We start from the raw sequence: 230,686 nt of genomic DNA, 5'->3' as shown, positions 1-230,686 counted from the left end.
GCAGGTCAGGCCGGGGCGACAGTTGCATTCGGTCTGCGCGAGCGGGGTTTCGACGGCGAGATCGCGTTGATTGGAGAGGAGTCGCATCTTCCTTACGAACGGCCGCAACTGTCGAAGGAGATGCTGCAGCCGGCGTCGGCCGAACTTCGGTTGATCAAGGCGCATGCCGAATTTGAGCGGCATGGGATTCAGCTCAGCCTCGGCCGCAAGGTTGTCCGGACCGACGCGAGCCTGCGTCGGGTCTTGCTGGACGACGGGGGCGCGATCGCGTTCGACCGGTTGGTCATCGCGACGGGCGTGAATCCTCGGCAGTTGCCGGCGACGGTCGCCGACCCCGCCCGGGTGCGTTATCTGCGTACGGTCGAAGATGCCCGCAAGCTGCGGGTGGACCTGGAAGGCGGCGAGCCCATCGCGATCGTGGGCGGCGGCGTCATCGGGCTGGAAGTTGCCGCGGCGGCGCGCGCGCTGGGATGCCAGGTGACCGTGATAGAGAGTGCGGATCGACTGATGTCGAGAAGTGTGGACGAGCTGGTATCGCGTTACCTCGACAGGGTACATGCACGCGAAGGCGTGGATGTCCGCTATCGGGTACAGGTGACGGGGCCATTCGAGGACGGCCGTCTGACGTTGTCTGACGGCAGCTCGGTCGCCGCGCACACCCTGGTGGCCGGGATCGGCGTCACGCCGAACACTGGCGGTTTCGACGACCTTGGCATTACCGATGCCGCGGGCGTGCGGGTGGATGCATACGGTCAGACCGCCATCGACGGCATTTTCGCGGCGGGCGATATTGCTTCGCAGCCGGCAGGCAGCGCGTTTGGACGGATCGAGACGTGGGCCAACGCTCGGGATCATTCGCTGAACGTGGTCAGGAATCTGCTGGGCGAGTCCGTGCGTTACGAATCGCCGGTGTGGTTCTGGTCCGACCAGGGGCGGACGAATCTTCAGGTTGTCGGGAATGCGACATGCGGGACGCGCGTCATCCGGGGCGACGAAAACGGAGACGCCTTCAGTATTTTCTGGCTGGACGAAGGCGGTCACGTCACCGGCTGTTCGTCCGTCAATTCGCCCAAGGACATGGCGGTCGCTCGCCGCTGGGTGAAACAGGGAGATCGAGTGGACCCGCGGCACCTCGCCGATTCGGGCATCCCGTTACGTAATTGCGTGCTTTGAGCGCACGCGATCCAAATCGAGAGGATAAGAACATGACGAGTGAGACGAAGTGGATGGAGATCGACGAGACGAATCTCCAGTTCCGGGTGGCCCGGGAGACATTTGTCAGCGAGCAGATTCTGTTCGACGAATACGAGAAGATCTTCGACACGTGCTGGCTCTATGTCGGGCACGTATCGGAGTTCAAAAAGCCCGGCGACTTCGTCACCCGGACGATCGCGCGTCGCAATCTGCTGGTGACCATGGGTACGGACAACAGCATCAACGCGTTCTTCAACACGTGTCCGCACCGCGGTGCGACGGTCTGTCGAGATCGTTCCGGCAACTCGAAGAACTTCCAGTGCTTCTACCACGGCTGGGTGTTCGGTTGCGACGGCAACCTGAAGAGCCAGCCCGGCAAGGAGCGCTATTGCGCGGATTTCATCGCGAGTGGCGCAGGCAACCTCGTCCCCGTGCCGAAGTTCGATATCTACGCCGGCTTCTGTTTCGTCAGCTTCAATGCGGACGTGGAACCGCTGCCCGACTATCTGGCGGGTGCGAAGGAATACCTCGACCTGGTGTCGAAGTATTCGGAGAGCGGCATGGCGATTTCCAGCGGCACGCAGGAGTATGCGATTCGTGCGAACTGGAAGCTGCTGGTGGAAAACAGCGTGGACGGTTATCACGCGGTCAGTACGCACGCGACCTACCTCGATTATCTGAAGAACACCAACGGTAGCCTGTCGAGCACGAAGCTCGAAGGGACGAGCTACGACCTCGGCAACGGTCACGCGGTGCTCGAGTACACCGCGCCGTGGGGGCGCCCGATTGCATCCTGGGTACCGCTGTGGGGCGAGGATGGCAAGAAGGAGATCGACGGAATCTATGCGCGCCTCGTCGAACTGCACGGCGAGGAGATGGCCGATCGTATGGCGCACAAGAACCGCAACCTGCTGATCTTTCCGAATCTCGTCATCAACGACATCATGGCGATCACGGTGCGGACGTTCTATCCGCAGGCGCCGAACTACATGCTGGTCAACGGCTGGTCACTCGCGCCCAACGAAGAATCCGACTGGGCGAAGAAATTCCGGCTCAGCAACTTCCTCGAATTCCTCGGACCGGGCGGGTTTGCCACGCCGGACGACGTCGAAGCGCTGGAGTCGTGCCAGAACGGATTCAATAACTATCGCCTCGTGCCGTGGAGCGATATCTCGAAGGGAATGGGCAAGGCGTCGCCCAACTACGACGACGAGTTGCAGATGCGTGCGTTCTGGACGCGCTGGAACCAGTACATCAGCGCTTCGTCCCCGTCGAAGCCGAATGCCGATCAACGTTCGGCGGAAACCGCAGCCTGAGGACACGCACATGAACGCCATCACGATCGAAAAGGAACCGGTGCGTATCCCGTCGTCCCGCGACTTCGCGGAGTACGTGACGCGAGTCGAAGTCGAGGACCTGCTGTTTCACGAGGCAGAGCTGCTCGATACGTGGCAGCTCCACGACTGGTTGTCGCTGTTCACCGACGACGGCACCTACTATGTACCGTCGACCGATCTGCCGCGCACTGCAAGCGCGGACGACAGCCTGTTCTACATCGCCGACGATCCGGTGCGGCTGCGCGAGCGGGTGATTCGGCTGATGAAGAAAACCGCGCACTCCGAATATCCGCGCTCGCGCACCCGGCATCTGGTCGGCAACGTCCGCATCCTCGACGCCGGTCCGGACGAGATCAAGGTCGCGGCCGCTTTCGTGACCTACCGGATCAAGTTCGGCAGCAACGATGCGTATGTCGGGAGCACGCACTATCGCCTGCGACGTGTCGACGGACAGTTGCGGATCGTGGAAAAGCGCTGTTTCCTGGATCTCGAAGCGCTGCGCCCACACGGGCGGGTGAGCATCATTCTCTGAGCGAGGCCAATCATGGATATCACGCTTCCTTTCCGCTACAAGAAACTTGGCTACGCCGCGCTCAACGTCACCAACCTCGACCGCTCCATCGCGTTTTATACGGACATCGTCGGCCTCGAGCTGATGCAACGGAGCGCGGGTGTCGCGTATCTGCGCTGCGGCCGGGATCATCACAGCATGCTCCTGTGCGAATCGCCGGAACATGGGCTCAAGCGGGTGGGTTTCGAACTGGAGCAGGAAAGCGACGTCCGGGCAGCGTTCGACCATTTCGAGCGGCTCGACATGGCGCCGGCCTGGGTGCCGCAGGAGGAATCCAGGCAGATGAAGCAGGGCCCGGGATTCCGGGTGCGGGAACGCCATAGCGGATTGCTGTTCGAGCTGTTCGTCGGCAACACGCATATGGGCAAACCGTTCGTGCCGACGGTCGCGAAGATCGCCCGCATCGGCCACGTGGTAATCGGCTCCGAGAATTTCGCCGCGAGCCGGGATTCGCTCGTGAGCGATTTCGGATTCCGGGTTTCGGATCTGATCGAGGATCGCATCGCGTTCATGCGTTGTCATCCGAATCCGTTTCATCACACGTTCGCGGTCGGGCCGGCGAGCAGCAATCATTTCCATCACGTGAATTTCATGGTGACGGATATCGACGACATCGGCAAGGCGCTCTACCGGATCAAGAAGCACGACGTGAAGGTGGTGTTCGGCCCGGGCAGGCATCCGCCGTCCGACAGCATCTTCTTCTACTTCCTCGATCCGGACGGGATCACCGTGGAGTACAGCTTTGGCATGGAGGAATTCGCGGAACACGGCGCCCGGCCACCGCGCTACATGGAGCCCGTACCCGAGTCGTTCGACGTGTGGGGCGCGGTGCCGGACGGCCAGTTCGGCCGCAGCGGTCCGATCGAGTGCGCAGGAGAAGAGGCATCGGTGTCGACGATTCAGAAGGTGATCGGTTGAGCGCGATGAAAAACAAACAGAACAGTCTGGATGAATATGTCGCAGTGGTTACCGGCGGCGCTCACGGCATCGGGTTGGGCATTGCCGAGCGGTTGCTGCGACTGGGCGCGAAGGTCATGGTGTCGGATCTCGATCGCGAAGGGCTGGCAGCCAGTTGCGAACGCCTCGCGAAGTCATACGGCAACGCGATTGCCGCGCACGCGGCGGATCTGTCCAGGGAGCGCAGCGTGCAATCGTTGCATCGCGCCGTCACGAAGCGCTTCGGGCCCGCGCAGATCCTCGTCAATTGTGCCGGCGGCGGTGTCATCCGCCCGTTCCTCGAGCACACGCCCGAGACGCTGAAGGCAACCATCGACAGGAACCTGTGGACGGCCATCTGGTGTAGCCGCGTGTTTCTGCCGGACATGGTCGCCGCGGCGTACGGCCGGATCGTCAACATCGGTGCCGACTCGGTTCGCAACGGCCTGCCCGATCACGCGGGGTACAACGCGGCAAAGGGCGGCGTGCATGCATTGACGACGGGCCTGGCGCGCGAGTTCGCGTTGAACGGCATCACCGTGAACACGGTGGCGCCTTGCGCGGTGAATACGGACGCGTGGGTGAAAGTGAAGCAGTCGAATCCGGACCTCGCCCAACGGTTCGTGGACGTGATTCCGATCGGCCGGGTAGGGGAGGTCGACGAAGTGGCTTCGATGGTGGGTTATCTGGCGTTGCCGGAGGCGGCGTTCGTCACCGGTCAGGTAATCAGTGTCAACGGCGGCAGCGCAATGTTGTGAGGATCGGAATGAACACGACAACTGAAATGGTCGAACTCTGTGCGTCGGACGAAGTGGCCGACGGTGAAATCCGCCGCGGCACGCTGCCGTCCGGGCATGCCGTAGCGATCTATCACGTCAACGGAGCGTTCTACGTGACCGACGACATCTGCTCGCATGGGGAGGCATCGTTGTCCGAGGACGGGTCGCTCGACGGATATGAAGTCGAATGCAGCTGGCACTTCGGCCGGTTCGACGTTCGTAGCGGCGCGCCGTGCGCGATGCCGTGCGAGCACGCGATCCGTAGCTGGCCGGTGAAGATCGATGGCGGTCGGGTGTTCGTCGACGCCGGAGCACACGCGTTATGAGCGGCGTCGATCTCTCCGTCCTCCAGCGCCGGGTACGCGTGGCGGCACGCGCGCTCGCGCGCCACGGCCTCGTACAGGCGTGGGGGCACTGCAGCGCACGGATCGACGACACGTCGTTTCTCGTTTGCGCGTCGCGACCGATGGGATGCATCGGCCAGCATGAACCCGGCACGATCGTCCGGATCGATGCGCCGCTGCCGCCGGGCGTGCTCGGGGAAGTGCGTATCCATCAGCAGATCTACCGGATGCGTGAGGACGTCGGCGGCGTGTGTCGTGTGATGCCGCCCAATGTGGTCGCGCTGTCGACGCTGCGCATCGTGCCCAGCCCGCGGCACGGGGTTGGGGCGTTCAACGCGGCCTGCAGGTTCTGGGACGACCCTCGGCTGCTGCGTGACGATGCGCTTGCCGCGCAACTGGCAGCGCATCTGGGCGATGCCCCGTCTCTGGTCATGCGGGCGAACGGCGCCATCGCCGTCGGGCCGAACATCGAACTGGCCGCCGGCTTCGCGTGGTGCCTGGAGGAGGCGGCGCGCGTCGAGACGCTCGTGCGCGCCATGGCAGGCGCGCAAGACGCGGAGTCGGGATGCCTGACCCGCGATGAGGTGGCGGTGCGTCAGGTCAGCTCGGGCGCGGTGTTCGAGCGGTTGTGGGAATACCTGACGGCAGGGGATCCTGAGGCCATCGCGCCGGAAGCCGCGTTTCCGTCACCCGCGTGGGGGACCCTGTCATGAAGTCCGGATATGGCGGGTCGATGGCGCCGACGATGCGTCCGCTCGGTGTCGGCGCTTGCCGCGAGGTCGTCGTGTGGGGTAGTGTAATGCCGGTTTCAGCCGACTCAACACGTTACGATGACAAAGAAAGTGCCAGAACGACGTCGCAGCCAGGCAGAGCGACGCGAGGAGATGCGTGCGCGGATACTGGAGGCGGCGGTCAGCGAGCTGACGAGCAAAGGCTATGCGGGATTCCGGGTCGAACAGGTTGCCGCGACGGCCAACGTGTCGCGCGGGGCGCAGTCGCATCATTTCCCGACCAAGGAGGCGCTGGTTCTTGCTGCGCTGCAAAAGCTCTACGAGGCATCGACCGAGGCCAGCATGAAGCTGATCGACGGTCTGAAGCCGGAGGACGACCTCCTCGACGCGCTGATGCAGGATTCCGCCAAGTTTTATCTTGGGCCGAATTTCATCATCTCGATGTCGCTGCTGAATCTCGGCGATCACGAGCCGGAGTTGCGGCAAAAGGTCCGCACGATCTCGCGCAAGCACCGGCTGCCGATCGAGAAGGCGTGGCTGGACGCGTTGTTGCGTTCCGGGCTGGCGGAAGAGCCGGCGCGAACCGTCCTGAACATCACGCAGAGTATCTATCGCGGGATGGTCATGCGGCGCTTTCTGCGCAACGATCCGGAATACACGCGCTTCACGACCGAGCAGTGGTCGAAGATCGCGCGTGCCTACATGAGCGCGAGCCTGCCGCCGCAGTAACGCGCGCCGGCCGGCGCACGGCCGTTTCACACCTTCACTTCGTCTTCCAACGCCACCCCTGCGGGTTCCGCAGCGGTGGCGTTGTCGTTTCTGCTTCTTTTCGAGGAAAAACCCATGAGTCTCTGGCTTGACATGCTCGGCGCGGAAATCCGCTACGTCGACACCCAGCACTTCGGTACGATCCGTATCGCCGAGGCCGGGAAAGGCAATCCCGAAACGCTCATCCTGCAGCATGGCATCAACGGCCATCTGGAGGCCTATGCGAAGAATATCGTGCCGTTGTCGACGGACTTTCACGTCGTCGCGTTCGACTATGTGGGCCAGGGGCTGTCCAGCAAGCCGGTTCGCGAATACAACCCGGTCATGCTTGCGGAGCAGCTTGGCGAACTGATGGATGCGCTCGGCATCGAAAAGGCTCACCTCTCGGGTGAGTCGCTCGGGGGCTGGGTGTCCGGACACTTTGCCGCGGCGAACCCGCATCGCGTGCGACGCCTCATGCTGAACACGGCGGGCGGTATCCCGATCGTGACTCAGAAGGGCAAGCAGGACCTGGAGACCTTCATCGGGCTGAACAAGCGCAACATCGACAGCACGCCCACCTATGAATCGGTGCAGGCCCGCATGCACTGGCTGATGCATCCGGACAACCGTCACCTGGTGGACGACGAACTGGTCGATCTGCGCCTGCGTATCTACCTGCGCCCGGAAAGCCGCGCGGTGCTGCCGTTGCTGAACGACATTCTCGCGCACCATGACGACTATCTGATTCCGCTGGAGAAGCTGCCCGAGGGGACGCTGTTCCTGTGGACGCACGACAACCCCATCCACGATACCGAATCGGTGAAAGCCGCCCAGGCGCAGGTGCCGGGCAGCATCCTCTATTTCATGAAGGGGAATTCGGCCCACTGGCCCCAGTACGAAGCGATCGACGAGTTCAACGACGTCGCGGTGAAGTTTTTCAAGACCGGCGCGGTCGAGTGAGAGGCCCGACATGACTCCGGAAAACGATATTGCCGAGCTGTTGTGGGACGCGCAGCAACGCAACGCACCCTGTGCGCCGGTGCGGGACCGCTTCGAAGGGCGGGACGAAAACGCTCAGGCGGCACTGGCCTATGCGGTACAGCAGATCAACATCCAGCGCCAGGTGCGCAGCGGCAGGCGGATCGTCGGCAGGAAGATCGGCCTGACGTCGCCGGCCGTTCAGCAGCAGCTCGGCGTCGACCGGCCGGATTTCGGCACGTTGCTCGACGACATGGCCATCGTCGACGGCGAGCCGATCGACCCGAATCGCCTGTTGCAGCCGAAGGCCGAGGCCGAGATTGCGCTGGTGCTCGAGAAGGATCTCACCCATGAACGGCACACCGTGGCCGACCTGATCGGCGCAACAGCCTATGCGCTGGCCGCGATCGAAGTGGTGGCCAGCCGCATCGCGGGCTGGAATATCCGTTTCGTGGACACCGTCGCGGACAACGCGTCGTCCGGTCTGTTCGTGCTCGGCACGCAGCCGGTTCCGCTTGCGAGGCTCGACCTGGCCGGCGCGACGATGCGCATGACCGACGGCGAAGAAACGGTATCGCAAGGTGCGGGGGCCGCGTGCCTCGGCAATCCGCTGAATGCCGCCCGCTGGCTGGCGGACACGCTCGTCGAGGTCGGCACGCCGATGCGCGCCGGTGACGTGATTCTCACGGGTGCGCTCGGACCGATGGTGGCGGTGAAGGCCGGCCATACCTATACGGCGCACATCGACGGCTTTGCTCCGGTACGCGCGATTTTCTCCTGATGAGGTTCTTTCCATGAACTCGATTGACGAAAAACAGGCAGTCGCCATCATCGGATCCGGAAACATCGGCACCGACCTGATGGTCAAGATCCTCCGCTACGGAAAGCACCTGAAGATGGGGGCATTCGTCGGCATCGATCCCGAGTCGGATGGCCTGAAACGGGCCGAGCGTATGGGCGTGCCGATCGTGACGACGGGGATCGACGGGTTGCTCGCCCACCCCGATTTCGGATCCATGCGCTACGTATTCGACGCCACGAGCGCCGGTGCGCATGCGCTGCATGAACGGCTGCTGCGCCCGCACGGCGTGCGCGTGATCGACCTGACGCCGGCGGCGATCGGTCCGTTCGTGGTGCCGGCCGTGAACATCGACCAGCATCTGGATGCGCCGAACGTGAACATGGTGACCTGCGGCGGGCAAGCGACGATTCCGATGGTCGCAGCGGTTTCCCGCGTCGCGCCGGTCGAGTACGCCGAGATCGTCGCGTCGATTTCGAGTCGCTCTGCCGGCCCGGGTACGCGAGCCAATATCGACGAGTTCACCGAGACCACGTCGAGCGCGATCGTGCAAGTCGGTGGCGCGAAGGCCGGCAAGGCAATCATTGTCCTCAACCCGGCGGAGCCGCCGCTGATCATGCGCGACACGGTGTACTGCCTGGTTTCAGGCGATGCCGACCAGGCTGCGATCGTCGAATCGGTCGAGCAGATGGTGGCTGCGGTGCGTTCGTATGTCCCGGGGTATCGGCTCAAGCAGGTCGTGCAGTTCGACGCGTTCAACGGACGCATGCCGCAGGAACCGGCCGCCCGGCGGGCGCCGCGCATGAAGGTGTCGATTTTCCTCGAAGTCGAGGGTGCGGGGCACTATCTGCCGAGCTACGCCGGGAACCTGGACATCATGACCAGCGCGGCGCTTGCCACGGCGGAACGCATGGCGGCGCGTCAGTCGGTCGTGGCTTAAGGGGGCAATAGATCATGTACGACAAGAGCAAGAAGATCTACGTTTCGGATGTCACGCTGCGTGACGGGATGCATGCCATTCGTCACCAATACAGTGTCGCGGATGCTCAACGTATCGCCCGGGCGCTGGACAAGGCCGGCGTAGACAGCATCGAGGTGGCGCATGGCGATGGCCTGCGAGGATCCTCGTTCAACTACGGTTTCGGCGCGCATACGGATCTCGAATGGATCGCGGCGGTGGCTGAAGTGGTCGAGCAGGCGAAGATCGCCACGCTCCTCTTGCCGGGTATCGGCACGATTCATGACCTGAAGGCGGCCTACGACGCGGGTGCACGCGTCGTGCGCGTCGCGACGCACTGCACCGAGGCCGACATCTCGAAGCAGCATATCGACTATGCGCGCTCGCTGGGCATGGACACGGTCGGCTTCCTGATGATGAGCCACATGACGACGCCGGAGAACCTGGCTGTCGAGGCGAAGAAGATGGAAAGCTACGGTGCAACGTGCATCTACGTCGTCGATTCGGGCGGCGCGATGACGATGGGCGACATCCGTGATCGCTTCCACGCGTTGAAGGCGGTGCTCGATCCGGCGACGCAGACCGGTATCCACGCGCACCACAACTTGAGCCTCGGCGTGGCGAATTCGATTGCCGCTGTCGAGGAGGGGTGTGACCGGGTCGATGCAAGCCTGGCCGGCATGGGCGCGGGCGCGGGCAACGCGCCGCTCGAAGTGTTCATCGCGGCGGCGGAGCGGCTCGGCTGGAACCACGGGACGGACCTGTATGCGCTGATGGATGCGGCGGACGATATCGTGCGGCCGTTGCAGGACCGGCCGGTGCGAGTCGACCGCGAGACGCTCGCGCTTGGCTATGCGGGCGTCTATTCGAGCTTCCTGCGCCATTCGGAGGTCGCGGCCGGGAAGTATGGTCTGAAGACCGTCGATATCCTCGTTGAGTTGGGGCGCCGGAAGATGGTGGGCGGGCAAGAGGACATGATCGTGGATGTCGCTTTGGACCTCTTGCGCGATACGGCGTGATCGGGAGCGCGGCGTTGCTTCGCTCGCGTGGTACTGGGCCCGGTTGCTGACACGGCGATCGGTGGCCGGTGGTCGATGCAGAACGGCGTGGCACGCCGCCGCAACCCCGCGCTTCGTTGCATCAGATACGGGAAATTTGCCTGGCACAAGGAGGCCGATTCAGCTCGAACAATAAAAACAAGATAGTCTGTTTTTAATAATGACGGTGCGGAATGCCGATAGTCGTAGCGGCATGACCGCACTGCCCCCGGATGGAATCGCGCAGTAAAAAAACGAGCCATCACCATGGTCAAGGAGACAAATGAGACATCAACGAGCAGTGTTGCTTGCAGCATTGGCAAGCATCTGTGCGCCGGCATGCGCGCAATCGACAATCACGCTGTACGGCATCGTCGATACGGGCGTGGAGTTCTTTACGCACGCGTCGCCAACAGGCGGGGCGATGGTTCGACTCCCGACCATCAGCGGCGGCGATTTGCCGTCCCGCTGGGGGCTGCGAGGCGAGGAGGATCTGGGGGGAGGAATCAAGACGGTATTCACGCTCGAAAGCGGCTTTTCGCCCGCGTCCGGGACCTCGCTTCAGAATGGCCGCCTGTTTGGACGGCAGTCGTTCGTCGGACTGAAGGGCGCATGGGGGCAACTGACTGTCGGCCGGCAAATGAACATGACCATGTATGGCATGGCGGATGCGGATGTGATCGGCCCTGCCGCTTTCAGCATGGGCTCGTTCGACGGCTATCTGGCTGCCGCACGGGCGGACAACAGCGTCGAGTATCGCGGGAAATTTGCGGATCTGACGGTCGGGGTCAGTTATTCGTTCGGGCGCGACGGCTTGCCGGCAAGCAACTGCGGCGGGCAGCTTCCGGGCGACACGATGTCGTGCCGCGCGCTGACCACGATGCTGAAATATGACCGGCCGAACTGGGGCGCGGCACTCATCTATGACGAGCAGCGCGGTGGCGCCGGCGCCACGGCAATGACGGTCGTGCCGGGCTTGAGTGGTGTTGCCTTCGGGAACTCGGGCGATACCGATCGAAGATACCAGGCAAACGGCTATTTTCTCGTCGGGAAGGTCAAGGTCGGGGGCGGATGGCTGCATCGCGAGATCAAGGGAGACGTTCGGACGGTGCGAACCGATCTCAGCTATCTCGGCGTCTCGGTCCCGTACGTCGCATGGGTTTTCGACGCGCAAGTGCTTCACGTCAGGAACCGGTCATACGATGCGGACGGAACGATGGGGATTTTTCGTGCCAATTACAACCTCTCCAAGCGGACGGCGCTCTACGGGCTGCTGGCTTACATGAAGAACAGCGGACACGGTGCCGTGTATTCCGTGTCTTCGAGTAGCCTGGCTCCGGCCGTGCCGGCACCCGGAGTCGGACAGGCTGGAGCGATGGTGGGGATACGGCATCTCTTCTGACGGTCTGGTTTTTTGAAATTCAATTACTTCGATATCCATATTAGTAGAGTGAGTCGATCGATTTTGTATTGAAGATTTCCTACACACATGAGATTGACCCGGGCCGATTGAACGAGGCGAGAGCGTGTCGACGCTGAAATCTCAAGCATGACGTTGGGTCATTGGAGGAAGACATGAGCGACGAAGCGAAAGCGAGCGGACCCTGTTCGGGGCTCCTCGTGCTCGAGCTGGGTTCGATGGTATCGGCTCCGCTGGCAGGGCAGATTCTGGCGGACATGGGGGCGGAGGTGATCAAGATCGAACCGCCGGAAGGCGATCCGATGCGCAGGGTCGGGCCATTTCACAATGGCATGGGTGCGCTGTTCATGACGGTGAACCGCGGGAAGAAAAGCATCGTGCTGGATCTGAAGACGCCCGGCGATCTGGAAGTCGCTCGGGAGCTGGCGCTGTCGTCCGACGTGCTGCTTCACAACATGCGCCCTCGTGTGATGGAGCGACTTGGCCTGGGCTACGAGCTACTCCAGCATGCCAATCCGAAGTTGATCTACGCGTCGATATCCGGTTTTGGCGAGTCGGGGCCCTATGCGTCGAAGCCCGCATACGACCATGTCCTTCAGGGCATGACGGGCGTCATGTATCTCCAGGGGCGCGGCGACGCGCCCGAGCCGATCCGCAACCTGATGGTGGACAAGTCGACTGCGACGATCACGGCAAGCGCGATTCTCGCGGCACTGCTGCACCGCGAACGCAGCGGCGGGCAAGGGCAGCGCATCGATGCGTCGTTGTTGAACGCGTTCTCGTGGTTCGGGCTCACGGACAACATCGGGAACTATACGTTCCGCACGCCCGACGCACACCAGGCCCCGGCGCTCGACATTCACCATCCGCTGCGCACGCGCGATGGATGGGTCATCGGTCACATCCAGACCGACGACCAGTTCGCGGCCGCGTGTCGGCTCTTCGATCGGGAGGATTTGCTGGACGACGACACCTGGAAGTCGGCGGCGAAACGAATCGAACGAAACGGCGAGATGTGGCGAGCGCTCGGCGGCAAGGCAGCCACGATGACACGCGAGGAAGTGCTGGCGCGGGCTGAATCGGAGGGGGTGGCGATCGGTCCGATCTATACGCTGGACGAGTTCTTCGACGACCCGCAAGTCAGGAGCAGCGATGTCTATGTCGATCACGAGGATCCTGAATTCGGCGTGATCCGGCAAATGAATTTCCCGGTGCGTTTCAGTCGTTCAGTGGTGGACGTCGCGACGCGTGCACCGCTGCTCGGCGAACACACGGCGGAGATTCTGCGCGATACGAAATGCTGACCTGAGAAGTCTTGCCGGCGGAAGCGTCGCGCATTCCCCGCGGTCGACGCGGGCGAATGTCGCGATCGAAGCGGCGACACCTGGTGGAACGGATTTGAACTGCGATGTGCAGGAGAACAGGAGAGAGACTTGATTACATTCGATTTGAGCGAGGAGCAGGAACTGGCGCGCAACGCAACGCGAAGCTTCGCGCAAGGGGAGTTGCGGCCGATTGCACAGAAGCTCGACAGGGCTTCGGAGATTCCCGTCTCGACGCTGGATGCGCTGTGGTCGACCGGCCTCGTACAGATGCAAGGCGACGACGGTCAGGAGCGGTGTTCGATTCTCAACGCGATCGTGCTCGAGGAACTCGCCGCGGCCGACGCGACACTCGCGCTTGCCCTGGCGGCGCCGGTTGCGTTTACCCAGGCGATCCTGGATCAGGGATCGTCTCGGCAGAGGGAGACGCTGTTGCCGGTGTTTCAGGGGCATGCGTTTCATGCTGCGGCCATTGCGCTGATGGAGCCGCATTTCGGCTCGGACGTGTCGTCGCTGACGACCACGGCGGTGCGGGATGAAGACGGATGGCGGCTCAACGGACGCAAGACGTTGGTCCCGCTGGCTTCCGCCGCGAGCCATTTTCTCGTCGTCGCGCAAGCCGACGGCGAACGGGCTGCCTTCATCGTGGAACGCAACACGGCGGGGTGTCATGTCGAGGCGCCGGTGCCGACGGTCGGTCTCCGTGCGCTCGGATTGAGCGACGTCCGGCTCGACGGCGTACGTGTTCCGCATACGGCTCGCCTCGGCAACGGCGCGGGTTCGAACGTTCAGCGCCTCGTCGATTCGTCGCGCGCAGGGCTTGCCGCCGTGATGACGGGCTTGTCGCGCGGCGTCATGGAATACGTGATCCCGTATGCGAAGGATCGGGTGGTTCACGGTTCGGCGCTCGCGAGCAAACAGTCGATCGCCTTCCGTCTCGCGGATATGCACATCGACGTGGCGGCGATGCGTCTGATGGGGTGGCGGGCGGCGTCCGAGCTTGCGAACGGGAAGGACGCCGCACGTTCGGCGCAGCTCGCGTACACGTATGCCGCGCGCCAGTCGATGTCGATCGCGGACGAAGGGTTGCAGATCTTCGGCGGCCACGGTTTCGTACGCGAGCATCCGATTGAAATGTGGTATCGGAATGCGCGTGCGGTTTCGATGCTCGAAGGCGTGGCTGGCGTCTGACTTGTCAACAAGGAGATCAAACGTGGTTGACTTTACTCTCACCCCCCAAGACGAGTACCTGGTAAGCATTGCACGCGAAGACGCGGAAATCGTCCGCGGATACGCACGCTATTACGATCAGCATCACGAAGAGCTCGAGCCGGTGGAACTGCCCGAGGCTTCGGGGCGCCCGGATCCCTACGTGTTGCTCGCATCCGATCCGGCCAAAACGAGCGGGCCGATCGTGACGCAGGCGTTGCTGCAGCTGGAGTACCCCGATGTGCGGATGCGGCGCGACTCGAATCGATTCCTCGGGACGAAGATCATCCAGTATGCGGGTACGCCGGACCAGATCGAGCGCTTCGGCGACAAGTTGCTGTCGATTGCCATTTCGGAGCCGGGCGCGGGATCCGATCCGCGAGCGATGGTCGGGAACGCCCGATACGACGAGGCCGCCGATGAATGGGTGCTGAATGGCGAGAAGATCTATTGTTCGGGCTTCGGGGAAGCGGCGGGCGCAGTCGTCCTGCTGAAGGGGCCGCCAGACGAGCGTGGCATCCGTCCGTTCTGTGCATTCGTCGTCGAGAAGGGGATGGCGGGGCTGCAACCGCTGGGGCAAGTCGACAAGATGGGTATGCGCGCGTGGGACACGGCGGATTTCGTGCTGCAGGACTGTCGCGTGCCGTCAACGAACAAGCTGGACGCCGACTTCAAGCGCACGATGATGGTGTTCAACGGATCGCGCGCGATGGTGACCGCGTTCGGCCTCAAGACCGCGCGCAACATGCTGGATATGGTGAAGGAGAACCTTCGTCAAACGGACCAGGCACCCGACTATGCGCAAGGGCGCAATGCACGATCCGCGGTGCACGATCGCTTGATCGCGCTCGAAGCGCTGCATGACGCAACCGAGTTGTCGATCCTGCATGCCAAGTGGCGCGAGCAAGCGAGCGGTGTCACGGACGAGCGGACGATGATCGAGGCTTCCATGGTGAAAGCACTGGGTGGTTCGGCGACGCGCCGTATTACGCAGGAATGTATGGAGCTCCTTGGACCGCTCGCGCTGACGGAAGATCATCTGGCGGAGAAGTGGTTTCGGGACGCTCGAATCTTCGACATTTTCGAAGGAGCGGGTGAGATCAACCGTCTGATCGTCGCGAGGTGGTTGCTCGGTTACTCGAGCAAGGAACTGAATTGAGCGTCGCGCACACTACTGAACAGTCGGCTCGGCAAGCCATCAGGTACGCGGTATGCCGGGAAGATAAAGTGGCAACGAGTGGTGTGCGTTGCTCGGCCTTCTGATAGAGACGGCCGCGCAAATTCGGTCAAGCATGGTGCGCCCGGGTTCGCCGGAATCCGTCCACGCCCCGTCCGACAGTGGAGCGGTAAGCTGTCCTCGCTGTCGGACGAGCGCGGGGTCTTCCTGTGCGTTGATCACCGGGCCGATCGGTGCGGCCGCGTTCGGTCGCGACGGTCATCTGTCGGAACTGGGAAAGGGCTTGACCGTCGGGCGGAGCCGGCACCGCCGCCCTGTTCGCTGGCGCGGGCGGCCTCCACGGCCGCATATTTTTGAACGTTGTCCGAAGCAATCGTTTGCGTACGCTCTGCTGCGGAAAGAAAGCAGACCCGACCCATGGCCGGTCAAGCCAGGCGAGCGAGTGGCTCCGTTTCCGCGCAACACACGCGATTCCTGCCTTCGCGTTTGGCACGATAAAGCGCCATGTCCGCCTGATGCGACAGCGCGTGCACGGTCGGGGGGCGCGCGCGATGACCGGTCGCGCAGCCGATGCTGACGGTGAAGGCCGGAACGGTTTCCGCAAACCCGTCGAGCCGGTTGCGTTCGACTTCGCGTCGAATGGCCTCCGCGACCTGCGCGGCACCGCTTTCGTCCGTATCCGGCAGCACCGCGACGAACTCCTCGCCGCCGTAGCGCGCGGCGAGATCACCGCGCCGCCGCGTGTGCGTGCGGATGCATTCGGCGAGAAAGCGCAGCGCCGTGTCGCCCTCCGCATGGCCGTGCCGATCGTTGTACTGCTTGAAGTGGTCGGCATCGATGAACAGAATCGACAGGCTGCCGTTGCTGCCCCGCTGCAGCCGTTCCCATTCGTCGGCCAGCGCGATATCGAGCGCGCGGCGGTTGCACAGGCCCGTCAGCGGATCGGTCCGGGTGAGGTCCATGAGCAGCGTCTGCTTGCGCAGGTTGTCCCGGAGCGCAAACGCAAGCAGCCAGACCACCGCGCAGAACAGGGCGCTGATCACGGTTGCGGATATGCCGACCGTCCACGACAGGCGCGTAATGCCCGCCAGCACGTCGTGCTCGGCCGGCGCGACGACGGCGATCAGCGGCGTGCCCCGCACCCGCTGATACGTATACAGCCGCATGGTGCCGTCGATGCTCGACCGTGCGGGATAGAAGCCCGATTCACTGTTGACCATCCGGTTGAAGGCTTTCGAGTGACGCAGGTGGTTCATCTGGCTGTCGTTCAACGACGGATTTCTCGCGAGGATCGTGCCGTCCGCGCGCAGGATCGCGCTGACCCCGTTCGGCCCGACATCGAGGCCGGACAGGAGCTGCTCGAAATAGGCGAGGTCGATGGCGACCACCGCGATGCCGTTGAACGTATGATCCGGCCGGTCGATGCGCCGCGACAGCGCGATGGATTCCTTGCCGCTGCGCGAGCGCGCGCGATAGGCCTCGGACACGTAGAGGCCGACGTCGTCCGCGTCGCGATGCACCTTGAAGTAGTCGCGATCGCTGAAATCCCAATGGTGGGTCGCGCTGCAGCATCCGTCGATCAACTGGCCGGACTTGTCGGTCACGCCCATGCCGGTGACATATTGGGCTGCGGTGCGCTCGAACAGCAGGTCGTGCCGCAGCCCGGCATCCATACGCTGCACCGGGGGCTTGCCGAGATCGGACGCGAGTGCGACCAGTGCGCTGTTCGACGTTTCGACGGTGCGTGCGATCTGGCTCACCAGCACGGCTGCGACGTTGCGCGACGTCTCATGTGCGTGTTCGATCACTTCGCTCCGGCCGGCCCACAGTGTCGCGGCGCTGATTCCGAGCGCGGCAAGCGACATCAGCGTACCCAATGCCCCGACGACAAGATGGTTGCGTCCGGCCCAGTCGGCAATTTTCTCGATCGTGGTGGATGCGGGCATGTTCGTGCTCGTAGGGGAGGCCGGCGGGAATCGCTCCGGCGCGGTTCAAATCCGGGTTAACGGCACGGTTAACAGAAAATCGAGGCCGGCGTGGCCGCCAGCCGGCGCGTGCGATCGCGCAACGGGGCGCAAACGTGTGCGACCGGGCACGGGTGAGGGGGCAAGGCAGTCCGGGGCGGAACGATGTACGGCGCCGCGCGCCGGTGACGCGCCGATTGATAACCAATCAACATCAATCCTTCCAAAAATCGCACTTATCGTCGGCCCGGGATCGAGCGAACATGCCGGAAAACGACAATCGACCTGCCCCTTCCGCATATTTCAGGATTTTCAGGAGACACCCCGATGCACCCCTCGTCCAGCCTTCCGACCGAACGTTCGAAGGCCGCCGCGGTTTTCCGCGTCACAGCCGGGAATTTTCTCGAGCAGTTCGACTTTTTCCTGTTCGGCTTCTATGCCACGCAGATCGCCAACGTCTTCTTTCCCGCACAAAGCGAGTTCGCGTCGTTGATGATGACCTTCGCCGTGTTCGGCGCCGGCTTCCTGATGCGGCCGCTGGGCGCAATCGTGCTGGGTGCGTACATCGACGACGTGGGCCGCCGCAAGGGCCTGATCGTCACGCTGTCCATCATGGCGAGCGGCACCATCCTGATCGCGTTCGTGCCGGGCTACGCGACGATCGGCTTGCTCGCACCCGCGCTCGTGCTGCTCGGGCGGCTGCTGCAGGGCTTCTCCGCCGGGGCAGAACTGGGCGGCGTGTCGGTCTATCTCGCCGAGCTGGCCACGCCCGGCCGCAAGGGCTTCTTCACGAGCTGGCAGTCCGCCAGCCAGCAGGTCGCGATCGTCGTCGCGGCGGGCCTCGGCTTTGCGATCAATCATTGGCTGAGCGCATCGGCCATCGCCGCATGGGGATGGCGCGTGCCGTTCTTCGTCGGCTGCATGATCGTGCCGTTCATCTTCATGCTGCGCCGTAACCTGGAGGAAACCCAGGAGTTCAAGGCGCGCCAGCATCGTCCGGGCATGAAGGAAGTGTTCGGTACGCTGGTTCAGAACTGGGGCGTCGTGGTTGCCGGCATGATGCTGGTCGCGATGACCACCACGAGCTTCTATCTGATCACGGTCTACGCGCCGACCTTCGGCAAGACGGTGCTGCACCTGAGCACCGCCGACAGCCTGCTCGTGACGCTCTGCGTCGGTGTGTCGAACTTCGTGTGGCTGCCGATCGGCGGCGCGCTGTCCGACCGGATCGGCCGCCGGCCGCTGCTGGTCGGCATGACGTTGCTCACCGTCGTGACCGCCTACCCGGCGCTGTCGTTGCTTGCTCACGCGCCATCGTTCGTCAACATGCTGCTCGTCCTCCTGTGGCTCTCGTTCATGTACGGGATCTACAACGGTGCAATGATCGTCGCGCTCACGGAAGTGATGCCGGTGCAAGTGCGTGTCGCGGGCTTCTCGCTCGCCTACAGCCTCGCGACGGCCGTGTTCGGAGGCTTCACGCCGGCCATTTCGACCGCGCTGATTCACATGACGGGCGACAAGGCCGCACCGGGCTACTGGATGAGCTTCGCCGCGGTGTGCGCGCTGCTTGCGACGTTCGCGCTCTATCGTCGCCACACGGCGACGCTGACGCCGGCGCATTGATGCCCGATCCATCCGGAATGTTCACCCACACACGCGATTCCGCCCGACCACGATCATGAAAAATCTGCTCCCGAAATTTTGTGCGGCCGCGCTCGTCCTTGCCACGGCTGTAGCTGCCAACGTGCAGGCCGCCGAACTGCACGTGATGAGCTCGGGGGGCTTCACCGCCGCCTACAAGCTGCTCGGCCCCCGGTTTGCGTCCACGACGGGTAACACGCTCGATACCGCGCTCGGCCCGTCGATGGGCAAGTCGCCGGAAGCGATTCCTAACCGGCTCGCGCGCGGCGAGCCCGCCGACGCCGTCATCATGGTCGGCTATGCGTTGGACGACCTGATCAAGCAAGGCAAGGTGATCCCCGGATCGCGGGTCGAGCTGGCCGACTCGCGCATCGGCGTGGTCGTGCGCGACGGCTCGGCAAAGCCCGACGTGCGTTCCGCCGAAGGCCTCAAGCAGGCGCTGCTGCACGCGAAGTCGATCGCCTACTCGGACAGCGCGAGCGGCGTGTATATCGAACGCGAGCTGTTCAGGAAGCTCGGCATCGAGGAACAGGTGAAGTCGAAGGCGAAGATGATTCCGCGGATCCCGGTGGCATCGGTCGTCGCGAACGGCGACTACGAAATCGGCTTCCAGCAGGTGAGCGAGTTGCTGCCGGTCAAGGGGGCGACCTTCGTCGGCAAGATCCCCGAGTCGCTGCAGTCGGTCACGCGCTTCGCGGCCGGCATCCCCGTGGGGGCGCAGCATCCGAAGGAAGCGAAGGCGCTGCTCGACTATCTTGCGTCGCCTGATGTGCAGGCGGACGTGCAATCGACCGGACTGGATTCCGTCTCCGCTCATTGAGCCTGATCGACGGGAAGGTGTGCGTCAGACAGCCTTCCCGTCACCGTCGGCATCTGCCGCGGCACGATCCGCATCGGCCCCGTTCGAGGATACCGGCCCCACTGCGGCGAGCGTCTGCGCAAGACGCGTACGATCGCATGCACCTTCCCACATCGACACGAAGATCACCGCGCAGGCATTGCTGATCACGCTCGTCAGTGCGCGTGCCTCGGACATGAAGCGATCGATGCCGACCAGCAGCGCCACGCCGGCGACGGGCAGGTCGGGCATGACGACGAGCGTGGCGACCAGCGCCACCAGCCCGCTACCGGAAACACCGGCCGCACCCTTTGACGTGAGCAGCATGATGGCGAGCATCATCGCGATTTGCGACGCGGAAAGGGGCACGTCGCACGCCTGCGCGATGAACAACGCTGCGAGCGTCAGATAGATCGCGGTACCGTCCAGATTGAAGGAATAGCCCGCCGGCAGCACGAGCCCCACGACGCCTTTGTCGCAACCGAGCGACTCCAGCTTGACGATCAGACGTGGCAGAACGGGCTCCGAAGAGGACGTCGCAAGGACGATGAGCAACTCTTCGCGCAGGTAGCGCAAGAGCCGCCACAGCGTGAAGCCGTGCAGCCGCGCGAGCGGTGCGAGCACCAGCACGACGAACAGCGCGCAGGCCACATAGAAGGACAGCATCAGCTTCGCAAGCGAGCCGATCGAGCCGATCCCGAAGCGGCCCACCGTGAAGGCCATCGCGCCGAATGCGCCGATCGGCGCGAGCCGCATGATCATCGCGAGTACGCGAAAGACGACCTGGGCGACACCGTCGATCAGTGCAAGAACGGGCCGTCCGGCTCGCGGGTGTGCGTTCAGCGAGAAGCCGAACAGCAGCGACAGCAGCAGCACCGGCAACACCTCGCCTTGCTCGAACGCGCCGAGCATCGTATCGGGGATCACGCTCAGCCCGAACGCGACGAGCCCGCGTGGTTGCGCATCCTTCACGTACGGCGCGAGGATGCGCGAATCGAGATGGTGGACGTCGATGTGCATGCCGGCACCCGGTCGCAGCACGAACGCGGTAACGAGCCCGATGGCTAGCGCGATGGCGGTCAGCAGGTAGAAGAGCGCCAGGGCCCGAACGATCGTGCGACCGATTGCCTGCCCGTTCGCCAGTGACGTGATGCCCGAGACAATCGTGCAAAAGACGATCGGCGCGATGGTCATCCGGACGAGGCCGACGAACGCGTCGCTGAGGGGCTTGAGCATCGCGCCTGCTTCCGGCCAGACGTGACCGACGGTCACGCCGAGCATCATCGCGAGCAGGACCTGCACATAAAGCGATCCAAGCAGCCTGGGCAACCTCACTGTACGGTCTTCCTTCGTGTCTCTTGTGTCGTTGTCACACCGCTGCGCCGCTGCTCGAGATACCGGCGCGCTTCGCTTCGATGATCATCTGGTGAAACGCTTCGGCAGCCGGGGTGAGCGGCCGTCCACGTCGTTTCACGATGCCCACGCGTCGTTTGACGACCGGCTCGACGAGCGGCACGCTCGTGAGAATAGGGTGGTCGTGCCCGGGCATCGCCATCGAGGGCACCGCGGCGACGCCGAGCCCCGCTTCGATCAAGCCGAGCAGGGTTGTCACGTGGCGCGCTTCGCACACGCTCGGCCCACGCGGTGCCACGGCGGCAAGGGCCTGGTCGAGCAACAGACGGTTACCGGAAGTCTTGTCCACCGACACGTAATCGTGCTCGTAAAGTTCGTTCCAGGTCACGCGCTTCTTGCGCGCGAGCGGATGGTCGCGGCGGCAGGCAGCAACGAAGCGCTCCTGGAGCAGCACCTTGAACTCGATGTCGGCCTCCTGGCTGCCGATGAAGCTCACGCCGAAATCGGCCTCGCCGCTGATGACGGCGCCCAGCACCTCGTTTGCGCTCGCATCCAGCAGCTTGACCCTGATGCGTGGAAAGCGCTGATGATAGCGCGCGATGATGGCGGGCAGAAAGTAGTAAGCCACCGAGGGGACGCACGCAATGGTCACATGGCCCAGGCGGCTCGATGATACGTCGCGAATGCCGAGCAGGGCGACGTCGAGATCGTCGAGCAGTTGTTCGGCACTCTGGGCGAACACGCGACCGACGGTGGTGAGGGTGACGCTACGCGTCGTGCGCTCGAAGAGCCGCACGCCGAGCGCTTCCTCGAGCTTGTCGATTCGGCGACTCAAGGCAGGCTGGGACAGGCTGACCGTCTCTGCGCCCTTTCGGAAACTTCCCGTTTCCACGACCGCGCGAAATGCCTGCAAGTCGGTTAAATCGAAGTTGATTGCCACGCGTCGGTCTCCGCATCTCAGATGCGGAGCATTTTGCATGATTCTGCCGCGACTTTACCGTCGTGATGAAGCAAGACCGTGCAACGCAGGGTTCATGCGACGAACTGCGGAACGAAGCCGAAGGAGCGTGCAACCTCGGCGTGTTTGTGACCGATCTGCGCGACCGGTAACACGCTGGCATCGGTGCGGCATCTGGCCCAGGCAGCCGCTTGGGGACGATGGATGACGATGTGAACGGATCGGCCGCTTGTCTTCACCGATGGACCGACGCGCCGTGTCACGGGATGATATTCCGCAACAGGGCACTTCTTGCGTCGTGCCCATGCGATGGCGCATAGGTGCTTCCATCTATGGTCGTAAGTAGCCGAGCGAATTTACCGACCCTGTCCGGCCTCCTACGCTACGCATAACCCAAACCAACAGGAGGCATGCGACGTGAGAAAGATCGGAATCGTAGGAGGCGGGCAGGCCGGGTTTCATCTGGCATTCGGCTTGCTGGACCGGGGGCATGAGGTCACGGTGTATACGGACCGCACGCCGGATCAGCTACTGGCCGGCAGGATCCCGAGCACGGCGTTTCTGTTCAACGAAACGCTGGACTGGGAACGCCGGCTCGGCCTGAATTTCTGGGAAGACGTCGCACCGGCCGGCGAAGGGATGCTCGTCGATTTCCGTGAGCCGTCGGGCGCGAGCGTGATGACGGTCAAGGGGCGGCTGCACGACCGGTCGGGTCAGGCGATCGACCAGCGGACGAAGTTTGCGCGCTGGACTGAGGAATTCGAACGGCGCGGCGGCACGCTCGTGTTTCGCAGCGTCGACATCGACGAGCTGGACGAGATCGCCAGCGCCAATGATCTGACGTTCATCGCGTCCGGCAAGGGGGCGATCAATGCGCTGTTCGCGCGCGACGCCGCGCGAAGCGTGCATGACAAGCCGCCGCGCAATCTCGCGGCGATGCTGCTCAAGGGGCCGCAGATCGTCGGCGATCGTCCGTGGCCGAAAGCAGATTTCCGGCCGCTGCGGTTCAACTTCGTTTTCGGTGTCGGCGAGTTTTTTTCGCTGCCGTTCTACTCGCATGGCGTCGGCGAATGCCGGAGCTTCCTGTTCGAAGCGCGTCCGGGCGGTGACATGGATCGCTTCCAGGCCGCGACGGACGGCAATGAACTGCTCGAGATTGCGCGCGGCGTGATGCGCGACTTCGCGCCGGAAGAGGCGGGCCTGCTCGACGATGCGCAGTTGACCGATCCGAACGCGTGGCTCAAGGGCGCCTTCACGCCGACCGTGCGCCATCCGGTCGGCCGCCTCGCGTCCGGGCGCATCGTGATGGGCATCGGCGACACGGTTTGCCTGAACGATCCGATTGCCGGACAGGGCGCGAACAACGCGTCGCGCATGGTGGACCATCTGATGCGGGCGATCGACGTGCACGGTCGCGAGCCGTTCGACGCCGGGTGGATGCAGCAGACCTTCGACGCGTTCTGGGACACGTCGGCCAGCTATACGACGGCGTTCACGAACGCACTGCTCGAACCGCCAAGCGAAGCGATCATGCACGTGTTGCGCGCGGCATCGGCGCAGCGTGCGGTGGCGGACGACTTCGTGCGCTGCTTTCAGCGTCCGCGCGAATTCTGGCCGTGGATCGCCGATTTGTCGGAGGCACAGCGCTTCGTCGCGGAGCGGGTGGCGCGCGATGCGGCATGACCACGACATCGTCGCGCACGCGTGGCGTCATCATCACGAGATTCCGCAGGCACCGGGCGACTTCCGGCGCGCACTCGGCTGCTTCGCGACGGGCGTGACCGTCGTCACGACGGTCGACGACGACGGCCGCCGGATCGGCCTGACGGCGAATTCGTTTTCGTCGGTCTCGATCGATCCGCCGCTGATCCTGTGGAGCCTGGCGCGCCGCTCGCCGAACCTGCGCGCGTTCGAGCGTTGCCGCTTCTTTGCGATCAACGTTCTGGCCGGCTCGCAGCAGGATATCTGCACACGCTTTGCCAAGCCGATCGACGACCGGTTTTCCGGCGTCGACACCGTCGACGGGCAGGGCGGCGTGCCGCTGATCGCGGGCGCGGTCGCTCAATTCGAATGCGAGAACGAGATCGTGCACGCGGGTGGCGATCACGCGATCTTCGTCGGCCGGGTCAACCGTTTCCGCTGGCACGAGCAGGCGCCGCTGGTCTTCTGCATGGGCGCGTTGCGGGAGCTGGACACGAACCGACAGGAAAGCTGACATGAATCCATCGACATGCTGGGGCATCGAAGGCAAGACCGCGATCGTCACGGGCGGCGCGACGCTGATCGGCGCGGCGGTCGCACGCGCGCTGTGCGACGGCGGCGCGCAGGTCGCGGTGGCCGACATCGACGTTGCGCGCGGTCGCGCGCTGGCCGATTCGCTCGGCGCGCGCGCGATGTTCGTCGAGACCGACCTCGCCGACGATGCGGCGATTCGCGCTTGCGTGCAGGCGACGCATGCGCGATTCGGCCGCATCCACATGCTGGTCAACGTTGCGTGCGCATACGTCGACGACGCGCTGTCGTCGACACGCGCGCAATGGCATGCGGCGTTCGACGTCAACGTGATCGGCGCGTGCCTGTTGTTGCAGGCCGCCTATCCGTTCCTGTGCGAGGCCGGCGGCGGCGCGGTCGTGAATTTCGGCTCGACGAGCGCGTCCGCGGCGCAGGCGGGCCGCTGGCTGTATCCGGCCAGCAAGGCGGCGATCCTGCAACTGACGCGCAGCCAGGCGCTGGATCTGGCGCGCGACAATATCCGCGTCAATGCGGTGTCGCCGGGTTGGACGTGGTCCGGCGTGCTGGACGCGATATCGGGCGGCGACAAGCGCAGGACCAATGCCGTCGCGCAGAAATTCCACATGCTCGGCCGCATCGGCGAACCGGAGGAAGTCGCCAACGCGGTATTGTTTCTCGTCTCCGACAAGGCGTCGTTCATCACCGGCGCGAATCTGGCGGTGGACGGCGGCTATTCGGCGATGGGCCCCGAGCAGGGCCTGTCGCCGATCGGCGAACTGACGACACCGGCCGCCTGAACGGCACGGGCGTCGGCCGGCTTGCTGCCGACCGACGCCCTTTCTCATTCTCCCGACGTCAATTGCCCGATTTGCCGGCTGCGGCCCGTGCTTCGGCGCGATATTTCAGCACGATGATCGTGACGGCCAGCAGCAGCACGACCGCGTTGTTCAGCGCGACCGGCAACGCGCCGATCGCGATGCCGTAGTACAGCCACAGGCTCACGCCGGCGATGAAGCACGCGTACATCGTGTAGGAAATATCGCGTGCGGAGCCTGAGCGCCGGATCTTGACGACTTGAGGAACGAACGAAACGGTCGTCAGTATTCCGGCGACCAGGCCGACGGTATCGGTCATGTTCATGGTGCGTGACCTGTCACGTGAAATGGAGGGATCAGAAGAATCGGTCGAAGTGAACCTGCGACGCCGGCACGCCGTGACGCGCATGCAGCACGTCCAGCATCGCCTGGATCATCGGCGGCGGGCCGGCCATGTAGAACTCGTGGTCGGCCAGGTTCGCGCCGAGGACGTCCTCGACGTATTCGTGGACGAAGCCGGTACGGCCCGACCAGTCGCCGGCGCCGCCGGGCGACGATACCGCCGGGTAGAACACGAGCTGTTCGCCGTAATCGGGCAGCGTGCGCAGTTGCGCGTCGCCGCACACGTCGCGCGGCGTACGCGCGCCATAGAAGAAATGTAGCCGGCGTGTGCCCAGCAGGCCGGCTTGAGCCATGCCGCGTGCGATCGACAGCATCGGCGCGAGCCCCGACCCACCCGCGATGCAGACCACGTCGCGAGCCGGTTCCGGACGCAAGAACGCCATCCCGTACGGGCCGTCGAGCATCACGCGGTCACCCGGCTTCACGCGCTCGAACAGCGTCGTCGAACCGGCGCCGCGTTCGACGCGGCGCACCTGGAAATGCCAGTCACCGTCGTCGCTCGGCAGGTTCGCCATCGAATATGCACGTGTGCCGGCGATCCCGGGCAAGTGCAGCACTGCGAATTGTCCCGGACGAAAGACCGCGGGCGCATCGGTGCGGAAGCGGAATTCGCGGATGTCGTGCGTGACGTCGTCCGTCGCGATCAAGGTGGCGACCTGCTTGCGCGGCGGTTGCGCGGGGCGGCATGCATCGTCGAGCCGGATCTTGATGCGGCAGTCGCTCGTCGGGCGGCACTGGCAGGCGAGGTGTCGGCCCTTCGCGCGATCGCGCGCCGACAGCCCGGGCGCGTCGTCCCACAGCACGTCGATGCTGCCGTCGAGCAGTTCGAACTTGCAGCTGCCGCACGCGCCCGCGGTGCATTCGTACGGCATGCCCAGGCCGGCCCGCAAGCCGGCGCCGAGCAGGGTGTCGTCGCGATCGCACGCAAAGCGGTGCGCCGATCCGTCGAGAAGGATCTCGTGCATGTCGTCGTCCTCCGTCAATCGGCGAGGCGAATGCCGATCGCGTCGTCTTCGACGACGACCGCATACGTCTTCAGATCGACGATGCAGGGCGCACCGACGGCCTTGCCGGTGCGAATGTCGAAGGCACCCTGATGGAACGGACACTCGACGACGTCGCCATCGATTTCACCGTCGCACAGCGATGCTTCGCCGTGCGTGCAGGTGTCGTCGGTGACATGAAACCGGCCGTCGAGGTTGAAGACCGCGACCGGCGCGCGGCCGTCGAGTGCGACGCGCTTCGCGCATCCGCGCGGCACGTCCGACGTGCGGCAAAGAAAATGGATCGTATGTTCGGCTACCGTCATGATCGTGTTCCCTGGTTGTCGACGTCCATGAATCGGCGCGCGATATCGCGCCGGTTCCGCTGCCTGCGGGACGTCATGGCTTCAGGGTAGTGACGGCTGCCTGACGGGTAAATTGGATCGACTGCTTAGCGAATACAGGTTTTCGCTTATCGTCGCCGCGTTCAGGCCGCGCCGGCCGAGCGCGGCAGCATCACGTGGAAACGCGTGCCGGGCGCGGCTTCCGCGCTCGTGACCCACAGATGCCCGCCATGCGTATCGACGATCGAGTGGCACAGCGACAGTCCGAGCCCGAGGCCCGTGTGCTTGGTCGAGAAGAACGACGCGAAGATGCGGTCCGGACTCACGCGCGGCAGGCCGGGGCCGGTATCGGACACGGTGATCTGCACATTGCCGTTGGTGCGCTTGGCTACCGAGATGCGTAGTTCGCGGCGTTCTGGCGACGTGCCCGACATCGCCTCGATCCCGTTGACGGCCAGATTGATCACGACCTGCTGGATCAGCACGTCGTCGCATTCGATTTCGCACGGTGCGTCGTCGAGTTCGTACGTGACGGTGACGTCGCTTTGCCGCGCGCGCAGCGCGATCAGGTCGGCGATGTCCCGTACCAGGGTGCGCACGTCGATCAACTGGCGCTGATAGGTCCGGTTGCACGTGAATTCGCGCACCTTGTTGATGATGCGGCCGGCGCGCTCGGCTTCGTGCTGCGCCAGCTCCAGCGCGTGCAGCAGATCGTCGGCCGAAAAATTGCCGGACTGGATGCGCCGGCGGCACCCCGCAACGAAGTTGACGATCGCGAAGAACGGCTGGTTCAGCTCGTGCGCGAGCGCGGTGGCCATCTCGCCGGTCGTCGAGATGCGCGAGATCCGGCTGAGTTCGAGCGCGCGGGCGCGGGCGGTTTCCTCGGCCCTGACGCGTTCGGTGACGTCGCGGAAATTGACCAGGATCCCGTTGACGGCCGGATCGTCGAGCAGGTTCCGGCAGCGCGCCTCGTGGATGCGCCACGTGCCGTTGCGGTGCTGGATCCGGTAGCCGAGGTTGGCGCTCGCGTCCGGCGCCAGCGCGCGCAGCGTGTCGCGCACCGTTTCGACGTTTTCCGGTGCGATGAATGCATAGACGGACCGGCCGACCGGCATGCGCGCGGAAACCCCGAGCAGCGAATGGATCGATGGCCCGAGGAAGCGGACGATGCCGTTGGCGGAAAGGATCGCGATGCCGTCCGACGAGCGCTCGATCAGCTTGCGGTAGTACCGCTCGCGTTCCTTGAGCGCGGCGTGCGCTTCCTTGCGCTCGGTGATGTCGCGCGCCATCGCGATCACACGGTCGACCCCGTTCAGCGTGATGCGCTTCAGGCTCACTTCGACAGGCGTTTCGCGGCCCTGCGCGTTGCAGATCACCCATTCGAAGATCACGGTGTCGCCGGAATCGCGCGCCTCCCACACGCGCCTCAGGCCGCCTTCGGTGTCGTACGGAGAGTGGTTCCGGGTCAGCTCGCCGATCGACATTCCGCGCAATTCGTCGATCGTGTGCCCGTACATCTCGCATGCCTTGCGATTGGCGTCGAGGATTTCCCCGCTGTCCATGTCGTGGATCACCATGATGTCGTTCGCGTAGACGAAGACCTCCTGGTAGTTGGTCCGGCTCAATTGACTGACGGAATGCATGGCAGGGGCGCCCCGGGGTAATCCGGCTGTCAGCATAGCACCGCGAAAGCACGCGGCTCGCGGGCCGCGCGGTCGTTAAGTGTTATCACCTAATGCGCTAATTGACCGACCGGATAACGGCCGGCAGGCGATTTCCTTACGCTTGAGTGCACTGATCAACAAGAAGCGGAAGACGTGGCGCGAGGCCCCGTTCCGCATTCGAGCGAGGAGACATCCATGAGCCATCCACCGTCGGCAGCACCGCGGGACGTCGTCGAGGTCGGCGCGTATACCCGCGGCGTCATCGGGCCGCGCCTGACCATGCTCGGTCCGGTTCGGAACGGCGGGCGCATCGTGACGGGTACGCCGCCCGGTTGCTGGGGGCCGATGATTACGCCGATCTTCCAGGGCGGGCACGAGGTCACGCAGCCGGTCGCTGTCGACGGCGCCGAAATCGGCGATGCCGTGGCGCTGAAGATCCTGCGTTGCGACGTGACGTCGCTCGCCACGTCGTCGGGCGTGATGGAGTTCGTCGAGGGCCGCTATGTCGGCGACCCGTTCGTCGCGAAGCGATGCACGACCTGCGGCACCGAAAGCCCGCCGAGTCACGTCGAGGGTACCGGCGACGACGCGATCCATTGCAGCGTCTGCGGCGCGGAGGTCAATGCGTTCCGCTTCAGTCACGGCTACGTGATCGTGCTCGACCGAGAGCACCAGGTGTCGCTGACGGTCGACAAGGACGCCGCGCAGCGTATCGCCGGGATGCCGGGAAAGATGGCGCGCCTGCCGGCCTCGTCCGAACAGCATTCGATCCTTTCGCTTGCCCGCGCGGACATGAGCGGGCTGGCGGCGCACATGCAGCCGTTTCTCGGCAACATCGGCACGATCCCGTCGGTCGACATGCCGGACTCGCACAACGCGGGCGATTTCGGCGCGTTCCTGATCGATGCGCCGCACGCGTTCGGCATGTCGCGCGAAGCGCTCGAGGCGAACAAGACCGACGGCCACATGGACACCAACAGCGTGCGCGCGGGCGCGATCGTGATCTGCCCCATCAAGGTGCCGGGGGCCGGCGTATACATGGGCGACATGCATGCGCAGCAGGGCAATGGCGAGATCGCCGGCCACGCGACCGACGTCGCGGGCGAGGTCGAGCTGCAGGTCGAGGTGATCAAGGGCCTGACGCTGGACGGCCCGATCCTGCTGCAGCGACCGGACGATCTGCCGCCGATGGCGCGGCCGATGAACGCCGCGCAGCGCGAGCAGGTGGCGGCGCTCGCGGCGCGCTACGGGCAGCGCGAGATCGAGGAGAACGCGCCGATCACCTTCATCGGCTCGGGCGCCACGCTCAACGACGCGACGAAGAACGGTTTGCAGCGCGCGACGAACGTCACGGGGCTGGCGTACGACGAGATCCTCAACCGCGCGACGATCGCCGGCTCGATCGAGATCAGCCGCTTGCCGGGCGTCGTGCGGGTCACGTTCCTGTGCCCGATGCCGGTGCTCGAACGCCTCGGCATCGCGCACCTGGCGCGCGCGCAATACGGACTCGACGACGGCACGCACGACCGGACCTGAACCGCGTGACGATCGACACGATCGAGCAACGCGAATCAATTCATTGAGAGGAGCAGCGATGGACACCACCACCAATACCCTGAGATGGGCGGCCAAGTATCCGGAACTCGGCACGGAGCCGATTCCGGTCGAGCCCTGCATATCGCCGGAATTCTACGAACGCGAAAAGGCGCGCGTGTTTTCGAAGACCTGGTTGAAGGTCGGGCGCATCGAGGAAATTCCGAACGTCGGCGACTACAAGGTCAAGAAGATCCATTTCGCGAAGACGTCGGTGATCCTCATGCACGGCAAGGACGGCACGATCCGCGGCTTTCACAACACCTGCTCGCACCGCGGCAACAAGGTCGTCGTCGAGCATGGCGAGGAAACCTTCGGCCGCAACAAGGCGGCGGTCGTCACGTGCCGGTTCCACGGCTGGGTTTACGACGGCCAGGGCAAGCTCGTGCAGGTGCCGGAGGAAGAGCGCTTTCCGCCGTGCTTCGACAAGGCGTCGAGCGGGCTGACGCCGGTTCATACGGGGGTGTGGGAGGGCTTCATCTTCATCAACCTGGCCGCGGAGCCGGAGCGCTCGCTGCACGAGTATCTCGGCGGCCTCGGGCATCATCTCGCGGGCTTCCCGTTTCACGAGATGAGCCAGTGCTTCAGCTACAACACGGTGCTCGACTGCAACTGGAAGATCGCGCTCGACGCGTTCTCCGAGGCGTATCACGTGTCGACCATCCATGCCGGTTCGTTCCCGAACGTGTTTTCGAGCGGACTGACCGACGTTGCGCTGTTCGACGAGCATCGCACGACCGGCATTTGCCTGACGCTCAACGCCACGCCGACGCCGGTTGCCGGCATCGCAAACAACATCACGGGCGCGTCGCTGGTCGCGCAACGCGGCTCGTCGATGCTGCCGCCGGGCGTGAACCCCGACCGCCGGGGCGACTTCTCGTTCGAGCTGAGCGTCGTGTTCCCGAACATCCTGATCCACATCTCGGAGGGGATCTGGTTCACCCATCAGTTCTGGCCGCTGTCGCACGACAAGACGCTGTGGGAGGGCAAGTACTACGTGAAGCCGCCGAAGACCAACAGCGAACGCTGGGCCGTCGAATTCGCGCAGGTGCTGCAGCGCAACGCATGGCTCGAGGATACGGCGACGATGGAGGATACGCATGCCGCGCTTGCGTCCGGCGCAAAGCAGCACATGTTCCTTCAGGACGAGGAGATCCTGCTGCGACATGGGTACAAGGTCCTCGAACAATACATGGATCAATGACGGAGACGCACGCAATGGACAATCTGCTTCCGAAGGAATTCGACATGCTCGAGCCGCTCGTCGCGGCGTGGGCCCTTCCGACCCAGAACGAACGGCAGCAGCGCCGCATCGGCTCGTCGAGCGGCGAGCTGCGCTACTTCTACGACAACATGCTGCCGCGGCTGCCGTCGATCCTGACGTACCTCGACCGCTATCCGATCGGCGAATTGCCGGCGGACGCCGCACGGCTGCTGTCGCTCGCGCTGTCGCTCGCCGAGGTCGCACCGCACATCGAACTGTATCGCGGCGATCCGAAGGTGCCGTACAGCTTCGACGAAGCACGCTTCGTCGCCGAGCACGGCGACGCACGGCACTGAGCCGCCGACGCATCTCGGCGCATGCCCGAGGTCCGGCCGGACCTCGGGCGCATTCCCGCAAGGAGACCGGCCGATGGCCGCATCGACACTCGCCGGGCGCATTGCGCGCCTCGAGGCAATCGCCGACGTCGGCCAGCTGGTCGGCCGCTACGCCTATGGGGCCGATCGGCGCAACGATCCCGCGTTGATGGCGCCGCTCTTCAGTCGCGACGCGGTGTGGGAAGCCCGGGGTTTCGGGCGTCATGAAGGCCGCGACGTCATTGCGGAGCAACTCGCGAGGATCGGCAGCGAGCAGATCGTCTGGAGCCTGCACTACATGGCCGCGCCGGTGATCGAGATCGACGAGACGTTGCTGAGCGGGCGATGTCGATGGCATTTGTGGGAGCTGGCGCAGATCCGCCAGAGCCGCGACGATGCCGAGCCGCCGGCCGCCCACTGGATCGGCGGCGCGTATGACAGCCGCGTCACGATCGACGAAGGGCAGTGGCGTTTCCAGAGCGTGTTGCTCGATCTGCGGCTCATTCATCGACACGACGCGGCGTGGTTGCCTCGTCCGTCTTCCTGACCCGATCGGCGGATCCGCGAAGACAGGGTGCTTCATCCGGCCGCGTGCAAACGCGGCCTTTTTTTCGTGTGCCGCCGCGCCGCCCGGTTGCCGTATCGAATCAGAAGACAAATAAGTATTCCCATCTAGTTTCTTACGTGCGCGACCGAATGTCGGCAGCAATTTCGGCTTCTTAACTTGGAGTCGCTGCGAATTCGCAGGATTCGCGAGCGGAACGGCCGGTGCGTCGATGCATCGGGCAGGCCGTTTCCGGCAAGCGTCTGCAGGCATGAATCGAACGACCGAAACCACGGGAGACACACAGTGAAGAAAACCAGATGGATGGCGATAGCCGTCATGGGCGTGCCGCTGGCGGCCGCCGCGCAGAGCAGCGTTACGTTGTACGGCGTGCTGGATGCCGGCGTGACCTTCATCAGCAATCAGGGCGGGAACCGCAACACGGTGATGTCGACCGGGATGCAGGTGCCCAATCTGTTCGGCCTGCAAGGGAGCGAGGATCTGGGCGGCGGGCTCAAGGCGATCTTCAAGCTGGAAGGCCAGTTCGGCCTGGAGAACGGCCAGTCGATCGGCGGCGGCACGTTCGGCCGGCAGACGTATGTCGGACTGGCAAGCCCGTGGGGCACGCTGACGTTCGGCAACCAGTACGAGTTCATGTTCGAGTCGCTGTCCGCGCAGCGTCTCGGTCAGTCGCTCGGCTACGTCAGCCTGTACAACCTGCAGCAGGGACCGTTCCAGGGGCTCGGCACGCCGTATGGGGGCCTCGATTTCAACCGCGTCGCCGGTGCGTTCCGGGTCGCCAACTCGGTGAAGTATGTGACGCCGGACTATCGCGGGCTCAATGCCGGCGTGATGTACGGTTTCGGCGGCGTCGCGGGCTCGTTCGGGACCGACAGCACGATCAGCGCGGGCATCAACTATGCGAACGGGCCGCTCGGGCTGAACGCGGCCTACACCTATGCGAAGGATCCGTCGATCAACAACGGACGCGACGGCATCCGCAACTGGGGGCTCGGCGGCCGGTACACGATCGGCAAGCTGCAGCTCGACGCGATGTACACCAACACGCGCAACACGTTCAGCAACGCGCACGTCGACGTCTATCAGGCCGGCCTCGACTACATGTTTTCGCCGTTCACGATCGTGCATGGCGACTACCAGTACATGAAGGGCAATGCGCAGCTCGGCAACAACAAGGCGCATCAGTTCGGCGTGACGCTCGACTACTGGCTGTCGAAGCGTACGGATATCTACACGAATCTCGTGTACCAGCGCGCGAGCGGAAATGCCGACGCGAACGCATGGATCTCCGGGTTGTCGGCGCCTGCCGCCGGCGGCAACCAGACGGCCGTGCGCATCGGCATGCGCCACCTTTTCTGAGCCCGGAGGACGTCATCATGCATAGCGAATCCAATCTGACCTCGCGTACCGACGATCATGCGCTGGAGGCCGTGCCGGACAACGAGCGCCAGAACTGGCTGCAGTTGTCGTGGAGTACCGCGGGCATCGTCACGACGCTGATCCAGTTGTTCGTCGGCGCGCTCGTCACGTTCGTCGCGGGCATCCGGATCGGCCTGCTCGCCGGCCTGTTCGTCGCCGTCGCCGGTGCGCTGCTCGGCTGGGGCGCCGGCCATGTCGCGTACCGCACCGGGCTGTCGAGCACGGTGCTGTCGCGCCGGCACGGCCTCGGGCCGCGCGGCTCGGCGCTGCTCGCGCTCGTGTTCGGCTTCATGATTACCGGCTTCATCGCCCTCGAGAATGCGCTGCTCTACAAGGGTTTCCTGTTCTATCTCGACCGGCCCGATACGCTCGACATGCGCCTGCTCGTGTACGGCATCCTGTCGGTCGCGTGGATCCTGCTGACGGCCTTCGGCTTCAGGCTGGTCGCGCGCGTGTCGTCGCTGGCGCTGCTCGCGTTCCTCGCCGTGCTGGCCTACATGATGGTCGAAGTCATCGCCGCGTCCGGACAATCGTGGGCGTCGGTCACGCAGTTCGGCGCGCAGATGCCGGTCGCCGCGCTTCACGCGCTCGGTGCGGATACCGACATCGGCAAGTTCACTTTCTGCGTGAACGTGATGATCGGATCGGCCGGCGCGCTGGCGCTGATCGACGCCGATCTCGGGCGCTATGCGAAATCGTCGCGGGACATCGCGATTGCGGCGGTGATCGGCAACGTCTTCATGGATGTCGTGATGGTCGCCGTCGGCGGGATCGTGATGTATGCGGGCATGGACCAGATCGTCGCCCATCACATGAAGGCCGGCGGGATGACCGAGGCGGCCGCGCGGACGCTGGCGCTGCAAAGCCCGGACAGCGTCGCCGTCGCGTTCATCGTGTTCGGCGGCCTGTTCGGCACGTTGCTGATGGTGTTTGCGCAGTCGAAGGCACAGGTGCTCAATACGTACAGCGCGTCGCTCTCGCTGACCAATCTCGCGGACGCGTTGTTCGACTGGCGGCCCGGCCGCTTCACGTTCGTCGTGCTGGCCAACGTGCTGGCGTGCCTGATGCTGGTCGGCTCGATCCTCGCGTGGTTCAACTCGTTCATCACGGTGCTGGGCGTGCTGACCACCGGGTTCGCCGGGATCATCATCGCCGACTATCTGCTCGTCGGCCGCATGCCGGGCTGCGCCGCACCGGCGGACGAGGAGATCAACTGGGCCGGCGTCGTGACGGTGGCGGCGGGTTTCGTGCTGGCGCACTACGTGCTGGAACGCGTCGTGCCGATCGAGTTCTTTACGTCGCTGATCACGTCGTTCGTGCTGTATCCGGTGCTGCGCGTCGGCATGCTGAAGCGCACGAAACCGGCGCGCGGGCAGGTCGAGGGCTGACCTGCGCGAGATCCGGCCGGCCGGTCCCGCCACCCCGACGGTGGCCGGACCGGCCGCGGTTCATTCTTCGTGCTGCGGGGTGCCGCGCATCCCGAGCCGCACGAGCTCGGCGAGCGACGTTGCACCGAGCTTCTCGCGGATGTGCGCGCGATGCACTTCGACCGTTTTGTAGCTGATGTTCAGTTCGGCCGCGATCACCTTCGATGCCTTGCCCTCGATCAGCAGGTCGAACACTTCGCGTTCGCGTGCCGACAACTGCTTGAGCAGGTCTTGCGTCTGGCTGTCCGCCTGGGCCTGCCGGTACTCGCGCAGGCCGACCTTCAGCGCGTCGGCGACCTTGTCGATCAGATCCTGGTCGTTATAGGGTTTCTCGAGAAAGTCATAGGCGCCGCCCTTCATCGCACGAACGGTCATCGGAATGTCGCCGTGCGCGGTCAGGAAGATGATCGGAAGCCGGAATCCGGCGGCACGCATGCTTTCCTGCAATTCGAATCCACCCATGTACGGCATGCGAATGTCGAGCAGCAGGCAGCCGGGGATCTCCGGATCGGCGCCGGACAGAAATTCGCGCCCGTTCGAGAACACGTCCACCTGGTGTCCTACCGATTCGAGCAGCCAGCGCAGCGACACGCGTACCGCTTCGTCGTCGTCCACGACGTAGATCCTGGGCGCGCGGTCGTGTTGGGGGGGACTCGATCGACGGCTGTCCATGTGCGTTTCCTGTTTCGTTGCTGCTTTTCGGTGAGGTCGTTCGGGTCGTTCGAGATCCGGATTCAGGATTGAATCGCATTCGAACCTGTCGCAGTCTGCGGGGCGCAGCTGGATTCCGGTGCGGAAACCGTGGGAATTCTAGCGTTTCAATATTGGCCGGGACAGCCGGGAAAGTCCTCACCGGTAGTCGATCTCCACGCAGTGAGGCGTGCTTTCCGCGTCGGATGCGTGACGGTCCTACGTTGGGTGATCGGCCGTGAGTCAGGATGGCGCAATCACGTGCGTCGCGGCCGGTTCACGGTCAAGTCGATTTGTCGCTTCGAGAGACGCGGCCGAAATGACGAACCGCCCGGCCTGCATCGAACCGCCACGCGGCGTGCGACGACAGCGGCCAGCAGTGGCGCGGCAGCGAATGTGGCGAACAACCACACGGCCGCATGCTGCGCACCGGCGAGCCCGCCGAGCGTCGAGAAACCGGCGAGATTGGCGACGAGACTGCCGAGCGCGGCACCGATTTGCCACACCAACCGCTGCCTCGGCCGGGGGCTGCTGCGGCACGACGAACGCAAGTGCGGCGAGTGCCAACATCACGACCAGCGGCCCGCCGCGCACGAGTGCCTGCGCGGCGCGCGAGCCGCAGCTGCATGAGCTGATCGGCACATATCGGTGGCGCCCAGCACAATCCGACGGCGGCGACCCCGGATGCAGGCACGCACCCGGGGTCAAACAACATCGCGATCAGAACTTGTGACGCAGGCCCAGCGCGACGATTTCCTGCGACTTCGTGCCGGCGTAGCCGTACGAACCGATCGACGCCTGCGCATCCTGCGTGACCAGTTGTCCGCTCGCGTTCACGACCTGCTGCTGGCCGCTCGCGTGCTGGTACGCGCCGATCAGATAGAGGTCGGTGCGCTTCGACAGCGCGTAGTCGGCGCCCACCGACACCTGGTGATACTTCGCGTCGACGTTGCCGCTCGCCTTCGTGTACGCATAGCCGATACCGAGCAGCAACGGCGCCGATGCCTGATACGTGGCGAATGCGCGGCCGGTGTTGTACTTCTGCGTATTGGCGAAGCCGGCCAGCGAATCGCCGTCGCGGCGGTACTGTGCGTTGCTGTAGCCGAGGCCCAGCGTGACCGGGCCGATCGCGTACTGACCCGCGACCTGCGCGATGCCGATGCTCTTCGCGCTCAGGTAGCCGCTGTTGATCGGGCCGTCGAAGATCGCGTCGGACGAGCCGCTCCAGCCCGCGGCGCGTGCGGCGCCGCTGACGTTGTTGGTGTAGAAGTAGCCGCCGGCGATGCCCAGCGGGCCGTTGTTGTACGCGGCCGCGATCGCGTACGTGAGCCCCGAGCCCGTCGAGCCGGCGACGCCGCCGAAGCCGTACATCGCCTCGACCTGCAGGCCGGCCAGCACCGGCGACGTGTACTTGACCGTGTTGTTCACGCGCAGGCTGTTGTCGTTGTTGTCGACGTCGCCCGGCGTCGCGAAGATGCCGCCGAAATAGTTGTCGCCGGTGACGCCCTGAACCAGGTCGACGACCGGATCGTACTGGCGGCCCAGCGTGACGGTGCCGTACTGGCTGCTCTGCAGGCCGACGAACGCCTGACGGCCGAACATGCGGCCGCCCTGGCCGAGGCGGCCCGTGCCCGAATTGAAGCCGTTTTCGAGCTGGAACACGGTCTTCAGGCCGCCGCCCAGATCCTCGCTGCCCTTCATGCCCCAGCGGCTGCCCGACAGGTTGCCGCTGCCCATTTGCCACAGATTGTTACCCGTTCCGCTGTTGCCGTGAACGTACGTGATCGACGTGTCGATCACGCCGTACAGCGCGACGTTCGACTGTGCGTGCGCCACGCCGGCGACACCCAGCAGCGACAGCGAGAGGGCGGACAGTGCGAACTTCTTCATCGTTGAATTTCCCATGCGAGAGCGATGCTTGTTTAACTAAGGACTGTTAATAAATTGAAAGGTCGATCCGAGCGCTAGCATCGTGTGTGTCGACCCTTCGTTGTGTCCGTCAGCCGGAGTCACCCGGATTCCCGGCGACGCGTTTTCCGGAGACACGGCAGTGTTGCGGCCCTCGGTGACATGCACATGAAAAACCACAAAACAGCATGAATTTGCTGAAATTGCCACGAAGCATGGCGGGCGCGGGCGATCCGACGCGGACACGCGTCGAGGGCGGGCGCGTGTTGCGCGGCATGTTGTTCCTACGTGCTTGAAAATCGCATTCGCGCAATACGGTGTGATATTTCGGCATGTCATCCCTGCGCCGACAGCGGATTCGATCGACGCGAATGCGGTAGATGCGAATGCAGTGAGCCGACGGATCGGCACGGATTTCCGCCAAGTCATGTAGTGGCAAAATATGTCAATTCATGCGATTTTGCGGTTTTTCATTCGGATGTCATCTTGCGTCGCGATAGTGCGTGATCGGGCGACCGTCCCGTTCGCTCTGCTCCCGGGGCGCCGTCGATGGGGCGCGGCGAGCGGCAACCGATGCGCACGGCCCGACGGGCGGCGCGTGTCATCTCGACAAAAGGAACGTGCAATCGTGAACGCCATCGCAGCGGCAGATTCTTATGACGTGATCGTCGTCGGCGCCGGCATCGTCGGCCTCGCACATGCCTATACGGCGGCAAGCAAGGGGTTGCGCGTCTGCGTGATCGAGCGCGATGCCGCTTGCGTGGGTGCGTCGATCCGCAATTTCGGGTTCGTCACCGTCACGGGGCAGCACGCCGAACATAGCTGGCGGCGTGCGCGCGCGAGCCGCGAAGTCTGGGCAGACGTGGCGCCGCAAGCCGGCATCGACGTGCTTCACCAGGGCCTCCACCTGATTGCGCGTCGCTCCGAGGCGCTGCACCTGATCGACGCCTTCATGCAGACCGGCATGGCCGACGGCTGCCGGGTCATGACGCCCGGCGAAGCGGCGGCTGTCGCACCGGCGTTGCGGCTGGACGGCGCGCAAGGCGTGCTGCACAGCCCGCATGAACTGCGCATCGAGCCGCGTACCGCGATCGGGTTGCTGGCGGCGTGGCTGGCGGAACGCTTCGGCGTGCGGTTCCGCTACGGCGAGATGGTGCACGAGGTGCGCACGCCGTCCGTGCGTACGTCGCGCGGGGTGCTGCACGCGGAGCGCGTGATCGTCTGCGGCAATGCGGACAGCCGTCACCTGTACGGCGACTGGTTCGCGCGGCACGAGGTCCGGCTGTGCCAGTTGCAGATGCTGCGCGTGCGGCCGCGCCGCCCGGTGGCGCTGCGCGCCGCGGTGATGAGCGACCTGAGCCTGCTGCGTTACGCGGGTTTCGCGGCGCTGCCCGCGGCCGACGCGTTGCGTACGCGCCTGAAGGCGGAAGAGCCCGTGTGCCTCGGTTACGGCATCCACCTGATCGCGGTGCAGAGCGCCGACGGCAGTCTCGTCGTGGGCGACTCGCACGAATACGGCGCCGCGCCGCTGCCGTTCGCGACGCAGGAGATCGATGCGCAGATCCTGCGCCTGCTGCAAGAGACGCTCGATGTGCCGGAACTGGACGTCATCGAGCGCTGGACCGGCAGCTATCCGTCGGCCTCCGATGCCGATTGCGTGATCGAGACGCCGGACGACGGCACGCGCGTCGTCGTCGTGACGAGCGGCGCCGGGATGAGCACGGGCTTCGGGATCGCGCAGGACGTGTTTGCCGCGTGGTGACGGCGCGGGCATGCGGGTCGCGCATTCGACGGATTGGCGGGACACGCGGGATTCGCGCGGCCGATCATCGGCGGGGCCGCCCGCGGCGTGCTGGCCGAGCGTATCGATAACGCACGTCCCTGACATGCGGGTCGGCCAGCGTGCCGACTACCCGCGACACGGCATACAGCCGACTACGGCCGTCCGGCGCGGCGCCCCGATCCTGTCGCTCCGCCGAGCGCGGCCCGATTACTCCTTTACTTGACCACCACCTCCGGGCGCAGCAACAAGCCGCCGGTGAGCGTTGCAATACAGTGCTCCGCGATCTGCTCGGGCGTGTATTCGCCGCCGGGCTGGTACCAGCGCCCGATCCAGCTCAGTGCGCCGCCGATCACGAAGGCAGCCATCTTGGGATCGCATGGCGCCAGCGAACCTTCGTCGATCCCTTCCGCCACGAGCCGGCGGAACTGCTGGTCGATCGATGCCTTGAGTTGCCGCAACGCCGCGCGGCTGTCGGGCGGCAACTCGTCGTCGCCCACGCGGATCAGGCACATGCCGAAATCCATCGTGACGATCCGCGCATACACGTTCATCGACGCGACCAGCTGGTCGACCGCCTTGCCGCCGGCGCTGCGCGATTGCTCGATGCCCTCCAGCACCATCTCCAGGCCCTTGCGGACGCACTGCAACAGGATGTCGTCCTTGTTCTTGACGTAGTAGTAGAGCGTCGGCTTGCTGACGTGCAGCTCGGCTGCGATGTCGTCGAGCGAAGTGGCGTGAAACCCCCGCTCGTTGAAGAGCCGGGCGGCAGTCGACAGCACGGCGTTGCGTTTCGCTTCGCGCTGTTGTTCGCGCTCGGTGGCGGGCGCCCAGGGTGACGCGGGGTCGGCGGGGCGTCGGGACTTGGGCGCCGAAGGGGGATTGGACATGAGGCAAACGCGGGAAAGTACGGATGGTGAAGTATCGTTCAAAACCTAGAATCTACCGAATCGTAACTATGTTACTCTAAAGTAGGTTCATGGGAAAATCCGTGAAACACCCGTTGGTCGCGATGACCGGGACGTGTTCGGTTCGGGTTCCGGCGGCCGAAGGGCCATCGAGCGGCGGTGCGCGAGCCGGCATGTCGTCGAACGCCGGATGCGACAGCGCGCGGCAGGGGCGCTCGCGCAAACCGGCCGCCGCGATCGGGGCGCTCGCGGTGACCCATCGCCCGATCGACCAGGCATCCGGTGTGATCGACGGTCTGCCCATTACTTGCGTCTCTTCCTGACATGCCGATGAATACGACCGACTCACCTTCGCGGGACGTCCCGGGCGCCCCCGAACTGCAAGTGCAGCGCACCGCCTCAGTCGTCACGCTGACCTTCAACCGGCCGCACGCGCTCAACGCACTGGACGTACCGATGGCCCGCGCATTGCTCGCCGCCGCGAAGGATCTCGCGGCCGACCCTTCGGTGCGGGCCGTCGTGCTGCGCGGCGCAGGCAAGGGGTTCGTGGCGGGCGGCGATCTGGCGACGCTGCGCGCCGATCCCGTGCAAGGGGCCGCCGATCTGATTACGCCGATTCACGAGGCCGTGGCGATCCTGGCCGGGCTGAACGCGCCCGTGATCGCCCAGGTTCATGGCGTGGCCGCGGGCGCGGGCCTGAGCCTGATGCTGCAGGCCGACTTCGTGCTGGCGGCGGAGGGGACACGCTTCAACTCGGCCTTCATCAACCTGGGCGCGAGCTGCGATTCGGGCACCACGTGGGTGTTGCCGCGCCTGGTGGGGCTGCGCCGCTCACTCGAAATCGCGATGCTGGGCGAGACGTTCGGGGCTGCCGATGCCGAGCGGCTCGGGTTGATCAACCGGGTCGTGCCGGCGGAACGGCTTCAGGAGGAGGTCGATGCACTGGCACAGCGCCTCGCATCCGGCCCGACACTGGCCTATGGCGCGATCCGGCGCCTGATGCGCGAGTCGTTCGACCGTAGCCTGCCCGCGCAACTCGACGTCGAAGCCGAGGCGTTCCGCGCCTGCGCGGCGACGCAGGATTTCAGTGCCGGGCTGGACGCGTTCCATGCCAGGCAGGCTGCCCGGTTTGCGGGCTGCTGATCCCTTTCGTTCATCTTCCGGAGATCGATATGACCCAGCGTGACATCTATGTCGTCGGCACCGCGCGCACCGCGATCGGCACCTTTGGCGGCGCGCTCAAGGACGTGCCGAACACGCAGCTTGCAACCACGGTCGTGAAGGCGGCCATCGAACGCAGCGGCGTGGCGCCCGATGCGATCGGCCACGTGGTGATGGGCAACGTGATTCCGACCGAGCCGAACGACGCGTACCTGAGCCGCGTGGCCGCCCTCGATGCGGGCTGCCCGATCGAGACGCCGGCCTTCAACGTGAACCGCCTGTGCGGCTCGGGCCTGCAGGCCATCGTGTCGGCGGCGCAGGCCATCGGCCACGGCGATTGCGATATCGCGATCGGCGGCGGTTCCGAGTCGATGAGCCGCGGCCCGTACTTCGATACCGCGGCGCGCTACGGCGCGCGCATGGGCAACGCCGCGCTGATCGACTACATGGTCGGCATCCTGCACGACCCGTGGGAAAAGATGCACATGGGCATCACGGCGGAGAACGTCGCTGCGCGTTACGGCATTTCGCGCGACGCGCAGGATCGCCTTGCCGCGGAGAGCCAGCGGCGTGCCGCGTTGGCGATTGCGCAGGGGCGCTTCGACGAGCAGATCGTGCCGGTCGAGATCCGCACGCGCAAGGGTGTGGTCCGGTTCGATACCGACGAGCACGTGCGGGCCGATACCACGGTGGAGACGCTGGCAGGCATGAAGCCGGTCTTCAGGAAGGACGGCCTCGTGACCGCCGGCAATGCGTCGGGCATCAACGACGGTGCGGGTGCGGTCGTGCTGGCGACGGCGGAGCGCGTCAACGCGCTGGGCCTGCGGCCCCTCGCGCGTCTGGTCGGTTATGCGCACGCCGGCGTGGAGCCCGCGTACATGGGGATCGGGCCGGTTCCGGCCACGCGCAAGGTGCTCGAACGCACCGGGCTCAGGACGCAGGACCTGGACGTGATCGAAGCCAATGAAGCATTCGCCGCGCAGGCCTGTGCCGTCATTCAGGAACTGGGCCTGGATCCGGCCAGGGTCAATCCGAACGGATCGGGCATTTCGCTCGGCCACCCGGTGGGCGCCACGGGCGCGATCATCACCACGAAGGCGATCGCCGAGCTGCACCGGACGGGCGGCCGCTACGCGCTGGTGACGCTGTGCATCGGCGGCGGGCAGGGCATCGCGGCCATCTTCGAGCGGGCCTGAATCCGTTCGACGGCCGGTTCGAGATCGATCACCAGTCAGGAGACGTCATGCATTTGACCATTGGGCTGCATCGCGCGGTACAGCAGAAACCGAATGCCATCGCGAGCGTGTTCGGCGAACGGCGCCGGACCTTTGCGGAACTCGGCGAGCGTGTGTCGCGGCTGGCATCGGCGCTGCAGACGCTGGGCCTCGATACCGGCGGCCGCGTTGCCATGCTCGCGCTGAATTCCGACCGCTATCTGGAGTACTACCTGGCGGTCCTGTGGGCGGGTGGCGTCGTCAATCCGGTCAATATCCGCTGGAGCCCTGCTGAAATCGCGTATTCACTCGACGATTGCGATACCGCGATCCTGCTGGTGGACGACGCGTTCGCAGCGATGGTGCCGGAGTTGCGCAGCCGGTCGACGGCGCTGCGCGCGGTCGTTCATGCGGGCGAAGACGCAACGCCCGATGGCATGCTGTCCTACGAGGCGCTGCTGGCCGACGCGGCGCCGGTGCCCGACGCGATGCGCTCGGGCGAGGACCTGGCCGGCATTCTCTACACCGGGGGCACGACGGGCGTGCCGAAAGGCGTGATGCTGAGCCATCGCAACCTGTTCAGCAACGCGCTCGACATGCTTGCCGAAGGCGTGATCGCGGAGGACGGCGTCGGGCTCCACGCGGCGCCGATGTTCCATGTGGCCGACGTGACGCTCATGCTGGCGCTGCTGCTGCGGGGCGGGCGGCATGTGTTCCTCCCCGCGTTCGATCCGGCCGCGGCGCTGTCGGTCATCGAGAAGGAGCGGGTGACCGATACGCTGCTGGTGCCCACCATGATCCAGATGCTGGTCGATCATCCGGCGATGAAGACGCACGACGCCAGCAGCCTCCGACTGGTCCAGTACGGCGCGTCGCCGATCAGCGAGGCGGTGCTGAATCGCGCGTTTGACGCATTGCCCGGCGCGGCATTCATGCAGCTTTACGGCATGACCGAGATGTCCCCGGTGATCGCCGTGCTGCCGCCTGCGTGTCATACCCCGGAGGGCCGCCAGTCGGGCAAGTTGCGCGCGGCGGGACGCTCGACGTTCTTTGCCGAGATCCGTGTCGTCGATGCCGACGATGTCGAGGTGCCGCGTGGCACGCCCGGCGAAGTCGTCGCGCGCGGCGCGGGTGTCATGCAGGGGTACTGGAACAAGCCGGCGGAGACCGCGGCGGCGATTCGCGACGGATGGATGCACACGGGAGACGGGGGCTATCTCGACGAGGACGGGTTCCTGTTCATCGTGGATCGCCTGAAGGACATGATCGTGACCGGCGGCGAGAACGTTTATTCGGTCGAGGTGGAAAACGCGATCGCGAAGCATCCGGCGGTCGCGATGTGCGCCGTCATCGGGATTCCTGATGAAAAGTGGGGCGAGACGGTTCATGCGGCCGTCGTGCTGAAGCCGGGCGCAGACGTAACCGGAGACGACATCAAGTCGCATTGCAAGACGCTCATCGCGGGCTACAAATGCCCGCGCAGCATCGAATTCCGCGACGCTCTGCCGCTGTCCGGTGCGGGCAAGCTGCTGAAGTATGTATTGCGCGACGCGTACTGGAAAGGCGCCGGCCGGTCGGTGGGTTGACGCTGCGGGGTGCCTGCGGCGATTGCCCCGGCCGCTCAGACACGTTTGCCGGAATCCGTACAACGAGCGTGATGGCTACGCGGCAGGCGGACGTTACCTGTCGGACGGCGCGCCGGAACCATGCTGGTACCAGCCGCCGCCGCGCGGCGTCGAGGCCAGGATCGCGCTTTGCCGTCGACGGGAAACTGCCGCGCACGGTGCTGCTGATCCACATCGACGCCGCCTATTTCCATTGCTCGAAGGCCATCGTGCGTTCGCGTCTCTGGGATCGGGGTGCGCGGATCGAACGCGACCGGCTGCCGAGCGCGGGTGCGATGCATCGGCGACTGAGCGGCGGCACGTTCGACGGCGATTCGTACGATCGCGATCTCCCGGCCCGCACGGTCGCCGGGCTGTACTGAGCGCCGACGGGGGGATTCACGCGCGCATCGGTGCGGATCGCCCGCCCGGGTAGCACATAGCAACTGACGGTCGCTTCGCGCGACTGAACTCGTATGAGAACCGGCGGCAGAGGCCCGGAACGCTGGCTTCAATCGCTGGCGCGCCCGTTGTACGCCCACCGCCCGCGCTTTGACGCGCGAACAGGCAGCCGCCACGCGTGACGGGGCGCCCCGCATTCGCCGCAGAACAGGTTGTCGCCGGCCATCGATTTGTGCACGGTGTACACGCCGCGGCAGCGTTCGTGCAGGCGATGACGTATCCGACGCCGGCAGCATGCCGGTTCCGAAGAGGCGGTGGGCGGTGACGTCGCCTGCAGCAGCGCATCGACGAACCCTTCCGACCCACCCCAAGCGATCCACTCGTCTGACTCCCCAGCCTCGCGTGGCCCTCTCCCCAGGGGGAACCGGTAGCCCGTGCAACTACTGAGTTGCCGCAAAAAATGGTTTATGGTCAAATGACCATGTCATTTGACCTACATACCTGTTTCATCCCCAATTGGAAGTGGCCGCGATAGCGCGGACTTTCCTCAGCGTGGGCAATATTTTGCGAAAGCGTCCGGGTGGCGGGGAAACTGGCGCGCGCCGGCTCCCCGAAGTCAGACGGATTCGCGGGAGATGGAGCGGGCGTCCTTGTAGTCAAACCTGGGCGGTTTTCGCGGGTCGGCGCGAAAGCGCCTGGGTTGAGAAAAGAAATTTCTGGAGACAGTGCTCGTGGATGAAATGCACAGCAGGATGAACCAAGCGATCGACTCCTCGGCGCTACGCGCCCAACTGCGAGACGGATCCTTGCTGGAGACGCGTGCGTGGCTGGCGTCGGGATGGGTGGGGGGCACGGACTGGCGTTCGTTTCCCGTAGCGAATCCGGCCACGGGTGACATCCTGGCCCGCGTGGCCAGCCTCGGCGCCGCCGAGGTGGAGCAAGCCATTGCGGCGTCGGCGCTTGCACAGCAGGGCTGGCAGAAACGGACCAGCCACGAGCGCGCGAAGATCCTGCGCGCGTGGTACGACCTGATCGTTGCGAATGCCGACGATCTCGCCTTCATCATGACGTCCGAGCAGGGCAAGCCGCTGGCGGAGGCCCGTGGCGAAATCGTGTACGCAGCTTCTTTCGTGGAGTGGTTCGCCGAAGAGGCGAAGCGTATCTACGGCGACGTCATTCCTCACCCGCAAGGCGACAAGCGCATCCTCGTCATCCGTCAGCCGGTCGGCGTATGCGCTGCGATCACACCGTGGAATTTTCCTGCCGCGATGATCACGCGCAAGGTGGCGCCGGCACTGGCTGCGGGTTGTTCCATCATCGTGCGACCGGCGGACCTGACTCCGCTGACGGCACTTGCGCTTGCGGTCCTGGCCGAGCGAGCGGGAATACCGGCGGGCGTACTTCAAGTGGTGTGTGGCCCGTCGCGCGAGATTGGCGCGGTCCTCACGGCCAGCCCGATCGTGCGCAAGCTTTCGTTTACCGGTTCGACCGAAGTCGGCCGCGTACTCATGAGCCAATCGTCCGGGACGATCAAGCGGCTTTCTCTCGAACTCGGCGGCAACGCCCCCTTCATCGTGTTCGACGATGCGGATCTCGACGCAGCGGTTGAAGGTGCGATGGCGTCGAAGTACCGAAATAGCGGCCAGACCTGTGTGTGCGCCAATCGCTTTCTCGTCCAGGCAGGCATTCATGACCGTTTCGTCGAGGCGCTCACCCGGCGCGTTCAGGCGCTCAAGGTAGGGAACGGCATCGAACCGGGGGTACAGCAGGGGCCGCTGATCCAGAAGTCCGCCTGTGACCACCTGAATCAGCTGATCGACGATGCGGTCAGCAAGGGCGCACGAATCGTCACCGGCGGGAAAGGCCATCAGCTCGGGGGCACGTTTTTCGAGCCGACCGTTATTGCCGATGCGACGCCGGCCATGCGTCTCGCCCGCGAGGAGCTCTTCGGGCCCGTCGGTCCGGTGTTCCGGTTCGAGGACGAGGCAGAAGCGATCGCGATGGCCAACGACACCGAGTACGGGCTGGCCGCCTATCTCTATACACGCGACCACGGCCGGATCTGGCGTGTGGGTGAGGCACTCGAGTACGGCATGGTCGGCCTGAATACCGGCGTGATTTCCAACGAGGTCGCGCCGTTCGGCGGCGTCAAGCAATCGGGCCTTGGCCGTGAGGGTTCCCGTTATGGAATCGAGGAATACCTGGAAATCAAGTACATGTGCGCCCAGGTCTAACTGCCAAAGTCTGCATCAAGGAAACGTCAATGGAAATGTCCCCGCAATCGATGCTCTTCGAAACTGTTCCGTCCATTCTCCAGGAATGGGGTTGTGTGCGCCGCCTGGGTCAGGTGATGGCGGCGTGGACGGAGCACCGTCATGTCCTGATCGTTACCGACGCGGGACTGCACAACGCCGGTGTGCTGGAACCGGCGAAAGCATCGTTGGCGGCCGAGGGATTCCGTGTGGCGGTTTTCGACGAGGTCGTGGCCGACCCGCCGGAGATCGTGGTCTCGCGCTGCGTCGAGTTCGCGCGCAGTGCGGAGGCGGACATCGTCATTGGCCTGGGCGGCGGCTCGTCGATGGACATTGCAAAACTGGCCGCCGTGCTCACCGTCTCGCGGCAATCGCTCGCGGAAATGTACGGAATCGGCAACGTTCAGGGTGCGCGCTTGCCATTGGTGCAGATCCCTACAACGGCTGGAACCGGGTCGGAAGTCACCAATATTTCCATCGTTTCGGTTAACGAAACAACCAAGATGGGCATCGTCGCACGTCAGCTGTATGCCGACAAAGTGATCCTGGACGCTGAATTGACGGTCGGCCTGCCACGCAGCCATACCGCTGCGACGGGCATCGACGCGATGGTTCACGCCATCGAGGCCTATACCAGCAAGCACAAGAAGAATGCCATCTCCGACGCGCTCGCACGTGAGGCGCTGCGATTGCTGGTGAACAACCTGATTCCGGCTTGCGAAAACGGCGAAGACCGGCGCGCACGAGAGGCCATGCTGCTGGGCGCCACGCTGGCAGGACAAGCCTTCGCCAATGCCCCGGTGGCCGCCGTCCATGCGCTGGCGTATCCGCTGGGTGGGCATTTCCATATCCCGCATGGCTTGTCCAACGCATTGATGCTGGCCCCGGTGCTGCGTTTCAACGCCGACGCGGCCGCTTCGCAATATGCGGAACTGGCAGACGTCGTAGGCGCGGGTGGAAAAGGCGACGCCACGGAGCGCACGGCGGCATTCATCGCTTTCATGGAAGACCTGATGGACCGATCCGGCGCGCCGCGTCGTCTCCGTGACGTGGGTGTCACGCATTCGAGCCTGCCGACCCTGGCGGCAGATGCGATGAAGCAGCAGCGCCTGCTGTTGAACAATCCGGTCGTCGTCACGGAGCCGGACGCATTGCGCCTGTATGAACAGGCCTATTGAACCGACGCCGGAAAATCCGCAGTCGCCGTAACGTAAATAGAGAGAGTGCACCGTGAACAATGTAGAAAGGATTGAGCACCACGAGATCGTTATCCTGGGTGCAGGCTTCGGAGGCCTCGGCATGGCCGCTCGCATGAAAATCGCGGGCATCGACGACTTCGTCGTGCTGGAGAAGCGTCCCGATCTCGGTGGCGTCTGGCTGGACAATTCGTATCCCGGCGCAGCATGCGATACCGAATCGCACCTGTACTGCTACAGCTTCCATCCGCATTTGCGCGTGAGCGCCATGTATGCCGGCCGCAATGAGCTGCTGCACTATTTGAAATCACTTGCCACGCGGTTCGACCTGGCGGAACACCTGCGATTCAACAGCGAGATCCGCAGTGCGGAATGGGATGCAGAGGCAAGCCGCTGGCAGTTCGAGCTGAACGACGGTTCCCGGATGACCTCCCGGTTCTTTGTGCCGGCGTGGGGGCAACTGAACCGTCCGATGATTCCCGCGGTTCGCGGCCTGGCGGATTTCAACGGCGAGTATTTCCACTCCGCCGAGTGGCGGCACGACGTGGACTTGAGCGGCAAGCGTGTGGCAAGCATCGGAAATGCCGCCAGCGCCGTGCAGTATGTGCCGCTCATCGCGCCGAAGGTCGATCACCTGACGGTATTCCAGCGAAGCGCGAACTGGATCATGCCGCGCAACCAGATCGTCTTCTCGAAGGAGCAGCTCGATACCTACGAGCACGAGCCCCATCTTTTCGAAGAAAGCAGGAAATCGCTGCACGCTTTCCGCGAGTCCGGGTTCGAGCGTACCCGGATGGGTTCCAACGCCCAGATGGAAGGCAAGAGTCTCGCGTTGGCACACCTTCATCGCCAGGTGACCGACCCGGTACTGCGCGAGCAGCTGACGCCGGACTATGAATACGCGTGCAAACGGATTCTGCGATCGGACGACTACTATCCGGCGCTCATGCGCGACAACGTCGCGCTGGAGACGGCGGGGGTGGAATCGTTCGTCGACGAGGGCATCGTGACTCGCGACGGCCGTCTGCTCCCGTTCGACGTGGTCGTGTTCGGAACCGGATTCGAGAGTCAGGCATTCCAGGGCAGCCTGCAGGTTCGCGGGACGGACCGCACGTTGGCCCAGGCCTGGGAAGATGGCCCGGAAGCCTATCTGGGCATGACCGTGCCGGGCTTTCCGAACATGTTCATGTTGTACGGGCCGAACACGAACCTGAACCACAACTCCATCGTGTCGATGCTCGAGATCCAGCAGAACTACATCATCGACGCGATCGGCGGCATGGCGTCGGCCGGCGTGAAGGCAGTCAGCGTCGACCGGGCCGTGTTTGACGAATACAACGGCAAGCTGCAATCGGCGATGGCCGGCTCGGCGTTTTCGGCGGGCTGCTCGAGCTGGTACAAGAACGCGCAAGGGAAGGTGATCAACAACTGGCCGGGCACGGTGGACGAGTACCGCGCGGCGACGCAATGGGATCAAAGCGTGTTCGCTGCGATCTGAGCGGAGAGGCACATGACATCAGTGCACTGGTTGCCGCTGACGGAGGTGGCTGACGATGCCCGGGACGCCGTCCGGGCGTTCCGCGAACTGGGCGGACGACACTACGGCAGCTTTTCCGTCGACCAGTCGCGCGTGAACTTCGTGCGTGCCTGCGAATTGAACGGCCTCACGGGTGATGAGGCCGTTGTCCATGAAGACATCGATGTTCCCGTCGCGGACGGCAGCATTCGGGTCCGGCTCTATCGTCCGCCCGCCGGGGCGGGTGCCGACGGCAACCCGCTTGTCGTCTTCATTCACGGCGGCGGGTGGGTGATCGGCAGCGTGGACACGCATGACGGCATCTGCCGTCATCTCGCACGGCATGGCGGGTGTGCCGTCGCGTCGGTGGAGTATCGGCTAGCGCCGGACCACCGGTGGCCGGTCCCGCTCGAGGATTGCGAGCACGCATTGGAATATCTGATGGCCAACGCTTCTGCGCTCGCCATCGATGCGTCCCGGGTGGTCCTGGCGGGCGACAGCGCCGGCGGCAATATGGCGACCATCATCGCCAATGCGGCATCGGCAGTGGGGCCCGCGATCATCGGGCAGATCCTGTTTTATCCGGTGACGGACCTGACGGCATCGCTTCCGTCATACCAGCGCATTCAAGGCGGATTTCCGCTCGTCGCCGAGTCGATGCTCTGGTTCCGGGATCACTACGTGCCGGCCGGCACCCCGCTTGACCTTGCGCGCCTGTCTCCGCTGCTGCATGCGGAAGGGCGGCGGCAGCCACCGATGTTCATCGCAACGGTGGGGCTGGATCCGCTATGCGATGAAGGCATTGCCTACGCGTCGTGCGCGGCACGTGCGGGGAGCAAGGTCGAGCATCACCATCTGCCCGGACATCATCACGGCATCGTCACCGCTGCCGGCACTATCCCGGCAGCGCGATATCTGCTGGGGCGCGCGGCTTCCTTTGTTCGGCGGCTTGCCGGAAAAGACGGTTTCAATGATTGACACCTTGACCTTCGTGCAGACCGGCGCATCGCCGTGTGATGCGGTCGTGCCATCGACACGTTCGCCAGGGATGAATCTCGCGTAGTTCGACGCGCTCCGGTTCGTTGACGAGCCAGACGAGGGGCGTGGCGTCGCGCAATTATTCAAACGGGACAGAGGAGATTGCGTATGGAAAAGATCTGGCTTGATGCTTATCCACCGGAGGTTCCGGCAGAGATTGATTGCAATGCGTATCGATCCGTCAGTGCGTTGATTGAAGCAAGCTTCGGCAAGTTTCAGGAGAATCCTGCGTTTGCGTGCGGCGGAAAGCGGATCACGTATGGCGAACTCGACGCAATGTCGCGCTCACTGGCCGCGTGGTTGCAATCGCGGGGGCTCGAACGTGGTGCGCGTGTCGCCCTCATGATGCCGAATGTGCTGCCTTACCCGATCTCGATCTGCGCAGTCCTGCGCGCCGGCTACGTGGTCGTCAACGTCAATCCGCTTTATACGCCCCGCGAGCTGAAGCACCAGTTGAACGACAGCGGCGCGGAGGCGATCGTCCTTCTCGACGGTTGCGCTGCCACGTTTGACGGGATCAGGGCGGAAACGCAGGTGAAGCATGTTCTGGTTGCCACGCTGGACGGCGCTGCGCCAGCGGTGCGGATCCCGGGCGCGCATACGACATTTGACGACGCGATTGCAGAGGGACGTCGGGGCAAATTCGTGCCGGCCTCCCAGTCGCCGGATGATGTCGCTTTTCTCCAATATACGGGGGGGACAACCGGTGTGTCGAAAGGGGCGACACTATTGCATCGGAACATCGTCGCCAATATTCTGCAGACCGATGTTTGGCTCAGGCCTGCTCGTCTTTGGCGGCCTGACGTCGCGCAGTTCATCACGGTGGCGGCACTGCCGCTCTATCATATTTTTGCGCTCAACGTGTGCTGCCTGTTGACGATGCATACGGGCGGGCTCTGCGTACTGGTTCCGAATCCGCGCGACATCGGCGAGATGATCAAGTCGCTCGCCGGATACAAGGTCACGAGCTTTCCGGGCGTGAACACGCTCTATAACGCGATGCTTCATCATCCGGAATTTTCTCGCCTCGATTTCTCCAATCTGCTGCTGGCCAACGGCGGCGGGATGGCCACCCAAGAGGTCGTGGCAAAGCGCTGGAAGGCGATGACTGGCGCGCCGATCATCGAAGGATACGGGTTATCCGAGACATCGCCCTGCGTCACGATCAATCCCGTGGCCCGTGGCGAATTCAACGGCACGATTGGTCTGCCGCTGCCCTCTACCGAAGTGTCGATCCAGGACGACGACGGCAACGAATTGCCGCCCGGAGAAGCAGGGGAGTTGTGCATTCGTGGTCCGCAGGTGATGGCCGGTTACTGGCAGCGGCCCGACGAGACCGCGAAGGTGATGACCGCGGACGGCTTCTTCCGATCGGGCGACATCGCGTCGATCTCCGCGGATGGCTTCGTGCGCATCGTCGACCGCAAGAAGGACATGATCCTCGTGTCCGGCTTCAACGTCTACCCGAACGAGATCGAGGAGGTCGTTGCCAAGCATCCCGGCGTATACGAGGTCGCGGCTATCGGCGTACCCGACGAGCATTCCGGAGAGGCGGTCAAGCTGTTCGTGGTCAGGAAAGCGCCGGAACTGACGGAAGAAGACCTGATGGCGTTCTGTAAAGGCCAGCTGACCGGCTACAAGCGACCGAAAAGCATCGAGTTTCGCGACAGCCTGCCCAAGAGCAACGTCGGGAAGATTCTTCGACGCGAGTTGCGGGCGCCGAACGGTTGACGTCATGGTCAGGGCCGATGCCTGCGAGGTCGAGCCGCCCCACATTGCACACCCCCGAACCGGAACAGCAACGACGGCGGGAAACGTCCGTTGCGAGATCGGCTGGCCGCTTCGCGAGGCACCTTGACCCCACCTCATGAGCAGCGCGGGTCCGGCGGGCTACCCGTCAGCCCGGATCAGGGGCTGCCTGGAGGCGAGGGGCGCGACATCGCCTGGCGCGGCGATGCATTCGGCGCGTTACGCGACCGGTCCGGATCATCGCCACCTTCGCAACCGGTTGGGTAATGGAAACCCCTTATTCAAATTGTCTCTCGACTGCATAAGACTGGGAACCATGGAACTTGGTCAAATGATCATGTTCGAGGTAGCCGGTCAAACCCGGATGCGCACGCCAATGACCCGCGTGCCTGTCAGGTTGGGTACGGAGATGATCTTCCCTGGGTTGTCCCGGGCTGGTTTGAAGCGTTGTCGCTGACATACACGTGTGAGCGTCTTTTTGCTTCGTAGTCACATGACCAAGTCAAGTGATCTAGTCGTGCGGCGTTACGGATATTTTCAATAACTGGTCATCGGAGGGATCTCATGACTAAGAAACAAACAGATTCGTGTTCGCCTGAGCACGTAGATGTACTAATCATTGGGGCGGGGATCTCGGGGATCGATGCCGCTTGTCATCTCAGCATGAACTTGCCGGGCCGCTCGTTCGCGATCCTGGAAGCCATGGACGGATTCGGTGGCACGTGGTGGACCCATCGCTACCCCGGCGCGCGTTCCGACAGCGACCTGTACACGTATGCGTTCGGATTCCGCCCGTGGCAGGGTCGCTCGATCGCCACGGCGGAGGAGATCCACAGCTATCTGGGAGAGGTCATCAACGAATATGGCCTCGGTTCGAAGATCCGCTACGGGCATCGGGTTCAAACGGTGAACTGGTCGAGCGAACAGAAGCGCTGGACGGTCGAGGTATCGCGCAACGATACGGGCGAACGCTTTTCGATCACCACCGACTTCCTGTGGCTGGGGGCGGGGTACTACGACCATCGTCAGGGCTTTACGCCCAAATGGAACGGGTTCGATCGCTACAAGGGAACGGTCGTTCATCCGCAGCACTGGCCCGAAGATCTCGACTATGCCGGAAAGCGGGTGGTCGTGATCGGCTCGGGCGCTACCGCGGCGACGCTGATTCCTGCGATGGCCGGAACCGCGGCGCACGTGACGATGCTCCAACGGTCGCCGACGTTCTTCACGGCGGTGCCCTGGACGCATCAGCTGGACGCGACGCTTCGCGAACTGAGCCTTCCCGAGGAATGGCGGTCGGAGATTCTGCGGCGTGCGCACCTGAAGCAGACGTTCGACCTGATCAACCTGTCCTCAGCGAACCCGGACGCCGTTCGCGACTGGCTGATCAACGAGACCCGGCAACAGCTGCCGGAAGGGTTTGACGTCGACAAGCACTTCAATCCCAGCTATCGCCCGTGGCAGCAGCGCGTGGCTGCGGTGCCCGAGGGAGACCTCTTCACCGCCATCCGGGACGGGAAAGCATCCGTCGTGACGGACACCATCGAATCGTTCGACGAAAGCGGCATGACGTTGGCGTCGGGCGAGCACCTGCAGGCGGACATCGTCGTGACCGCGACCGGTTTCGACATGAGCGCGTTTGGCCAGATCGCCTTTCAGGTCGATGGCGATGCCGTCGACATGACCAAGCGGGTCTCGTATCGAGGAATGATGATCGAGGGCATCCCGAACATGGCGTTCATCTACGGCTACTACCGTTCGAGCTGGACGCTCCGCGCCGATCTCGTCTGCGAATTCACCTGCCGCGTCCTTGCGCACATGGACAAGGTGGGCGCGAAGACGGTGGAGCCGTGCCTGCGCGCCGAAGACGCCGACATGCAGCGGCTGCCCTGGACGGATCCGAACAACTTCAACGCCGGGTACGTGATGCGGTCGCAACACCAGATGCACTCGCGTGGCGATCGCATGCCGTGGCAGCACCACTTCGAGTACGAGGAGGAGCGCAAGACCATTCCGGAGTTGAGCCCGGATTCCGAAGTCCTCGTGTATCGCTGATCTCCGAGCAACGTTCGATTACAAGGTGATGTTATGGCACTCGATTTGCACCTCGCTGGTTTTCTCGAATCCTTTGCCGGGTCCGGCGCGAAACCGCTACCGCAGTCCACCCCGGAAGAAGGGCGCGTATTGATGCAGCATCTGGCACGCGCCGTTCGTGCACCGGAGGCCGTCGTCGACATTCACAGCGTGGAAGACCTGACCGTGCCGGGCGCGACTGGATCGCTGCGGGCACGGGTCTATCGCCCGACCCAGGAGCGTCATTTGCCGACGGTCGTCTATCTCCACGGCGGCGGGTTCGTCATTGGCGATCTGGATACCCACGACAATATTTGTCGAGAGCTGGCGCGCGGCGCGAATGCGGTCGTTGTCTCGGTGGATTACCGGCTGGCGCCCGAGCATCGGTATCCGGCCGCGGCCGACGACGCGATTGCCGCGACCAAATGGGCGATCGCAAACGCAGGCGAGTTGGGCGGAAACGACGTCGTGGCGGTTGCCGGAGATAGCGCCGGCGGCAATCTCGCGGCCGTCGCGGCTCAACAACTGCATGCCGAGGGCATTGCGCTTGCCGCCCAGTTCCTGATCTACCCCGCGGTAGCACAGGATCGCTCCGGCTTTCCTTCTTTCACGGAAAACGGCGAGGGCTATCTGCTCGACCTCGATACGATCGCCTGGTTTGACGGGCATTACGTCCTTGACGGTACCGACCGGGCGGATGCACGACTGGCGCCGATCCATGCGAAGGACTTTGCCGGGTTGCCTCCCGCGGTCATCGTGACTGCGGAATACGATCCGCTGCGCGACGAGGGTGAAGCGTACGGTCGCTTGCTCCACGCCAGCGGCGTCAAGGTAGAGACGATCAGGTGCGATGGCATGCTTCACGGATTCTTCGACATGGGGGCGATCTCTCCGGGCGCCCAGGCGTGGATCGAGAAGAGCATCGCGAGTTTTCGAAAGGTACTCGGCAGCGCGCAGCACCATTGATACGTTGGCGGTAGCGACCTGATTTCGCTTTTCGCCATTTCGTGGCCGCACGCGGTTCGATGGATGACCTCCAACGTTGCCGGTGCGGCCACGCAGTTCTGATGCATGACGGAATGAAGCCGATTGCGCAACGACTCGGTGAGGCCGCGACGTGAGTGGTGGCGTCAATGCATCAGGTAGTTGCTTGTGAAGCGTTCAAGCATCTATCCAGGACACAGACCCGTGAAGAACTCATTCGATTATCTTGTTGTAGGCGGCGGCTCGGCAGGCAGTGTGCTGGCTTCGCGTTTGACCGAAGACCCAGATGTGACGCTGTGCCTCTTCGAAGCCGGCGGCACCGGCGATGGATGGCCCATCAACGTCCCGGCCGCCTTGGTGCTGATGGTCCCGTCCCGGCTGAACAACTGGGCGTTCGAGACGGTGCCCCAAAAGGGGCTGCTGGGACGACGCGGCTACCAGCCGCGTGGCAAGGCGTTGGGCGGATCGTCGGCGATCAATGCGATGGTGTACACGCGTGGCCATCATGCCGACTACGACGATTGGGCCGCGCTTGGCAACGAAGGCTGGGCCTGGAACGACGTCTTCCCCTATTTCAAGCGAAGCGAGCATAACGAGCGCCTTGGCAATGAATGGCACGGGCGCGGCGGCCCGCTGTGGGTCAGCGATCTGCGGACCGGTAATCCCTTTCAGGGCCGTTGGCTGGAGGCCGCACGTCAGTGCGGCTTGCCCATCACGGACGATTTCAACGGTGCCGAGCAGGAAGGCGTCGGTATCTACCAGGTGACCCAGAAGAATGGCGAGCGCTGGAGTGCGGCACGTGCCTATCTCTTTCCGCATCTGAAGGTTCGCGACAATCTGACGGTGGAGACCGGTGCGCAGGTCAGACGCATCGTGTTCGACGGCAAAAGGGCCGTTGGCGTCGAGGTCACGCGCGGGGGGAATGTCGAGACGGTCTGGGCAAAGAAAGAGGTGATCCTTTCTGCAGGAGCGTTTCAATCGCCTCAGTTGCTGATGTTGTCCGGCGTCGGGCCGAAGGACGAACTCGAGCGTCACGGGATCAAGGTCGTCGCCGATCTCCCGGGCGTGGGGGAGAACCTGCAGGATCACCCGGACTTCGTGGTCAGCTACAAGACGAATAGCCTGGACGCGCTGGGGGTGTCGTTACGCGGCGGGATCAAGACGTTGCGCGACATCCGGCAATACCGGGCTTCGCGCGACGGCACGATGACCACCAACTTTGCCGAAGGTGGCGCCTTCCTGAAGACGCGTCCCCATCTGGAACGACCGGACGTTCAGATGCACTTCGTCGTGGGCCCCGTCAACGATCATGGCAGGAAGGTGCAGCTCGGACATGGCATTTCCTGTCACGTGTGCCTGTTGAGGCCGAAAAGCCGTGGATCGGTCAAGTTGCGAAGCGCGGATCCGCTGGATGCGCCGTTGATCGACCCGGCATTCCTCGAGCACGCGGATGATCTCGAGGTTCTGGTCGAAGGTTACAAGCTGACCCGGCGGTTGATGGCGGCGCCGGCGATGTCCGAGTTCGTGACGGAGGATCTGCTCGAATCCCGGTCGCGATCGGACGAAGACATCCGTGCGTTGCTGCGCGAGCGGACCGACACGGTGTACCACCCGGTAGGAACGTGTCGCATGGGGAACGACGCGCTCGCCGTCGTTGACGCTCAGTTGCGCGTGCGGGGAACGGAAGGCTTGCGTGTGGTCGATGCCTCCATCATGCCGACGCTGGTGGGTGCAAACACGAACGCGCCAACGATCATGATTGGTGAGAAAGCCTCTGACCTGATTCGGCGGATCTCGCGATTCCCGGCTGCGACGCCGGCGTGAAAGCCGGAATCGTGGTTTAGCGGGCCGCTTCACGTGCTGGTATTCGTCAGCGTAGGCGCCTCAACCGTACCGGGACGTTGCGAGCACGATATGCGCCGCGACGTCCGCTGCCGGAAGCCTGGGGCCAGCTGGCCGGTTGACGCATAACCGGATGCTCCCCGGGCATCGTGAGCTGTTTGGCGTCGGGCGCCCGTGCGGTGAGGTCGGGTGATGCGGCCAACCGCCGATCATGAGCGCACCTTTGCTCCTTGGCGGGCATGGCAAGCACGAGGCCAGCGATGTCGTCACCTGCGGCCGGACTGCCGGGTGGCGACCTGTATGCGCCAACCACCGGACGAAGACCGGTGCGTGCCTTGCTGAGATGAGCCGCAGCAACAAGCGAACCAATTGGCCGATCGATCCCGCTCGGCGTCCGGCCTTGTCCGGGTGCAGGAAATATTCTTCCCCAATCTCTATCCCGATGGCTTCGGCGTGCGTCATGCCGAACGCCGCTTTCAACTCGTCGAGTCGTGCCAGTGAACCTGGACCCCATCCGGCGTCGAACGCTGTCCGGAAGGTGTTCACACGCACACAAGGCGACGACTCGGAAATTCAATCATGCACTCGCTCATACTCATCGCGGACGACGGACCGGAAATGTCGTCAACGCTCGATACCTGCCTGACGCGCAACGGGTTTCGCACCTTTCAGACCAACACCTCCCAGACTGTGCTTGCCACGCAACTGAACCTGAAGCCTGATCTGGTCATTCTCGACGTCCGTGAACTGCGTGCGGATACCCTGGAAATGCTGGCCAGGCTTCGACGACAAAGCGATACCCCCATCGTTGTCGTTTCGGCGTGTGATCTGGACAGGGAGCGGTTGCGCGCACTGCACGCCGGCGCTGACGACTACATCGTCAGGCCGTTCAACCCGGATGTGGTCGTCGCGCGATTGCTCACGATGCTGCGCCGCTCCGGTGCGCTCGCGCCTGAACGTCGTCTCCGGGTGGGCGCGCTCGAAGTCGATACGGAAAGCTATAGGGTGTGCGTGCGGACGTGCTCCGGTGAAACGCCGGTATCCGTGACACTCGTCGAATTCCGCCTGCTGGCTCACATGGCCAGGCTGCCGAATCGTGCCTTTACGCGCATCGAATTGCTCAATGCGTGCATGTCAGACGTGAGTGCATCCCCACGCACCGTCGACAGCCACATGACCCGGCTACGGAGAAAGCTGGTGGCCGCAGGGGCGTCGGGCATCCTGGAAAGCGTGCACGGCGTCGGCTATCACCTGAGAAAACCCGGCTGACAGGAGGGTGCCGGTCGTTCTGTCGAGCCGTACAACCTCGAATCCGTCTCGGGTCTGGAAGGCTTCGAAGCAGCGAGCCGCGCGTCACGATCACGGCCCGCTGCGTCAGTCAAACATCGGACGCTTACTGTGCGACGACCCCGTCGCGAGAAAAAATCAGCCACTTGTCGTCAAGCGAGGGGAGGGCCGCGGTGTACGTCGTGCCGGTCTCGGTGTGCACGCGCTGGAACGTCTTTCCATCGTCGGTGCTCCGAGCCTGTAACCCGTCGACACCGACCGCCAATACCGTGGAGCCTCTCGACGCAAGCGAGGTGATCGAATTCTTGGTATCGAGCGTCGCGCGTGACCAGGTATGGCCGTTGTCGTCGCTTCGCATCAACGTGCCGCGCAGCCCGCCGACCAGCAGCACACCGTTGGGCAGTGCCACACCGCACCAGAACGACCCCTTGTAACCGGTGTCCACGCTCTCCCAGGTGTTGCCCTTGTCCTTGGAGATAAAGAGTTGCCCTTTCTCGGCCGTAGCAAAGATCTCGCCGTTGCTGTTCGAAAAAAGACCGAACAGATTCAGGTCCGACTTCTTGCCATTCGGAAGAACGGCTTCTCTTTTTGTCCAGGTCTTGCCGCCGTCATCAGTGACGAGGATGAGCGACCAGAGTCCGACGGCCACGCCGTGGTTGGCATCGATGAAGTGAACGCCGAACAGCGGGCGATCCTCGGTCGTCGCGAGTCGTTGAATCTCCCACGTCTCGCCGCCGTCGGTCGTCTTCAGGATCGCGCCCCAGTGGCCGACTGCCCACCCTGTCCTGGCGTCGATGAAACTGACGGACGTCAGCGTCGAGCTCACGGGCACGGCCTTGGCCTGACGGTACGTCGCACCGCGGTTATCGGACAGAAGAATGATGCCGTTCGCTCCGACGCTGACCACCCGCTGGCCGGCCCACGTGGCATCCAGCACGGGCGACTGGGTCGCAATGCTGGACTGGACGGCCGGAACGGGCCTGAGTTCCGGTGCGGCTACCGCGCTTTGCATGCCGCCCAGCAGCGCTCCAAGGACGACGGTACCCGCCGAAATTGAGCGAACCTTGTGATATAGGGTCATGGAATCCTCTTCTTCTTCAATGTGCGAGCAGGCCGGGTGCGCGCGCGGGCCGACGCCGCGGGAAGATGCGCTCGAGCCAGACGGCGAAGGCGGGCAGAACCGTCATGGCCATGACCATGTTGACGATGAACATGAATGCCAGGAGCTTGCCCATGTCCGCCTGGAACTTGAGCTCGGAGAATGACCAGGTGGCGACGCCGATCGCGAGCGTGATCGCCGTAAAGATGGTGGCCGTCCCGATCTCGAGGATCGATTGTTCGAGCGCCTTGACGATTCCCACGCCGTTGGCGAGATGCAGTTGCAGTCGGTTGTAGATGTAGAACGCATAGTCGACACCGATGCCCACTGCCAGCACCATCACGGGTAATGTGGCGACGGTCAGGCCGATCTGCAGCTCCTTCATGAACCAATACCCGATGAACGTGCCGATCGTCAGCGGCAGGCAGCATGCGAGGACGGCGCGCAGGTCGCGGTACGTGACGAGGACGAGCAACACGATCGTCGTATAGACGTAAAGCATCATCGGCAGCTCGCTGCGCTCGATTTCGTCGTTGACCGCGGCCAGCACGCCGGCGTTTCCGGACGCGAGCCGGATCTTCACGCCAGGCAGCTTGTTCGTATCGCGGAAGTGCTTCGCGGCGTTGATCACCTGGGTGATCGTGGTCGCCTTGTGGTCCGCCAGATAGATGTTCACCGCGGTCATGCTGCAGTCCTTGCGCATGACGCCGGGCGTGCGGGCCACCTCGCCGGCCAGCGACGAATAGTTGTCGGGATCGATGGGGATCGCCGACATCTTGGGATTCCCTTCGTTGTAGCCCTCGTTGTATTGCCGCAGCAACGACGAGAACGAAACGACCGACAATACGCCGGGAACGGCACGCATCGACCAGACGAAGCGATCCTGATAGGCGCCGACCTCCACGTTGTTGCAAGACTGGGGAGGCGCTTCGAAGACGATGGAAATCCAGTCCAGGCCGACGTCGTAGCTCGACGCAATGGACACCGAATCCTTGTTGAACCGGGCGTCGGCACGAAGCTCGGGGGCGCCGGCCTGCAGCGTGCCGACGACGCGATCCCGGCTTTCCCAGGCCGCCACGCAGAACACCACGACGGCCGCCAGCAGGATGATCGCGGCATTGCGCGGAATGGCGACTTTTGCGAGAACGCGGAGCACTCGGCCACGACGAGCGGCATGCAGTTCGGCATTCTTTGCATAATTGCCGTCGACCTTGAGCAAGGACGCCGCCAACGGAAGCATCACCAGATTCGTGACGATCTTGTATGCCACGCCGAGCGAAGCGGTGATCGCGAGCTCGCGGACCATCGGAATCGGAATCAGGATCAGCGTGACGAAGGAAACGAAAGCCGTCACCAGGGCAAGCGTCCCGGGAATCAGGAGCCCGCTGAAGCTGGATCGCGCGGCTTGCTCCACCGACTTCCCGTGAGAGATTTCACGCACGATGAAATTGATCTGCTGGACGCCGTGCGAAACGCCGATCGCGAACACCAGGAACGGAACCAGCACGCCCAACGGGTCGAGCCCGTAGCCGAGGAGGTGCAGCGTACCAAACTGCCAGACGAGCGAGAGCAGCGAACACGTCAGCGGCAGAATCGTCAGGCGGACGGAGCGGCAGTACCAGTAGACAGCCAACGCAGTCAGGAGCAGGGCGATCGCGCAGAACTTCAGGACGGATGACGCGCCGTTGGCGATATCGCCGATCTGTTTCGCGAAGCCGATGATCTGGATCTCATAGTTCGAATCCTCGAACTTGGATCGCAGTTGCGATTCGAGCGCCTGATCGAATGCCACATAGTCGACCCGTTCGCCTTTCGCATCCAGCTCGTTGAGGTCGGCGGTGACCATGGCACTGCTCTGGTCGCGAGACACGAGGCTGCCGACGAAACCACCCTGGGCGGTCGAGCGCGAAATGGCACCGACCGTGTTGCTGTCGAGCTGATCGGGCGTCACGGTGCCGGGAATGAGCGGGTCGGCCCGGAATCCGTCTTCGGTAATCTCGTTGACGAATGAATTCGGAGTCCAGAGCGATTGAACGCTGCTGCGAGACACATTCGGCAGAAACGTGACCGCCTGGGTGACGTCATACAGGCGCTTCAACGCGGCGGGCGTCCAGATGCTGCCCTTGCGGGCCTTGACGACGACGATCAAGCGATTGGCGCCGAGCAGATCGCCTCGGTACTCATTGAACGTCTGGGTATATTCGTGGCCAAGCGGAAGCTGCTTCTCAAACCCTGCATCCATGCGAAGCTTGACCGCGAAGCAGGCCATGACGACCGTGAAGATAACCAGAAGTCCCAGAACGAGACGCCTGTGACCGAACAGCGTATTTTCCAGCGAATGAAGAATTCTTAGCAGCTTGCTGGGTCGGGCTGCGTCGGAAACAGGCGTTTGATTCATATTGACCTCAGAAATTTCGAGATGCGACGATTGCCACGAAGTCCCTGTCACGTAGCGGGTTGGCCAGAGGGTTGGTCGGGCCCATGAAGCGGGTGTAGTTCAATGCGACCTGCCAGTTCGCCGGGTTCTGTATGAAATTCACATACAGGTTCATGGCCGTCACGCCGCGCATGAACTGGGCATTCACGTCCGGCGTATTGCCGAACAGGCCGTAGCGGATGTATATCCCCGGATTGACCTGCCACCCGGGAATGACGGTGCCGTCATAAACCCAGTTGAAATCGACGTCGATCCCGCCGGAGTATTTCGTCCCCTGTGCACTACCCGGCGAGTTGAGTGCGCCGGTCGCGAACAGATCATTGAACTCATTCCCCCACAGAAGCGCACCCGGAGAGATCGGCGACCCGCCATAGCTCTTGTGAAGCCCGGGATAACCGATGATCACCGTCTCGGTCGTCAGCGTGGCGGTCTGCGCGCCGAGCAGCTTGAGGAACGCGCCGGAATTGCCCGGCTGGAGCGAGTAGAGGGTAGTCAGGTGCCACTGGAATCGCTTCTCGTCGACCCAGCAGTTTCCGCCTTGCGCGACGCATCCGCTGGCCGGATTCAGCGGAACGGCATCGCGCGGGCGGTACGAGAGCTCGGTGCCGATTGCCCAGTCGCCAACGGGGAAGTTGGCGCTGACACCGATCATGTGACGGTCTTCCGGAAATCTGAAGACGGTCCCACCCGTTGAACTCAGCGAGACTTGCGGGAACTTGTCGTGGTACGCGATCGTGTAGAAACCGAGATTCAGGTCCGTGCCCGCCGGCTGGTAGCGAATGGAAAAACCATACTGCCCGCCGTTTTTCGGATGGATGGTCGCGACGCCATACGCGTTGTTGCCAGGACCTACGATCTGATTGGACCAATAGCTGCCAACCGGCGGAAGGTAATTCTGATTCCAGTTGCTTTGGATGTACCCTTCGACGTTCACGCCGTGACCCACGCCAGACGCGACACTCAGTATCGGTGCCGGCAGGATGAATTCCTTGACCTGCGCGCCAGGTTGCGAGGCGCGATTCACGTCGATCGCGTTCGTTGCATTGACCCCCCCGACTTCCCAGATACTTTCGCCCCAACTGACGACCTGATTACCCACACGGATGCGAGCAATCTGGTCGCCTACGTTGAACTGCTTGCTCACCCACAGATCCAGCAAGCGCGGCTTGAAGCGGATGTTTTTCTGGGCGTCGGACGTGAGCCCGCCGCTCAGGTTCGGCGAAGGGTTGTAGAAAAGGTCCTGTCCGCTGGATGCACCTGTCGTGTGGGTACCCGAGTAGTCGTATTGCCAGGTGCCACGTGCCATGAACGTCAGCCCCTGGGACGGCATCTTCAGGAGCAGCTCGTGGCTGCCCTTGAGATAGCTCGTGAATGGATCTCCCTTGCCGTAGTTGATGTCGCCCTGATCGGAGAGGCCACTCAATTGACCGAGTCGGCCGCCACCGGTCTGCGCACCGGTAGCCTGGTTGTAGGTCGGCGATACGAGGTTGCTGCTGGGCGAGGCGGTTCGAATCCCGACGCCCGCCGACACCGTCGAGTCGAAACTACCTTCGACATTCCCGATCGTGAAGGTGAAGGCGTGCGCGCTGCCGCACCCGAGGGCGACAAGCGCCGAGATCGCCGCGCGCACGAAAGCCACACTGGATCGGGGCTGAAATGAGGAGGTGGTAGCCATTTGGTTTCGGCACCTGTCAACGCTCGCTCAACGCACGGAGATTATCGGCGTTGTAGAAGCTCGGCTTGTAGTGTTGGTCCGCCGACGAGTCGACCGACCACTTCGCGTCCCGTCCGGCCGCGAGCATCGAACCGTCGACGAGGTACCGGCCATCGACGAGGTTGTATTGAGCGAATGCAAGCGTGTCGCAGCTGCCCGTCTCATACACCGGGATGATGTAACCCTCGCGGACCTTCGAGATGTTGCCCTGTGCGTCGTAGTCCACCGCGCCGAGGTAGCTCCAGCTGTCTTCATCGACGTAGAACAAGCGCTTGGGAGCCGTATGGCGCATCCCCTGCTTGACCGTGGCTTCCACGACCCACACGCGATGCAGTTCGTAGCGGCGCTTCGACGGATTCACGAAGTCGGGGCCATACGCACCTTCGAATTTGTCAGAGAAGTCGTACATGCCCAGGTCGTTATAGGTAACGATCATTTCCTTCTTGCCCAGCAACTTCCAGGAGAAGCGGTCCGTCTGTCCGGAGAAAACCAGCGCTTCATCCATGTTGTACTGGTTGTCGAATCCAATCTGGGGGGCATCGTAGGCGTACGACGGCATGCGGCGGGTGCGGCGCTGCCCCGGGAAGTAATAGAAGACTTCGGTCGGCTTGCCGGCGTAGGTCGTAAAGATCGCGGCCTGGCCGGCAATGGCCGCCGGGGACTTGTAGGCGTAATAGGCGTTGCCTTCGATCTGATTGACCTTCTCGAACGTCGTCCCGGCTTTGTCACCCCACGGCTGGTAGATCCACGCGTCGGAAACGTTCTTGATCCAGTCGGACGAGCCCTTCCGGGGCGAGACGACGGTGATGATGTCGCGCATCTCGACGCCGGCGCCGCGGTAGTGCAGCTTCGCATTCCACATCACCTCCGCGCCGGTCTTGGGTGCGGGGAAGGGGTAGCCCGGGAGATGGGCATCGGCGAGTTCCGATCCGTCCGCAGACATCTTGGCGAAACCCACGTTGTTCTTCGTATTCTCCGCGACGAAATCGGGGACGCCACACGTGCGCCGGGACGGATAGACCGGCATCGTGAAGCCCTTCAGGTTCTTCAGCAGCGCAATTTGACCCGGGTTGAGCTTGTCCGCGTATTTGTCGACATTGCTGGCGTCGATCGTGTACAAGGGCTTGTCGGCCTTGTATTTGAAGAAGTCCGCGCGGCGCTTGCCGTAAGTCCAGCCCGCCCCGACGTTACCGACGGGCGTCCATGCGGGAATCCCGCTCGCGGTGCCGGCGACTTCGGCGCCCGACGGCGTATGAGCCGAATCCGTACCTTCCGCCAGCGCACCGGTCAAAGTCATCGCGACCGCGGAAGCGATGACGGACAATTTCGCTGCCGATCGGATGAGCGAAGCAGATTTCTTGAAAGCATGAGTCTTGACCACGGCTATCTCCTTGACCTTGACCAGGTAACGTGCGCCCGCCAAAGGGTTGTGCATGAGCGAATGCGGATGAACGGTCTGAAAGTTCTGTCCGTTTGTTAGCTATGCGAAATGAATGAAGGTGCGTTATTGATGTTGTTTTCTTGAATCGACGAATGCCAGGTCATCGTCGTCACGCTGGCGTTCGTATTGCCCGGCACGCTGGTGGCGTGCCGGACGGTATTTCTAATACATGAAGCTATTGGGCACTCGACGAAGCCGGACCGACTCCATACGAGCGCCGCTCTTGAGTGAGGTCCGGCTTATGCGGGGACCGACGAGAAGTATTCAGCCGGCTGCGCGTGCCATCCTGCCCAGCGTTTCTCCCAATAGAGGTTGTGAATCTTCTCGGAGATCGGGCCGGGGCCGGGGCCGTTGCGGTTGCCGAGCGGCTGGTCGTCGACGGAGCTGATCGGCATGATCCCGCCTGCCGACGACGAGGTGAACGCTTCGTCAGCCTGGCGCAGCTGCGTCGCGGTGTACTTGCCGATATTCACCTTGATGCCGAGCTCGGTGGCGATATCGAAGACGCTCTGGCGCGTGATGCCCAGCAGGCAGCCTTCGGCGGGGGTATGGAGCTCTCCGTTCTTGATGAAAAACACGTTCGCACCGGCTGCTTCGGTGAGGTTGTCGTCTTCATCGACGAGAATCGCCCAGTCCTTTTCCTGCGTCATGGCTTCGAAGAGCGCGAGCTTCATGTCCATCCAGTGGAAGTTCTTGGCCGTGGGATCGACTGCCTTCGCGGAAATCCGGTTGTACCGCTTGCTGATCAGCAGGTTCGAGCCGCGCGTGCGGACCTCGTCGTCCGCCTGGAAGAAGAACGGCACGGCGAAGGCAAACATCGCGTTCTTCATTGCGCTGCGGTCGCGGCGATCGACGCTCAGCGGGCCGCGGGTGACGCACCACCATACGTACGCGTCCTTCAGGCCGGCGTTTCGCACGAGGTTGTGGAGAATCTCCTTGACCTGCTCGCGATTGAACGGATTCTCGAGGAAGAACTTGGCCGACGACTCTTCCATGCGGCTGAGGTGATCGTCGAGCCGGAAGAAGTTGCCTCGCGAGACGGTGACGACATCGTAGGCCGCGTCGGCGTGCAGGAATCCCGCGTCGACCAGCGGGACGGTCGCTTCGGTGATGGGTACATAGTTGCCGTCGCAGAAAGCACTGCCATCTTCGTAGCGGGGTTCATGCGGAGCGCGAGCATGCAGCGGGTTCTCATGCATGATCTGCTGGACTTGAATGATTGCCATGGTAATTACCTTTCGCTCCTGAAGGAGAGTTGTCGTTCGACGGTGACGTCAAAAAGCGTCCGGATCGCGGTGCGCTACTTTGCGGATTGCTTACTTCCTGGCTATCCGGCGTGAATTCTGTCACGTGACTGGATCAAATGACCGTGTAGTAGAAAAATATTGCTCGAAAAATTCCTTGTCGATGAAGGTTAACCCTCTGTGATGCCCGCTTGAGTACGCGAACGGCGAGCAGACCTGTCATCGCCGTCCACCGATTGCCGAACGTTCGCGCCACCAGATGCATCCGATCGGTCCGGGAAAAGTGGCTCGGCCCGTCGTGTCGCGAGCATCACGGGAAGTCGCGTTGTGGCCCGGTCTTCATTGCTGTTCGGTCGCACGCAGTGCAGACCTTTTCTGCAGCAGCATTGCGATTCGTTTCCTGGAGCGTCTTACTTTGAAGTGCCGGTGGCAATACTGATTATTACTGAGTCACGTGACTGGGCCAAATGATCAAAAAAGGCGATAGTATGGATCTTCCAGGGCGATTCCGTGGCTGAAGACTCGCCCTCGAGACCAACTGACATGGAGCGAGCTGATGCCGATTTTTGAAGCAGACCATCTCCGCCGCGCGTTCATCGGCGGGCGATGGGTGGAGCCGGCGAACGGTGGTGTTGAGCACGAGATCATCAATCCGGCGACTGGCGAAGTCTCCGGGGTGTTGCTGTTCTCTGACGAAGCGGATGTGAATCTGGCGGCGAAGGCGGCGAGCGAAGCCTTCGCCGCATTCTCGAATACGCCGCTGGTTGAGCGGCTCAAGATGCTCGAGAACGTGATTGGTGCATACACCGAGCGGTTGCAGGACATGGCGGACGCCATCACGCTCGAGATGGGCGCGCCGATGGATGCCATTTCCCGTCCGCTTCAGGCGGCGCTGGGGCTCTGGCACCTCCATACGACCCTGGAAGTTGCAAGGCAGTACCCGTTCGAGCGAACCCAGGGCACGTCGCGGATCGTGAAGGAGCCGGTTGGGGTGTGCGGGTTGATCACGCCCTGGAACTGGCCGATGAACCAGGTCATGTGCAAGGTTGCGCCGGCACTGGTGGCGGGTTGCACGATCGTGTTGAAGCCCAGTCAGAATGCGCCGTACTCGGCCATTGTTCTCGCCGAGATTCTTGAGAAGGCTGGCGTCCCTCCTGGTGTATTCAATCTCGTACAGGGCGCCGGGCAGCGCCTCGGAAGGGCGATTGCTGCCAGCCCGCTGATCGACATGGTATCGCTGACGGGTTCGACGAGCGCCGGCGTGGAGGTGGCTCAGGCGGCAGCGACGACGATCAAGCGGGTGACGCTGGAGCTGGGCGGAAAATCGGCGAACATCATTCTCGATAGCGAAAACTTTCAGCAAGGCGTCACGCATGGGGTGCTGCAGATGATGGCCAATTCCGGTCAGACATGCACCGCGCCATCGCGAATGCTGGTGCCGGCGCACCGGCTCGAGGAGGCGGAGCAGATTGCAGTCGCGGCGTGCGGGCAGGTCGTCGTCGGCGATCCGCGCGATCCCGGTACCACCATGGGGCCGATGGCGAACCAGCGCCAGCATCAAAAGGTGCAGGACATGATCCGGGTTGGCCTCGACGAGGGCGCAGTGCTCCTGTCGGGTGGGCTGGGCAATCCTCCCGGGCTTGAACGAGGCTACTACGTCAAGCCGACGGTCTTCAGCCGCGTGAACAATCGCATGAAGATCGCAACCGAGGAGATTTTCGGCCCCGTCCTGGTGATCATCCCGTATCAGGATGAGTCAGACGCCGTCGCCATCGCCAACGACTCGCCGTACGGCTTGTCCGGCTACGTCTATGGAGACTCGATCGAACAGGCGGAGCGTGTCGCAAGAAGATTGCGGACCGGGATGGTGCATTTGAACGGTGCGTCCGTCGATATCGCGGCACCGTTCGGTGGGTACAAGCAGTCTGGCAATGGCCGAGAGTGGGGCTACGCCGGTATCGAGGAGTTCCTGGAGACGAAATCCATGTTCGGTGCGGCGCCGGGTGCCGTCAGCTAGCTGGAAGCGACGCCGGGCGCCCTTCTCGGGTGGGTGCCCGGCAGTATGCGGTCGTTCATCTACGGAACGATGACAAGAGCGAAGCCTCGCATGGGGCGGGTTGCCGAGCGAGCATGCATCGCATGGGCTCGGGGAGGTTGCCGGCTTTTGGCGCAATGGCGCGCCGCATCGATTTTCAAATCGGTACCGTCGAGTTCGAGACGGAGGTGGCAAACGCTTCCAAAGCTGAACTTGCGTTATCCAGGTTCGCCCTGAGCTGGCGGATATTCGTGTCCGCGTGCCAGCTGTTCAGCAATCCGTCGATCAGGATGATGCTCATTCTGGCGACGGGTTCGATCATGTCATGGTTGACTTGTGGCGCGCACTTGTCGAAGTAAGCGATCGTACGCTCGATAGTCTGCGCATAGGTTTTCAACGCGAAATCGGGGCGATGACGCTCTGCCCACTGGATCAGTTCGGACTGTGCCCGAGCGTAAGAGGGATGCTGCACGAGCCATTCGACCATCTTGCGCAGCTGCCATCCGGCGAGTTCGCCGAAAGACTGGAATTCAGTATTGGCGGGGGCATTCGTCGCGAGCAGATCAAACAGGGATTCGTAAACCGCGTCGAACAGATCGTCCTTGGTATGGAATACATAGTGCAGCGATGCCAGAGGGCAGCCTGCGGCTTCGGCGATTCGCCGCGTGGTGGCTCCAGCGACGCCGTGCGCGGCGATCACCTCAACGGCGGCGTCAACAAAATCCTGTCGCCGCAACGCAGCGCGAACTCTTGTCATTGGTAAACTCCGGTACCCGAAAACCCTTTTTCTTCGTGATACATGGTCAAGTGACCATAACGCTCGTGAATTATGTCGGCTTCTTGAAAGTTTGTCCATGGACAGGCCGGGTCACGGGTGCCCCGACCATCCAGTTCACTTGATCGAGTCGATTCCGGGGAATATGATCGCGTGACTTGATCAAATGATCGGTCAACGTTAAGCAGACAGAGGTGTGCTGTCGATGGAGGTAAACCCGTGAGCGCTGCACCTTAAGACCGAGGGTTGCGTGCCGGAAGTGTCAGGTCTCCATGGGAATGGAAACGGGATGCCAGGTCGCAGCCTGTGTGGCGTTTCGGCGGTGCCCGTTACGTTGTGTCGCCCGAGTCGAGGTCTGGCGCGAACGACGGTTCCTGAAAGCACCTTTGAGCAGCGCTGGCGAGCAGGGCCGCGCATGGGACGAAGTTGGAGACGTCATGCGCCGCGAGCCGTGAGGTCCTCTTGAAGAGGCGCTGCGACGCTGCCGCTGCGAAGGCACCGGGGGAGCCGGTGCCTCGGGGCAGGTGGCGGCAACTTACTGCTTTCGTGCCGACTTGCGAGCGGTCTTGGCGGCAGGGCGAGCTTCCGAAAGCGTCGCCGCATAGGAGGCCAGCATCTTGCTGGCGTGGTCCACATCAGCCGCCAGACGTTTCGGGTCTTCCTGGGCAAACCACGAGAAAAGCAGCCCGTCGATCAGGATAATGGTCAGCCGTGCGATGGCATCCAGCGCCTTGGCGTCAGCACGAGGCTCGGCGGAGGACAGGTTGCCGCGGGCGCCTTCCAGGGAGATGCGAAAGGCGCCAATGGCCACGTCGGGCTGATGTCTGAGTGCCCAGGTAAACAATTCCGACTGGGTCTTCGCGTAGGTCGGGTTTGCTTCGAACCAGGCCATCACGGAGCGCAGGTTGAACTCCGCCAGATCCGACAGGGTGCCGTGCTCCGGCGCCTCCGGGCTATCCGAGCGGATCAAGTCGATCAAGGACTCGTAGACCGCGAATAACAGCTCGTCCTTTGAATGAAAGACGTAGTGCAGGGAGGCCAGTGGGCATCCTGCAGCCTCGGCGATGCGACGGGTCGTGGCACCCTTCACACCGTGCTCTGCAATCACCGCGACAGTCGCCGCTACGAGGTCCTGGCGGCGGACTTCAGCCCGTACTCTCTGCATAGGCCAGAGCTCCGTTTTATGTCTTCGTCCAAAGGTGCTACCCGTGCAGGGTAGTCGAATCCTCGGATATTAGCATGACGATGGACGGCATTTCGCCAGCAACGCAAGACATTGTCCTGCACGGATGTCGTGCCGCTATGGCGGCGCGGGAAATGCCGTTCGCAGGTATGTGCGAGGCGTGATCGCGGCGCCGGTGCGTCGCGGTGCCAGTCAAACTTCACGATGCCGATGCGATTCGGCAGCATGCTTCGGGAATCACGCGGTGCACTCATTCATCGCGCATCGGCCCGCCTCATCAAGCGGCGCTCCGTTTGTCGAGCGGTGCTTGCGTTCCTGCTTCGATGATGTGTTCCCGGAGAGGCGCAGGTACGGCGGCCGACGTGGGTGCACGAGAAAGCACTCATGCGTGTCGTGGACGGGCGCCACTGCGTTGGTTGGTACGGTGCTCTCATGAGGTGGCTAATGGAAACTCCGTATTCCAAATGTCCTGTCGAGGCATAAGATTCGTGCCTGTAGCTACATGGTCATTTGATCAAGTCAGCTTGTCTGCACCGCAAACGTGACTGTGAGCATCACTTGGTGCGGCTGATTCCCAGCCTCGGGGCATGGGTCTCGCCACCGGGCGTGTCAGCCGCAATGCAGGGGAGGCAAACGCCTGGATCCGGGTGGCATGTGCTTTGCTATGTAGTCATATGACCAAGTCTGGTGATCTGGTGTGTTGGCTTGAGCGATGGATATCTCTTGGTGGTGTGGTCAACGACAACGATAGGGAATGCGAATGAGCAAATTGATTGCTGTCTTGGGCCTGGGGGCGATGGGGTCTGCAATTGCCACCTCCCTGATTGAGGATGGCGAGCAGGTCGTCGTCTGGAACAGAAAAGCGGAGAAGGCGCGGCGCATCCGTGAGCTCGGCGCACACGTTGCCGATAGCGCCACGGCAGCTTGCGATCAGTCGGACGTCATCGTCGTCGTGACGGCAACACCGATTGACCTCGCGGCAGACTTCGAGGCGCTCGGCGAGCGCCTGAAAGGGAAAACGGTTGTCAATCTGGCCACGGGGCGCCCGTCCGAGGTCCAGAAGCTGGATCAGATCGTCAGCGGCGCCGGCGCAAAATTCATCAGCGGAACAATCCAGTGCTTCCCGCCCGATATCGGCCGCGAGAGCGCCGTCATCCTTTTGGGTGCCGACGAGAAGATCTGGAACGAAGTTGAGCCCCTGCTTCGAAAGATTGCGCCGCAATCCACCTACGTCAGTGCAAGACCTGACGTGCCGAACGTGCTCGATGCCGGCTTGACGGGCACCTTCGTGTTTGGTGCTGGTGCAGCCTTCCTGGAAGGTCTCAGGTTCGTCGTGAATTCGGGCATTTCGATCGACGAGATTCGCGACCTGATCCCAACCTACATCGCCGGTCAGACTCACTTCATCGAAGGCCTGTTCGAATCCGTGGCGGCGTCAGACTATCAACCAAGGGGCGCGGACCTGGACATCTACGCGCGAGCGACCGGGCTGTTCCAGCAGGCGCAGGAAGATATCGGTCAGCCGCCGCGAATTCTGAAGGCACTCCGCGAGCGGATCCTGTCATCCATTGCAGAAGGCAGTGGTGACCGAGGATACGCGGCACTTTTCAATCATTGACAACCTGTTGGAGGAATCACCATGTCATTGCAACGCCTTTCAAGTAATAGCACTCCTGAAGATCTTGCGAACGCGGTTCGGCAGGACGGTGGCGCGATCGTCAAGAACTTTCTCGGTTCCGACCTGCTCGCGCGGATCCAGCGTACGCTCTTCGACACGCTCGAGACCGCTCCGAATGGCGTAGACGACTACTTCGCCGGGACACAGACGCGTCGCGTCTCGCGCCTCTTCGCGCGTACCGACTGGATGGCCGAGGTTGCGTTGCATCCGCTCTACCTGGGCGCGGCGCGCAGCATTCTGCAGACGCCGATCAAGATCTGGAGCGGCGAAAACCAGATCGATATCGCTCCGGATATCCAGGTGGGGGTGACGCAAGCCATTCAGATTCGACCGGGCCAAGGCCAGCAGCCGTTGCATCGCGACGACTCCGTATGGCTCTGGCGGCACCCGAGCTATGGGCGTGAGGCCCGGTTCCAGGTCATGGTGGCCGTATCCGACTTCACGGAGGCAAACGGTGCCACGGTCGTCATTCCGGGGAGCCACAAGTGGGACGACGAGCGCATGCCCAAGCAGGAGGAAGCCATTCCCGCGGTCATGTCCGCCGGCGATGCGCTGTTCTTCATCGGCTCCACTTATCACGGCGGCGGGCAGAACACCAGCGACGCACCGAGAACCGGCCTGACGATGTCGTTTGACCTGGCCATTCTCCGGCAGGAAGAAAACCAGTACCTCACGTTGCCCATTGAACGCGTGAAGCGCTATCCGGAGGAACTGCAGCGCTTGCTCGGCTGGACGTACGGCACGACCTTTGCCGGCTTTGTCGAGCGTAACGGTCAAATGTCGGATCCGAACGACCTGCTGAAAATGAAGGACTTCCTCGAGGTCGGGCATTTCGATTAACGGACGGGATGTGTGATGGATCGCGGCCCGGTTTTCACATGGAAATCGGGCGATTCCATCACCTGACGGCATCGTAGTCGATCGACGGGATACGTCAGGTCGGTGACGACCGAGCCATTTTGAAATTGCGATTTTTCGGTTGGATGAAGCAGTCTTCGAAACAGTGCCAGTATGGATGCGAGCAAGAGGGCGATTCGATGCCTCGTCGCGATCTCGCATGCGTGCAAACGACAAGGAGTCGATCGTGAATTACGAAATCAAGGGAATCCGAAAAATCGCCCTGCTTTATACAGGGGCGGTGGTCTGGACTCCAACGTACCTGCTTCCATTCAACATCGAAGAATCGATGGCGCGGTTCGGGCTGTCCGAAAGCACCGCCGGATGGCTCGCATCCGCGGTACTTCTCTGTCTGTCGCTTTCCATCATCATTTTCGGTCGTCACATGGCGACGTTGAACAAGAGAACGGGCGCGCTTGGTGCAGCAGCGCTTGCCGTTCTGTCGACGTGCGCGATGTTTTCAAATAATTTTTATGTATTCGTCGCCGCGAAACTGGTTCTCGGCGTTGCCTTGGGCGTCAGCTGTGTTTGCGCGTACGGGGTGATTTCACACGTCAAGCACCCGGAGAAGGTCGCTGCTCAAGTCGCTGTGGCGATGGCCATCATATTTTCCTGTGCGATGTACGTCGTACCGATCGTGAATGTGAAGATGGGCAATATCGGTGTGGATGCCGTCCAGCTCGCCGTGGTCGTGGCGGCTCTGTTTTTCGGCGCATTCATGCATCCTGCCGTCAACGCAAGCGAGGAAGAAGTCGCGAAGGATGCCATCAAATCCAGTGGCGTCCGAGGGATTCTGGCCAGCGCATTTTTCATCTACGTTTCGCAAACGGCGCTCATGGGATTCGCCGCCGAGGTCGCTGCAACCCGGGGCGTCGAAGCAGAGCAACTCGGCATGCTGTTCATGGTCAATGCGGCCTTCCAGTTGCCGGTGGGGGTAGCGGTGACCTGGCTGGGTGATCGTTTTGGCTTGTTCAAGCCGATCGCCTTTGGGCTCGCGGTGTTGATCGCATGTAGCCTGGGCATGTATTGCGTGGGCGGCAGGTGGGCGTTTCTCGTGTCAACGGCCCTCGTCAGTGCCGGTGCGACGCTGGTTGCCCCTTATATGGTGGGGGCACTTTCACAGATGGATTCCAGCGGGAGAAGCACCGCGACCTGTGCGTCGGCAATCAATCTTGGCCTGGCAGTGGGCCCCGCGATTGCCGGCACGGTGTTCAGCGTGGCCGGTTTGCGCGCGGTCGGCTGGCTGTCCGTCGGGTTGCTGGTGGTGCCGATCTTTCTGACCAGCGTGGCGATCCGGCAGTTCAAGTCGCGACATTCCGAAGCAGCTATCGCGTGACGCGTGAGGCGAAGCGATCAGCTTGCTGTGCGAACGCGCCCCGGCCCTTGCGGGTGCCGGGGCGGTGCCGGCCGCCTGACATGCCAGCGCAAAACCAGCCTGTATCGGTAGCGCCATCTCAGGTCGAGAGGTGGCGCAAGGTTGGATATTGCGTGGGCAAGCGTGATGGCGACTCAAATTCTTGACGATCACTGGAATCTGTCATGGAACTCAAATTTTATCTTTATTGTCTTGCCGACCTCGCGTTGATCACGACTTCACTCGTCTATGGCGTGAAGCTTCTCAGGAAACGCAACGCCCTCCTCGGGTTCGAGTGGCTGGTTACGACGTTCTCGGCATCGAATCTGATGATCAATGCATTGACCGGCGAGCACGTCTTTCTCAGTGTTTCGCTGTTCTGCGATGCATTTTCCAGAGGCTTCGGCGTGCCGGTCATCACCATCGTCGGCATGATGGCTGTTACGCATCGATACAAGCCGTCGGTTGTCTCTGATGTCGCTTATGCGGTGGGCGCACTGGCGGCAACCGCTGTCGTGTGGACAGCGGATTTCATGATCGAACCCAAGCCCTATTTCTATCTGGTGATGTGGTCGTTGTTCTCGGTTTACCTTGCGTACGTGGTCAAGCGGTTGCTGAGCGCTGGAGAGAAGCGTAACGCCGTGAGCGTGATCCTGGCGCTGGTGTCCACGCAGATTATTGCGAGCACCTACGACTTCTACCCTATACCTGGCGACAGCGATCATATGATCTTTTACATCTTCGCTTTGCTGTCGTGGTCTTACATGTCCGTTTCGTTGTACTACGCCTATTGTGCGTTGGAGCGCGCGCAGGAAAAGGCAATGAATCGCAATCGAGGTTACGCCCTCGGCAGCCTGGAACGAAATCCGCAGTGATTGCCGCGCCCCCGCCGGAATGCCCCTGGATCTTCATGCAGGAGAGCGGATATGGCTACTTCGATCGTGAGCTATCCCGCTGTAGAGGGCGAGGCATTTGATCGCCAGGACTATCTCGCAACCCACGCCTCGCTTGTACGGGCGGCGTGGGGCGAGTTTGGCCTTCGCTCGGCCCCCGTTCTGCCTTCGGTCGTCCGATCGTCATGCTGACGTCTCCCGTTCCGTTGGCGTCAACCTGCTAAGTGAATAGAGGTCCGTTAATGGCGGAACGGGAGACGAGTCGGGTTGTATCTAACTCCGGTCCGCGAGCGGCTTCCTGAAACATTCAAACACGGCGGCCAGCTCGTGTTGACCGTGGCCCATGGCGACGGCCTGCTGGAGTCGCGCCAGTACTTCTTGCGGGTAGCGGCTGTCCGTGCCACTTTCCTGGCTGAACGCCACAAGCTGTCCGATACCCGCGGCCCAACTGTCCAGGGTGGCCTGCGACCCTGAGTAATTCCCTTTCTGGATCATCTGTACGCACGTCTGAAGCGTATCCTCAACGAAGGGACGACGTGCCAAGGCAAGCGACAAGTAGGTGTCGAGGGAGATGCCTTCGGCGTCGCACACGGCGGCGCCGTAGAGAAACCCGAGCGCGGCCCCCAGGGAGTACGAACCCACCACCGCGCCGTCGAGAATAGCGGCATTCGCGAATCCCTCTCCAACGAACAACGCATGTCCACTCAGGCTCGCCAAGGTAGGTCGCAGGGTTTCGAAGGTCGAGCGCGAGCCGGCATAGAGAATCGATCCATCCGGCGTGCCGATATCCTTGGGGTAGCAGCCGATGGTGCCGTCGAGGTAAGCCACGCCGTGTTCCGTGGCCCACTCCGAAGTATCTCGCGCGTCCTCCGGTGTGCCCGTCGTGAGCTGGATGATCGTTTTGCCTTTGAGACGGGCCGCGACGTCCGCAGAGCGCAGCAACGAGTCGGACGCGCCATAATCGAGCACGCAGACGACCACGACCTGGCTCGCATCGATCGCCTCCGCGACTGAGTGCGCGACCCGCGCGCCAACCTCGCCAAGCGCCACGGACTTGCTCGCCGTGCGGTTCCATACAGTGACGCGATGATTGGCGGCAAGCAAGGCCTTGGCCAGGGCCGCTCCCATTGCGCCGAGCCCAATGACGGATATTGCCTGCGCCGTTACGGTATCTGCCATCACAAACCTCCTTCGAATCTGGTATGCGAAACATCAGAAGAGGACTCGCTTTGCACAGCGAGGAATAGGGGGCCATCGATCGCACGCGGCTGGAACCTGTCGTTCCGCCCTTCCGGTTTGCCCGGCTGTCGCGTCGGGATGCGCGCGGTCAGCACCCTGCCATAGTCGGTCTCCGGCATCGCATCGGTCATCTAGGTGCCCATGAAGCCTGGTTCGATCGCGTTGGCGGATGCGGTAGATCCGGGATGTATTCACGAAAGAGGCGCCGGCCGTCGACGGCGGGCAACAATGGATCATTCCGCGACGAATGCTTTAACCGACATTGGTTCGAGACGCTGGATGGAGCCAAGACGATCGTCGAGGCGTGGCCCCTGAGTTAGATACAACGAGCGTTATCCCGGCTGTTCTCTCAAAGGGAGGCACCAGCCGAATTCGCTCGTCAGCTGGTGCGTTGGCCGGGGTCGGCCGGATCTGAAACGCTGTAAAACTCGCTCTGGATTGGCGTGGAAAACCCGCGCCGATCAAGAGCATCCGGTATCAACGCTGCACGGTGTCCAGAATATCCAGGCGGCTCACTGCAACCGCCTTCTGCTTGATCGCGCCAAACGCCGCCTCGGTCGCCTCGAGCGTACGCGCGATGTCTTCGTCCGTGTGGCTCGCCGTGAAGAACATGTTGTGCCACGGGTGGAGATAGGCGCCATTTTTAATGACTTCCGACGTCCACGCCCGGCCACGCGACACGAGCTCGTCGTCACCGGCGAAAAGCATCTGGGGCATGACGCTCGGCCCGGTCTGCTTGAGTTCGAAGCCATGCCGCTCGGCTTGCTCGGCGATGCCGGCACGCAGCTTGTCCGCCAACCGCTTGGTGTGTTCGAGGTAGTCCGTTTCTTTTACCAGGCGCAGCGTTTCGATGGCCGCGGCCATCGGCACAGCCGAGAGCCAGTAGGAGCCCGTGACGAAAATGTTCGTCGCCGCCTCTCGTGCCTTGTCCGAACCGAGCACGGCAGCGATCGCATAGCCGCCGCCGATGGCCTTGCCCCAGCAGCTGAGATCCGGGTGCACACCCCAGTCCGACCATGAGCAATCACGCGACAGGCGCAGCCCCGTGCGGACCTCATCGACGACCAGAAGCGCTTCCTGCTCATCCGCGAGGCGACGGCATTCCTTCGCGTACTCGATCGACGGGAAGAACTGATCGTAGAGTACTTCGTGCCGGAAGGGCGTTGCGTAGATGGCCGCTACGTCACCTTCGACGCTCTTGACGGCGGCATTGAGACTCTCGATGTCGTTGTACTCGAAGTAGACGACGTGAGCCCGGTCTTCCTTGGTAATCCCCGTCGTATAGGGCACGTTCCACGGAGACGCGCCATGGTACGTGCCTCGCGCAACAAGAATCTTGCGCTTCTCACGATAGGCGCGCGAGATCACCATGGCCATGGAGGTGGCGTCCGAGCCGTTCTTGCAGAACATCGCCCAGTCGGCGTGGCTGACCTGTTGAGTGAGCGCCTCGGCAAGCTGAACCATCACCTCGCTGGGGCCCGTGGCCGTGTCGATCTTCTGCAACTGGAGGGCTGCGGCTTGTTCGATCCGCTCGTTCCCGTAGCCGAACAGATTCGTGCCGTAACCACACACGTAGTCGATGTACTTGTTGCCGTCGACATCCCAGAGATGGGTACCTTTCGCTTTTGCAAAGTACAGCGGGAAGTCTTCCGTCAAATACTTGACGCTCTGGTGACCGTACATCCCGCCCGGGATGACCTTTTCGGCTCTTGCGAACCACTCGTTCTTCTTTGCCAGCCTGTCCATGCTCGACTCCTTGTGAAAAATTCGTTCTCGGAACGTCAGATCCGATATCAAGTCTTTGACTGAGTCATTTGACCAATTAATCGAACCCCAGCGTTTTTGGGGAATGCAGCTTCCGAAATCTCGCGTCTCGCCGTTGGATCGACGCGCGGTCTAGCCTCGCGTCGCGAATGCAGCCTCGCTGCGTCACGCGCTTGGGCGTCTGTCGTCGCTTCATGTGAATTGGTCAATTGACCAAGTCGAGTGTCTACAAATGTCGTCCAGACGGAAATTGGCGTTTTCCACTAGTCCCGCACAGCAATGAATCGACGTCACGCCTGGCATGCCACGGCGGTGGGGGAGGAGGCGAGTTGAGCAGCGGCGTTCGCCGGCGTGCGCAGTGTGGCGTCGACGGGTTGTGTACTCGGACTGCAGGAAGGCAAGGATCGTGGCAGCACGCGCGGTACCTGCTGGAGGGCGAGTCGATGGCGTATGTCGACCTCGCGGCGATCGACGCGGCCGCGCGTCAGACGCATGGTCATTGAAGGTCGCCGCACGGCCACAGCCGGGAGATCTCGCGTTGCCGTGGTGGGGGGGATCCACCCCGCGCACGGCGACTTCTCGTCAAACCTGGACGCGGTTCAAGATGACGAATACGTGCGCGAGCGGAACGCCGTTCGGGGCAAGGTCGCGGACAGCTGTCGCACCCATCCTCGCTGCTTCTTTCTGGCAAGCGTCTTCCACTGATCACCTGGAAGGCGCGGGCGGGATCATGATTTCAGCCATCACCCGCCGATGCCGCGCGAGTGAAACGCAGTCTTTGATGGGTGGCATTCACCCAGACTTGTCCCGCTCACGCGGGTCGCGTTTCGTCGACATCGGATCCGCATAATGGAAATCCCCGCTCATCCTTAGAGCAGGGATACAGGGGCGATCAAGGTGGGGAGGCGGACTGGGGTCTGGCGGTGCATTTCCGCCAGAAGGTTTCGCCACGGGAGATCGTGGTGCGTACGGGCGTGTTTAGACGCGAGGTACGTGCATGGCAGGGGCAGACTGATCGACGCAGGCAGCCGTAGCCGAAGCGCGCGGGCTCGCGCGTCATCGCCACATGAACCAACGGACTGTCGGGCCGGTTCAAGACCGAAACCCGCCGACCGAAGCGCGAGCAAGGCTACGCCGGCATGTTGGATCTTTCCGGGTGGAGTCTATTGGGACGAGTCGTAGTGCTCAATGTGGTACAGAACCATGAATCCCGGGCTCAATACAAGAAGGATTCCGGCAACGAGAGAGATTGCGACAAATAAACGCTTCACCATGATCACGCTCCTGAGTTGGATGAGGTGCAATAGAAAGTCGATTCTTGGGGGCCATCCGCGGAAAGGCGCGCGATCCCCGCGTTCGATTGGCGGTCAGCCGTGCGGCCTGCAAATGCGTTGATCGAAGGCCGGTCGATGGGGCGCCATTCGGACACGCGCAGCGCCTGGCCGACGAGAGCCGATTGCCGGGATTGCGCGAGCGGGGTACATGCATGGCGCTGCCCGTCGGCCGAGTAGCGGCTCGGATCGCGCTCGGGTTTGCGTGCCACCGCCCCGAATTCGTCACGCATCGGAATGCTCCTTCGCGTTCGCAGAGGCGATACGGGCCTTCTTGATCTCGAGATCGCCCTGGGCAAAGCGGGAAGCGGGACCGGTCTCGCCGCTGCGGTTTGCCGCCTCGCCGAGGCGTTGGGCGAGCTGGTGAGCGACCTGGTCGCCGGTCCCGAGATGGATGCGGGCAAGCAACAGCGCATGCTCGCGGCCGAGCCCGGCACCGGCGCCGGTCACGATCGCAACGCGATTCGTCAGGTCGATCTTCATGGGTTGTCTCGTTGCGGGTGTTGCTGTCGTGGCCTGCGAATGTGCATGGCGGAATCCGGGCGGGCATTGCTGCATCCCGGATCGCCGCAGGCTTCTGTTCCTGGCTTAAAGGCCGAGGTGCGTGGCGATATCGTCGTAGTCGACTTGCCACAGGCCCGGCGTGCCAGCGGGGTATTGCGAGCGGAAGCCGATGATTCGCTGAACGCGGTGCGACAGGCGTCGCACGGTGTCCATGTCGACGATGAAGGGATACGCTTCCTCCGGAGTCAGGTAGGACGGCTGCATCGGAATCGTGAGCCCGCGCCGGCGCTCGTTCTTCGTCACGTTCGCGCCGCCACCGTGGATCACTTTTCCGCTGAACAGCAACGCGTCGCCGGCATCCATCTCGGCGGCAATGGTCATCTCCGGCGTACCCTTGCTGTTGAAGTAGTCCTCATCCCAGTTCTGGCTACCCGGGATGATTCGGGTGGCACCGTTTTCCTCGGTGAAGCGCGTCAGGGCAATCATGAGGTTGGTGAACACCGTCGGCCCGTTGATCCCGAGCGCGCACAGGGGCGGAAAATTGCCGACGTCGCGATGCAGCATCTGTGCTGTGTTGCCCGGGCCGATGTCGATGACCTGCGCGGTCGACAGCCACCAGTCGCCGGACTCTTCCCGGTAGAGCACCTCGCCGAGTTCATGAAAGAGTTCGTCGTCCAGCACGTCCCCAAACGTCTTGCTGTGCGTGACCATGTTCGTCAGGCGCTTGGTATAGGTGCCGTGGAATTCCTTGATCAGTTCGTTTTCGTGCGACGACCCCTCGCGAAGCCGCTCGAGCGGAGCATCGACCTCGCGGTTGATGTTCGCGACTTGCTCCTGGGTCAGATAATTCTTGATCCGGACTCCACCGTATTGATTCATGAGCGACACGATCTCTTGTGCGCTGGTCTGCTTGGAGACGGTGGGGAGGGAGCCCTGAATGTTCTGAATGTTTGCGTTCATGTTTGCCTCGAAGTTGCGTGGACGGGTGAATCAGAAGCGGCGTCACGTTCTGATTCGGGGGATACAGATATCAAGTTGAATGTTTGACTGAGTCAAATGACCGCGTATGGTTTCGCTTTCTGTCATCCATTCCTTTCACCCAGTTGACGAAATGAGCACGTTCTTCCTGCCGTTGTTGCGGCCTCCGGCTGATCCAGTACCTGTTTCCAGAGGCGGAAGAGGCGGAGTCGCTCGCCGGGGTTTCCGGTGAGCTGACGTATTCGTTACGAATAAGGTCAAATGACCAAGTCGCATGATCGAGGAAGTTAACATGGCGTTTTTTGACGGTCGATCATGGTTAACCCGTTCGCTTTCCGAACGGTGTAGCGTCTTGAAAGACGCGTGGCCGTTCTGACGTGGATGAGGAAAATGTGGTCGCCCCGTGAGTTGAAAAGCGAGGCGTGGACCAGGGTCGACAGACGTATCGCGTGAAGCACGCAATTCGACCTGGACGGATGCGTGTGAGCGAAGCTTGGTGGACCAGGCGACGTCTGCGATTCCTGCAGGGGTGCTGAGTGGGTCGTTGTCGTCTCGTTTGCTCTCGAGACGACCAGACGCGACAACATCTCATCCAGGGCGGAACGCTGAATATCTGGATGCGGTGATGGAAACCGACGCGTTGCAGAGTGGGGCAGGGACGAGCGATGGAGCCGGATCAGCTCTTATGGAAATTCTGATCGCTTTATGAATCGGAACCTGATGTTTCGTGCGGCTTCATTGCCATGCTCACACGCCACCTTACCGTCAAGGCGCGCCCTTTCGAATCGAGCGGAAACAGCAATCCGGTTCCGGCCGGAACTCGGCAGGAACCGGATTGAAGGCAGCGAGGACACGAGGGCGCAGCACGGGATCGAAGAATCAGTCGAGCGTGTTCCAGAGCGCGGTGGCGGGGCAGGTCAAGACTTCTTTGGGTTCGCCGAAGCAACCAGGAGCGGCATGAATCTTGTCACCGTCATGCAAATACGTCGGCAACATATCTGCCATGCTCCCGCTCCATCGTGTCGATCCACGCGCTGGCGTTTTCATCGTTCTCGCCAGTTGCATCCTGATAAATACGGCCAAGCGTGGCACGTACGGCGGGCGCCATATTCTTTCCGTCCCCGCAGACAAAGACGGTGGCACCTTGCGCAAACAGCGCGGCGATTTTCTCGCGTTCCAGCCAGACTTTGTCTTGAACGAATCGAGCACCTTCCTCCGGGCGGTTTGAATAAGCCGGCAACACTTCGACCACACCGCAGCTTGCCCATTCGTCGAGTTCGTCGCGATAGAGAAAGTCAACGTCGGGGTCATCGATCCCGAAGAAGAGCAACGACGTGCCGACGTGCTCCCCCAGCTGTTTCTGTAATGCGCGCTCTTGCAGAAAGCCACGGAATGGGGCGATACCGGAACCGGCGCAGATGAGAATCATCGGAAGACCGGGTTCGGCTGGTGGCCGAAAGCGTGCATTCGATGGCCTGACTGCAACGGACAAGCTGTCACCCGTGTTGAGTCGTGCGAGATACGACGATGCCACGCCTTCATGACGACCATTGCCGGAGAGCGCGGGTGCGTCGACCACTGCTACCGTCAGCGTGACATGGTCTGCTTTCCAAAGCGGGGAAGACGAGATCGAATACTGGCGTGCTTTCAGCGCGGGCAGCATATCGAGGAACTTGTCGAGCGACAGATCGACGGACCCGAAGCGTTCGAGCAGATCCATGACGGTCGTCCGCTTTCCCAGAATCTCGCATTCGAAATCGTCGGCGCTCAGGCGCTCAAGCTCGATCTTCTCGGGTGGACAACGCGTGACAGCGGCCAGGCTGGATACTTGTGATCGAGTCGCGGGAACGGCGAGTTCAACATAGCTCGAAAACAGTTCACCACAACCCATTGCCTGGCCGAGCGGAAGGCGTGGATTGCTTGACGTTCCTTCAATCACGACCTGAGTGTCCCAGCTCACGCGAAACCGGCGCAAGACGCGATCGACGTTGTTTTTCGAGTTGCGGGGCAGAACGGCCAGGTAATCTCCCGATCGATAAGTCATCGCTTCCGGAAGTTTCAATTCAATATGCTTTTTCGAGCGGCTGCCAGCCACGCTAATGTCAACCAGCTCTCTATTGTCGACAATGGACGCGTGCGCCATGTCGCCGAAATTCAGCAATTTTTCACGGGTATTCTCGGCGAAACTGACTTTCAGTGCGGTATCGCCATGTGGCACAACCGAGATTTCCTTACCGGCACTAGTTGCAAAGCGATTCCACATTTCGGTGTACCAACGGTCAAATTCACCAAAAAAGTCGCCACCGGAATCAAGCTCGCCTCTGAAGTGCACTCGCGTAGCACCGGCCTTCTCGAGCGCTTCATCGACGCGCTTGGGAATCGCCTGGTATGTCCGTGCCCATTGTTTGTTGCCGCACCCAAGAACGGAAAAATGGACGCCGTCCAGCGCACCCACGTCCAGTTCCTCGACATACGGGACGAATGATTTTGCGTTGTCTGGCGGCTGTCCTTCGTAGGAAGCGGTGACGATCACGATTGCAGGATATCCGTCGAGTTTCCCTGCGAAGTCGTCGAGGGGCGCGCAGGTGGCGTGAAATCCGTGACGACTCGCGTCCCCTGCAATGCGTCTTGCAAAGGATTCGGCGGAGCCCGTATTGCCCCCGAAGAGGACGAGCATATCCGACGCATCTTCGCTGGTAGGGATCGACTGAACCGGAGCGACGCGGGGGCTTTGAGCGCTCGAGCGGGCGTGAGGGGCCGTATCGGGCACTTTAAGCGCACCTCGGGCCCGCGGTTTCACGTTCACCCGGAAACCGGTTGGCTTCAGCGTAAGCGTTTCGGCGACGTCCAGTTCGTAGTCGGGATCTGCGAAAGAGAAATCGAATCGCTGAAGCAGCATGATCAGAACGAGATGGGCTTCCTGCATGGCAAAAGGGCGGCCGATACAGGCACGTGCGCCATTGCCGAAGGGCTTCCATGAATTGGGAGGGAGTTGCTCCGCATTCTCCGGTGCAAATCGCTCCGGACGAAACGCCTCGACGTCCTCGCCCCAGACGCTCACATCCCGATGCAACATCGGAGTCAGGATCATGATGATGTCGTCGGGAGAAACGGCATATTTCCCGCCGAACGTGGTGTCAGCGAGCGGTGACACGGCGAATGCCGGCGCTGTCGGCCAGATTCGCAACGTCTCCATGAGGATTTGTTCGATGTAACGAAGTCGTGCGAGATGCTCGATCCGGGGTGTCTCGCTGCCAACGACCTCGTCGACCATGTCCCGTGCCTTTTGCAGAATGTCCGGGTTTTTGAGGAGGAAATAGGTGGCAAAGGACAGGAGCCCGCTTGTCGTTTCATGTCCGGCGATGAGAAATGTAATCATCTGAAAGACGATGTTCTCATCATCAAGTTTTTCTCCCGTCACCGGATCGATGCCGTTCAGCATTCGGTCCAACAGGTCCATCGACGCGTCGTCGTGCGGGTTCTTCCGCCGGTCCTCGATCATTTTCGTCGCGAGCGACCGCATGACTTCGATGTCCGCGTCGAACTTTCGACTGCGGTTGACCATCAACTTCGAAACAAGTTTTGGTCGCAGCTCGCGCTTTCCGGCCTCGCTGAGGGTGTTGACCATGGCATCGACAAACGGATGCTGATCTTCACGGTAGAAGCTGTTGAAACGACAATCAAACGCACAAAGGGCAATCGTGTCGAGCGTCAGTCGAGTCATGTGATCGGACACATCGACCGGCGTCTCCGGGCCGAACCGCTCCCAATGGAGAAACATCTGGTCGGCGATGTCGACCATTTTGTCGAACATCGACCAGATACTGAGCGGGCCGAACGCCTGCATCAGCACACGATGCGCTTTGGCCCAGTTCGGTTCGTCACCGAATGCCGTAAATAGCCCGTCGCCGATCGCGGGTCTAAGTTCGAGCAGCGATTGGTGGACACACTTCTGAAATCTGCTTTCATCACACACTTCATTCACCAGTGTTTGTCCGCTGACAACGTAGTAACCTTGCCCGAACACCTCGAACCAATAGACCGGCCCATAAGTGCGCGCGAGATCCATCATCTTTGCAAGTGGAGACGGCCCGAGGACCTCCATCAAGTGACCGATGACGGGTTTCAGGGGCGGCTGGGGGACGAGGGATGAGGATTTCATTTCAATAGCCTTTCAGAGGTATGTCGGCGCATCGCATCTCAATCTATTGAACGAATGTAAAATAGACAAAACCACGTGTCCAGAGCTTTTTATGCCCCCTGATGTAAGCCCTAATCCCGCCGATCCTCGCTTTCAACGGAGTTACGACGCTCTCGTTCGCGCGGTGACCGACCTGCTCGACGAGGCACCGCTGAACAAACTCAGCATTGCTCAACTGGTGCAGCGCGCGGGCGTCGCGCGTCCTACGTTCTATCAGCACTTTCCCGATCTTCAGGCCGCCGCTCAGCGGGCGGCGTTGGTCAGGCTCGACAACGCGTTCGCATTTGTCGAGGAGCAGGGCAAACTGCTGAACCCGCCGAGTGCCACTTTCGTCAGGTCAATGGAGGTGGAAACCGGGCTGATTCTCGAGCATCTGCGTGCGCATCAGTCTTTCTATCTGACCGTATTCAATGACGCGGCGACATCGGCGTTTTTCGATGAACTGGTTACGTTCGTCGCCGGCCGCATCCCCCCCCGCGGCAAAATAGTTGTCGCCCCGATAGAAACTTGAATCTTTCCTGAATTCAAGTTTCGTAGATGGTGGTGGGTTGCCGTCGCCGAAGGCGACGGCCCCCTTGCCACCGATTTCCGCAACAAGGGGGCGATGATGAGAGAACAAGTTGGCTCGATACGGACAAGGTTTTAAGGACAGAGCGGTGGCGCGGTTGCTGCCGCCGGAGAGCGCCCCGCTGGAGGTGGTGGCTCGGGAGATTGGGGTGAGCACAGATACGTTGGAACGCTGGCGCGGTGAGGAACTGGCCAAGCCGGCGCGAGAACGCAGCTGGACGGCAGCGGCTCGGCTGGAGGCAGTCATTACCACGGCAGCCATGGACGAGGCCACCCGCAGCGCCTGGTGCCGCGAACACGGCGTGTATCCACAGCAACTACAGCAATGGCGTGACAGCGCAACGCAAGCGCTTGCCGAACCCGCGGAGAAGCGCGCCAGCCCGCAGCAGACCAAGGAAGACCGTCGGCGCATCAAGGAACTCGAGCGCGAGCTGCGCCGCAAGGACAAAGCGCTGGCTGAGACGGCAGCGCTGCTGGTGCTGTCAAAAAAAGTCGAGGCGATCTTCAACAAGAACAGAAGCGAGGACGAATGATCGGGCTCGAAGATCGCCAGACCCTGGCCCAGGACATTGAAGCGGCTCAACAGGCCGGTGCGCGGCTGGCGCAGGCCTGTGAGGTCGCCGGCATCGACGAGCGCAGCCTGCAGCGCTGGAAGGCCAACCATGGGCTCGTATCGGGTGATGGCAGACCCGGCGCGGTGCGGCCGACACCGGCCCACGCGCTGACACCCACCGAGCGCGAGCAGATTCTGCAGGTGGCCAACGAGCCGCGCTTTGCCGACATGCCCCCGGCGCGCATCGTCCCGATGCTGGCCGACGAAGGCGTGTATCTGGCCAGCGAATCGAGCTTCCAGCGCGTACTGCGCGAGCATGGGCAGAACCAGCACCGGGGCCGCGCCAAGGCACCGCGCAAGAGCCGCCCGCCAACCACGCATATCGCCACTGCACCGCGCCAGCTGTGGTGTTGGGACATGACGTACTTGCCTGCCGAGATCGTGGGGCGCTGGTTTTATTTGTACCTGATTCTGGACGTGTACAGCCGGAAGATCGTGGGCTTCGAAGTGCACGACAGTGACGACGCCGACCATGCGGCGCATCTGGTCAAGCGTACGGCGCTGGCCGAAGGCATCCATGCCATGGCGACCAGGCCGGTGCTGCACGGCGACAATGGCTCGACCCTCAAAGCCACGACTGTCCTGGCGATGTTGAACTGGCTGGGTGTCAAGCCTTCGTACTCGCGCCCGCGCGTGAGCGATGACAACGCCTACGTCGAAAGCCTGTTCCGCACGGCGAAGTACCGCCCCGAGTTCCCCGACAAGGGCTTTGCCAACCTCGATGAGGCTCGCCGCTGGGCTTCGCACTTCGTGCATTGGTACAACCATGATCACCGGCACAGTGGCATCCGCTACGTCAGTCCCGCCCAGCGTCATGCGGGTGAAGATGCCGCGATCCTTGCCGCCCGTCACGAGGTATATCTCCAGGCGCGAGAACGAAATCCGCGGCGCTGGTCGGGCGCCACCCGGAACTGGACGCCTATCGGCGCGGTAACACTGAACCCCGAGCGCGACTGCATCGTCAAAACGTATACGCGCTCGACCGATATAGAGCCATTGGCAGCATGACCGAGACGACAACTAGCTTGACTCGCGCCGATCCTTCCACCCTATGAAGGCGTTCGCACGGAAGCAGAGCAGGATTGCCTGACGGTGCTGGGCGGCGGATTGGTGTGGACGGCGGTGCACTGGCTTCGCCAGGGCGCCACGCGCGAGACCCCGGAGGTCATGGCGAAGCGGATGGCCAAGACTGCGGCGACGATCCTCGACGCTTTCGGTCTTACGCTCGGGTTCGCGCAGGCGGGTTCGGCGTAGCGGGAGGGGAAGCTGGGGAACTAGCCAGCTTGCTCGTCGTGCTCCCTCATGTGCCGAATCGAACGCTCATCGTGGGTGACGCGTGCGAACTCGCTCCGCAGGAATGCTGGCGTAAGTCGCGTCGCCAGCCAATCGATATTGATCCATGCCAATGGTCGCGACGCTCAGTTGCGCGCGATCTTCACGTCGAAAAAGTAGTTTGGACTACTTGTGGTAACCGTGGTGGATGCGACAGGTCATCGAGCCGCTTCTATATTCTCTGCAAGGGATAGATGGCAGGGCATGTTTGCGCTGCATGCCTGGCATGCCGTGGCATCGCGCCCACTTCCGCCCGCGCTCACCGATTTCCGCTTCATCGCTTCCGCTTTTTGTGTCTATGCAGCGTTCGCACCGTCTGATACAAATCGCCATTCAAGGGCTGGATCGGAGAGCCAGGCCAGTATTGACTCCCGGCAGGCGCGTCAGCCAAAGTTAAATGAAATGTGATCACTCGCCGCCGCAAAATTTTGCACAATGGCGGCAGCGCGGCCCGTTGCCGCGATTCGCCCCCGGCACCCCGGCCAGCTGGACCGGGGCCGGCCCGAACCAATACCCGACCTCGGCACCGCCGTGCCGCCGCCCGCCATCATGGACCAACCGAAACGCATCCTGATCGTCGAAGACGATGCCGACATCGCCGACGTGCTGAGCCTGCACCTGCGCGACGAGCGCTACGAGGTCGTGCACAGCGCGGACGGTGCCGAGGGGTTGCGCCTGCTCGAACAGGGCGGCTGGGATGCGCTGATCCTCGACCTGATGCTGCCGGGCGTCGACGGCCTCGAAATCTGCCGGCGCGCGCGCGCGATGACGCGCTACACGCCGATCATCATCACGAGCGCGCGCTCGAGCGAGGTGCACCGGATCCTCGGCCTCGAACTCGGTGCCGACGACTATCTGGCCAAGCCGTTCTCGGTGCTGGAGCTCGTCGCACGCGTGAAGGCGCTGCTGCGGCGCGTCGATGCGCTCGCGCGCGATTCGCGGATCGACGCGGGCACGCTCGACGTCGCGGGTCTGGCGATCGACCCGATCGCGCGCGAGGCGAGCGTGGACGGTGCGCGCATCGACCTCACGCCACGCGAGTTCGACTTGCTGTACTTCTTCGCGCGGCACCCGGGCAAGGTGTTCTCGCGGATGGATCTGCTCAATGCCGTGTGGGGCTACCAGCACGAAGGCTACGAGCACACGGTCAACACCCATATCAACCGGCTGCGCGCGAAGATCGAGGCCGATCCGGCCGAGCCCGTGCGGATCCTCACCGTGTGGGGCCGCGGCTACAAGCTCGCCGCGCCGGGCCAGCGGGACGCATGATGAAGCTCACGCTCACCCAGCGGCTGTCGCTCGTGTTCTCGGTGCTGCTGCTCGCCTGCTCGGGCGCGTCCGCGTGGCTGCAGATCCGTGCGAACGACATGCGCGAGCAGGAAGTCGTGCAGGGGCTGTCGCGCGACCTGGCCGCCAATATCGTCGACAGCGTGACCCACAGCGCACCGCTGATGGACGCGAACGGGCTGCGCCCGGACGCCGTGCGCACGTTGTTCGGCCAGTTGATGGGTGTGAACCCGAGTGTCGAGGTCTATCTGCTCGACAACGCGGGCCGCATCAAGGGCGACGATGCACCGCCCGGCCACGTGAAGCGCGACCGCGTCGATCTCGCGCCCGTGCAGCGCTTCATCGCGGGCGAGCCGTTGCCGATCCTCGGTGACGACCCGCGCAGCCCCGATGCGCGCAAGGTGTTCAGCGCCGCGCCGCTGCAGCGCGCGGGGCAGCCACCGTCGGGCTACATCTACGTGGTGCTGCTCGGCGAGGCGCACGACCGGCTGGCCGCGCGCGTCGACGCCGGCAACGTGCTGCGTACGACGCTGTGGTCGATGGCGCTGGTCGCGCTGCTCGGCCTGCTCGCGGGCCTCACCGCGTTCAGCTTCATCACGCGCCCGCTGCGCCGGCTGACGGACGCGATGCGCCGCTTCGACGCGAATGGCACGCCCGACACGCAGCCGCCGGTGCCGCGTTCGCGGCCCGGCCGGCGCGGCGACGACATCGTCGTGCTCGAATCCGCGTTCGCGCAGATGGCCGACCGGATCGGCGACCAGTGGCGTGCGCTGACGCACCAGGACCAGCAGCGGCGCGAACTGATCACGAACATCTCGCACGATCTGCGCACGCCGCTGACGTCGCTGCACGGCTACCTGGAGACGCTGTCGCTGAAGGCCGACACGCTCGCCGAGACCGAACGGCGGCGTTACCTGTCGATCGCGCTCGCGCAGAGCGCGAAGGTCGGCCGGCTCGCGCAGGCGCTGTTCGAGCTCGCGCGGCTCGAATCGGGTGGCGTGCAGGCCGAACGCGAGCCGTTCTCGCTCGTCGATCTCGTGCAGGACGTGTTCCAGAAATTCGAGCTGACCGCGCAGGCGCGCGGCGTCGCGCTGCATGCGCGGATCCCGGCGCGGGTGCCGGTCGTGTCGGCCGATCTCGGGATGATCGAGCGCGTGCTGACCAACCTGCTCGACAACGCGTTGCGGCACACGCCTGCGCACGGCGAGGTCGAGGTCGCGCTGGAGCCGCGCGGCGACCGCGTGGTCGTGACCGTGGCCGATACCGGGGAAGGGATTCCGGCGGCGCGGCGCGAAGGGTTGTTCCAGCGGCCGCAGCGGCCGATGAGCGGCGGTGCGGTGACGAGCGGCGGGCTCGGGCTGCTGATCGTGCACCGGATGCTGGCGCTCAATGGCAGCAGCATCCGGCTGGTCGACCAGGCCGGGCGGGGTGCGGTGTTCGAGTTCGCGCTGGCGGTGGCCACGCCTGCGGCCGGCGACGGACGCTAACCGCCATCAACGCCGGCGCTCAACCGCCGCGCTTGCGCCGCACGTCGCTCGGCGTCATGCCGGTCCAGCGCTTGAACGCGTGGCGAAACCCTACGGCGTCGCTGAAGCCGAGCGTCAACGCGATGTCCTCGGTGCTGAGCGTGGTCGTGCTGAGGTAATCGATCGCGAGCGCCTTGCGCACGCTCGCCAGCAACTCGCTGTACGACGTGCCTTCGGCTTCGAGCTTGCGGCGCAGCGTGCGCGATGTGATGCACAGGATCGCCGCGATCGCGTCGATGTCCGGAAACTGCCCGGGCGTGCGCGTGAGTTCCTGGTACACGCGCCGCGTGACGCCGGCCTGGCTGCGCATTTCATCGAGCAGGCTCGCGCAATGCGACGACACCTGCGCGGCGGTAATCGGATTCGCGAGTTGCGGCGCGCGCGTGAGCCACGCGGCCGGGTAGCTGAGCACGTGATGCGGCTGGTCGAAGGCGATCGGGCATTCGAGCGCATCGGCCAGCAGTGCCGCGTGTGCCGGCTGCGGTTGCGCGAACTGCGCACGCGCCGGCACGCACCACGCACCCATCACGTCCTTGATGATCGTCACGTGCAACGCGAACTGCATGTCGATCAGGAAACGGTACAGCGGCTCGTCGAGATCGGGCAGCGCGACTTCGTGCCGGTCGGGAAACTGCCACGACGCGGTATCGCCCTGTTCGACCCAGCGGATCGCGAGCATGCCGTTCGCGAGCCGGTGATATTTGACGGCCGATTCGAACGCGTGCGCGAGCGATTCCGAACACAGCATCGCGTAGCCGTACATCCCGTAGCTCGATACGTGCAGCCGGTGGCCGACGCGCACGCCGAGATCGGTGCCGTCGTAGCGACCGATTGCATTGCGCGCGGCCGTGAGGAACTGCAGCGGCGACGTGAGCGTGAACGGGTCCGCGACGGCGGCCGGCGTGAGGCCGGTACCGTCGAGCACCGCGGCCGGGTCGATGCCGGCTTGCGCCGCCACGTCGAGCAGCACGGCCAGCTTGGCGGGCGTGAAGCGCTGCTCGCGCAACGCGTGGGTCGGCTCGACGTCCGGCAGGCGGGCTGCGCGGGCGGTCGTCGGGTTCAAGAGCGCACTGCGCGGCATGGGAGAGTCCTGCGTCCGAATCGATATCGTTTACGGCACGCAATTCTGCTCGGGATCGGTCCCATGCGCCACAGGGTTCACCCTGATATGCACGCCGGTGCCACCCGGCGCGACGCGCCGCAACCGCGGCGACCCGGCGTCAACCGGCCTGGAACACGCCGACCTGCCAGGCGAACGGCTTCGCGAGCCGGTTCCACGTGTTGATCTGCGCGACGATCAGCGTGAGCGTGGCCAGTTCGTCGCGATCGAAGTGCGCGCGCGTCGCGTCGACGAGTGCGTCGCCGATCGCGTGCTCGCTGATCAGCGTCAGCGCTTCCGCCCAGCGCAGCGCGGCCTGTTCCTTCGGGCTGTAGAGATCGGGCGTTTCGTGCCAGACGGGCAGCAGGTGGTAGCGCAGCGGATCTTCGCCCGCGTGGATGCCTTCCTTGATGTGGCGGTCGAGGCAGTAGGCGCAGCCATTGAGCTGCGACACGCGTGCGCGCACCAGTTCCACGAGCTTGAAATCGTGGCCGGTGTTGTTCGCATATTCCTCGACGTTGAGCACGACGTCGAGGAGCCGGGCGGGGAGTTGTCCAAACGGGATGCGTTCTGGCATGGCGACTGACCTTTGAAAGAGCGGGACTGGATCGTTGGGTGGACTGGCCGTGTTGCTTGATCAGGTGTTGCACGCTGCCGAGACCGGCGTAATGTGTGCAGTAATCCTGATTGTCCGGTGGCGGGATCGACCGACGAGACGGGGTGACGATGCGCGCATGACCCGTTGTGCGGATGGTGTGTATCGGCGGCATCGGCTGCGGCGCGCGGCACGTTCGGCCGTGGCGAACCGGAAGCGAAGCGATCGTATCAGGCGCGGCCGGCGACAGGAATCGCCCGATCCCGTATGGTGTTCATGCAAATGGACCGATAGTAGGGCCGGCTGACGCCGGCCGAAGTGACGGCATCGTGCGATGTTGTCTAGACAAGCGCAGACCCCGCGTGTCCGTTTCGATCATCTTTTCGGCCGCCCGGATCATTTTCAAAGCGCGCCGCGCGGGCGATAGTCGCCGGTCAGGCGATGGTCCGCGCTTTTCCGGCGTGCAGGCCGTCGTGCGAACGGCGCGGCCGGCGCGCCGTCCCCCGTGGAGTGAGACATGACGAAGAGACACTGGACCGGGTCGTATGGCTCGATCCCCGCCGAGATCGATCCCGATCGCTTTCCTTCCGTAAGCGCGCTGCTGGACAACGCGATGCGCCGTTTCGCCGATCGCCCGGCGTTCCATTCATATGGCCGCACGCTGACCTATGCCGACGTCGACCGCCTGTCGACCGCGCTGGCCGCTTATCTGCAGCAGATCGTGGGCGTGCGCAAGGGCGATCGCGTCGCCGTGATGCTGCCGAACGTGCTTGCGTTCCCGGTCGCGTTCGTCGCCATCGCGAAGATCGGTGCGATCCAGGTCAACGTGAACCCGCTCTACACGGCGCGCGAGCTCGAGCATCAGCTCAACGACGCGGGTGTCGAGGTCGCCGTGGTGTGCGGCGGGTCGATGGGCACGTTCGCCGAGGTGGTCGGCGGCACGCGCGTGCGCACCGTGCTGAGCGTCGGGCGCGGCGATCTCGGCGTCGTCGATGCGCCGGCCGGCGCATGCGACGCGCTGCCGCCCGGCTCGGTCCCGCTCGCGGACGCCATCGCCGCCGGGGAATCGCTCGCGTGCGAACCGGTTGCGCTGAGCGGCGCGGATCTGCTGCTGCTGCAGTACACGGGCGGCACGACCGGCCTGTCGAAGGGCGCCGCGCTGTCGCACCGCAACCTCGTCGCGAACATCGAGCAGTTCGGCGCGATCGTGCCGGCGGCGCGCGAGCCGGGCGAGGAGGTCGTCGTCACGGCGATCCCGCTGTATCACATCTTCGCGCTGACGGTGAACTTCCTGTCCTACTTCGCGATCGGCGCGCAGAACTGGCTGATCGCGAACCCGCGCGACATGGACGGCTTCATCGACGTGCTGAAGGTCGCGCGGCCGACGGTGTTCGTCGGCGTGAACACGCTGTACGCGGGCCTCGCGGGCCATCCGCGCCTGACGGAAGTCGACTGGTCGCGGCTGAAGCTGTCGGCCGGCGGCGGCGCGGCCGTGATCGACGTGATCTCGTCACGCTGGAAGGCGGTGACGGGCAATTTCATCCGCGAGGGCTACGGGCTGTCGGAAACGTCGCCGGTCGTGTCGTTCAACCCGCAGTCGATCGACTCGTTCACGGGCACCACGGGCCTGCCGCTGCCGTCGACCGACGTGAAGCTGCTCGACGACCAGGACAACGAGGTGGCGATCGGCGGCGCCGGCGAGATCTGCGTGAAGGGGCCGCAGGTGATGGGCGGCTACTGGCAGAAGCCGGACGCGAATGCGGCCGCGTTCACGGCCGACGGCTATTTCCGCACCGGCGACGTCGGCGTGTTCGACGAAGCCGGCTTCCTGCGGATCGTCGATCGCAAGAAGGACATGATCATCGTGTCGGGCTTCAACGTGTACCCGAACGAGGTAGAGGCCGTGGCGACCGGCGTGCCGGGCGTTGCCGAATGCGCGTGCATCGGCGTGCCGGACGCGCGCACGGGCGAGGCCGTCAAGCTGTTCGTGGTGCTGGCGCAGGATGCGTACGTGACGGAGGAACAACTCGTCGCGCATTGCCGCGCGAGCCTCGCGGCCTACAAGGTGCCGAAGCTCATTCGCTTCGTCGACCGGCTGCCGAAGTCGACCGTCGGCAAGATCCTGCGCCGGGAACTCAGCCGCACCGACTGATGGCGTCGGCGCGCCGCGCAGGGCCCGGCGCGCCGAGAGCCCGGAAGGCTCCGCACGGGCCGCTCAAGTACAATGCGAGCGGTTCGATCGACGGGGACGCGATGACTGGTTCAGATTCACTTTCCGCCCAGCCCGAGCCTGCGCCCGGGCGTGCACTGCCGTCGCCGAGCGCGACGGTGCCGATCTCGCTCGTCAACGGCTTCCTCGCAAGCGCGGGCGTGCAGCGCGACGTGGTCGAGCGCTACCTGCGCGGGGCCGGCATCCCGATCGAGCTGCTCGGCGAACCGCATGCGCGCGTGACGGAGGAGCAGTTCTCGACGCTGTACCGTACGCTCGCGATCGACCTCGACGACGAGATGCCCGGCATCTTCTCGCGCCCGCTGCGCGGCGGCACGCTGAAGTACCTGTGCCTGAGCCTGCTCGATGCGCGCAACCTCGAAACGGCGCTGCATCGTTTCGGGCAATTCTTCCATATCCTGCTCGACGATTTCTTCGTCGAATCGAAGCGCGACGGTCTCGTCGCGCAGGCGGTGCTGCGCCCGAACGACGCCATCGGCCCGATCGGCGCGCTCGGCCAGGAGCTGATGCTCAAGCTCGTGCACGGCGTGTGTTCCTGGCTGATCGGGCAGAAGATCCCGCTGCTGCAGATCGAGTTCGCGTGCCCGCGGCCGCGCCATGCGGTCGACCACCTGTACTTCTTCACCGGCGCCGTGCAGTTCGACTGCGAGCGCACGCTGATGCGCTTCAGCGCGGACTACCTCGACGCGCCGATCCGGCAGAGCAAGCGCAACCTGCGCAAATTCCTCGCGCGCGCACCGGGCGACTGGATCTTCGAATCGTTCAGCGAACAGCTCGTGTGCCATCGCGTGCGGCAGTACCTGTCGGAAGCGTTGCCCGACCTGCCGGTGATCGACCACGCGGCCGAGCACCTGCATTGCTCGGTGCGCACGTTGAGCCGCCACCTGGCCGCCGAAGGGACGACGTTCCAGGTGCTCAAGGACGAACTGCGGCGCGACATTGCGATCCAGCGGCTGACCGACACGCCCGACACGATCGCGGCGATCGGCGCCGACATCGGCTTCGACGATCCGAGCGCGTTCCACCGCGCGTTCCGGCACTGGACGGGGAGCACGCCGGGCACTTACCGGCGGCGCGCGTAACGGGTCGCGTCAAGCTTCAAGGTAGCCGGTTCCCATAACCGGATACCTTCGCTGGCTCCCATGGACGGCTCCCATCGGCCGGAGGGTTTACGAATCGGCAGGACAGGCTGGGCGCCCGCTGCCGAAGCTGCGCACCGTGCTCGCGATGCGGGCGGCGAACTGCTCGATCATCCGTTGCTGCACGCGCACCATGTCGTCATAGCCGCCGGGTGCGGCCTCGTTGAGCCGCGTGCTGCACGACATGCGCGTGCCCGGCGTGTCCTGCTGCACGCCGACGACCCAATCGGCTTCGAACTGCGCCATGCGGCCGGGCCATGCATCGAAGCGGCGCACCTGCGTGCGGATGCTCATGACGGTCTGGTTCGACGGACGCGGCAGGCCGGTGACGTTGCGCGCGCCCAGCTGCTCGACGAGTGCCGACGACAGCGCTGCGCGCAGCTCGTCGCCGAGCGGCGCGACCCAGCGTTCGTTGTCGAGTATCACCGCGGTGCCTGTGCCGCTGCGCACGACCATCTGCTGCTGGTCGAGCTGGGCGGGGATGCCGACCGGCAACACGTTGATCGCCAGCGGCGCGGCGGCGCGCGCGGTGGTCGACGTCGCGGATGTGGCCGTGGCCGTGGCCGGCGCGACGAGCGTGTAGTAATGCACCGGGTTCGACGCGCAGGCGGTCAGCGCGATGACGGCACCGGCGCCCAGGGCAATCGTCCTGGCGCGAATCGGGAAGCTCATGGTTGTCGTGGCTCCTGCTGGACAGGCGAGGTTGAAGGGGCGACAGGCGCGATCGGCGCATGATCGGCCCCGGTTCCGCGGAGCAGCGATTCGGGACGGCGGCCCAGCATGTCGGTGAGCGTGCGCAACGATCGCGCGGTACGCTGGACTTCGGTCAGCGTGTTCGCCAGGTTTTCCTGAAGCGGGCCGTCCTCGGCGATGCCCTGGCGCAACGCGCCGAACGTCTGGCTCGCCTGGTCGAGTGCGCGCGTCGTCGACGGCAGCAACTGGCCGTTGACCTGCCTGAGCGTCGCGTCCAGGTTCGTCAGGCTCGAGTCGACATGCTTGCCGATCGAATCCAGCGGCATCTTGTTGATCTTGTCGACGATGTCGGCGATCTGCTCCGGCAGCTTGTCGAACGTACTCGCCACGGTGGGCAAGGTCAGCGGCGTTGCATTCGCATCGAACGGCACCTTCGGCGCGTTTTTCACGAAATCGAACGAAATGTAGAGCTGCTCCGTCAGCAGGTTGCCGGTACGCGCCTGCGCACGGAGCCCATGCTCGACCAGGCCCGCGAGAAACTGGGCCGCGCGAGGATTGCCGTTGCCTTCGGTCTTCTGCAGTTTCTCGATGACGGGGCCGAGCCGATACGGATAGACCTTCACCATCACGATGGACTGGAAGCGCCGGGTCGCACGGTCGAAGTCGAGCTGGGTCGATACCACCTTGCCCATGTTGATGCCGGAGAATTCCACCGGCGCCCCGACTGCGAGCCCGCGCAACGGCTGCTCGAAGCGGAGTCGAATGAGTTGGGATGGTCCGTCCGGCGCAGCCATCGCGGACGCTTCGTTGTCGGCGAGCGTAAACAGGTTGCCGGCAGGGGCGGCGGTCGCGCTGCTGTCTTCCGGCGTCGCGAACGCGATGCCGCCACCCACGATCGTCGCGACCGACTGGGTCTTCAGCTTCAGGCCGTTCGCGTCGAGCGACAGATCCATGCCGCTCGCGTTCCAGAAGCGCGTGTCGGTCGTCACCAGGCGATCGTACGGTGCATCGATGAACACCTGCAGGTTCATGTCATGGCTCTGCATGTCGAGCTTGTACGACGCGACGTGGCCCACCATCAGATGGCGGTAGTAGACCGGCGAGCCGATATCGAGCGAGCCGAGATCGGTGGCGCGCAACGCGAAACTCGTCCCCGGCGTGCCGTTGACGACGGTCGGCGGCGTTTCGAGCCCGGCGTAGGCCTTCCGCGATTGGTCCGAGCGGCCGGTGTCCATGCCGATATACGCGCCGGAGAACAGCGTATCGATGCCCGATACGCCGCTCATGCCGACGCGGGGCCGCACGACCCAGAAGCGCGTGTCGTCGCGAATGAGGTTGCGCGCATTCTTCACGAACGATACCGTCGCGACCACGTGCGAACTGTCGTCGCTCAGCGAAATGGCGGTCACGGTGCCGATCACGACGTCCTTGTACTTGACGGGCGTCTTGCCGGCTTCGAGGCCTTGCGCGGTGTTGAACGTGATCGTGATTTCCGGTCCGACGGACAACCACGCGTGGATCACCATCGACAGGCCGATCAGTGCCGCGACGAGCGGCACGAGCCAGACGAGCGAAAGTCGCAGGCGGTTGCGGGTCACGGGCGGGTCGTGCGGTTCGAGGCCTTGCGGGCCGGATGCAGGATTCATGCTTCCTCGGCGTCCCAAATGAGGCGTGGGTCAAAACTCATCGCAGACAGCATCGTGAGAATGACGACCATGCCGAAAAACAAAATACCGGCGCGCGGCTCGATCTCGGACAGCGGACCGAACTTCACCAGCGCACAGATGATCGCGACGACCAGCACGTCCAGCATCGACCAGTAGCCGACCAACTCGACCGCGCGATACAGCACGGTCCGCTCGCGCATGGCCGACACGCTGCGCCGGCCCGTCGTGACGAGCAACATGCCAAGCGCGAGGAACTTCGTGCACGGCACGACGACGCTCGCGATGAAGATCACCGACGCAATGCCGTACGAGCCGGCGTTCCAGAACACCACGACGCCGCCGAGGATCGTCGATTCGCTGTGGCTGCCGAGCAGCGTGGTGCGCATCACCGGCAACAGGTTGGCCGGGAGGTAGAAGATCAGGCTGGCGATCAGGAACGCCCAGGCGCGTACGAGGCTGTTCGAACGACGCGCGTGCAGCGCAGAGCCGCACCGCGGGCAGCGTTGCGCTTCGGCGGCATGCGGGTGCGCATCGTGCGCGGCGGAGGCGTGCATGCGGCAGACGAGGCCGCAGGCATGGCACCCGACCATGCCCAGCTGACTGGCGCGCACGGGCAGGCTCACGGGCGGCCTTCGGCGGGGTGCACCGGCACGACCCAGTCCCATAGTTGACGCGCATCGTGGCCCGCGATCAGCGGGATCAGCACCATCAGCACGGCCGTGGCCCACAAGCCTGCGCCGGGAATGATCTGCATGATGCTGGACAGCTTGATGATGGCGATGAGGATGCCGAGCAGTCCAACCTCGATCATGCTCCAGGGACGCAAAGCGACGAGCAGGCGCATCAGCGGACCGAATGCGGGCGCGCGGTGCCCCGCACGGGCAAAGGCCAGCAACCAGATCAGCGTCGCGATCTGCAGGAACGGCACCACCACGATGGCCAGCGCCGTCGGAATCGCGATCGGCGCGGCGATGCCGTGGGCCAGCGCGAGCGCGGATTGCCACAGCGTGGCCTCGCTATGCAGCCCCTGCACGCTGATCCGCATGATCGGGCAGAGATTGGCGATGGCAAACACCACGCCTGCGGCAATCGCGAGCGCGAGCCACCGGTCGATATCGAGCCAGCTGGATCGATACAACACGGCGGCGCATCGTTCGCAACGCGCGACCTCGTGCGGCGCCAGCGCGCGGCGTCGGTAGACGCTGTCGCAATGCTCGCAAGTGATCAGGGTCGGAAACGTGTCCATGGATTCGTGTGGCTCGCGCATGCGTACTCGATGATTTGCTGCGCAGTGTGCTCGGCGTCGATGGACGCATTGGTGCGGTTTGATGGAGAAATGATGGAGCCGGGCTTGCAGACCGCGGACGTTCTTCGCCAGCATGCTGATAGCGACGCAGTGCTTGAATGCGTTGCGTCCCCATCGATGGCCATCCCGTCACGCGTTGGCGGAAATGACGCTGAGCTCCTCGAGATCGAGGTCGCGCGTCAGTTCGTGCAGCGTGTGCTCGTCGATGTCGCCGGCGCGGTAGAGGCGCATGAGTTCGGTCCGTCCGGCCGCGACCGATTTCAGCACGGCATCCGAGCGTGCATCGAGGTGGGGCTTGTATTCGTCGGCGTGCCGCGCGTAGCGGGCCATGTCCTCGGCCTTGTGCTTGTGAATGTCCAGGAGCATCGGGTGAACGAGTTCGCCTGCCTCGTTGTATGCCAGTTTTGCCATCAATTCATACCGCACCTTGGCAATCACGGCCTCCGCCTCGCTCATGCTCAGGCGAGGCTTGTCGCTTTCCGGCGCCACGAGCCCCGTCCAGCGGATCACGGCGCCGAGTGTCTGTCCCTGCACCAGCACGGTGGCGAGGATGACGGCAATGGCGGTGACAAGAATGAAATCGCGCCCCGGAAAACTGTCCGGCAGGCTGGCGGCGAGCGCCAGGGTGATCACCCCTCGCATGCCGGCCCAGCTCAATACCGTGGCATCGGCCAGCCCGAGCGGATGGAAGCGGGTCACGCGAAACTTCCGTAACAGGATGAGCACGCTGTCCGACACATACACCCACGCAAACCGCGCGAGGATGACGGAAAGCACGACGATCAGCACAGGTACGCCCATCTCCGCGAGCATCGTGTCGAGCCCGTCGCCGCGCTGGATCAACTCATGCAGCGAGGATCCGATGATCAGGAACACGAAGGCCTCGAGAATGAAGATCGTGACGGTCCAGAAGCCCGTGCCGTACAGGCGCGCCGACGCGCTGAGCACGCGATGCTGGAACCAGGCACAGATGAGGCCCGTCGTTACGGTGGCGATCACCCCCGAGACGTGGAAGCGTTCGGCCAGAAGATAGGAGCCCCACGCACATAGCGGGCCGGCGACGATGACCAGGCTATCTTCGTCGAAATGGCGTGCCAGGATCACCCAGGCGCCACCGATCACGGCGCCGATCAGCACGCCCCCCACTGCCAGCAGCGCGAAGCTGCCAAGGGCTTCGGCCGGACTGAACAGGCCCGTCACGCCCGCTGCCACCGCAAAGCGAAACAGCACGAGGCCCGTCGCATCGTTGAACAGGCTTTCCCCCTCCAGGAGGATCAGGAGGCGGCGCGGCAGCTTCACTTGCTGCAGCGCGGCGCGGGCCGACACCGCATCCGGCGGCGCGACCAGTGCGCCCAAGGCCGCGCACGCTGCCCAGGGCAAGGCGGGCACCAGCCAGTGGGTGACGAGCGCCACGACGACGGTGGTGAAGAGCACCGCACCAATCGCCAGCGCCCCGACGCCCAGCATGTGCCGGCGCAGATGGTCGAGTGAAATGCCAAGGGCGCTGTCCATCAGCAAAGGTGGCAGAAAAATCACCAGCACCAGTTCTGGATCGACATGCACCTCGGGCAGGCCGGGCAGAAAGGCGATCAGACCGCCACCGATGATCAGTGCGACGGCGGGGGGAAGCCCGAGCCTATGCCCGACATAGTGCAAGACAAGGATCGCCAGTAGCAGCGCGATCATCAATTCGAAAGTAGCCATGGTGATGGTTTCGTTGTCAGAGCTTCGAAGGTGAACTGCCCATGAACGCTTCAGCCGGACGGAAGGCGCAATGAGGGGCCTGGATTCCAGGAGCCAGGCCGCTTCAGCGTCCGGCCGGGCGTTTGAAGGGAGCCCCTTCTATTTCGTGATCTGAGAGAAATCAATGCAGGAGATGTGAATCGCGAGAATCATCGCGGACCAGTTCGTCGGTCGGCCGTTTCGCACACTCGGCCGAAAAATCTCGTCGCCCGGAATAATGGGCATTCCACTCATCGCGCATACCCCTGGCCGTCGGGCATATCCTTTATGCCAATTTTGATAGCCATAATGTCCGCCCGTTGAATCCCGCCACGAAAGCACTACCGTGCTGGACGTCGGTTGATCAAGAATATCGATCGTTGCGCTGTACCTCGATCGATCGGCCGAAGCCATTTTTCTGCGTGAATCGACCGCGTAATCGTTGCGCTGCCGGTGGATTCGCGCGCCGTCGCTGCATGCGTCGATGAGTGAATGCATCATGTGGCGCCAGCGTTTCTCCGGTTCGATTTCGTCGATCGAAATCAACTTTACGCAGCCAGTCGATGAATCATCGCTTCTTTCCAGTTCGCGAGAATCGCCATCGATTGACGACGAGACATTTTCCTGATTTCTCATTTCTCACCTCACTGCGCGCATGCAGTTGATCAGATCTCTGGAAAAGAAGTTTTTCCGATAATTGAATCGAAAATCCAGTTTTTATCTTGATTCAAGAAACAGCCCGATTCAGAAACAGATGAATCGAAGCGTGGCCGCAGGCGCGCAATGCGCGTCGGCCTGTTGCTACAAGCCCGTCCGGCGCGTCAGCCTGACGAGGTCGACGACCGTTGCGGCCAGCGCGGCCAGCAGTACGGCGGCGAGCATCAGATAGCTCGGCGTCTCGTGGATCACAGCCGCGATCGGGTTGCCGGTCGCAGGAGGTGAAACGGCCAGGATGAGGCCGTAGACGACGAACCATCCGGTCGCGATCGTCAGCACGACAGCGACCATGAGGAGTCCGACGATCCGCGCCACGTGCCGCCGTGATCCATGACGCGCATTCACTGGGTGCTGCGCAGCCGGTAGCCGACGCCGCGCATCACCTCCGGCATCCCGGACGCGCCGGCGCATTCGAGCTTCTTGCGCAGCCGGCTGATATGACTGTCGACGGTACGCTCCAGTGCATCGATGTCGGCGAGGCAGGCGTCGATCAGTTCGCTGCGCGTGAACACGCGGTTCGGCGAGCCGGCCAGGTGGGCGAGCAGCCGGAATTCGGTCAGCGTCAGCGCGACGCTGGTTTCCCCGGCGCCCGTTCGGACCGTGGTCAGATAGCTTTGCGTGTCGATTTCGAGGTTGCCGACCTTGATGAAACGTCCGGACGCGGCCGTTTCGACGCGACGCAGGATCGCCCGGATGCGCGCGACCACCTCGGCCGGATTGAACGGCTTCGTGATGTAGTCGTCCGCGCCGAAACGCAGCCCCTGCAGACGATCGATTTCGCGGTCGAGCGCCGTGATGATGACGATCGGCGTGTCGACCCGGCGACGCAGTTCGACCAGGACTTCCCAGCCGTCCTTCTGCGGCATCCTGACGTCGAGCAGGATCAGGTCGGGCTTCAGCACGGGCTGCACGTCGAGCACGGCCTGGCCGTGACCGACGCGGTAGGTGCGAAAGCCGTCGTGAGCGAGGTAGGCGTCGAGTATTTCGGCGATCTCCGGATCGTCTTCGGCAATGAGTATCAGAGGGTTCATCGGGTTCACTGGAAGTGAGCGTGACCGGTAGGCGGGCCGGCGGCGCGGCACGTGCGCCGCCGGACTTCACCGTGCTTTCAGTCGTCGCGAACGGATCGGCGACGGCCCATTGCTCAGTTGTTTGCCACGTTGTTGGCGGGGGGAACGTCGGTGTCGGTCAGGCCGCCACCGAGCGCCTTGTAGAGCGCGACCGCGTTGCCCAGTTCGGCGTTGCGCAGGTCCAGCAAGGCCTGGCGCGCGGCGTACAGCTGTCGCTGCGAGTCGAGCAGTTCCAGCCGATCCTCGATGCCGGCGCGATAGCGCAGGTTCACGAGATCGGTACGGCGCTCGGCGCTCTTGACGACCTTCGTCTGCGCGTCGATCTGGCGGCTGAAGGTCTCGCGCCCGGCGAGGCCGTCGGCCACTTCGCGGAACGCGGTCTGGATCGAGCGTTCATACTCGACGACCGCGCTGGACTTGCGCACTTCCGCGAGATTCAGCTCGGAACGCAGCCGGCCGCCCTGGAAGATCGGCAACGTGACCTGTGGCGCGAAGCTCCACACGCGCTGGCCACCGTCGAACAGGCTGCCCAGCCCCGGGCTGAGGAAGCCGATCGACGAGGTCAGCGACAGGCGCGGGAAGAACGCCGCGCGCGCCGCGCCGATATCGGCATTCGCGGCGACGAGATTCTGCTCGGCCTGCTGGATGTCCGGCCGGCGGTACAGCAATTCCGACGGCAGGCCGGCCGGCAGTTTCGTCATCACCGGCTGGCGTTCCAGCGACAGCGGGTCGGGCAGGTTCTTCGGCAGGTCGGTGCCGACCAGCAGCCGCAGCGCGTTGTTGGCCTGCTCGACGGCGCGCGAACGCGCTTCGAGATCGGCGCTGGCGCTCGCGACCTGGCCTTCGGCCTGTGCGATGTCCACGCCGCTGGCCTGATCCGCGAGCTTGAGCCGGCGCGCGAGATCGAGCGACTGGCGCCAGTCGTTCAGCGTGCGCTCGGACAGCGCGCGTTGTTCCTGCGCGAGGCGCTCGGCGAAATACGCGTTGGCCACGGAGCCGACGAGCGCGATCTGCACCGCGCGGCGACCGTGGTCGGTCGCGAGGTAGCGTGCGAACGCCGCATCGGACAGCGACTTCACGCGGCCGAACAGGTCGATCTCGAACGCGCTGAGGCCGACGTTCACGCCGTACTGGTTCTGCGTGTTTTCGAGCAGCGGCGGGTTCGATTGCGAGTCGGCGGCCGTGCGCTGGCGCGTGAAGCTTGCGCCGGCGCCGATCGACGGCAGGCGCGCGGAACGCTGGATGCCGTACTGCGCTTCGGCGGCCTGGACGTTCAGCGCGGCCAGGCGCAGGTCGCGGTTGTTCTCGAGCGCGAGCTCGATCAGGCGCTGCAGGCGACGGTCGCCGAACATCGTGCGCCAGCCGAGATCGGCCGCGTTCGCGTGCTGGTCGGCCGCGGCAGCGGTCGTATAGGCGGTCGGCACCGGCATCTCGGGCTTGACCAGCTTCGGCGCCATCGAGCACGCTGACAGCGCGAGCGCGGCGGAAACCGCAGCGGAAAGAATGAGTGATCGCATGGCATCAACCTTCATGTTCGTGGGTCACGGTGGCGGGCTTCTTGCCGGATGCGCGCCATGCCGAGATGCGTTCCTGGATGCTCATCACGAACACGTAGAAAACCGGAACGAAGAAAATGGCCAGCACGGTGGCGGTCACCATGCCGCCGAACACGCCGGTACCGATCGCGTGCTGCGTTTCGGCGCTCGCGCCGGTCGCGATCATCAGCGGCACCACGCCGAGGCCGAACGCGAGCGAGGTCATCAGGATCGGGCGCAGACGCAGCTTGGATGCCTGCACGGCCGACTCGATCAGCCCCATGCCTTCCTCGCGCAACTGCTTCGCGACCTCCACGATCAGGATCGCGTTCTTCGCCGACAGGCCGATCACGGTAATCATCCCGACCTTGAAGAACACGTCGTTCGGCATCCCGCGCAACATCACCGCGCCGAGTGCGCCGATCAGGCCGAGCGGCACCACCAGCATCACCGACAGCGGAATCGCCCAGCTCTCGTAGAGCGCCGCGAGCACCAGGAACACGACGACCATCGACAGCGCCATCAGCATCGGCGCCTGCGAAGCCGACTCACGCTCCTGCAGCGACTGGCCGGTCCACGCCACCGTAAAGCCCGGCGGCAACTGCGCAGCCAGACGCTCCATCTCGACCATTGCCGCGCCGCTGGAGTAGCCGGGGGCCGAGCCGCCGGAGATACGCGCGGACGGATAACCCTGGAAGCGCACCAGCTGGAGCGGGGTTTCCGACCAGACCGGACGCACCACTTCGGACAGCGGCACCATGCCGCCGGTCGCGTTGCGCACGTAGAGCTTCATCACGTTGTCGATCTGCATGCGTGCCGGCGCATCGGCCTGGATGATCACCTGCTGCATGCGGCCCGCGTTCGGGAAGTCGTTCACGTAGGTCGAACCCATCGCGGCCGACAGCGTGTCGCTGATGGTCGTGAACGACACGCCGAGCGCTTCGGCCTTCTCGCGGTCGATGTCCAGCTTCACGCTCGTGCCGGCCGGCAGGCTGTCCGGATAGACGCCGGTCACCACCTTGCTTTGCGCAGCCAGTTCGAGCAGCTTGGCTTCAGCCGCCTTGAGTGCTGCGTTGCCCTGGTTCGCGCGATCCTGCAGGCGCATCGTGAAGCCCGAGCTGGTACCCAGCCCGTCGATCGCCGGCGGCAACAGGCTCATGACCGTGCCTTCCGTCACGCCGCCCATCGCGGCTTGTGCGCGCATCGCTTCGTCCATCGCGGATGCCCCTTCGCGCTTGTCCCAGTCCTTGAGCACCGCGTAGTTCAGTGCGGCGTTGGAGCCGAGGCCGGAGAAGCCGTAGCCGATGATGGAGATGCTCGACTCGATGCCCGGACGCGATGCGAGATGCTTCTCGAGGGTCTTGACGACGTCGCCCGTGCGCTCGACGGTCGAATCCGACGGGAGCAGGAAGCCGGTCATGAAGTAGCCCTGGTCTTCCTCGGGCAGGAACGACGACGGCAGCATGCGGAAGCCGAACACCAGCGCGGTGGAAATCGCGACGAACAGCAGCATCACGCGGCCCGTGCGGCCGACCAGCTTGCCGACGCGCGTTTCATACCAGTTCGTCATGCGATCGAAGCGGCGGTTGAACCAGCCGAAGAAGCCGCGCTTCTCGTGGTGGCCATGCTCGACCGGCTTGAGCATCGTCGCGCACAGGGCCGGCGTCAGCGTCAGCGCGAGCAGGGCCGAGAACATGATCGACACGGCCATCGACATCGTGAACTGCTGATAGATCACGCCGACCGAACCGCTCGACATCGCCATCGGCAGGAACACGGCCGTCAGCACCAGCGTGATGCCGATGATTGCACCGGTGATTTCCTTCATGGCCTTGATCGTCGCGTCCTTCGGCGACAGGCCTTCTTCCACCATCAGGCGTTCGACGTTCTCCACGACGACGATCGCATCGTCGACGATGATGCCGATCGCGAGCACCATGCCGAACATCGTCAGCACGTTGATCGAGAAGCCTGTCATCAGCATGACCGTGAAGGTGCCGAGCATCGCCACCGGCGCGACGATCGCCGGGATCAGCGTGTAGCGCACGTTCTGCAGGAACAGGTACATCACCAGGAACACGAGCACCATCGCTTCGATCAGCGTGTGAATCACCTTCTCGATCGAGATCTTCACGAACGGCGCGGTATCGAACGGGATCGAGTAGCTCATGCCGGCCGGCATCGTCTTGGCGATCATGTCCATTTGCTCGCGCACGGCGTCGGCGGTCTTCACCGCATTGGCGCCCGGCGCCAGCTGCACGCCGGCGAAGGTGGCGGGTTTGCCGTTCTCGCTGTTGACGAAGGTGAACGACTGCGGGCCGAGTTCGACCCGTGCGACATCGCCGAGCACGACCTTCGAGCCGTTCGCGTTCGCGCGCAGCACGATCTTCGCGAACTGCTCGGGCGACGTGAGCTGGCCTTGCGCGGTGAGCGGCACGGTGACGCGCTGGCCCGGCAGGGCGGGCGCCGCACCGAGGCTGCCCGGGGCGATCTGTACGTTCTGCTGGCTGACGGCCGTCGTCAGGTCGTTCATCGACAGGCCGTAGGTGATCAGCTTCTGCGGATCGACCCAGATGCGCATCGCCTGTTCGGAACCGAACAGTTGTACCTTGCCGACGCCTTCGACACGTCGCAGGTCCTCGACGACGTTGCGCGCCATGTAGTCGGCCAGCGCGTTTTCGTCATAGCGGCCGCTGTCCGACTTGAGGCCGACGAACAACAGGAAGCCCGTGGCGGCAGACTCGACGATCACGCCGTTTTGACGCACGACGGGCGGCAGGCGCGGCTCGACCGACTTGAGCTTGTTCTGCACTTCGACCTGCGCCATCGCCGAATCGGTGCCGGGCTTGAAGGTCGCGGTGATCTTCGCCTGACCGGACGTATCCGACGCCGATTCGAAGTACAGCAGGTTCCGGACGCCGGACAGCTCGCGCTCGATGAGGCTCAGCACGCTGTCGGTCATCGTCTGCGGCGTGGCGCCCGGGTAGGTGGCGGTAATGGTGACGGTCGGCGGTGCGACCGACGGATAGCGCGCAACCGGCAGTTCGGGGATGGCGATCAGGCCCAGCAGAATGATGAAGAGGGCGATCACCCACGCGAAGACCGGGCGCCGGATGAAGAATTGGGACATGACTGAATGCTCCCCGTGACTCAGTGCGACGAAGCGGTCTTGACCGCTTCAGGCGCCTTCCATGCGGTCGCCGTCACGGTCGCGCCGTCGCTCAGGCGCTCCATGCCTTCGACGACGACCTTCTGGCCCGCCTGCAGACCCGACTTGATGCGATAGCTGCGGTTCGTCAGCTCGCCCACTTCGATGGCCTTCAGGTGCGCCTGGCTCTTCGCGTCGAGCACCCAGACCTGCGGCTTGCCGCCCGCGCGGACGATTGCCTGTTGCGGCACGGTCAGCGCGTTCTCGAAGTGCCCGCGCGGGATACGGGCGCGCACGTACATGCCCGGCAGCAGCTCGCGCTTCGGGTTGTCGACCAGCACGCGCAGCAGCACGTCGCCGGTGCCCGGATCGACGTTGACGCCCGAGAACAGCATGCGGCCCTTCACGTCGTAGCGCGAGTCGTCGTCGCGCAGCACGTCGACCGGCAGCCCGTTGCCCGCGGTGTCCGGCTGGGCAGCGAGTGCGCCGCGCAGCGATTCGAGCGACGCGGCCGGCTGGCGCACGTCCACGTAGACCTGGTCGATCTGCTGGATGCGTGCCATCGGCTGGCTGTCGCTGCTCGCGACCAGCGCGCCCTCGGTCACGAGGGCCTGGTCGATGCGGCCGGTGATCGGTGCCTCGACGGTCGCGAACTTCAGGTCGAGCTGGCGGCGTGCGAGCGTCGCGCGTGCCTGCGCGACGTCGGCGGCGGCCTGGTCGCGTTGCGACACCGAGTCGTCATAGACCTGACGGCTGATCGCGTCGGCCTCGACCAGCGGCTTGAGCCGGGTGGTCTGCACCTTGGCGCGTGCGAGTGCGGCTTCCGCGCGCTGCAGGGCCGCCGCGGCCGTGTCCATGTCGGCCTTGAACGGCGCCGGGTTGATCTGGAACAGCGGCTGGCCGGCACGTACTTCCGTGCCCTGCTCGAACAGCCGTCGCTGCACGATGCCGCTGACCTGCGGCCGGATCTCGGCGATCCGGACGGCCGCGACGCGGCCCGGCAGGTCTTCGGTCAGGTCGAGGGGCGCGCCGGCCAGCGTCATCGCGGCGACCGGGGTGGCCGGTGCGGCGGCCTGCTGTTCGGAGGGCCCGCAGCCCGCCAGCATCGCCGCCACCAGCGCGCACACGGCGCCGTAGCAGGCTCGTTTCTGATTTTTCATGTGGACTCCATGGGACGCAGGCACCCAGTGGCCCGCATTTTCGGATCGAAGTGTGCGTGCGCCCGATGGAGTTTTTTGTGCGGAAAGATGGAGGTTTGATGGAGGGGGCGAAAGAATCGCGGCAGGGCGATCCGGAGGCGGGCGGAGCCTGAAGATGGCGGGCTCCGGGGCGATGTGGCCGGTATCCGGACGCGGGATGCGCGGCGACGGAATGTCGGAACACCGCAATCATCTGATGAAATGGCGGTGGCCGTGCAAGCCATCCGCATCGCCGGCCTTGCATTCCGGGTGCCGTTATCGCAAGGATCGCTTCGGCGTAGACGGCGGGCGCGTCGATCGGGGCGCCCGCACTTCCCGTTCAGTGGTGGCGGGCGTGTGCGCGACGATGCGGGGCGGCTGGCCGGCGCACGGGGCGCGTCGGCCGCTTGCCGGGCGGTTCAGCGCGGATCGGTATCGACGGTGCGTGACGGGGCGGGCGTTATGTCCTTCCGGTTCGGTGTCGCGATGCGCGGCGAGGCGGGGCTGTCGGGCCAGCGCAACTGGAACACGGTACCACCGCCCGTTGTCGGGCGGCACGATGCCTCTCCGTCGTGAGCCTGCGCAATGGCCGCGACCACGGCCAGCCCCAGGCCGCTGCCGCCTTTCTGGTTGGAATGCGTATCGTCCACGCGCCGGAATGCATCGAAGATGCGGGCTGCGCAATCGGTGGGGATGCCCGGCCCCTCGTCTTCGACCTGCAAATGACACGCGCCGTTTTCGACGCGCGTGCGAATGCGTATCGCGCCGGGTACCGCATAGCGCCGCGCATTCTCCAGCAGCGCGAGCAGCGCCTGGCGCACACGGAACGGGTCGCAATGGACGGGGCGCGTATCGAGATCGAGCACCATGTGCTGACCGGCAGCGGCCAGCGAATCCTCGAACATCTCGACGACCGCCTTGACGTGCGCCGCCAGATCGGTCGCCTGGATGCTGACGCTCAGATGCCCGCTTTCCGCGAGGCTGATCACCCGGAGATCCTCGATCAGGCGTGTCAGCCCTTCCGCCTGGATCAACAGGCTTCGGAACAGCGCCTCGCCCGGCTGGAAGACGCCTTCCGCCAGCCCCTGCAACCGTCCGCGCAGGACCGTGACCGGCGTACGCAGCTCATGCGCGATCGCGGCATTCCAGAACGCCTGTTCGTCCGTCATGCGCTGCAGCTGGGCCGCGAGCGCATTGAAGTCGTCCGCGATCAGCGCGGCTTCGCGAATCGATCGATCGCCGGCGACGGCGCGCGCGGTCAGGTCGCCCTTGGCGACGCGGCGAATGCTGTCCGCGACGGAGTTGAGCGGCACCAGGATCCGATGTGCGAGCCGGGTCGACACGATAATCGCGATGATCAGGCCGATCAGGAGCGTGGCGCTCAGCCATACCCACTCGGTGTTCGACGGAAACCAGCTCGACTGGTAACACACCTCGCTCCAGTTCCGGAGCATCACGTAGTAGAACCCATAGACCATCAGCACGACGACCAGCATGATGCCGAGCGCCAGCTCCGCCATCGACACCGCAATCTTGCGGCCCAGCCCTCCGAGCTTCATTTCGTGCTCCCAAGCGTGGCGTTGCGTCGATTCGCGACGGGAATTCGGCCTGTCTTGATCGGCGTGGCCTTGAGCGCGACGTGTAGCCGGGGCCGGTAAGGGGTGTTCCGATCGGGGGCGGCCGGGAAGAGTGTGTCGAGCCGGACGATCCCCGCAGGGGCGCGTGGCTGGACGATTCTCGACGCCGCGGCTGCCGATGACGCGTGGCCGATAGGGGGACGCGCGGCGGGCCTCGGCGCATTGCGGTGCTCGATGGCAGCTGTGCCGGAGGCACCACGTCGTCGCTGGAGGTCCATAATGGCCGGGCTTGTATCAACCGGATCGCGCCCGACCGACAGAGACTGCGGCCGAACAGCTCGACTTGCACGGGGCGGTGTGGATTCTTGAGTCATGATGTCCGCTTTGGATCCTGCCAGTCACTCCATCGAGTCCCCATGGTATCGCACGAAATGCGCTGCCCGATGACACGATGGTTCGGTGTGCATCAGAAGGTGTGCGACAGTGGGGGCGTCGTGCGGGGCACGCGTCGAGAGAGGGGCGTATGCGGTGCCCGCCGTCGCGGTGCTTGGGGCGGCCGGGCGATTCCTGTCGTGGGCGAGGTGCTCCCGGCTCGCGACGCTTTCCTGGTCATGCGTAACACCGCGTCGACCTACAACCGAATTGGAATGCCCGAAGACCGGGTGCGCTGAACCATGAACGACGATATCTGGGAACGCCTGGAAGCCTTCACACGCGAGGAACTCGGTCGGCCGCTACTCGGTGGCAAACTGAACCTGCGGCCAGCGTCCCGGCTCGAGCAGGATCTTGGCGTCACGGGCCTCGACGCCGTGGCGTTCATCGACAAGTGGGCGGAGACATTCGGCGTCGAGGCCCAAGGGTTCCCGTACCGGCGCTATGTCGGCCCCGAAGGCCAGGAATTGGTGTCGTCGTTCGTCGGGCTGTTCGTGAAGCGCCTCCGTCGCCCGGAGCGGCGGCCGCTGACCCTGGGGATGCTGGCCGAGGCAACGCGACGCGGGAAGTGGGACACGGACGCGATCGAAACCGCTACGGGGCCGTGATCGCATTTGGCAGGGCCGGTCGATACATCGACGGGCCCTTTTCACTGGCGGACATATGACGACGCCATGCCGGTTTTTTCCTCCTTCCTGTTTGTCGCGCGTGGCTTCAGCCGCGCCGCCGCCTGGCGTTGAAACCTCCCGCTCCCATAACAGGCAACCTTCACGCGCTCCCATGAACGGCTCCCATCGGCGATGCCGACGGCGGTCATAGCGCAAGCACGCGATGCGAGGGGGGCGGCGTCGGCCTATCCGGCTTCGACGATGAGTGCCGCCCCGCGCACCTTCTCCGCCCGCAGTTGCCGATCGCGATCGGCCAGCCAGTCATTCCGCTCGCCGCGCCAGCCGACCGCGTGGATCCGGTCCATCTGGCGCGCGGCAACGGTTGCCGTGCAGGCCAGGCCGGAGAGCGGGAGATCGAGCAGGCGCCAGTTGCCCGCATGCGGCGTATCGACTTCGCGGAACGACCCCTCGAGCGGCGCCAACGATGCGAGCGTGGCGCCGTGTCCGCGCCCGCACGCATTCGAGAGGCTGTCCAGCCGAAGCTGGTCGCGCGATACCGGATCGGCGAGCGTGCTGGTCTGCGCGATGCCCAGTCCGATCGGGCCACGCGCGATCGCGATGACGATCCAGATCCCGGCATGGCCGACCACGACATCGAGCCCGTCCAGCCGGTCGCAGCCCGCGATCGCGATATGGTCGGCATCGCGGTCGATCAGCGTCAGTTCGTCGGCCGCGCGGCCGGCCAGCGTCCCCAGGATCGCGCGCAGCGCCGATCGGCCGATTGCAAAGCGGCGGGCATGCGCGCGATTGGGATGCGTCCTGACCCGCCGCAGTTCGGTCTTCGACAGGCTGAGATGCCCTTGCTCGCTGGTGACGAGCTGCCATTCGCCGCGCAGTCGCCACAACAGGACCTCGCCTGCATCGGGGGGCCGCGACGGACATGACGCAAGCGTGTGCGAGCCCGCGATCGTCAGGGCGGGATAGCGCATGCCGGCCCTCGTGCCGGTGGCGAATGCAGCGCGGCGTAGCGCAGGGGCCCCGTCATGCCTGTTGTCCGACCTGCCGTGCGTCGTTCCCCGAATGCTGCCGCGTGAGCCGAGCCGTGAGCGACAGGGCCTGTTCGAACGACGCCACCGCATGATGCGGAATCCCGAATGCCTTGACGGCGGTTTCGCCCTGCGCGGCCACTTCGGCGCGCCGGTCGGGATCGGGTTCGACGCTGACGAGCGCCTTGCAGACGGCGCCCAGCGCGTCCTTGTTCTGCTTGAGCCAGACCGCACGATGCTTGCGGTCGTCGTGGCTCTCGTCGGTATCGAGCTCGATGTAGACGATGACGAATGGCTCGCCGTGGCGCATCAGCGCGTCGATCTCGCGTTCCCAGTCGGGCGCGTAGCCCGGTGTCGCGTGTTCGGCGCAAAACACGCAGACCGGAAAGAGATGGATGTCGTGCAGCGTGAAATCATTCGGATCGAGAGCGGGCATCGAGGGTTCTCCGGAGGATGAGCGACGCCGAAGCGTCGGGGCGATCGTGCGGCGGTGTTCAGGGTGCGTTCGCTGGCGTTGCGCTGGCCTGCGCGACCGGCGGCGCGTCGCGCCAGCCGACGCCGAGCGACTTGTAGAGCGCGATCGCGCCTTGCACCTGCGCGAGCCGGCTGAGCGCGAGCGCATCGCGTGCGCGGTAGGTTGCGCGCTGCGCAGTGAGCACCGACAGGTATTCGCCGAGACCGTTGCGGTACAGCCGCGTCGCACGCGATTGCGCATCCTGGCTGCTGTCGACGGCTGCCGCGAGCATGGCCTGCCGGTCGCGTGCGGCGCCGATCGCCACCAGCGCGTCCTCGACATCGCGAAACGCGCTGCGGATGCGCTGCTCGTAGGCCAGCCGTGCAGCCTCGGCCGCCGCGCGCGCGGCGTCGACGCCGGCTTTCGCGCGGCCGCCGTCGTACAGCGTCTGCGTACCGTCGAGCGCGACCGACCAGGCGACGCTCGCACCCGTGAACAGGTCCTGCACGAGGCTCGCCGTCGTGCCGAGGCTCAGCGGAATCGCGAAATGCGGAAACTGCTCGGCGCGCGCGACGCCGATCTGCGCGGTCGCCGCGGCAAGCCGCCGTTCGGCGGCGCGAATGTCGGGGCGTTCGCGGATCACGTCCGACGGCAGCGTGACGGGCAGCGCGGGCGCGACCGGCAGCGTCGCGCCGGGCGCGCTCAGCGCGTCGCGCAGCGTTTCCGGAAAACCGCCGACGAGCACGCCGATCGCGTGTGCGAGCTGCGCGACGTCCCGTTGCAGCGGCGGCAGGGTCGCCTGTGCGAGCTGCAGCTCGGCACGCGCCTGTGCGACCGCGAACGACGTGCCGAGGCCGCGCCGGTTCGACTGCTCGGTCAGCCGCCGCGTGGCGTCAAGGCTCGCGACGTTGTCCGTCGCGATCCGCAGCCGCTCCTGGGTCGCGCGCAGCGCCGCGTAATCCGACGCGAGCTCGGCGAGCAGGCTCACGAGGATCGCGTGGCGATCGTCGTCGAGCGCGTCGATCTGCGCGTCGGCCGATTCGACCTCGCGTCGCGTGCCGCCGAACAGGTCGAGCTCCCATGACGCATCGAAACCGAGCCGGTAGGTGCGCGACTGGCCGATGCCGGGCGGCCAGTCGAGCGCCCGCGACGAGCGCAGCGCATCGGCGTTACCGCCCGCGGTGACGGTCGGGCCTAGGCGACTCGCGATCCGGTCGCGCTCGGCGCGCGCCTGCAGCAACCGCTGGCGCGCGATTGCGAGATCCTGGTTGTGCGCGATCGCCTGAACGACCAGCGCATCGAGCTGCGCATCGCCGAACGCGCGCCACCAGTCCTGCAACTGCGCGGGGTCGGCCGGCACCGTGTCGCGCGGCGCGATCCAGCCGGGCGGATGCGCGGGCTGCGGCGCCACGTAATCGGGGCCGACCGTCGTGCACGCGGCCAGCGCGCACGTGCAGGCGGTGGCGAAGGCGCGCACGTAGCGCGTCGCGCGCAAAGGCGGGAACGGGTATCGCATCGTCGCCTCCTTCACATCCATGCGTGCAGCCACGACGCGAGCCGGCCGCGCGGCGTGCGCTCGCGTCCGCGTTCGCCGACTTCGACGCTGCAGGTCATGCCTGCCGCCAGCAGGACGCCGGCCGGCACCCGGTCGATTTCGATGCGCACCGGAATGCGCTGCGCGAGCCGTACCCAGCTGAAGGTCGGGTTGACAGCCGGCAGGCCGAGCTCGTCGAGCGTGCCGTTCTCGTCCGCGATGCCGCGGCCGATGCTCGTCACGTGCCCGCTCAACAGCGGATCGAAGCCCATCAGCCGGATCGTCGCGGGTGCGTCCGTCGCGATGCGGCGCAGCTTGGTTTCCTCGAAATAGCCGGTGATCCAGAAGCTGTGCGCGTCGAGCACCGAGATGCCGGGCTTGCCCTCGACCGCGTAGTCGCCGTGACGCAGGCGCAACTGCGTCACGTAGCCGTCGACCGGCGAGCGCAGCGTCGTGCGTTCGAGGTCGAGCTTCGCGACGTCGAGCGCGGCCAGCGCCTTGCGGTGCTCGGCCTGCGCGATCGCCACCGCGCGGCCCGAGCGCTGGATGTCCTCGCGCGGCACGAGATCGTCGAGGCCGGTTCGCCGCTGCGCTTCGTCGCGCTTCTGGCGCATCGTCTCGGCGGTCGCGGCGACCTGCGCTTCCGCCTGCTCCACCGCCAGCGCGAAGCGCTGCGGATCGATCCGGTACAGCACGTCGCCTTTCGCGACGCGCTGGTTGTCGATCACCGCGACTTCGACGACGGTGCCCGACACTTCGGGCGCGATCCGCACGACGTGCGCGCTCACGCGCGCGTCGCGCGTCCACGGCGCGAGGACGTACGCATGCCAGAGTGCGGCGACCAGCATGATCGCGACGGCCACCGTGGCGAGTGTCAGCAGGGAGCGGGTGAGGGGTTTGAGCGACATGACGCGATACGTTCCGACGAAGGCTAGAAGGTGAGGATCAGCGTGGCGACCAGCACGAGCGAAATCGCGAACTCGAACAACGCCGGATGCCATACGCGGCGCAGCACGCCGAGCCGGGCGAGCAGCGCGCGCACGGCCATGTAGAGCGGCACGGTCGCGCACGCATAGACGAAGAACGGCGGCAGGTAGATGCCGGCCAGCGGGAATTCACTGAGCATCGCGGGCGCGCTCCGGAACGGTGGTGAAATAGGCGGCGTACGTGTGCAGCAGCACGTAGACGTCGGCGAACGCGGCCATCAGCCACTTCAGTTCGGTATTGCCCGGTTGCGACGCGGCGAGGCCGGCGAGGGCGTGCGCGGCGCGCCGGGCATGCCGGGCCGCGCGCGCGGGGGCGGCCGTGTGCCGCGCAAGGCCGGCAAGCCCGGCGCGCACGCACCGTTGCGCGGTATCGGGCAGGTCGTCGCGCGCGGCGCCGCGGCGGATCCGCAGTAGTTCCTTGCCGACGTGCAGCGCCGCAAGTGCCTCGATACTTGCCTGTGTCATCGCGGCCGGCTGGCCGGCGAGCAGCGCGCCGAGCTGCGCGATGCGGTGCTGCTGGCGCTGCTGCCAGTCCGCCGCCGTGACGCGCCTGCCGGCCACGAGCGCGAGCGTGTCGTCGCGGATCGTGCGGCGCAGCCGCGTGGCGTCGGTGGCCAGGTTGCGCGGCAGGATCAACTGGAACGTGAGCCGAGTGAGGACGGTGGCGAGTACCCACGCGACCGACTGGTTGAGGAACAGCGCGACGTCGGGGCGGAACGGATTGGTCGCGCCGGTCAGCGTGTTGAACGCGACGAGATAGGCAAGCCCGGCGAGCGCGGTCTTCGGCACGCTCGTCGCGTAGATGCCCGGCATCCAGAACAGCGCGAGCGCGACGACGAGCAAGGGAAAACCTTCGATGCGCGGCAGGATGCCGAACGCGCACACGAACGCCGCCGGTACGGCCACGACCGTGCCCTTGATGAGCGCCTGTGCGGCAGCGGCCGGGTTGCCGGCGGTCGCGAGCAGCGCGCAGTACGGTGCGACGACGAGCAGCATCATGTCGCCCTGGTTCCAGCCGGTCACGAGCCAGAATGCACCGGCGATCACGATCGCGCAGGCCGAGCGCACGCCGTTGCGCAGGGCCGCGCCCGTGTCGCGGTGAAAGTGCACCCGTGCGGGCCGATGGCCCGGCCGCGGGCGCTGCAGTTCGACGAGCCCGTTCAGCGCCGCACGGTAGTCGTCGATCTGTTCGATCAACCGCTCGCCGGCGATCAGCAACGCCGCCTCGACGCGCGGATTGCCGAGCGTGATGCCTTCGAGGGCGTCGCGCAGGCGTTCGCGCGCATCGGCCAGCAATGCAAGCGCGCGCGCCGCACCGCCGGGGCCGTCGCCCAAGGCGTCGGCGGCGGCCTGCCACGCAGCCGCGAGACGCGGCTGCAGCGCCGCGACCGCGCGCGCGCCGGGACTGTCGGGCGGCAGTGGCGGCATGCCGCCCGCGAGTGCGCCGAACAGCGACGCCATGCCGTGCCGCACGGCGGCCGCGCGTTGCGCGAGATCTTCCGATTCGGCCTTGCCGAGCGCGAGCAGATCGTCGATGCCGTAGATGCCGGCGAACAGCGCGTGCCGCTTGGCGTCGGCGGGCGCCGCCGCGAGGCCTTTGCGTTGCGCGGCGATGACTCGCGCTACGTCGGCCGTGACGCGCGTCACCAGCGCTTCCAGTTTCGCGCGCACGTCGCGCGTGCCGAGCAGCATCGACACGAGGCTCAGGCACAGCACGCCGATCACGACCGTCGAGCCGCGCCCGATCACGTGCTCGAAGGTCAGCTCGGGATGCTGCATCGCGCCGTAGGTCGCGAGGCCGATCGTGTAGCCGGCCACCACGGTGCCCGACGCGCGGAAGTGCCGCAGCAGCGTCATGCCCGCGACGCAGACGCCGAGCCAGAACGCGAAGCCGAGGATGAACAGCAGCGGCTGCTGCGCGAAGCAGCCCATCAGCACGAACGCGACGACCATCCCGGCGATCGTGCCGACCACGCGCCACACGCCCTTGCCGATCACGGCGCCCTGGACGGGGTTGATCACGAGCAGCACCGTCGACGCCGCCGAGTACGGTGTTTCCAGTGCGAGCAGGTACGCGACGCCGAGCGCGAGCGCGGCGGCGATGACCGAGCGCACGACATACGCGCCACGCGGCGTAAAAATGTCGATGCGCGCGATCAACGCCGCGGCCGCGCGGTTCAGGCGGCTGGGCGGCGCGACGGCGCGCGTCTGATCTGCTGCGTCATGCACTGCGCTCGCTCCGTGAGAAAGGACGAAGCCAGTCTACGGTCGAGCCATGGATGCGGAACAGTGACGTCTTTGCACTCGACGAGTGCGTGCGACGCATGCGTCATGCGTGCGCCGGATGCAGTGCTGGCTGGCCGGTGCACAGCCCGCGCACGACGCGCCGCAGCCACTGGTGCGCGGGGTCGCTCTGGAAGCGCGGATGCCACGCCTGCGTGATCAGCACGGTTTCGAGCGGCACCGGCAGTTCGAACGTGCGCACGCCGAGCCCGGCCTGCACCGCGCCGCGCGCGAGATGCTCGGGCAGCGGCAGGATCAGGTCCGACGCCTGCAGTGCGAAGATCGCCGCATACGGTGTCGGCACGACGAGCAGCACGTGCCGCGCGAGCCCGCGCGCGGCGAGCGCGTCGTCGATCGGCCCCGCCGACTTGCCGCGCCGCGATACGCCGATATGCGGCCAGCGCGCGAACTGCTCGGGCGTGATGTCGTCGTCGAAGATCGGGTGGTCGTGGCGCGCGAGTCCGACGAAGGTCGTCGTGAACAGCGGCTGCACGCGAATCTCCGGCCCGAGGCGGCGCGACGCGCTGATGAACAGGTCGATGCGGCCGCTGCGCAATGCGTCGTCGTCGATGTCGTCTTCCTCGGGCATGAGGCGCAGCATCGCGCGCGGCATCCGGCGCGCCATCTCGTCGAGCAGGCCGCTGCTGTGCAGGCCGACGAAGATGTCGTTCGCACGCACGTTGAACTGCTTGTCGAGCGTGCCGAGATCGGTTTCCGTGGACGGGGCGAGCAATTGCGACGCGCGCTCCACGGTGTCGCGGACAACACCGCGCAGTTCGAGCGCGCGCGGTGTCGGCACCATCTTGCGGCCGGCCTGCACGAAGATCGGGTCGCCGACCGTTTCGCGGATGCGCGCGAGCGTGCGGCTCATCGCGGGCGGGCTGAGGTTCATGCGGCGTGCGGCGCCGACGACGCTGCCTTCTTCGAGCAGTGCGTCGAGCGCAATCAGCAGGTTCAGGTCGGGTGCCATCGGCTTCTCCGTTTCATCGCGTGCACGCCGTGCAATGGTCGTGCGGGATGTGCGCGCGTAGCGTGACTGCAGCGTACGCAACGATTGCGCGTGGCATCACGCGTGACGCACGCATCGGTGGTGCCATTGCCCGGTGCCGGCATCGGATGGTGGCAAACACGCCGGGCTTCGGCGCCTGCCCGTGGTGGTCGACCGCCGGGCAGGCGAGGCATGCCGGACTTCATGGAAATCTCGTGCATCGATGTGCCGCCGTTGTCAGCAAAAGGGAAGCGGTGCCGCGTCGAATGCCTTCCCCCAGCGGGGAAACAGGGAAATTCGCAATGTGCCGGTGCGAATGATCCAATCATAGGATGATTGGATCATTCGAATCTTACATGATGCAAGGCCGGCCGCAAGTGTTGCCCGGTTGTCCGGGGGAGTTTCACCCGCAAGCGGGCGCGCCGGGATCGGTTCGCGCCGGACAGGCGGAGCGACGTGATCGCGGCCGTCGCCGCGTCGCGCGGGGCGGGCCCGTCAGTCGGCGGGCGTCTCGTGGGGCTCGTGCGTCTCGAGCCAGGTCATTTGCGGCTTGAGGATCGCAAGGGTTGCGCGAACCGCCTTGTTCTCGTCGCGCTGCTCGATCGCGTCGAGCAATGCCTGGTGTGCCCGCAGGTCCGGCTCGGGAATCGCGGCCTTGTCGAGTTCGACGAGGACGTCCTCGATATTCGCGAGGATCGAGCCCGAAAAGTAGCGATACAGCGCTTCGAGCGCGTGATTGTGCGATGCGGCGGCCACGGCGATGTGAAACGCGCGGTCGCGCTCGACGAACTTCTTCACGTCGCGCGACGCTTCGCGCTCGCCGCGCGCCTTCAGCAGCTTGTGCAGCGTCGCGAGATCCGCGTCGGTGCGCCGGCGTGCCGCGTAGCGCGCGCACTCCGTTTCGAGCATGCATTGCAGCTCGAGATGGTCGCCGCGCGCGGCGCGATCGACGTTGCGCATCGTGTCGGCGGGATCGACATTGCGCCGCACATAGGTGCCGTCGCCCTGGCGCACGTCGAGCACGCCGGAATACGCGAGCGTGCGAACGGCCTCGCGTACCGTGTTGCGTCCGACTTCGAGCTGTTTCGCGAGATCGAGCTCGGTCGGAATGCGCTGACCGACCTGCCAGATGCCGGAAGTGATATTGGATTTGAGGATTTCGATTGCCGATTCAACGAGCGAGTGTCGGGTGGCCGGGGGCAGGATGGACATGCGTGTTATGTGTCGCTTGGAATCGAAGAGTGCCGCCATCCTATCATCCGGTCATTCGTTCATTCCCGCGCGATCTCACGCCGTCTGAAACTCGTGCCGGTAGGCGAATAAACCCGGTAATCCCCCGGTCATGACGAAGAGAATGTTTTGGTCGGGTGCGTAACGACCTGATGTAACCCCTTCGATGAGCCCCGCAAACGCCTTTCCGCTATAGACAGGATCGAGCAAGAGTCCTTCTTTTGAGGCCAGCAGCCGGACAGCCTGGCGCATGGCGTCCGTGGGGATACCGTAGCCGGGGCCGAGTTGCGAGGCGTCGACGCGAACGGCCTCGGGCGAGATTTCCGTATCGCGATTGAGGATGCGGGCCGTCTGCTGCGCCTTGTCGAGCGTGGCGCGATGCGCTTCTGCGGCGGGGGCATAGACGGTGTAGCCGTCGACTTCGATCGTCCCGGCCCCGAGTGCTGCAAAGCCGGCAACCAGCCCGGCATGCGTGCCTCCACTTCCGTTGGGCACGATGATGCGATCGAAGTGGTTACCTTGCGCCCGGGACTGCTGGACGATTTCGGCTGCGCACGCAGCGTAGGCGAGGCAGCCAACCGGACTCGATCCACCGAACGGGCAGATATAGACACGCTGCCCTGACGCACGCAGTTCGTCTGCACGGGCGATGGCGTACGCCATCGCATCGGCCGAAGCAGGCAAATCGTGCACGCGTGCGTTGAACAGGCTGTCGAGCAGGATGTTGCCGCTTTCAACGTAATCGGCGTCGTCGCGCGGCACGGAGCGTGTGAGAACCACCTCGCATCGCATCCCCGCGCGGGCTGCCGCAGCCGCGGTCAGCCGTGCGTGATTCGATTGCCTGGCGCCAACCGTGATGACTGTTTCGGCGCCTGACTGCAATGCCTCTCCGATCAGAAGTTCCAGTTTCCGCAATTTGTTGCCGCCGCCGCCCACGCCGGCTATATCTTCCCGCTTCACATGAATGGTCGCACCGCCAAGATAGGCGCTCAGGCGCGGCAGGGGGTGAATCGGCGTTGCGCCGTCGAGCAGAGGGTAGCGCGGTACCCGGATCGAGTCGAAGCCGAACAATCCCTGGAGGGTCGCTCGCGCATGGCGAGCGAAAGAGGTTGGCGCGTTGAATGTCATGCGAGTGCCCGATCGCGATTGATGCCCGCGAGACAGATCTGCTCGCAGAGCTGCGAAAACGCAATACCGGATGCGGCCGCGGACTGCGGGAGCAGGCTCGTGGCGGTCATGCCCGGCAGCGTGTTCACTTCGAGACACCAGAGCATGCCCTGCGCATCCAGCATGAGGTCCGTGCGGCTGTAGCCGTCGAGTTCCAGTAGCGCGTGAGCGCGCAACGCGATCCGTTGCGCCGCTTCGAGCGTGGCCGCTGGCAAGGTGGCCGGAAATTGCTCATGCACATGTCCCGCCTGGTACTTCGACCGGTAATCGAAAATCGTCCCCGGCTCGATGACGATTTCACCCACGCTCAGTGCCTGCGCGCCCAGCACGCCGACAGTCAGCTCTCGGCCGGCGATGTACTGCTCCACCATCACCTGCGTGTCGAACTGCCGAGCGAGGCGCACGGCGTTTTCCAGTTCGTCGGGAGCGTGCACCAGCGACAGGCCCACAGTCGAACCCTGCCGATTCGGCTTGACGATGAGCGGAAAGCCGACGCGCCGGGGTATGTCATCGAAGTCGCACGGCAGCATCAACCAGCGCGGCGTGCGGATGCCGCCGGAGGAGAACAGCTGCTTTGTCATGTTCTTGTTCATGGCAATTGCACTACCCATGTGTCCGCTGCCCGTATAAGGCACGCCCGCCAGGTCGAGCATCGCCTGAATGGTGCCGTCCTCGCCGGCGCCGCCGTGCAGCGCGAGAAATGCGACATCGGCTTCGGTCAGCTCGCGATAGCGGAGCAGGTCGAAGACAGCTGAGGGCGATTGCGCAGGTGCGCCGGACGGCGGCGGTGCGTCCTTTATCTGCGAGGTCAAGAGAAGCGCATCTTCTTCTGGCGAGAGCGGGCCGCGAGCGGTGTCTATTGCCACCACGCTGTGACCGGCGCAACGCAGTGCCTTGATCACTTGAGTGGCGCTGGAAATGGAGACGTCGCGCTCTGCGCTGGCGCCGCCGAAAAGTACCGCGATCTTGAGTGTGGAATCACGCATCGTTTTCTTCACGCGATGGAAAATGGTGGGACGACAGCCAGAGCAGACAGGCCTGAGCGATCGAGGTCGACGGTTCTGCCAGTCGATGGGTTGCGGACACGAAGTGCAGCGACGGCATGCCCGCGTTCTCTGCTGTGGCTGGCTACTTTAGGGAGCAATTTCATCCACGTATACTTATCGTTTTTGTGGTTATGCATTAGCCATTTTTAACGATTCACATGGTGGAGGTACGCGTTGGAAGTCGGGCGACTGAAGGCACTTCTGGAGCTGGCAAGGTATGGCACGATGGCGGCCGCCGCTGAAGCGTTGCACCTGACGCCATCGGCTGTTTCACAGCAGATCTCGCAGCTGGAGGAGGAGGCGGGTGTCAAACTGACGGAGCGCGTCGGCCGTGGCGTCAGGCTCACGCCGGCGGGGCACGCATTGGCAGGTCACGCCGAACGGGTGATGGTCGTACTGGACGAGGCGCGCTCGGAATTGGCAGAGCTGCGGCGCGAGATGGTGGGGGAACTGCGCGTTGCCGCGTTTCCGTCGATTGCTTCGCTTGTCCTGCCTGACGTGCTCAAGAAGCTGCGGCCCGCGTATCCTCGCCTGGAAATCGGGCTTGAAGAGCTGGAACCGATTGACGCGGTCGCGGCACTCCGGGCGTGGCGAACGGACATCGCGCTGATTGACGATCTTTCGATCAAAGCGGGCAATGACCAGGAGAACATCGAGGTTGTGCCGCTGGCGGAGGACGTCCTTTACGTGGCGGTCGCGACCGATCATCCGTTGAGCAAGATGCCATCGCTGGGTGTTGCCGATCTTCGGCACGAAACCTGGGCGATGGAATCCACGTGGAGTACCTTCGGCGGTTTCGTCATCGACTTATGTCGCCGCGCCGGCTTCGAGCCTCGTATCAACGCGAAATGTCGCGGATCCGAAATGGTCGAAGCGATGGTGGCCTCGGGCTGCTCGGTGTCGGTTGCCCCCGGGCTCCGGGTACTGCGGGCACCGGCCGGCGTGGCGTGGGTCAAGTTGAAACCGGAGGTGCGGCGCAAGATTTATGTCGCCTATCGCCGCGGGGAGCGTAACCACCCGATGATCAAGGTATTTCTCAAGGAAGTGGTTGAAACCGTCTCGAGCGTTCTCGGCTAGCTGAATCGGCGGCGGGAACCCTTAAGCGCTCTTATGGGCAGCCACGGACCTTGGATGTCCTGCTTGCGTGGGCAGCATGGGCAGCACGCAGGCCGTATGTACGATCCATGTGCAGTGGTGTGCGCGGGGCCCATCTTGTTGCAATCCGGTGACCCGCGCAACGCGCATCCACGCATCCACGATGCGCATTGGCAGGCCGTTGAAATACCCCGGTCCGTCCTGCACGATGTCGGTTCCCGAGATCAAGGAAGAGCAGGCCGATGCGAGGCACGGACGGTTCCAACGAATCGTTGTTCCGCACGGTGAGGCTGGAAGAATGTGTTCCGCAGACGCATCCGCTGCGACAGGTCATGGTTCGTGGTCCAGAGAAAGTGGACCAACTGTTGACCCTGACGATGGCAGCCTGCAACCGACACGGTTGAGATCGCTGGCCGCGTTGCGCCCGCAGAGCGCCTGAGGTACCGGAGTGGGCGCCGGGAAGCCCGCGACGTCGATTCATTCGCATTGAAATCGGGCGAATGAGCCGAAATCGAACGCGTCGCGGTGGTTGTCGCGAACAGCGGATGGAAAAATACGGCAGGCCGGACAGTCATTCAACGACCTGCTAGAGAATCAACGAATGACTCATTGCGCGCAGGCAGGCCGTCAGCAATTGACTTGGGAAGATACCAAGCACGACGACGGCGACGCCGTTCAGCACGAGGATCACGCGCTTGCCGAAATCGCCCGAGATCGGCGTCGCATCCTGCGGTGCATCGAAGTACATCAGCTTCACGATGCGCAGGTAGTAGAACGCGCCGAACAGCGACGTGATCACGGCCAGCACGGCCAGCCACGTAAGGCCCGCGTTGACGGTCGCCTCGAGCACGGCGAGCTTCGCGTAGAAGCCGACGGTCGGCGGAATGCCTGCCAGCGAGAACATCATGACCATCATCACGAACGCGAACACCGGGCTGCGCTTGTTGAGGCCCTTGAAGTCGTCGATCGTTTCGGCTTCGAAATCGCGGCGCGCAAGCAGCATCACCACGCCGAACGAGCCGAGCGTCGTGATCAGGTAAACGATCGCGTAGAACATCGCCGAGCTGTATGCATTCGCCGGTGCCGCCGCGTCGCCCTTCACGATACCCGCGAGCAGGCCGAGCAGCACGAAGCCCATGTTCGAGATCGCCGAGTACGCGAGCATCCGCTTGATGTTGCGCTGGACGATGCCGGTGATGTTACCGACGATCAGCGACAGCGCAGCGAGGATCACGAGCGCGGTTTGCCAGTTCTGTGCGAGCGGCAGCAGGCCCATCACCAGGAAACGCAGACCCCACGCGAACGCAGCAACCTTCGGGCCGCCGCCGACGAACAGCGTTATCGCGGTCGGTGCGCCTTGATAGACGTCCGGCACCCACATGTGGAACGGCACGGCGCCGAGCTTGAACGCGATACCGGCGACGATGAAGACCACGCCGAACATCAGCACGGCTGCGTCGGTGTTGCCGCCGACCGCCTTGTACACCTCGCCCAGCTCGAGCGAGCCGGTCGCGCCGTAGAGCATCGAGATGCCGTACAGCACGAAGCCCGACGCGAGCGCGCCCAGCACGTAGTACTTCATCGCGGCTTCGCTCGACTGCGCGGCATCGCGGCGCAGCGCGACGATCGCGTACAGCGGCAGCGACATCAGTTCGAGACCGAGGTACAGCGTCAGGAAGTTGTTGCCCGAGATCATGATCAGTTGGCCGAGCAACGAGAACATGGCGAGCAAAATGGTGTGATCCCGGAACAAATTCCTGCTTTCCAGGTACCTTCGTGAGTAAACGAGTGTGACTGCGAAGCCCAGCGACACCACAGACTTCATCACGCTGGCAAATGAATCGACGACGATCATTTGCGAGAAATAGTAGTACCGGTGCGGCTCCGTCGAGGCATAGGCGAACCAGAATCCTGAAATCGTGGTTGCTACTACGGCGATCCAGTAGATCGCGCGCGTCGACTTTATTTCAGACGTGAAATCTCCTACCCGCGATGACAGGACGATTGCAATTACAAGCAGGAAATCTGGGAGCAAATGATGCAGGGGCGCGCTTGGCATGAGATGTGCCTCGGAATACGGAAATGCTGATTGGATGTTTCTGAATTAACTATTCAATACTGCTAATCGCGTGTGATGAATGCCATCACTCGCTTGGCGATTCCGTTGACGGGTGGCGCATTTCACATCGGCATTCGAGTGTCGAACGCGACGTGATGGTAGCGACGCTGCGTCGTAAAAAGCGCGGCGGCTGCTATCACACTGCCATGCGGAATACCCTCTGGATTCCGAGTCGAAATCGAGCGAGCAATCGCACGGACGATGCCTGCATTTTCTTGGGACATGCGGCCACCACAAACCGGGGCCAGGTTTCTGAACTATGGGGTCAGGTTGGTGTGGTGGAATCCATGACATCAAGGCTTGTCGGCCGACATCGATTCAATGGCTGCGACGAATCAGGAGGCGAGTTTCATGATGACCAGGCCGCTGACAATCAGGACTGCGGCCACGATCCGCATGAGGCTAGCCGCCTCGCCAAGCACGAAAAGACCGACAAGAAACGCTCCGATCGCGCCGATGCCAGTCCAGATCGTATAAGCCGTTCCCAAAGGAAGAACTCTCATGGACGCCGACAGCAGACCGAAGCTCGCAATCATGGTCGTGACCGTAATAATGGACGGCCACAATCTCGTAAATCCGAGGGATTGCTTCATGGAGAAGGCCCACACTATTTCCAATAGGCCGGCGAGAACGAGGAATATCCAAGCCATACGGCTCTCCTATAAAAGAGCCGGGCCGTCCCGGACATTTCCCCTGGTGGGCGAGGGCGTGGCCTCTTGTTTGAAGGCGAATTGTAATGTCACGCTTAAAAAATGGCAACTTCACGGCATCACGATCGGTCGATGCTGACGATCCGGCCGGCGGCGGGAATGCATCGCTCCGGCATGCAGCGCGGGTTGCGGCCGGCCGCGACGATGGGAGGGGCGGCAGCGTCGTGCTCGATGACTTGCGATGCAGAATTTTAGGGCTCTCCGACCCCGGTGTGACCGCTTTCGCCGTGGGCGCGTCCTCGCTTCCGGCCGGACTCGCCTGCCGGCACGCGGCACGTGCGGCGGAACAAGAGAAGCCGGCGGCCCGGAAGCGACCGCTCGCACCCGGCAACCCGGGCTCCGATCGCCCCGGCGTGGCACGCCGATTGCTCGCCACATTCCCGAAACCGCCAAAACCGACTCCGGCCAAACCCGCATCCAGCCGGCCGCTTCCGGCCTTGCCCCCTCATCCCGTGGCCGATTTTGTCACCAGGTGGGCCGGATATGACAATAAGAATCGACCGCCACGGCATTACGATGGCTCACGTCGTCGCCTGGGCCTGAGCCGGTTTCACCGCATCGCGCCCTGTAGCGCCCCTCATATACCGTCTGATTGGAACATCGACCATGAGCTATAACGCCCCCGTCAAGGACATGCTGTTCGTGCTGAAGGAACTGGCCGGCATCGACGCCGTTGCGCAGTTGCCGGGCTTCGAGGATGCCGGTTACGACACGGCGCAGGCCGTGCTCGACGAGTCCGCGAAGTTCTGCGGCGAGGTGCTGGCCCCGCTGAACGTCGAAGGCGACCGCAACCCGAGCAGCTGGAAGGACGGCGTCGTGACCGCGACGCCGGGCTTCGCGGAAGCATTCCGCCAGTTCGTCGAAGGCGGCTGGCAGGGGCTGCAGCATCCGTCCGAATACGACGGCCAGGGGCTGCCGAAGCTGATCGCGACGCCGTGCATCGAGATGCTGAACGCATCGAACCTGTCGTTCGCGCTGTGTCCGCTGTTGACCGACGGCGCGATCGAAGCGCTGCTGACGGCCGGTACCGACGAGCAGAAGCAGCGCTATGTGCCGAAGCTGATCTCGGGCGAATGGACCGGCACGATGAACCTGACCGAGCCGCAGGCGGGTTCGGATCTCGCGCTGGTGCGCTCGCGCGCCGAGCCGCAGGGCGACGGCACGTACAAGGTGTTCGGCACGAAAATCTTCATCACGTGGGGCGAGCACGACATGGCGGACAACATCGTCCACCTGGTGCTGGCCCGCACGCCGAACGCGCCGGAAGGCGTGAAGGGCATCTCGCTGTTCATCGTGCCGAAGTTCCTGGTCAACGAAGACGGCTCGCTGGGCGCGCGCAACGACGTGCACTGCGTGTCGATCGAGCACAAGCTCGGGATCAAGGCGAGCCCGACGGCCGTGCTGCAGTACGGTGATCACGGCGGCGCGATCGGCTACCTGATCGGCGAAGAAAACCGCGGCCTCGAATACATGTTCATCATGATGAACGCAGCGCGCTTCGGCGTCGGGATGCAGGGCATCGGCGTGGCCGACCGTGCGTACCAGAAGGCGGCGGAATTCGCGAAGGAACGCGTGCAGAGCCGCCCGGTGGACGGTTCGGCCAAGCAGTCGGTGACGATCATCCATCATCCGGACGTGCGCCGCATGCTCGGCACGATGCGTGCGCTGACCGAAGGCGCACGGGCGCTGGCCTACGTGGCCGCTGCGCACAGCGACATTGCCCACCGCCATTCGGACGAGGCGACGCGTGACCGTCATCAGGCAATCTACGAGTATCTGGTGCCGGTGGTGAAGGGCTGGAGCACGGAGATGGTGAACGACGTGGCGAGCCTGGGCGTGCAGGTGCACGGCGGGATGGGCTTCATCGAGGAGACGGGCGCGGCGCAGTACTACCGCGATGCGCGGATCCTGGCGATCTACGAAGGCACGACGGCGATCCAGGCGAACGATCTGGTCGGCCGCAAGACGATGCGCGACGGTGGCGCGGTGGCGAAGGCGCTGATCGCGGAGATCGGCGAGACGGTGGCGGCGCTGGGCAAGCTGGACGGCGCGGCGGCCGCATCGGTGAAGGCGCAGCTGGAGAAGGGCGCGAAGGCGCTGTCGTCGGTGGTCGATTACGTGGTGGCGAACGTGAAGCAGGACCCGAACGCGGTGTTCGCGGGCAGCGTGCCGTACCTGAAGCTGGCGGGCGTGGTGCTGTGCGGGTGGCAGATGGGCCGCGCGCTGGTGGCGGCGCAGGCGAACCGCGCAAGCGACCCGGCGTTCTTCGATGCGAAGATCGCGATCGCGCAATGCTATGCGGAGCACGTGCTGGTGCAGGCGGGCGCGCTTGAAGCGTCGATCGTCGGCACGAAGGGCAACGAGGGCGTGCTCGCGTTGACGGAAGACCAGTTCTGACCGGCTGACGGTCGGGACGCAGGAGGAGACAGGATTTTGACCACACAGGACTTGCTCGCGCAATACGGCCCGCGCGAATCGATGGAATACGACGTCGTGATCGTCGGCGGCGGCCCCGCCGGGCTGTCGGCAGCGATCCGGCTCAAGCAGCTGGCCGCCGAGAAAGGCACCGAGATCGGCGTGTGCGTGCTCGAGAAGGGTTCCGAGATCGGCGCGCACATCCTGTCGGGCGCGGTGATGGATCCGCGCGCGATCAACGAACTGTTCCCCGACTGGAAGGAACGCGGTGCACCGCTCGACGTCGAGGTGACGGAAGACCGCTTCCTGTTCCTGTCCGAGAAGAGCGCGGTGACCACGCCGAACTGGGCGCTGCCCGCCAACTTCCAGAACCACGGCAACTACGTGATTTCGCTGGGCAACGTCACGCGCTGGCTTGGGGCACAGGCCGAGGCCCTGGGCGTCGAGATCTTCCCCGGCTTCCCGGCCGCCGAAATCCTGTACAACGACGACGGCTCGGTGAAGGGCGTCGCGACCGGCAACATGGGCGTGGGCAAGGACGGCGAGCCGACCGAGAACTTCCAGCTCGGCATGGAGCTGCACGCGAAGTACACGCTGTTCGCCGAAGGCTGCCGCGGCCACCTCGGCCGCCAGCTGATCTCGAAGTTCAAGCTCGACGCGAACGCGGATCCGCAGGCCTACGGGATCGGCATCAAGGAGCTGTGGGAAATCGATCCGGCGAAGCACAAGCCGGGCCTCGTGATCCACACGGCCGGCTGGCCGCTGAAGTCCGATACGTACGGCGGCTCGTTCCTGTATCACATGGACAACAACCAGGTGGTGGTCGGCTTCGTGGTGGGCCTTGGTTACACGAACCCGTACCTGTCGCCGTTCGAGGAGTTCCAGCGCTACAAGACGCACCCGTCGATCCGCGCGTTCCTGGAAGGCGGCAAGCGCGTGTCGTACGGCGCGCGCGCGATCACCGCGGGCGGGCTGCTGTCGCTGCCGAAGACGGTGTTCCCGGGCGGCGCGCTGATCGGCGACGACGCAGGCTTCCTGAACGCATCGCGGATCAAGGGCAGCCACGCGGCGATCAAGACCGGCATGCTCGCGGCCGACGCCGCGTTCGACGCGGTGCAGGCCGGCCGCCAGAGCGACGAGCTCAACGCCTACCCGGACGCCTTCAAGCAGTCGTGGCTGTACACGGAGCTGCACCGTGCGCGCAACTTCAAGCAGTGGATGGCCAAGGGGCTGTACATCGGTACGCCGATGGTATTCATCGAGCAAAAGCTGATGGGCGGCAACGTGCCGTGGACGCTGCATCACAAGCATGCGGACCACGAGATGCTGAAGCCGGCGTCGCAATGCCAGCCGATCGAGTATCCGAAGCCGGACGGCAAGCTGACGTTCGACCGGCTGTCGTCGGTGTTCATCTCGAACACGAACCACGAGGAGAACCAGCCGGCGCACCTGACGCTGAAGGATGCGAGCGTGCCGGTGAACGTAAACCTGAGTACGTACGCGGGCCCGGAGGGGCGTTTCTGCCCGGCGGCCGTGTACGAATTCGTGAAGAACGACGACGGCAGCGATCGCCTGGTGATCAACGCGCAGAACTGCGTGCACTGCAAGACCTGCGACATCAAGGACCCGACGCAGAACATCGTGTGGGTCACGCCGGAAGGCAGTGGCGGGCCGAATTACCCGAACATGTAACGCAACGTATCCCCGCGCCTGCGGGCGCGAACGAACCGGAGTGAGACGATGAGCAATGCAGCGAAAGAAGTCGTGGTGGTGAGCGGTGTCCGTACCGCGATCGGTGATTTCGGTGGCAGCCTGAAGGATTTCTCGCCGACCGATCTCGGCGCGAAGGTCGTGCGCGAAGTGCTGTCGCGCGCGAACGTGCCGGGCGATGCGGTCGGGCATGTCGTGTTCGGCCACGTCGTGAACACCGAGCCGAAGGACATGTATATCGCGCGCGTCGCAGCGATCGACGGCGGCGTCGCGCAGCATACGCCCGCGCTGACCGTGAACCGCCTGTGCGGTTCGGGCCTGCAGGCGATCGTGTCGGCCGCGCAGACGATCATGCTCGGCGACGCCGACGTCGCGATCGGCGGCGGCTCGGAGAACATGAGCCGCGCACCGTACACCGTGCCGGCCGCGCGCTTCGGCCAGCGCATGGGCGACGGCAAGCTCGTCGACATGATGCTCGGCGCGCTGCATGACCCGTTCCAGACGATCCACATGGGTGTGACGGCCGAGAACGTCGCGGCGAAGTACGGCATCTCGCGCGACGCGCAGGATGCGCTGGCGCTCGAATCGCATCGTCGCGCGGCGCGCGCGATTGCGGAAGGGCGCTTCAAGGATCAGATCCTGCCGATCTCGATCCGCACGAAGAAGGGCGAGGTCGCGTTCGACACCGATGAGCACGTGCGTCACGACGCGAGCGAGGACGATTTCACGAAGCTGCGTCCGGTGTTCAAGAAGGAGAACGGCACCGTGACGGCCGGCAACGCATCGGGCATCAACGACGCGGCCGCAGCCGTGCTGATGATGAGCGCGGACGCCGCGCGCGCACAGGGCGTGAAGCCGCTCGCACGCCTCGTCGCATATGCGCACGCGGGTGTCGATCCGGCGTACATGGGCATCGGCCCCGTGCCGGCCACGCAGAAGGCGCTCGAACGCGCGGGCCTGAAGATCACCGATCTCGACGTGATCGAGGCGAACGAGGCGTTCGCTGCCCAGGCGTGCGCGGTCACGCAGGAGCTCGGTCTCGATCCCGCGAAGGTCAACCCGAACGGCTCGGGCATCTCGCTCGGTCACCCGATCGGCGCAACCGGTGCGCTGATCACGGTCAAGGCGCTGTACGAACTGAAGCGCATCGGCGGGCGTTACGCGCTCGTGACGATGTGTATCGGCGGCGGCCAGGGGATTGCGGCGATCTTCGAGAACATCTGATAATCGAACGCTCAGCACCCGAACACACAGGAAATTTCATGGCCATCGAAATTGTCGGCGTCGTGGGCGCCGGAACCATGGGTAACGGCATTGCGCAGACCGCCGCCGTTGCAGGACTCAATGTCGTGATGATCGACGTCAGCGACGCCGCGCTCGAGAAGGGCATCGCGACGCTGAAGGGCAGCCTCGAGCGGCTCGTGTCGAAGGACAAGCTCGACGCAGCCACGCGCGACGCGGCGCTGGCGCGTATCACGACGTCGACCGACTACGCGAAGCTCGCAGCGGCCGATATCGTGATCGAAGCCGCGACCGAGAACGTCGAGCTGAAGGGCCGCATCCTGAAGCAGATCGAGGCCGTTGCGCGGCCCGAAGCGATCATCGCGACCAACACGTCGTCGATCTCGATCACCGCGCTTGCGGCGCCGCTCGCCGATCCGGCGCGCTTCGTCGGCATGCACTTCTTCAACCCGGTGCCGCTGATGCCGCTCGTCGAGATCATCCGCGGGCTGCAGACGAGCGACGCGACCGCGTCGGCGGTGCGCGCGCTGACCGAGCGTTTCGACAAGTCGCCGATCGGCGTGCGCAATTCGCCGGGCTTCGTCGTGAACCGGATTCTCGTGCCGATGATCAACGAGGCGTTCTTCGTGCTGGCTGAAGGGATCGCGTCGGCGGAGGAGATCGATGCGGGGATGAAGCTGGGTGCGAACCATCCGATCGGGCCGCTCGCGCTGGCGGATCTCGTCGGTCTCGACGTGTGCCTCGCGGTGATGGACGTGTTCGTGAAGGACTTTGGGGATCCGAAGTATCGCGCGTGCCCGTTGCTTCGTGAGATGGTGACGGCGGGGCGCCTCGGGCGCAAGACGGGGCGTGGGGTGTACGACTACGCTTGATGGCTGCTGCAGATAGTCTGCGAACCCGCGAAACTACGCAAAAAGCCCTGAATGCCGTTTGGCCTTCGGGGCTTTTTTTCATCCTCGTGCGCTGTATCAATTTTTGCTCGTTCGGGCAGTCGGGCCATTTTTGACCCGGTCGAGCCAAAAATGGCCCGATAAATTCTCTTTCTTTTCAATGGGTTGATTTTGATCGGGCCAAAAATGGCCCGATTTCCCCTCAAAAAATGCGATTTCTTTTGAGATTCGCGTTGCCAGATATCTGGCGGATGTCCCTCAAATACCTCTAACGCATTGATCCTGAAGGAATAGCGCGACAACGCGTGTGGATTGGCACGGCTATTGCATAAAGAGCCCGTGCCATTCCGGCGCAAAGGCCCAACCGGCCTTTTCGACAATAACTTCAAGGAAGCAGCCAATGCCGACTCCCGCCTATATCAGCATCCAGGGCAAGACCCAGGGCAACATCACGCAGGGCGCCTTCACCGCCGACTCGGTGGGCAACGTGTACCAGGAAGGCCACGAAGACCAGATCCTGGTCCAGGAAATCGAACACCTGATCGCGACGCCGACCGACCCGCAGAGCGGTCAGCCGTCCGGCCAGCGCGTACACAAGCCGTTCACTTTCACCGCACCGCTGAACAAGGCCACGCCGCTGCTGTACCAGGCGCTGGCGGCGGGCGAGACGCTCCCGGAAGTGGAAGTGAAGTGGTATCGCACCTCTACTGAAGGCAAGCAGGAGCATTTCTTCACGACCAAGCTGGAAGACGCCACGATCGTCAATATCAACACCGCGCTGCCGCACGCGCAGGACCCCAGCAAGGCCGAGTACACCCAATTGGTGAAGGTCTCCATGGCGTACCGCAAGATCACCTGGACTCATGCGATCGCCGGTACCGAGGCTTCGGACGACTGGCGCAAGCCGCAGGAAGCCTAAGTTCGGACGATCCGAGCGACCGGTGCATACGCCGGTCGCTCGGCGCACGTGTAGATCGACGGCTCGATCATGGACCGGTAAGGAATGCTTATGGTGATGTCATCCGACCTGCGTTTTACCTTCACTGCTGGCGACGAATCATTCGAGGTCGTCGAGTTCACGCTGCATGAGGGGTTGTCCGAGACCTTTCGCTTCGTTGAGGAAAATTCACTTTTTGGCTCAGGTTGGTATAGAAACGGGCTGGTGGCAGTATCGTGAAGAGATCGGAAGTGATTGGTATTTTAGAACCATGTATGAAGTAATTACCCCGACGGAAGCTGGTGAGGACTACGATAGAGCAGTTTTGCTTGGCAGAAATCTTCCATCCGGACGTCGCCCAGTTGAACTTCCAAATCCCGGGCCGAAGCCGAAACCGACAATTAATAGGGAAGGGTACATGTCGACTCGGCCATCGCAAGTTTTGCAGAAAGCTTCGGGAATGGACAATGGGGTTGCAAATGTATCAAAAGGTGGCGCGGCTGGAGATGGTCCTAGATTCCGCGGTCGTGGATTTTTGCAAATTACCGGTCGGAGAAATTATGTAAGCTACGGGAAATATAGAGGGCGAAATTTTGTAACCGATCAAAATAGTAGTCTTCTAGCAAGTGATGAATATAATTCTTGTGATGCCTCTGGTTTTTGCTGGGCGAGGGAAAGAATTTCATCTTATTGTGATCGCGGCAGTGGTACGGAAGTCGTCACTCAGGTTGGTTCAATGATAAATCGAGGAACGCCCAATGGAATTCCGTTGGAGAAAGACCTTCGGCAATCATCTTTTCTTAAAATTTGGAAGGGGACGGGAGAGTAGTGTGATGTGCGGTATTTTTGTTCTAATGATGCTATTTTGTCGGGCGGAATATGCATTTGGGGCATGTTTGGAGGGTGTTGGGGTTGATGGCTATAAGTTGGTTGGCTGTAAGGTATATTCTGATTCTACGGTATCGATACTTGATGATTCGATTCAAGGTGGAAGGGGTGGTAATTTTGATTTTATGCCATTTTACGTGGTCTTTTTTAAGGAGGGTGTTGAGCCGCCGCGGTCACTTGCTGCGGATGGAAACTGGAATGAACTCGGAGATGTATCTCTGCCATATAAAAATCAGATCGATGAGCATGGCAATCTGAGCGATCAGGCGGCAAGAAGATTATCGCTGCCGGGGTGGAGTGTGGCTGGCGAGGTTTTTGTCTATCACGCGAGTGTTCCCCAAATTGGCATGATAGTGGTTTGTGCTAGAGCGTTAAGAAATTTATCGAAAATTCATATTGCTGTATATCACTGTAGTTCGTTTTATGAGGGTGATTTGGAGAATTTCAAGAAAGCTCTCCGCCATGTGGAGAGTTCGGTAGAACTCTATCATCAGTGATTTTTTGAACTAGCGCTGGATGGCTGGTGCCTTTGGTAAAATCGCTGGGAGCAAAGTCTATGAGGTGAGCAATGTGATGTGTCGCAATGACTTTTCGGGCGTTGGGCGAGCCGTCACTTGCTATGCGGCTGTATTGGTGCTACTTGCCGGAAAAGGCATGAAATTTTCTATTTGTGGTGATGGCATTATCGAGAATCCTGTTGATTAGAGGGCAAGCTGAGTGCTACGACGAAGTATCGCGATGTAGCCATTCGATCATTCGACCTGGACCTATGCGATCGCCGGTACCGAGGCTTTGGACGACTGGCGCAAGCCGCAGGAAGCCTGAGTTCGGGCGATCCGAGCACCGGTGCATGCGCCGGTCGCTCGGCGCACGTGTAGATCGACGGCCCGATCATGGGCCGGTAGTGACCCGCGGTACCTGAGTAGTTTCAAACGTTACCTGTCAGCGCGTGACTCCATCGCAGGCTTACCGGGTTATGAGCCGACCACCTATACGAACTCCGCCGCTGCTCGGCCCACACGGAACTGGTTGAAAATGGGCCGACCGTGGATTTCGGCTTTAGCGTCGATGGGACTGAGCAGCGCCGCGTCACCTTATTCTCGTTCTCGTGCGAGGACTGTCCACCGCCTGGACAGTGAGTGCACCGAATGCCTACGGCTGCTGGCGGCACTCTTGCTATTCAGTGGGTGCAGTTTCGCCTGGTTGGCGCGCTCGTTCCTAGCGTGCAGGGTACTGCGCAGTTGATATACCCACGCTCGACGATGCCTGCACGTTCTGTTATGTGGCGTCAGCCATGAATCGCATCGGCCATCGGAACGATGGCGGGCCTGCGTGGGTATATTCCACCGTCGCTCCGAACTGCCCGATAGCCATGTGAGGGTGGTTATCAGGCAGTGCAAGATAGCGATGAGCCCTGCTTGCCGCTCTACGAAGACGGCGCGCCGGGTGGCGCGCTGGCACGTGGATCGCTGGAGCGCCGCGGGACGCTCGCTTGTCGCATGCCGAGTTTGACTTCGGCTGTGGCTTGCCCGCCCGCCGGAGTCACCACTCGCCGCTCGTCCTGCAACAACATGCGCGGCAGCACGAAGCCCTTGAACAACGGCTGGGTGAACGGATTGTTCGCCTTTTCCGTACTGATGCGATAGCGCATGCCGCCATCGGGGGCAGCAAAGCTGAGGTCGACACTGGTACTGGTGGCCCCGTTTAGACGAGCCTGACTGAGCAGGCGATAGAGCGACCATGGGCCGCGATAGATCAGCCCGCTGCTGCTGCCGCTGGCGTTGACCAGGGTCATGCGGCTTTCGTTGCTGGGCGCGAGCGTGTTGGGCCAGATGAGGGCGGTGCTGGTGGTGGGGCCGTGGTTGTAGGTGATCAGTTGCCCCTCGACGCTGAGCGCGCTGCTGCGCTTATTGGCGGCCAAGCCCAGCGGCTCGATGTAGAACTGCACACCCAATTGCCCGCGGTTGTTGAAGAAAGCGTCGCTGATTTTGTCGGCGGCCTTCAATTGAGTGAGTACGTCGTCACGCACGAGATATCCACCGAGGTGTTCCGAGTACAGCGCTTCGAGGTTGTCCTGGATGAACAGGTTGAGGTACTTGTCACGGAACTGCTGCAACTTGCCCTGCGGTCCGAAGAAGGTAGCGAAGTCGTCCAGAGATACTTCTTCACGGCTGGCTGGATTGAACGGATAACGATTGGCCAGGTGCTCGCGGTAGAAGCGGTAAACATCGGTGTCCCAGCGCTTTTCGAGTTCGCGCAGGGCTTCCACCAGCAACACGCGCGACGATTCATTGGCCAGTTTGCCGACCTGGTGATTCAATGGTTCGGGTAGTCCGCTGGCGATTCGCTGGAGGTTGGCGATGGGGTCGGGGCCTTTGAGGGCGAACCGATCCAGCACGATGTCGAGCGCGGCCTTGCCGCGATCTGGACTGTCGTGAACGGTCCGCACGGTATCCTGCACGGCACCGATGCTCTGCATGGTTTCGTCCAGATAAGCGGCACGTCCGCTCTTTGCATCGAGCAACTGGCTCATGGGTGCGAAAGCGCGGGCAATGGTGATGACCGGCAGCGGCTCGTCCACGGTGCCGGCAGGCAGATCCATCTTGGCGGGCAGCGCAGCGGCCTTGACTTGGCTTCCTGACGCGTCTGTGCTGGCAACGTTGATGGGCTTGTTGCCAAGCTCGCTGTTGTCACGCACGGTTTCCACCAGGCGTCGTAATGGTGCTGCAGGGCTGGTCACGCTACCCAGGATGGTGACGGCCTGGCCGATGTCCTGGAAGTTGCGCACGGCGATGTGGTTGAGGTTGCGCTGCCAGGTGTCGATGTAGTCGCGGCTGTAGAGCGCGCGGATGCGGTCGGCCAGCGCACGTTTGTCGGCGTCGGAGTAGTCTATGTCGCGTCGTTCGCCGAGTGCCCACTGGTCGATCATGGCCAGCTCGGTGAGATCTTGGCTATGCGGGGCGAAGTAGGCGCGATAGCCCTTGGCGGTCAGCAGCGCGTCGATGCGACCGTTGGCGGGTGGGTTGGCACCCTGGGCAGACACGGTGCTTTCGGGTTCGTAGACGATGTCGTAGGCCGGGCCGATTTCATTGCGCAGATCCAGCGGGGCACGAAGCGAGGTACCGGCCTGGCGGCGCATGGTCATATATACGCGCTGCGGCAGCGGGATCGCGCGCAGTTCGCGCTGCACGGCCGACATGCGCTCCTGGTATTGCGGCAGACGGGCATCGGCGTACTTCATTGCGTAGTCGAGATGGCTCAGCAGCGCGCGCTGCACGCCGTTCTCGCCCGGGAAGGCGGCCTGCCACTGGGTCGTCATCCAGTTTTCCACGACCGGCGGCCGGCGATTGGCCCGATCCTCGATCATGCGGTAGACCCGCAGCGCGGCGAGTTGCGTATCACTGTCCGCACCGGGTGCATCGAGCTGCTGCATCACACCGCTTGCCAGCGCCGGCAGGAAGCGCTGCGATAGAAGGGCGAGATAGGCTTGGTCGACCTTCGGTCCGATCGTGCGTCCTTGGTACAGGCCCAGGTCGGCGACGATCGGCCACGCGTCGCGGTAGTCGCCATAGACGGCGACGGCACTGGCAATCTGGTTCAGCGGTTGCAACAGATTACGGCCAGTCGGATCGAGTGCGCCGTCGATGGCGTGGGCGCTGAAGGCACGGCTACGCTCCAGTACGGCGAGCGCCTTGTCGCGGTTCAATGCGTAGTAGTGGTACCACGCGCCGATCACCAGCACGCTGCCGAGAGAGGCTACGCCGAAGCGTAGCGCCAGCGCGTGCTTCTTGTCGGCGATGACCTTGGGGTTATCGCCCGCGAGACCGGACTCCGGATACACGATGCGCTGGAACAGGTGCTGTGTGAAGTAGACCAGCGCGCGTCCGCTAGGCTGCATTACGTTGACCGGCTTGCGCAGAGAATAGGTCTGTGACGCGGTGGCGATGAAGGCGTTGTTGAGCACACCTTGCTGGTAGACCGATGAGAAGAATACCCCGCGCGGCAGCGCCGGGGTGACGTAGCGGTCGCTACCGAGGACATCGGCAAGGAAATCCAGCAGTACGGAACGCAGGCCGCTGAGCTGTCGGGTGAGCGAATACAGTGCCTCGCGTTGCACCAGCTCGGACACGTCGGCCAGTGCATCGAATACCTGTTCGTTCAAGCGACGGAGGAACGTGTCGTAGTGCGTACCGAGTTCATCGAGCCAGGCGTCGTAGCGCTGGACTGAATCGAGGGTGAAGCTGAAACCAAAGATGTCCTCGCGAATCGAGCGGGGCAAGCGAGCGAACAGCGTTTCGAAACCTTCCAGCAGGTCGAACTTGCTGAGCACCACGTACAGCGGCGGCCGTGTGCCGAGCTGGCGGCTCAGTTCAGCCAGCCGTGCTCGCAGCAGTGCCGCAAGCGCCTTGCGGTCGCTCACGGTCTGGTGCGCAAGGGTTTCCAGGCTGACCATCAGCACGACACCGTTGAGCGGACGGCGGCTGCGGTTGCGGCCAAGCCAGCCGACGAAGCTGTCCCACAGCCGTGCGTGGAGATCTTCCGGGAGCGCGCGATGCCGCGCCAGCCTCGCAGGCAGGACGGACGGGCTTTCGCTTTCCGCTTGGTCTACGTCGGCGGCTTGTGCAATCCGTGGCTGGCTGATCAGCTCGCCGGGCGGATCGATCAGCACGGCCTGGTCACCCATCCACCAGTCGATGGCGTAGATCTTGTCAGGGTCCTCTTGCATGCGTCGACTGCCGGCCTTCATTTCGCCGGTGAGCGAGAAGGTCTGCCCGGATCGATTGACGAAGCTTGTCTTGCCTGAATTCTCTTGCCCCAGCACCAGGTACCACGGCAGCTGGTACAACGCCTGGCGGCTTTTGAGATTGGCTTGCAGCGTGGCGAGGCTGTGATCGAGGTCACGCTCCTGCGCCTGGACGTAACGCAGGCACGGATCAACCTTCCGGTCCTCTACCTGCTGTCGTTCGGCTTCCAGGCGTTGCGTGCGTTTGCGCAGGCGCAAGGCCCACATCAGCAGCGGCAGCACGAGCAGGACGACGGTTGCCAATGCTCGTGCGGTAAGGCTGCCCAGGGGCCGGTAGGCGCCCCAGATCCACTTGGGTCCGAGCCACCAGATGGCGGCGAGCGCGAGCGCCACGAGCAGCAGTTGCAGCAGAGGCGCACCTTGCCGCCCCCAGCGCAGCAAGCGCCACCCGTAACGTTGCAGATTCGACCAGATGTTCCCCATGAAGATGCTCCTGTTTTAATCCTTGTGTTCCGTGCTGCCCGCCTGTTGCCGTGCGAGGAGGCTGAAGAGTTCGGGTTCCCATTCGGGGGCCGATGCGTGTTGCATGGCCTGATACGCGCGGGCGCTCAGGCCATCTGCGAGCCAGGTGAGATGGCGGGACCGCAGCAGTTCGGCGGCAATGCTCATGACGTGACAGCGGTGCCGCAGGTCGGTCGCTTCCTGCTGGATCGCTTCCAGTCGGCGCAGCATGGGCTCGATGCCTTCGACGCCGAGCAAGCCGTGTAGCTCGTCACGCACGGCCGCGTAGTCGTGAGCGGCGCCGCTTGACGCGACACCTGCCGCAGCGCCGCTGATCCACGCTTGTGTCTCCCCGTCCACGAACGGACGCCCGTCGGCGAATTCCAGCTTGAGCAGGGCCGGTAGCCGGGTCACGAAGCGCTCGCTCGACTGGCGGATGGCCTCGGCCACCAGCGGCATCTCCAGCCGTCTGGCGATGCCGGCGGCGAGGTAGCTGCCGCGCAGCCAGTACGGAGACGACGTCACGCTGCGTTCGACACGCTGCAACAGGGTGGGGTCGACGCCTCGTGTATCGAGTGCCTTCCCGTAGCTGTCGGCGACATCCGCCGGCACTGCCATCAGCTCCGTCTGCCGGTGCCTGCGAGGTGGTGGTGTATTGGTGAGATGGGCCCACAACGCGAATCGCCGCAGCAGATAACCGGTCGGATCGTAGGCATCCTGCTGGTTGATGATCTCGGCGGCGGCCAACAGTGACTTGCGGCCTTCGCGTTCGTGGCCGGGCGTGGGCAAGACCGGGGTGAAAAATGCATCGGTCAGCACCTCGCCGGATGTCGGCGTAGCGAGCTTGGCGCCCGCCAGCTCCGGTGCGCGCAATGCCTCGGCCTTCTGGCGCAACAGTGCTTCCAGCCTGGTGAGTGTGGGTACGTCGAGCCGGGCGCTTTCGGCACAGCGTTGCAGGCTATCCAGTGCCGCTTGGCCGACCTTGTAGAACTCTTCGCCGTAGCCGGTGCTCTCCAACGTCGCAAGGCTATCGGACAGGCGCTCCAGAAGCTGGTCAACCAGCCGGCGCTTGGCTGGATAGCCGGTGGCGCCGGGGCGCGGATAACTGCTTTCCCAGTAGTGCTCCACCATACCGGCCAGCACACCCGTGGCTTCGGCCCAGCCACGCCAGCTACGCGTGCGAGCGCGCGCGGTCAGCAGGTGCCCGGCGATGCGCAGGTGCTTGCACTGGCTGCGTAGGTAGCCCTGTGCGGCCTCGTCGACGTAAGGCCAGTCGATAGCCGGCTCCTGCAGGGTACCGAGCTTGACCATTTCGTGGTCGATACCCTGGAAGGCGTCGTCCTCCTCGTCGAATACGCCGGCGGGCCATCGAGTGTCCAGCGGTGCCAGCAGAGCATCGAGGTCCAGCGGTGGGGGCAGTTTCACCAGTGACATGCCTCGCGTTGCTGGGCCAGTTGCTCATTGAGTCGGCCGATGTCAAACACCAGCCCGTTGAAGGGGGCATAGTCGCTTTCGATCTCGAGACGCTGCGCCGACCGGGTCAGCGGCCGAAGCTGCTCGACCGCGACCAGGCCGCGCCCCGCATCGGTTACGGTGCCGTCGTCGAGCACTTGCCACGGGCGGTAGTCCGATACGGGGCGACTGTCCAGCAACAGTCGCAGGTTGACGCGATTGACCGGCAATGCCTCGGCGGTCAGCAGTTGCAGGCGGGAGATGTTCTGCAGGCAACTGATGGCGAGATAGGGCCTCGGCGTGGTGCCGCCCAGTGCCGGTGCCGAGATGACGACCTTGTTCTGGCCGGGTAAGCGATCCGGGACGCGCATCAGCAGCAAGCCGGTATCGTCGGCGTCTCGTTTGGCTTCGTTGGCCTGGACCAGAGTGGCAATATCGGGTCGCCTGGTGGTGGCTGGCGGCTTTGGCGCCGCAGCGGGCGCCTGGGTTGCGGGTATGGCCACCATCGATGCTGCCGGGGAGCCTGCCTTGGCATCGAAGCAAGCCAACCGCTCTTGCGGAGACGCGATGGTCGTGCACGTGCGATCGACGCTGACGGTGGTGTGCTCTGGGCCGCAACCGACCAGCGCAGCGGTAGACAACAGTGTCAGATTGAGCCATCTCATCATCGGCCCTCCTCTCCATTCAGGTTCCACTCCTGGCATTTACGGGCCAGTGTGCGTTTGGGTATGCCCAGACTGAGCGCCGCCTCCCGCCGCGACCCGTCAACCTGGCGTAGCCGTTCCCCAACCACAAGGCGCTCGAACCGGATCAACGCGTCTCGCAGGTTGTCGGTGTGCACGAGCTGTTGCAGTGTCGATGTCATGGGGGATGGCGGCGTACTCGATGCCACTGGCAGGTGGTCTCCCAGGTCGGCCAGCAGGTCGCCGCGGATGGGCTTCCCGGGTGTGGTGCGCTCGGCCGCGGCCAACACGAGGCTGCGCAGTTCGCGTACGTTGCCGGGGAATGCGTGTGCCTGCAGACGAGCAAGGGCGCCGGTGGAAATGCCGGTGACGTTGCTCTGGCATTCACGGTTGTACTGGAGCAGCACGTGGGTTACCAACGCGGGGATGTCCTCCGGGCGCTCGCGCAAGGACGGCACGTGAAGCACGCGCTGACGTATCCGGAAATACAGGTCTTCGCGGAAGGCGCCGTCGCGGACCAGCGTCGGCAAGGGGCGGTGGGTGGCGCAGATCAGGCGGAAATCCGAGGCTTGCTCGCGCGTGGCGCCCACGGGCCTGAACTTCTTTTCGTTCAACAGGCGCAGCAGCGTGCCTTGCAGTTCGAGCGGCATGTCACCGATTTCGTCGAGGAACAGCGTGCCGCCATGTGCATCGGCTACGAGGCCGGTTCGCGCCTGAGTGGCACCGGTAAAGGCACCGCGCGTTGCGCCGAACAACTCGGCTTCGATCAGGTCTTTGGGGATTGCGGCGCAGTTCACCGGTACAAAACGCCCTTGCCGGGCCGAGGCCTGATGAATCAGCCAGGCTGTGTGATCCTTGCCTGAACCGGTTTCCCCGGTGATCAGCAACGACAGAGAGGAGTCGGCCAGGCGCAACATGTCGTCACGCAATCGCTGTGCAATGGAGCTGACACCGACGAATTCTGCGGCCAGCAGGCGTGCTGCCCGCGCACGCCCGTGCTCGAGTTCACGCAGCCGGTCGGCGCTTTGTTGTTGCGTCTCGGCAAGATGGGCTCCCGATAATGCCTGCAGGCGGGCCAGCAACGCGTGGTGCAACGTGGTGAGCGCTTGCCAGACTGGGTCCGTATGCCAGGCACGCAAGGCGGCATCGTTGCCGGACAGCGCGAAGATGCCGGCGATTTCATGCTGAGGGCCGACGATCGGCAACACCAGCAGGGCGGCGCGGGCGGCGAGATGCATGCGCAACGCGTCGAAGCCGACACCGACTTCGACCAGTGTGTCCAACTGCGTGATATGGCACGGCCTGGCACTCGTCAGGCAGTACACCAGCGGATTGTCCAGCTCGTGCAGCGATATCGCAGGGAGCACGACGGCGTCAGTCACACGAGCCCGTGCGATGGGAAGAAGGCGGTCCCCGGCGGGTTCACGCCAGTAACAGAGCGCTTGTTCGACGCCGGTGCCGTTGCAGGCGGCGCGCAGCCATGCACCGGCCAGCGACGCCAAGGTGTTCGCTTGCGCCAACTCACGAGCCAGCAGGACGGCTTCCACAGTGTCCATGCCCTGCGTCGCTCAGTGCAGTGCGGCCTGGAAGGCACCGTTCGCCCAGCGCAGTTCCGCGCGCTGGAACGGAGCCCCTTGGGCCTGCTGTTGCAGGACAGCGAGCGACAGCGGCGGTAACAAGTCGCCGTCGATGCTCGCATCAAGCATGCGGGCACCATTCGAGTGTCGCGTGCAGCGCGCACGGAGTTCGGTGCGTGCGCAGGTGCCGATATCCAGGGCGGCGCCGTAGCGTGCGGAGAACTGCTGCTCCAGGCGCTGCAAGCGGCTGTCCACGATGTCGCCGAGGACGTCCTCGTCCAGGTAGCGATAGGGCACCACCTGCATCCGCGCGAGCAGGGCCGGCTTGAAGAAATCGGTCAAGCGCTGGCGCAGGATGTCTGCGTCGAGATCGGACAACGAAGGGTCGTCATGGTCGAAGCCGAGGTTCGAGGTCAGGAAGAACAGGATGTTCTGGCAGTCGATACGGCGGCCTTCGCCGTCGGCCAGTTCGCCCTTGTCGAACGCTTGATAGAACACATTCAGTACCTCTGGATGCGCCTTTTCCACTTCGTCGAGCAATACCACCGAGTAGGGTTGCTTGCGGATGGCCTCGGTCAGTACGCCGCCTTCTCCGTAGCCGATGTATCCGGGCGGCGCGCCCAGCAGGCGCGACACGGTATGTTTTTCCTGGTACTCGGACATATTGATCGCGGTCAGGAACCGTTCTCCACCTAACAAGGCGTCCGCCACGGCCAGTGCCGTCTCGGTCTTGCCGACGCCACTGGGACCGACCAGCAGGTACACCCCCATCGGCGTGCCGGGTCGCCGCAGGTCGGCTACTGCCGTGAGCAAGCGACGGTGCACGGCTTCCAGTGCCGCGTCCTGACCTTTGATTCGGGCACTCAGGGTGACGGGCAGCCGTGCGAGACGCGTAAGCTGATCGCTGTTGATGGTGGTGGCCGGTATACCGGTCCAGTCGGCGATGACCTGCGCGATCTGTTCGGCACCGACGTCGGCGTGCAGCAATGCGCCATCCCGTTGCAGTTCGGCCAGGCGCGTCACCCAGCCCGCCAGCAGCGGCGAAGCGTCTTCTGCCGCTTCCGCGTCGCGACGCAAAGAGACGATCGTATCGACGATGGCCTTTTGTTGTACCCAGGCTTCACGTACTTTCGCGATGCGCTCCTCTACCTGTTGCCGCGCGTCACGCAGCATGTTCAGGCGCTTCGTCGCGGGCGTACGACCCGTCCGCGCATCGCGCGCGAGTTGCTCGGCTTCCACATCGATCTGTCTGAGTTCATTTTCCAGCGCTATCAGGCGACGGGGCGGTTCGGCCAGGGCGGTAGCGACACGGGCGCAGGCGGTATCCAGTACATCGATTGCCTTGTCGGGCAACTGCCGACCGCTCAAGTAACGCGCCGACAAGGCAGCAGCGGCTTGCAGTGCCTCGTCCGCGATATAGACCTTGTGGGCCTGTTCATACACGGAGCGCAAGCCGCGCAGGATGTGCACGGCAGCTTCGGGGCTGGGTTCTTCCAGCTTCACCAGCTGAAAGCGCCGTGCCAGCGCGGGATCCTTCTCGAAGTACTTTTTGTACTCGGACCAGGTCGTGGCGGCGATGGTTCGTAGCGTGCCCCGGGCGAGCGCGGGCTTGAGCAGGTTCGCCGCATCGCTGCCGCCGGCGGCGTTGCCGGCGCCGATCAGCGTATGTGCCTCGTCGATGAACAGGATGATCGGTTGCGCAGAGGTCTGTACTTCGTCGATGACTGCCTTCAGGCGCTTCTCGAACTCGCCCTTGACCGATGCGCCGGCTTGCAGTGCCCCCAGGTCCAGCCCCCAGAGGTGAATGTCGCGCAGGGACTCCGGCACACGCCCCTGTACGATGCGCTGGGCAAGTCCTTCGACGACCGCACTTTTGCCAACGCCCGTATCACCTACCACGATCGGGTTGTTTTTGCGGCGGCGCGACAGGATATCGACCATCAAGTCGATCTCGGCATCACGGCATAGCACTGGATCGATGCGCCCGTCGCGGGCTTGCGCGGTGAAATCATGACCGAACCGGGCGAGTGCACTGTTTTCGCCGCTCGCCCCCTGCCGGTGATCGGCCGGGGCAGCGCTGACCGCCTCCGTCGAAGCGGCCAGCAGCGTATCGAAGCGCTTGCGCAGGGCTTCCCGGTTCACGTTATCGAGCAAGCGAATCGCCGCCAATGGCAGGTAGCGTCCAGGGGTGAGCAAGGCGGCGAGCAGCAAGGCGCCGCTGCGTATCTGCGGCTGCTTGAGTTCCACCGAACTGAGCAGCCAGGCCTCCTGCAACAACTCGACCAGCAATGGCGAGAAGGACGGATACTGGCCATGACCACCGTCCCCGTCGGGGAACGCGGCGGATAAAGCATGCCGTGCGATGTCGGGATCGATTCCCGCATCGCGCAGCACGATGCGCGCATCGCATTGAGGCGCATCCATCAGCTTGAACAACAGGTGAGGTACCGTGACCTCGGCTTCACGTTGCCCGATGCATAAACTGCCCGCTTCTTCCAGGGCATGTCGGCATAACGCATTGAGGCGCTCGAAAAGCGCGGGAAGATCCACCGTGATCATGTAATCAAAATCCCCTGTTTAGGAAAGGCTTTTCTCAAAAAAACAATCCTGATCGCGCGATGAGAAGGAATGGTTCATGCCATCGAGATTCGATGCGGTGAGTGAATTAATATGAGATAAATTTCGGAAAGTGTGCTGCGAATTTACCAAAATAATTGATCTTGGAATCTATTTTTTGGAAAAATTAACTGAAATTTCCGACGTTATTTTTTGTTGAGATGGATTCGAAATTTTATTATGGGTTTGGGGTAAAAATTCAGACTAGTCTTATTCCATAGACCTCATTCCGCGCTTAGTCTCTTGCGTGGCGGCAGGTAGGCTGCCTCATGGGAATCCATGGCGCGACAAGGCAGCGAATTTCATCTTCGTTGATCCTTTCCGTATGCGTGTAACGAGCTCTGGCGATTTGTATGCCGTGGGCTCGTTTCTATTTGCATTGCGCTCATAACAATCGAGCATTCAAGCGGGAGTGACTCATGGCAAAGCAAGGTTCGGTTGCGCCGAAAGAACGCATCAGCATTCGCTACGTTCCGGCAACTGGCGGGGAACACGAGGAAGTCGAGCTTCCCCTGAAATTATTGGTGACAGGGGATTTCAAAGGTCACGAGGACGATATCGCGCTCGAGGACCGCGTCGCAGTGAGCATCGACAAGGACAATTTCAACCAGGTGATGTCCGAATTCGGGCTCGGTCTGGCAATGGATGTGCCGGCCGTGCTCCGGCGCGAGTCAAGCTAGTTGTCGTCTCGGTCATGCTGCCAATGGCTCTATATCGGTCGAGCGCGTATACGTTTTGACGATGCAGTCGCGCTCGGGGTTCAGTGTTACCGCGCCGATAGGCGTCCAGTTCCGGGTGGCGCCCGACCAGCGCCGCGGATTTCGTTCTCGCGCCTGGAGATATACCTCGTGACGGGCGGCAAGGATCGCGGCATCTTCACCCGCATGACGCTGGGCGGGACTGACGTAGCGGATGCCACTGTGCCGGTGATCATGGTTGTACCAATGCACGAAGTGCGAAGCCCAGCGGCGAGCCTCATCGAGGTTGGCAAAGCCCTTGTCGGGGAACTCGGGGCGGTACTTCGCCGTGCGGAACAGGCTTTCGACGTAGGCGTTGTCATCGCTCACGCGCGGGCGCGAGTACGAAGGCTTGACACCCAGCCAGTTCAACATCGCCAGGACAGTCGTGGCTTTGAGGGTCGAGCCATTGTCGCCGTGCAGCACCGGCCTGGTCGCCATGGCATGGATGCCTTCGGCCAGCGCCGTACGCTTGACCAGATGCGCCGCATGGTCGGCGTCGTCACTGTCGTGCACTTCGAAGCCCACGATCTTCCGGCTGTACACGTCCAGAATCAGGTACAAATAAAACCAGCGCCCCACGATCTCGGCAGGCAAGTACGTCATGTCCCAACACCACAGCTGGCGCGGTGCAGTGGCGATATGCGTGGTTGGCGGGCGGCTCTTGCGCGGTGCCTTGGCGCGGCCCCGGTGCTGGTTCTGCCCATGCTCGCGCAGTACGCGCTGGAAGCTCGATTCGCTGGCCAGATACACGCCTTCGTCGGCCAGCATCGGGACGATGCGCGCCGGGGGCATGTCGGCAAAGCGCGGCTCGTTGGCCACCTGCAGAATCTGCTCGCGCTCGGTGGGTGTCAGCGCGTGGGCCGGTGTCGGCCGCACCGCGCCGGGTCTGCCATCACCCGATACGAGCCCATGGTTGGCCTTCCAGCGCTGCAGGCTGCGCTCGTCGATGCCGGCGACCTCACAGGCCTGCGCCAGCCGCGCACCGGCCTGTTGAGCCGCTTCAATGTCCTGGGCCAGGGTCTGGCGATCTTCGAGCCCGATCATTCGTCCTCGCTTCTGTTCTTGTTGAAGATCGCCTCGACTTTTTTTGACAGCACCAGCAGCGCTGCCGTCTCAGCCAGCGCTTTGTCCTTGCGGCGCAGCTCGCGCTCGAGTTCCTTGATGCGCCGACGGTCTTCCTTGGTCTGCTGCGGGCTGGCGCGCTTCTCCGCGGGTTCGGCAAGCGCTTGCGTTGCGCTGTCACGCCATTGCTGTAGTTGCTGTGGATACACGCCGTGTTCGCGGCACCAGGCGCTGCGGGTGGCCTCGTCCATGGCTGCCGTGGTAATGACTGCCTCCAGCCGAGCCGCTGCCGTCCAGCTGCGTTCTCGCGCCGGCTTGGCCAGTTCCTCACCGCGCCAGCGTTCCAACGTATCTGTGCTCACCCCAATCTCCCGAGCCACCACCTCCAGCGGGGCGCTCTCCGGCGGCAGCAACCGCGCCACCGCTCTGTCCTTAAAACCTTGTCCGTATCGAGCCAACTTGTTCTCTCATCATCGCCCCCTTGTTGCGGAAATCGGTGGCAAGGGGGCCGTCGCCTTCGGCGACGGCAACCCACCACCATCTACGAAACTTGAATTCAGGAAAGATTCAAGTTTCTATCGGGGCGACAACTATTTTGCCGCGGGGGGGCTCGAAGAGGGAGGCGAGAGTGACACCTTGCGCCTCGATCTGAAGTTCAAGGCGATCGAGGACTTCGGTCCCGATGCAATTGCCCGGCAGGTGCCGGAGCTGCGCAAGTTGCTTGAATTGCGGGAGGCGCTGGTGGCGCTGAAGGGGCCGATGGGCAACATCCCGGCGTTCCGCAAGCAACTGCAGGCGACGCTGGGTGACGAGGCGTCCCGCGGTCAACTCGCCAAGGAGCTGGAGCAATTGCTGGGGGATGAGCAGGCCTGACGGCCGATGGCTCCTCCTCTCCCTCCACGAAAAGGACATCACGATGACAAAAGTACAATCCGCCGCCCACGCGCAGCAGACGGCACCCCAGGAAGGCCTGCTGGCCCAGATCATGGCGCAGACCCGTCTGCAGCCTGCCCAGGAGGGGTACGCCGTTGCCGAACGCGGCGTAGCTGCCTTCATCTCGGAGATGCTCAAGACCGATGCGCGCGAGCAACCGATCAACAAGCAGTTGGTCGATCAGATGATCGCGCAGATCGACGCCAGGCTCGGCAAGCAGATGGACGCCATCCTGCATCAGCCTGAGCTGCAGGAGCTCGAGTCGGCCTGGCGCGGCCTCAAGATGCTGGTGGATCGTACGGATTTCCGCGAGAACATCCTCATTGACGTTTTCCAGGCAACCAAGCGTGAGTTGCTGGAGGACTTCGAGAGCGCCGCGGACATTACCCGCAGTGGTTTTTACAAGCATGTATATACGGCGGGCTACGGGCAGTTCGGCGGCAAGCCGATCGGTTGCATGGTCAGCAACTACACGTTCGGCCCGTCCGCGCCGGACATCAAGCTGCTCAGCTACGTCGCGGCGCTGGGCGCGATGGCGCATGCGCCGTTCCTCGGTGCAGCCGGCCCCGAAATGCTCAACCTGGAATCGTTCCAGGACATCCCGAATCTCAAGGAAGTCAGAGACATCTTCGAAGGTCCGCGCTTCGCCAAATGGCGAGGCCTGCGCGAATCCGAAGACGCGCGCTACCTCGGCCTGACCATGCCGCGCTTTCTGTTGCGCCAGCCCTACGATCCGCTGGAAAACCCGGTGCGCAGCTTCGCCTACCGCGAGACCATCGACGGCCAGCATGCCAGCTACCTGTGGGGTAACACTTCATACCTGCTGGCCAGCCGCATCACCGACAGTTTCGCCAAGTATCGCTGGTGCCCGAACATCATCGGTCCACAGTCCGGTGGCACGGTGGACGAATTGCCGGTTCACCTGTATGAGTCGCTCGGGCAGTTGCAGGCCAAGATTCCGACCGAGGTGCTGATTTCCGATCGCAAGGAGTTCGAGTTGTCGGCGGAGGGATTTATCCCGTTGACGATGCGCAAGGACAGCGATAACGCCGCGTTCTTCTCGGCCAACTCGGTGCAGAAGCCCAAGGTGTTCCCGAACACGCCCGAGGGTCAGGCCGCGCAGACCAACTACATGCTCGGTACGCAATTGCCCTACATGTTCATCCCGAATCGGCTGGCGCACTACATCAAGGTGCTGCAACGCGAGCAGATCGGCAGCTGGAAGGAGCGCCAGGACCTGGAGCGCGAACTCAACAACTGGCTGCGCCAATACATCGCGGATCAGGAAAGCCCCACCTCCGATGTGCGTAGCCGCCGTCCGCTGCGGGCCGCCAAGGTCGTCGTACAGGACGTGGCAGGTAACCCTGGCTGGTACCAGGTGGCGCTGTCCTTGCGGCCTCACTTCAAGTACATGGGTGCCAGCTTCGATCTGTCGCTGGTCGGTCGGCTCGACAAGGAATGAAGGAGGGCTTGACGCATGCCGCGCTCACCGGGCCAGGGAAGCCTGTTTGACCGTCTTGACCCGGACCTGCCGCCACGCCGTCAGCGTATGCGGCAGGAGCTGGCCGCCGAGCGTGTCCAAGCGATCAAGCGCCATCTCGAACGCATTCTCAATAGCCGCCAGGGAGGCTCGCAGAGCAGCCCTGGGTTCGGTCTACAAGATCTGAACGATGCGGCGGCCAGCCAGACGGACCTGCGTCATCAGGTCTGTCTGGATGTCCGTGCGGCGGTCGCTGCCTATGAGCCGCGCGTGCAAGTGCTGGACGTTTGTCCCGTCGCCTTGCAGGGGCAGCCCGGTGGCCTGCATTTTCGGTTGCACTGTCTGGTCCCGCTCAACGATACCGCGGAGGCCGTGGAGATCGACCTGCTTGTCCAGCACCGGGAACGCTGGATCAACGTGAAGTAGCGGAGACCTGATGCCACTGAAGCGAAAGTTCCGCGAAGAGCTGGACTACATGCGCCGTCTCGGGCGGGTGTTTGCGCGCAACAACCCCCAACTTGCCCGATATCTGGGCGAGGAGGCAACCGACCCCGATGTCGAGCGGCTGATGGAGGGTTTTGCGTTCCTCACAGCCAAGCTTCGGCTGAAGATCGATGACGATCTCCCGGAGCTGACCCACCCGCTGCTGCAATTGCTGTGGCCGAACTATCTGCGCCCGTTGCCCAGCGCCACCATCATGCAATTCCGGCCGATGGATCGTGCCATCACGGAGCGGCACGTGATCCGGCGCGGGACACGCACGCGCGCCCGCGATGTCGACGGCATCGCCTGCGAATATCGCACCTGCGCGGATGTCGCCATCTATCCGTTGCAGATCGATGAGGTCAACGACGCGCACTCGTTGGAGAAGTCGATCGTCCGCGTGGAGTTGTCCACCCTCAGCCAGAATCCTCCCAGCACCTACGATTGCGATCAGCTCGACTTCTACCTGAGCGGGGATGACTATACCGCGCTGACGCTCTACCTGTGGCTGGCCAAATACCTGGGCGAGATTCGTCTCGAATACGACGGGACGGTGAGGCATATCCCGGCTGGCCAGGTGCTGTTTCATGGCTTCGATCTGGATCAGGCGTTGCTGCCTTATCCAAAGAATGCGATGGACGGCTATCGCATCTTGCAGGAGTACTTCCAGTTTCCGCGCAGGTTCTTCTTCTTCGGAATCCGGGGGCTGCGCTCGCTCTGGCCCACCGAGCAAACAGGACGCGTTCGCATCGAGTTCCACTTTACCCGGCCGATGCCCGAGGACGTGCGCATCCGCACGAATGACCTGGCGCTGTACTGCGCGCCTGCGGTGAACCTGTTCGAGCACGAAGCAGAGCCGGTTCGGCTGACCGGCAAGGCCCTGGACTATCGGCTTGTGCCGGCGGGGCAACGGAAAGATGCCTATGAGATCTTCAGTATTGACCGTGTCGATGGCTGGAAGGATGAGGGGAGTGGCAGGCCCGGCGAATGGCTGCGTACCTACCAGCCTTTCGAGTCGCTACGTCATCAGATCGATTACGAACGTGGTCGCGTCACGCTCTACTACCGCACCCGCATCGACCCGTCGCTGACCGTCGCCGGCGTGGAGCACCGCGTATCGTTCGTGCGTGGTGACGAGCACCACTACGTCGGCCGCGATGAAACTGTTTCGCTGACGCTGACCTGTACCAATCGTGATCTGCCGCTGGCTTTGGGGGCTGGCGACGTGTGTATTCCCACGCCCGACACGCCGACCTTCGTCGCTTGCCGCAACCTCTTGGCGCCGACGCCGTCGTATCGACCCGTGCTGGACGGAAACCTGCAGTGGCGGCTCATCTCCAATCTCTCGCCTACCTATCTGTCGCTGCTGTCTGCCGAACCGTTGAAGGCCATCATCGCCGCGTATGACTTCGCTGCGCACCATGACATTCAGCGGCGGCGCGCCACGCAGAAGCGGCTGGACGCGCTGCAGGAGATTGTGACTGCGCCGATCGATCGGATGTTCCAGGCGTTGCCCATCCGCGGCATTCGCAGCGTCGTCAAGCTCGACCAGGATGGATTCGTCTGCGAAGGCGATCTCTACCTGTTCGGCACCGTGCTGAGCCATTTTCTTGCGCTATACAGCAGCATTTCGTCCTTCCACGTGCTGGAAGCGATCAATACCACCAATCAGGAGCACTACGCATGGCCCATGCGAAGCGGGACTCAAGCCCTGATCTGATCGACGCGCTGCTGGGCGAAGGCCGCGGGCACGATTTCTTCGTTTTGCTGGAGCGGCTGCACACGTTGCTCGGCGACAACCTGGAGGCGCCGGACAGCGACGAGCCCGAGCGGCAGCGTATTCGGCTGAGCAACTACGCCGGTCTGGGCTTCCCGGCCTCGGACGTGTCTTGGGCCGAGCGTCTGTTGCATGGCGATCCGCACCAGTATGAAGTGCAGGCTACCTTCTTCGGCATGCATGGGCCCGACTCGCCGTTGCCGTCCCATTACGTCGAGCGGCTGGCATACGAGGCAGGGCAGGGTATCGGTATTCGGCCGGCCTTCTTCGACGTCTTCCATCACCGTCTGCTGACGCTGCTGCATCAGGCCTGGCGGAAGTATCGGCACTACATCCGCTTCCGCCCGGGCGCGAGCGACCCGCTCTCGCAACGCTTGTTCGCCTTGATCGGCCTGGAAAACACCACTATTCGCGGCGCGACTCCCATTGCGTGGAGTCGCCTGCTCAGCTTTGCCGGTGCCGTAGTACATCGCAGCCGCTCGCCCGCGATGGTCGCGGGCCTGATCGCGCATTGCTTCGATCTCGACGACGTCGCGATCCGGGATTTCGAGCTGCGCTACACCGACATCGATCCGGACGACCGCGTCCAGCTCGGTTGTCTCAACGGCATGCTCGGCGAGAGTTTCCGAGTGGGCGACAGCGTACGCACGCGTCACGGCAAATTCACCATCGTCATTGCGAACCTCAGTCAGGCGCGGTTTCGTGAATTCCTCCCGCGTGGGGAAGACTTCGAGCGCCTGCGCCAGCTGGTCGCGTTCTTGCTGCGTGACCAGACCCCGTGCGACCTCGAACTGGCGCTCGGGGAAAACGAGATCACATCTTTCAACTTCGTGGGCGACATCGGCACCGAACTCGGCTGGACCAGCTTTCTGGAGCAGCCGGCCCTGCGCAAGCCGCCCCGCGTTCGACTTACGGTATGCGCATGAATCCGGAGACCACTTCATCCCGCCTTGCGTTGGTAGTGAGCAACCCACAGGCCCTGCAGCAAGGCACCCCGCCTCGGCGCAGTTTCGACAAGGAGGGCGGCACTATCGGTTCGCAGGGCACCAGCTGGGTGCTCCACGACCGTGCCGGCCGAGTGCGGTCGCTGCACTGCGAGATTCGCTTCGAGGATGACGGCTACCTCATCATCGATCGTAGCGGTGAAACTCGCCTCAACGACCAGACTCGCCCGTTGGGGCTGCATGCCAGCGCGCGCTTGCGTAATGCTGACACCTTGTACGTCGGCCCTTACCGTCTGTCTGTCCATCTGAACGGCGACGATCATGCGCTGCCGGACCCGTCCCGCGTGCTGGCCCAGCACGACGTGGCGGAATTGCTGCAGTCGCCCGATGACAATCTGGACGGCCTGCCCGCTGTCCCGCCCGAGCAGGATCACTTCTCCGAGTTCAGCAATCCTGACTGGGCAGCGTTTCAGGCCCTGAGTGAGCCAGCGCCGCCGGAAGGCGAGCGCGATCCACTGCGAGCGCTCGACCTTGCCACCGCTCACGGTGCGGGCAGCACGCTGCAAACGTCGCTCGACTCTCACCACTACGGGGCGACGGTGCTGGCTGCGCAGGCCGATGTTGCCACCACGACGCTGGAAGCCTTCCACGGAAGCCCAGTTCATGTCTCAGGAGCCCCCATCATGTCGGAACAAGATCGCGTCGACCCCGCCGCCCGCGAATGGCTACACATCCAGCAGGTGAACGGCCACGACGCCGCCGGCCTGGTCAATCCTCTGGTGGAGGGTCTCGGCGCACCGGTAGGTGCGCTGGACGGCCAGGCCGCCTACGCGTTGCTTTACGAGGCGGGCCGCAGCCTCAGTGCGGTCATCCGCGGCTTGAGTGAGTTGCATGGCGGTGCGCCCGGGCATACCCAAGGCCAAGCCTTTGCTGCGCGTACGCTGCAACCCATCGAGGACAACCCACTGCGCCTGGGGCAGACTTACCCGGACACCGTACGCGCGATGTTCGCGGCCAACCGCAGCCTTGTGCACCTGTCGCCCGCAGCAGCGATTGAAGAGTCCCTGGAGCAACTGCAGCGTCAGCAGCGCGCCACGCGTCAGGCAATTACCGCAGGCCTTAGTGCGCTGCTGCAGGCGTTTTCACCTGAGCAGCTGCAACGACGTTTCGCTCGCTACAGTCCGCCGCAAGCCGGCCAGTCGAACAATGGCGGCTGGCCGTGGCAGATGTACGGCCACTACTATGAAGAACTCGTGTCCAGTCGCCAGCAGGGTTTCGACAAACTGTTCTGGGAAGTCTTCGAGCAGGCCTACGACCAGGCCATGCGTGCGGAGGCGCAATGAAGCGAGCCCTCGCGCTCGCGCTTGCCGGCATGGTGCTCGCCGGGTGCTCCTCCGTGGGCAATGTAGTCAAAAAGACGGGGCAGGTGCTGATGGATCCGTCCATCCCGGTGGGTGCGCCGGATGATCAGCCGACCCGAGTCTCGCTCAGCCTGTACGCCGGAACCGACGTTAATCCCAATCCGGTCAGCGCGCCGCCTGTCGAAGACACCAAGGCCATCGGCCCCATTGACACCCTGGCTACGGATGGATCGTTTGCCATCAGCTTTAGTGGCACGAGCAAGGACGAAGTCATCAGCGGCTTGCGCACTTTACTCGATCGTCTCGATGACGACGTGACCGCTACGCCACCGGTGTCCACGACCCGGGGCCGTCGCACATCCGTCCGGCTGCCGGTCGAGGAGGGCCACCCGCCGCTCCCCGACAACAAGACACCATCCGCCACCCGGCGGGTCGCCGCGGTCGCCAATCCGCCGCTCCCGCCGCTCCCGCCGCATTGGCCCGGTCACCGCTACCTGGCTGCTGACATGCTCGTTGGCGAGCCCGGTGAAGCGCCGAATCTCGGCCAATATCGCAAGAGCGTCAGCCTGCCCGAGGCCGTCGCGCCGGCGCCGGCTACGACTACGGCCGCGACACCGATATCTTTCCGCGTGATCCAGCTCAAGGACGACGCCATGCTGGTGAACGGCAGCCTCGAACTCATTCAGCGCGATCCGAAGAAGGCCCTGGGTAGCACCTTCCTGGCGGTGGACGACTACATCCTTGCGCCCGGCCAGTTCAAGTTCATCGAGTTCAGTCCGATCGAGGACAAAACCCGCTATCTGGCCGTAGTGGCCAATTTCCACGATCCCAGCGCGAACCGCAGCTACGACGTCTATCGGCTCGAATCGCGCGGGCGCAAGTACGCGCTGCTGATCACGCTGCAGGATACCCGCGTCGCCATTACCGACGAGGCCTATCGTCCGCCCCGATCGGCGGCGCCCACATCGAGCAAGAAACCATGACTACCCGTAATCCCGTCGTCTGGAACGAAGGGCTGTTCGTCAAACCGCAGCATTTCCAGCAGACCAGCCGCTTCCTCGAACACTACGTCAATTTGCGCGCCGGTAGCAGATACGCGTATGGCTTTGCGGAGCTGGAATTGAACCAGGATTTTCTCGCCTTCGGCAAGATCGCCATCGTCCGTGCGCGCGGCATCATGCCTGACGGTACCGCGTTCGACATTCCGCATGACCAGCCGCCGCCCGAGCCGCTGGCGATCTCCGACGCCACGGCAGCCAACCAGACCGTCCATCTCACCTTGCCGCTGCGCTCGGACGGAGTGGCCGAAGTCCGTTGGCCGGATACCCTCGGCAACGCGCGCTATGTGCTGCGCAGCGAGGATGTGCGCGACACGCACAGCCACCAGGGAAATCACGTCTCCGTGGGGCTCGCCGTACCGAACCTGCAACTGGCGCTCGAGCGGGACGATCGCAGCGCATTCACCGGTCTGGCGTTGGGCCGCATTCTCGACCGGCGCCCCGATGGCAGTCTGCTGATGGACGACAGTTTCTACGTCACTGGCATCCAGTTGCGCGCCATCCGCCAGTTGACTCATTTCATCGAGGAAATCGCCACCTTGATGCATGAGCGAGCCAAAAGCATCGCCGAGCGCATCGGCTCGCCTGGCCAGGCCGGCGTGGCCGACGTCACCGATTTCAATCTGCTGCAGGCGCTCAATCGCTGGCATCACCTGTTTCGTCATCTGGCGCGCGACCCGGACGTTCGTCCGCTCGACGCCTATCTGGCCTGCGGCCAGGCCTGCGGCGAGCTCGTGACCTTCACCGACGAAGCGCGCGTACCGCCAGAATTTCCGGCCTATCAGCACGACAATCCGCAAGCCACCTTCCGGCTGCTGCAGGAAACCCTGCGCCGCGTGCTCACCACCGTGCTGCAGCCGCGGGCCGTGTCGTTGCCGCTAACCAGACAAGCTCATGGCGTGCTCACTGCCCAGGTCAACGACCCGAGTCTGATGCAGAGCGCCGATTTCATCCTGGCGGTACGTGCGCGCATGCCGCTGGAGCAGATGCGTCAACTCTTCCTCCAACAGGCCAAGGTGGCCTCGCAGCAGACCTTGCTCGAACTCATTCGCCTGCAACTACCCGGTATCCCGCTCAACCCGTTGCCGGTGGCACCCCGATACCTGCCATTCCATGCCGGCTTCACTTACTTCCAGCTCGATCGCACCCATCCGAACTGGCAGCGGCTGATGCAGAAGGGCGCCAACGGCTTCGGCTTCCACATCACTGGCGATTTCCCCGAACTGGAGCTGCAGTTCTGGGCTATTCGGAGTCAATGATATGACCATCACCATCGATATCGGTAACGATCGGATCGACCGTGCGCCGCAACCGTCGCCGGAAGGGGCGCAACCGTTGCCTGATGCGCCGGAAACGCCGCATTCCGACTTTCTGCGCAGTCCGTCCGTCGCACCGGTCGGCGGTAAAGACAGCGTGCTCTACGACTCCGTGTTTCGGATCGACCACGACGAAGACCTGCAATTCCAGTTGCGCGGCCACAGCTTCAATCCGCTGGTGGATGCCGCGCAGCCGTTGCTGGGCCTTGTCATTCGCTTGCGGCGCCTCGACCATTGCGATGACATATCCCGTCTCTATGCCAGCGTGCGTGACCAGATCACGGCACTGTCCGAGGAGGTACGCCAGTTAGGTTACGACGGCGCCACGCAGTTGGCCTATCGCTACGCCCTTTGCACGTTCATCGATGAAGCCGTTATGGCGACGGCCTGGGGCCACACGTCGCTGTGGCGCGAACGCTCGCTGCTCAGTTATCACCACAACGAGACATGGGGCGGCGAGAAGTTCTTCACAGTGCTCGCGCGTATGCAGATGGAGCCGGAAAAATATCGTGATGTGCTGGAATTCAAGTACCTGTGTCTTTGCCTGGGCTTCCGCGGCAAATACGGTCAGCAGCACAACCAGCAAGAATCGCTCAACGCCATCATCAGCAAGCTGCATCGGCTCCTGCGGTCATTGCGCGGCGATGCGCCCGAACGCCTTACCGATGTACCAGCCCATGTCGTCACGCGTAGCTATCGCCTCGGGCGGCAGTGGCCGCTGTGGACGCCCTGGGCGCTCGCTCTCGGTGCGCTGACAGGGGCCTACGTCATCTTCGCCGTGAAGTTGAGCGGTACTACCGAGCTGGTCCTGCAGTCGCTGGATCGCGTCCTGAAGCCTTGAGCCAAGGGGGCTCGCATGCCTACGCAATCCGATTTGCGTTTCACTTTCACTGCCGGAGACGAGTCGTTTGAGGTCGTCGAGTTCACGCTGCGTGAGGGATTGTCCGAGACCTTTCGCCTGGCGATCGAGCTGGCTAGCGCCAATCCGGCTATCGATTTCGGGCAGGTGCTCGATCGTAATGGGCTGTTGACCATCTGGCAGGGCGGCCAGCCCGTACGCTACGTGCAAGGCGCGGTCTCGTCGTTCGTTCAGGGCGATACCGGTTTTCGACGTACTCGCTATTCGGCGATGGTCGAGCCGCGCCTCGCACGCCTCAAGCTCTCCTCCGACTGGCGGATCTTCCAGACGCTCAGCGTGACCGAGATCGCAGCCGCCGTTCTCAAGGCCCATGGCCTGACGATGGACTACGAGCAACGCGCCACCAACGAACACCTCGCCCGCGAGTACTGTGTGCAGGCCGGTGATACTGACTACGACTTCGTCGAACGCATCTTGCGCGAGGAAGGTTTTTTCTACGCTTTCCAGCACGGCAAAGAGGGGCACCGGTTGATTCACTGCGATCGGCTGTTCATCTTCGGCCGTCTTGACGGCGAGCCGGTGATCTACAACCCGACGCCGGGCGGCGATCAGCCACAACCCAGCCTACGGACCTTCGCTTACACCGAGAACGTGCGTACCGCGCGCCAGGTACAACGCGACTACACGTTCAAGAATCCGCGCTTCAACCACGAGTACCCGCGTGACGGCACGGACCTAGATCATCAAGGCCGCGGCTACGTACGCTACGACTATCCGGGCCGATATAAACACGAAGCCAGCGGCAAGGCGTTCACTCACGATCGTCTGCGCGGCCACCGGCGCGATGCACGTGTGGTGTTTGTCAGCGGCGACGACGCGCGCTTGCAGCCGGGCATTGCTTTCGCGCTCACGGGCCACCCGCGCGACGACATGAACCGGATCTGGCGTCCGGTGAGCCTGGTGCATCACGGCAAGCAACACACCAGTCAGGCGGAAGAAAGCGCCGACGCACAACACGGCACGTATTACGGCTACGAAGCGGTACTGGTGCCGGACGATGCCGAATGGCGCGCCGAGCCGTTGCCGCACCCGCGTATCGACGGCCCCCAGCCGGCGGTGGTCGTGGGCCCGGAGGGTGAAGAGATCTACACCGACGAGTACGGCCGAGTGAAGGTGCAGTTTCCGTGGGATCGTCAGGGCCGGCACGACGAGCACAGCTCGTGCTGGATCCGCGTCGCGCAGAACTGGGCGGGGGCGCTGTGGGGACATATGGCGATTCCGCGCATCGGTCAGGAGGTGATCGTCGACTTCTTCGATGGTGATCCGGACCAGCCGGTCATCACCGGCCGCACCTATAACCGCTTGCAGCTACCGCCGTACGAACTGCCGCGGCACAAGACGTGGATGACGATCAAGAGCCAGACGCACAAGGGCGAAGGTTTCAACGAGCTGCGTTTCGAGGACGAGGCCGGACAAGAGGAAATCTACGTCCACGCGCAGCGCGATCAGAACATCCACGTCAACCACGACGAAACCACCTTCGTTGGCAATGACCGCAGCGAGCAGGTCGAGCACGACGAGACGATTGCGATCGGCAACGACCGCAAGGAGACGGTGGGGCACGACGAACAGGTCACGATCGGGCGGGATCGCCGACACGACATCGGCCAGGACGACTTTCTGACCATCGGCCGCAATCACACCATCACAACCGCGAAAGACCGCACCGAAGAGGTAGGCAATAGCCGCCGCGACAAGACGGCTGCCAACCATACGGTGGACATCGGCGGACACCTGGACCAGCGCGTACAAGGCAGGGTGGAGGTCGAGGCCGGGCAAGCCATCCAGCATCGCACTAAGGTCTACGAGATTCGCGCAGCCGAGGTCGTCGTCATCAAAGGTCCCGGTGGGACTGTGCGCATCGACAGTGGCGGCATCACGCTGGATGGCGTGGCGATTCGCGTGAAGGGGCCGATGACCCAGCAAAGCGGGGGAGCTAGCCCGATACCAGCGCCGATAGGTGTCCCTGCTCCGGGACAGCCGTTTGATGTGCTCTGTATGAAGCGTACCGACGGTAGTTGTCCGCGTTCTGACTGCCCATGCGGTAATTTTCGAGGGAGCTGATCATGCTCGTCGCACTGGAACAGACCGTGCTGCTAGAAGCTATCGAGAATCGGCTTTTCGCCTACCTGTTACTGGAAAGCGAACTGCTTGATGAGTGGTTGCTGGGGCAGCCGGAGATGCGGGAAGAGCGCACCATATCGCACGCCGTGAGGGAACTCGACTACACCTGCACGCAACGCTGGGTGTGGAGGGGAACAGAGTACGACGAACACGAGACACGGGGGCCGTTGCTGGTGCAATACCAACCGGGCTCCGTATTGACAAACACCTTTGCTGACGTGTGGCCACCTACTGGCGGCGCAGTGTATCTGACTTCGACCGAGCCTATCGAGGCAGTACTGGCACATCTGCGTTCCATTCTTTTTGTGTATATGCCCAATGGCAACAAGGCGCGGTTTCGCCTTCAGGAAACAGCGGCGCTTGACAGCGTATTGAGGGCACTGACACCGCAGCGTGCTGCCACTCTCCTGGGGCCAGTGCAACAACTGATCTGGCGGGAGAACCTTGGCCCGGAATTCCAATGGTGGGGCTATAACCAATCGGGTGGTGGCGAGCTGATTCAAGGCGATTTCCAGTTTTCCGATGCCGAGATGGCTGCTATCGATGAAGGGTTGGGCGACCATCAGCTTCGCAAGCAAACGGCGCTGACTCAGCGTGTACCTCATAGCTTCCGCGATAGCGCTCGCCAGCAGACGCGGATATGGCTGGAGCAACTTCATCTCTGGGGTTTCCGGGAGCCTCACCATCTGGAGGCAGCGATGGAGGTTTTCCGGCATCCGGCTTACTACGTACACACCAAGGCAGTTGTCGCTTTGTTGGGTGATACCGACCTGGCACCGGGCGCTCGTGCGAATCGGGCATTGAACCACTTGATGATCGAAGGAACCTGAGCATGGCCGGAACGACTACCTACGCTAGCGCTCGCGAAAGCTGCCAGGCCCGCATTCCCCTGTTCCCTCTACGCTACTCCGCGCATGGGCGGCCGAAGGGTGGTGCAAACCATGCCTATACGCTGCCGTCGCTGGAACGGGGTTTCAGAAAGCTCGACCATGCCCAGTACGGACTGCGCTGCATCGGGGGCGGCTTCATCTACCTGTTCGACGAGACACAGGGGGACGTCTTTGTCTGGCGAGTGAATGAAGAAAACGGACAGTTCATCGAACTGCAATCGCAGCACCGCTCCTTGGAGGGCGCACTCAAGAGCTACAAACCCGGTCACACGGTTCGCCATCTCTGGGCACGGGAATGCTCGGTGGTTCATCTGCTGCTGACCGACACGCTGTTGACCGAGCGGAAGATTCGCGCCATCCAGTCCGATCAGGGGGGCATTCGTTCCAAGCTGGCGACCACCATCGACATGAAGGCCTGGCAAGCTGGTGCCCCGTCGAAACACACCTTCGCCGCCGAGCGGATAGGTGAACTGGTGGAGGAGTTCAAGGGCACCAACCTCGACTTTTCTTCCTGGAAGGTGAAGCTGTCCGTGCCGTCGGCGCAGGCGCTGGTCACGGGCATGAAGGCTGTTGCGCCTGCCAAGCAAATCGCCGTGGTCATGCACGACAACATCGCACTGGTCCAGGATCTTGGCGGCCTCTTCCAGCAGTCGCGCCAGGCGATGGAAAGTTACACCGCGGCACCGGATCGGACCAGCAAGACCGGGGATGTTCAACGCTATCGCAAGATGCTCATCGCCGAGTTGATCGGGCGTATCTATGAGTCCGCTTACGCGGAGAAAGCGGGTGTGGCCGGCAAGGGTAGCGAGGCATTCGAGCGCGCCCTCAAGCGGGATATCGACGAGCGTGAATGGAAACGCCGGCGCTTCGCCGACAATCTGGCCGTCATGGAACGGGAACCGGCCAAACATCGTCCATCCTCCTACCCCGACGCTCGCCGGCAACTCGACGCCATGCCAACCGATCCGATTGGCCAACGGGCGGCGGCGTTGTCGGAATCCGCTCCGCTCTATGCGCGTCACGTCAGAGAGGCGAACCGGGTCAAGTTCATGCGGGACTTTGCCACGGAAACAGAGAAACGGCACAGCGCTGTATTGGACCGAAAGAACGATCGCTGCAAATGGCTGGAGAGTTACCAGTCGGCGGCGGCCAGCGGTGATATGGGAACGGCGTTTCTGCGGTACGACACTGAGGAGCCCATGTCTTCGACCAGCCATGCGATCGCGTTTGTCGCGTGCATCGACGGCATGGTGTGGGGCACGGAGACGACTCCGCAGGGGAAGAAAGACAAAGAACGTGAACTGTTTGATCGATGGTGGAAACTGCCGTGGCAAACGAACCCCATCTTGGTCAACATCGAATATGACAAGGGGCTGACTGATGCCATCTGGGAAAACAAGATGGACGTGGCCACCGACGCGGCGGGAAGCAAGGGATTGGGTCAACTTCTACGATATGGGGCGCTCCACTACCTGATGGAGCAGGTCGGTGTCTACACGCTCAGCCGCTTTCCCCGACAAGGTAGTAATGGCCGGGTGTGGCACGGAGCCGCCCGTGATGCCGTGGCCCAGCGAATTCAGCAACTGGCGGGCATGGGCACGGTGGAGGACGCCAATCGTCTGGTTCAGATGCTTGAAACGCGTTACCACGATCGTCTAGAGATACGCCGGTTGACCCGTCAGGAGGCCATTGACGCGCTGGAAGATGCGGCGCTCTTTCCGCGCGGAAGCGTGGCAGTCGGGTCGATCGCTATGGGCGCTGGCGACACCATGGAGGTTATCGTTTGGCAACGTTTGACGCCGATGACGCGCTTCGCCAATCCGTTCTTGCAAGTGTTTGAGCGTGGTGTGGCGGGAGGGGTGGCGTTCTTTAGCTTGCTTAACTTGAAAACGGCTGTTTTTTCCTTCGACAAGGAAAATATTAGAACGACTGGCTTGAATCTCATTGCAGCCACTATGGGTATAGGGAGCGCGGTAAATGGATTGCTCGCGAGTACGCGGGCAATGATGCCAGCGGCTTACTTACGTGTTTCTTTTTCAGGAATTACGATGAGAGCCATGGCTAGTACGTCTGCGTTACGTTTGTTTGGGTATGGCGGGGCGCTAGCGGATGCTATTTCAAACTGGTCTAAAGCGTTCGAACAACAAAAAATAGGGAATGGTGATGCAGCCACTGCGTACGCGGTAGCTGGATTAAGTCTAGGACTAGGAGGGGGCGCACTTACTACAGGTGGCGCGGCTTTGGCTTCAGGACTCGGCATGGCTGGTACAGCGGCTATGGTCCCGGTCTGGGGTTGGCTTGCTGCCGGTGTGATTCTCTTGGGAGTTGGGCTGTGGTGGCTGATGAAAGGCGATCAAGCGCAGTTTATATCACTTGGCTATTGGCTCAATGACGGGAGTTTTGGCAAACGCGAGCAACTTGGGAGGAAAGAGGCCATACCAACCTATGCTTCGCTAGACGATGAGAACAAAGGTTATGTGCAGGCGAGCTATGCGCCGCAGAAAATCGAAGCGGACTGGCATGTGACAAGCAATATCTTGACGCTGAAAATTGCTTATCCCTTGGCGGGTAAAAGTCAACGAATCACAGGACTAGAGGTGGGCGATTCAGCGGTCGAGATCCAAGCATTGCCAGGAGATGAAAAGTTACCCAATGGCGGGAGTATTCATACATACCAGATTCGGGGGCTTAAAAAAGGACGTGGTTTCATTTACAGCGTAATTCCAAGTTATGTTCCAAATTTTTTGGGTGAGCGGCTTCAATCAAAATTCATCTTCAGCAATGAAGACGCCCCGTGGTACTACTAGAGCGCATGTATGAAGAGTCGTCACGTTCCAAAAGAAGAGCGCAGTATTTTCTATACACGCGTTGACGCCTTGCGTCCGTCAGATCCTCCCATGGGTGTCGAGCCGGCGGCGGACAACAATGTGATGAAAGTGACTGAGGACTGTCTATTTATGCGTCATGCCTTTGGCAGCATATATGGCGGACGAAGAAGCATGAGTTGGTGGGCAACTGTCGTTGTTGTCTTTGTAATTTTTGCTCTTTTATGTTTTGAATGCATAGGTTATGTTAACAATGATAAATATCATAAATATGAATTTGGGTTTATTTTTTATCTTATAGATGGATGGTTTTTTTGGGTTGGGGTGGCGGCTTTTTTCTCTGTGGGTTTTTCTTGGATTTTCGTTCCTTGGCGCACGCAGCTACCTATTATCTTCAACCGAAGAACACTTAGGGTGACATGCATCATTCGGGGAAGGTCGATTGGCCAATCATGGGACGATTTGGAAGCCTACATCAAGGACGTCACTACCTTTGCAGCAGGAGGGGCGCCTGCTAACGATGGCGTGCTGACCTTGGTATTTCCCTATTACGACCCTGATGATCCTAATGCAAATGGTCGGCAGCGTATCGGTATAACTGCTACGCAAGATGCCGATGAAGCATTTTTCAATCGCGGCATTTACGGTGCTGCGATGGTGTGGGAATACATCCGCCTCTACATGCGCGAAGGCATGGATGCGCTTCCTGCGTCCTCTGCGATCTGCAGCTATCGAGCAGCCAGTGTTAGGGAGTGTGTTTACCTTTGGAACCCACTCAGGATGTTTCAGAGTCGCACTTGGTGGAAACGCGTGCTGGCACCGTTCCTCTTTCCCATCGTCGCTCCCATTTTATGGATCATCACCTTGGGCGATCTGATCTACATGGGTCTGGACCGCATTCTTCCTCGTCGGAAGTGGCCGCAGGAACTCATTGATGCGTGTGACGGTGTTTGGGACGGGAAAGACGATTGATGCGCGGACGTCCAGTCCCAAATGACGGGCGCAGCGTCTTCTACGCGCGCGTCGATGCACGATGCCCGAGCGCCCCGCCTTTGAGTGTCGGTTCGGCCGCCGACAGGCGACTGACCCTCGGCGGTAGTGCATCCAATACTTGACGAGATTCAGCCTGGTCGGATTCAACAACCTTAGCGTGATGCCAAGTCCAATCTGACAGTGGAAACTCCACAATGCGCTGTGCATACTTTTGCACTGCTAAAGGTTCACTTGTCATTGAACAGTATGTTGAAACATACCACCACGAAATTTCGAACGTGTCCCATGGACATTGGGACCCTCGACGGAGAACCTCTTGTGTGGCGAAACCCTTCGCGTATCCATGTGCGTCATAGGTTTCCCAATCGCAAGATCGCGTTGCCTGTCATCGCGTTCAGTTCGTCCGTTGAGCCTGCACACATACGGTGTATCGGCATGAGTGTTGGACAGTTCGCAGGCTTGGCTTGTGCCATGCATTGGTTGTGTATATGGCCGCATGAACTGCAGGCCGTAGTCGCGGAATAACCAGCAGTCCATTACCTGAAACCTGGAGCGTCATCTTATGAACAGCCCAAGCCCCGAAACAATTGCCAGAGGGGGCGACGAAACACCCAATGTGGTGATCTTTACCCGGTGGCACCAAGCTGCCCCGCTCATCGCGCTCTTTTCCCCGGTGCTCGCCATGCTTGCGGTGACACTATCCCCGTCTTTGACCGGAGCACTACTATTCGCCGTCGCGGCATTGACGGTTGTTTGTATAGCCACGCCCTTGATTCTGTCCCGCCTGGTGTATCCACCCGCCAAAGACCTTGTCCGCATCGAGCCCGACGGGCTGGTTTTCACGCGGTACGGCACGGTTCCATTCGACAGCATCACGGGATACACCCTGGACGGACTCATCCGACTCACGCGCCGGGATAAACCAACACTCGTGCTGCTCGGAAATCGCAAGACGCCGGGCTACCAGGACTTGCGTGCGGCGCTCGGGCCTGCCATGGCCACTTGGCGAGCGCACCACCCGGCGGCGCGGATCAAGCAAAGTCATTTCCAGGGTACGCCACTGGCGAAAGTACTAGGAGCCCTTGTCGTGATCAGTTGCGGGGGCCTCGTCGTCACTGTCGTCACCATGGAAACCGGCATGTCCTCACTGCCAGCCTTGGCCATAGGCATCTTTGCAGGCTTTCGTTTGCTCTCTAGTGAGCACCCGGAATAGCGACCAAGCTGATTCAGCCAGTGTCGTCCTTAACCAAAGGAGTCTCACATGAAACCAGTCGTACTAGTCGGTCATCGTCACAGCTGCCCTATCCATGGCGAGGGCACGGTCACGAGCGGTGCCCAGTCCTTCGACGTCAACGGACGTGCCGTAGCGCGGGTGGGCGATAAAACCAGTTGCGGTGCGGTCATCCAGACCGGCTCACCCGGCAGCAGCGTCGAAGGCCAGCCGGTTGCCCGTCTGGGCGATACCACCAGCCATGGCGGTACCCTCATCGAAGGTGACGTTGGCTGGTTAGTGGAATAACACAGGCCATTGAATTGAACCACCCGATCTGCGGCTACGCACCCAACACCGCCAGATCCCGCGGCAACCCCCGCTTGAACATCGCGAGGATCTGTCGCGCCGCCTTCGGCGGCAGCGTGATCGCATGCCGCACCGCCGCCGCGATCTGGATCATCATCAGCTCGGCGAATGCGCTCCGTTGCGCATGTGGGGTGCCGGGCGCCACGTCTCCCAACGCATCCGCAAACAACCCGGCCAGGAATTCACCGTCCTCGCGATCGAGCGCCTGCAGCGCGCGGTCGGCCTGCGTGGCTCGCCAGATATCACGCATCAGCGGTTCGTCGACGAACATCCGGTAATAGCTGTCGGTAATGCGGCACAGCGTGTCATGCAGGTCGTCGAGCGTCTTCATCGCAGCCAGATCGCGCCGCACGCAATCGTGCCCGGCCTCGTTGTAGCGCTCCGCGAGCGTGCCGATCACGGCCGCCTTGTCCGGAAAGTACTGGTACAGCGAACCGAACGAGATCCCCGTGCGTTCGACGATGTCGCTCATCCGGAACGCGTCGCAGCCTTTCTCGATCATCACTTCCGACGCGCACGCGAGAATCCGCTCGAACCGCTCGCGGCTGCGCTGCTGCGTCGGCACGAGCCGCGCGCGCGAAGGCGTGTCCGCCGCCGCCACTTCGGGCTCGTCGTTCTGCCCCGATTTTTGCCGGCCCATACCGCCTCCAGAAAAACTTGATCTTTAAAATGCGAGAGTCTATCGTGTTTTTGAAACGCGAGACATTCTCGCATTTTAGACCGAAACTGAAGGAGACACACATGTCGGCACTTCCCATCCTCATCGTCGGCGGTTCGGGCAAGACGGGCGCCCGCGTCGACGCACGGCTGCGCGCGCGCGGCATCGCGACCCGGCCCGTGTCGCGCACGTCGGCCGTCCGCTTCGACTGGACGGCGCCCGCGACGTGGCCTGCCGCACTCGACGGCGTGTCGGCCGCATACGTGACCTATCAACCCGACCTGGCCGTTGAAGGCGCGGTGGAAGCGATCGCCGCATTCGCGCGGCTTGCACGGGAAAGCGGCGTCGAGCGCGTGGTGCTGCTGTCCGGGCGCGGCGAGCCCCGCGCGCAGGCCGCCGAGGCCGCGTTGCAGGCGTCGGGCGTGGGCTGGGGCGTGGTGCGCGCGAGCTGGTTCAACCAGAACTTCTCCGAGGGCTACCTGATCGACGGCGTGCTGGCCGGCGAAGTCGCGTTGCCGGCCGGTGCGGTGCGCGAGCCGTTCGTCGATGCGGACGACATCGCGGACGTAGCGGTGGCCGCACTCACCGATGAGCGCGTCGCGAACCGCGTGATCGAGGTCACGGGCCCGCGCGCGCTGACTTTTGCCGAAGCGGTCGGCGAAATCGCGCGAGCCGCTGGCCGGCCGGTCGTCTATCGCGAGATTCCGGCGGCTGCGTTCGTTGCCGGATTGCGCGAGGTCGGCGTGCCGGAGCCGGTCGTCGCGCTGCTCGACGATCTGTTCGGCGTGGTGCTCGACGGGCGCAACAGCGCGGTGACGCACGGCATCGAAGAGACGCTCGGGCGGCCGGCACGCGATTTCGCCGACTATGCGCGCGCGGCGGCCGCGACCGGCGTGTGGAGCGCACGATCATGATCGCGTTCGCAACCGCCGCATTGTTGTGGGGTTCGGCCATCGGCTGCGGGCTGATGGCCGGCGTGTATTTCGCGTTCTCGACGTTCGTGATGACGTCGCTCGGACGGATCGCGCCGCATGCCGGCGTGGCCGCGATGAATGCGATCAACGTCGATATCGTGCGTTCGCCGTTCATGCCGCTGTTCCTCGTCACGACGCTGATGGCACTTGCACTGGTCGTGCTTGCGCTGCTCGATCGCGACCAGCCGGGTGCGATGGCAGTGGTCGCGGGCGGCGCGCTGTACGTGTTCGGCATGTTCGCCGTGACGATGGCCGTCAACGTGCCGCTCAACGATGCGCTTGCCGCGGCGGATCCGTCGACCGCGCACGGCGCGGCGCTGTGGACGCGCTACGTGCACGACTGGACGATGTGGAATCACGTGCGCACGGTGGCGTCGGCCGCCGCGTGCGTGTTCTTCATCGTGGGGATTGCAGCGCGGTAGGGGCGGGCGCTACGCGGTGCGCGCAGCCTGTACGGGCAAGCGGTAGACGGCGATCGTGCCGGCATCGAATGCGATCAGCGAACCGCGTACCGGGTCGTGCCGCTGAGCGACGAAGCCCGGAAGCGCGCCGAGCGGCGTACCCGAGGCGATGCTCCAGATCGTCGTTCCGTCGGGCGTCGCGACATATAGCGATGCGCCATCACTGAACAGGGCGCCGATCCGGTCGGGTTCGGTCGCCATCGGGATGCGCCAGTCGTTCGATTGCCGATCTTCGGTCACATCGAGGATGCGCACGCCGGCGCCTTGCCCGGCTTCGGCGAATTCATCCTCGTCCCAATCGGCGAGCCCCCAGTACGCGATATGTCGGTTGTCGATCCAGCAGGCCGGCGTGTCCCAGTCGTCGCGCCGGGTCAGCCTGACCACCGATGCGCCGTCTTCGCTTTCGAAGGGATTGGCGTCGAGCCACGCGGCGACCGACCATGCGCGCGGGATCGAAACGGGATGCCAGACCCATCCGTCATCGAACAGCCGGCTGCTGTCGGGGCTCGGCACGAGCCGGCCGTGGAAGTAGTCGAGGTAGTGCGCGGGCCGGTCGTTGTTCGTGTACGGTGCGATGTCGCGCGCGGTCAGCGATGCGCCAGTGGCCGGGTCGGCCGCATCGAGCCGGTTCCAGTCGGTGCGGTGCACGAAGATCGTGCGGCCGCGATGGCGAAGGAAGCATGCGCTGAACGGGACGGTATGCGGGTAGTAGTCGCCGCCGTCGAGTTGCATCGTCGGCGTGCCGGTGGTGACGTCCAAGACGAGGCCGTGCCGCCCGTAGTCGGTCACGATCGCCGCGTGCTGGCCGTCAGGCGAAGCGTGGAGGCGATATGCGGGCGTGCCGAACGCGGTCTGATCCGTAGGCGGCGGGAGCGGCGGTAACGAGACCGAACACAGCGTGGTGTGGCGCTCCGTATCGAGATCGACGCCGTGCAGCGAGCCGTCCGTCGTCAACACGAGCAGATGGCCGTAGTCCGCCTGGACGGCGCAGATATCGACGATCGGCGCGCGTTCCCACGTGAGCGTATTCACGGTACGGGAGTCGTGCGGCGACGCTGGCAAACGGTGCGGGCTGACCGGGTTCATGAGCGCGATTCTATCGCTCCCTACACGCACGACCACGCGCTACGTGTAAAACGCCGACGGCGACACACCGAAGTGCCGCTTGAACATCGCGGAAAACGCGCTCTGGCTGTTGTAGCCGTGATCCATCGCGACGGTCAGCACCTTCTCGCCGTGCGCGAGACGCTTGAGCGCGAGCAGCAGCCGCGCCTGTTCGCGCCAGCGGCGGAAGCTGAGCCCCGTCTCGCGCTGGAACGCGCGATGCAGCGTACGAACCGACAGGCCGAGCAGGTCGCCCCATTCTGCGATCGTGCGCGTGTCGTCGGGCGCGGCGACGAGCGTGTCGCAGATCGTCCGCAGGCGCGCGTCGTGCGGCCACGGCAGGTACAGCGGCAGCAGCGGCGCGACCGTCACCTCGGCAAGCAGCAGGTGCATCAGGTGATCGTGGCGGGAGCCCGGCGCATAGTCGAGCGGCACGTCGACCGCGGCGAGGATCAGCTCGCGCAGCAGCGGGTGCACTTCCACGACGCAGCTCCGCGCGGGCAGGTGCTCGACCGCGCCCGGCTCGACGAACACGGTGCGCATCTGCACGTCGCCGCTCATCTGCACCGTGTGGTCGAGCCCGGCTTCGAGCCACACGCCGCGCGTCGGCGGCACGACCCACGACGCGCCTTCGGACTGCACGTGCATCACGCCCTCGATCGCATAGAGCAGTTGCGCGCGGCGGTGGCGGTGCGGCGCGATCGAGGTGCCGTGCGCGTACGTCGCCGCCATCGCCGACACGGGCATCGGCGTCGATTCGTAGCGCAGGTGTGCGCCGGGCGGGGTGGACTCGAGTGTCCGATTGGCGACAAGTCGTGACATTTTGGCGTGAGACAGGCAGTTGGGCGGGCGGGCACGATGGCGTTCCGATCCACGCCAGACCCCTGTCAGGATATTAATCCGTCAAATGCGATGAACAAGTCTCCTTTTCTGTTTCCTTTCTGCGCGATCGCGCTGTGGGCCGGCAACGTGGTCGTGTCGAAGCTGTCGGCGTCGACGATCGACCCGTCGGCGATCACGTTCTACCGGTTGCTGCTCGCCGTCGCGCTGATGAGCGTGTTTACGTTGCGTCCCGCGTGGCGCAATCGCGCGGCGCTCGTCGCGCACCTGCCGCAGCTCGCGGTGCTCGGCTTTCTTGCGATGGCGCTGTTCCAGAGCCTGTCCTACGAGGCCGCGAAAACGACCAGCGCGACCAACATGGCGATCATCACGGCGCTCGTGCCGCTGATGACGATGGCGCTCAGCTCGCTGCTGCTCGGCGATCCGCCTGGCGCCGGCATGGTCGGCGGCGGGGTGCTGTCGCTCGCGGGCGTCGTCTACCTGATTGCCGAGGGGCATCCGACGACGATCGCCGCGCGCGGCGTGCATGCGGGCGACCTGCTGATGCTGGCCGCGTCGGCCGCGTATGCGCTGTACGGCGTGCTGCTCAAGCGGTGGCGCATCGGTGCGCTGCCGGCGTGGCAGTCGACCTACGTGCAGGCGCTCGCCGCGCTCGTCTTCATGGTGCCGATGCTGCTGCGTTTGCCCGCGCAGGCGGCGTGGCCGACGCGCGCGAGTGTGCCGCTGATCCTGTATGCCGGCGTGCTGGCGTCGGTGGTGCTGCCGTATCTGTGGATGCAGGGCGTGCGGCTGCTCGGCCCGAGCCGCTGCGCGATGTTCATGAACCTGCTGCCGGTGATGACGGCCGGCGGCGCGATCGTGCTGCTCGGCGAATCGCTGCGGCTGTATCACCTGATCGGCGGCGGTGTGGCGCTCGTCGGCGTGGCGATCGCGCAGCGGTTTCCGTTGCAGGCGAGCGCATCGCAAGGAGTGCGGCAATGAGCGGCGATCGCGACATGCAGAACCTGATGGCCGCGCTGCCGGGCGGGCGCGCAGCCGTCGACGGCCCGGCGCTCGCGCATCAGCTCGAACGGATTGCCACCGCGCTCGAAGCGCTGGCGGGCACTGGCCAGCCGGCGGCGCCCGTCGATTTCGACGCCGCCGTCGCGTTCCGCTGGCGCGGTTTCGACGGCGGGCCGCGGACAGCGCCGCTCGAACCGATTGCGGCCCCCGCACTCATCGCGTTCGATGCGCTGCGCAACGTCGACCGTCAGGTGGCGATCGTCGAACGGAACACGCGGCAGTTCGTGCGCGGGTTCGCGGCGAATCACGTGCTGTTGACCGGCGCGCGCGGCACCGGCAAGTCGTCGATCGTGAAGGCGTGCCTGCATGCGTTTGCGCCGCACGGGCTGCGGTTGATCGAGGTCGGCAAGGAACGGCTGGGCGATCTGCCGGCGATCGTCGAGCTGGTGCGTGCGCGGCCTGAACGGTACATCGTGTTCTGCGACGACCTGTCGTTCGAGGCGGGCGAGACCGGTTACAAGGAACTGAAGACGGTGCTCGACGGCTCGGTCGCGAGCGACCTGTCGAACGTGCTGGTGTACGCGACGTCCAATCGCCGCCACCTGATGCCCGAGCAGGCGAGCGACAACGCGAACGTGTCGCGTGCGGAGAACGGCGAGCTGCATCCGGGCGACGCGGTCGAGGAGCGGATTTCGTTGTCGGAGCGCTTCGGGATCTGGGTGACGTTCTACGGGTTCACGCAGGACGATTATCTGGCCGTCGTCGAAAGCCGGCTCGGCGAGGCCGGGTTCGATGCCGCGCAGATCCGGGCGGCGCGCGAACCGGCGCTGCAGTGGGCGCTGGAACGCGGTGCGCGGTCGGGGCGGATCGCCGCACAGTTCGTGCGGGATTACGCGGGGCGGCTCGCGGACGAGGGCGACGGGAGCGAACCCGTGCACGCGTCGCGCACGGGGTGAGCAGGGCGCTACAACACCCGTTCCGACAACACCTTGAACGCGACATCGGGGACGACGAAGCACAGCGGTTCGCCGGTCGCACCGATGCGCGCGAGGAACTCGCCGCCGCCGACCGGTTCGACCGGCTTCAGCGGCCGGACGGCATCGATGTCGATCGGCAGGTCGATCGACGCATGGGCGAGGCCGTCGCAGTCCGCGACATGCGCGACGGCCGCGTGCTGCAGCGACAGGTAAGCGATGGCGTCACGCCAGCTCTCGAAGAACGGTGCGAACGCCGCGGGTAGCGTGTAGTCGTCCGACAGGGCCGCCGAGCAGTGGAAATCGGGCGCGCTTCCGCTGCCGCCGGACAGCCGCGTTCGGTACCGTCCATCCTGCACGGCATGCGTGAAGCATTCGGCGAGATGCGACGGCAGCGCGTCGCTGAAGAGCCGGCTGCCGAGCGCATAGAGCGGATGATCGAACACGTTCTTCACGAACAGCACCGTGCGATCGGCCGGCCTGCCGCCCGGCAGCGCATCGACGTAAAGCCGCCAGTTGCTTTGCAGCGGCGACGGGAACACGCGTCGCAGCGGGCCCGCGATACGCGGGCCGAAATGGCGGTGCGCATAGGTAAGGATCGTGAACGGCGTGCGGCCGTCGCGGCTCGCGAGCGTGACGCCTCGCGGCACGAGGTGGGCGACCGCGGCGACATCGACGAGCCACGTGCAGTACACGACGTTCTCGACCTCGCTCGCGAGCTGCAGGAACGGCAGGCGCGACAGCAGCGCGCGACGTGTGCGCAGCAGCGGGCGGTTCGCGACGAGCCGGTTGGCGAGGCGGCCGATGGGGCCGGCGGACGGGTAAACGAAGGCGTTGTCTGGGCGCATGAGCGGCATTGTGCCGGTGGCGCGAAGCGGGCGGAAGAGGCGTCGCGGCACTCCTGTCGGAACTGTCAGTGTCTGCCTGCGCCGGTCAGAGATCGTGGATGACCTGCGCGACGAACGCAGCGATGCCCAAGTCGTCGTGGGCGACGAAGCACCATTGGCCGACGATCGTTGCGCGGGTGCCGTTCGGTCATCGCAAATAGAGCGTGTCACGTACTTTCAAAGCGCTGCACCGAAGGGCCTCATCACGTCGGTCTGGGACGAGCGCTTTGGCGTAGTCGGCGTGCGCAAGGTCTGGCATCAGTTGCTGTGCGATGACGTGAAGATCGCGCGCTGCACGGCCGGCCGTTTGATGAAGGCGATGGTCGTCGCAAGTGTGCGGCGTGGACGTCGCATCGAGATTGCCTCGTGGTTGACGGGTTGTCGCATTCGATTGCCGCCGGGCCATTTTCTTCCTCCGCAGGCCGTTTCGATTTTTGGCAGCTTGACCTCGGGCGCGCTCGCGGCGAATATTTATCCGATTGGATAAATGAAGCCGATGGAGGAGAACGGACTTGAGCGAATCGGATCGACCGGTCGCTGGCGCGCGCACGTGTTGCGCGCCGCGGCGTGAAAATTCATGTGAAGGTGTTGCGGCCCCGGTGTCCGAGCCCGAGCGGCTTGTGCATGCCGCGCCGGCGAATGTGCGTGCGTGGGGAGAAAACGTCGCCTGGTTCGACGGCGGGGCCAGTTGGGTGGGCACCGCTGCGCCGGTCATCAAGGCGGATGGCGAGGGGCCGCGTCGGAAGGTGCATCTGAGGCCGTTCGGGATCGAACGGCATGCCGTGACGAACGAGCGATTCGCGGAGTTCGTCTCGGCGACCGGATACCGGACGGATGCCGAGCGATTCGGATGGAGCTACGTGTTCGACGCCTTTCTCGAACCGGACTGCATTGCCGAGGCGCCGGCGCACGTGCCCTGGTGGCGGTCGGTGCCGGGGGCGTACTGGGCTGCGCCGGAAGGGCCGTCCTCGTCGCTTGACGGGCGCGGCATGCATCCGGTCATCCATGTTTCCTGGAACGACGCGGCCGCGTTTGCCAGCTGGTGCGGCGGGCGCTTGCCGACCGAGGCCGAATGGGAGCATGCGGCGCGAGGCGGCCCCGGTGCCCGGCGTTTTCCCTGGGGAGACGAGGAGCCGACGGAAGACGCGATCTACTGCAACATCTGGCAAGGCCGTTTTCCCGATCGGTATAGCGGCGGCGACCGGTCCTTTGGAACGGTGCGGGTCGATGCGTTTGCGCCGAATCCGGCGGGCCTCTACAACTGTAGCGGCAACGTCTGGGAGTGGTGCGCGGATCCGTTTCGCATCAGGTCGTTGTCGAGCGCCGGCAAGGCGAGGGATCGACAGGCGGTTTCGGATCGGGAGCACACGCTGAAAGGCGGCTCATACCTGTGCCATCGAAGCTATTGCTATCGCTATCGGATCGCGGCCCGCACAGGGCGGCCCAGCGATACTTCCGCCGGGCACACGGGGTTTCGCGTGGCTTACGATCCGGCGCCGAAGTAAGGCCGCGCCCGACGGCCTGCCGTCGGGCATCGGCGGATGGCCATCAGCGAAAGATGAACGCCAGCACGGCTTCGCAATGGGCTTCCACGGCCTTTTCCCGCATCGCGTTGACGCCGTGCGCGTATTTGATTTCGGCGGTCAGCAGATACGGGATCTGCGCGATCGCGGTGATCATGTACAGGAGCGTGACGGGATCGATCTTTTCGAGCCCCTTCGTTTGCGCGCTCACCTGTTCGATCAGCGGAATGGTGAGGTCGTGGCGTGGGCGAATGAACGTCTGGGCCATCCACTTCAATCGTTCGGAGTCGCGATTGGCTTCCTGCATCATCAGGCGTGCGTGTTCTGGATACTTCGCGCAATACCGGACGTAGTTCCGGATGTATTCCTTCACGACGTCGACGGAAATCTGCCCCACATCCGCCCCGGGCGGCTTCGCCTTTTCCATGAAGCGGTCGAAGAGGTAGGTCACGCTTTCCCGCCACAGATTCTCCTTGCTGCCGAAGTAGTAGCGAATCATCGCGTGATTGACGCCGGCCGTGTCAGCGATATCGCGCACGCTCACCGCATCGAAGCCGTGGGTCGAAAACTGCTCGAGCGCAATGCTCAGGATCTCTGCCCGCGTCTGCTCGCTTCGTTCCTGCTGAGCCTGTCTGACCATCTGCATCGCAACGTTTCCTGAATCGAGTCATCCGGATTGTGCCATTTCGTCCGAATGGTTCGCAACGCCATGGCGGGCCCGCATGCGTGGCGGCGCGCGCCGCCGGTCCCGATCGGCTATGCCTTCGATGGGCGTCGGGGAAAGCCCTAGGGTCGATGGATACGCATTGCGCTTGACGGCGGCGTGGGCGTATCTATAAATTATCCACTCGGATAGTTATTGAATGAAACGAACCCTCATGACGCTTATCGACCGTGACGCCGGCATCGGATCCTCGAATGCGGTGCTTCAATCCTCTTTGCCCTCGCCCATGGCGGCGATTGCCGATCCTGACGAACGCGCCCGTGAAGTCGAAGCCCGCATGACGGACGACGAACGGTTCTCGATGTTGTACAGCCTGATGGTGCGTATCTTCGGCACGAACGCGCGCGAACCGCGTGTGCCGGCGCACGTTCCCGCCATCGCCGGATATGTCCATGGCGTTCCGCGGCTGGGCATTCCGCCGCTGTTGCTTGCCGATACCAGCCTTGGCGTGCGGGCGACCCATGATGCGAACGACACGGCCACTGCGCTGCCGGCGGGCCTTGCGCTCGGCGCCACGTTCGATCCGGCGCTGGCGCGGGCGGCGGGGTCGCTGATCGGCAAGGAAATGCGCGAACGCGGTTTCAACGTCGCGCTCGGCGGCGGCATCAACCTGGTGCGCGAGGTGCGCAACGGCAGGAACTTCGAATACATGTCGGAAGATCCGCTCCTGTCGGGCAAGCTCGGTGCCGGCCTGGTGTCCGGTACGCAGGCCGAAGGGGTCATCGCGTTGGTGAAGCACGTATCGCTCAATGCTAGCGAAACCAACAAGTTCTTTCTGGATGCGATCATCGATCCGGCCGCGCATCGGGAAAGCGATCTGCTCGCGTTCCAGATCGCGATCGAGGATGGCCGGCCCGGCGCGTTGATGGCTGCATACAATCTCGTCAACGGCGAATACGCGTGCGGTAACAAGCGGATCCTGCAGGACACCGTCAAGGACGCGATGGGTTTCAAGGGCTGGGTGATGTCCGACTGGCGCGCGGTCAACAGCTGGGATTTCGCGCTCAAGGGCCTGGACCAGCATTCCGGCGCCCAGCTCGACGAATGCGAGTGGTTCAATGAACCGTTGCGCCGCGCTTTCGACGAAGGCCGGGTTCCCCGGGAACGGATCAGCGAGATGGTGCAACGCATGTTGCGTTCGTACTTTGCCGTGGGCATCGACCGGCAATCGGCCGCCGAGCCGATCGATGCGAACGCACATAACGACGTGGCACTGGAAATTGCCCGGAAAGGCATCGTCTTGTTGCAGAACCGTCATGCGATGTTGCCGCTCGCCCGGAACACGAGACGGATAGCGCTGATCGGCGGCTTCGCACAGGTCGGTGTCCTGTCGGGTTCCGGTTCGAGCCAGGTCCGGCCGCGCGGCGGATACGCGGCGGAAGTGCCGTTCAGAAGCCACCCGTTGCTCGGGGCGACGTCGATGTGTTTTTCCGGGCCGTCGCCACTTGCCGAGCTGCGAGCGCGCCTGCCCGGAACCACGATCGATTTCGACAGCGGTGCGCATATTGCCGATGCGGTGGTGCTCGCTGCAAAGGCCGAAATCGTGATCGTGAACGCGATCCGGCACGAGGGGGAGCGCTTCGATTGTCCGGACATGACGTTGCCGTATGGCCAGGATGATCTGATCGACGCGGTGGCGCGCGTGAATCCGAATGTCGTCGTCGTGCTGCAGACCGGCAACCCGATCGCGATGCCGTGGCGAGACAAGGTGCGCGCCATCGTTCAGGCCTGGTTCCCGGGGCAGGCCGGCGCACAGGCGATTGCCGAAGTGTTGACGGGGGAAGTCAACCCTTCGGGGCGTCTGCCCGTCACGTTCCCCGTCAGCGTCGATCAAACACCGCATCTGCGGTTGCCCGGCGCGGATGTGGAACTCGGCACGCCGATTCAGGTGCGTTATGACGAAGGCGCCGAAGTCGGATACCGCTGGTTCGCGCAGCGAGGCAACCAGCCGATGTTCGCGTTCGGTCACGGAATGAGCTATACGGATTTCGCGTACAGCGATTTCGCGGTGAGCGGTGGCGACACGGTAACGGCGAGCTTTACCGTCACCAATACCGGCCCGCGCGACGGCGACGATGTTCCGCAGCTGTATCTGACCCATGCGGCCGAAGGGATGCGCATGCGCCTGCTCGGTTTCGAGCGCGTCTGGCTGCGTGCCGGCGCGTCGGTCAGGGTAAGCATGGTCGCGGATCCGCGCTTGCTCGGTTGTTTCGACGAAACATCGGGGCGGTGGCGCATCCGGGAAGGAGACTATCGGATTGCGCTCGCCCGTTCGGCGGTGCATCACGTCGTCGATGAGACGGTCCGGCTCGAGCATCGTGAATTCGGCAGGTAAGCAGCAGGCGGCGGTGCCGATGACGATGGATCTGCTGGCGCTGTTTCGGAGCGGGAAGGCGGTTCACGTACCGGGCATAGGCGGTTGACGTGGCCGCTCTGCCTTAATAATTTATCCGATTGGATATTTTTGATTGTGCCCAATCGGATGCAATGGAGACACTATGGACGAACTCGTGCTTGCGGCGGCCGGCAGGCGATCCCGCGGACATCTCGGCATTACCCTGACGCTGGCCTTCGTCGGCGTCTGGCTGGCGTTGATACCGTATCCGATGATGATCCTGCCGATGCTCGCCGAACGCATCGCGCCGATGGCCAAGGCGACCGTGCTGGCCCAGGCGATCGCCGTCGGCGCCATTGTCGGCTCGATCGCGCAACCGATCTTCGGTGTGCTGAGCGATCACACGCGCGCCCGTTGGGGCATGCGCAAGCCATGGATCTTCGGCGGCGCGGTGGCTGGCCTGGGCGCGATGGCGATTCTGGCAACGGCTCAGTCGCCGGCGCAGCTGGCGCTGGGATGGGCGTTGATGGCGCTGTCGTTCAATGCGACCTTGAGCGGTCTCAATGCGATTCTCCCGGATCAGGTGCCGCCCGAGCGGCTCGGATTTTTCTCGTCGATTGTCGGATTCACGCCGCCGATCGGCATCCTGCTGGGCGTGTGGATCGTGAGACAACTGGCGCCCGATCTCGTGTCCGTCGCCATGGTGCAAGGCGCGCTCGCCTTTGCCGCAATCGCGTGTTTTGTCGTATTTGCGAACGACCGGCGACTCGAGGAGGGGCATCTTGAACGGCTGCAATGGAAACGGCTGGCGGCCTGTTTCTGGACGAATCCGGTCAAGCACCCCGATTTTGCCGTCGCGTGGCTGTCGCGTGCCCTGGTGCTGTTCGGCGTGAGCTGCCTGCAACACTACCTGATGTTCTTTTTGCGCGACCGGATCGGCCTGTCGCAACAGGAAACGCCTCGTGCCATGTTCCTGTGCCTGCTGGTTGCCACGGCGGCCATGACGGTCAGTGCGTTGCTGATCGGGCGAGTGTCGGATCGTTTGCGTCGCCGGAAGATCTTCGTCCTCGTGGCGGGGCTGGGGATGGCGCTCGGTCTACTGGGGTTGCTGGCTTGCACGACGCTCGTGCAACTGCTGTACGTGATCGTGTGGATCGGTGTCGCGCAGGGCGCGTATCTGGCCGTCGATCTGGCGCTGGTGACCGAGGTGTTGCCCGACCCCGATGCCGCGGCAAAGGACATGGGCGTCTTCCATCTCGCGAACGTGCTGCCGCAGTTCGTCCTGTCGCTTCTCGTGACATGGCTGACGCTACCGGGAGGTGCGATCCGTTACGACACGTTGTTCGTGACGGCGAGTTGTGCGACGGCGCTCGGTGCGCTCGTCATCATCTTTGTCAAGGCGGTTCGTTGACCTCGAATGTCTCTTCATTTTCGGATATGAAATGACCAAGCAGCCCAATTTCATCGTGATTGTCGCGGATCAGCTGCGTGCTGACTGCGTGCATGCGGTGCATCCGTCAACCTCCGTCCTGACGCCGAATCTGGATCGGCTTGCGGCCGACGGGGTGGCCTTTACGCAGGCGTTCGGGCAGCACAGCGTCTGTTCGCCGTCGCGCGTGTCGTTCCTGTCGGGCCGGTATCCGCATGTGGCCGGTCATCGGACGCTCGGCCACTTGCTCGGGCCGCATGAACCCAATTTCCTGCGCGTCTTCAAGGAAAACGGCTATCACGTCGCGATGGCAGGCGGCCGTGGCGACTCGTTTGCCGCGGGCGCGACCGAGTTGTCGATGCATGAGCATGGTTTCCTGCCCGAGGAAACGCGGCGCAGCGCCGCGGAATTTCTGCGCAGCAAGACGCAGGGCGATCCGGACGACCCGATGGTGCGCGCCTTCTATCGCGGGCAGCGCTCGCAGGATCAGGCGAATGCCGAATATGACGAAGTGGTGGTCCGCACTGCGGAGCACTGGCTCAAGCATGCGCCGCGCGAACCCTGGGTGCTGTATGTCCCGCTTTTTGCCCCGCACCCTCCGTTCGAAGCGGAGGAGCCATGGTTCTCGATGTATGACCGCGAGGCGGTGCCGGAACGCGTCGGCGGAACCGGACGCATGCCGGCCTACGTCGACGCGCTGGCGAAAGCGCACGGCTGGGATCGCATGACCGACGCGCAGTGGCGGGAGCTGCGTGCCGTGTATCACGGGATGGTGTCGAGACTCGACCATCACGTCGGGCGAATCATGAATGCAGCCGGGCAGGCGACGGAGCCGGAGCGGCTGATCACCACCTTCTTCTCCGATCATGGCGAATATCTCGGCGATTTCGGCCTCGCCGAAAAATGGCCATCCGGTGTGCACGACTGCCTGCTGAGAAACCCGTTGATCGTGTCGGGCGGCTCGGCGCCGGGCGTGGCGGGCACGACTTCCGACGCGCTGGTCGAACTGATCGACGTGTTTCCGACCTTGCTGGATCTGGCCGGTCTCCAGGCCACGCACGCGCACTACGGGCGCAGCTTCGCACGGTGCCTTCGCGAGACGGGCGCGGCGCATCGCGAGAAGGTGTTCAGCGAGGGGGGCTTTCTCGTCAGCGAAGCCGATCATTTCGAGAATGCCGGTTTCCCGTACGACATCAAGGGTGTACAGCAGAAGGAACAGCCCGAGTCGGTCGGCAAGGTGGCAGTCGTTCGCACGCTTGAATGGACTTACGTGTGGCGATTGTACGAAGCGCCTGAATTGTATCGACGAACGACCGATCCGCACGAGACGACGAACCTGGCCGGCCTGCCGGAATACGCGGAGATCGAAGCCGCCATGCTCGCGTCGTTGTTGAGATGGCAAGTCGAGACCGCGGATGTTCTGCCGGCCGGCAAGGGAACCCGATTCCCGGTCGTCGATTTGCCGCGCCCCGGAGAGTGGCGCGAACAGCAGGAGCGTTGACGGCGCCGGGGCGCGGGGGGGGGGCGAAGCAGGCACCCCCGCGCCCCGCTGTCCAGGCCGGCGGCGGCATCGGCCACGCAGTTTTCCGAGTGAGATTTCATGATAATTATTTAACATAACTAATTATTAAATGGAGGAGAGTGTGCGGAAACAAGCTGTAGCGGTGATCGCCATGGTGATCTCGGGCGGGACGTACGCGCAGTCGAGCGTGACGCTGTTCGGAACGATGGGAGGCGGGGTGCGCTGGACCGATGGGGTGAAGGGCGGGCATCAGATCGGGTTCGACAGCAATTCGATTTCGGGCAACTCGTTCGGTATCCGCGGCGCGGAGGACCTGGGCGCGGGATGGCGTGCGATCTTCATGTTGCAGAGCGGATTCGTCAGCGGTACGGGCGGCATGAAATCGTCAAGTACGCTGTTTTCCCAGCGCGCGTATGTCGGGCTCGAGGGCGGATTCGGCCGGTTGATGCTGGGTCGTCAACTCAACGCTGCGGAAGATATTGGCGTTCAGCTCGATCCGAACGAGGCCAATGGCCCATCGCTTGCCACCGTGCCGGGCATTGTCTGGGGCGGCAATTTCTTCACGCTGGACGCGCGGTTCAACAATACGATCAAGTACGTTGGGCGTATCGGAGGATTCACGCTGCGTGCGAGCTATTCGCCGGGCGGTGTGGCCGGCAGCACGCTCGCCGGCACCAACTTTGCCGTCGGGACCAGCTACCAGTTTCGGACGTTGCTGCTCGCCGCCGCGTATCAGAAGTCCTACAACGCCAGTGCCTCGCAGCGGGCGGAGACGGCAATGGGCGGCGCGACATGGCAACTCGGGCCGACCCGGATGTATTTGAGCTATAGCGCGCTGACGGTTTCCGCGGCGACCGCGGCCGGGGCGGAGCGGCGCGATCATATTCCGTCGGTCGGGCTCGTCTATCGGGTAACGCCCACGCTGCAGTTTACGGGTGCGACCTATTACGACATCGCCAGCAATCTGAAAAACGTCGCCGGCGCCGACGGCCGGAAGATGACGACGTACGCGATGGTCGAATACTTTCTTTCGAAGCGCTCCGAACTCTATGTCGAATTCGACCGGAACGGGTTTTCCGGTGCGTACAAGAAAGACCCCGCAAACGTGTCGGCGTTGAATCTTCGTCCGGACGGCCGCGCGGTGACCGGTGTTTCGATCGGGATGATCACGCAATTCTAGGCACACATGCGATGTGCGGCCGGGCGCCGAGACGCGGCATGGCCGGCACATCGATACTTTGGGGAGGATGTATGCAGGTTCGAATGACGATGTGCCGGGCGGTTGTGGCCACGGTGCTGACGCTGGTGGCCGCGACCGCGGCAGCGCAGGAGCAGCAAGCGGAGCCGGCGCCTTCTTCAATGCCAGCGGCGGCGCCGACCAAGGCGCAGAAGGCGGCGGATCGCCAGTTGAGAAAGCGCGTTGCGCGCGCGCTCGGGCGAACGAAGCGGCTGGATGCGAGCCGCTTGCTGATCTTCGTGCGTGGGGGCGTCGTCACGCTCTCCGGCGATGTGATGGACGCGGAACAGGTCGCGCTGGCGATCGGTACCGCGCAGCGCGTGCCGGGTGTCGGCGAGGTGCACAACCAGCTTCGCATCCGTGCACGAAACTGACGCGCCGAACGTACAAGGAATGAGCGTTAATCCTGGAGTGAAATGAGCGAATCATGAAAGCGATTCTTGTGATGTACGACAGCCTCAATCGGCATATGCTTCCGCCATACGGCAACACATGGGTAAAGGCGCCGAATTTCCAGCGACTCGCCGAGCGGAGTGCGACGTTCGACAATTGCTATGTCGGCAGCATGGCGTGTATCCCGGCCCGCAGGGAATTGCATACCGGGCGCTACAACTTCCTGCATCGAAGCTGGGGGCCGCTCGAACCGTTCGACGATTCGATGCCGGACATGCTCCGACGCAAGGGCATCCATACGCATCTGGCCAGCGATCATCCGCATTACTGGGAAGATGGCGGCGCGACCTATCATACGCGGTACAGCAGCTGGGAATTCTTCCGCGGGCAGGAGGGCGACCCGTGGAAGGGGCAAATCCGGCGGCCGCCGATGCCGACGCGGCTCAAGGGCGCGCTGAACGAAAAGGCCGCGCGGCAGGACTTCGTCAACCGCCAGTACTACCCGACCGAAGATCTCCATCCGCAAACGCTGACTTTCGACGCAGGCGAGGCGTTCATCCGTGAAAATCACGATGCGGAGTCGTGGTTGCTTCAGATCGAGACTTTCGATCCCCATGAACCCTTCACCAGTTATCCGAAGTATCGCGATCTTTATCCTCGAAAGAACACGGACGCGCATTTCGACTGGCCGCCATACGGTCCTGTTTCCGACAACGAGACCGACGAGGACATCCGGCATGCACGAGCTGAATATGCCGCGCTCGTTTCCATGTGCGATCACTCGCTGGGCCGGGTTCTCGACCTGATGGATGAACTGAATCTGTGGCGGGACACGATGCTCATCGTGTGTACGGACCATGGATACATGCTGGGAGAACACGGCTGGTGGGCCAAGACGGCGCAACCCTGGTTCGACGAGCTTGCGCATACGCCGCTGTTCATCTGGGACCCCCGCTCCGGTCGTGCGGGCGTTCGGCGCCAGTCTCTCGTGCAGATGATCGACATCGCACCGACGCTCCTCGATTTCTTCGGCTTGCAGGCGACACCGCGCATGCAGGGCGTGGCGCTCGGGAAAACCATCGACGAGGATCTTCCGGTCCGGGAAGCGGCACTATTCGGCATGCATGGCGAACATGTCAACGTGACGGACGGGCGTTATGTGTACATGCGCTCCGGACCCGATCCGGACCGCAATGCACCGCTGTATGAATATACGTTGATGCCCACGCACATGCGGGAGATGTTCAGTGTCGAAGAACTGCAGGATATCGAGCTGGCGGGGCCGTTCCCGTTTTCGCAAGGCGTGAGCATGATGAAGATCGTCAGCCAGCCCATTGGATACTCGTATCGTGCCGGTACGCTGCTATTCGATCTTCTCGAGGATCCTGGGCAGGCGCACCCGCTGTTCGACGACGCCGTCGAGCATCGCATGGCGACGCTTGCACGCGACCTGATGCGCGCCAGCCATGCACCGGACGAGCAGTATGAGCGCCTGGGTTTGCCGGCCACGGGCCCGGTCGATTGCGATCAACTTCTCGCCCGTGCCCATGCGGATCGAGCCGAGGCGCTGCGTCTGCATCTGGCTGCCCGTGCGCAAGCGATGCGCGCTGAAGTGGAGAACCGGCGCGCCCACGCCGAAGCCGTGCCGGACCGGTGAGCGGGGCGGGATGGACGTCCGCCGTTCGTCGATGCTTGCGTGACGATGGGCATCCGTTCTGCTTGAGGGGCTTGCGGTCCGTCAGAAAGAGCGAGCCGGTCGGCGATGCACGAAGGCTTCCGGCTTGCGGTTGACCCGGTACTGTCGAATGCAAAAAAACCGCGAGGGCTTCACAGCCTTCGCGGGTTGTGTTCTTTCGGGCGAGCGTGTCGGGTCCACCGACAGCACGGATCTGCAGCCGTCATCCAGCCATCGGCGTGCGAAATCCGACGTGTCCCGGATGAGCGTATTCAGCGTCGAGATGTTCACGCTGCCGTTGCTGCCGGACGTGACGTCGTGCCGGGTAGGGGCGGCTTGAGGCGCCCGTCAATACGCCGACTCGCTGCCACCCTGATCGGTCACGATCGCCACCCCCGAACTCGTGCCGAGGCGCGTCGCGCCGGCCTCGATCATCGCGAGCGCGGCCGCGCGGTCGCGTACGCCGCCCGAGGCTTTCACGCCGAGCACGGGGCCGACCGTGCGGCGCATCAGCGCGACATCCGCGAGCGTCGCGCCGCCGTGGCCGAACCCGGTCGATGTCTTCACGAACGCGACGCCGAGATCGCGGCACATCTCGCACACGCGCACCTTCTCGTCGTCGGTCAGCAGCCCCGTTTCGAGAATCACCTTGAGCGGCACCGCGCCGCATGCGCGGTGCACGGCCTCGATATCGGCCTTCACGTCGTCGGCGCGGCCGCTCTTCAGCGCGCCGATGTTGATCACCATGTCGATCTCGCCGGCGCCCGCCGCGATCGCGGCGGTTGCTTCAAATGCCTTGGCGGCCGACAGCCCGGCGCCGAGCGGAAAGCCGACCACCGCGCACACGAGCACGCCGGTATCGGCCAGCTCGCGCGCGGCGAGCGGCACGTTCGCCGAATTCACGCAGACCGAGTAAAAGCGATGCTCGGCCGCCTGGCGGCAGAGTTCGCGGATCTGCGCGTCGCTCGCGTCGGGCGCGAGCAGCGTGTGATCGATGGTTTGAGCGAGTTGGGCGTTGGAAAGCGGCATGTTTCAGGACTCCACGGATCGCGTGCCGGAAGGGCACACGTAAAGTTGATGTTTTCACATCGGTTTGTTACAAATACGACATTCCGGCCGGGCCCGCGCGCCCGGCACGACAAGTGGCGGATGCGACAGACACGCAGGATACTGGCATGGAAACGAAGAAGGGCGAACGGATCAAGACACTGATGAACGTGCTGCAAGGGCAGAACGCGATTCATCTGAGGGAAGTCGCCGAGCTGTTCGGCGTCTCGGAAATGACGATCCGCCGCGATCTCGCGGACAATCCGCACGGCTTGAGCCTGATCGGCGGCTACGTGACGCGCCACTTCGCCGCGCAGCGCAGCGACATCGGCGAATACGTGGTCAGCGCCGAGAACAACCGGCAGACCGAGGAGAAGCGCCGCATCGGCAAGCTGGCCGCGCAGTTTGTGACGACCGGCGACACGATCTTCGTCGATTGCGGCTCGACCACGCCGTTCGTCGTCGACTTCATCCCGGACGACCTCGAATTCACTGCGATCTGCAATTCGCTGAACGTATTCGCGAAGCTGCAGCAGAAGCCGCACTGCAGTGTGATCCTGTGCGGCGGCGCGTACCACCGCAAGAACATGGTGTTCGAGTCGGTGGCCGAGACGGGCATCCTCGACACGGTGCGCGTGTCGAAGGCGTTCATCTCCGCGGCCGGCGTGAGCGATCGCTGTGGCGTGACCTGCTTCAACTTCCACGAAGTCGACGCGAAAAAGAAGGTGATGGAGCGCGCGCAGAACCGCTTCCTGCTCGTCGACCACACGAAGTTCGACGAAGTGCGCGCGGCCTATTTCGCCGAGCTGACCGACTTCAACTACGTGATCTCGGACGGGCAACTGAGCCGCCGCTACGAAACGACGATCCGCGCACACGGGATCGCGCTCGTGACCTGACGCCGCGCGGCCGCGCATCGCTTCACGCATTGCGTGCTTCCGCCGCGCTCAGGTAGCCGGTGACGACTTCGAAGCGGCGCGTCGCGCCCGGCGCGAGTGCCGCGACATGGCCTTTGCGGCGTTCGGCTTCATAACCCTCCGGCTCGCAGGTCGACGGCAGCGCGAACGCGGCGACCTGCTGGTCCGCGTTGTGCAGGATCCAGCGCGTCGCGTGGGGGAAGTGCTCGGGGCGGTAGGCGGTGTGGAAGGCGCCGCCGTCCGGGTGTTCGAGCAGGAAATGCGCGACGCCGCTTGCATCCGTTGCCACGTCGTTCATGAAGAACACGATCTCCGGGTCGTACAACGCGGGCGTATCGAGCGTGTGAAGCCGTTCCGGTTCGCGCGCGAGCGTGGCCGTGTAGTCGCGCCATGCGGCGGTCGGCTTCACGTGCGCGGGCACGCTGTCGCGCAACCGCAACCCGCCGCGCGGCAGCGACTGCACGAAACGGCCGCCCGGCACGTACGCGTAGTTCAGGTGGGCCATGTACATCAGGTCCATCGGCGTGCCGGCGAGGTTCGTCACGTCCATCGCGATCGTCATCTGCGCGGCGTGCTCGGCGAGCCGCACCGACGGGCGCGCCACATAGTGGCTGCCGAAACCCTGCACATATTCATATTCGCCGGTCACTTCGACGAACGCGCCGCGCGCATCCGCGCCGACGACCAGGCTCGCGCGATCCATCGGCGCACACGGCATCTCGCCGTGCAGCGCATGCGTGTCGTCCGGCCCCGGGCAGCCGTTGCGCAGCAGCCCGCTGTGGAACATGAAGCAGCCGTAGGTATCGATGATCGATGCCGCGCGCTTCGGCTGCCGGAACATGTGCTTCATCGTCAGGTCGCGGCCGTCGAACGCGGCGGCCCAGATCATCTGGCCGAGATACGGCAGCACGACGATGTGGCCTCGACGGTTCTCGAGCTTCAGCGCCTCGACGCCGGACGGATACGCGAACGCGGTGACGGTCAGGCCGTCGGTGCGGTACAGCGTGCGCGGCGTGTCGCGGAAGTCGTCGCGCCGCAGGTCGATTTCGCCTCGCATGCTTACGCTCCCGACGTGTTGCGCGTGGCGGCGTAGCGCGCGGACGAGCTGCCGTCGGCGGCTGCGTCGGGCGTCGCGGCCGGCAGGTGGCGCAGGCAGTAGAAGCCGTAGTAGACGATCACGACGAAGCACGCGAGCGGCACGACGAACGCGAGCTGCATGTTGCCGCCCGTGTGATCGGAGATCAGCCCCTGGATCAGCGGCACGACCGCACCACCGACGATGCTCATCACGAGGATTGAGCCGCCGTACTCGGTGTCCTTGCCGAGCCCGTCGATCGTGAGGCCGTAGATCGTCGGCCAGCACGGGCCGAGGAACACGCTCACGCCCACGGCCGCATAGACGGCGGTGATGTTGTGCACGCTGATCGTGTAGGCAAGCAGCACGATGCACAGGATGCCGTAGACGATCAGCACCTTGGCCGGGCCGACGCGCTTCATCACGAGCGTCGCGACCAGCTTGCCGACGAAGAACGCGAAGAACGTCGCGAGCAGGTAGTGCGATGCGCCGCGCTCGGTGAGGCCGCCGATCTGCATCGCGAGCCGGATCGTGAAGCTCCACACGCCGACCTGCGCGCCGACATACAGGAACTGCGCGACGATCCCCGCGACGAAGCGCCGGTTGCCGAACAGGCGCGCCAGCGTGCCGCGCGCGTCGATCCGGTGCGTGGCCACGCTGGGGCCGTTGCCCTTGCAGGCCGGGTAGGGCGTGAGCGCAAACACGATGAACACCGCCACGAGCACGACGATCAGCCATTTGTACGGCTCGAGCGTGGCCTGGATCATCGCGAGCTGGTGCACGTGGGCTTCGGTGGCCGACATCGCGGCGAGCTGCGCATGCGACGCGTCGCCTTCCTTGAAGATCAGGAAGCTGCCCATGTATACGCCGGCCATCGCGCCGAACGGATAGAACGTCTGCGAGATGTTCAGCCGCCGCGTGCTGGTCTCGCGCGGGCCCATCAGCGTCGAATACGAGTTCGACGCGGTTTCGAGGAACGACAGGCCTGCCGCGATCACGAACAGCGCGACGAGGAACATCCCGTATTTCGCCATCGACGCAGCCGGGAAGAACAGCAGGCAGCCGGTCGTGTAGAGCAGCAGGCCGACGAGGATCGTCGTCTTGTAGCTGAACTTCTTCACGACGGTCGCGGCCGGAATCGCGAGGAAGAAGTAGCCGAGATAGAACGCGGACTGCACGAACGCCGATTCGAAATCGGACAGGAAGAACGACTTCTTGAACTGCGCGATCAGCACGTCGTTCAGGTTCGCGGCGGTGCCCCACAGCGCGAACAGGCAGCACAGCAGCGTGAATGCGAAGAGCGGCGTGCGGTTCAGGTAATAGCCGTCGGGAGTGTGTTCGATTCTGGCTCGGCCCATGGGTGTCTCCTTCCCAATTGTCTCGTCGATGAAGGCGCCGTTTACATGCCGGCGTCGCGGAGGAAGCGTTCGAACGTCGCGGTGTCGGCGTACGACTTCTGCGTGCCGAGGCCCGTGACGGAATGTGCGGCGTACGCGGACGCGTAGCGCATCGCGTCGAGCGCGTCGCGCGACGCGGCGTAGCAGCGCGCGAAGCAGCCGATGTACGCATCGCCCGCGCCCGTCGTGTCGCGCGCGTCGACCGGTACGCCCGGCACGTGCCGCACGCCGTCGCGCGATACCAGCAGCGAACCGTTGCTGCCGAGCGTGACGAGCACGTGCTTCAGCCCGCGCGCGACCAGCGCTTCGGCGGCACGCGCCGCGGTGTCGCGCGAATCGACCGGCATGCCCGACACGATCGCGAGCTCGGTTTCGTTCGGTACGAAGAATTCGACGGTGCGGATCCGCTCGAAATCGAGATCGGCCACCGCGGGCGCGGGGTTCAGCAGCACGGGGATGCCGTGCCGCGCGCCGAAGTCGATCGCGTGATAGACGGTGTCGAGCTCGATCTCGAGCTGCAGCACGATCAGTGCGGATTCGGCGAGCTGCGGCGCGGCCGCGTCGATGTCGGCCGGCGTCAGGTGGCGGTTCGCGCCCTTGACGATCAGGATGCTGTTGCTCGAATCGGGTTCGACGAAGATCGGCGCGACGCCGCTCGGCACGCCGGCGACCTTGCGCACGTGCGTGGTGTCGATGCCCTCGCGCGCGAAGTTGCGGATCGTGTTGTCGGCGAAGACGTCGTCGCCGACCTTCGTGACCATCACGACGCGCGCGCCGAGGCGGGCGGCCGCGACGGCCTGGTTCGCCCCCTTGCCGCCGCAACCGAGCTCGAAATTCGGCGCTTCGAGCGTTTCGCCCCGGGCGGGCATGCGGGCGACATAGGTCACGAGGTCGACCATGTTGCTGCCGATGACGGCGATTGTCTCCATCTGCGTCTCTTCCTTGGTATGGGATGCGCCGCGCGCGTGGTCGGCGGCGGCGTGCAAGATGTGACAATAAAATCACATAAAATGTGAGAATGCAATCATATGATGTTCGGAGGGTTACGCTCCAGGTCGGCGCGCGTGCGGCGGCTTCTCGGCGAAATCGAGGCTTCTGCCGGATTTTTGTCTGATGTCGTACAAGGGTGGCGAGGCAAGAGCCCGGTGCTGCGGGGTGCTGCTGGAGGAAGTCGTGCCGACCGGGCGTGTGGGTCGTCGGGCGTGACGGGGCGGCTTGGCCTAGCCGGCGGTGGCCACGCGGGCGCGTTCGTGCGGGCGTGCCCGGCGCTTACGCGTATGCGGCGATCAGCGTGTCGAGATTGCGCTGCGCGCGCGGCGTGAGCGGCGCGAATTCCGCCGATTGAAACAGCGGAACCTGTGCGCGCAGATGTTCGAGCGCCTGCCTGCGGCCCGTGCGGAATGCTGCCGATGGCGCATCGGGATCCTGCGCCCACTCGCGTGCGATGGCACGGTCGTATTCGCGCAGCCGATCGGGCGCGGCCGCGAGGATCGCGAGATCGGCGTCGAGAAAGATCCGCCCGGCGCGTTGCAGCTGCGGATCGGATGCGAACGTATCGGGCAGCCGATGCGATTTCGTTGCGAGCACGAGATCGTGCGCAACGGATACGTGAGAAGCGTGCGCATGCAACCAGGCTTCGCTGCAGTGGGTGTTCGTGACCTGCACGAGCCATTGCGCGCTGCGTGCTTCGTTATCCGCGTAATCGGGCAGCGTCGTCGCGTACACGAAGTCGTGCGCCCATACTGCGAGTTCGATCGCCGGCCACAGCGGTTCCGCGCGATACGGCGCGAGATGCGCGAACAGCTCGGCCAGGTGCGCGAGCGTGTGGTAGTGGCGTTGCGGTTCGCGATATGCGTGCTCGACGAGCGGCCAGATGGCGGCCGTGCCGAAGCACGCGTCGCAGGAGGCGCGCAGCGTGCGGGCGAGGTCGGGGGCGAGGGCGGTCATGGGTGGCGAGCGGCTCGGGCTGGCGATGCGCGCAGCATAGCAAACGCGACGGCGCGGGCTGCATGAACGCAGGAGATTCGTCGCATGCGGCGCGCTGACCAGCGCTGCGGCAAGCCATCAGTCCGTGTCCGTCGTCTCGAGACACGGAGCATTGGGCAGTGCGAGCGCCCGACGCGACATGTCATGTGGCGTCGTGGAAGCGGGCGGGGCCAGGGGCGCGGCGCCTGAAGTCGGCGGCGATGCCCCGCGTCTCGCGCTGGCGATTGACACTTCGAAGTCGTTGGCGCAACGTCATGAACTGCACGAAGCCTTGGGCCGTGAAGGGCGATAGTCGTCGTGATACTGTCATCTGCGCGTTCCGTACCCGGGACGCGAGCGGTGTGCGATCTCGATAGGCGACAGGCAACCGATGCCATCTGTCGAGACAATCTTCCATGATGACGCGTCGTAATGTGACTGGCGGCCTGCGAAACACGGTGTACGGGCCGTCACCGAATGGAACACGGCTGAACAGGTGAACCGATATGAATACTGGAACACATTCCCACCGGGCAGAACACTGCGCCCGCATCCGGACCGCGCTTCTCGATTTGCACCGGACACTGGTCGAACTTGAGCGCCGCGAGTATGAGAAGACCCATGGGCACCAATCGGCCGGCGATTTTCTGCAGGTGATGGCCTTCGACGATTCGATGAAGTGGCTGGAGCCGCTCAGCCGACTGATCGTCATGCTGGACGAAGCGCTGGATCAAGAGGGTGAACTGGAGCTGACGCCGACGGTAGTCGTGGCAAGAACACGGGAATTGCTCAAGCTGGACCGTGCGTCCACGGACGCATTTGCGACGCGTTATCTGTATCACTTCGACAACTCGGCCGATCTCGCGGTCGACCACACTGCGTTGTTGAAGCTCATCGGCAACGTTGGGTAGGCCATGCTCGAATCGAGCGGTCGACGTGCCTGACACGGCCTCTACGCGTCACGCTGACAGGACGTGTAGCCGCTGCGATTTCGCATGAACAGGAAGTCATCGAGGGCAATCCCGATCGGCACAAGCCGTTGATCTGGATTGCACGCACCTGTCTGGTCCGTTGCAAGCGGGTGGCTTTTGCATTGATCGTCAGGAACGAAGACGGGCCCGCCGCGTCCTGACCTCACGGGAGAGACGGTATGGTTGTACGGCAGAACATCGGCAGTTGGCGTGATGTGTCCTTCGAGGTTGCCGCATGGGATGGCGTCGGGGCGGAGGTTGATCTTTCCTGTGGTTGCATGTTCGCCCGCGAGGCGGCAGGTGGGGGGCCGGCGGGCGGACTGCGCCATCTCGACCTCGCGCTGTCGGGGGCGCTCACCGGGTTGCGGCAAGAAGGTCACTTTCGGGCAGCGCCGATGGAAACACTGTTGATCAGCCGCCCGCCCGCGGGCATCGAAGCGGGCCGCGTGCTGTTGATCGGGCTCGGTGATCCCGCCAGCTGGACCATTGATGTAACCGCGGAGGCCGCCGCCACGGCCGCCCGAACGGCGATGCAGCAGGGTTTGCAAAGTGCAGCCTTCGCGCCGAGCATACTCGACGGCGGGTTGACGAACGCGGCCACCGACGGTATGCCGCACGCCATGGTGACGGCCGTGCTGGCCACGATAGACACACAATACCGGATCGCGGAACTGGGGCTCGCTGCGCGACCGTCACTGCGCCATTGGGTCTTCGATGTCGGCGCGGCCCGCTTTGACGGAGCGGTAGAACAATTCGGAAACGCGCTGGCGAGCGCACAGTCCCAGCGCTCGAAGTAGAGGAAGATCGATTCGGTTTGCGTGAAATGCGGCGTTCTCAGCCAGCTCATTGGGGCGCCCACTTTCACCAGCAGCGTGCAGGCTGACACCCGTTCCTCGAACCGCCGATGATCGCTGCCGTCGATCTGAATGGATTCGCCCAGGCGCACGCTGCAGCGCAGCAGCTTTTGACCTCGGACGCCAACTGCAAAGCGAAACTCGATCGGCGTCACCGCTGTCATTCCGCCTCGTGGCCGGTGGCGGATCGCGCGCGGGTGACGGCCATGTATGCGATGGCGCCGGACGCGAAACCTGTCGCCGGAAGATTGCTGACGAACCGTCGTTGCAGCGTGGGCCGCGAACCGCGCGATACCGCAGACGGTAACGACCTGTCCGTCGGGCGCGTCTACAGGTTGACGACGCCGCGCCCCAGTTCGATCACGCGCCCACCGACACCGATTTCTCCGTTCGCACTGACCGATAAGCGCAGCAGGCAAGGCCGCCCGACGGCTTCACCCTGCTCGACCTGAAACGCGGCAGGCAGGTCGCGGTTCATCGCAAGCAGCCATCCGCCCAGATTCGCGCACGCAGATCCCGTGCCGGGGTCTTCCGACACGCTGCCTTGCTTCACGAAGAAATAGCGCGACACCACCGTCCCCGGGCGCTCGGGATCGAACGCGAACACATAGGCGGTCTTGCGGCCGAGGCTGCTGGTCGGCCAGATGTCGAGGCTCGCGCTGTCGGGCTGCGCGCGGCGCACGGCGGCGGGGTCCTTGAGTGCGACGAGCAACTGGTCGGCACCGGTGTCGACCCAGATCGGCGATGTGAGCAGATCGTCTTCCGTCAGTCCCAGCACAGCCGCCATCCGGGCGTCGGGCAACTCGCATGCTGCTGTCTTCGGCATGCCGGAATGCGGCGCGGTGAACGTCCACACGTCGTCGTGCGCGTTGACGTCGACCACGCCGGCCTTGAATTCGAGCGCGAGATCGTTGCCCGCACCCAGCAGGTCGCGCACGACATGCGCGGTGCCGAGCGTCGGATGGCCTGCAAAGGCCATCTCATAGCCCGGCGTGAAGATACGTACCCGCGCATGCGCGCGCTCCGATGGCAGCACGAAAGTCGTTTCGGACAGGTTGAACTGCACGGCGAGTGCCCGCATGGTCGCATCGTCCATGCCGCGCGCATCCTCGAATACGCAAAGCGGGTTGCCGCCGAACGTCGATTCGGCGAAGACATTCAGCAGGCGGAAGGCGTAGGAGGTCATTTGACGGTCGCGTGAGTGTGGGGGTTACCGTACCTGCGTGGGGTGCGCGCGGCTCGATGCACCGGCAGCCGCGCAGAGTGGCATGGGTCAGCTCGGCTTGTCGAGCGGCGCAAGCATCGCCTGCATGTCGGGATGCTTCAGGATTTTCCTGTACTCCGCCGGACTCATGGCGTCGATCAACACGCGCCCGCTCACGTCCGCCTTGATGTACTCGACTGCGAGCAGCGCGATGACCGGATTGGTCGTCAAGGTGGCGTGATCGGGTGAATGATCGCCGAATTCCGCCACGACTGCCTCGGTGTTGTCCGCCACCGCGACGGCGAGCCGGCGGCCGGACAGCCTGAGCCTCGCGCTGGCGCCACATTTGGCCATGTCGTAGTGGCGCGGCCCGTTGAGCGTGCGATTGCCGTAGATCGCCACGTGCGTGTCGACGCCCCGTGCCGCGGCAGCCTCGAGCAGCGGCCCGAGGTCGTCGATCTCTTCGTCCCAGACACCCGCGAAGATCTGCGTTTTCGCATTGACGATGACGCGCGCGAATGCGCTGGCGATCGCTTCCCGCCCGCTCAACGACCAGACGAGCCCGGGCTCCTGTTGGACAGGCAGCCGATCGAGTGCACCCGCGGCCAGTTCGAGATCCGCATTGAAGCGGGTGCGCAAGTCCTCGAGCAACGACCGGTGGGGCACGGCCGCATAGCGGACGGGTTCCGACCGGTTGACGAGCACCGCACCGCGCGTTTCCAGGCGACCCAGGGTTTCGTAGATCTTCGATGGCGGCATGCCGGCGCGCCGGCCGACTTCCGCACCCGTCAGCGCGGCCTGCCCGACGAGGGCTGCATAGGCCTGCGCCTCGTACTGGGTGAATCCAAGCCGGATCAACGACGTGATCAGCTCCGTGTTCTCGCTCATGTGTATCGGCTCCTGCTCCCACGACGACCTGCATGGGGCTTCTTGATTAACTACCGGAGTAGTATACAATCGCTCGAACTTACTACCCAAGTAGTAGGTGATGTATCCAAACCTGACTGGAGGGATCTTCAAGATGCGTAAACGGATCAGCACCGGCTCCCCGTGGGAGCCCAAGGTCGGCTACTCGCGCGCGGTGGTCGTCGACAACACCATCTACATTTCGGGGACGGCCGGCAAAGGCGCGGACGTGTACGCGCAGACACGCGACGCGCTGGCCACGATCGATCGAGTGCTGGCGGACAGCGGGTTCTCGTTGTCGGACGTTGTCCAGAGCCGCCTGGTGGTCGCGGACTTCGACAACTGGGAAGCCGCGGCCCGCGCGCATGGAGAGATCTACGGCGATATCCGGCCGGCGTTTTCGCTGGTGCATGCGCTTCCGTTCGTCGATCCGGAAATCCTCGTCGAAGTCGAGGCGATTGCCGTCAGGGCCGCGGCATGACCGTCGCCGGCAGCCGGGTGCCGCTGTCCCGCACCGCGACGGTGGTGCTCGCACTGGCGGCCGGCGTGGCGATCGCCAACGGCTATGCGCTGCAGCCGTCGCTGTCGGCCATCGCGAACGAGTTCGGGGTGGCTGCGTCGCGCATGGCGGCCCTCGCGTCCGTGACGATGCTCGGTTATCTGGTCGGTCTTGCACTGCTGGTGCCGCTGGTTGACCGGTTCAGTCCGCGCGTGCTCGTCTCGACGCAGATGGGCGCGCTAGCGTTGTTGCTGGCGTGCGCGTCGTGGTCGCCCGGGCCGCTCGCGCTCGACGCCGGCTTCTTTCTGGTGGGTGCGGCAACGACGGTGGCGGCGCAATGCAGCGCCGTCGCCGGCAAACATGCGGATCCGCAACGGCGCGGCGTGGCGATGGGGGGCGTGTCGGCGGGCATTTCCGCCGGGATCCTGCTGAGCCGTTTCGTGGGCGGCGTGCTGTCGCAATGGTGCGGATGGCGCGGCGCATTGCTCGCGCTGGCCGGATGCGTTGCGCTGGCTGCCATCGGCGGTGCGGTGCTGTTGCCCGGTGGCCGGCCGGAAGGGCTGCCCGGCCGTGCGAATGCGATCGGCGCCATTCCGCGGTTGCTGCGCGACAGCGCTCAGTTGAGGCGCCGTACCTGCGCCGGCATGCTCTGGTTCTTCGCGTTCAACCTGGTCTGGGTGGGGCTCGCGCTTCGCCTGGCCGAGCCGCCGTATAGCCTGGGTGCCGCAGCGATCGGTGCGTACAGTCTCGCGGGTGTGCTGGGCCTCGGCGTGACGCGCGTGGCCGGAAAGCTCGCCGATCGATTCGGCGATCGCGCGGTTATCCGGGGCGGGCTCTTCGTGGCGGCTGTGTCGGCTTTGCTGCTTGCCGTTGCGCTCGGTCATCCCGGACGGCTGGGCGTGGGGCTGGCCATGTTCGATGCCGGTTGTTTTGCCGCACAGGTCGCGAACCAGACGCGTGTCGTCGCGATTCAGCCGGCTCGGGCCGGGGCATTGAGCGCAGCGTACCTGACGCTTTACTACGCGGCCGGTGCCGGCGGTGCGGTGGCGGCAGGGCTGCTCAACGCGCGGGTCGGGTGGGGCGCGATGATGATCGTGACAGCTGCGGCAATCGCGGCGGCCGGGTTGATCGGTACCACATCGGCGAGCGTCGATGCGCGGAGCGAGCCGACCTCCGCCACTTGAATGCAGGCGCGACGTGCGGGCGCGTGCGGTCGATCCGAATTTCATTTTTCGTGCATGATCGGGTTTCTCCGTCGATCGACGGCGATCGGGCTTCGGCATTCAGCTATCCGCAACGCTAGCGGATATTTTTACGCCGAAGCAGGCAGTCGCGCTCGGGCGCGTGTCATTTGCGATCGCATGCGAACACGGGTTCATCGGATTGACCATAACGACGCCGTGCCCATGCAACACGTGTCGGGTTCAGTGTCGCTCAGCGCGTGCCGGTTGCCGCACGCAGGAGGAAGACATGGAACCAGACAGAAGCGTCCTGACTACCGGCGGCGGGTTGGCCAGCGAGCACGCGAATGCCGGCTCGCCGCAGGCCGCCCTTGAAGCGATCGTCCATGGCGTGGAAAGCCACGGTATTCCTGCCGGTACCGACTGGCCGACGGCGAAGCAATTCCTCGCGGACAACGACCGACAGTGGAAATTCTCGGCGGTGCTGGTCGCGATCGTCGCGCGGCGCGAGCCGACGATCCTGCTGACCAAGCGCGCGTCGGATCTCAGCGAATACTCGTCGCATGTGAGTTTTCCGGGCGGCCGCCCGGCGGAGTCCGATCGCGATATCGGCGCGACCGCATTGCGCGAGGCGTTCGAGGAAATCCGCCTGGCGCCGGACGCGGTTCGCGTGGTCGGCAGCTTGCCGATCCATAAAACCAGAAAGCGCAATCACGCGATCTTTCCCGTGATCGGCATCGTGCCGGAAACGGCTACATGGGAGGCGGCACCCGCGGAAGTCGCGGAGATCTTCGAGTTTCCGTTCCCGGTGCTGCTGAATCCGGATCTGCTCCGGCAATACACGGACGGCGAACGCGCGGGCGCATGGTACTGGGCGGAGCAGCCGCAGGACATCTGGGGCGTGACTGCGCTGATCCTGAAGTCGCTCGTGGGCTTGGTGCGCGATGCTGCGCGCTGACGGCGTGCATGACGGTCGGGTTCCAGCGCACGTCAATGCGACGACACGAACACCGCATCGTCGAATGCGGCCGGAATGGCGAAGCTTTCGCGCATCCGCTGCGTTTCCTTCGCCGGCGTCAGGCCGAACAGGCGCTTGAATTCGCGGCTGAACTGCGACGGGCTCGCATAACCGACCGCGTAGCCGGCCGCCTCCGCCGTCAGGTCCTCGCGCACCATCAGCAAGCGGGCCTGATGCAGCCGTGTCGATTTCAGGTACTGCATCGGCGATACCTGCGTGATCGCCTTGAAGTGGCTGTGGAAGCTCGGCACGCTCATGCCGGCTTCGTCCGCCAGTTGCGGCACGTCGAGCGGCCGCGCGTAATCGGCGTGGATCACGCGCAGTGACCGGCCGATCCGGCCGAACTGTCCGCGCATCGCCAGCGCGCCGCGCATCGCGCTGCCCTGCGCACCGGTGAGCACGCGGAAATACAGCTCGCGCAGCAGCGCCGGGCCGAGCACCGCGGCGTCGAGCGGCCGGTGCATCGCCTCGACGAAACGCAGCACCGACGCATGCATCGTGGCATCCATCGGCGTCGACATCATGCTCCGGGGCGCCTGCACCGGCTCCGCGATGCCGGCGCGGTCGATCTGTGCCGCGAGCTCGGCGGCCATCGTGAAATCGAGGTGCAGGTACAGCGCGAGCAGCGGACGCTCGGGCGTCGCGTCGGTTTCCATGCTGAACGGGACGGGCACCGACACCGCCAGGTAGTGATGCTCGTCGTACAGATAGCGCTCACCACCGAAGTAGCCGCGCTTGCAGCCCTGACACACGATCACGATGCCGGGGTCGTACAGCACCGGCGTGCGCGACAGCGCGCGGTTCGAGCGCAGGATGCGCACGCTCGGCAGCGCCGTCAGGTTGTAGCCTTCGTCGGGCGCCAGCGCGCGCAGCAGCGTCACCAGACGCTTCCGGTCGCGCGGCGGCAGCGACGGGGGCCGGGCGGAGGTGGGCTCGGTACTCATAGTTTTGTGCAAGAAAATCAGCGGAATCGGGCTTATTCGGCATGCAGCGTCAGACTAGTATGCATGCTCCAATCGACATTCGGGAGAAGCTCAAATGGCATCCGGCAATCTCATGTTCATCACCGGCGTCAGCAGCGGCTTCGGCCGCGCGCTCGCGCAAGAAGCGCTCGCGGCCGGTCACACGGTGGTCGGCACCGTGAGAAGCGCGCAGGCGGCGCAGGATTTCGAAGCACTGTCCGCGCAGGCGTTCGCGCGGGTGCTCGACGTGACCGACTTCGATCGCATCGACGGCGTCGTCGCTGAAATCGAGGCGAACGTCGGGCCCGTCGACGTGCTGGTGAACAACGCCGGCTACGGGCACGAAGGGATCATGGAAGAAGCGCCGCTCGCGGAGATGCGCCGGCAGTTCGACGTGAACGTATTCGGTGCGGTGGCGATGATGAAGGCGGTCGTGCCGTTCATGCGTGAACGGCGGCGCGGCCGCATCCTGAACATCACGTCGATGGGCGGCCACATCACGATGCCGGGCATCGCTTACTACTGCGGCAGCAAGTTCGCGCTGGAAGGCATTTCCGAATCTGTCGGCAAGGAGCTGGAGCCGTTCGGCATCGCCGTGACGGCCGTGGCGCCGGGTTCGTTCCGCACCGACTGGGCCGGCCGCTCGATGATGCGCACGCCGCGCTCGATCGCGGACTACGACGCGCTCTTCGACCCGATTCGCCAGGCGCGCGAAGAGAAGAGCGGCAAGCAACCGGGCGATCCCGCGAAGGCCGCGCGGGCGATGCTCGCGGCGATCGCGGCGGAACATCCGCCCGCGCATTTGCTGCTCGGCAGCGATGCGCTGCGGCTCGTGCGCGGCAAGCTGGCGGCGCTGGATGCGGAAATCAGGGCGTGGGAGGCCGTGACGGTGTCGACGGACGATTGACGTGCGGCGCGACGGGCGCGGGAGCGCGGCGTCGGGCCGCCACGGCGCGGGCTTCCGCGTGGATGTTCAGCCGCAGATGCGCGTCGCGTCGTCGCGATTGGCAGCGCCCGCGTCTCGCGATATCACGTAAGTGACCGACCGGTATTTGGGCGTTTCGCCACGCTGCGCGACCGTGCCGCCCAGCGATTCCGCAATGCGGCGGCTGGGTTCGTTTGCTTCGGCAACCGGATAGGTAAAGCGTCGAATGCCGCGCGTCGCGCATGCCCATTCGACGACGAGACCGACCGCTTCACGGCCGATGCCTTCGCGGTGGCGATCCTCGCGAATCCAGACGCCGAGCTCCGCACCGGCATCCGTGACGTGATGCAGGCCGACCAGGCCCAGGAACGTTCCGCCGTCGCGCTGGCGGACGGCGAAGACGAAGTCGCTGCCGTCCGCTATCGAAGGCAGCCACGCGCGCCAGATGCGATCGAAGCTGGCCCGGTCGGGCGGCGGCTCCCAGGCCATGAAGCGCGTCAGGGTCGGCGTGATGCAGGGATACGCCGCATCGGCGTCGCCGGCAGAAAACGGCTGGATCGACAGTCGGTCCGATTCGATGTGAATCGGGTCAGCGCTTGGCGCCATCGTTCGCACCTCGAGGGTTTATCTACGTTGGGCGGAGGGTCGACGATCGCCACGCATCTTGGCATCATCGTTTAACAAACCTGTCCGATAATGGCTGCCGGCCACAGCGCCGAGTCCAACCACCTTACAGGAGTCCATCGCGATGCCAACCGTCACAACGAAGGATCACGTCGAGATTTTCTACAAGGACTGGGGCCCGAAGGACGCGCAGCCCATCATGTTCCACCATGGCTGGCCGTTGTCCGGCGACGACTGGGACGCGCAAATGCTCTTCTTCGTCCAGAAGGGCTATCGCGTGGTGGCGCACGACCGGCGCGGCCACGGCCGGTCGGCGCAGGTGTCGGACGGCCATGACATGGATCATTACGCGGCAGACGCGTTCGCGGTCGTCGAAGCGCTCGACCTGCGCAATGCGGTGCACATCGGTCACTCGACCGGCGGCGGCGAAGTGGCGCGCTACGTCGCGAAGCACGGCGAGCCGGCCGGCCGCGTCGCGAAGGCGGTGCTGGTCAGCGCGGTGCCGCCGCTGATGCTGAAAACCGATTCGAACCCCGAAGGGCTGCCGCTCGAGGTGTTCGACGGCTTCCGGAAAGCGCTCGCCGACAATCGCGCGCAGTTCTTCCTCGATGTGCCGAGCGGCCCGTTCTACGGGTTCAACCGCGAAGGTGCAACCGTGCATCAGGGCGTGATCCGGAACTGGTGGCGACAGGGGATGGAAGGCAGCGCCAAAGCGCATTACGAAGGCATCAAGGCGTTTTCGGAAACGGACCAGACCGACGACCTGAAGTCGATCTCCGTCCCGACGCTCGTGCTGCATGGCGAAGACGACCAGATCGTGCCGATCGCGGATGCCGCGCTGAAGTCGATCAAGCTGCTGAAGAACGGCACGCTGAAGACGTACCCGGGTTACTCGCACGGGATGCTGACGGTCAACGCGGACGTCCTCAACGCCGACCTGCTGGCTTTCGTGCAGGCGTAACGGTATCGGCGGATGTCGGCGCAGGCCCGCTGCGGCGGGCTGCGCTGTCGTTGCATACCGGCGGCGCGAGGGTGCGCCCGTAGCGCCGTCGGCCACGCGGCCGGATCGCCGGCCGCAGCGGTCAGCCCGGACCGTTGAAGCGGATGCCCGGAAACGTCAAACGCGGCATCCGGCTTTCCAGGAAGGCGAGGAGTTCGCGCACCTGCGCGGCCTTGGCGGAGTCTTCCGGCCAGACGAGGTAGTACGCGTCGCCGGTATTGACGGCCGTCTTGAACGGCAGCACGAGCTGCTTCTCGTCGATGGCTGTCGCACACAGCGCGAGATCGCCAATCGAGAGGCCATGGCCGGCAATGGCCGCCGCGATCCCCTGTTCGAGCATGTCGAACACCTGCCCGCGCGTGATGTCCACCTCGAGATCATGGCCGCTGCCCTTGAGCCAGCGGCGCCAGTCGCGCCGATCGGGCGACGGGTGGATCAGCTCGCATGCCGCCGGATTCGTGCGTGCGACGGTCGCGGTCGCACGCGAGCACACCGGAATCAGCCATTCGTCGAACAGCTTCACGCACTGCGTGGCCTCGCCGAACTTGCCTGCGCCGAGCAGGATCGCGCAATCGTAGGATTCGCTGAAAAAATCGACGGTATCGACATCCATCCACACGCTCGCGATCTGCACCTCGAACGCGGGACGCGTGGCGCGAAACGCGGCGAGTGCATCGAGCAGCCAGCGCATCGTGAGGGTGGACGGCGCCTTGAGCCGCAGCACGTCGCGTTGCGACTGGAACAGCACACAGGCTTCCTCGATCTGCCGGAAGCCGCGCCGCAGGCCCGACGCGAAGATGTGCGCTTCCGCCGTTACGGTCATTTTCGGGCCGCGCCGGACGAACAGCTTCCGGCCGAAGTAGGCCTCGAGCGTTCGGACGTGCTTGCTCACCGCGCTTTGCGTCAAGCTGAGTTCCTCGGCGGCCAGCGTAAACGAGCCGGTGCGCGCGGCGCTTTCGAACGCGCGCAGCGCGTAGACAGGGGGGAGCGGTTTGGCCTTCACGGGTTTCGAATATGAATAAAACTCATGTCATCCGGCAGGATTTTCCGTTTTTCAGCAGCGGGGCGGGCACGCAATACTTGATAAAACCGTGCAATCCGCTGCGCTGAATCCCGATGATGCCACCGTGGCGGGCGCACGCGTCAATCCATCCAACAACTTTTTGTCATGGCACTCCATTACCCGCTGCTGTTCGCCTATCTCGCCGCGATCGTGCTGCTCATCGCGACCCCCGGCCCCGTCGTCATGCTCGTGGTCGGCACCGTCGCGCGGTGCGGCTTTCGCCAGGGCATGCTGACCGCGGTGGGCGCGAATGCCGCAAGCCTCGTGATGATCGCGGGGGCGATGCTGATGGTGTTCGGCGTCGTGCTCGTCAGCGATCGCCTGCTCACGGGGCTGCACGTGGCCGGTTGCATCTTCATCGCGGTGCTGGCCATCCGGACGCTGCTCGGCGAATGGCGCGCCAGCCGGACGCGCGACGGCACCGACTCGCGGGAAGGCGAACCGGCATCGCAGGCGCGGCGCTTGCCGGGCGTCGTGCGCGGCTTTCTCGTCGGTATCGCGAATCCGAAGGACCTGCTGTTCTTCGTCGCGTTCTTTCCGCAGTTCGTCGGCATCACGCCGGATTCGCGCGTGAGCCTGGCGATCCTGGCCGCGCTGTGGATCGCGGTCGATTTCACGATCCTGACCAGCTACATGGCCGCGATCAACCATCCGCTGATTCAGCGCAAGCAGCGCTGGATCACGGCTTCGTCGGCGGGCGCGCTGCTCGTGATTGCGCTCGCCGGGCTCGGCGGCGCGATCGCGGGTGCCGCGTAGGCCCATCGGCGATCTGCGTTACGCTTCGTTTGCCCCAACTCTCTTATCGAGTTCAACCATGTCCAGCACTACCCCGACTTTCTCCGAACACCTCTTTTCCTACGGCACGCTGCAACTCGAACCGGTGCAACTCGCCACCTTCGGCCGCAAGCTCGACGGCCGTGAGGATGCGATGCCCGGATACGCGATGACGATGCTGAAGATCGACGACCCTGAAGTGGTCGCGACGAGCGGGAAGACGCATCATCCGGTGGTGGCCTATACCGGCCACGCGGGCGATCGCGTCACGGGCACCGTGTTTGCGATCACGCCGGAAGAACTGCAGCACGCGGACGACTACGAAGTCGATTCGTATCGCCGCGATCGCGTGGTGCTCGAGTCGGGTGTCGCCGCATGGGTGTACGTGGACGCGAATTCGCCGCGCCCGGAGTAAATCCGAAGCGCGGAAAGGCGGGCCGCCGCCACGCCTTTGCCCGCTACTCGTTGCGCAGGAACACGACGTAGCCGCGGAACCACGGGTTCGTCGCGAGGTAGGGCGGCGCGTCCCATTCGCCGCCCTGGATGATGCCGATGCGAAACGGCAACTGCAGCCGAGCGACGCGCGGCAGGTAGTCCGCGTAGTCGGGGATCGTGCTGCGGCCCTGGTAGGTCTGCACGACCACTTCGTCGACGATTCCCCTGAGCTGGTTGACCTGGTCGGTGTCGATGCGGCTGCTCCAGTCGAGCAGCCCGGTGATGCTCAGCCGGCAATCGGCGGGCAGCGTCTCGCGCAGCGACCGCAGGAATTCGAGGTAATCCTGCAGGTGGCGCGTGCGCGCATCGAAGTCGATCTGGATACCGGTGATCGTGCGGCCCGACGCGCGCCAGCGCGTGAGCTGCGCGAGCATGATCTGCGTGACGCGCGGTGTCCAGCGCAGCGTATGCGCACGATAGACGAGCCACACGCGCGCCTGCGGCGCGGGGGGCAGCGCGACGCCCTGCGCGATCACGCGGACCTGCGATTCGTCCCGCGGCGGTGCCTCGATCTGCCCTTGCAGCACGTAGACGGTGCGGGCGTCGCGCACGACCGCCTGCGGCTTCACGCCCGCCCACAGCCAGAACGCGTCGTACCGCGCGGCGTCGACGGTGCCGGCCAGCGCGACGCGTCCGGCCAGCAGCAGTGCGAGGCACGCCAGGCACGCGATGCGCTTCACGCGGTGCTTACCAGTAGTAGCGGAGTTTCTGCGCCCACGGCGTGCCCGCGTAGCTGGCCTTCAGCGTATCGAACCAGCGCTTGCGCACGTTCTTCGGCACGTCCTTGCCGCCGCATTCGTTGGAGCCGCCCGGCGCATAGCACTTGATCGCGCGGTAGTACGCGTAGGCGCGGTCGTTCGGGTTCGCCTGCGCATCGGCCATCACCGTCACGTAGCTCGACATCCGCTCGTACGGCTTGCCGGCGAACTGCGACGGCCCGGCGCCGAGCGTCGGCGGGATACGTGTGGCGGCCGTCGTCGATGCGTTGCGTATCCACATCGGCACCGGATCGTTTTCGAGGCCGGGTGCGGGCGGGTGCAGGCGCACGAAATCGGCGAGGCAGTTCAGCCCTTTCGCATCGGCGGGATTCTGCTGGAGCGCCGTGGCGATGTCGTGCGCGGACGGGCACGTATAAGCGTCTTCGTTTTTGGCGCCGGCTGCGATGAACGGCTTCAACGGATCGGCAGGCTTGCCGGACACCAGCGCGGCATCCGCGATGAACTCGGCGTAATGCGAGCGCGTGAGCTCCTTGTACAGCAGCGTGTACAGCGCGGTGTCGCGCATCGCGCCGCCGGCCGCCTGGTTTTGCGCCTGTGCACGCAGCAGGTCCGCATTGGCCGAGCGTTGCAGCAGCACGGCGCGAATCGCGGCGTTCTGCACGGGCGAATCGTCGGCGAACGCGTCGTTGACGAGCCCGGCCTGCTCCAGGTTGATCGCGAGCGCGAGTTCCAGCGCCTCGCGCTGGAAGCGGAATTTCGCGAGCGGGATCAGGTCGCGCCACAGCTGGCGCGCCTTGTCGGTCTGGCCACTGTCCTCCAGCGCGAACCCGCGCAGCGCCTGCTGGCTCAGGCCGAAGTAGTCGAGCGGCTCGGCGGGCGTCTGCGGCAGCAATGCGAGCGCGGCGTCCGGCTTGTGCCCGATCTGGACATACCAGGTCGCGAGCAGGTAGTCGTAGAGCGCGGGCGCATTCGCGAAGCGCGGCTTCTGCGCCTGCAGGTCGTCCAGCGTCAGCGACTTGCTGCGGCTCGAATCGCTGCTGTTCGACGTGCGCATGTTCAGCAGGTCGATGGTCGCGAGCACGGTCGGCGACTGGATCTGGCTCGGGTCGAAGTCCGCCCCGAACAGCAGCTTGCTGTCGAGTTCGTTCGCCAGCTGGATCAGCGGCACGTTCGACGTCGCCGGCGACCAGCGCGCGAGCGCGTGGCCGTACAGGTCGGCCTGCTGGGTGACGTTCCCGCCGAGCCACGCGACACGCCGCAACAGTCCCGTCGCGGAGGTCGCATAGCGTCCCTGCGGATACACCTTCAGGTAGGTGCGAAACACCGTATTGGCCGCGTCGAGCGACACCTTCGTCACGCGGCCGCGCGACGGCGTGGGGCCGTCGTTGTCGAACACGTTGGCCTGCGCGGCGTTCAGCTGCGCGCGCCCGGCCATATAGAGGCCGGTTTCCTTCAGCCACGGGTTCGCGCTGTGCGAAGCGCTCGCGAAGGCCCGGGTCGCGGTGAGGAAGTCGGCGCGGTAGAACGCGTTCGTGCCGTCGAGGTACGCGGCGAACTGCTGGCCGAGCGGCGACTTGACCGGCGGTTTCGTCCAGGCGGCGGAGCTCGCGCCGCCCGTGGCGCAGGTCTTCTGCGCAATGTCGGCGCGCGCCGCGCGCAGGCGCGCGGCTTCGTCGGCGGGGACGCCGCCGGCACCGCCCAGTGCGTCGTTGAATGCGTCGGCGCCCGAGCTCATGCTGCGGCAGATGCTGCCTTCGCCGTCGGCGTACTGGTTCGACGGTGCTTCGCTATCCGCTGCGTTGCCGGTCTTGTCGGGCTCCTTCTGCCCGATGTAGATCCATCCGGAAAAGTCCATCGGGAACGGCACGATGATCTGGTTGATCCGGTCTTTCGCCGGGATCGTCTTCGGATCCGGAAACGCCTGCGCGACCTTGGCGCTGTCGACCATCATCAGCATCGCGTTGATGCGTGTGTCGTTGGCCGGGCTCAGCATCGGCAGGTTGGCGCAGGAGTAGGTGGTTTGCCGGAGCGTGTTCGGCGCATAGCAGCCGTCGTCGCCGCTGGCATGGGCAGCCGGAATCCAGAGCAGGCTGGCCGCCAGCGCGGCGAACAGGTTTCGGTGCAGCGATGGGTTTTTAGGCATTTTTTTCTTGTGCCGGGTATGGGGCCGCAGCGGCCGAGTCTCTCAGGTGAGGCGTTTTCGCCCCGGCGCGTATCGTACCGCACTGGATGTACGAAGTTCGCAGGTGCGCGCTGCGGCCGGGTTCAGCGGCAACCGGTGCGCGCAGGTCGGCAAGCCGTGCGATGGCCGGTTCGATCCGGCGCCTGCATCACGCGTATACGCTGCTGGCGACGCCGTCGTCGGCCACATCGTCGATCGCGGCCCGCAAGTCGTCGATCGCCACCATCAGCTCGCGAACCTGCCGCAACGACGGGTACTGGTGCAGCACGGCATGCCATTGCGGCAGCGTCAGCAGCGCGTGCCAGACGACGCCGAGGCTGCCCGGATCGGCATCCGGCCGCTGTGCCAGCGCGCTCGCGTATTCGAGGCTGGCCTGCGCCGACAGCAACTGCATCCGGCTGGCGGCGCCCAGCAGGCGCGGCGTCGCGTCCGCGGACGCATCGCAGCAATAGAGCACTTCCCGTGGCAGCGTCGCGTCGTCGGTCGTCAGCGCGCGCAGCGACGCGCCGTGCACGCGCACCGTGCCCTGGTGCGTTTCGAACGCATAGATCGTGTCCGGATCGGCCTGCGCGAGCAGGTTCAGGCCGCGCAGCAGCCGCGGCAGATCGGTCGTCGCGGCATCCGCCGACGCTTTCGCTTCGACGAGGAAGCGCACGTTCCACACGGGCGCCGGGTCGTCGCCGCGCGTGCGTTCGAGCAGGATCGCGTCCCATTCGGTTTTCGCGCGATCGTGCCGGCCGGGTATCGACGACGGCACGCGCATCGACGTCACCACCCGGTACGTGCGGCGTGCGTCGACGGCGTCGAGCCTGCGGGCCAGTGCGTCGAGCGCCTGCGCGGCCAGCGCTTCGACGGCTGCGCCGCGCTGCTGCGACGCGACGCCCTGCGCGACGGCGACCGTGCTGCCTTCGAGCGGACCCTGGCGGACCCAGAGCGCACGATAGCGACGGACGTGCTCGTCCGATGCCAGTGCGTCGACGCGCAGCATGCGTTCGAGCGCGGGGCTGTCTTTCAGCTTGACGATGTCCTGCTCGAATGCGGCGTCGGTCGCCATGTCGGGCAGCGCGAGCAGATGCCGCAAGGTGTCGTGCAACTCGGCCCACGACGCGGCGGTGGCGGCCGCATGCAGCCGCGCGAGCCCGTCGCGTTGCCACGGCCGCGCGCTGCGCTCGAGCTTGGCCGGGTGCGCGATCGCATTGACGGCTGAGTGCAGCGCGCGACGGTCCTGCTCGGCGTGCGCGGACAACGACGCGTATTCGCGCACGCTCGGCGCATCGTGCCGCAGCACCGCGGCCTGGAAGGCGGGATCGCCGGTTTGCGTCTCCATCGCATCGCGGATCATTTGTGCGAGCGCGTCGATGAAGCGCTGCCGCAGTGCCGTGTCGGGCGTGTGTCCGTCGCTCCGTATCCTGCGCGCTTCCTCGATCGCGATCGCGAGCGTGGCGGCCGGGTTCGCGGCGTCGGCCGGCGACAGCGCGCGGTCGAGCGGCGGCAGCCGGTAGCGGCGCGCGACGGTGCGCAGTGTTTCGTCGAGCAGGGCGGGAAGCGGTGTCAGCGACATGGTTGGTATCGGCGTGTAAGCGGTGCGCGTGCGCGACGGGACGGGCCGATGCGCGCTGTGATGTTAAGGCCAATCAATCCAGTGCGACTTTGGAGACCGTCGATGCCGACGTTTTCCATCGCTGCACTTTCACGAAGTCACGGTTTTACTTCTCGACATCAACAAGATCGATCTTGAGTTCGCTGTCACAACATTACTTCGCTTCGCGGGACGCCACGCGGATCGATGTGTCGAAACAGCGATCACGGCGCCGGGCACGTGTTACGCAATGCGCTGCGACTGACTGGCATGGGCTTCCGCGCCAGACGCTAATGTCGGTCGCGTCGTGACCGCTTTCCGGTTTGCCGTTCGGGCGATCATTCAAACTCGAAGCTTTTGTTCGGCGCATGCTCCTCGTCGATATACGTGCCTTGAAAATCGACGTCACTACCATGACCAAGCACGCTCCCGCATTGGCCGCGCTGCTCGACCGCCATCTGTGCACCGTGGATGGCGAAATCAAGCTGGCAGCCATCGGAGGAAACGTGAAATGCCTTGCCGTCGGCCCGTACGACTGCATTGGCCTGGTATTCACGCCCGCTGTTTTGACCGTTCCATGATGACGCGTTAAACGTCAGCTGTGCCGCATTGTCATACGAGCTGCGATGAATCATGATGATTCCGCCTCGATTGTGCGGGAGCGGCTTGGACGCAATCTCTATCAGCGTCCAGGTTTGCGACCAATGGAAGTCGTTGATGTCGAGCACAGTATCCGGTTCGGGCTCGGCAAGTTGCCGCAGTCGCCGGAGATAACTGGTTCGCAGGCAGTTGACGTCTTTCCCGCAGGCATCCCGTTGCTGTTGCCAGCCACGTTGATACGCCTTTAACGCGTTGAGGCCGGAATCGCCACGCCCCGTTTCCAAGCGGCCGGGCGCGAGCGACCAGGCGATCGCGAGTTGATCGTCCAGCTTCGACAACTCGGGGACGGCACATATCGTTTGCTCCGCCGGGAGCTTGGCGACATGGCAATTGAAGGAGGCGGCGTGAACGGCGCCGGTGATCAAGAGGGCAGTTGGCAGGAGCGCAGTCCGGACCAGCATCGTGAGGACGGATCTTGTTTTCATGTCGCATTCAATGAGGGAGCGTGACGCGCGATCTTCGGGTAGAGCCTGACTTTCGTACGTGTGATGATACTGGCTTTCCCGGTGGTTCGCGGTCAGTGCGCTTCAGCGTGAAGTCGTTATAGGCGATTACATCAGTTCGTTGATGCGTGGGTGTCCAGCGATGGGGGAGCGTATGCCGTTCCTGGAGGCTTGGCCGACAGCGAGCCGACTACAACAACAGAGGTTTTCCGCGGCGGACGCGGGCGATATCGCCCGTCGTGCGCGTCGGCCGGAAAATCAATGACCAAGACCGAGTGTGATTCGTGGCTGTCCAAACGTACCGTCGGATTGATCTGGCGCTCGCGCAACTTGATGCGGCGCTCAGGCTGTTTCTCGAGTACCGAGAATTTGCGGCGGCGATCACCCTTGCCGGCGCGGCTGAAGAGGTCTTGGGCAAAGAGGTGAACCGGCGTGGCCGACAGGTCGCCCTCGACCGACGAGTCATTCGGTATGCGGCACAGGATCGGAAAGACGCGATCGCCGAAGCGAATCGCGTCCGTAACGCGCTCAAGCACTTCGGGGATCGCGAGCAATCCGATATCACCGCCGACCTCGAAGAGGCGGCTCGGTGGATGCTGGAGCGGGCTTGCGAGAATGCTCACCAACTGGAGCTGGAGGTTCCGCGGTCAGACGCCTTTGGTGCGTGGTATCACAAGATGCTGAGCGAACGCCATGCAGCCCCGCCGACCGAACAGCCCACAATCGAATGAGGTCAAGCATGCAGGCTGAAGAGACCGGAATTGTCGACGGCAGGACGAGGCACGCCACACATTCGGTGCTGCGCGAGCGGATTGTCGAACACATCTTCGTGGGCGAGGTCATGCGCCACCTATGGAAACTCGGCATCCTGAACGTCGAGATCCTGCGTGCGGAATTCGACGCGAGCGGGTATGACCTTGTCATGTGCTGCGGCAACGTGATGCGACACGTCCAGCTCAAGGTGTCACGGGTCGATGGCGCCCGTGCGCAGGTTGCCATCAACCAACAGTTGGCGCGTGCGCCGAGCGGGTGCGTGGTTTGGCTCGGCGTCACGGACGACCTCGATATCACGGAGTACCGTTGGTTCGGCGCGGCACCGGGGCGACCGCTACCGGACCTCTCCGGTCACGCTACCGCACGTCATGCGCGTGCGAACGCACAAGGCATCAAGGCGGAAAGAGCGAATCAACGCGTCCTCCCGAAAGGCGCGTTCGAGAAACTCGCCGGTTTGGGCGAAACGATCGAGCGCCTCTTTACGATCCCGCAAGCAAACGAGCCGCACCCGTAGTTTCACAGCTGTTCGCTCGCGCCGCTGCATCTCGGGGTTGCTAGCCGTACAGATACGGCAGCACACCATTCCTCGCGGGTGATTTCAAGGAGGCCGAGGATCTGGCACGCGAGCAAGGATGGAATAGTCGGGTTCGGACCATCGCGACTACCGCGCCGGACTCTGCGCTGCCAACCGGCGGCACAGTTCGCCGATCTGCTCCACCGCACCCAGCAGGCGCGGCGTGGGTTCGTTCGCGCAGTTCAACCGCAGGTGGTTCGGCAGATCCGCCCGCGGGGAGAACAGCGGGCCGGGGCTGACGCCGATGCCCAGCGCAAGTGCGCTGCGATGCACCGCCAGCGCATCGACCTGTCGTGGCAGCTCCACCCACAACAGGAAGCCGGCGCGCGGGGCCGAGATGCGTGTGCCCTCGGGGAAGCTCACCTCGACCCGCGCGGTGACGGCCCGTACCGCGTCCGCGATGCGGGACTTCAAGCGCCGCAGATGCCGGTCGTAGTCGCCGCTAGCCAGCACGTCAGCCGTCGCGGCTTCCAGCAGCGGCACGCCGGCCCAGTCCCCGGCCTGGCGTGCCTGCAGCACCTGCGAGTGGTAGCGCCCGGCTGCGATCCAGCCGATGCGCCAGCCCGGCGCCAACGTCTTGGACAGCGAGCCGCAGTACAGGACGTTGCCGCTGCGGTCGAACGCCTTGCAGGCCGGCGGACGCTGGCCCTCGCCGGCCAGGTCGCCATACACGTCGTCTTCGATGAGGGGGACACCGGCATGCGCAAGAAGCGCCACGAGCGCCCGCTTGCGCGCGACAGGCATGCTGGCGCCCAGCGGGTTCTGCACCGTGGGCGAGGCCAGCACGGCGGCGGGCCGGTGGCGCTCGATGGCCTCGGCAAGCGGGGCCAGCAGCAGGCCCTCGCGGGGATCGGTGGCGATTTCGAGCGCCTTCAACCCCAAGTCCTCCAGCAGCAGGAGCGTGCCGAAGTAGGCGGGGCGCTCGATCGCCACCACGTCGCCTGGCCGGCACACCGCACGCAGGGCCAGGCGCAGCGCCTGCGTCGCCCCCGCGGTGACGACGAGTTCATCCGGGCCGAAGCGCGCGCCCCACTGTGCCGCCCGTGCCGCGATCTGGCCACGCAAGTCGGCCCGGCCTGGCGGCAAGCTGTAGCTCTGCCCATACGCGTCCAGCCGGCGCCCGGCCGCCTGCAGCGACCGTTGCAGGGCCGCCGTGGGCAGCCAGGCTGGATCGGGCAGCGCGGCCCCGAGCGGCACCAGGCGGGCATCGGCGCTGCTGAACAGCGAGCGCGCCAGTGCCGACATCGTCACCGGAACGGGGCGCGGCGATGGACGGGACGGCTGCACGGCCTGGCTTTTGGCCGCTTGCCGGACGAAGTAACCCGAGCGAGGGCGCGCGACGATCAGGCCCTCGGCTTCCAGGCAGCGCAGTGCCTCCAGCGCCGTCGGCAGGCTGACTTGTTCGCGCTCGGCCAGCTTGCGCGCAGAGATCACCCGCTCGCCGGGGCGCAGCGCGCCGGAGGCCAGCGTCTGGCGCAGCATCTCGGCGATACGGCGGTAGTGGGGCGAGGCTGGGGATGAGGAGGGGGCGGGCATCGCCATCTGTGCAATCTGGTTTTGGATAAATCTGACTATACAGATGTCCCCGTATTCAGCCTATCGTGGAGACCACGTCACCCCCACCAGGAGCCAGTCATATGCACGCCAGCAACTTCGACGTTCCCAGCTATTTCCGACGCATCGGCTACACCGGCGATGCCGTCGCCGATACCGCCACGCTGCATGCGCTCATGCGCCACCAACTGTTCTCGGTGCCGTTCGAGAACCTGGATGTGCAGGCCGGTAAGGGCGTGTCGCTGGTACCCGAGGACATCGCCGACAAGCTGCTGCGGCAAGGCCGTGGCGGCTACTGCTACGAGGTCAACGGGCTGTTCGCCATGGCACTGGCAGCCCTGGGCATCCCTTACCGCTTTGTCGCCGCCCGGCCGATGTTCTACCCGGCGCGCCGGCCGCGCACTCACATGGCGCTGATCGCCGAGGTTGGCGGGCGGCGCTGGCTGTGCGACCTGGGCTTCGGCAGCTACGGCATCCGCGCGCCGATGGACCTGGACCGGCTCGACATCGACGTCGTGCAGGACTGCGACACCTTCCGGCTCAGCCGCGATGAACGCGGTGACTACCTGCTGCAGGCGAAGGTGGACGGCGAGTGGGCGAACCAGTACGGTTTCGACCTGTCGCCCCAGGAGTGGGTTGATTTCGTCCCGGCCAACTATCTCAATTCCACCCACCCCGAGGCCATCTTTGTGCAGAAACTGCTGGTGGTGCTGCACCGGCCGGACGGGCGACTGATCCTGCTGGGCGACGTGCTCAAGACGGTGACGGACGGGCACACCGAGAAACGGCAACTGGCGGAAGGGGAGATTGCGCAAGTGCTGGAAAACCGCTTTGGACTGCCGCCCAGTGTCAGTCGGTGACGCCGTGAGAGGAGGCGGCCGGGATCACGCCGCACTGAAGATGCCGGCAGGCTGGGTTGCGGTAACGACGTGTGATGGCCGGGATTCGAGCGACTAGCCCTCGTCGCAGGCAATCCACATTTCGCGTCACGCTGAAGCGTTCGCGCCGGGCCACCGGCATCATCTGCTTGTGCGGCCCGTGCCGATCCCGACCTCGCCATGGTCTGCGAACGCGAATCCCCCGACATGCAGCAACCCGTCAAGCCCCGCCACCCGCCCGCCGTCGCGGATCTGCTCCTGCTTCTCACGCTTTCGACGTTATGGGGCGCGTCCTACACGTTCATCCGGATCGGCGTAGAGACGATTCCGCCGCTGACGTTGATCGCCGCGCGGACCCTGATCGCGGGCTCGGTGCTGCTGCTGTGGATGCGCGTCACGCGCATTCGGATGCCGCGCGATCTCGCGGTCTGGCGGCGCTTCTTCGTCCAGGCACTGCTGAACAGCGTCGTTCCGTTCACGCTGATCGCATGGGCCGAGCGTTCGGTCGAAGCGGGGCTCGCGACGATCCTCAATTCCGCATCGCCGGTGCTCGCGTTCGTCGGCACCTGGCTGATCACGCGCCATGAGCCGCTGACGCCGCGGAAGCTGTTCGGCGTCGTCGCGGGGCTCGTCGGCATCTCGCTGGTGGTCGGCGTCAGCGCATTCGACGGACTCGGGCGGCAACTCGTGCCGCAACTGGCGATCGTCGCGGCGACCGTCTGCTACGCGGGCGCGGCGATCTACGGGCGAGCCTTCAGCGGACTGTCGCCCGCGGCGCCTGCCGCCGGCTCGCTCATCGTCGGCGCGGCCGTGCTGGTACCGGCCAGTCTCGTCGTCGATCGCCCGTGGACGCTTCATCCGTCGGCGCCATCGCTGATCGCATTGGCAGCGCTCGCGGTCTTCTCGACCGCACTCGCGCTCGTCATCTACTTCCGGCTCGTCCAGACGCTCGGCTCGGTCGGCACGACGGCGCAGGCCTATCTGCGGGTGCCGATCGGCGTCGGCATCAGCATGGCGCTGCTCGGCGAATCGCTGTCGGCATCGGCGTGGCTGGGGCTCGGATGCGTCGTCGCGGGCGTGGCTGCGATGACGTTGCCGTCCCGGCAGCGCGGTTAGCCGCGCGCCTGACAACGGCCATGGAGCGGGCGGCGCATGAATCGCCGCCATCGCGCTGCGCGCAGCGACCGCCCCGGTCAGCCGTGCCCGCGTGCCGCGTGCATCACGCGGTCAACGTCACCGACAGGCTGCCGAGGTCGCCGAAGCGGACCGTCAGCGCATCGCCGAGCGGCACGTCGATCGCGCCCGCGTACGAACCGGTCGTCACGATCTGCCCGGCGCGCACGGCGTCGCCGCGCGAGGCGAGGAAATTGACGAGCCACACCAGCGGCTTCAGCGGATCGCCGTCCGGATGGCGGCCGTCGATCGCGCGGTTCAGTGCGCCTTCGAACGACAGCGCCAGCGTCTCGAGCGGCACGTTCAGTCCGTCGGGCACGACCGGGCCGACGCACAGCCCCTGGTTGAATTGCCCGTCGGCCAGCAGTTCGAACTTCGACGCCCGCGTGGGCTCCGCATAGCGGCAGCCCAGCACCTCGAGCACGATGCGCACTTCGCGGATCGCATCGCGCACGTCCTGTTCGTCGTACGGCTGTTCGCGCGCGGGCAGGTCGCGATCGAGCACGAACGCGATTTCCGGTTCGATCCGCACGATCGGCCCGCCGACCACGCGGTACGGCGCATCGGCCTCGCGGATCGTCGACGCGAAGATCGGCGCGAGGATCACGCGGTCGGGCGGCGGCAGCGCGCATTTCCATCCGCCGACGGGTTCGCCGAGCAGGTCGGCCACGCGCTGCTGGATCGCGAGCGCGGTCTCGACGTTCTCGGGACGCAGCGCATCGGGCAGCAGCGGGCCGGGCGCGCCGGCATGGCGGGCGGCGACGAGATGCTGGGCGGCGCCGTCCACGCGTTCGGTAGTCGTTGTCATGTCGGTTGAGCGAGTTGAAAGTGGGCCGGCAAATAAGGGCCGGACGAAAGTCGCACATCCGATGATAGCGCCTTCGGCGCGATGGCCGCTCGATCCGGTTGCGCACACGCGGCTCGCAACCGCCGCGACACGCCCCCGGGATATCCCCTAGACGATCGGTTCGCCCCGGCGCTTGCACGCCGGGCAGGTTGTGCGACACAATAGGGAAAGCGCTTTCCCAAATGAATCGGACGACGGGGAAACGCGGGCGACTGCGCGACGGATCGCGGCCGCGTCGGATGCCGCATGTTCCGATCGCCGCACGCCATCGGCCGTGCGCCACTCGCCGTGCACCACTGGCCGTGCGCAACGATTCGACAACAACATGGAGACAGCAGATGTTCAACAGGCTTCGGGCAGTAACTTTCGCAGTCCTTTCAGTGCTGGCGGCGCAGGTGTGCGCCGCGCCGGTCACGCTCGACGTGACGGGCTGGAAGGGCGGCGGCGCCGAGCCCGCCAACATGGCGGCGCTGATCGCAAAGTTCGAGAAGGAAAACCCCGACATCAAGGTCAAGTTCGAGTACATGTCGCGCAACGACACGACGACGGTCGTGTCGTCGCGGCTGCAGGGCGGCAACGGGCCCGATGTGCTGATGATCGATCGCGAGCTGATGCGGCAGTGGCAGGGCGCGCATCAGCTGCTGGACCTGAGCGGCGAGAAGTGGGTGCCGACGATCTGGCGCGGTGTGCGTAACCACACGCAGATCGGCGGGAAGACCTACATGCTGCCGATGGAGCTGGTCGGCATCGGCCTGTTCGCGAACCTCGACCTGCTCAAGCGTGCGGGCGTCGCGACGGTGCCGACCGACGTCGACCAGTTGAAGGCCGCGTGCGGGAAGCTGGCGGCGGCCGGCATCACGCCGATGCTGCTGCCCGCGAAGGAAGGCTGGGCGCCCGCGGCGCTCGTGATTGCGTCCGGGCTGGCAGCCGGCGGCGGCGATGCGGATGCGCGCGCCGAATCGTTCGTCGGCGCGGGCAGCGCGCGCTTCGCGGCCGATCCGGCGTTCAAGCAGTCGATGGCCGCGCTGAAGGTGCTCGCCGACGCGAAGTGCTTCGTGCCGCGCCTGAACAATGGCGTGAGCGCGTGGAGCACGGGGCTGACCGAATTCCAGGCCGGCCGCGTCGCGATGATGCCGCAGGGCGCATGGAACATCGCGAAGTTCAGCGCGACGAAGGGCCTGTCGTTCCAGTTCGCGCCGCTGCCGGCGCTCGTGCCCGGCAACGGGCCGGTCGCGCTCGACATGCTCGGCACCGCGTGGGCGATCAACGCGGCATCGCACCAGACCGACGCCGCGAAGAAGTGGCTCGCGTTCTGGGCGCGCCCCGACAACGACCGCCAGTTCCTCGACTCGGAAGCCGGGTTCAGCCCGTTCGAGGGCGGCACCGATGCGATGCCGCCGCAGGCGCAGCCGTACGCGGCCGTGCAGAAGAACGGGCACGTCGTGCTGTATCCGAAGGGCGTGTGGACCGGCACGCTGTTCACGGCGATCTGGAATTCGATGTCCGCGTATTTCCTCGACATCGGGCAGGACCCGGCGAAGCTGCTCGCCCGCTGGGATGCGGCCGCGCGATGAACGGCCTGTCTGCTGACATTTCCGCTGCCGCGCGCGCTCGCGCGGCGCGGTTCGACGAAGGAGGCGCGCGATGAAGCGCAACCGGACCTTGCTGTGGTGCGCCGTTCCGGCGCTCGCGCTGTACGCGCTGCTGAGCCTGTATCCGCTGTTCAAGGCCGCGCGGATGAGCCTGACGGATTTTTCCGGCGTGGGCGATGCGCACTGGATCGGCCTCGCGAACTACGCGGCGGCGTTTCGCGATCCCGCGAGCCTGCATACGCTCGTCGTCACGTTCGCGTATGCGGCGATCGTCGTGATCGTGCAGAACGGGCTCGGGCTGCTGTTCGCCGCGCTGCTGTTCTCGCTGCCGCGGCTGCGCGGCGCATTGCGCGTCGGGCTGCTGGTGCCGAGCATGTTCTCGGCGGTGATCGCCGGGTTCGTGTGGGAGTACCTGTACTCGCCGCTCGGCGGCGGCATCAACGAGTTGCTGCATCTCGTGCATCTCGACGCGCTGCAGCAGGTGTGGCTCGGCGATCCGTCGGTCACGCTGCCGGCCGTCACGGCCGTGCACGTGTGGATGTACGTCGGCTACTCGACGGCGATCTTCCTGGCCGGCTACCTGAACATTCCATCGGAACTGCACGACGCGGCGAAGCTCGACGGCGCGAACGCGTGGGTGCGCTTCACGCGCATCGACCTGCCGCTGCTCGCGCCAGCGTTCACCGTGAACATCACGCTGAGCACGATCGGCACGCTGAAGACCTTCGAGCTGCCGCTCGTGCTGACCAACGGCGGGCCGGACGGCGCGACGACCACGCTCGGGCTGCAGATCTTCCACAGCCTGTTCAACGACTACAAGTTCGGCTTCGCGAGTGCACTGTCGATGATCATGCTCGCGATCGTCGTGGTGGTCGCCACCACGCAGAACACGATCCTGCGCCGCCGGGAGGACAACCTGTGAACGTCATCCGTCAACGCTTTCATGCGGACCGTCCGTCCGCCGGCACGTCGGGCGGCGGGCTGCGCGCGGGGGCGCTGCTGCGCCGCATGCCGGGGTTCGCGCGGCTCGTCGCCGCGATCGCGATCGTCGCGATCGTGCTGCTGCCGACGATCTACATGGTGCTGATGTCGCTGCGCACCGGCGACGACATCATCGCGCGCCCGCTCGGGCTGCCCGACCATGTGTTCTTCGGCAACTACGCGGCCGTGTTCACGCAGATGAACTACTGGCGCAGCGTCGCGAACACGATCGGCATCACGCTCGCGGTCACGTTCCTCGTCGCGCTACTGTCGTCGCTCGCGGCGTATCCGCTGGCACGCGTGAAGGGCCGGCTGTCGAACGCGGTCTACATCGTGCTGACGCTCGGCCTGACGATCCCGATGTTCGTCAGCCTGACGCCGCTGTACGTGCTGTTCCGCGACCTGCACCTGCTCAACACGTATCTCGGCGTCGTGCTCGCGTACACCGTGCAGAGCCTGCCGCTCGGCGTGTTCTTCTACACGAGCTTCCTGAAGCGGATTCCGCTCGAACTCGAGGAAGCCGCGGTGATGGACGGCTGCAGCCCGCTGCAGGTGTACTGGTACATCGTGCTGCCGCTGCTGCGGCCGATCACCGGCACGCTCGCGATGTTCGTCACGCTGTCGGTGTGGAACGACCTCGTCTATCCGCTGCTGTTCCTGACCGACTCGTCGAAGTTCACGATCACCGTCGCGGTGTTCCGCTTCATCGGCACCAACGACATCGATCCGACCAAGCTGTTCCCGGCAGCCGTGATGGGCACGCTGCCGCTGCTCGTGCTGTTCTTCATTCTCCAGCGCAGGATTGTCGCGGGCATCACGGCCGGCGCGGTCAAGGGGTAAAACCATGAATCCATTCGAATCGCTCGACGGCCGCGTGATCGTCGTCACCGGTGGCGGCGACGGCATCGGCCTCGGCATCGTCGACGTGCTCGCGCAATGCGGCGCGCAGGTCGTCGTCGCGGAGAAGAATGCCGCGCGCGCCGACGTGGTGCGCGAACGGCTCGGCGGGCGCGACGCGCTGTTCGTCGAGACCGACGTGGCGGAGCCGGCGAGCGTCGCCGCGCTGTTCGAGCGCGTGGATGCGCATCACGGCCGGCTCGACGGGCTCGTGAACAACGCGGGCATCACGCTGCACGGCCCGTTCGACGCATTCTCGCTCGACGACTGCGACCGCCTGTACCGCACCAACCTGCGCTCGATGTTCCAGTGTGCGCAGCTCGCGGCGCCGCGCATCGCGCGCGCCGGTGGCGGCGCGATCGTCAACATCGCGTCGAATCATGCGGGCGCGAGCGTGCCGGGCTTCGAGATGTACGCGGCGACCAAGGGCGGCATCGTCGCGATGTCGCGTGCGATGGCGACGAGCCTCGCGCCGCAGCGCATCCGCGTCAACACGCTGAGCCCCGGCTTCACGCTGAACGCGCCGATCGGCGCGGCACTCGAGCGCGATCCCGCGCTGCTCGACGCGTATCGCGCGCTGCATCCCGCGCAGCGCATCAACGAACCGGCCGATATCGGCCGGATCGCCGCGTTCCTGCTGTCGGACGCGGCGGCCGGCATCGCCGGCGCGGATCTCGTCGCCGACAACGGCATGTCGGCGCTGCTGTTCAACCGGACCCGTTCATCCACATGAAGATCACCGAAATCGAAACATTCGCGGTCGCACCGCGCTGGCAGTTCGTGAAGGTCAGCACCGACGAGGGCCTCGCCGGCTGGGGCGAGCCGATCGTCGAAGGGCGCGCGGCCACCACGGCCGCCGCCGTGCACGAACTCGCCGACTACCTGATCGGCCGCGACCCGCGCCACATCGAGGATTTGTTCCAGGTCATGTATCGCGGCGGCTTCTATCGCGGCGGCCCGATCCTGACGAGCGCGATCTCGGGCATCGAGCAGGCGCTGTGGGACATCAAGGCGCGCGCGCTCGGCGTGCCCGTCTACGACCTGCTCGGCGGCCCCGTGCGCGACAAGGCGCGCGTCTATGCGCACGTGAAGGGCGACACGCCCGACGAGATGGCCGCGAACGCACGGCAGCTCGTCGAGGCCGGCTATACCGCGCTGAAGATGGGCGTGGTCAACGCGACCGACTGGATCGAGTCGCCGGCGGCGATCGATCGCGCGGTGGCGCGCTTCGGCACGGTGCGCGATGTGGTCGGCAAGGAGGTCGGGCTCGGCATCGACTTCCACGGCCGCGTGCGCCGCCCGGTCGCGAAGGCGCTCGCCAGGGCGCTCGCGCCGTTCGACCCGATGTTCTACGAGGAACTGCTGCTGCCCGAGCACAACGACGCGCTGCGCGAAGTCGCGCGCGATTGCGCGGTGCCGCTCGCGACCGGCGAACGGCTGTTCACGCGCTGGCAGTTCAAGGAGCTGCTGCAGGAAGGCGTCGTCGACATCGTGCAGCCCGACGTGAGCCATACGGGCGGGATCTGGGAGCTGCGCAAGATCGCGGCGATGGCCGAAGCGTACGACGTCGCGGTCGCGCCGCATTGCCCGCTGGGGCCCCTGACGCTCGCGGCGTCGTTGCAGATCGATTTCTGCACGCCGAACGCGTTCATCCAGGAGCAGTCGACCAATGTCGCGTATCACGACGACAACGCGATGTACGCGTACACGCGCGGCATCCCGTTCGCGTTCGACGCGGGCTACGTCGCGCGCCCGGATGCGCCGGGGCTCGGCGTCGAGATCGACGAAGAGAAGGTGAGGGAAGCCGCCGCGACCGGGCACCGCTGGCGCAACCCGGTGTGGCGTCGCGAGGACGGCTCGGTCGCCGAATGGTGAGCGGCAGCAACGGACGAGGAGAAACGCAATCATGGCAAGTGTGTCGCTCAAGCAGATCCGCAAGCGCTACGACGACGGCGCGGATGTGATCAAGGACGTCAGCCTCGACATCGAGGATGGCGAATTCATGGTGTTCGTCGGCCCGTCGGGCTGCGGCAAATCGACGATGTTGCGGATGCTGGCGGGGCTCGAGGAGATCACGTCGGGCGACCTGCTGATCGACGGCCGCCGCGTCAACGACGTGCCGGCCGCGAAGCGCGGGCTCGCGATGGTGTTCCAGAACTACGCGCTGTATCCGCACATGACGGTGTTCGAGAACATGGCGTTCGGGCTGAAGCTCGCGGGCGTCGACGCGGCCGAGACGCGTACGCGCGTCGGGCAGGCGGCCGAGGCGCTGCGGTTGTCCGCGCTGCTCGACCGCAAGCCGAAGGCGCTGTCGGGCGGCCAGCGGCAGCGCGTCGCGATCGGCCGCGCGATCGTGCGCAAGCCGGGCGTGTTCCTGTTCGACGAACCGCTGTCGAACCTCGACGCGGCGCTGCGTGGCGGGATGCGGCTCGAACTCGCGCGGCTGCACCGCGAGCTCGGCAGCACGATGATCTACGTGACGCACGACCAGGTCGAGGCGATGACGCTCGGCGACCGGATCGCGGTGTTCAACGGCGGACGCATCGAGCAGGTCGGTTCGCCGCTGGCGCTGTACGAGCAGCCGGCGAACCATTTCGTCGCGTCGTTCCTCGGGTCGCCGTCGATGAACTTCCTGCCGTGCCGCGCGCACGGCGGCGCCGACGCGACGCGCTTCGACGTGCCGGGCGGCTCGCTCGCCGCGGTGCCGGACGCCGCGCGCGCGTGGCCGTCGGGTTCGCTGCAGCTCGGCATCCGGCCCGAGAACCTCACGGTCGGCGCGCCCGGCACGGGGCTCGACGGCCGCGTCACGCACGCCGAGCATCTGGGCGACGCGACGATCGTCTATGTCGAGCTCGCAGGCCACGATCGGCCGCTGTCGGTGCGACAGAACCGCGACGCTTACACGGTCGCGGCAGGGCAGCCGGTCGGCGTGCGCTTCGACATGCGGCACGCGCACTTCTTCGACGACGCGGGCCGCGCGCTCTGAGCCCGGCTCGCCGGCAGTTCCGCCCGCCGTACCGACGGGCGGCCGAACGCATGCATAACAACAGAATTTCGATGACGACAGTAAAACTGGTACAGGGCGCAAACGCGATCCTGGGAGAGGGCCCGCTCTGGTGCGAACGCTCGGCGTCGCTCTACTGGATCGACATCAAGCGCACCGCGCTCTATCGCTACACGCCCGGCCACGGGCAGACCGGCTTCTGGCTGTTGCCGGAGCTGGCCGGCTGCGTCGCGGGCGTCGACGACGGGCGGCTGCTCGTCGCGTTGAAGAGCGGCCTGCACCTGTTCGACCCCGCGCACGGCACGCTCGAACGGCTGGCCGACGCCGCGCATGCGCGGCCGTCGCTGCGCTACAACGACGGCGCGGTCGATGCGCGTGGCCGCTTTTGGGTCGGCACGATGGCCGACGACGGCGACGGCCCCGGCGATCTGCATTGCTTCGAGCATGCGCGTGCGTCGCGCGTCGCGGTGGCCGGCTTCGCGTGCGCGAACGGGATGGGCTGGAGCCCGGACGGCACGACGATGTACGTGACGGATTCCGGCCGCCGCACGATCTTCGCGTACGACTTCGACGTCGATGCCGGGCGCTTGTCGAATGCGCGGCCGTTCACGACGTTCGGCGACGCGCGCGGCGTGCCGGACGGGCTCGCGGTCGATGCGGAGGGCGGCGTGTGGTCGGCGATCTGGGACGGCTGGCGGCTGCATCGCTACGCGCCGGACGGCGCGCTCGACCGGGTCGTCGAGATGCCGGTGCAGCGGCCGACCAGCGTCGCGTTCGGCGGCGCCGATCGCGCGACGCTGTTCGTGACGTCCGCATCGGTCAACGTGAGTGCGGACGGATTGCTGCGCGGGCCGCTCGCGGGCAGCCTGTTCGAGACGCGCCCGGGCGTGGCCGGGCTCGAGCAGCATTGCGTCGCGCGCGCGTGGCTGGGGGACGCGGTCGCGGCCGTGCCGCGTTGATCGAGCAGTAAGCGGCGAGCGCTCAGCGGCGGCGCGCGTCGCGCGGCCGCACCGTCGATTCGCGGACGACGAGCCGCGAATCGAGCATCGTATGCGGGGCGGGCGACTTGCCCGCGAGCGCGTCGAGCAGCGTCGTCATCGCGATTTCGCCCGCGCGCTCGGTTTCGGTGTCGATCGACGTCAGCGTGGGCGACGTGAGCTTGCCGAGTTCGAGGTTGTCGAAGCCGCATACGGCGACGTCGTGCGGGATCGCGATGCCGAGCCGTTCGGCCTCCTTGATGAAGCCGGCCGCGATCATGTCGTTGTAGCAGATCACCGCATCGGGCGGCTCGGCCGACAGCATCACCGACGCGCACACGCGCTCGCCGTCGGCCACCGTCGCACGCGGCACGCTGAAGGTGCGCAGCGGCAGCCCGGCACGTGCGAGCACCTGCTCGGCACCGGCGCGGCGTTCGTCGTCGCCGCGCGCGTTCGGCAGGCTGATGTACGCGAAGCGCTGGTACTTCTCCATCAGCAGGTGCTGCGCGAGCATCTCGCCCGCACGGATCGGATCCGAGTACAGCGTGAGCAGGCCGTCGCGCGGTGCGGAACCGACCGCGACCACCGGCTTGCCGAGGCTCGCGGTCCAGCGCAGGTCGTCGTCGGGCATGCTGGTGTTCAGGATCAGCCCGTCGACGCGCCGGCTCAGCTTGGTCAGCGCGGGCCGCTCGCCCTTGCGGTTCTCGTCGGCATCGACGATCAGGACGACGAAGTCGTTGCGCTGCGCGATCCGGTTCACGCCCTTGACCATCGCGGTGAAGTACGGGTTGAGAATGTCCTGGATCACGACGCCGACCGCGCCGGTCTGGCCGGTGGCCATCGAGCGGGCGAGCGGGTTCGACTCGTAGCCGAGCTGCTCGATCGCTTCGGCAATGCGGCGCTCGACGTCGGGCGAGAAGCGCTTCGTCTTGTTGATGAACTTCGAGACGGTTCCGATGGAGACGCCTGCGGCGGCGGCGACTTCGTTGATCTTGGCCACGATGAAAGTGAGTGTCAGTGCATTTTGCCGGCGAGCATAGCATGCGCACCGGCGGCGGCGATCGGGCGGCGGCATCGCAGGCGTGCCGCGCGATCGGACTCGGTAGTATCCCTTGGAGGGCCAGAATTTTCTTGAAAAAGCGCAACCGCGCGCCGACAATGAAAACGCTTTCCCATTTCGCGAGCATAGCACGCGTGCCTTCCGCAAGAAACGTAGCGGAAAACGATGCACGACAACCGCCGCGAAATTTTTTTGCTATCGAGGGAAAGCGCTTTCCCCAATCAAACGAGACGTGAACGAAAAGCAGGAGGAGATCTAGATGCGACAGTATGGGTGGATCGCGGCGCTGGCCCTGGCGGTGCCGGCGGTGGCGCAGGCGCAATCGAGCGTCACCGTGTGGGGGCGTGTGGGCGGCGACGTGCAGTACCTGAGCGGTGTGCAGAACGGCCCGCATTCGACGGGCTCGCGCATTTCGGAAGGCAACGACTGGGGGACGAGCATCCTCGGCATCACCGGCAAGGAGGATCTCGGCGGCGGCAACCAGGCGGTGTTCTGGCTCGAATCGTCGATCAACGCGGCGAACGGCAACTACGGCGGCGGCGTGCTGTTCCAGCGCGGCGCGTGGGTCGGCTTCAAGAACGAGCGCTACGGTTTCCTGCGGCTCGGGCAGGGTTCGTTCATCAACAGCTATATCTGGTCGTACGATCCGCTGCTCGAGGAAAACTATTCGGTCGAGTCGCTGACGTCGTACCGGAACGGCCCGAAGCTGTCGAACGGGATCCGCTACGAATCGCCGAAGTTCGGCGGCTTCTCGTTCGCGCTGCAGGCGAACCTCGGCAACAGCTCGAACGGCTGGCTGCGCGGCTCGCCGAACAACGTGGGCGCGACGGGGTTGTCGGACGGCGCGACGGTGGCCTACACGCACGGCGACTTCGAAGTGCGCGCCATCTGGAACGAGATCCGCAACCAGTACGGCCGCGAAGACAACCTGTTCACCGCATCGCAGGAAGCATTCATCGGCGTGCGCGACCGCTTCGGCCCCGCGCTGGTGCAGCTCGGCTATACGCGCTACAGCGCGCCCGACACGCCGGCTGGCCTGTCGCGCACCGCGAACTATTACTGGGGTGGCGTGACGTACGACGCGACGCCGTTCCTGCATCTGCAGAGCGCGGTCTATTCGATGAAGATCGACGCGGGCCAGTGGACCGCCGACCACAGCGGCGAAGGGCGCTCGACGATCATCGGCCTCGGCGCGATGTACGACCTGTCGAAGCGCACGTTCCTGTATGCGACGGCCGCGCACGTGTTCAACAGCGCGGCGGCGAACCTGGGCGTGAACCCGCAGTCGCCGGGGCTCGGCAACGGCAACGGGCTCGGTGCGTCGCCGATGCCGGGGCACGGGCAAACAGGCGTCTACGCGGGTATCGAGACGCTCTTCTGATACCGGCGTGACGAAGCCACGAGCCGCAACCGTCAAACAGAGGAATCCTATGCAAGATGCAATACCACGGTCAGGCGGCCCCTCGCCGGTGCCACGGCTGATCGCGCTCGACTGGGGCACCACGTCGCTGCGCGCGTACCTGATGGCGGATGCGCGGACCGTGCTCGACGAGCGGGCCGCGCCGAAGGGCGTGATGCAGCTGGGCGGCGCGGGCGCCGCGATCGCCGACGCATGCGATGCGGCCTTCGAGGACGTGTGCGGCGCATGGCTCGATGCGTGGCCGGCGCTGCCGGTCGTCGCGGCCGGCATGGTCGGCAGCACGCAGGGGTGGCGCGAGGCCCCGTATGCGGACGTGCCGATCGACGCGGCGCGGCTTGGCGCATCGCTGCAGACGGTGCGTGCGCGGCGCGGCGTGACCGTGCACATCGTGCCGGGGCTGATCCAGCGCGGCGAGCTGGCGAACGTGATGCGCGGCGAGGAGACGCAGATCGTCGGTGCGCTGCAGGCGAGCGGCGCGACGCACGATTCGGCGTTGCCGCGATGGATCGGTCTGCCGGGCACGCATTCGAAATGGGTCGCCGTGCGCGGCTCGCGCATCGAGCGTTTCCGCACGTTCATGACGGGCGAACTGTACGCGCTGCTGTGCACGCACAGCCTGCTCGGCCGCACGATGCAGCCGTCGGCCGGGTTCGCGCGCGACGCCTTCGAGCGCGGCGTGCGCGCCGCGCAGGCCGGCCACGCGACGGGGCTGCTCGCGACGATCTTCGGCAGCCGTGCGCGGCTGCTGGCCGGCGATCTGGCGCCGAACGAGCAGGCTGACTACCTGTCCGGCGTGTTGATCGGTCATGAGCTTGCGGGGCTGGCGGCCGAAGACGGTGGGCCAGGCGGTGCGACCCACGATGACGCGCCGCGACCGATGCTGATCGGCGACGCCGCGTTGTGCATGCGTTACCGGCATGCGGCATCGCTGTCCGGCTGGCCGCCCGTCGACACGATCGACGGCGCGGCGGCAGCCGGCCTGTGGGTGCTGGCCGAGCGGGCGGGGCTGCTGCCCGCGGCAAGCGAGGAGGGGGCGCCGGTTCGTCTCGACGAACCGGCGGCCGGAATGGGCGGCCGGCGCACGGATCGACCTGCGGTCGACCCGGTGCCGGATCACGAATGCAATATTTCGGGAGACTGACTTTGAAACACTGGAAGATTGTCGCAGCGCCGCTGATCGGCGCGCTCGCAGCATGCGGTGGCGGGGAATCGGCGGACGGCGTCGCGGCCGGGCAGCAGCTTGCCGCCGCGCCCGCTGCGGGAAAGACGGCCGATGACGTGCCCGGCACGCTGCACGTCGACTGCTCGCTCGGCGCGAACGGAACGGGCTCGCCCGCGACGCTCGGCTCCGCCGCGAATCCGATTCACGATCTCGCGACGCTGAACCGGATCGTGCTCGCGCCCGGCATGCATGTGCGCTTCAAGCGCGGCACGACCTGCGACGGCAGCTTTACGCCCGCGCCGGGCAGCACCGGCGCGGCCGGCGCGCCCATCGTCGTTGACGCATACGGTGACCCGAAGGCGCCGCGCCCCGTCATCGCGGCCGGCTGCACCGATGCGACGGCCGATCCCGACCAGTCGATCACCGAGCAGCACAAGACGCCGAGCGGGTTCAGCGGCTACTACTCGCTGTGCAAGTCGGACAATCCCACCGTGAATCGTGCGGCCATCTATCTGTACAACACCCAGTACTGGGAGATCCGCTCGCTCGAGCTGACCAACGATGCGACGACGCCCGGCGGGCGCCTCGGGCTGTATGTGCGGCTGGAAGATTACGGCACGGGCAGCCACTATCACGTCGACGACGTGTACGTGCATCACGTGCGCGGCTATCTGAAAGACGTCGCCGGCAATACGGTCGGGTCGTACAAGACGACCGGCGGGATGCTGTTCGAAGTGACCCGCGACAACGAAGTCGTCGGCACGAAGGAAAAGCGGACCGGCTTCGACGACATCGCGGTCGAGAACAGCGAGATCTACAACGTCGACGCGGTGGCGCTGTCGACGCGATCCGCGTGGATGTGCCGGGAAGGCGGCGCGCCGTGCGGCGACTATCCGCCGTACAAGGGCAACTCGGCCTACCTCACGAATCCGGCCACGCAGGCAGCGACCGACTATTTCCCGATGACGCGCGTCGTGTTCCGCAACAACCTGATCCACAACGTCGGCGGCGACGGCATCATCGTCCGCACGGCAACCGCGCCGCAGGTCGAGGCGAATCACCTGTACGACATCTGGATGCGGGCGCCGGGCAACAGCGCCGGTGCCTGGGCGATCAACACGGACGATGCGCTGTTCCGCTACAACGAAGTCAACGGCGTGCGGCTGCAGAACAATATCGAGGCCGGCGACGGGATGGCGTTCGACGCCGATCTCGGCACGCGCAACACGCGCGTGGCCGCGAACTTCAGCCACGACAACGACGGCGGGCTGATGCTGTTCTGCGGGTGCGGTTCCGACGGGCTCGGCCACGTCGCGCAGGAAACCGGTGCGATCGTCGAGAACAACCTGAGCCTGAACGACAAGCGGCGGATCGTGTCCGCCGCGGGCTCGGCCGATTCCGTCGTGCGCGACAACGTCGTGATCACGCGCACGCCGGGCCTGATCACGCCGATCGTCGAAAACCTCAGCTATGCGAACGCGTTCCAGGTGACGGGCAACCGCTTCTACAACGCATCGGACAGCGGCGCGATCTTCCGGACGAAGAATCCGCAAGGCAGCTACGCCAACATCGTGTGGAGCGGCAACACGTACTTCGGCTACGCGGCGGACCCCGAATTCACCGGGCCGAACTATCGTCACGGCGCCCAGCCCGATACGGTCCTGCCGTTCGCGGGACAGGACGTGGAGGCGGTCGCCAGCGCATGGTCGCGTGCCAGCGGGTTCGACAAGTACAAGTACCGCGCGCCGCACGCACGATGACGCACAGGCCGCCGGCGCGGGGCGGCGCCCTGCGTCGGCCGGTCGCAGTGTGAATGCCGGCGCGACTTGATCGCCGTCAACATTCGAACCCGCCATCCGCCGATGATGGTGACAGGGCCGCGCGCGATCAGACGCGCGGCCAATCACCCCAGCGAGGTTCGCATGTACGAGAAGATCATGGTGGCCGTCGACGGCAGCGCTTCGTCGAAACAGGCGCTTGCCGAGGCAGTGAAGGTTGCGCTGGCAGGCGACGCGCACGTCAGCGTCGTGTACGTGGTGGACAAGTCGGTGTTGTTCACGTACGCGGGCCGTTTCGACCCGCACGCGCTGGTCGAGGAAATCCGCGACGACGGGCGCAAGGTGCTGCGCGAAGCGGAGCAGATCATCGCGCTGGCTGGCGCGAAGGGCGAGGCCGAACTCGTCGAGACCGAGAGCATCGGCGAGGACATCGCGGAACGCCTGCAGCGCTACGTGAAGGAAGGCGGGATCGATCTCGCGGTGGTCGGCACGCACGGGCGGCGCGGCATCCGGCGCGTGCTGCTCGGCAGTGTCGCCGAGCGCTTCGTGCGCGGCTCGAAGTGCCCGGTGCTGCTGATCCGCGGTGACGATGACGACGACGCAGCGGCTGCCGCTGCTTAACGCGGCGGGTGCGCGATGATACGTCGCCAGTACCGGATCGTCGTCGCGGCGATCGCCGTGTTCATGTCGCTCGCGGGGATGATGGCCGTCGTGTCGGGGCTGCTGTTCGACAATGCGATGGCGCTGCGCGGCGGCGCGGTCGCGCTGGTCGTCGGCGTGGCGGGCTTCGTCGTGATGCTCAATCCGGGCGCGAAAGGCGAGGAGTGACGGAAGCGAGCGTGGTCGGCCTCGTCCGGTGATGGCGGCGGTGCCGGACTAAGCCGGCAGCCGCTTTCCACGCTTCTGCCGACAGCTGTTGCCGCGCCATGTGTCCGCTTGCCTGTCCGCTCGCGTCGCCGGTTACTCGCTTGCCGTACCCGGCGCCTTCGCGCCATCCTGCCCGAGCGGTATCGCCAGCCGCTTCAACGTCTCCGCCAGGTCCGTGTTCTCGGGCTGGACCTTCCGCGCCTGCGCGAACGCATCGCGCGCGGCATCTTCTCGGCCCAGCTTCCACAGCACTTCACCCTTGTGCGTCAGCCCGCTCGCATAGGCTTCGCGCGCACCCTTGTCCCTGTCGTCGTCCTTCGCGAAGATCGCGATCGACCGGTCGAACCACGTCAGCGCGTCGTCGTTGCGACCGAGGCGATACAGTGCCCAGCCCTTGCTGTCGAGCGCATACGCGTCGTTCGGTGACGTCGCCAGGTGCGCATCGATCATCGCCATCGCACGATCGATCTTCAGGCCCGCATTGACGAGGTCGTAACCGACGCTGTTCAACATGCGATCCGAGAAATGGCCGACCTCGAGCGCGGTGTCGATGCGGCCTTCGTCCCGCTCGGCAATCGCCAGCGCGACCATCTTGGCCGCGATCTGTTCCTGGAGTGCCCGGCCGAGGTGCTGGCCGTCGGCGACCAGGCTGCCGAGATACTGCGTGTAGAGATCGGGCACGCCCGGATTGCCGGCACGGTTGGCGATGTCCGTGGCGGGCCCGGCACACCAGTCGGTGTCCGCGGGCACGCGCAATACCGTGGGGTGCAACCAGAGCTTGCGGTCCACCTGCGATTGCGCGAAGACGGTATAGCCGTTGGCATCGATGTGCCCGCAGGCCAGGTATGCGCCCGTCACGTCGAGTACGTACGAGTAACGACCGTAGGGCCGCCCCGTCTCTTCGTCGATCACGCGAAACGTCCCGCCCATGTCGCCTTCGCCGACGACAGGCTGAAGCGCCCACTCGCTCTCGGGATGACGGGCGGGCAGGCGAATCCGCACCGTGCGTCCGGCGGCATCGGTCGTGCCGAACACGACGCTTTCGCCGCCTTCTTCATAGGGAGGCAGCCCCGCGATCACCTGCCCGGGCAGCAGCAGCCGGTAGCGTGCATTCGGCAGCGGCCGGTGCGTGACGGGGTCGCGCAGCACGAATTGATGCACATAAGCCCCTTTACCGAACGACGCGGTCGGCGGGACATAGGTGCGTGCGTGGGCAGCGGGCAGGACGGTGCAGCTCAAGGCCGCGGCAGCGAGCGCGGCGAGAAGTCGGGATGTCATGAAATTGCAGTGCTTATTGGTATGGGTTTTATTGATCGACGGCCGGAAAGGGAAATGCGCTGAACCTGTTGCGCAACCGTCGACCGGCAACCGGCTGCGGCATGCGAATCCCGCTACGGATGGCAGGGATGTTCAGCGCATTTCAATGCGAAATCCGAGCGCCGCTACGCGATGCAGGGAAGCGGCGGACGGATGACGCGCGAATGCAGTGCGCAGCATAGCAGGCCTTGCCGCGCGCTCACGCCCCAGGTGGCGTTTGCTGTTGCGCGCGGATCAACGATATCGTGATTTGTATCAAGTCTTGATATGTCGATCCGCCCGACAATCGATGCGACCACGGTGGAAAGGGCGAAACGAATGCGATCCGATCGACCTTTACATCCGCCATTTCACCTCCTTAAATAATCAGGGTCTGCCAAAAGACCGGAAAAACGAGATCCCCATGAGCCATTTCCTGGATAGATTGCGTTATTTCTCCACCACGAGGCCACGCTTTTCCGACGGACACGGTGCCGTCACGGACGAAGACCGAAAATGGGAAGACGGCTACCGGATGCGCTGGCAGCACGACAAGATCGTCCGCTCGACCCACGGCGTGAATTGCACGGGCTCGTGCTCGTGGAAGGTCTATGTGAAAGGCGGGATCGTCACCTGGGAAACCCAGCAGACCGACTATCCGCGCACGCGTCCCGACATGCCGAACCACGAGCCGCGCGGCTGCTCGCGCGGTGCGTCGTACTCCTGGTATCTGTATAGCGCGAACCGCCTCAAGCATCCGATGGTGCGCAGCGCGCTCGTGAAGCTGTGGCGTGAACGCCGCCGCACGCTTGGGCCCGTCGACGCGTGGCGCTCGATCGTCGAAGACGACGAAGCACGCCGTTCGTACCAGAGCCGGCGCGGGCTCGGCGGCTTCGTGCGCGCGAGCTGGGACGAGGTCAACGAGATCGTTGCGGCCGCAAATGTCCACACCGTGAAGCAGCATGGCCCCGATCGCGTGGTCGGCTTCTCGCCGATTCCGGCAATGTCGATGGTGTCGTATGCGGCGGGTTCCCGTTACTTGTCGCTGATCGGCGGCGTGTGCCTGAGCTTCTACGACTGGTATTGCGACCTGCCGCCTGCGTCGCCGCAGACCTGGGGCGAGCAGA

Annotated in this window: 196 protein-coding genes and 4 pseudogenes (2 of these 200 only partly in view); 119 read left to right on the top strand and 81 right to left on the bottom strand. The window is 64.3% G+C overall.

Translation table 11 applies throughout. The annotated features are described in order from the left end of the window. From ACN8ZM_RS36710 to ACN8ZM_RS36635, 16 genes are all read left to right on the top strand, one after another. A protein-coding gene (locus tag ACN8ZM_RS36710) for an NAD(P)/FAD-dependent oxidoreductase (protein WP_420212897.1) crosses the window boundary here: on the top strand, window positions 1-1,173 show its 3' portion. 36 nt of this gene lie to the left of the window's left edge; only the last 1,173 of its 1,209 coding nucleotides appear in the window; its start codon lies off the left edge, out of view; it ends in the stop codon at window positions 1,171-1,173. 32 nt (window positions 1,174-1,205) lie between these two features. Next, window positions 1,206-2,510, top strand: coding sequence for an aromatic ring-hydroxylating oxygenase subunit alpha (locus ACN8ZM_RS36705; RefSeq protein WP_043185591.1), 1,305 nt, complete (start codon window positions 1,206-1,208; stop codon window positions 2,508-2,510). Between the two features lie 10 nt (window positions 2,511-2,520). After that, window positions 2,521-3,063, top strand: a complete 543-nt coding sequence (locus ACN8ZM_RS36700; RefSeq protein ID WP_089454264.1) for an aromatic-ring-hydroxylating dioxygenase subunit beta — start codon at window positions 2,521-2,523, stop codon at window positions 3,061-3,063. A 12-nt stretch (window positions 3,064-3,075) separates the two neighbouring features. Beyond that, window positions 3,076-4,020: a VOC family protein gene (locus ACN8ZM_RS36695; protein ID WP_420212896.1), complete on the top strand. Its 945-nt coding sequence runs from the start codon at window positions 3,076-3,078 to the stop codon at window positions 4,018-4,020. After that, entirely contained in the window at window positions 3,921-4,796 is an 876-nt protein-coding gene (locus tag ACN8ZM_RS36690) for an SDR family oxidoreductase (RefSeq protein WP_420212895.1), read from the top strand. The genes ACN8ZM_RS36695 and ACN8ZM_RS36690 overlap by 100 nt, the downstream gene beginning before the upstream one ends. A gap of 8 nt (window positions 4,797-4,804) precedes the next feature. Next, complete coding sequence (locus ACN8ZM_RS36685; protein WP_043185595.1) at window positions 4,805-5,143, top strand: non-heme iron oxygenase ferredoxin subunit; 339 nt, start codon at window positions 4,805-4,807, stop codon at window positions 5,141-5,143. Then, the gene (locus tag ACN8ZM_RS36680; protein ID WP_420212894.1) at window positions 5,140-5,874 is read left to right on the top strand and encodes a class II aldolase/adducin family protein; all 735 of its coding nucleotides are present in this window, start codon (window positions 5,140-5,142) and stop codon (window positions 5,872-5,874) included. The genes ACN8ZM_RS36685 and ACN8ZM_RS36680 overlap by 4 nt, the downstream gene beginning before the upstream one ends. Before the next feature lie 171 nt (window positions 5,875-6,045). Next, window positions 6,046-6,621, top strand: a complete 576-nt coding sequence (locus tag ACN8ZM_RS36675; RefSeq protein ID WP_174957569.1) for a TetR/AcrR family transcriptional regulator — start codon at window positions 6,046-6,048, stop codon at window positions 6,619-6,621. 75 nt (window positions 6,622-6,696) lie between these two features. After that, complete coding sequence (locus ACN8ZM_RS36670; RefSeq protein ID WP_420212893.1) at window positions 6,697-7,602, top strand: alpha/beta fold hydrolase; 906 nt, start codon at window positions 6,697-6,699, stop codon at window positions 7,600-7,602. A 10-nt stretch (window positions 7,603-7,612) separates the two neighbouring features. Beyond that, window positions 7,613-8,401 carry a 2-keto-4-pentenoate hydratase gene (locus tag ACN8ZM_RS36665; protein WP_043185602.1) on the top strand — a complete coding sequence of 263 codons (789 nt, stop codon included), beginning with the start codon at window positions 7,613-7,615 and terminating at the stop codon, window positions 8,399-8,401. A gap of 13 nt (window positions 8,402-8,414) precedes the next feature. Then, window positions 8,415-9,359, top strand: a complete 945-nt coding sequence (locus ACN8ZM_RS36660; protein ID WP_420212892.1) for an acetaldehyde dehydrogenase (acetylating) — start codon at window positions 8,415-8,417, stop codon at window positions 9,357-9,359. 14 nt (window positions 9,360-9,373) lie between these two features. Then, the gene (dmpG, locus tag ACN8ZM_RS36655) at window positions 9,374-10,396 is read left to right on the top strand and encodes a 4-hydroxy-2-oxovalerate aldolase (protein ID WP_301767321.1); all 1,023 of its coding nucleotides are present in this window, start codon (window positions 9,374-9,376) and stop codon (window positions 10,394-10,396) included. A gap of 301 nt (window positions 10,397-10,697) precedes the next feature. Next, window positions 10,698-11,816, top strand: coding sequence for a porin (locus ACN8ZM_RS36650; RefSeq protein ID WP_043185607.1), 1,119 nt, complete (start codon window positions 10,698-10,700; stop codon window positions 11,814-11,816). Between the two features lie 173 nt (window positions 11,817-11,989). Continuing rightward, window positions 11,990-13,138, top strand: coding sequence for a CaiB/BaiF CoA transferase family protein (locus ACN8ZM_RS36645; protein ID WP_420212891.1), 1,149 nt, complete (start codon window positions 11,990-11,992; stop codon window positions 13,136-13,138). Window positions 13,139-13,267: 129 nt separating this feature from the next. Then, a complete protein-coding gene (locus ACN8ZM_RS36640; protein WP_420212890.1) occupies window positions 13,268-14,347 on the top strand; it encodes an acyl-CoA dehydrogenase family protein in 1,080 nt (359 codons plus the stop codon). Window positions 14,348-14,369: 22 nt separating this feature from the next. Then, a complete protein-coding gene (locus tag ACN8ZM_RS36635; protein ID WP_420212889.1) occupies window positions 14,370-15,524 on the top strand; it encodes an acyl-CoA dehydrogenase family protein in 1,155 nt (384 codons plus the stop codon). 443 nt (window positions 15,525-15,967) lie between these two features. On the opposite strand, the gene ACN8ZM_RS36630 is transcribed toward ACN8ZM_RS36635, so the two are convergent. After that, window positions 15,968-17,488 (bottom strand): diguanylate cyclase, encoded by a 1,521-nt coding sequence (locus ACN8ZM_RS36630; RefSeq protein WP_420212888.1) that lies wholly within the window; start codon window positions 17,486-17,488, stop codon window positions 15,968-15,970. Window positions 17,489-17,833: 345 nt separating this feature from the next. On the opposite strand from ACN8ZM_RS36630, the gene ACN8ZM_RS36625 reads away from it, so the two are divergent. Beyond that, complete coding sequence (locus tag ACN8ZM_RS36625) at window positions 17,834-19,129, top strand: MFS transporter (RefSeq protein WP_420212887.1); 1,296 nt, start codon at window positions 17,834-17,836, stop codon at window positions 19,127-19,129. Window positions 19,130-19,184: 55 nt separating this feature from the next. Then, complete coding sequence (locus ACN8ZM_RS36620) at window positions 19,185-19,967, top strand: substrate-binding domain-containing protein (RefSeq protein ID WP_420212886.1); 783 nt, start codon at window positions 19,185-19,187, stop codon at window positions 19,965-19,967. Window positions 19,968-19,991: 24 nt separating this feature from the next. Here ACN8ZM_RS36620 and dctA read toward each other — a convergent pair whose 3' ends face one another. Then, a complete protein-coding gene (gene dctA / locus ACN8ZM_RS36615) occupies window positions 19,992-21,320 on the bottom strand; it encodes a C4-dicarboxylate transporter DctA (RefSeq protein WP_420212885.1) in 1,329 nt (442 codons plus the stop codon). 34 nt (window positions 21,321-21,354) lie between these two features. Next, on the bottom strand, window positions 21,355-22,278 hold the full coding sequence (locus ACN8ZM_RS36610) for a LysR family transcriptional regulator (RefSeq protein WP_420212884.1): 924 nt from the start codon (window positions 22,276-22,278) through the stop codon (window positions 21,355-21,357). Window positions 22,279-22,713: 435 nt separating this feature from the next. On the opposite strand from ACN8ZM_RS36610, the gene ACN8ZM_RS36605 reads away from it, so the two are divergent. From ACN8ZM_RS36605 to ACN8ZM_RS36595, 3 genes are read left to right on the top strand one after another with little or no spacing between them, the layout of a single operon-like run. Further along, on the top strand, window positions 22,714-23,979 hold the full coding sequence (locus tag ACN8ZM_RS36605; RefSeq protein ID WP_420212883.1) for a styrene monooxygenase/indole monooxygenase family protein: 1,266 nt from the start codon (window positions 22,714-22,716) through the stop codon (window positions 23,977-23,979). After that, window positions 23,969-24,511, top strand: coding sequence for a flavin reductase family protein (locus tag ACN8ZM_RS36600; protein ID WP_420212882.1), 543 nt, complete (start codon window positions 23,969-23,971; stop codon window positions 24,509-24,511). Before ACN8ZM_RS36605 ends, ACN8ZM_RS36600 begins: the two co-directional genes overlap by 11 nt. Window position 24,512: 1 nt before the next feature. Continuing rightward, a complete protein-coding gene (locus tag ACN8ZM_RS36595; RefSeq protein ID WP_420212881.1) occupies window positions 24,513-25,325 on the top strand; it encodes an SDR family oxidoreductase in 813 nt (270 codons plus the stop codon). A gap of 58 nt (window positions 25,326-25,383) precedes the next feature. Here the strand turns inward: ACN8ZM_RS36595 and ACN8ZM_RS36590 are convergent, their stop codons facing one another. From ACN8ZM_RS36590 to ACN8ZM_RS36575, 4 genes are all read right to left on the bottom strand, one after another. Then, window positions 25,384-25,668: a SemiSWEET transporter gene (locus ACN8ZM_RS36590; protein WP_301767327.1), complete on the bottom strand. Its 285-nt coding sequence runs from the start codon at window positions 25,666-25,668 to the stop codon at window positions 25,384-25,386. A gap of 31 nt (window positions 25,669-25,699) precedes the next feature. After that, on the bottom strand, window positions 25,700-26,710 hold the full coding sequence (locus ACN8ZM_RS36585; protein ID WP_420212880.1) for a 2Fe-2S iron-sulfur cluster-binding protein: 1,011 nt from the start codon (window positions 26,708-26,710) through the stop codon (window positions 25,700-25,702). A gap of 14 nt (window positions 26,711-26,724) precedes the next feature. Continuing rightward, window positions 26,725-27,054, bottom strand: a complete 330-nt coding sequence (locus ACN8ZM_RS36580) for a non-heme iron oxygenase ferredoxin subunit (RefSeq protein WP_043185618.1) — start codon at window positions 27,052-27,054, stop codon at window positions 26,725-26,727. A gap of 161 nt (window positions 27,055-27,215) precedes the next feature. Next, complete coding sequence (locus ACN8ZM_RS36575) at window positions 27,216-28,715, bottom strand: PAS domain S-box protein (RefSeq protein ID WP_043185620.1); 1,500 nt, start codon at window positions 28,713-28,715, stop codon at window positions 27,216-27,218. A 216-nt stretch (window positions 28,716-28,931) separates the two neighbouring features. Between ACN8ZM_RS36575 and ACN8ZM_RS36570 the strand changes: the two genes are divergently transcribed. The 6 genes from ACN8ZM_RS36570 (at window position 28,932) to ACN8ZM_RS36545 (ending at window position 35,279) form a co-directional block, all read left to right on the top strand. Then, entirely contained in the window at window positions 28,932-30,272 is a 1,341-nt protein-coding gene (locus ACN8ZM_RS36570; protein WP_420212879.1) for an acetamidase/formamidase family protein, read from the top strand. A gap of 58 nt (window positions 30,273-30,330) precedes the next feature. After that, a complete protein-coding gene (locus ACN8ZM_RS36565; RefSeq protein ID WP_420212878.1) occupies window positions 30,331-31,533 on the top strand; it encodes an aromatic ring-hydroxylating oxygenase subunit alpha in 1,203 nt (400 codons plus the stop codon). 14 nt (window positions 31,534-31,547) lie between these two features. After that, on the top strand, window positions 31,548-31,889 hold the full coding sequence (locus ACN8ZM_RS36560; protein WP_043185625.1) for a hypothetical protein: 342 nt from the start codon (window positions 31,548-31,550) through the stop codon (window positions 31,887-31,889). Between the two features lie 73 nt (window positions 31,890-31,962). Continuing rightward, window positions 31,963-32,454 (top strand): nuclear transport factor 2 family protein, encoded by a 492-nt coding sequence (locus ACN8ZM_RS36555; RefSeq protein ID WP_420212877.1) that lies wholly within the window; start codon window positions 31,963-31,965, stop codon window positions 32,452-32,454. A gap of 321 nt (window positions 32,455-32,775) precedes the next feature. Then, window positions 32,776-33,831, top strand: a complete 1,056-nt coding sequence (locus tag ACN8ZM_RS36550) for a porin (RefSeq protein ID WP_420212876.1) — start codon at window positions 32,776-32,778, stop codon at window positions 33,829-33,831. Window positions 33,832-33,848: 17 nt separating this feature from the next. Continuing rightward, window positions 33,849-35,279, top strand: coding sequence for a purine-cytosine permease family protein (locus ACN8ZM_RS36545; RefSeq protein WP_420212875.1), 1,431 nt, complete (start codon window positions 33,849-33,851; stop codon window positions 35,277-35,279). 60 nt (window positions 35,280-35,339) lie between these two features. Here the strand turns inward: ACN8ZM_RS36545 and ACN8ZM_RS36540 are convergent, their stop codons facing one another. Together ACN8ZM_RS36540 and ACN8ZM_RS36535 are read right to left on the bottom strand one after the other, a co-directional pair. Further along, window positions 35,340-35,990: a response regulator transcription factor gene (locus tag ACN8ZM_RS36540; RefSeq protein ID WP_051890081.1), complete on the bottom strand. Its 651-nt coding sequence runs from the start codon at window positions 35,988-35,990 to the stop codon at window positions 35,340-35,342. Between the two features lie 738 nt (window positions 35,991-36,728). Further along, window positions 36,729-37,898, bottom strand: a complete 1,170-nt coding sequence (locus tag ACN8ZM_RS36535) for a porin (protein ID WP_301767332.1) — start codon at window positions 37,896-37,898, stop codon at window positions 36,729-36,731. 643 nt (window positions 37,899-38,541) lie between these two features. Between ACN8ZM_RS36535 and ACN8ZM_RS36530 the strand changes: the two genes are divergently transcribed. Further along, a complete protein-coding gene (locus ACN8ZM_RS36530; RefSeq protein WP_420213324.1) occupies window positions 38,542-39,678 on the top strand; it encodes a TIGR03364 family FAD-dependent oxidoreductase in 1,137 nt (378 codons plus the stop codon). A 236-nt stretch (window positions 39,679-39,914) separates the two neighbouring features. Here ACN8ZM_RS36530 and ACN8ZM_RS36525 read toward each other — a convergent pair whose 3' ends face one another. Next, window positions 39,915-40,586 (bottom strand): TetR/AcrR family transcriptional regulator, encoded by a 672-nt coding sequence (locus ACN8ZM_RS36525; protein ID WP_301767334.1) that lies wholly within the window; start codon window positions 40,584-40,586, stop codon window positions 39,915-39,917. A gap of 191 nt (window positions 40,587-40,777) precedes the next feature. Here ACN8ZM_RS36525 and ACN8ZM_RS36520 point away from each other — a divergent pair, with 191 nt between their 5' ends. The 14 genes and pseudogenes from ACN8ZM_RS36520 to ACN8ZM_RS36455 all read left to right on the top strand — a co-directional run bounded on the left by ACN8ZM_RS36520 (window position 40,778) and on the right by ACN8ZM_RS36455 (window position 58,904). Further along, window positions 40,778-40,927, top strand: a complete 150-nt coding sequence (locus ACN8ZM_RS36520) for a hypothetical protein (protein WP_420212874.1) — start codon at window positions 40,778-40,780, stop codon at window positions 40,925-40,927. A 7-nt stretch (window positions 40,928-40,934) separates the two neighbouring features. Then, the gene (locus tag ACN8ZM_RS36515; RefSeq protein ID WP_420212873.1) at window positions 40,935-41,747 is read left to right on the top strand and encodes an enoyl-CoA hydratase/isomerase family protein; all 813 of its coding nucleotides are present in this window, start codon (window positions 40,935-40,937) and stop codon (window positions 41,745-41,747) included. Between the two features lie 29 nt (window positions 41,748-41,776). After that, window positions 41,777-42,961 carry an acetyl-CoA C-acyltransferase family protein gene (locus ACN8ZM_RS36510; protein WP_420212872.1) on the top strand — a complete coding sequence of 395 codons (1,185 nt, stop codon included), beginning with the start codon at window positions 41,777-41,779 and terminating at the stop codon, window positions 42,959-42,961. Between the two features lie 47 nt (window positions 42,962-43,008). Continuing rightward, window positions 43,009-44,565 carry a long-chain-fatty-acid--CoA ligase gene (locus tag ACN8ZM_RS36505; RefSeq protein WP_420212871.1) on the top strand — a complete coding sequence of 519 codons (1,557 nt, stop codon included), beginning with the start codon at window positions 43,009-43,011 and terminating at the stop codon, window positions 44,563-44,565. A 167-nt stretch (window positions 44,566-44,732) separates the two neighbouring features. After that, window positions 44,733-44,966 (top strand): annotated as a pseudogene (locus ACN8ZM_RS36500) (pyridoxamine 5'-phosphate oxidase family protein); the annotation flags it as partial. A gap of 759 nt (window positions 44,967-45,725) precedes the next feature. Continuing rightward, entirely contained in the window at window positions 45,726-47,219 is a 1,494-nt protein-coding gene (locus tag ACN8ZM_RS36495; protein ID WP_420213323.1) for an NAD-dependent succinate-semialdehyde dehydrogenase, read from the top strand. Window positions 47,220-47,248: 29 nt separating this feature from the next. After that, complete coding sequence (locus tag ACN8ZM_RS36490) at window positions 47,249-48,415, top strand: iron-containing alcohol dehydrogenase (protein ID WP_420212870.1); 1,167 nt, start codon at window positions 47,249-47,251, stop codon at window positions 48,413-48,415. Window positions 48,416-48,467: 52 nt separating this feature from the next. After that, window positions 48,468-49,931, top strand: coding sequence for a flavin-containing monooxygenase (locus ACN8ZM_RS36485; RefSeq protein WP_420212869.1), 1,464 nt, complete (start codon window positions 48,468-48,470; stop codon window positions 49,929-49,931). Between the two features lie 12 nt (window positions 49,932-49,943). Next, on the top strand, window positions 49,944-50,927 hold the full coding sequence (locus ACN8ZM_RS36480) for an alpha/beta hydrolase (protein ID WP_420212868.1): 984 nt from the start codon (window positions 49,944-49,946) through the stop codon (window positions 50,925-50,927). Between the two features lie 168 nt (window positions 50,928-51,095). Next, window positions 51,096-52,718 (top strand): AMP-binding protein, encoded by a 1,623-nt coding sequence (locus tag ACN8ZM_RS36475; protein ID WP_420212867.1) that lies wholly within the window; start codon window positions 51,096-51,098, stop codon window positions 52,716-52,718. Window positions 52,719-53,300: 582 nt separating this feature from the next. Next, window positions 53,301-54,791, top strand: a complete 1,491-nt coding sequence (locus tag ACN8ZM_RS36470) for a flavin-containing monooxygenase (protein WP_205821567.1) — start codon at window positions 53,301-53,303, stop codon at window positions 54,789-54,791. Window positions 54,792-54,824: 33 nt separating this feature from the next. Further along, the gene (locus ACN8ZM_RS36465; protein ID WP_420212866.1) at window positions 54,825-55,775 is read left to right on the top strand and encodes an alpha/beta hydrolase; all 951 of its coding nucleotides are present in this window, start codon (window positions 54,825-54,827) and stop codon (window positions 55,773-55,775) included. A 222-nt stretch (window positions 55,776-55,997) separates the two neighbouring features. Further along, window positions 55,998-57,617: a GMC family oxidoreductase gene (locus ACN8ZM_RS36460; protein ID WP_420212865.1), complete on the top strand. Its 1,620-nt coding sequence runs from the start codon at window positions 55,998-56,000 to the stop codon at window positions 57,615-57,617. A gap of 597 nt (window positions 57,618-58,214) precedes the next feature. Continuing rightward, entirely contained in the window at window positions 58,215-58,904 is a 690-nt protein-coding gene (locus ACN8ZM_RS36455; RefSeq protein WP_420212864.1) for a response regulator transcription factor, read from the top strand. A gap of 124 nt (window positions 58,905-59,028) precedes the next feature. On the opposite strand, the gene ACN8ZM_RS36450 is transcribed toward ACN8ZM_RS36455, so the two are convergent. The 5 genes from ACN8ZM_RS36450 to ACN8ZM_RS36430 all read right to left on the bottom strand — a co-directional run bounded on the left by ACN8ZM_RS36450 (window position 59,029) and on the right by ACN8ZM_RS36430 (window position 66,839). Then, window positions 59,029-60,003, bottom strand: a complete 975-nt coding sequence (locus tag ACN8ZM_RS36450; RefSeq protein WP_420212863.1) for a WD40/YVTN/BNR-like repeat-containing protein — start codon at window positions 60,001-60,003, stop codon at window positions 59,029-59,031. Between the two features lie 16 nt (window positions 60,004-60,019). After that, a complete protein-coding gene (locus tag ACN8ZM_RS36445) occupies window positions 60,020-62,419 on the bottom strand; it encodes an efflux RND transporter permease subunit (RefSeq protein ID WP_043185723.1) in 2,400 nt (799 codons plus the stop codon). Between the two features lie 7 nt (window positions 62,420-62,426). Continuing rightward, complete coding sequence (locus ACN8ZM_RS36440; RefSeq protein ID WP_420212862.1) at window positions 62,427-64,133, bottom strand: DUF1302 domain-containing protein; 1,707 nt, start codon at window positions 64,131-64,133, stop codon at window positions 62,427-62,429. A 16-nt stretch (window positions 64,134-64,149) separates the two neighbouring features. Next, window positions 64,150-65,469, bottom strand: a complete 1,320-nt coding sequence (locus tag ACN8ZM_RS36435) for a DUF1329 domain-containing protein (protein WP_089454269.1) — start codon at window positions 65,467-65,469, stop codon at window positions 64,150-64,152. A 383-nt stretch (window positions 65,470-65,852) separates the two neighbouring features. Next, entirely contained in the window at window positions 65,853-66,839 is a 987-nt protein-coding gene (locus tag ACN8ZM_RS36430) for an aminotransferase class IV (protein WP_420212861.1), read from the bottom strand. A 574-nt stretch (window positions 66,840-67,413) separates the two neighbouring features. On the opposite strand from ACN8ZM_RS36430, the gene ACN8ZM_RS36425 reads away from it, so the two are divergent. Further along, window positions 67,414-68,874, top strand: a complete 1,461-nt coding sequence (locus ACN8ZM_RS36425; protein WP_420212860.1) for an aldehyde dehydrogenase family protein — start codon at window positions 67,414-67,416, stop codon at window positions 68,872-68,874. Window positions 68,875-69,049: 175 nt separating this feature from the next. Here the strand turns inward: ACN8ZM_RS36425 and ACN8ZM_RS36420 are convergent, their stop codons facing one another. Together ACN8ZM_RS36420 and ACN8ZM_RS36415 are read right to left on the bottom strand one after the other, a co-directional pair. Continuing rightward, window positions 69,050-69,649: a TetR/AcrR family transcriptional regulator gene (locus tag ACN8ZM_RS36420; protein WP_420212859.1), complete on the bottom strand. Its 600-nt coding sequence runs from the start codon at window positions 69,647-69,649 to the stop codon at window positions 69,050-69,052. Window positions 69,650-70,202: 553 nt separating this feature from the next. Then, window positions 70,203-70,832: a TetR/AcrR family transcriptional regulator gene (locus ACN8ZM_RS36415; protein WP_420212858.1), complete on the bottom strand. Its 630-nt coding sequence runs from the start codon at window positions 70,830-70,832 to the stop codon at window positions 70,203-70,205. Between the two features lie 778 nt (window positions 70,833-71,610). On the opposite strand from ACN8ZM_RS36415, the gene ACN8ZM_RS36410 reads away from it, so the two are divergent. The 4 genes from ACN8ZM_RS36410 to ACN8ZM_RS36395 all read left to right on the top strand — a co-directional run bounded on the left by ACN8ZM_RS36410 (window position 71,611) and on the right by ACN8ZM_RS36395 (window position 75,654). Then, window positions 71,611-72,468 carry an NAD(P)-dependent oxidoreductase gene (locus ACN8ZM_RS36410; RefSeq protein ID WP_420212857.1) on the top strand — a complete coding sequence of 286 codons (858 nt, stop codon included), beginning with the start codon at window positions 71,611-71,613 and terminating at the stop codon, window positions 72,466-72,468. Window positions 72,469-72,489: 21 nt separating this feature from the next. Next, entirely contained in the window at window positions 72,490-73,368 is an 879-nt protein-coding gene (locus tag ACN8ZM_RS36405; RefSeq protein WP_205821572.1) for a phytanoyl-CoA dioxygenase family protein, read from the top strand. 244 nt (window positions 73,369-73,612) lie between these two features. After that, window positions 73,613-74,761 carry an MFS transporter gene (locus tag ACN8ZM_RS36400; RefSeq protein WP_420212856.1) on the top strand — a complete coding sequence of 383 codons (1,149 nt, stop codon included), beginning with the start codon at window positions 73,613-73,615 and terminating at the stop codon, window positions 74,759-74,761. A 203-nt stretch (window positions 74,762-74,964) separates the two neighbouring features. Further along, window positions 74,965-75,654 (top strand): hypothetical protein, encoded by a 690-nt coding sequence (locus ACN8ZM_RS36395; RefSeq protein ID WP_420212855.1) that lies wholly within the window; start codon window positions 74,965-74,967, stop codon window positions 75,652-75,654. 291 nt (window positions 75,655-75,945) lie between these two features. On the opposite strand, the gene ACN8ZM_RS36390 is transcribed toward ACN8ZM_RS36395, so the two are convergent. From ACN8ZM_RS36390 to ACN8ZM_RS36365, 6 genes are all read right to left on the bottom strand, one after another. Then, window positions 75,946-76,851 (bottom strand): NAD(P)-dependent oxidoreductase, encoded by a 906-nt coding sequence (locus ACN8ZM_RS36390; RefSeq protein WP_420212854.1) that lies wholly within the window; start codon window positions 76,849-76,851, stop codon window positions 75,946-75,948. A 537-nt stretch (window positions 76,852-77,388) separates the two neighbouring features. Continuing rightward, window positions 77,389-78,657, bottom strand: a complete 1,269-nt coding sequence (locus ACN8ZM_RS36385; RefSeq protein WP_420212853.1) for an aminotransferase class III-fold pyridoxal phosphate-dependent enzyme — start codon at window positions 78,655-78,657, stop codon at window positions 77,389-77,391. A gap of 1,294 nt (window positions 78,658-79,951) precedes the next feature. Further along, window positions 79,952-80,239: a hypothetical protein gene (locus tag ACN8ZM_RS36380; RefSeq protein ID WP_155291988.1), complete on the bottom strand. Its 288-nt coding sequence runs from the start codon at window positions 80,237-80,239 to the stop codon at window positions 79,952-79,954. After that, a complete protein-coding gene (locus ACN8ZM_RS36375) occupies window positions 80,232-80,489 on the bottom strand; it encodes a hypothetical protein (RefSeq protein WP_420212852.1) in 258 nt (85 codons plus the stop codon). Before ACN8ZM_RS36375 ends, ACN8ZM_RS36380 begins: the two co-directional genes overlap by 8 nt. 105 nt (window positions 80,490-80,594) lie before the next feature. Beyond that, window positions 80,595-81,470: a phytanoyl-CoA dioxygenase family protein gene (locus ACN8ZM_RS36370; protein WP_089454235.1), complete on the bottom strand. Its 876-nt coding sequence runs from the start codon at window positions 81,468-81,470 to the stop codon at window positions 80,595-80,597. A 991-nt stretch (window positions 81,471-82,461) separates the two neighbouring features. Further along, window positions 82,462-85,650 (bottom strand): cytochrome P450, encoded by a 3,189-nt coding sequence (locus ACN8ZM_RS36365; protein WP_420212851.1) that lies wholly within the window; start codon window positions 85,648-85,650, stop codon window positions 82,462-82,464. A gap of 163 nt (window positions 85,651-85,813) precedes the next feature. Between ACN8ZM_RS36365 and ACN8ZM_RS36360 the strand changes: the two genes are divergently transcribed. From ACN8ZM_RS36360 to ACN8ZM_RS36345, 4 genes are all read left to right on the top strand, one after another. Next, window positions 85,814-86,200 carry a TetR/AcrR family transcriptional regulator gene (locus ACN8ZM_RS36360; RefSeq protein WP_420212850.1) on the top strand — a complete coding sequence of 129 codons (387 nt, stop codon included), beginning with the start codon at window positions 85,814-85,816 and terminating at the stop codon, window positions 86,198-86,200. A 109-nt stretch (window positions 86,201-86,309) separates the two neighbouring features. Beyond that, a protein-coding gene (locus tag ACN8ZM_RS36355; protein ID WP_089454866.1) for an IS3 family transposase occupies window positions 86,310-87,877 on the top strand; the annotation gives its coding sequence in 2 pieces (ribosomal slippage) (window positions 86,310-86,748 and window positions 86,748-87,877; 1,569 coding nt in all). Between the two features lie 873 nt (window positions 87,878-88,750). Continuing rightward, entirely contained in the window at window positions 88,751-89,470 is a 720-nt protein-coding gene (locus ACN8ZM_RS36350) for a response regulator transcription factor (RefSeq protein ID WP_039353478.1), read from the top strand. Beyond that, window positions 89,470-90,975: a HAMP domain-containing sensor histidine kinase gene (locus ACN8ZM_RS36345; RefSeq protein ID WP_043185755.1), complete on the top strand. Its 1,506-nt coding sequence runs from the start codon at window positions 89,470-89,472 to the stop codon at window positions 90,973-90,975. The genes ACN8ZM_RS36350 and ACN8ZM_RS36345 overlap by 1 nt, the downstream gene beginning before the upstream one ends. A gap of 19 nt (window positions 90,976-90,994) precedes the next feature. Here ACN8ZM_RS36345 and ACN8ZM_RS36340 read toward each other — a convergent pair whose 3' ends face one another. Together ACN8ZM_RS36340 and ACN8ZM_RS36335 are read right to left on the bottom strand one after the other, a co-directional pair. Next, window positions 90,995-92,095, bottom strand: coding sequence for an AraC family transcriptional regulator (locus ACN8ZM_RS36340; RefSeq protein ID WP_043185758.1), 1,101 nt, complete (start codon window positions 92,093-92,095; stop codon window positions 90,995-90,997). A 139-nt stretch (window positions 92,096-92,234) separates the two neighbouring features. Next, the gene (locus tag ACN8ZM_RS36335) at window positions 92,235-92,690 is read right to left on the bottom strand and encodes a carboxymuconolactone decarboxylase family protein (protein WP_420212849.1); all 456 of its coding nucleotides are present in this window, start codon (window positions 92,688-92,690) and stop codon (window positions 92,235-92,237) included. A 535-nt stretch (window positions 92,691-93,225) separates the two neighbouring features. Here ACN8ZM_RS36335 and ACN8ZM_RS36330 point away from each other — a divergent pair. Both ACN8ZM_RS36330 and ACN8ZM_RS36325 read left to right on the top strand, forming a co-directional pair. Beyond that, a complete protein-coding gene (locus ACN8ZM_RS36330; protein ID WP_089454239.1) occupies window positions 93,226-94,860 on the top strand; it encodes an AMP-binding protein in 1,635 nt (544 codons plus the stop codon). Next, window positions 94,860-96,020, top strand: coding sequence for an AraC family transcriptional regulator (locus tag ACN8ZM_RS36325; RefSeq protein ID WP_043185763.1), 1,161 nt, complete (start codon window positions 94,860-94,862; stop codon window positions 96,018-96,020). The genes ACN8ZM_RS36330 and ACN8ZM_RS36325 overlap by 1 nt, the downstream gene beginning before the upstream one ends. Before the next feature lie 87 nt (window positions 96,021-96,107). Here ACN8ZM_RS36325 and ACN8ZM_RS36320 read toward each other — a convergent pair whose 3' ends face one another. The 12 genes from ACN8ZM_RS36320 to ACN8ZM_RS36265 all read right to left on the bottom strand — a co-directional run bounded on the left by ACN8ZM_RS36320 (window position 96,108) and on the right by ACN8ZM_RS36265 (window position 110,672). Beyond that, window positions 96,108-96,749: a PqiC family protein gene (locus tag ACN8ZM_RS36320; protein WP_420212848.1), complete on the bottom strand. Its 642-nt coding sequence runs from the start codon at window positions 96,747-96,749 to the stop codon at window positions 96,108-96,110. Continuing rightward, window positions 96,746-98,416 (bottom strand): intermembrane transport protein PqiB, encoded by a 1,671-nt coding sequence (locus ACN8ZM_RS36315; RefSeq protein ID WP_043185768.1) that lies wholly within the window; start codon window positions 98,414-98,416, stop codon window positions 96,746-96,748. Before ACN8ZM_RS36315 ends, ACN8ZM_RS36320 begins: the two co-directional genes overlap by 4 nt. Beyond that, a complete protein-coding gene (locus tag ACN8ZM_RS36310; protein ID WP_043185771.1) occupies window positions 98,413-99,060 on the bottom strand; it encodes a paraquat-inducible protein A in 648 nt (215 codons plus the stop codon). The genes ACN8ZM_RS36315 and ACN8ZM_RS36310 overlap by 4 nt, the downstream gene beginning before the upstream one ends. Then, window positions 99,057-99,683, bottom strand: a complete 627-nt coding sequence (locus ACN8ZM_RS36305) for a paraquat-inducible protein A (protein ID WP_043185774.1) — start codon at window positions 99,681-99,683, stop codon at window positions 99,057-99,059. The genes ACN8ZM_RS36310 and ACN8ZM_RS36305 overlap by 4 nt, the downstream gene beginning before the upstream one ends. A gap of 189 nt (window positions 99,684-99,872) precedes the next feature. After that, window positions 99,873-101,447 (bottom strand): Na+/H+ antiporter, encoded by a 1,575-nt coding sequence (locus tag ACN8ZM_RS36300; protein WP_420212847.1) that lies wholly within the window; start codon window positions 101,445-101,447, stop codon window positions 99,873-99,875. Between the two features lie 138 nt (window positions 101,448-101,585). Further along, window positions 101,586-102,101 (bottom strand): DUF3331 domain-containing protein, encoded by a 516-nt coding sequence (locus ACN8ZM_RS36295; RefSeq protein WP_420212846.1) that lies wholly within the window; start codon window positions 102,099-102,101, stop codon window positions 101,586-101,588. Between the two features lie 165 nt (window positions 102,102-102,266). Further along, window positions 102,267-102,473: a hypothetical protein gene (locus ACN8ZM_RS36290; RefSeq protein WP_420212845.1), complete on the bottom strand. Its 207-nt coding sequence runs from the start codon at window positions 102,471-102,473 to the stop codon at window positions 102,267-102,269. A gap of 50 nt (window positions 102,474-102,523) precedes the next feature. Then, entirely contained in the window at window positions 102,524-103,213 is a 690-nt protein-coding gene (locus ACN8ZM_RS36285) for a response regulator (protein ID WP_043185970.1), read from the bottom strand. Window positions 103,214-103,326: 113 nt separating this feature from the next. After that, window positions 103,327-104,769, bottom strand: a complete 1,443-nt coding sequence (locus ACN8ZM_RS36280; protein ID WP_089454247.1) for an efflux transporter outer membrane subunit — start codon at window positions 104,767-104,769, stop codon at window positions 103,327-103,329. 4 nt (window positions 104,770-104,773) lie between these two features. Beyond that, window positions 104,774-107,917, bottom strand: coding sequence for a multidrug efflux RND transporter permease subunit (locus tag ACN8ZM_RS36275; protein ID WP_043185786.1), 3,144 nt, complete (start codon window positions 107,915-107,917; stop codon window positions 104,774-104,776). Window positions 107,918-107,937: 20 nt separating this feature from the next. After that, on the bottom strand, window positions 107,938-109,095 hold the full coding sequence (locus ACN8ZM_RS36270; RefSeq protein ID WP_043185788.1) for an efflux RND transporter periplasmic adaptor subunit: 1,158 nt from the start codon (window positions 109,093-109,095) through the stop codon (window positions 107,938-107,940). A 437-nt stretch (window positions 109,096-109,532) separates the two neighbouring features. Beyond that, a complete protein-coding gene (locus ACN8ZM_RS36265; protein WP_420212844.1) occupies window positions 109,533-110,672 on the bottom strand; it encodes an ATP-binding protein in 1,140 nt (379 codons plus the stop codon). Between the two features lie 551 nt (window positions 110,673-111,223). On the opposite strand from ACN8ZM_RS36265, the pseudogene ACN8ZM_RS36260 reads away from it, so the two are divergent. Continuing rightward, window positions 111,224-111,361: pseudogene (locus ACN8ZM_RS36260) on the top strand (STM2901 family protein); the annotation flags it as partial. 3 nt (window positions 111,362-111,364) lie between these two features. Beyond that, on the top strand, window positions 111,365-111,730 hold the full coding sequence (locus tag ACN8ZM_RS36255; RefSeq protein ID WP_420212843.1) for a DUF1493 family protein: 366 nt from the start codon (window positions 111,365-111,367) through the stop codon (window positions 111,728-111,730). 245 nt (window positions 111,731-111,975) lie between these two features. Here ACN8ZM_RS36255 and ACN8ZM_RS36250 read toward each other — a convergent pair whose 3' ends face one another. From ACN8ZM_RS36250 to ACN8ZM_RS36205, 10 genes are all read right to left on the bottom strand, one after another. Beyond that, on the bottom strand, window positions 111,976-112,719 hold the full coding sequence (locus ACN8ZM_RS36250) for a hypothetical protein (RefSeq protein ID WP_420212842.1): 744 nt from the start codon (window positions 112,717-112,719) through the stop codon (window positions 111,976-111,978). A gap of 52 nt (window positions 112,720-112,771) precedes the next feature. Next, the gene (locus ACN8ZM_RS36245; protein ID WP_420212841.1) at window positions 112,772-113,212 is read right to left on the bottom strand and encodes a hypothetical protein; all 441 of its coding nucleotides are present in this window, start codon (window positions 113,210-113,212) and stop codon (window positions 112,772-112,774) included. A gap of 58 nt (window positions 113,213-113,270) precedes the next feature. Beyond that, window positions 113,271-114,746 (bottom strand): efflux transporter outer membrane subunit, encoded by a 1,476-nt coding sequence (locus tag ACN8ZM_RS36240; RefSeq protein WP_420212840.1) that lies wholly within the window; start codon window positions 114,744-114,746, stop codon window positions 113,271-113,273. An 11-nt stretch (window positions 114,747-114,757) separates the two neighbouring features. Further along, complete coding sequence (locus tag ACN8ZM_RS36235; RefSeq protein ID WP_420212839.1) at window positions 114,758-115,672, bottom strand: biotin/lipoyl-binding protein; 915 nt, start codon at window positions 115,670-115,672, stop codon at window positions 114,758-114,760. A gap of 23 nt (window positions 115,673-115,695) precedes the next feature. Beyond that, window positions 115,696-115,890, bottom strand: coding sequence for a DUF1656 domain-containing protein (locus tag ACN8ZM_RS36230; RefSeq protein ID WP_174957465.1), 195 nt, complete (start codon window positions 115,888-115,890; stop codon window positions 115,696-115,698). Then, window positions 115,880-117,979: an FUSC family protein gene (locus tag ACN8ZM_RS36225; RefSeq protein ID WP_420212838.1), complete on the bottom strand. Its 2,100-nt coding sequence runs from the start codon at window positions 117,977-117,979 to the stop codon at window positions 115,880-115,882. Before ACN8ZM_RS36225 ends, ACN8ZM_RS36230 begins: the two co-directional genes overlap by 11 nt. 100 nt (window positions 117,980-118,079) lie before the next feature. Further along, the gene (locus ACN8ZM_RS36220) at window positions 118,080-119,003 is read right to left on the bottom strand and encodes a LysR family transcriptional regulator (RefSeq protein WP_420212837.1); all 924 of its coding nucleotides are present in this window, start codon (window positions 119,001-119,003) and stop codon (window positions 118,080-118,082) included. A gap of 513 nt (window positions 119,004-119,516) precedes the next feature. Then, complete coding sequence (locus ACN8ZM_RS36215) at window positions 119,517-120,233, bottom strand: FadR/GntR family transcriptional regulator (protein WP_420212836.1); 717 nt, start codon at window positions 120,231-120,233, stop codon at window positions 119,517-119,519. Window positions 120,234-120,308: 75 nt separating this feature from the next. Next, window positions 120,309-121,379 (bottom strand): D-cysteine desulfhydrase family protein, encoded by a 1,071-nt coding sequence (locus ACN8ZM_RS36210; RefSeq protein WP_420212835.1) that lies wholly within the window; start codon window positions 121,377-121,379, stop codon window positions 120,309-120,311. After that, window positions 121,376-122,404 (bottom strand): D-alanine--D-alanine ligase family protein, encoded by a 1,029-nt coding sequence (locus ACN8ZM_RS36205; protein WP_043185818.1) that lies wholly within the window; start codon window positions 122,402-122,404, stop codon window positions 121,376-121,378. Before ACN8ZM_RS36205 ends, ACN8ZM_RS36210 begins: the two co-directional genes overlap by 4 nt. A gap of 234 nt (window positions 122,405-122,638) precedes the next feature. Between ACN8ZM_RS36205 and ACN8ZM_RS36200 the strand changes: the two genes are divergently transcribed. Both ACN8ZM_RS36200 and ACN8ZM_RS36195 read left to right on the top strand, forming a co-directional pair. After that, window positions 122,639-123,541: a LysR family transcriptional regulator gene (locus tag ACN8ZM_RS36200; RefSeq protein WP_043185820.1), complete on the top strand. Its 903-nt coding sequence runs from the start codon at window positions 122,639-122,641 to the stop codon at window positions 123,539-123,541. A gap of 335 nt (window positions 123,542-123,876) precedes the next feature. Beyond that, a pseudogene (locus ACN8ZM_RS36195) lies at window positions 123,877-123,998 on the top strand (IS5/IS1182 family transposase); the annotation flags it as partial. A gap of 147 nt (window positions 123,999-124,145) precedes the next feature. Here the strand turns inward: ACN8ZM_RS36195 and nuoN are convergent. Together nuoN and ACN8ZM_RS36185 are read right to left on the bottom strand one after the other, a co-directional pair. Then, window positions 124,146-125,618 (bottom strand): NADH-quinone oxidoreductase subunit NuoN, encoded by a 1,473-nt coding sequence (nuoN, locus tag ACN8ZM_RS36190; protein WP_420212834.1) that lies wholly within the window; start codon window positions 125,616-125,618, stop codon window positions 124,146-124,148. A gap of 395 nt (window positions 125,619-126,013) precedes the next feature. Next, complete coding sequence (locus ACN8ZM_RS36185; protein ID WP_043185827.1) at window positions 126,014-126,328, bottom strand: DMT family transporter; 315 nt, start codon at window positions 126,326-126,328, stop codon at window positions 126,014-126,016. Between the two features lie 666 nt (window positions 126,329-126,994). Here ACN8ZM_RS36185 and ACN8ZM_RS36180 point away from each other — a divergent pair. The 4 genes from ACN8ZM_RS36180 to ACN8ZM_RS36165 all read left to right on the top strand — a co-directional run bounded on the left by ACN8ZM_RS36180 (window position 126,995) and on the right by ACN8ZM_RS36165 (window position 132,627). Further along, the gene (locus tag ACN8ZM_RS36180) at window positions 126,995-128,785 is read left to right on the top strand and encodes an acyl-CoA dehydrogenase (RefSeq protein WP_043185829.1); all 1,791 of its coding nucleotides are present in this window, start codon (window positions 126,995-126,997) and stop codon (window positions 128,783-128,785) included. An 81-nt stretch (window positions 128,786-128,866) separates the two neighbouring features. Then, window positions 128,867-130,495: an electron transfer flavoprotein-ubiquinone oxidoreductase gene (locus ACN8ZM_RS36175; protein WP_420213322.1), complete on the top strand. Its 1,629-nt coding sequence runs from the start codon at window positions 128,867-128,869 to the stop codon at window positions 130,493-130,495. A 48-nt stretch (window positions 130,496-130,543) separates the two neighbouring features. After that, a complete protein-coding gene (gene bktB, locus ACN8ZM_RS36170) occupies window positions 130,544-131,737 on the top strand; it encodes a beta-ketothiolase BktB (RefSeq protein ID WP_175021635.1) in 1,194 nt (397 codons plus the stop codon). A 38-nt stretch (window positions 131,738-131,775) separates the two neighbouring features. Then, window positions 131,776-132,627, top strand: coding sequence for a 3-hydroxybutyryl-CoA dehydrogenase (locus ACN8ZM_RS36165; RefSeq protein WP_089454272.1), 852 nt, complete (start codon window positions 131,776-131,778; stop codon window positions 132,625-132,627). Here ACN8ZM_RS36165 and ACN8ZM_RS36160 read toward each other — a convergent pair. Further along, complete coding sequence (locus ACN8ZM_RS36160) at window positions 132,618-133,046, bottom strand: hypothetical protein (RefSeq protein ID WP_420212833.1); 429 nt, start codon at window positions 133,044-133,046, stop codon at window positions 132,618-132,620. The genes ACN8ZM_RS36165 and ACN8ZM_RS36160 overlap by 10 nt on opposite strands. On the opposite strand from ACN8ZM_RS36160, the gene ACN8ZM_RS36155 reads away from it, so the two are divergent. From ACN8ZM_RS36155 to ACN8ZM_RS36145, 3 genes are all read left to right on the top strand, one after another. Then, on the top strand, window positions 133,046-133,564 hold the full coding sequence (locus ACN8ZM_RS36155; protein ID WP_089451102.1) for an Hcp family type VI secretion system effector: 519 nt from the start codon (window positions 133,046-133,048) through the stop codon (window positions 133,562-133,564). The genes ACN8ZM_RS36160 and ACN8ZM_RS36155 overlap by 1 nt on opposite strands. 96 nt (window positions 133,565-133,660) lie before the next feature. Then, window positions 133,661-133,822, top strand: a complete 162-nt coding sequence (locus tag ACN8ZM_RS36150) for a hypothetical protein (protein WP_420212832.1) — start codon at window positions 133,661-133,663, stop codon at window positions 133,820-133,822. A gap of 518 nt (window positions 133,823-134,340) precedes the next feature. Next, entirely contained in the window at window positions 134,341-134,967 is a 627-nt protein-coding gene (locus ACN8ZM_RS36145) for a hypothetical protein (RefSeq protein ID WP_420212831.1), read from the top strand. 929 nt (window positions 134,968-135,896) lie between these two features. Here ACN8ZM_RS36145 and tssM read toward each other — a convergent pair. Genes tssM through tssH form a run of 5 tightly spaced genes read right to left on the bottom strand, consistent with a single transcriptional unit; the run spans window position 135,897 to window position 145,986 of the window. Further along, entirely contained in the window at window positions 135,897-139,697 is a 3,801-nt protein-coding gene (gene tssM, locus ACN8ZM_RS36140; protein ID WP_420212830.1) for a type VI secretion system membrane subunit TssM, read from the bottom strand. A gap of 15 nt (window positions 139,698-139,712) precedes the next feature. Further along, window positions 139,713-141,149: a type VI secretion system protein TssA gene (gene tssA, locus ACN8ZM_RS36135; protein ID WP_420212829.1), complete on the bottom strand. Its 1,437-nt coding sequence runs from the start codon at window positions 141,147-141,149 to the stop codon at window positions 139,713-139,715. Beyond that, the gene (gene vasI, locus ACN8ZM_RS36130; protein WP_420212828.1) at window positions 141,137-141,835 is read right to left on the bottom strand and encodes a type VI secretion system-associated protein VasI; all 699 of its coding nucleotides are present in this window, start codon (window positions 141,833-141,835) and stop codon (window positions 141,137-141,139) included. The genes tssA and vasI overlap by 13 nt, the downstream gene beginning before the upstream one ends. Further along, the gene (locus tag ACN8ZM_RS36125; RefSeq protein WP_420212827.1) at window positions 141,832-143,406 is read right to left on the bottom strand and encodes a sigma 54-interacting transcriptional regulator; all 1,575 of its coding nucleotides are present in this window, start codon (window positions 143,404-143,406) and stop codon (window positions 141,832-141,834) included. Before ACN8ZM_RS36125 ends, vasI begins: the two co-directional genes overlap by 4 nt. A gap of 12 nt (window positions 143,407-143,418) precedes the next feature. Continuing rightward, window positions 143,419-145,986 (bottom strand): type VI secretion system ATPase TssH, encoded by a 2,568-nt coding sequence (gene tssH / locus ACN8ZM_RS36120; protein ID WP_420212826.1) that lies wholly within the window; start codon window positions 145,984-145,986, stop codon window positions 143,419-143,421. Window positions 145,987-146,462: 476 nt separating this feature from the next. Between tssH and ACN8ZM_RS36115 the strand changes: the two genes are divergently transcribed. Next, complete coding sequence (locus ACN8ZM_RS36115) at window positions 146,463-146,723, top strand: type VI secretion system contractile sheath small subunit (protein WP_420212825.1); 261 nt, start codon at window positions 146,463-146,465, stop codon at window positions 146,721-146,723. 12 nt (window positions 146,724-146,735) lie between these two features. Here ACN8ZM_RS36115 and ACN8ZM_RS36110 read toward each other — a convergent pair. After that, a protein-coding gene (locus tag ACN8ZM_RS36110; protein ID WP_089454866.1) for an IS3 family transposase occupies window positions 146,736-148,303 on the bottom strand; the annotation gives its coding sequence in 2 pieces (ribosomal slippage) (window positions 146,736-147,865 and window positions 147,865-148,303; 1,569 coding nt in all). Window position 148,304: 1 nt separating this feature from the next. Between ACN8ZM_RS36110 and ACN8ZM_RS36105 the strand changes: the two genes are divergently transcribed. From ACN8ZM_RS36105 to ACN8ZM_RS36035, 15 genes are all read left to right on the top strand, one after another. Next, window positions 148,305-148,718, top strand: a complete 414-nt coding sequence (locus tag ACN8ZM_RS36105) for a type VI secretion system contractile sheath small subunit (RefSeq protein WP_420212824.1) — start codon at window positions 148,305-148,307, stop codon at window positions 148,716-148,718. Between the two features lie 43 nt (window positions 148,719-148,761). Next, window positions 148,762-150,240: a type VI secretion system contractile sheath large subunit gene (gene tssC / locus ACN8ZM_RS36100; RefSeq protein WP_420212823.1), complete on the top strand. Its 1,479-nt coding sequence runs from the start codon at window positions 148,762-148,764 to the stop codon at window positions 150,238-150,240. A gap of 15 nt (window positions 150,241-150,255) precedes the next feature. Further along, window positions 150,256-150,684 carry a type VI secretion system baseplate subunit TssE gene (gene tssE / locus ACN8ZM_RS36095; RefSeq protein ID WP_089454735.1) on the top strand — a complete coding sequence of 143 codons (429 nt, stop codon included), beginning with the start codon at window positions 150,256-150,258 and terminating at the stop codon, window positions 150,682-150,684. Between the two features lie 10 nt (window positions 150,685-150,694). Continuing rightward, window positions 150,695-152,461, top strand: coding sequence for a type VI secretion system baseplate subunit TssF (gene tssF / locus ACN8ZM_RS36090; protein ID WP_420212822.1), 1,767 nt, complete (start codon window positions 150,695-150,697; stop codon window positions 152,459-152,461). After that, window positions 152,425-153,444 carry a type VI secretion system baseplate subunit TssG gene (gene tssG / locus ACN8ZM_RS36085; protein ID WP_420212821.1) on the top strand — a complete coding sequence of 340 codons (1,020 nt, stop codon included), beginning with the start codon at window positions 152,425-152,427 and terminating at the stop codon, window positions 153,442-153,444. The genes tssF and tssG overlap by 37 nt, the downstream gene beginning before the upstream one ends. Then, the gene (gene tagH, locus ACN8ZM_RS36080) at window positions 153,441-154,805 is read left to right on the top strand and encodes a type VI secretion system-associated FHA domain protein TagH (protein WP_420212820.1); all 1,365 of its coding nucleotides are present in this window, start codon (window positions 153,441-153,443) and stop codon (window positions 154,803-154,805) included. The genes tssG and tagH overlap by 4 nt, the downstream gene beginning before the upstream one ends. Beyond that, window positions 154,802-155,806 (top strand): type VI secretion system lipoprotein TssJ, encoded by a 1,005-nt coding sequence (gene tssJ / locus ACN8ZM_RS36075; RefSeq protein ID WP_420212819.1) that lies wholly within the window; start codon window positions 154,802-154,804, stop codon window positions 155,804-155,806. The genes tagH and tssJ overlap by 4 nt, the downstream gene beginning before the upstream one ends. Further along, complete coding sequence (gene tssK / locus ACN8ZM_RS36070; RefSeq protein WP_205821606.1) at window positions 155,803-157,140, top strand: type VI secretion system baseplate subunit TssK; 1,338 nt, start codon at window positions 155,803-155,805, stop codon at window positions 157,138-157,140. Before tssJ ends, tssK begins: the two co-directional genes overlap by 4 nt. A 1-nt stretch (window position 157,141) precedes the next feature. Then, window positions 157,142-158,038: a type IVB secretion system protein IcmH/DotU gene (gene icmH, locus ACN8ZM_RS36065; RefSeq protein WP_420212818.1), complete on the top strand. Its 897-nt coding sequence runs from the start codon at window positions 157,142-157,144 to the stop codon at window positions 158,036-158,038. A gap of 15 nt (window positions 158,039-158,053) precedes the next feature. Further along, window positions 158,054-160,180 carry a type VI secretion system Vgr family protein gene (locus tag ACN8ZM_RS36060; protein ID WP_420212817.1) on the top strand — a complete coding sequence of 709 codons (2,127 nt, stop codon included), beginning with the start codon at window positions 158,054-158,056 and terminating at the stop codon, window positions 160,178-160,180. A 2-nt stretch (window positions 160,181-160,182) separates the two neighbouring features. Further along, on the top strand, window positions 160,183-161,070 hold the full coding sequence (locus tag ACN8ZM_RS36055; RefSeq protein WP_205821609.1) for a DUF4123 domain-containing protein: 888 nt from the start codon (window positions 160,183-160,185) through the stop codon (window positions 161,068-161,070). Window positions 161,071-161,072: 2 nt separating this feature from the next. Next, a complete protein-coding gene (locus ACN8ZM_RS36050; RefSeq protein ID WP_205821610.1) occupies window positions 161,073-163,937 on the top strand; it encodes a toxin VasX in 2,865 nt (954 codons plus the stop codon). A gap of 9 nt (window positions 163,938-163,946) precedes the next feature. Next, window positions 163,947-164,927, top strand: coding sequence for a hypothetical protein (locus tag ACN8ZM_RS36045; protein ID WP_420212816.1), 981 nt, complete (start codon window positions 163,947-163,949; stop codon window positions 164,925-164,927). Window positions 164,928-165,510: 583 nt separating this feature from the next. Continuing rightward, window positions 165,511-166,161, top strand: coding sequence for a hypothetical protein (locus ACN8ZM_RS36040; RefSeq protein WP_420212815.1), 651 nt, complete (start codon window positions 165,511-165,513; stop codon window positions 166,159-166,161). 48 nt (window positions 166,162-166,209) lie between these two features. After that, window positions 166,210-166,467, top strand: a complete 258-nt coding sequence (locus ACN8ZM_RS36035) for a PAAR domain-containing protein (RefSeq protein ID WP_089454274.1) — start codon at window positions 166,210-166,212, stop codon at window positions 166,465-166,467. Window positions 166,468-166,501: 34 nt separating this feature from the next. Here ACN8ZM_RS36035 and ACN8ZM_RS36030 read toward each other — a convergent pair whose 3' ends face one another. Continuing rightward, on the bottom strand, window positions 166,502-167,167 hold the full coding sequence (locus ACN8ZM_RS36030) for a TetR family transcriptional regulator (RefSeq protein ID WP_420212814.1): 666 nt from the start codon (window positions 167,165-167,167) through the stop codon (window positions 166,502-166,504). 101 nt (window positions 167,168-167,268) lie between these two features. On the opposite strand from ACN8ZM_RS36030, the gene ACN8ZM_RS36025 reads away from it, so the two are divergent. Both ACN8ZM_RS36025 and ACN8ZM_RS36020 read left to right on the top strand, forming a co-directional pair. Then, a complete protein-coding gene (locus ACN8ZM_RS36025; protein ID WP_420212813.1) occupies window positions 167,269-168,099 on the top strand; it encodes an NmrA family transcriptional regulator in 831 nt (276 codons plus the stop codon). After that, window positions 168,096-168,581, top strand: a complete 486-nt coding sequence (locus tag ACN8ZM_RS36020; protein ID WP_089454277.1) for a DUF1772 domain-containing protein — start codon at window positions 168,096-168,098, stop codon at window positions 168,579-168,581. Before ACN8ZM_RS36025 ends, ACN8ZM_RS36020 begins: the two co-directional genes overlap by 4 nt. A gap of 9 nt (window positions 168,582-168,590) precedes the next feature. Here ACN8ZM_RS36020 and ACN8ZM_RS36015 read toward each other — a convergent pair whose 3' ends face one another. Beyond that, window positions 168,591-169,652 carry a hypothetical protein gene (locus ACN8ZM_RS36015; RefSeq protein WP_420212812.1) on the bottom strand — a complete coding sequence of 354 codons (1,062 nt, stop codon included), beginning with the start codon at window positions 169,650-169,652 and terminating at the stop codon, window positions 168,591-168,593. 93 nt (window positions 169,653-169,745) lie between these two features. After that, on the bottom strand, window positions 169,746-170,546 hold the full coding sequence (locus tag ACN8ZM_RS36010; RefSeq protein ID WP_043188626.1) for an AraC family transcriptional regulator: 801 nt from the start codon (window positions 170,544-170,546) through the stop codon (window positions 169,746-169,748). A gap of 90 nt (window positions 170,547-170,636) precedes the next feature. Between ACN8ZM_RS36010 and ACN8ZM_RS36005 the strand changes: the two genes are divergently transcribed. Together ACN8ZM_RS36005 and ACN8ZM_RS36000 are read left to right on the top strand one after the other, a co-directional pair. Continuing rightward, entirely contained in the window at window positions 170,637-171,545 is a 909-nt protein-coding gene (locus ACN8ZM_RS36005; protein WP_043188624.1) for a DMT family transporter, read from the top strand. 26 nt (window positions 171,546-171,571) lie between these two features. Further along, window positions 171,572-172,522, top strand: a complete 951-nt coding sequence (locus ACN8ZM_RS36000) for an ATP-binding protein (protein ID WP_420213321.1) — start codon at window positions 171,572-171,574, stop codon at window positions 172,520-172,522. 8 nt (window positions 172,523-172,530) lie between these two features. On the opposite strand, the gene ACN8ZM_RS35995 is transcribed toward ACN8ZM_RS36000, so the two are convergent. Continuing rightward, the gene (locus tag ACN8ZM_RS35995; protein ID WP_420212811.1) at window positions 172,531-173,397 is read right to left on the bottom strand and encodes a DUF2071 domain-containing protein; all 867 of its coding nucleotides are present in this window, start codon (window positions 173,395-173,397) and stop codon (window positions 172,531-172,533) included. Window positions 173,398-173,482: 85 nt separating this feature from the next. Here ACN8ZM_RS35995 and ACN8ZM_RS35990 point away from each other — a divergent pair, with 85 nt between their 5' ends. Both ACN8ZM_RS35990 and ACN8ZM_RS35985 read left to right on the top strand, forming a co-directional pair. Next, on the top strand, window positions 173,483-173,914 hold the full coding sequence (locus ACN8ZM_RS35990) for an IS3 family transposase (protein WP_420212810.1): 432 nt from the start codon (window positions 173,483-173,485) through the stop codon (window positions 173,912-173,914). A gap of 25 nt (window positions 173,915-173,939) precedes the next feature. Beyond that, complete coding sequence (locus ACN8ZM_RS35985; protein WP_420212809.1) at window positions 173,940-174,932, top strand: formylglycine-generating enzyme family protein; 993 nt, start codon at window positions 173,940-173,942, stop codon at window positions 174,930-174,932. A 43-nt stretch (window positions 174,933-174,975) separates the two neighbouring features. On the opposite strand, the gene ACN8ZM_RS35980 is transcribed toward ACN8ZM_RS35985, so the two are convergent. Further along, window positions 174,976-175,596, bottom strand: a complete 621-nt coding sequence (locus tag ACN8ZM_RS35980) for a TetR/AcrR family transcriptional regulator (protein ID WP_420212808.1) — start codon at window positions 175,594-175,596, stop codon at window positions 174,976-174,978. A gap of 217 nt (window positions 175,597-175,813) precedes the next feature. On the opposite strand from ACN8ZM_RS35980, the gene ACN8ZM_RS35975 reads away from it, so the two are divergent. The 7 genes from ACN8ZM_RS35975 to ACN8ZM_RS35945 all read left to right on the top strand — a co-directional run bounded on the left by ACN8ZM_RS35975 (window position 175,814) and on the right by ACN8ZM_RS35945 (window position 184,605). Continuing rightward, the gene (locus tag ACN8ZM_RS35975; RefSeq protein ID WP_420212807.1) at window positions 175,814-178,009 is read left to right on the top strand and encodes a beta-glucosidase; all 2,196 of its coding nucleotides are present in this window, start codon (window positions 175,814-175,816) and stop codon (window positions 178,007-178,009) included. Window positions 178,010-178,172: 163 nt separating this feature from the next. After that, complete coding sequence (locus ACN8ZM_RS35970) at window positions 178,173-179,420, top strand: MFS transporter (protein ID WP_420212806.1); 1,248 nt, start codon at window positions 178,173-178,175, stop codon at window positions 179,418-179,420. 31 nt (window positions 179,421-179,451) lie between these two features. Continuing rightward, window positions 179,452-180,939, top strand: a complete 1,488-nt coding sequence (locus ACN8ZM_RS35965) for a sulfatase-like hydrolase/transferase (protein ID WP_420212805.1) — start codon at window positions 179,452-179,454, stop codon at window positions 180,937-180,939. A gap of 142 nt (window positions 180,940-181,081) precedes the next feature. Beyond that, the gene (locus tag ACN8ZM_RS35960; protein WP_346778546.1) at window positions 181,082-182,140 is read left to right on the top strand and encodes a porin; all 1,059 of its coding nucleotides are present in this window, start codon (window positions 181,082-181,084) and stop codon (window positions 182,138-182,140) included. 38 nt (window positions 182,141-182,178) lie between these two features. Then, a complete protein-coding gene (locus tag ACN8ZM_RS35955; RefSeq protein WP_230624489.1) occupies window positions 182,179-182,571 on the top strand; it encodes a BON domain-containing protein in 393 nt (130 codons plus the stop codon). 53 nt (window positions 182,572-182,624) lie between these two features. Then, a complete protein-coding gene (locus ACN8ZM_RS35950) occupies window positions 182,625-184,247 on the top strand; it encodes a sulfatase (RefSeq protein WP_420212804.1) in 1,623 nt (540 codons plus the stop codon). A gap of 148 nt (window positions 184,248-184,395) precedes the next feature. Further along, on the top strand, window positions 184,396-184,605 hold the full coding sequence (locus ACN8ZM_RS35945; RefSeq protein ID WP_420212803.1) for a hypothetical protein: 210 nt from the start codon (window positions 184,396-184,398) through the stop codon (window positions 184,603-184,605). Between the two features lie 8 nt (window positions 184,606-184,613). Here ACN8ZM_RS35945 and deoC read toward each other — a convergent pair whose 3' ends face one another. Next, the gene (gene deoC / locus ACN8ZM_RS35940; RefSeq protein WP_043188600.1) at window positions 184,614-185,294 is read right to left on the bottom strand and encodes a deoxyribose-phosphate aldolase; all 681 of its coding nucleotides are present in this window, start codon (window positions 185,292-185,294) and stop codon (window positions 184,614-184,616) included. Between the two features lie 146 nt (window positions 185,295-185,440). Between deoC and deoR the strand changes: the two genes are divergently transcribed. Further along, window positions 185,441-186,211, top strand: a complete 771-nt coding sequence (deoR, locus tag ACN8ZM_RS35935) for a DNA-binding transcriptional repressor DeoR (RefSeq protein ID WP_420212802.1) — start codon at window positions 185,441-185,443, stop codon at window positions 186,209-186,211. A gap of 22 nt (window positions 186,212-186,233) precedes the next feature. Here deoR and ACN8ZM_RS35930 read toward each other — a convergent pair whose 3' ends face one another. The 4 genes from ACN8ZM_RS35930 to ACN8ZM_RS35915 form a co-directional block, all read right to left on the bottom strand. Then, a complete protein-coding gene (locus tag ACN8ZM_RS35930; protein WP_420212801.1) occupies window positions 186,234-187,286 on the bottom strand; it encodes an aldose 1-epimerase family protein in 1,053 nt (350 codons plus the stop codon). A 2-nt stretch (window positions 187,287-187,288) separates the two neighbouring features. Continuing rightward, window positions 187,289-188,662: an L-fucose:H+ symporter permease gene (gene fucP, locus ACN8ZM_RS35925; protein ID WP_420212800.1), complete on the bottom strand. Its 1,374-nt coding sequence runs from the start codon at window positions 188,660-188,662 to the stop codon at window positions 187,289-187,291. A gap of 41 nt (window positions 188,663-188,703) precedes the next feature. Next, on the bottom strand, window positions 188,704-189,630 hold the full coding sequence (gene rbsK / locus ACN8ZM_RS35920) for a ribokinase (protein WP_420212799.1): 927 nt from the start codon (window positions 189,628-189,630) through the stop codon (window positions 188,704-188,706). Between the two features lie 340 nt (window positions 189,631-189,970). After that, window positions 189,971-190,648, bottom strand: coding sequence for a hypothetical protein (locus tag ACN8ZM_RS35915; RefSeq protein ID WP_420212798.1), 678 nt, complete (start codon window positions 190,646-190,648; stop codon window positions 189,971-189,973). A gap of 524 nt (window positions 190,649-191,172) precedes the next feature. On the opposite strand from ACN8ZM_RS35915, the gene ACN8ZM_RS35910 reads away from it, so the two are divergent. Beyond that, window positions 191,173-191,577: a hypothetical protein gene (locus tag ACN8ZM_RS35910; RefSeq protein ID WP_244912177.1), complete on the top strand. Its 405-nt coding sequence runs from the start codon at window positions 191,173-191,175 to the stop codon at window positions 191,575-191,577. 239 nt (window positions 191,578-191,816) lie between these two features. Further along, window positions 191,817-192,434, top strand: coding sequence for a M17 family peptidase N-terminal domain-containing protein (locus ACN8ZM_RS35905; protein WP_420212797.1), 618 nt, complete (start codon window positions 191,817-191,819; stop codon window positions 192,432-192,434). Here the strand turns inward: ACN8ZM_RS35905 and ACN8ZM_RS35900 are convergent. The 3 genes and pseudogenes from ACN8ZM_RS35900 to ACN8ZM_RS35890 all read right to left on the bottom strand — a co-directional run. After that, window positions 192,425-192,577 (bottom strand): annotated as a pseudogene (locus ACN8ZM_RS35900) (ISNCY family transposase); the annotation flags it as partial. The gene ACN8ZM_RS35905 and the pseudogene ACN8ZM_RS35900 sit on opposite strands and share 10 nt — an antisense overlap. 242 nt (window positions 192,578-192,819) lie before the next feature. Then, a complete protein-coding gene (locus tag ACN8ZM_RS35895; RefSeq protein ID WP_420212796.1) occupies window positions 192,820-193,677 on the bottom strand; it encodes a PhzF family phenazine biosynthesis protein in 858 nt (285 codons plus the stop codon). A gap of 87 nt (window positions 193,678-193,764) precedes the next feature. Beyond that, window positions 193,765-194,583 (bottom strand): TrmB family transcriptional regulator, encoded by an 819-nt coding sequence (locus tag ACN8ZM_RS35890; RefSeq protein WP_174957458.1) that lies wholly within the window; start codon window positions 194,581-194,583, stop codon window positions 193,765-193,767. A 133-nt stretch (window positions 194,584-194,716) separates the two neighbouring features. Between ACN8ZM_RS35890 and ACN8ZM_RS35885 the strand changes: the two genes are divergently transcribed. The 3 genes from ACN8ZM_RS35885 to ACN8ZM_RS35875 all read left to right on the top strand — a co-directional run bounded on the left by ACN8ZM_RS35885 (window position 194,717) and on the right by ACN8ZM_RS35875 (window position 197,239). Then, a complete protein-coding gene (locus ACN8ZM_RS35885; protein WP_175034245.1) occupies window positions 194,717-195,082 on the top strand; it encodes a RidA family protein in 366 nt (121 codons plus the stop codon). Continuing rightward, the gene (locus ACN8ZM_RS35880) at window positions 195,079-196,284 is read left to right on the top strand and encodes an MFS transporter (protein WP_205821648.1); all 1,206 of its coding nucleotides are present in this window, start codon (window positions 195,079-195,081) and stop codon (window positions 196,282-196,284) included. Before ACN8ZM_RS35885 ends, ACN8ZM_RS35880 begins: the two co-directional genes overlap by 4 nt. Before the next feature lie 286 nt (window positions 196,285-196,570). Further along, window positions 196,571-197,239, top strand: a complete 669-nt coding sequence (locus ACN8ZM_RS35875) for an NUDIX hydrolase (protein ID WP_420212795.1) — start codon at window positions 196,571-196,573, stop codon at window positions 197,237-197,239. Window positions 197,240-197,271: 32 nt separating this feature from the next. On the opposite strand, the gene ACN8ZM_RS35870 is transcribed toward ACN8ZM_RS35875, so the two are convergent. Continuing rightward, a complete protein-coding gene (locus ACN8ZM_RS35870) occupies window positions 197,272-198,243 on the bottom strand; it encodes an AraC family transcriptional regulator N-terminal domain-containing protein (protein WP_420212794.1) in 972 nt (323 codons plus the stop codon). Window positions 198,244-198,337: 94 nt separating this feature from the next. Here ACN8ZM_RS35870 and ACN8ZM_RS35865 point away from each other — a divergent pair, with 94 nt between their 5' ends. Beyond that, window positions 198,338-199,168, top strand: coding sequence for an oxidoreductase (locus ACN8ZM_RS35865; RefSeq protein WP_420212793.1), 831 nt, complete (start codon window positions 198,338-198,340; stop codon window positions 199,166-199,168). A 66-nt stretch (window positions 199,169-199,234) separates the two neighbouring features. Here the strand turns inward: ACN8ZM_RS35865 and ACN8ZM_RS35860 are convergent, their stop codons facing one another. Then, window positions 199,235-199,792, bottom strand: a complete 558-nt coding sequence (locus tag ACN8ZM_RS35860) for a GNAT family N-acetyltransferase (RefSeq protein WP_301770446.1) — start codon at window positions 199,790-199,792, stop codon at window positions 199,235-199,237. Between the two features lie 142 nt (window positions 199,793-199,934). Here ACN8ZM_RS35860 and ACN8ZM_RS35855 point away from each other — a divergent pair, with 142 nt between their 5' ends. Next, window positions 199,935-200,771, top strand: a complete 837-nt coding sequence (locus tag ACN8ZM_RS35855; protein WP_089454300.1) for an alpha/beta fold hydrolase — start codon at window positions 199,935-199,937, stop codon at window positions 200,769-200,771. 121 nt (window positions 200,772-200,892) lie between these two features. On the opposite strand, the gene ACN8ZM_RS35850 is transcribed toward ACN8ZM_RS35855, so the two are convergent. After that, a complete protein-coding gene (locus ACN8ZM_RS35850; RefSeq protein ID WP_043192128.1) occupies window positions 200,893-201,813 on the bottom strand; it encodes a LysR substrate-binding domain-containing protein in 921 nt (306 codons plus the stop codon). A 165-nt stretch (window positions 201,814-201,978) separates the two neighbouring features. Between ACN8ZM_RS35850 and ACN8ZM_RS35845 the strand changes: the two genes are divergently transcribed. Both ACN8ZM_RS35845 and ACN8ZM_RS35840 read left to right on the top strand, forming a co-directional pair. Continuing rightward, a complete protein-coding gene (locus ACN8ZM_RS35845) occupies window positions 201,979-202,629 on the top strand; it encodes a LysE family translocator (protein WP_420212792.1) in 651 nt (216 codons plus the stop codon). 58 nt (window positions 202,630-202,687) lie between these two features. Continuing rightward, the gene (locus ACN8ZM_RS35840) at window positions 202,688-203,062 is read left to right on the top strand and encodes a gamma-glutamylcyclotransferase family protein (protein WP_420212791.1); all 375 of its coding nucleotides are present in this window, start codon (window positions 202,688-202,690) and stop codon (window positions 203,060-203,062) included. A 43-nt stretch (window positions 203,063-203,105) separates the two neighbouring features. Here ACN8ZM_RS35840 and ACN8ZM_RS35835 read toward each other — a convergent pair whose 3' ends face one another. From ACN8ZM_RS35835 to ACN8ZM_RS35815, 5 genes are all read right to left on the bottom strand, one after another. Then, a complete protein-coding gene (locus ACN8ZM_RS35835; RefSeq protein ID WP_089454303.1) occupies window positions 203,106-203,822 on the bottom strand; it encodes a DUF3142 domain-containing protein in 717 nt (238 codons plus the stop codon). Window positions 203,823-203,829: 7 nt separating this feature from the next. Beyond that, a complete protein-coding gene (locus tag ACN8ZM_RS35830) occupies window positions 203,830-206,004 on the bottom strand; it encodes a hypothetical protein (RefSeq protein ID WP_420212790.1) in 2,175 nt (724 codons plus the stop codon). Window positions 206,005-206,191: 187 nt separating this feature from the next. Next, the gene (locus ACN8ZM_RS35825; RefSeq protein ID WP_420212789.1) at window positions 206,192-207,604 is read right to left on the bottom strand and encodes a 3-deoxy-D-arabino-heptulosonate 7-phosphate synthase; all 1,413 of its coding nucleotides are present in this window, start codon (window positions 207,602-207,604) and stop codon (window positions 206,192-206,194) included. A 356-nt stretch (window positions 207,605-207,960) separates the two neighbouring features. Continuing rightward, a complete protein-coding gene (locus ACN8ZM_RS35820; RefSeq protein WP_241017560.1) occupies window positions 207,961-208,707 on the bottom strand; it encodes a lysozyme inhibitor LprI family protein in 747 nt (248 codons plus the stop codon). 131 nt (window positions 208,708-208,838) lie between these two features. Beyond that, entirely contained in the window at window positions 208,839-209,348 is a 510-nt protein-coding gene (locus ACN8ZM_RS35815) for a hypothetical protein (protein WP_420212788.1), read from the bottom strand. Window positions 209,349-209,464: 116 nt separating this feature from the next. On the opposite strand from ACN8ZM_RS35815, the gene ACN8ZM_RS35810 reads away from it, so the two are divergent. Beyond that, entirely contained in the window at window positions 209,465-210,013 is a 549-nt protein-coding gene (locus tag ACN8ZM_RS35810) for a hypothetical protein (protein WP_420212787.1), read from the top strand. 147 nt (window positions 210,014-210,160) lie between these two features. On the opposite strand, the gene ACN8ZM_RS35805 is transcribed toward ACN8ZM_RS35810, so the two are convergent. Beyond that, on the bottom strand, window positions 210,161-211,615 hold the full coding sequence (locus tag ACN8ZM_RS35805; protein WP_420212786.1) for a PLP-dependent aminotransferase family protein: 1,455 nt from the start codon (window positions 211,613-211,615) through the stop codon (window positions 210,161-210,163). Between the two features lie 95 nt (window positions 211,616-211,710). On the opposite strand from ACN8ZM_RS35805, the gene ACN8ZM_RS35800 reads away from it, so the two are divergent. Next, the gene (locus tag ACN8ZM_RS35800; protein ID WP_420212785.1) at window positions 211,711-212,487 is read left to right on the top strand and encodes an arylamine N-acetyltransferase family protein; all 777 of its coding nucleotides are present in this window, start codon (window positions 211,711-211,713) and stop codon (window positions 212,485-212,487) included. 225 nt (window positions 212,488-212,712) lie between these two features. Continuing rightward, window positions 212,713-213,621 (top strand): DMT family transporter, encoded by a 909-nt coding sequence (locus tag ACN8ZM_RS35795; RefSeq protein ID WP_420212784.1) that lies wholly within the window; start codon window positions 212,713-212,715, stop codon window positions 213,619-213,621. Window positions 213,622-213,724: 103 nt separating this feature from the next. Here ACN8ZM_RS35795 and ACN8ZM_RS35790 read toward each other — a convergent pair whose 3' ends face one another. Beyond that, window positions 213,725-214,486, bottom strand: a complete 762-nt coding sequence (locus ACN8ZM_RS35790; protein WP_043192113.1) for a 2-keto-4-pentenoate hydratase — start codon at window positions 214,484-214,486, stop codon at window positions 213,725-213,727. A 377-nt stretch (window positions 214,487-214,863) separates the two neighbouring features. Between ACN8ZM_RS35790 and ACN8ZM_RS35785 the strand changes: the two genes are divergently transcribed. The 7 genes from ACN8ZM_RS35785 to ACN8ZM_RS35755 all read left to right on the top strand — a co-directional run bounded on the left by ACN8ZM_RS35785 (window position 214,864) and on the right by ACN8ZM_RS35755 (window position 221,958). After that, a complete protein-coding gene (locus ACN8ZM_RS35785; protein ID WP_420212783.1) occupies window positions 214,864-216,099 on the top strand; it encodes an ABC transporter substrate-binding protein in 1,236 nt (411 codons plus the stop codon). Between the two features lie 70 nt (window positions 216,100-216,169). Beyond that, window positions 216,170-217,039, top strand: a complete 870-nt coding sequence (locus tag ACN8ZM_RS35780; protein ID WP_011349624.1) for a carbohydrate ABC transporter permease — start codon at window positions 216,170-216,172, stop codon at window positions 217,037-217,039. Further along, window positions 217,036-217,938 carry a carbohydrate ABC transporter permease gene (locus ACN8ZM_RS35775; RefSeq protein WP_043192111.1) on the top strand — a complete coding sequence of 301 codons (903 nt, stop codon included), beginning with the start codon at window positions 217,036-217,038 and terminating at the stop codon, window positions 217,936-217,938. The genes ACN8ZM_RS35780 and ACN8ZM_RS35775 overlap by 4 nt, the downstream gene beginning before the upstream one ends. Window positions 217,939-217,942: 4 nt before the next feature. Further along, window positions 217,943-218,728: an SDR family NAD(P)-dependent oxidoreductase gene (locus ACN8ZM_RS35770; RefSeq protein ID WP_420212782.1), complete on the top strand. Its 786-nt coding sequence runs from the start codon at window positions 217,943-217,945 to the stop codon at window positions 218,726-218,728. After that, a complete protein-coding gene (dgoD, locus tag ACN8ZM_RS35765; protein ID WP_420212781.1) occupies window positions 218,725-219,870 on the top strand; it encodes a galactonate dehydratase in 1,146 nt (381 codons plus the stop codon). Before ACN8ZM_RS35770 ends, dgoD begins: the two co-directional genes overlap by 4 nt. 31 nt (window positions 219,871-219,901) lie before the next feature. Continuing rightward, window positions 219,902-220,981 (top strand): ABC transporter ATP-binding protein, encoded by a 1,080-nt coding sequence (locus tag ACN8ZM_RS35760; protein WP_420212780.1) that lies wholly within the window; start codon window positions 219,902-219,904, stop codon window positions 220,979-220,981. Window positions 220,982-221,052: 71 nt separating this feature from the next. Further along, window positions 221,053-221,958, top strand: a complete 906-nt coding sequence (locus ACN8ZM_RS35755; protein WP_420212779.1) for an SMP-30/gluconolactonase/LRE family protein — start codon at window positions 221,053-221,055, stop codon at window positions 221,956-221,958. 22 nt (window positions 221,959-221,980) lie between these two features. Here the strand turns inward: ACN8ZM_RS35755 and ACN8ZM_RS35750 are convergent, their stop codons facing one another. Then, on the bottom strand, window positions 221,981-222,976 hold the full coding sequence (locus ACN8ZM_RS35750; protein ID WP_420212778.1) for a LacI family DNA-binding transcriptional regulator: 996 nt from the start codon (window positions 222,974-222,976) through the stop codon (window positions 221,981-221,983). A 319-nt stretch (window positions 222,977-223,295) separates the two neighbouring features. On the opposite strand from ACN8ZM_RS35750, the gene ACN8ZM_RS35745 reads away from it, so the two are divergent. From ACN8ZM_RS35745 to ACN8ZM_RS35725, 5 genes are all read left to right on the top strand, one after another. After that, entirely contained in the window at window positions 223,296-224,417 is a 1,122-nt protein-coding gene (locus ACN8ZM_RS35745) for a porin (protein ID WP_420212777.1), read from the top strand. A gap of 49 nt (window positions 224,418-224,466) precedes the next feature. Next, window positions 224,467-225,597, top strand: coding sequence for a 2-dehydro-3-deoxygalactonokinase (locus tag ACN8ZM_RS35740; protein WP_420212776.1), 1,131 nt, complete (start codon window positions 224,467-224,469; stop codon window positions 225,595-225,597). Between the two features lie 2 nt (window positions 225,598-225,599). Then, on the top strand, window positions 225,600-227,378 hold the full coding sequence (locus tag ACN8ZM_RS35735; protein WP_420212775.1) for a hypothetical protein: 1,779 nt from the start codon (window positions 225,600-225,602) through the stop codon (window positions 227,376-227,378). Window positions 227,379-227,540: 162 nt separating this feature from the next. Beyond that, entirely contained in the window at window positions 227,541-228,017 is a 477-nt protein-coding gene (locus ACN8ZM_RS35730; protein WP_420212774.1) for a universal stress protein, read from the top strand. 15 nt (window positions 228,018-228,032) lie between these two features. Beyond that, entirely contained in the window at window positions 228,033-228,224 is a 192-nt protein-coding gene (locus ACN8ZM_RS35725) for a DUF2964 family protein (protein ID WP_089454317.1), read from the top strand. A gap of 132 nt (window positions 228,225-228,356) precedes the next feature. Here the strand turns inward: ACN8ZM_RS35725 and ACN8ZM_RS35720 are convergent, their stop codons facing one another. Then, window positions 228,357-229,541, bottom strand: coding sequence for a hypothetical protein (locus ACN8ZM_RS35720; RefSeq protein ID WP_420212773.1), 1,185 nt, complete (start codon window positions 229,539-229,541; stop codon window positions 228,357-228,359). Between the two features lie 442 nt (window positions 229,542-229,983). On the opposite strand from ACN8ZM_RS35720, the gene ACN8ZM_RS35715 reads away from it, so the two are divergent. Then, on the top strand, window positions 229,984-230,686 hold the start of the coding sequence (locus tag ACN8ZM_RS35715; protein WP_420212772.1) for a nitrate reductase subunit alpha. The gene runs 3,071 nt beyond the window's last position; the window shows 703 of its 3,774 coding nt (coding positions 1-703); the start codon lies at window positions 229,984-229,986; its stop codon lies beyond the right edge, outside the window.

The sequence above is a fragment of the Burkholderia aenigmatica genome, from assembly GCF_048627025.1.
Lineage (GTDB): Bacteria > Pseudomonadota > Gammaproteobacteria > Burkholderiales > Burkholderiaceae > Burkholderia > Burkholderia aenigmatica.
Note: the sequence above shows the minus strand (reverse complement) of the source record. Positions and strands in the feature narration are given on the sequence as shown.

Excerpts from the sequence above, each read along its gene's own strand:
- ACN8ZM_RS36345 (WP_043185755.1), top strand. The coding sequence starts at position 89,470 with ATGAAGCTCACGCTCACCCAGCGGCTGTCGCTCGTGTTCTCGGTGCTG.
- ACN8ZM_RS35870 (WP_420212794.1), bottom strand. The coding sequence starts at position 198,243 with ATGAGTACCGAGCCCACCTCCGCCCGGCCCCCGTCGCTGCCGCCGCGC.
- ACN8ZM_RS36625 (WP_420212887.1), top strand. The coding sequence starts at position 17,834 with ATGCACCCCTCGTCCAGCCTTCCGACCGAACGTTCGAAGGCCGCCGCG.
- ACN8ZM_RS36050 (WP_205821610.1), top strand. The coding sequence starts at position 161,073 with ATGGCCGGAACGACTACCTACGCTAGCGCTCGCGAAAGCTGCCAGGCC.
- ACN8ZM_RS35905 (WP_420212797.1), top strand. The coding sequence starts at position 191,817 with ATGGTTGTACGGCAGAACATCGGCAGTTGGCGTGATGTGTCCTTCGAG.
- ACN8ZM_RS36285 (WP_043185970.1), bottom strand. The coding sequence starts at position 103,213 with ATGAACCCTCTGATACTCATTGCCGAAGACGATCCGGAGATCGCCGAA.
- ACN8ZM_RS36175 (WP_420213322.1), top strand. The coding sequence starts at position 128,867 with ATGGAATACGACGTCGTGATCGTCGGCGGCGGCCCCGCCGGGCTGTCG.
- ACN8ZM_RS36455 (WP_420212864.1), top strand. The coding sequence starts at position 58,215 with ATGCACTCGCTCATACTCATCGCGGACGACGGACCGGAAATGTCGTCA.
- ACN8ZM_RS35780 (WP_011349624.1), top strand. The coding sequence starts at position 216,170 with ATGAAGCGCAACCGGACCTTGCTGTGGTGCGCCGTTCCGGCGCTCGCG.
- ACN8ZM_RS36685 (WP_043185595.1), top strand. The coding sequence starts at position 4,805 with ATGAACACGACAACTGAAATGGTCGAACTCTGTGCGTCGGACGAAGTG.
- ACN8ZM_RS36340 (WP_043185758.1), bottom strand. The coding sequence starts at position 92,095 with ATGCCGCGCAGTGCGCTCTTGAACCCGACGACCGCCCGCGCAGCCCGC.
- ACN8ZM_RS36375 (WP_420212852.1), bottom strand. The coding sequence starts at position 80,489 with ATGAAGATCGACCTGACGAATCGCGTTGCGATCGTGACCGGCGCCGGT.
- ACN8ZM_RS35855 (WP_089454300.1), top strand. The coding sequence starts at position 199,935 with ATGCCAACCGTCACAACGAAGGATCACGTCGAGATTTTCTACAAGGAC.
- ACN8ZM_RS36525 (WP_301767334.1), bottom strand. The coding sequence starts at position 40,586 with ATGTCCAATCCCCCTTCGGCGCCCAAGTCCCGACGCCCCGCCGACCCC.
- ACN8ZM_RS36330 (WP_089454239.1), top strand. The coding sequence starts at position 93,226 with ATGACGAAGAGACACTGGACCGGGTCGTATGGCTCGATCCCCGCCGAG.
- ACN8ZM_RS35950 (WP_420212804.1), top strand. The coding sequence starts at position 182,625 with ATGAAAGCGATTCTTGTGATGTACGACAGCCTCAATCGGCATATGCTT.
- ACN8ZM_RS36265 (WP_420212844.1), bottom strand. The coding sequence starts at position 110,672 with ATGAAGCTCGGAGGGCTGGGCCGCAAGATTGCGGTGTCGATGGCGGAG.
- ACN8ZM_RS35825 (WP_420212789.1), bottom strand. The coding sequence starts at position 207,604 with ATGTCGCTGACACCGCTTCCCGCCCTGCTCGACGAAACACTGCGCACC.
- ACN8ZM_RS36430 (WP_420212861.1), bottom strand. The coding sequence starts at position 66,839 with ATGGCAATCATTCAAGTCCAGCAGATCATGCATGAGAACCCGCTGCAT.
- ACN8ZM_RS36510 (WP_420212872.1), top strand. The coding sequence starts at position 41,777 with ATGACCCAGCGTGACATCTATGTCGTCGGCACCGCGCGCACCGCGATC.
- ACN8ZM_RS36440 (WP_420212862.1), bottom strand. The coding sequence starts at position 64,133 with ATGGCTACCACCTCCTCATTTCAGCCCCGATCCAGTGTGGCTTTCGTG.
- ACN8ZM_RS35910 (WP_244912177.1), top strand. The coding sequence starts at position 191,173 with ATGAATACTGGAACACATTCCCACCGGGCAGAACACTGCGCCCGCATC.
- bktB (WP_175021635.1), top strand. The coding sequence starts at position 130,544 with ATGAGCAATGCAGCGAAAGAAGTCGTGGTGGTGAGCGGTGTCCGTACC.
- ACN8ZM_RS35800 (WP_420212785.1), top strand. The coding sequence starts at position 211,711 with ATGCACGCCAGCAACTTCGACGTTCCCAGCTATTTCCGACGCATCGGC.
- ACN8ZM_RS36665 (WP_043185602.1), top strand. The coding sequence starts at position 7,613 with ATGACTCCGGAAAACGATATTGCCGAGCTGTTGTGGGACGCGCAGCAA.
- ACN8ZM_RS36395 (WP_420212855.1), top strand. The coding sequence starts at position 74,965 with ATGGAACTCAAATTTTATCTTTATTGTCTTGCCGACCTCGCGTTGATC.
- ACN8ZM_RS35845 (WP_420212792.1), top strand. The coding sequence starts at position 201,979 with ATGGCACTCCATTACCCGCTGCTGTTCGCCTATCTCGCCGCGATCGTG.
- ACN8ZM_RS36000 (WP_420213321.1), top strand. The coding sequence starts at position 171,572 with ATGGCCGCGCTGCCGGGCGGGCGCGCAGCCGTCGACGGCCCGGCGCTC.
- ACN8ZM_RS36595 (WP_420212881.1), top strand. The coding sequence starts at position 24,513 with ATGAATCCATCGACATGCTGGGGCATCGAAGGCAAGACCGCGATCGTC.
- ACN8ZM_RS36660 (WP_420212892.1), top strand. The coding sequence starts at position 8,415 with ATGAACTCGATTGACGAAAAACAGGCAGTCGCCATCATCGGATCCGGA.
- ACN8ZM_RS36040 (WP_420212815.1), top strand. The coding sequence starts at position 165,511 with ATGAACAGCCCAAGCCCCGAAACAATTGCCAGAGGGGGCGACGAAACA.
- ACN8ZM_RS36390 (WP_420212854.1), bottom strand. The coding sequence starts at position 76,851 with ATGGCAGATACCGTAACGGCGCAGGCAATATCCGTCATTGGGCTCGGC.
- ACN8ZM_RS35965 (WP_420212805.1), top strand. The coding sequence starts at position 179,452 with ATGACCAAGCAGCCCAATTTCATCGTGATTGTCGCGGATCAGCTGCGT.
- ACN8ZM_RS36325 (WP_043185763.1), top strand. The coding sequence starts at position 94,860 with ATGGCGTCGGCGCGCCGCGCAGGGCCCGGCGCGCCGAGAGCCCGGAAG.
- ACN8ZM_RS36555 (WP_420212877.1), top strand. The coding sequence starts at position 31,963 with ATGGCCGCATCGACACTCGCCGGGCGCATTGCGCGCCTCGAGGCAATC.
- ACN8ZM_RS35830 (WP_420212790.1), bottom strand. The coding sequence starts at position 206,004 with ATGCCTAAAAACCCATCGCTGCACCGAAACCTGTTCGCCGCGCTGGCG.
- ACN8ZM_RS36255 (WP_420212843.1), top strand. The coding sequence starts at position 111,365 with ATGAACGACGATATCTGGGAACGCCTGGAAGCCTTCACACGCGAGGAA.
- dmpG (WP_301767321.1), top strand. The coding sequence starts at position 9,374 with ATGTACGACAAGAGCAAGAAGATCTACGTTTCGGATGTCACGCTGCGT.
- ACN8ZM_RS36035 (WP_089454274.1), top strand. The coding sequence starts at position 166,210 with ATGAAACCAGTCGTACTAGTCGGTCATCGTCACAGCTGCCCTATCCAT.
- ACN8ZM_RS35955 (WP_230624489.1), top strand. The coding sequence starts at position 182,179 with ATGGCCGGCACATCGATACTTTGGGGAGGATGTATGCAGGTTCGAATG.
- ACN8ZM_RS35885 (WP_175034245.1), top strand. The coding sequence starts at position 194,717 with ATGCGTAAACGGATCAGCACCGGCTCCCCGTGGGAGCCCAAGGTCGGC.
- ACN8ZM_RS36270 (WP_043185788.1), bottom strand. The coding sequence starts at position 109,095 with ATGAAAAATCAGAAACGAGCCTGCTACGGCGCCGTGTGCGCGCTGGTG.
- ACN8ZM_RS36365 (WP_420212851.1), bottom strand. The coding sequence starts at position 85,650 with ATGAAATCCTCATCCCTCGTCCCCCAGCCGCCCCTGAAACCCGTCATC.
- ACN8ZM_RS36565 (WP_420212878.1), top strand. The coding sequence starts at position 30,331 with ATGGACACCACCACCAATACCCTGAGATGGGCGGCCAAGTATCCGGAA.
- ACN8ZM_RS36650 (WP_043185607.1), top strand. The coding sequence starts at position 10,698 with ATGAGACATCAACGAGCAGTGTTGCTTGCAGCATTGGCAAGCATCTGT.
- ACN8ZM_RS36235 (WP_420212839.1), bottom strand. The coding sequence starts at position 115,672 with ATGTCGCTCAAACCCCTCACCCGCTCCCTGCTGACACTCGCCACGGTG.
- ACN8ZM_RS36300 (WP_420212847.1), bottom strand. The coding sequence starts at position 101,447 with ATGGCTACTTTCGAATTGATGATCGCGCTGCTACTGGCGATCCTTGTC.
- ACN8ZM_RS36020 (WP_089454277.1), top strand. The coding sequence starts at position 168,096 with ATGATCGCGTTCGCAACCGCCGCATTGTTGTGGGGTTCGGCCATCGGC.
- ACN8ZM_RS36445 (WP_043185723.1), bottom strand. The coding sequence starts at position 62,419 with ATGAATCAAACGCCTGTTTCCGACGCAGCCCGACCCAGCAAGCTGCTA.
- ACN8ZM_RS36540 (WP_051890081.1), bottom strand. The coding sequence starts at position 35,990 with ATGGACAGCCGTCGATCGAGTCCCCCCCAACACGACCGCGCGCCCAGG.
- tssC (WP_420212823.1), top strand. The coding sequence starts at position 148,762 with ATGACAAAAGTACAATCCGCCGCCCACGCGCAGCAGACGGCACCCCAG.
- ACN8ZM_RS36245 (WP_420212841.1), bottom strand. The coding sequence starts at position 113,212 with ATGCCCGCTCTCGATCCGAATGATTTCACGCTGCACGACATCCATCTC.
- ACN8ZM_RS36680 (WP_420212894.1), top strand. The coding sequence starts at position 5,140 with ATGAGCGGCGTCGATCTCTCCGTCCTCCAGCGCCGGGTACGCGTGGCG.
- ACN8ZM_RS36055 (WP_205821609.1), top strand. The coding sequence starts at position 160,183 with ATGCTCGTCGCACTGGAACAGACCGTGCTGCTAGAAGCTATCGAGAAT.
- vasI (WP_420212828.1), bottom strand. The coding sequence starts at position 141,835 with ATGATGAGATGGCTCAATCTGACACTGTTGTCTACCGCTGCGCTGGTC.
- ACN8ZM_RS36705 (WP_043185591.1), top strand. The coding sequence starts at position 1,206 with ATGACGAGTGAGACGAAGTGGATGGAGATCGACGAGACGAATCTCCAG.
- ACN8ZM_RS35810 (WP_420212787.1), top strand. The coding sequence starts at position 209,465 with ATGCAGGCTGAAGAGACCGGAATTGTCGACGGCAGGACGAGGCACGCC.
- ACN8ZM_RS36115 (WP_420212825.1), top strand. The coding sequence starts at position 146,463 with ATGGCAAAGCAAGGTTCGGTTGCGCCGAAAGAACGCATCAGCATTCGC.
- ACN8ZM_RS36700 (WP_089454264.1), top strand. The coding sequence starts at position 2,521 with ATGAACGCCATCACGATCGAAAAGGAACCGGTGCGTATCCCGTCGTCC.
- ACN8ZM_RS35865 (WP_420212793.1), top strand. The coding sequence starts at position 198,338 with ATGGCATCCGGCAATCTCATGTTCATCACCGGCGTCAGCAGCGGCTTC.
- ACN8ZM_RS35755 (WP_420212779.1), top strand. The coding sequence starts at position 221,053 with ATGACGACAGTAAAACTGGTACAGGGCGCAAACGCGATCCTGGGAGAG.
- ACN8ZM_RS35930 (WP_420212801.1), bottom strand. The coding sequence starts at position 187,286 with ATGCGAGGCGAAATCGACCTGCGGCGCGACGACTTCCGCGACACGCCG.
- fucP (WP_420212800.1), bottom strand. The coding sequence starts at position 188,662 with ATGGGCCGAGCCAGAATCGAACACACTCCCGACGGCTATTACCTGAAC.
- tssM (WP_420212830.1), bottom strand. The coding sequence starts at position 139,697 with ATGGGGAACATCTGGTCGAATCTGCAACGTTACGGGTGGCGCTTGCTG.
- ACN8ZM_RS36580 (WP_043185618.1), bottom strand. The coding sequence starts at position 27,054 with ATGACGGTAGCCGAACATACGATCCATTTTCTTTGCCGCACGTCGGAC.
- ACN8ZM_RS35725 (WP_089454317.1), top strand. The coding sequence starts at position 228,033 with ATGATACGTCGCCAGTACCGGATCGTCGTCGCGGCGATCGCCGTGTTC.
- ACN8ZM_RS35995 (WP_420212811.1), bottom strand. The coding sequence starts at position 173,397 with ATGCCGCTCATGCGCCCAGACAACGCCTTCGTTTACCCGTCCGCCGGC.
- ACN8ZM_RS35860 (WP_301770446.1), bottom strand. The coding sequence starts at position 199,792 with ATGGCGCCAAGCGCTGACCCGATTCACATCGAATCGGACCGACTGTCG.
- ACN8ZM_RS36290 (WP_420212845.1), bottom strand. The coding sequence starts at position 102,473 with ATGGTCGCTGTCGTGCTGACGATCGCGACCGGATGGTTCGTCGTCTAC.
- ACN8ZM_RS36280 (WP_089454247.1), bottom strand. The coding sequence starts at position 104,769 with ATGCGATCACTCATTCTTTCCGCTGCGGTTTCCGCCGCGCTCGCGCTG.
- ACN8ZM_RS36240 (WP_420212840.1), bottom strand. The coding sequence starts at position 114,746 with ATGCGATACCCGTTCCCGCCTTTGCGCGCGACGCGCTACGTGCGCGCC.
- nuoN (WP_420212834.1), bottom strand. The coding sequence starts at position 125,618 with ATGCCAAGCGCGCCCCTGCATCATTTGCTCCCAGATTTCCTGCTTGTA.
- ACN8ZM_RS35720 (WP_420212773.1), bottom strand. The coding sequence starts at position 229,541 with ATGACATCCCGACTTCTCGCCGCGCTCGCTGCCGCGGCCTTGAGCTGC.
- ACN8ZM_RS36675 (WP_174957569.1), top strand. The coding sequence starts at position 6,046 with ATGCGTGCGCGGATACTGGAGGCGGCGGTCAGCGAGCTGACGAGCAAA.
- ACN8ZM_RS35880 (WP_205821648.1), top strand. The coding sequence starts at position 195,079 with ATGACCGTCGCCGGCAGCCGGGTGCCGCTGTCCCGCACCGCGACGGTG.
- ACN8ZM_RS36125 (WP_420212827.1), bottom strand. The coding sequence starts at position 143,406 with ATGGACACTGTGGAAGCCGTCCTGCTGGCTCGTGAGTTGGCGCAAGCG.
- ACN8ZM_RS35875 (WP_420212795.1), top strand. The coding sequence starts at position 196,571 with ATGGAACCAGACAGAAGCGTCCTGACTACCGGCGGCGGGTTGGCCAGC.
- ACN8ZM_RS36230 (WP_174957465.1), bottom strand. The coding sequence starts at position 115,890 with ATGCTCAGTGAATTCCCGCTGGCCGGCATCTACCTGCCGCCGTTCTTC.
- ACN8ZM_RS36535 (WP_301767332.1), bottom strand. The coding sequence starts at position 37,898 with ATGAAGAAGTTCGCACTGTCCGCCCTCTCGCTGTCGCTGCTGGGTGTC.
- ACN8ZM_RS36370 (WP_089454235.1), bottom strand. The coding sequence starts at position 81,470 with ATGAACGCAAACATTCAGAACATTCAGGGCTCCCTCCCCACCGTCTCC.
- ACN8ZM_RS35805 (WP_420212786.1), bottom strand. The coding sequence starts at position 211,615 with ATGGCGATGCCCGCCCCCTCCTCATCCCCAGCCTCGCCCCACTACCGC.
- ACN8ZM_RS36645 (WP_420212891.1), top strand. The coding sequence starts at position 11,990 with ATGAGCGACGAAGCGAAAGCGAGCGGACCCTGTTCGGGGCTCCTCGTG.
- ACN8ZM_RS36515 (WP_420212873.1), top strand. The coding sequence starts at position 40,935 with ATGAATACGACCGACTCACCTTCGCGGGACGTCCCGGGCGCCCCCGAA.
- ACN8ZM_RS36210 (WP_420212835.1), bottom strand. The coding sequence starts at position 121,379 with ATGACATTCAACGCGCCAACCTCTTTCGCTCGCCATGCGCGAGCGACC.
- ACN8ZM_RS36220 (WP_420212837.1), bottom strand. The coding sequence starts at position 119,003 with ATGGCACCCGACCTGAACCTGCTGATTGCGCTCGACGCACTGCTCGAA.
- ACN8ZM_RS36575 (WP_043185620.1), bottom strand. The coding sequence starts at position 28,715 with ATGCATTCCGTCAGTCAATTGAGCCGGACCAACTACCAGGAGGTCTTC.
- ACN8ZM_RS36570 (WP_420212879.1), top strand. The coding sequence starts at position 28,932 with ATGAGCCATCCACCGTCGGCAGCACCGCGGGACGTCGTCGAGGTCGGC.
- icmH (WP_420212818.1), top strand. The coding sequence starts at position 157,142 with ATGACCATCACCATCGATATCGGTAACGATCGGATCGACCGTGCGCCG.
- ACN8ZM_RS36560 (WP_043185625.1), top strand. The coding sequence starts at position 31,548 with ATGGACAATCTGCTTCCGAAGGAATTCGACATGCTCGAGCCGCTCGTC.
- ACN8ZM_RS36415 (WP_420212858.1), bottom strand. The coding sequence starts at position 70,832 with ATGCAGAGAGTACGGGCTGAAGTCCGCCGCCAGGACCTCGTAGCGGCG.
- ACN8ZM_RS36490 (WP_420212870.1), top strand. The coding sequence starts at position 47,249 with ATGGAAATGTCCCCGCAATCGATGCTCTTCGAAACTGTTCCGTCCATT.
- ACN8ZM_RS36030 (WP_420212814.1), bottom strand. The coding sequence starts at position 167,167 with ATGGGCCGGCAAAAATCGGGGCAGAACGACGAGCCCGAAGTGGCGGCG.
- tssK (WP_205821606.1), top strand. The coding sequence starts at position 155,803 with ATGACTACCCGTAATCCCGTCGTCTGGAACGAAGGGCTGTTCGTCAAA.
- ACN8ZM_RS35945 (WP_420212803.1), top strand. The coding sequence starts at position 184,396 with ATGCAAAAAAACCGCGAGGGCTTCACAGCCTTCGCGGGTTGTGTTCTT.
- tagH (WP_420212820.1), top strand. The coding sequence starts at position 153,441 with ATGAATCCGGAGACCACTTCATCCCGCCTTGCGTTGGTAGTGAGCAAC.
- ACN8ZM_RS36505 (WP_420212871.1), top strand. The coding sequence starts at position 43,009 with ATGCATTTGACCATTGGGCTGCATCGCGCGGTACAGCAGAAACCGAAT.
- ACN8ZM_RS36045 (WP_420212816.1), top strand. The coding sequence starts at position 163,947 with ATGAAGAGTCGTCACGTTCCAAAAGAAGAGCGCAGTATTTTCTATACA.
- ACN8ZM_RS36545 (WP_420212875.1), top strand. The coding sequence starts at position 33,849 with ATGCATAGCGAATCCAATCTGACCTCGCGTACCGACGATCATGCGCTG.
- ACN8ZM_RS35840 (WP_420212791.1), top strand. The coding sequence starts at position 202,688 with ATGTCCAGCACTACCCCGACTTTCTCCGAACACCTCTTTTCCTACGGC.
- ACN8ZM_RS35980 (WP_420212808.1), bottom strand. The coding sequence starts at position 175,596 with ATGCAGATGGTCAGACAGGCTCAGCAGGAACGAAGCGAGCAGACGCGG.
- ACN8ZM_RS36275 (WP_043185786.1), bottom strand. The coding sequence starts at position 107,917 with ATGTCCCAATTCTTCATCCGGCGCCCGGTCTTCGCGTGGGTGATCGCC.
- ACN8ZM_RS35740 (WP_420212776.1), top strand. The coding sequence starts at position 224,467 with ATGCAAGATGCAATACCACGGTCAGGCGGCCCCTCGCCGGTGCCACGG.
- ACN8ZM_RS36145 (WP_420212831.1), top strand. The coding sequence starts at position 134,341 with ATGGAATTCCGTTGGAGAAAGACCTTCGGCAATCATCTTTTCTTAAAA.
- ACN8ZM_RS36380 (WP_155291988.1), bottom strand. The coding sequence starts at position 80,239 with ATGCGTGACGAATTCGGGGCGGTGGCACGCAAACCCGAGCGCGATCCG.
- ACN8ZM_RS35745 (WP_420212777.1), top strand. The coding sequence starts at position 223,296 with ATGCGACAGTATGGGTGGATCGCGGCGCTGGCCCTGGCGGTGCCGGCG.
- ACN8ZM_RS35970 (WP_420212806.1), top strand. The coding sequence starts at position 178,173 with ATGGACGAACTCGTGCTTGCGGCGGCCGGCAGGCGATCCCGCGGACAT.
- ACN8ZM_RS36295 (WP_420212846.1), bottom strand. The coding sequence starts at position 102,101 with ATGAGAAATCAGGAAAATGTCTCGTCGTCAATCGATGGCGATTCTCGC.
- ACN8ZM_RS36420 (WP_420212859.1), bottom strand. The coding sequence starts at position 69,649 with ATGACAAGAGTTCGCGCTGCGTTGCGGCGACAGGATTTTGTTGACGCC.
- ACN8ZM_RS35790 (WP_043192113.1), bottom strand. The coding sequence starts at position 214,486 with ATGACAACGACTACCGAACGCGTGGACGGCGCCGCCCAGCATCTCGTC.
- tssH (WP_420212826.1), bottom strand. The coding sequence starts at position 145,986 with ATGATCACGGTGGATCTTCCCGCGCTTTTCGAGCGCCTCAATGCGTTA.
- ACN8ZM_RS35890 (WP_174957458.1), bottom strand. The coding sequence starts at position 194,583 with ATGAGCGAGAACACGGAGCTGATCACGTCGTTGATCCGGCTTGGATTC.
- ACN8ZM_RS35895 (WP_420212796.1), bottom strand. The coding sequence starts at position 193,677 with ATGACCTCCTACGCCTTCCGCCTGCTGAATGTCTTCGCCGAATCGACG.
- ACN8ZM_RS35820 (WP_241017560.1), bottom strand. The coding sequence starts at position 208,707 with ATGAAAACAAGATCCGTCCTCACGATGCTGGTCCGGACTGCGCTCCTG.
- ACN8ZM_RS36470 (WP_205821567.1), top strand. The coding sequence starts at position 53,301 with ATGACTAAGAAACAAACAGATTCGTGTTCGCCTGAGCACGTAGATGTA.
- ACN8ZM_RS35760 (WP_420212780.1), top strand. The coding sequence starts at position 219,902 with ATGGCAAGTGTGTCGCTCAAGCAGATCCGCAAGCGCTACGACGACGGC.
- tssE (WP_089454735.1), top strand. The coding sequence starts at position 150,256 with ATGCCGCGCTCACCGGGCCAGGGAAGCCTGTTTGACCGTCTTGACCCG.
- ACN8ZM_RS36695 (WP_420212896.1), top strand. The coding sequence starts at position 3,076 with ATGGATATCACGCTTCCTTTCCGCTACAAGAAACTTGGCTACGCCGCG.
- ACN8ZM_RS36435 (WP_089454269.1), bottom strand. The coding sequence starts at position 65,469 with ATGACTTTGACCGGTGCGCTGGCGGAAGGTACGGATTCGGCTCATACG.
- ACN8ZM_RS35785 (WP_420212783.1), top strand. The coding sequence starts at position 214,864 with ATGTTCAACAGGCTTCGGGCAGTAACTTTCGCAGTCCTTTCAGTGCTG.
- ACN8ZM_RS35770 (WP_420212782.1), top strand. The coding sequence starts at position 217,943 with ATGAATCCATTCGAATCGCTCGACGGCCGCGTGATCGTCGTCACCGGT.
- ACN8ZM_RS35975 (WP_420212807.1), top strand. The coding sequence starts at position 175,814 with ATGAAACGAACCCTCATGACGCTTATCGACCGTGACGCCGGCATCGGA.
- ACN8ZM_RS36305 (WP_043185774.1), bottom strand. The coding sequence starts at position 99,683 with ATGGACACGTTTCCGACCCTGATCACTTGCGAGCATTGCGACAGCGTC.
- ACN8ZM_RS36480 (WP_420212868.1), top strand. The coding sequence starts at position 49,944 with ATGACATCAGTGCACTGGTTGCCGCTGACGGAGGTGGCTGACGATGCC.
- ACN8ZM_RS36335 (WP_420212849.1), bottom strand. The coding sequence starts at position 92,690 with ATGCCAGAACGCATCCCGTTTGGACAACTCCCCGCCCGGCTCCTCGAC.
- ACN8ZM_RS35730 (WP_420212774.1), top strand. The coding sequence starts at position 227,541 with ATGTACGAGAAGATCATGGTGGCCGTCGACGGCAGCGCTTCGTCGAAA.
- ACN8ZM_RS36600 (WP_420212882.1), top strand. The coding sequence starts at position 23,969 with ATGCGGCATGACCACGACATCGTCGCGCACGCGTGGCGTCATCATCAC.
- ACN8ZM_RS36550 (WP_420212876.1), top strand. The coding sequence starts at position 32,776 with ATGGCGATAGCCGTCATGGGCGTGCCGCTGGCGGCCGCCGCGCAGAGC.
- ACN8ZM_RS36620 (WP_420212886.1), top strand. The coding sequence starts at position 19,185 with ATGAAAAATCTGCTCCCGAAATTTTGTGCGGCCGCGCTCGTCCTTGCC.
- ACN8ZM_RS36450 (WP_420212863.1), bottom strand. The coding sequence starts at position 60,003 with ATGACCCTATATCACAAGGTTCGCTCAATTTCGGCGGGTACCGTCGTC.
- ACN8ZM_RS35795 (WP_420212784.1), top strand. The coding sequence starts at position 212,713 with ATGCAGCAACCCGTCAAGCCCCGCCACCCGCCCGCCGTCGCGGATCTG.
- ACN8ZM_RS36465 (WP_420212866.1), top strand. The coding sequence starts at position 54,825 with ATGGCACTCGATTTGCACCTCGCTGGTTTTCTCGAATCCTTTGCCGGG.
- ACN8ZM_RS35915 (WP_420212798.1), bottom strand. The coding sequence starts at position 190,648 with ATGACCGCCCTCGCCCCCGACCTCGCCCGCACGCTGCGCGCCTCCTGC.
- tssA (WP_420212829.1), bottom strand. The coding sequence starts at position 141,149 with ATGTCACTGGTGAAACTGCCCCCACCGCTGGACCTCGATGCTCTGCTG.
- ACN8ZM_RS36320 (WP_420212848.1), bottom strand. The coding sequence starts at position 96,749 with ATGAGCTTCCCGATTCGCGCCAGGACGATTGCCCTGGGCGCCGGTGCC.
- rbsK (WP_420212799.1), bottom strand. The coding sequence starts at position 189,630 with ATGGAGACAATCGCCGTCATCGGCAGCAACATGGTCGACCTCGTGACC.
- ACN8ZM_RS36385 (WP_420212853.1), bottom strand. The coding sequence starts at position 78,657 with ATGGACAGGCTGGCAAAGAAGAACGAGTGGTTCGCAAGAGCCGAAAAG.
- ACN8ZM_RS36475 (WP_420212867.1), top strand. The coding sequence starts at position 51,096 with ATGGAAAAGATCTGGCTTGATGCTTATCCACCGGAGGTTCCGGCAGAG.
- deoC (WP_043188600.1), bottom strand. The coding sequence starts at position 185,294 with ATGCCGCTTTCCAACGCCCAACTCGCTCAAACCATCGATCACACGCTG.
- ACN8ZM_RS36315 (WP_043185768.1), bottom strand. The coding sequence starts at position 98,416 with ATGAATCCTGCATCCGGCCCGCAAGGCCTCGAACCGCACGACCCGCCC.
- deoR (WP_420212802.1), top strand. The coding sequence starts at position 185,441 with ATGGAAACGAAGAAGGGCGAACGGATCAAGACACTGATGAACGTGCTG.
- ACN8ZM_RS36425 (WP_420212860.1), top strand. The coding sequence starts at position 67,414 with ATGCCGATTTTTGAAGCAGACCATCTCCGCCGCGCGTTCATCGGCGGG.
- ACN8ZM_RS36185 (WP_043185827.1), bottom strand. The coding sequence starts at position 126,328 with ATGGCTTGGATATTCCTCGTTCTCGCCGGCCTATTGGAAATAGTGTGG.
- dgoD (WP_420212781.1), top strand. The coding sequence starts at position 218,725 with ATGAAGATCACCGAAATCGAAACATTCGCGGTCGCACCGCGCTGGCAG.
- ACN8ZM_RS36630 (WP_420212888.1), bottom strand. The coding sequence starts at position 17,488 with ATGCCCGCATCCACCACGATCGAGAAAATTGCCGACTGGGCCGGACGC.
- ACN8ZM_RS36350 (WP_039353478.1), top strand. The coding sequence starts at position 88,751 with ATGGACCAACCGAAACGCATCCTGATCGTCGAAGACGATGCCGACATC.
- ACN8ZM_RS36520 (WP_420212874.1), top strand. The coding sequence starts at position 40,778 with ATGTCGTCGAACGCCGGATGCGACAGCGCGCGGCAGGGGCGCTCGCGC.
- ACN8ZM_RS36150 (WP_420212832.1), top strand. The coding sequence starts at position 133,661 with ATGTCATCCGACCTGCGTTTTACCTTCACTGCTGGCGACGAATCATTC.
- ACN8ZM_RS36010 (WP_043188626.1), bottom strand. The coding sequence starts at position 170,546 with ATGTCACGACTTGTCGCCAATCGGACACTCGAGTCCACCCCGCCCGGC.
- tssG (WP_420212821.1), top strand. The coding sequence starts at position 152,425 with ATGGCCCATGCGAAGCGGGACTCAAGCCCTGATCTGATCGACGCGCTG.
- ACN8ZM_RS36215 (WP_420212836.1), bottom strand. The coding sequence starts at position 120,233 with ATGTCCATCCTGCCCCCGGCCACCCGACACTCGCTCGTTGAATCGGCA.
- tssJ (WP_420212819.1), top strand. The coding sequence starts at position 154,802 with ATGAAGCGAGCCCTCGCGCTCGCGCTTGCCGGCATGGTGCTCGCCGGG.
- ACN8ZM_RS36590 (WP_301767327.1), bottom strand. The coding sequence starts at position 25,668 with ATGAACATGACCGATACCGTCGGCCTGGTCGCCGGAATACTGACGACC.
- ACN8ZM_RS36585 (WP_420212880.1), bottom strand. The coding sequence starts at position 26,710 with ATGCACGAGATCCTTCTCGACGGATCGGCGCACCGCTTTGCGTGCGAT.
- ACN8ZM_RS36025 (WP_420212813.1), top strand. The coding sequence starts at position 167,269 with ATGTCGGCACTTCCCATCCTCATCGTCGGCGGTTCGGGCAAGACGGGC.
- ACN8ZM_RS36410 (WP_420212857.1), top strand. The coding sequence starts at position 71,611 with ATGAGCAAATTGATTGCTGTCTTGGGCCTGGGGGCGATGGGGTCTGCA.
- ACN8ZM_RS36060 (WP_420212817.1), top strand. The coding sequence starts at position 158,054 with ATGCCTACGCAATCCGATTTGCGTTTCACTTTCACTGCCGGAGACGAG.
- ACN8ZM_RS36155 (WP_089451102.1), top strand. The coding sequence starts at position 133,046 with ATGCCGACTCCCGCCTATATCAGCATCCAGGGCAAGACCCAGGGCAAC.
- ACN8ZM_RS36205 (WP_043185818.1), bottom strand. The coding sequence starts at position 122,404 with ATGCGTGATTCCACACTCAAGATCGCGGTACTTTTCGGCGGCGCCAGC.
- ACN8ZM_RS36495 (WP_420213323.1), top strand. The coding sequence starts at position 45,726 with ATGCACAGCAGGATGAACCAAGCGATCGACTCCTCGGCGCTACGCGCC.
- ACN8ZM_RS36250 (WP_420212842.1), bottom strand. The coding sequence starts at position 112,719 with ATGCGCTATCCCGCCCTGACGATCGCGGGCTCGCACACGCTTGCGTCA.
- ACN8ZM_RS36165 (WP_089454272.1), top strand. The coding sequence starts at position 131,776 with ATGGCCATCGAAATTGTCGGCGTCGTGGGCGCCGGAACCATGGGTAAC.
- ACN8ZM_RS36405 (WP_205821572.1), top strand. The coding sequence starts at position 72,490 with ATGTCATTGCAACGCCTTTCAAGTAATAGCACTCCTGAAGATCTTGCG.
- ACN8ZM_RS36005 (WP_043188624.1), top strand. The coding sequence starts at position 170,637 with ATGAACAAGTCTCCTTTTCTGTTTCCTTTCTGCGCGATCGCGCTGTGG.
- tssF (WP_420212822.1), top strand. The coding sequence starts at position 150,695 with ATGCCACTGAAGCGAAAGTTCCGCGAAGAGCTGGACTACATGCGCCGT.
- ACN8ZM_RS36180 (WP_043185829.1), top strand. The coding sequence starts at position 126,995 with ATGAGCTATAACGCCCCCGTCAAGGACATGCTGTTCGTGCTGAAGGAA.